Source organism: Roseibium sp. (genome assembly GCF_965229775.1).
In the GTDB taxonomy this organism is placed as follows: Bacteria; Pseudomonadota; Alphaproteobacteria; order Rhizobiales; family Stappiaceae; genus Roseibium.
Genome location: NZ_OZ245929.1, coordinates 2,785,498 through 3,016,183 on the forward strand (window position 1 = coordinate 2,785,498; position 230,686 = coordinate 3,016,183).

At 61.0% G+C, this 230,686-nt stretch carries 202 protein-coding genes and 2 tRNA genes (1 of these 204 cut by a window edge); 120 read left to right on the forward strand and 84 right to left on the reverse strand.

Annotated features, from left to right (window positions below; all coding sequences use genetic code 11):
- The 4 genes from ACO07N_RS12645 to ACO07N_RS12660 form a co-directional block, all read right to left on the reverse strand.
- A protein-coding gene (locus tag ACO07N_RS12645) for an adenylate/guanylate cyclase domain-containing protein (protein ID WP_421981355.1) crosses the window boundary here: on the reverse strand, positions 1–608 show its start. 1,198 nt of this gene lie to the left of the window's left edge; 608 of the gene's 1,806 nt are visible here — the first part of the coding sequence; it begins with the start codon at positions 606–608; the stop codon falls past the left edge of the window.
- Positions 609–901: 293 nt separating this feature from the next.
- Entirely contained in the window at positions 902–1,774 is an 873-nt protein-coding gene (locus tag ACO07N_RS12650) for an SDR family oxidoreductase (RefSeq protein WP_421981356.1), read from the reverse strand.
- A gap of 4 nt (positions 1,775–1,778) precedes the next feature.
- Positions 1,779–2,618, reverse strand: coding sequence for a TrmH family RNA methyltransferase (locus ACO07N_RS12655; protein ID WP_421981357.1), 840 nt, complete (start codon positions 2,616–2,618; stop codon positions 1,779–1,781).
- Between the two features lie 82 nt (positions 2,619–2,700).
- On the reverse strand, positions 2,701–3,327 hold the full coding sequence (locus tag ACO07N_RS12660) for a TetR/AcrR family transcriptional regulator (protein WP_421981358.1): 627 nt from the start codon (positions 3,325–3,327) through the stop codon (positions 2,701–2,703).
- Between the two features lie 155 nt (positions 3,328–3,482).
- Here ACO07N_RS12660 and ACO07N_RS12665 point away from each other — a divergent pair, with 155 nt between their 5' ends.
- The gene (locus tag ACO07N_RS12665) at positions 3,483–4,682 is read left to right on the forward strand and encodes an efflux RND transporter periplasmic adaptor subunit (RefSeq protein ID WP_421981359.1); all 1,200 of its coding nucleotides are present in this window, start codon (positions 3,483–3,485) and stop codon (positions 4,680–4,682) included.
- The gene (locus ACO07N_RS12670) at positions 4,679–7,861 is read left to right on the forward strand and encodes an efflux RND transporter permease subunit (protein WP_421981360.1); all 3,183 of its coding nucleotides are present in this window, start codon (positions 4,679–4,681) and stop codon (positions 7,859–7,861) included. The genes ACO07N_RS12665 and ACO07N_RS12670 overlap by 4 nt, the downstream gene beginning before the upstream one ends.
- A gap of 6 nt (positions 7,862–7,867) precedes the next feature.
- Here ACO07N_RS12670 and ACO07N_RS12675 read toward each other — a convergent pair whose 3' ends face one another.
- The 3 genes from ACO07N_RS12675 to ACO07N_RS12685 all read right to left on the reverse strand — a co-directional run bounded on the left by ACO07N_RS12675 (position 7,868) and on the right by ACO07N_RS12685 (position 12,336).
- Positions 7,868–8,821 (reverse strand): class I SAM-dependent methyltransferase, encoded by a 954-nt coding sequence (locus ACO07N_RS12675; RefSeq protein ID WP_421981361.1) that lies wholly within the window; start codon positions 8,819–8,821, stop codon positions 7,868–7,870.
- Positions 8,822–8,960: 139 nt separating this feature from the next.
- Positions 8,961–11,396, reverse strand: a complete 2,436-nt coding sequence (locus tag ACO07N_RS12680) for a methyl-accepting chemotaxis protein (RefSeq protein WP_421981362.1) — start codon at positions 11,394–11,396, stop codon at positions 8,961–8,963.
- A gap of 181 nt (positions 11,397–11,577) precedes the next feature.
- Positions 11,578–12,336: an SDR family NAD(P)-dependent oxidoreductase gene (locus ACO07N_RS12685; RefSeq protein WP_421981363.1), complete on the reverse strand. Its 759-nt coding sequence runs from the start codon at positions 12,334–12,336 to the stop codon at positions 11,578–11,580.
- Positions 12,337–12,461: 125 nt separating this feature from the next.
- Here ACO07N_RS12685 and ACO07N_RS12690 point away from each other — a divergent pair, with 125 nt between their 5' ends.
- Both ACO07N_RS12690 and bfr read left to right on the forward strand, forming a co-directional pair.
- Positions 12,462–12,704, forward strand: coding sequence for a (2Fe-2S)-binding protein (locus ACO07N_RS12690; RefSeq protein WP_421981364.1), 243 nt, complete (start codon positions 12,462–12,464; stop codon positions 12,702–12,704).
- 15 nt (positions 12,705–12,719) lie between these two features.
- Complete coding sequence (gene bfr, locus ACO07N_RS12695) at positions 12,720–13,205, forward strand: bacterioferritin (protein WP_319385769.1); 486 nt, start codon at positions 12,720–12,722, stop codon at positions 13,203–13,205.
- 4 nt (positions 13,206–13,209) lie between these two features.
- On the opposite strand, the gene ACO07N_RS12700 is transcribed toward bfr, so the two are convergent.
- From ACO07N_RS12700 to ACO07N_RS12715, 4 genes are all read right to left on the reverse strand, one after another.
- Entirely contained in the window at positions 13,210–13,923 is a 714-nt protein-coding gene (locus ACO07N_RS12700) for an ATP-binding cassette domain-containing protein (RefSeq protein ID WP_421981365.1), read from the reverse strand.
- A 6-nt stretch (positions 13,924–13,929) separates the two neighbouring features.
- Positions 13,930–15,630, reverse strand: a complete 1,701-nt coding sequence (locus tag ACO07N_RS12705) for an ABC transporter permease (RefSeq protein ID WP_421981366.1) — start codon at positions 15,628–15,630, stop codon at positions 13,930–13,932.
- A gap of 4 nt (positions 15,631–15,634) precedes the next feature.
- Positions 15,635–16,852, reverse strand: coding sequence for an ABC transporter substrate-binding protein (locus ACO07N_RS12710; RefSeq protein WP_421981367.1), 1,218 nt, complete (start codon positions 16,850–16,852; stop codon positions 15,635–15,637).
- 115 nt (positions 16,853–16,967) lie between these two features.
- Positions 16,968–17,423, reverse strand: coding sequence for an Lrp/AsnC ligand binding domain-containing protein (locus ACO07N_RS12715; protein WP_306141277.1), 456 nt, complete (start codon positions 17,421–17,423; stop codon positions 16,968–16,970).
- A 140-nt stretch (positions 17,424–17,563) separates the two neighbouring features.
- On the opposite strand from ACO07N_RS12715, the gene putA reads away from it, so the two are divergent.
- Positions 17,564–20,704, forward strand: coding sequence for a bifunctional proline dehydrogenase/L-glutamate gamma-semialdehyde dehydrogenase PutA (putA, locus tag ACO07N_RS12720; protein WP_421981368.1), 3,141 nt, complete (start codon positions 17,564–17,566; stop codon positions 20,702–20,704).
- A gap of 318 nt (positions 20,705–21,022) precedes the next feature.
- Here putA and hrpB read toward each other — a convergent pair whose 3' ends face one another.
- The 4 genes from hrpB to ACO07N_RS12740 all read right to left on the reverse strand — a co-directional run bounded on the left by hrpB (position 21,023) and on the right by ACO07N_RS12740 (position 26,011).
- On the reverse strand, positions 21,023–23,494 hold the full coding sequence (gene hrpB / locus ACO07N_RS12725; protein ID WP_421981369.1) for an ATP-dependent helicase HrpB: 2,472 nt from the start codon (positions 23,492–23,494) through the stop codon (positions 21,023–21,025).
- 11 nt (positions 23,495–23,505) lie between these two features.
- Positions 23,506–24,546, reverse strand: coding sequence for a glucokinase (glk, locus tag ACO07N_RS12730; protein WP_421981370.1), 1,041 nt, complete (start codon positions 24,544–24,546; stop codon positions 23,506–23,508).
- The gene (locus tag ACO07N_RS12735) at positions 24,543–24,974 is read right to left on the reverse strand and encodes a methylglyoxal synthase (protein ID WP_421981371.1); all 432 of its coding nucleotides are present in this window, start codon (positions 24,972–24,974) and stop codon (positions 24,543–24,545) included. The genes glk and ACO07N_RS12735 overlap by 4 nt, the downstream gene beginning before the upstream one ends.
- Positions 24,975–25,159: 185 nt before the next feature.
- Entirely contained in the window at positions 25,160–26,011 is an 852-nt protein-coding gene (locus ACO07N_RS12740) for a DUF1194 domain-containing protein (protein ID WP_421981372.1), read from the reverse strand.
- 550 nt (positions 26,012–26,561) lie between these two features.
- Between ACO07N_RS12740 and ACO07N_RS12745 the strand changes: the two genes are divergently transcribed.
- The 20 genes from ACO07N_RS12745 (at position 26,562) to ACO07N_RS12840 (ending at position 47,730) form a co-directional block, all read left to right on the forward strand.
- Entirely contained in the window at positions 26,562–27,545 is a 984-nt protein-coding gene (locus ACO07N_RS12745) for a sugar-binding transcriptional regulator (RefSeq protein ID WP_421981373.1), read from the forward strand.
- Between the two features lie 68 nt (positions 27,546–27,613).
- Positions 27,614–28,612, forward strand: a complete 999-nt coding sequence (locus tag ACO07N_RS12750) for a BMP family lipoprotein (RefSeq protein WP_421981374.1) — start codon at positions 27,614–27,616, stop codon at positions 28,610–28,612.
- 90 nt (positions 28,613–28,702) lie between these two features.
- Positions 28,703–29,698 carry a BMP family lipoprotein gene (locus ACO07N_RS12755; protein ID WP_421981375.1) on the forward strand — a complete coding sequence of 332 codons (996 nt, stop codon included), beginning with the start codon at positions 28,703–28,705 and terminating at the stop codon, positions 29,696–29,698.
- A gap of 66 nt (positions 29,699–29,764) precedes the next feature.
- Positions 29,765–31,315 carry an ABC transporter ATP-binding protein gene (locus ACO07N_RS12760; protein ID WP_421981376.1) on the forward strand — a complete coding sequence of 517 codons (1,551 nt, stop codon included), beginning with the start codon at positions 29,765–29,767 and terminating at the stop codon, positions 31,313–31,315.
- Positions 31,312–32,418, forward strand: a complete 1,107-nt coding sequence (locus ACO07N_RS12765) for an ABC transporter permease (RefSeq protein ID WP_421981377.1) — start codon at positions 31,312–31,314, stop codon at positions 32,416–32,418. The genes ACO07N_RS12760 and ACO07N_RS12765 overlap by 4 nt, the downstream gene beginning before the upstream one ends.
- 2 nt (positions 32,419–32,420) lie before the next feature.
- Complete coding sequence (locus tag ACO07N_RS12770; RefSeq protein WP_421981378.1) at positions 32,421–33,389, forward strand: ABC transporter permease; 969 nt, start codon at positions 32,421–32,423, stop codon at positions 33,387–33,389.
- A complete protein-coding gene (locus tag ACO07N_RS12775) occupies positions 33,386–33,778 on the forward strand; it encodes a cytidine deaminase (RefSeq protein WP_421981379.1) in 393 nt (130 codons plus the stop codon). The genes ACO07N_RS12770 and ACO07N_RS12775 overlap by 4 nt, the downstream gene beginning before the upstream one ends.
- 15 nt (positions 33,779–33,793) lie before the next feature.
- The gene (locus ACO07N_RS12780) at positions 33,794–34,600 is read left to right on the forward strand and encodes a purine-nucleoside phosphorylase (RefSeq protein ID WP_421981380.1); all 807 of its coding nucleotides are present in this window, start codon (positions 33,794–33,796) and stop codon (positions 34,598–34,600) included.
- The gene (deoC, locus tag ACO07N_RS12785; protein ID WP_421981381.1) at positions 34,600–35,376 is read left to right on the forward strand and encodes a deoxyribose-phosphate aldolase; all 777 of its coding nucleotides are present in this window, start codon (positions 34,600–34,602) and stop codon (positions 35,374–35,376) included. Before ACO07N_RS12780 ends, deoC begins: the two co-directional genes overlap by 1 nt.
- A 24-nt stretch (positions 35,377–35,400) precedes the next feature.
- A complete protein-coding gene (gene deoA, locus ACO07N_RS12790) occupies positions 35,401–36,717 on the forward strand; it encodes a thymidine phosphorylase (protein ID WP_421981382.1) in 1,317 nt (438 codons plus the stop codon).
- A 79-nt stretch (positions 36,718–36,796) separates the two neighbouring features.
- On the forward strand, positions 36,797–38,017 hold the full coding sequence (locus ACO07N_RS12795; RefSeq protein ID WP_421981383.1) for a phosphopentomutase: 1,221 nt from the start codon (positions 36,797–36,799) through the stop codon (positions 38,015–38,017).
- 64 nt (positions 38,018–38,081) lie between these two features.
- On the forward strand, positions 38,082–39,077 hold the full coding sequence (locus ACO07N_RS12800) for an adenosine deaminase (RefSeq protein WP_421981384.1): 996 nt from the start codon (positions 38,082–38,084) through the stop codon (positions 39,075–39,077).
- A 15-nt stretch (positions 39,078–39,092) separates the two neighbouring features.
- Positions 39,093–40,334 carry a DUF1688 family protein gene (locus ACO07N_RS12805; RefSeq protein WP_421981385.1) on the forward strand — a complete coding sequence of 414 codons (1,242 nt, stop codon included), beginning with the start codon at positions 39,093–39,095 and terminating at the stop codon, positions 40,332–40,334.
- A 417-nt stretch (positions 40,335–40,751) separates the two neighbouring features.
- Complete coding sequence (locus ACO07N_RS12810) at positions 40,752–41,597, forward strand: DUF2306 domain-containing protein (protein ID WP_421981386.1); 846 nt, start codon at positions 40,752–40,754, stop codon at positions 41,595–41,597.
- Positions 41,598–41,884: 287 nt separating this feature from the next.
- Positions 41,885–42,514, forward strand: coding sequence for a uracil phosphoribosyltransferase (gene upp / locus ACO07N_RS12815; protein WP_319385794.1), 630 nt, complete (start codon positions 41,885–41,887; stop codon positions 42,512–42,514).
- 14 nt (positions 42,515–42,528) lie between these two features.
- Complete coding sequence (locus ACO07N_RS12820; RefSeq protein WP_421981387.1) at positions 42,529–43,428, forward strand: ribokinase; 900 nt, start codon at positions 42,529–42,531, stop codon at positions 43,426–43,428.
- 68 nt (positions 43,429–43,496) lie between these two features.
- The gene (locus ACO07N_RS12825; protein WP_421981388.1) at positions 43,497–44,009 is read left to right on the forward strand and encodes a retropepsin-like aspartic protease family protein; all 513 of its coding nucleotides are present in this window, start codon (positions 43,497–43,499) and stop codon (positions 44,007–44,009) included.
- 61 nt (positions 44,010–44,070) lie between these two features.
- Positions 44,071–45,570 carry a phosphomannomutase/phosphoglucomutase gene (locus ACO07N_RS12830; protein ID WP_421981389.1) on the forward strand — a complete coding sequence of 500 codons (1,500 nt, stop codon included), beginning with the start codon at positions 44,071–44,073 and terminating at the stop codon, positions 45,568–45,570.
- Positions 45,571–45,635: 65 nt separating this feature from the next.
- On the forward strand, positions 45,636–46,634 hold the full coding sequence (locus ACO07N_RS12835; RefSeq protein ID WP_421981390.1) for an aldose epimerase family protein: 999 nt from the start codon (positions 45,636–45,638) through the stop codon (positions 46,632–46,634).
- 67 nt (positions 46,635–46,701) lie between these two features.
- Positions 46,702–47,730 (forward strand): histone deacetylase family protein, encoded by a 1,029-nt coding sequence (locus ACO07N_RS12840; RefSeq protein WP_421981391.1) that lies wholly within the window; start codon positions 46,702–46,704, stop codon positions 47,728–47,730.
- Positions 47,731–47,750: 20 nt separating this feature from the next.
- Here ACO07N_RS12840 and ACO07N_RS12845 read toward each other — a convergent pair whose 3' ends face one another.
- Positions 47,751–48,383 (reverse strand): HAD family hydrolase, encoded by a 633-nt coding sequence (locus ACO07N_RS12845; protein ID WP_421981392.1) that lies wholly within the window; start codon positions 48,381–48,383, stop codon positions 47,751–47,753.
- A 176-nt stretch (positions 48,384–48,559) separates the two neighbouring features.
- On the opposite strand from ACO07N_RS12845, the gene ACO07N_RS12850 reads away from it, so the two are divergent.
- Positions 48,560–49,402: a phosphate/phosphite/phosphonate ABC transporter substrate-binding protein gene (locus ACO07N_RS12850; RefSeq protein ID WP_421981393.1), complete on the forward strand. Its 843-nt coding sequence runs from the start codon at positions 48,560–48,562 to the stop codon at positions 49,400–49,402.
- Positions 49,403–49,428: 26 nt separating this feature from the next.
- Here the strand turns inward: ACO07N_RS12850 and ACO07N_RS12855 are convergent, their stop codons facing one another.
- The 5 genes from ACO07N_RS12855 to ACO07N_RS12875 form a co-directional block, all read right to left on the reverse strand.
- The gene (locus ACO07N_RS12855; RefSeq protein WP_421981394.1) at positions 49,429–50,592 is read right to left on the reverse strand and encodes an acetate/propionate family kinase; all 1,164 of its coding nucleotides are present in this window, start codon (positions 50,590–50,592) and stop codon (positions 49,429–49,431) included.
- Positions 50,593–50,594: 2 nt separating this feature from the next.
- Positions 50,595–52,007, reverse strand: coding sequence for a bifunctional enoyl-CoA hydratase/phosphate acetyltransferase (locus ACO07N_RS12860; RefSeq protein ID WP_421981395.1), 1,413 nt, complete (start codon positions 52,005–52,007; stop codon positions 50,595–50,597).
- Positions 52,008–52,125: 118 nt separating this feature from the next.
- A complete protein-coding gene (locus ACO07N_RS12865) occupies positions 52,126–52,740 on the reverse strand; it encodes a TadE/TadG family type IV pilus assembly protein (protein ID WP_421981396.1) in 615 nt (204 codons plus the stop codon).
- On the reverse strand, positions 52,724–53,206 hold the full coding sequence (locus ACO07N_RS12870) for a TadE/TadG family type IV pilus assembly protein (RefSeq protein ID WP_421981397.1): 483 nt from the start codon (positions 53,204–53,206) through the stop codon (positions 52,724–52,726). Before ACO07N_RS12870 ends, ACO07N_RS12865 begins: the two co-directional genes overlap by 17 nt.
- A gap of 98 nt (positions 53,207–53,304) precedes the next feature.
- The gene (locus tag ACO07N_RS12875; protein ID WP_421981398.1) at positions 53,305–53,682 is read right to left on the reverse strand and encodes a pilus assembly protein N-terminal domain-containing protein; all 378 of its coding nucleotides are present in this window, start codon (positions 53,680–53,682) and stop codon (positions 53,305–53,307) included.
- 538 nt (positions 53,683–54,220) lie between these two features.
- On the opposite strand from ACO07N_RS12875, the gene ACO07N_RS12880 reads away from it, so the two are divergent.
- Together ACO07N_RS12880 and ACO07N_RS12885 are read left to right on the forward strand one after the other, a co-directional pair.
- The gene (locus ACO07N_RS12880; protein WP_421981399.1) at positions 54,221–54,469 is read left to right on the forward strand and encodes a Flp family type IVb pilin; all 249 of its coding nucleotides are present in this window, start codon (positions 54,221–54,223) and stop codon (positions 54,467–54,469) included.
- 142 nt (positions 54,470–54,611) lie between these two features.
- Positions 54,612–55,127, forward strand: a complete 516-nt coding sequence (locus ACO07N_RS12885) for an A24 family peptidase (protein ID WP_421981400.1) — start codon at positions 54,612–54,614, stop codon at positions 55,125–55,127.
- Between the two features lie 2 nt (positions 55,128–55,129).
- Here ACO07N_RS12885 and ACO07N_RS12890 read toward each other — a convergent pair whose 3' ends face one another.
- Positions 55,130–55,372: a hypothetical protein gene (locus ACO07N_RS12890; protein WP_421979421.1), complete on the reverse strand. Its 243-nt coding sequence runs from the start codon at positions 55,370–55,372 to the stop codon at positions 55,130–55,132.
- A 664-nt stretch (positions 55,373–56,036) separates the two neighbouring features.
- Here ACO07N_RS12890 and cpaB point away from each other — a divergent pair.
- The 8 genes from cpaB to ACO07N_RS12930 all read left to right on the forward strand — a co-directional run bounded on the left by cpaB (position 56,037) and on the right by ACO07N_RS12930 (position 64,762).
- On the forward strand, positions 56,037–56,804 hold the full coding sequence (cpaB, locus tag ACO07N_RS12895) for a Flp pilus assembly protein CpaB (RefSeq protein WP_421981401.1): 768 nt from the start codon (positions 56,037–56,039) through the stop codon (positions 56,802–56,804).
- A 38-nt stretch (positions 56,805–56,842) separates the two neighbouring features.
- Entirely contained in the window at positions 56,843–58,252 is a 1,410-nt protein-coding gene (locus ACO07N_RS12900) for a type II and III secretion system protein family protein (protein ID WP_421981402.1), read from the forward strand.
- Positions 58,253–58,262: 10 nt separating this feature from the next.
- On the forward strand, positions 58,263–58,976 hold the full coding sequence (locus ACO07N_RS12905; protein ID WP_421981403.1) for a CpaD family pilus assembly protein: 714 nt from the start codon (positions 58,263–58,265) through the stop codon (positions 58,974–58,976).
- Between the two features lie 8 nt (positions 58,977–58,984).
- Positions 58,985–60,292, forward strand: coding sequence for an AAA family ATPase (locus ACO07N_RS12910; RefSeq protein ID WP_421981404.1), 1,308 nt, complete (start codon positions 58,985–58,987; stop codon positions 60,290–60,292).
- Positions 60,293–60,322: 30 nt separating this feature from the next.
- Complete coding sequence (locus tag ACO07N_RS12915) at positions 60,323–61,858, forward strand: CpaF family protein (RefSeq protein ID WP_421981405.1); 1,536 nt, start codon at positions 60,323–60,325, stop codon at positions 61,856–61,858.
- 7 nt (positions 61,859–61,865) lie between these two features.
- Positions 61,866–62,885, forward strand: a complete 1,020-nt coding sequence (locus tag ACO07N_RS12920) for a type II secretion system F family protein (RefSeq protein ID WP_421981406.1) — start codon at positions 61,866–61,868, stop codon at positions 62,883–62,885.
- Positions 62,886–62,894: 9 nt separating this feature from the next.
- On the forward strand, positions 62,895–63,878 hold the full coding sequence (locus ACO07N_RS12925; protein WP_421981407.1) for a type II secretion system F family protein: 984 nt from the start codon (positions 62,895–62,897) through the stop codon (positions 63,876–63,878).
- A 161-nt stretch (positions 63,879–64,039) separates the two neighbouring features.
- A complete protein-coding gene (locus ACO07N_RS12930) occupies positions 64,040–64,762 on the forward strand; it encodes an RraA family protein (RefSeq protein ID WP_421981408.1) in 723 nt (240 codons plus the stop codon).
- Positions 64,763–64,813: 51 nt separating this feature from the next.
- Here the strand turns inward: ACO07N_RS12930 and ACO07N_RS12935 are convergent, their stop codons facing one another.
- Positions 64,814–65,596, reverse strand: coding sequence for a tetratricopeptide repeat protein (locus tag ACO07N_RS12935; protein WP_421981409.1), 783 nt, complete (start codon positions 65,594–65,596; stop codon positions 64,814–64,816).
- Between the two features lie 184 nt (positions 65,597–65,780).
- Between ACO07N_RS12935 and ACO07N_RS12940 the strand changes: the two genes are divergently transcribed.
- From ACO07N_RS12940 to ACO07N_RS12950, 3 genes are read left to right on the forward strand one after another with little or no spacing between them, the layout of a single operon-like run.
- Positions 65,781–67,175, forward strand: coding sequence for a leucyl aminopeptidase family protein (locus ACO07N_RS12940; RefSeq protein WP_421981410.1), 1,395 nt, complete (start codon positions 65,781–65,783; stop codon positions 67,173–67,175).
- 60 nt (positions 67,176–67,235) lie between these two features.
- Positions 67,236–67,586 (forward strand): MarR family transcriptional regulator, encoded by a 351-nt coding sequence (locus tag ACO07N_RS12945; RefSeq protein WP_421981411.1) that lies wholly within the window; start codon positions 67,236–67,238, stop codon positions 67,584–67,586.
- A 33-nt stretch (positions 67,587–67,619) separates the two neighbouring features.
- Positions 67,620–68,492, forward strand: coding sequence for a C40 family peptidase (locus ACO07N_RS12950; protein ID WP_421984422.1), 873 nt, complete (start codon positions 67,620–67,622; stop codon positions 68,490–68,492).
- Positions 68,493–68,781: 289 nt separating this feature from the next.
- Here ACO07N_RS12950 and ACO07N_RS12955 read toward each other — a convergent pair whose 3' ends face one another.
- A complete protein-coding gene (locus ACO07N_RS12955; RefSeq protein WP_421981412.1) occupies positions 68,782–69,972 on the reverse strand; it encodes a DNA recombination protein RmuC in 1,191 nt (396 codons plus the stop codon).
- A gap of 125 nt (positions 69,973–70,097) precedes the next feature.
- On the opposite strand from ACO07N_RS12955, the gene def reads away from it, so the two are divergent.
- From def to truA, 5 genes are all read left to right on the forward strand, one after another.
- Positions 70,098–70,616 (forward strand): peptide deformylase, encoded by a 519-nt coding sequence (def, locus tag ACO07N_RS12960; RefSeq protein ID WP_421981413.1) that lies wholly within the window; start codon positions 70,098–70,100, stop codon positions 70,614–70,616.
- Positions 70,617–70,637: 21 nt separating this feature from the next.
- A complete protein-coding gene (locus ACO07N_RS12965) occupies positions 70,638–71,270 on the forward strand; it encodes a MarC family protein (RefSeq protein ID WP_421981414.1) in 633 nt (210 codons plus the stop codon).
- A gap of 1,617 nt (positions 71,271–72,887) precedes the next feature.
- Entirely contained in the window at positions 72,888–73,826 is a 939-nt protein-coding gene (gene fmt / locus ACO07N_RS12970) for a methionyl-tRNA formyltransferase (RefSeq protein ID WP_421981415.1), read from the forward strand.
- Positions 73,827–74,151: 325 nt separating this feature from the next.
- The gene (locus ACO07N_RS12975) at positions 74,152–74,691 is read left to right on the forward strand and encodes a GNAT family N-acetyltransferase (RefSeq protein ID WP_421981416.1); all 540 of its coding nucleotides are present in this window, start codon (positions 74,152–74,154) and stop codon (positions 74,689–74,691) included.
- A 15-nt stretch (positions 74,692–74,706) separates the two neighbouring features.
- Positions 74,707–75,528: a tRNA pseudouridine(38-40) synthase TruA gene (gene truA / locus ACO07N_RS12980; protein ID WP_421981417.1), complete on the forward strand. Its 822-nt coding sequence runs from the start codon at positions 74,707–74,709 to the stop codon at positions 75,526–75,528.
- A gap of 31 nt (positions 75,529–75,559) precedes the next feature.
- Here truA and ACO07N_RS12985 read toward each other — a convergent pair whose 3' ends face one another.
- From ACO07N_RS12985 to ACO07N_RS12995, 3 genes are all read right to left on the reverse strand, one after another.
- A complete protein-coding gene (locus tag ACO07N_RS12985; protein WP_421981418.1) occupies positions 75,560–76,018 on the reverse strand; it encodes a hypothetical protein in 459 nt (152 codons plus the stop codon).
- 112 nt (positions 76,019–76,130) lie between these two features.
- A complete protein-coding gene (locus ACO07N_RS12990; protein ID WP_421984423.1) occupies positions 76,131–76,910 on the reverse strand; it encodes a DUF2189 domain-containing protein in 780 nt (259 codons plus the stop codon).
- A 312-nt stretch (positions 76,911–77,222) separates the two neighbouring features.
- Positions 77,223–79,382 (reverse strand): mechanosensitive ion channel family protein, encoded by a 2,160-nt coding sequence (locus ACO07N_RS12995; RefSeq protein ID WP_421981419.1) that lies wholly within the window; start codon positions 79,380–79,382, stop codon positions 77,223–77,225.
- 313 nt (positions 79,383–79,695) lie between these two features.
- Between ACO07N_RS12995 and ACO07N_RS13000 the strand changes: the two genes are divergently transcribed.
- Genes ACO07N_RS13000 through ACO07N_RS13010 form a run of 3 tightly spaced genes read left to right on the forward strand, consistent with a single transcriptional unit; the run spans position 79,696 to position 81,939 of the window.
- The gene (locus tag ACO07N_RS13000) at positions 79,696–80,121 is read left to right on the forward strand and encodes a DUF805 domain-containing protein (protein ID WP_421981420.1); all 426 of its coding nucleotides are present in this window, start codon (positions 79,696–79,698) and stop codon (positions 80,119–80,121) included.
- Between the two features lie 46 nt (positions 80,122–80,167).
- Positions 80,168–81,349 carry a succinyl-diaminopimelate desuccinylase gene (gene dapE / locus ACO07N_RS13005; RefSeq protein WP_421981421.1) on the forward strand — a complete coding sequence of 394 codons (1,182 nt, stop codon included), beginning with the start codon at positions 80,168–80,170 and terminating at the stop codon, positions 81,347–81,349.
- A 5-nt stretch (positions 81,350–81,354) separates the two neighbouring features.
- Complete coding sequence (locus ACO07N_RS13010; RefSeq protein ID WP_421984424.1) at positions 81,355–81,939, forward strand: hypothetical protein; 585 nt, start codon at positions 81,355–81,357, stop codon at positions 81,937–81,939.
- Positions 81,940–81,990: 51 nt separating this feature from the next.
- On the opposite strand, the gene dapD is transcribed toward ACO07N_RS13010, so the two are convergent.
- Positions 81,991–82,842, reverse strand: coding sequence for a 2,3,4,5-tetrahydropyridine-2,6-dicarboxylate N-succinyltransferase (gene dapD / locus ACO07N_RS13015; RefSeq protein ID WP_421981422.1), 852 nt, complete (start codon positions 82,840–82,842; stop codon positions 81,991–81,993).
- Positions 82,843–84,150: 1,308 nt separating this feature from the next.
- Between dapD and ACO07N_RS13020 the strand changes: the two genes are divergently transcribed.
- Complete coding sequence (locus ACO07N_RS13020; RefSeq protein ID WP_421981423.1) at positions 84,151–85,056, forward strand: DMT family transporter; 906 nt, start codon at positions 84,151–84,153, stop codon at positions 85,054–85,056.
- 29 nt (positions 85,057–85,085) lie between these two features.
- On the opposite strand, the gene ACO07N_RS13025 is transcribed toward ACO07N_RS13020, so the two are convergent.
- On the reverse strand, positions 85,086–86,132 hold the full coding sequence (locus ACO07N_RS13025) for an alcohol dehydrogenase family protein (protein ID WP_421981424.1): 1,047 nt from the start codon (positions 86,130–86,132) through the stop codon (positions 85,086–85,088).
- Between the two features lie 66 nt (positions 86,133–86,198).
- Between ACO07N_RS13025 and ACO07N_RS13030 the strand changes: the two genes are divergently transcribed.
- Positions 86,199–86,729 carry a TetR/AcrR family transcriptional regulator gene (locus ACO07N_RS13030; RefSeq protein WP_421981425.1) on the forward strand — a complete coding sequence of 177 codons (531 nt, stop codon included), beginning with the start codon at positions 86,199–86,201 and terminating at the stop codon, positions 86,727–86,729.
- Here ACO07N_RS13030 and ACO07N_RS13035 read toward each other — a convergent pair whose 3' ends face one another.
- From ACO07N_RS13035 to rpmH, 8 genes are all read right to left on the reverse strand, one after another.
- Complete coding sequence (locus ACO07N_RS13035; RefSeq protein WP_421981426.1) at positions 86,730–87,602, reverse strand: LysR substrate-binding domain-containing protein; 873 nt, start codon at positions 87,600–87,602, stop codon at positions 86,730–86,732.
- 1,052 nt (positions 87,603–88,654) lie between these two features.
- Entirely contained in the window at positions 88,655–89,398 is a 744-nt protein-coding gene (locus tag ACO07N_RS13040; protein ID WP_421981427.1) for a pyrimidine 5'-nucleotidase, read from the reverse strand.
- A complete protein-coding gene (gene argB / locus ACO07N_RS13045) occupies positions 89,395–90,282 on the reverse strand; it encodes an acetylglutamate kinase (protein WP_421981428.1) in 888 nt (295 codons plus the stop codon). Before argB ends, ACO07N_RS13040 begins: the two co-directional genes overlap by 4 nt.
- 370 nt (positions 90,283–90,652) lie before the next feature.
- Positions 90,653–91,300, reverse strand: coding sequence for a ribosome biogenesis GTP-binding protein YihA/YsxC (gene yihA / locus ACO07N_RS13050; RefSeq protein ID WP_421981429.1), 648 nt, complete (start codon positions 91,298–91,300; stop codon positions 90,653–90,655).
- A 9-nt stretch (positions 91,301–91,309) separates the two neighbouring features.
- Positions 91,310–91,990: a CatB-related O-acetyltransferase gene (locus tag ACO07N_RS13055; protein ID WP_421981430.1), complete on the reverse strand. Its 681-nt coding sequence runs from the start codon at positions 91,988–91,990 to the stop codon at positions 91,310–91,312.
- A gap of 182 nt (positions 91,991–92,172) precedes the next feature.
- The gene (gene yidC, locus ACO07N_RS13060) at positions 92,173–94,023 is read right to left on the reverse strand and encodes a membrane protein insertase YidC (RefSeq protein ID WP_421984425.1); all 1,851 of its coding nucleotides are present in this window, start codon (positions 94,021–94,023) and stop codon (positions 92,173–92,175) included.
- Positions 94,024–94,032: 9 nt separating this feature from the next.
- Positions 94,033–94,434, reverse strand: coding sequence for a ribonuclease P protein component (rnpA, locus tag ACO07N_RS13065; protein ID WP_421981431.1), 402 nt, complete (start codon positions 94,432–94,434; stop codon positions 94,033–94,035).
- A 59-nt stretch (positions 94,435–94,493) separates the two neighbouring features.
- Positions 94,494–94,628, reverse strand: coding sequence for a 50S ribosomal protein L34 (rpmH, locus tag ACO07N_RS13070; RefSeq protein WP_006934271.1), 135 nt, complete (start codon positions 94,626–94,628; stop codon positions 94,494–94,496).
- 360 nt (positions 94,629–94,988) lie between these two features.
- On the opposite strand from rpmH, the gene ACO07N_RS13075 reads away from it, so the two are divergent.
- The 4 genes from ACO07N_RS13075 to ACO07N_RS13090 all read left to right on the forward strand — a co-directional run bounded on the left by ACO07N_RS13075 (position 94,989) and on the right by ACO07N_RS13090 (position 99,128).
- The gene (locus tag ACO07N_RS13075; RefSeq protein WP_421981432.1) at positions 94,989–95,774 is read left to right on the forward strand and encodes a TVP38/TMEM64 family protein; all 786 of its coding nucleotides are present in this window, start codon (positions 94,989–94,991) and stop codon (positions 95,772–95,774) included.
- 53 nt (positions 95,775–95,827) lie between these two features.
- Positions 95,828–97,258 (forward strand): dihydrolipoyl dehydrogenase family protein, encoded by a 1,431-nt coding sequence (locus tag ACO07N_RS13080; protein WP_421981433.1) that lies wholly within the window; start codon positions 95,828–95,830, stop codon positions 97,256–97,258.
- A gap of 97 nt (positions 97,259–97,355) precedes the next feature.
- Positions 97,356–98,828, forward strand: a complete 1,473-nt coding sequence (locus tag ACO07N_RS13085) for a sensor histidine kinase (RefSeq protein WP_421981434.1) — start codon at positions 97,356–97,358, stop codon at positions 98,826–98,828.
- Between the two features lie 223 nt (positions 98,829–99,051).
- Positions 99,052–99,128, forward strand: a tRNA-Arg gene (locus tag ACO07N_RS13090).
- A gap of 16 nt (positions 99,129–99,144) precedes the next feature.
- On the opposite strand, the gene ACO07N_RS13095 is transcribed toward ACO07N_RS13090, so the two are convergent.
- Positions 99,145–100,185, reverse strand: a complete 1,041-nt coding sequence (locus ACO07N_RS13095; RefSeq protein ID WP_421981435.1) for a LacI family DNA-binding transcriptional regulator — start codon at positions 100,183–100,185, stop codon at positions 99,145–99,147.
- 83 nt (positions 100,186–100,268) lie between these two features.
- Between ACO07N_RS13095 and ACO07N_RS13100 the strand changes: the two genes are divergently transcribed.
- From ACO07N_RS13100 to ACO07N_RS13155, 12 genes are all read left to right on the forward strand, one after another.
- A complete protein-coding gene (locus tag ACO07N_RS13100) occupies positions 100,269–101,162 on the forward strand; it encodes a phytanoyl-CoA dioxygenase family protein (protein ID WP_421981436.1) in 894 nt (297 codons plus the stop codon).
- A 264-nt stretch (positions 101,163–101,426) separates the two neighbouring features.
- Positions 101,427–102,128, forward strand: coding sequence for a Crp/Fnr family transcriptional regulator (locus ACO07N_RS13105; RefSeq protein ID WP_421981437.1), 702 nt, complete (start codon positions 101,427–101,429; stop codon positions 102,126–102,128).
- 436 nt (positions 102,129–102,564) lie between these two features.
- A complete protein-coding gene (locus ACO07N_RS13110; protein ID WP_421981438.1) occupies positions 102,565–103,386 on the forward strand; it encodes a hypothetical protein in 822 nt (273 codons plus the stop codon).
- A gap of 76 nt (positions 103,387–103,462) precedes the next feature.
- Complete coding sequence (locus ACO07N_RS13115) at positions 103,463–103,786, forward strand: hypothetical protein (protein WP_421981439.1); 324 nt, start codon at positions 103,463–103,465, stop codon at positions 103,784–103,786.
- A 27-nt stretch (positions 103,787–103,813) separates the two neighbouring features.
- Positions 103,814–104,767, forward strand: a complete 954-nt coding sequence (locus ACO07N_RS13120; RefSeq protein ID WP_421981440.1) for a heme-binding protein — start codon at positions 103,814–103,816, stop codon at positions 104,765–104,767.
- Positions 104,768–104,885: 118 nt separating this feature from the next.
- Positions 104,886–106,223: a S8 family serine peptidase gene (locus ACO07N_RS13125; protein WP_421981441.1), complete on the forward strand. Its 1,338-nt coding sequence runs from the start codon at positions 104,886–104,888 to the stop codon at positions 106,221–106,223.
- Positions 106,224–106,398: 175 nt separating this feature from the next.
- The gene (locus ACO07N_RS13130; RefSeq protein ID WP_421981442.1) at positions 106,399–106,641 is read left to right on the forward strand and encodes a hypothetical protein; all 243 of its coding nucleotides are present in this window, start codon (positions 106,399–106,401) and stop codon (positions 106,639–106,641) included.
- 217 nt (positions 106,642–106,858) lie between these two features.
- Positions 106,859–107,035 carry a hypothetical protein gene (locus ACO07N_RS13135; protein ID WP_421981443.1) on the forward strand — a complete coding sequence of 59 codons (177 nt, stop codon included), beginning with the start codon at positions 106,859–106,861 and terminating at the stop codon, positions 107,033–107,035.
- Positions 107,036–107,263: 228 nt separating this feature from the next.
- Positions 107,264–108,721: a DUF4403 family protein gene (locus tag ACO07N_RS13140; RefSeq protein ID WP_421981444.1), complete on the forward strand. Its 1,458-nt coding sequence runs from the start codon at positions 107,264–107,266 to the stop codon at positions 108,719–108,721.
- A gap of 172 nt (positions 108,722–108,893) precedes the next feature.
- Positions 108,894–109,823, forward strand: a complete 930-nt coding sequence (locus ACO07N_RS13145; RefSeq protein ID WP_421981445.1) for a hypothetical protein — start codon at positions 108,894–108,896, stop codon at positions 109,821–109,823.
- A gap of 139 nt (positions 109,824–109,962) precedes the next feature.
- On the forward strand, positions 109,963–110,601 hold the full coding sequence (locus tag ACO07N_RS13150; RefSeq protein WP_421981446.1) for an HAD-IA family hydrolase: 639 nt from the start codon (positions 109,963–109,965) through the stop codon (positions 110,599–110,601).
- Between the two features lie 243 nt (positions 110,602–110,844).
- Complete coding sequence (locus ACO07N_RS13155; RefSeq protein ID WP_421981447.1) at positions 110,845–111,462, forward strand: hypothetical protein; 618 nt, start codon at positions 110,845–110,847, stop codon at positions 111,460–111,462.
- Positions 111,463–111,592: 130 nt separating this feature from the next.
- Here the strand turns inward: ACO07N_RS13155 and ACO07N_RS13160 are convergent, their stop codons facing one another.
- A complete protein-coding gene (locus ACO07N_RS13160) occupies positions 111,593–112,465 on the reverse strand; it encodes an NAD(P)-dependent oxidoreductase (RefSeq protein ID WP_421981448.1) in 873 nt (290 codons plus the stop codon).
- Positions 112,466–112,743: 278 nt separating this feature from the next.
- Between ACO07N_RS13160 and ACO07N_RS13165 the strand changes: the two genes are divergently transcribed.
- Positions 112,744–115,416 (forward strand): AsmA-like C-terminal region-containing protein, encoded by a 2,673-nt coding sequence (locus ACO07N_RS13165; protein ID WP_421981449.1) that lies wholly within the window; start codon positions 112,744–112,746, stop codon positions 115,414–115,416.
- Between the two features lie 33 nt (positions 115,417–115,449).
- Here ACO07N_RS13165 and ACO07N_RS13170 read toward each other — a convergent pair whose 3' ends face one another.
- On the reverse strand, positions 115,450–116,475 hold the full coding sequence (locus ACO07N_RS13170) for an AraC family transcriptional regulator (protein WP_421981450.1): 1,026 nt from the start codon (positions 116,473–116,475) through the stop codon (positions 115,450–115,452).
- A gap of 468 nt (positions 116,476–116,943) precedes the next feature.
- On the opposite strand from ACO07N_RS13170, the gene ACO07N_RS13175 reads away from it, so the two are divergent.
- Positions 116,944–118,296, forward strand: coding sequence for an aspartate aminotransferase family protein (locus tag ACO07N_RS13175; RefSeq protein WP_421981451.1), 1,353 nt, complete (start codon positions 116,944–116,946; stop codon positions 118,294–118,296).
- Positions 118,293–119,378, forward strand: a complete 1,086-nt coding sequence (locus ACO07N_RS13180; RefSeq protein WP_421981452.1) for an anhydro-N-acetylmuramic acid kinase — start codon at positions 118,293–118,295, stop codon at positions 119,376–119,378. The genes ACO07N_RS13175 and ACO07N_RS13180 overlap by 4 nt, the downstream gene beginning before the upstream one ends.
- 39 nt (positions 119,379–119,417) lie before the next feature.
- On the opposite strand, the gene ACO07N_RS13185 is transcribed toward ACO07N_RS13180, so the two are convergent.
- Complete coding sequence (locus tag ACO07N_RS13185) at positions 119,418–119,954, reverse strand: winged helix-turn-helix transcriptional regulator (RefSeq protein WP_421981453.1); 537 nt, start codon at positions 119,952–119,954, stop codon at positions 119,418–119,420.
- A 40-nt stretch (positions 119,955–119,994) separates the two neighbouring features.
- Here ACO07N_RS13185 and ACO07N_RS13190 point away from each other — a divergent pair, with 40 nt between their 5' ends.
- Both ACO07N_RS13190 and ACO07N_RS13195 read left to right on the forward strand, forming a co-directional pair.
- Positions 119,995–120,366: a VOC family protein gene (locus ACO07N_RS13190; RefSeq protein WP_421981454.1), complete on the forward strand. Its 372-nt coding sequence runs from the start codon at positions 119,995–119,997 to the stop codon at positions 120,364–120,366.
- A 101-nt stretch (positions 120,367–120,467) separates the two neighbouring features.
- Complete coding sequence (locus ACO07N_RS13195; RefSeq protein ID WP_421981455.1) at positions 120,468–121,085, forward strand: GntR family transcriptional regulator; 618 nt, start codon at positions 120,468–120,470, stop codon at positions 121,083–121,085.
- Positions 121,086–121,116: 31 nt separating this feature from the next.
- Here the strand turns inward: ACO07N_RS13195 and ACO07N_RS13200 are convergent, their stop codons facing one another.
- From ACO07N_RS13200 to ACO07N_RS13225, 6 genes are all read right to left on the reverse strand, one after another.
- A complete protein-coding gene (locus tag ACO07N_RS13200; protein WP_421981456.1) occupies positions 121,117–121,704 on the reverse strand; it encodes a pyridoxamine 5'-phosphate oxidase family protein in 588 nt (195 codons plus the stop codon).
- A gap of 24 nt (positions 121,705–121,728) precedes the next feature.
- A complete protein-coding gene (locus ACO07N_RS13205; RefSeq protein ID WP_421981457.1) occupies positions 121,729–122,928 on the reverse strand; it encodes an aminotransferase class I/II-fold pyridoxal phosphate-dependent enzyme in 1,200 nt (399 codons plus the stop codon).
- Between the two features lie 199 nt (positions 122,929–123,127).
- On the reverse strand, positions 123,128–123,556 hold the full coding sequence (locus ACO07N_RS13210) for an MAPEG family protein (protein ID WP_421981458.1): 429 nt from the start codon (positions 123,554–123,556) through the stop codon (positions 123,128–123,130).
- A 142-nt stretch (positions 123,557–123,698) separates the two neighbouring features.
- Complete coding sequence (locus tag ACO07N_RS13215; protein ID WP_421981459.1) at positions 123,699–125,288, reverse strand: bifunctional aspartate transaminase/aspartate 4-decarboxylase; 1,590 nt, start codon at positions 125,286–125,288, stop codon at positions 123,699–123,701.
- Positions 125,289–125,306: 18 nt separating this feature from the next.
- Positions 125,307–127,016: an aspartate-alanine antiporter gene (gene aspT, locus ACO07N_RS13220; protein ID WP_421981460.1), complete on the reverse strand. Its 1,710-nt coding sequence runs from the start codon at positions 127,014–127,016 to the stop codon at positions 125,307–125,309.
- 115 nt (positions 127,017–127,131) lie between these two features.
- A complete protein-coding gene (locus ACO07N_RS13225) occupies positions 127,132–128,526 on the reverse strand; it encodes an L-serine ammonia-lyase (RefSeq protein ID WP_421981461.1) in 1,395 nt (464 codons plus the stop codon).
- 238 nt (positions 128,527–128,764) lie between these two features.
- On the opposite strand from ACO07N_RS13225, the gene kynU reads away from it, so the two are divergent.
- Positions 128,765–129,985 (forward strand): kynureninase, encoded by a 1,221-nt coding sequence (kynU, locus tag ACO07N_RS13230; protein WP_421981462.1) that lies wholly within the window; start codon positions 128,765–128,767, stop codon positions 129,983–129,985.
- Here kynU and ACO07N_RS13235 read toward each other — a convergent pair.
- Positions 129,978–132,074 (reverse strand): putative bifunctional diguanylate cyclase/phosphodiesterase, encoded by a 2,097-nt coding sequence (locus ACO07N_RS13235; protein ID WP_421981463.1) that lies wholly within the window; start codon positions 132,072–132,074, stop codon positions 129,978–129,980. The two genes, kynU and ACO07N_RS13235, sit on opposite strands and share 8 nt — an antisense overlap.
- 579 nt (positions 132,075–132,653) lie before the next feature.
- Between ACO07N_RS13235 and ACO07N_RS13240 the strand changes: the two genes are divergently transcribed.
- The 9 genes from ACO07N_RS13240 to hemP all read left to right on the forward strand — a co-directional run bounded on the left by ACO07N_RS13240 (position 132,654) and on the right by hemP (position 141,134).
- Positions 132,654–133,424, forward strand: a complete 771-nt coding sequence (locus ACO07N_RS13240; protein WP_421981464.1) for an ABC transporter ATP-binding protein — start codon at positions 132,654–132,656, stop codon at positions 133,422–133,424.
- A complete protein-coding gene (locus ACO07N_RS13245) occupies positions 133,421–134,128 on the forward strand; it encodes an ABC transporter ATP-binding protein (protein WP_421981465.1) in 708 nt (235 codons plus the stop codon). Before ACO07N_RS13240 ends, ACO07N_RS13245 begins: the two co-directional genes overlap by 4 nt.
- Positions 134,129–134,133: 5 nt before the next feature.
- On the forward strand, positions 134,134–135,006 hold the full coding sequence (locus ACO07N_RS13250) for a branched-chain amino acid ABC transporter permease (RefSeq protein WP_421981466.1): 873 nt from the start codon (positions 134,134–134,136) through the stop codon (positions 135,004–135,006).
- Positions 135,007–135,020: 14 nt separating this feature from the next.
- Entirely contained in the window at positions 135,021–135,986 is a 966-nt protein-coding gene (locus ACO07N_RS13255) for a branched-chain amino acid ABC transporter permease (protein WP_421981467.1), read from the forward strand.
- A gap of 97 nt (positions 135,987–136,083) precedes the next feature.
- Complete coding sequence (locus tag ACO07N_RS13260; protein ID WP_421981468.1) at positions 136,084–137,289, forward strand: ABC transporter substrate-binding protein; 1,206 nt, start codon at positions 136,084–136,086, stop codon at positions 137,287–137,289.
- A 381-nt stretch (positions 137,290–137,670) separates the two neighbouring features.
- Positions 137,671–138,849 carry an NAD(P)/FAD-dependent oxidoreductase gene (locus tag ACO07N_RS13265; RefSeq protein ID WP_421981469.1) on the forward strand — a complete coding sequence of 393 codons (1,179 nt, stop codon included), beginning with the start codon at positions 137,671–137,673 and terminating at the stop codon, positions 138,847–138,849.
- Positions 138,850–138,942: 93 nt separating this feature from the next.
- Positions 138,943–139,980: a LacI family DNA-binding transcriptional regulator gene (locus ACO07N_RS13270; protein ID WP_421981470.1), complete on the forward strand. Its 1,038-nt coding sequence runs from the start codon at positions 138,943–138,945 to the stop codon at positions 139,978–139,980.
- Positions 139,981–140,061: 81 nt separating this feature from the next.
- A complete protein-coding gene (rirA, locus tag ACO07N_RS13275; RefSeq protein WP_421981471.1) occupies positions 140,062–140,526 on the forward strand; it encodes an iron-responsive transcriptional regulator RirA in 465 nt (154 codons plus the stop codon).
- 392 nt (positions 140,527–140,918) lie between these two features.
- The gene (hemP, locus tag ACO07N_RS13280; protein ID WP_421981472.1) at positions 140,919–141,134 is read left to right on the forward strand and encodes a hemin uptake protein HemP; all 216 of its coding nucleotides are present in this window, start codon (positions 140,919–140,921) and stop codon (positions 141,132–141,134) included.
- 173 nt (positions 141,135–141,307) lie between these two features.
- Here hemP and ACO07N_RS13285 read toward each other — a convergent pair whose 3' ends face one another.
- From ACO07N_RS13285 to betI, 4 genes are all read right to left on the reverse strand, one after another.
- A complete protein-coding gene (locus tag ACO07N_RS13285) occupies positions 141,308–142,591 on the reverse strand; it encodes an adenylate/guanylate cyclase domain-containing protein (RefSeq protein ID WP_421981473.1) in 1,284 nt (427 codons plus the stop codon).
- A gap of 136 nt (positions 142,592–142,727) precedes the next feature.
- The gene (gene betB, locus ACO07N_RS13290) at positions 142,728–144,191 is read right to left on the reverse strand and encodes a betaine-aldehyde dehydrogenase (protein ID WP_421981474.1); all 1,464 of its coding nucleotides are present in this window, start codon (positions 144,189–144,191) and stop codon (positions 142,728–142,730) included.
- Positions 144,192–144,235: 44 nt separating this feature from the next.
- The gene (gene betA, locus ACO07N_RS13295) at positions 144,236–145,894 is read right to left on the reverse strand and encodes a choline dehydrogenase (RefSeq protein WP_421981475.1); all 1,659 of its coding nucleotides are present in this window, start codon (positions 145,892–145,894) and stop codon (positions 144,236–144,238) included.
- Between the two features lie 14 nt (positions 145,895–145,908).
- The gene (gene betI, locus ACO07N_RS13300) at positions 145,909–146,511 is read right to left on the reverse strand and encodes a transcriptional regulator BetI (RefSeq protein ID WP_421981476.1); all 603 of its coding nucleotides are present in this window, start codon (positions 146,509–146,511) and stop codon (positions 145,909–145,911) included.
- Between the two features lie 226 nt (positions 146,512–146,737).
- Here betI and ACO07N_RS13305 point away from each other — a divergent pair, with 226 nt between their 5' ends.
- The 3 genes from ACO07N_RS13305 to choV all read left to right on the forward strand — a co-directional run bounded on the left by ACO07N_RS13305 (position 146,738) and on the right by choV (position 149,645).
- Positions 146,738–147,685 (forward strand): choline ABC transporter substrate-binding protein, encoded by a 948-nt coding sequence (locus ACO07N_RS13305; protein ID WP_421981477.1) that lies wholly within the window; start codon positions 146,738–146,740, stop codon positions 147,683–147,685.
- A 74-nt stretch (positions 147,686–147,759) separates the two neighbouring features.
- Positions 147,760–148,602 carry a choline ABC transporter permease subunit gene (gene choW, locus ACO07N_RS13310; RefSeq protein WP_421981478.1) on the forward strand — a complete coding sequence of 281 codons (843 nt, stop codon included), beginning with the start codon at positions 147,760–147,762 and terminating at the stop codon, positions 148,600–148,602.
- Entirely contained in the window at positions 148,599–149,645 is a 1,047-nt protein-coding gene (choV, locus tag ACO07N_RS13315) for a choline ABC transporter ATP-binding protein (protein ID WP_421981479.1), read from the forward strand. The genes choW and choV overlap by 4 nt, the downstream gene beginning before the upstream one ends.
- Positions 149,646–151,750: 2,105 nt before the next feature.
- Here choV and ACO07N_RS13320 read toward each other — a convergent pair.
- The gene (locus ACO07N_RS13320) at positions 151,751–152,065 is read right to left on the reverse strand and encodes a hypothetical protein (RefSeq protein ID WP_421981480.1); all 315 of its coding nucleotides are present in this window, start codon (positions 152,063–152,065) and stop codon (positions 151,751–151,753) included.
- A 156-nt stretch (positions 152,066–152,221) separates the two neighbouring features.
- A complete protein-coding gene (locus tag ACO07N_RS13325; RefSeq protein WP_306141169.1) occupies positions 152,222–152,434 on the reverse strand; it encodes a cold-shock protein in 213 nt (70 codons plus the stop codon).
- Positions 152,435–152,757: 323 nt separating this feature from the next.
- Here ACO07N_RS13325 and ACO07N_RS13330 point away from each other — a divergent pair, with 323 nt between their 5' ends.
- Positions 152,758–153,483, forward strand: coding sequence for a hypothetical protein (locus ACO07N_RS13330; protein WP_421981481.1), 726 nt, complete (start codon positions 152,758–152,760; stop codon positions 153,481–153,483).
- 131 nt (positions 153,484–153,614) lie between these two features.
- Positions 153,615–153,971 (forward strand): BA14K family protein, encoded by a 357-nt coding sequence (locus ACO07N_RS13335; RefSeq protein WP_421981482.1) that lies wholly within the window; start codon positions 153,615–153,617, stop codon positions 153,969–153,971.
- 133 nt (positions 153,972–154,104) lie between these two features.
- On the opposite strand, the gene ACO07N_RS13340 is transcribed toward ACO07N_RS13335, so the two are convergent.
- Together ACO07N_RS13340 and ACO07N_RS13345 are read right to left on the reverse strand one after the other, a co-directional pair.
- Complete coding sequence (locus ACO07N_RS13340) at positions 154,105–154,566, reverse strand: YaiI/YqxD family protein (RefSeq protein WP_421981483.1); 462 nt, start codon at positions 154,564–154,566, stop codon at positions 154,105–154,107.
- A complete protein-coding gene (locus tag ACO07N_RS13345) occupies positions 154,563–155,786 on the reverse strand; it encodes an NAD(P)/FAD-dependent oxidoreductase (RefSeq protein ID WP_421981484.1) in 1,224 nt (407 codons plus the stop codon). The genes ACO07N_RS13340 and ACO07N_RS13345 overlap by 4 nt, the downstream gene beginning before the upstream one ends.
- Before the next feature lie 195 nt (positions 155,787–155,981).
- Here ACO07N_RS13345 and ACO07N_RS13350 point away from each other — a divergent pair, with 195 nt between their 5' ends.
- Positions 155,982–157,175, forward strand: a complete 1,194-nt coding sequence (locus tag ACO07N_RS13350; protein WP_421981485.1) for an HD domain-containing phosphohydrolase — start codon at positions 155,982–155,984, stop codon at positions 157,173–157,175.
- Between the two features lie 49 nt (positions 157,176–157,224).
- On the opposite strand, the gene ACO07N_RS13355 is transcribed toward ACO07N_RS13350, so the two are convergent.
- Together ACO07N_RS13355 and ACO07N_RS13360 are read right to left on the reverse strand one after the other, a co-directional pair.
- Complete coding sequence (locus ACO07N_RS13355) at positions 157,225–158,010, reverse strand: glycosyltransferase family 2 protein (protein WP_421981486.1); 786 nt, start codon at positions 158,008–158,010, stop codon at positions 157,225–157,227.
- 87 nt (positions 158,011–158,097) lie between these two features.
- Positions 158,098–159,768 (reverse strand): alpha-glucosidase family protein, encoded by a 1,671-nt coding sequence (locus ACO07N_RS13360; RefSeq protein WP_421981487.1) that lies wholly within the window; start codon positions 159,766–159,768, stop codon positions 158,098–158,100.
- 525 nt (positions 159,769–160,293) lie between these two features.
- Here ACO07N_RS13360 and ACO07N_RS13365 point away from each other — a divergent pair.
- A complete protein-coding gene (locus ACO07N_RS13365) occupies positions 160,294–161,460 on the forward strand; it encodes an acetyl-CoA acetyltransferase (RefSeq protein WP_421981488.1) in 1,167 nt (388 codons plus the stop codon).
- Positions 161,461–162,038: 578 nt separating this feature from the next.
- Positions 162,039–162,569, forward strand: a complete 531-nt coding sequence (locus ACO07N_RS13370; protein ID WP_421981489.1) for a hypothetical protein — start codon at positions 162,039–162,041, stop codon at positions 162,567–162,569.
- 70 nt (positions 162,570–162,639) lie between these two features.
- On the opposite strand, the gene ACO07N_RS13375 is transcribed toward ACO07N_RS13370, so the two are convergent.
- Positions 162,640–163,152 (reverse strand): invasion associated locus B family protein, encoded by a 513-nt coding sequence (locus ACO07N_RS13375; RefSeq protein ID WP_421981490.1) that lies wholly within the window; start codon positions 163,150–163,152, stop codon positions 162,640–162,642.
- Positions 163,153–163,427: 275 nt separating this feature from the next.
- Here ACO07N_RS13375 and cysG point away from each other — a divergent pair, with 275 nt between their 5' ends.
- The 5 genes from cysG to ACO07N_RS13400 all read left to right on the forward strand — a co-directional run bounded on the left by cysG (position 163,428) and on the right by ACO07N_RS13400 (position 168,250).
- On the forward strand, positions 163,428–164,891 hold the full coding sequence (gene cysG / locus ACO07N_RS13380; protein WP_421981491.1) for a siroheme synthase CysG: 1,464 nt from the start codon (positions 163,428–163,430) through the stop codon (positions 164,889–164,891).
- Positions 164,892–164,909: 18 nt separating this feature from the next.
- Positions 164,910–165,209, forward strand: a complete 300-nt coding sequence (locus ACO07N_RS13385; RefSeq protein ID WP_421981492.1) for a DUF2849 domain-containing protein — start codon at positions 164,910–164,912, stop codon at positions 165,207–165,209.
- 67 nt (positions 165,210–165,276) lie between these two features.
- Positions 165,277–166,935: a nitrite/sulfite reductase gene (locus ACO07N_RS13390; RefSeq protein ID WP_421981493.1), complete on the forward strand. Its 1,659-nt coding sequence runs from the start codon at positions 165,277–165,279 to the stop codon at positions 166,933–166,935.
- Positions 166,922–167,683, forward strand: coding sequence for a phosphoadenylyl-sulfate reductase (locus ACO07N_RS13395; protein WP_421981494.1), 762 nt, complete (start codon positions 166,922–166,924; stop codon positions 167,681–167,683). Before ACO07N_RS13390 ends, ACO07N_RS13395 begins: the two co-directional genes overlap by 14 nt.
- Positions 167,684–167,716: 33 nt before the next feature.
- On the forward strand, positions 167,717–168,250 hold the full coding sequence (locus ACO07N_RS13400; RefSeq protein ID WP_421981495.1) for a DUF934 domain-containing protein: 534 nt from the start codon (positions 167,717–167,719) through the stop codon (positions 168,248–168,250).
- Positions 168,251–168,373: 123 nt separating this feature from the next.
- Here ACO07N_RS13400 and ACO07N_RS13405 read toward each other — a convergent pair whose 3' ends face one another.
- The 7 genes from ACO07N_RS13405 to ACO07N_RS13435 all read right to left on the reverse strand — a co-directional run bounded on the left by ACO07N_RS13405 (position 168,374) and on the right by ACO07N_RS13435 (position 176,732).
- Positions 168,374–170,674, reverse strand: a complete 2,301-nt coding sequence (locus ACO07N_RS13405; protein ID WP_421981496.1) for a spermidine synthase — start codon at positions 170,672–170,674, stop codon at positions 168,374–168,376.
- Between the two features lie 101 nt (positions 170,675–170,775).
- A complete protein-coding gene (locus ACO07N_RS13410; RefSeq protein WP_421981497.1) occupies positions 170,776–172,401 on the reverse strand; it encodes a sensor histidine kinase in 1,626 nt (541 codons plus the stop codon).
- 12 nt (positions 172,402–172,413) lie between these two features.
- Complete coding sequence (locus ACO07N_RS13415) at positions 172,414–173,121, reverse strand: response regulator (protein ID WP_421981498.1); 708 nt, start codon at positions 173,119–173,121, stop codon at positions 172,414–172,416.
- 1,001 nt (positions 173,122–174,122) lie between these two features.
- On the reverse strand, positions 174,123–174,530 hold the full coding sequence (locus tag ACO07N_RS13420; protein WP_421981499.1) for an MAPEG family protein: 408 nt from the start codon (positions 174,528–174,530) through the stop codon (positions 174,123–174,125).
- Between the two features lie 96 nt (positions 174,531–174,626).
- Positions 174,627–175,010: a VOC family protein gene (locus ACO07N_RS13425; RefSeq protein WP_421981500.1), complete on the reverse strand. Its 384-nt coding sequence runs from the start codon at positions 175,008–175,010 to the stop codon at positions 174,627–174,629.
- Positions 175,011–175,129: 119 nt separating this feature from the next.
- A complete protein-coding gene (locus tag ACO07N_RS13430; RefSeq protein ID WP_421981501.1) occupies positions 175,130–176,371 on the reverse strand; it encodes an RNA polymerase sigma factor in 1,242 nt (413 codons plus the stop codon).
- On the reverse strand, positions 176,340–176,732 hold the full coding sequence (locus ACO07N_RS13435; RefSeq protein ID WP_421981502.1) for a YciI family protein: 393 nt from the start codon (positions 176,730–176,732) through the stop codon (positions 176,340–176,342). The genes ACO07N_RS13430 and ACO07N_RS13435 overlap by 32 nt, the downstream gene beginning before the upstream one ends.
- Positions 176,733–176,956: 224 nt before the next feature.
- Between ACO07N_RS13435 and ACO07N_RS13440 the strand changes: the two genes are divergently transcribed.
- From ACO07N_RS13440 to ACO07N_RS13460, 5 genes are all read left to right on the forward strand, one after another.
- A complete protein-coding gene (locus tag ACO07N_RS13440) occupies positions 176,957–178,885 on the forward strand; it encodes a DUF3604 domain-containing protein (RefSeq protein WP_421981503.1) in 1,929 nt (642 codons plus the stop codon).
- A 127-nt stretch (positions 178,886–179,012) separates the two neighbouring features.
- Positions 179,013–179,207 (forward strand): hypothetical protein, encoded by a 195-nt coding sequence (locus ACO07N_RS13445; RefSeq protein ID WP_421981504.1) that lies wholly within the window; start codon positions 179,013–179,015, stop codon positions 179,205–179,207.
- Between the two features lie 96 nt (positions 179,208–179,303).
- Positions 179,304–180,353, forward strand: coding sequence for a hypothetical protein (locus ACO07N_RS13450; RefSeq protein WP_421981505.1), 1,050 nt, complete (start codon positions 179,304–179,306; stop codon positions 180,351–180,353).
- A 28-nt stretch (positions 180,354–180,381) separates the two neighbouring features.
- Entirely contained in the window at positions 180,382–181,221 is an 840-nt protein-coding gene (locus tag ACO07N_RS13455; RefSeq protein WP_421981506.1) for a peptidyl-prolyl cis-trans isomerase, read from the forward strand.
- A complete protein-coding gene (locus ACO07N_RS13460) occupies positions 181,218–182,234 on the forward strand; it encodes a HupE/UreJ family protein (protein ID WP_421981507.1) in 1,017 nt (338 codons plus the stop codon). The genes ACO07N_RS13455 and ACO07N_RS13460 overlap by 4 nt, the downstream gene beginning before the upstream one ends.
- A gap of 21 nt (positions 182,235–182,255) precedes the next feature.
- Here ACO07N_RS13460 and ACO07N_RS13465 read toward each other — a convergent pair whose 3' ends face one another.
- From ACO07N_RS13465 to ACO07N_RS13475, 3 genes are all read right to left on the reverse strand, one after another.
- Complete coding sequence (locus ACO07N_RS13465) at positions 182,256–183,650, reverse strand: aspartate aminotransferase family protein (protein WP_421981508.1); 1,395 nt, start codon at positions 183,648–183,650, stop codon at positions 182,256–182,258.
- 29 nt (positions 183,651–183,679) lie between these two features.
- Positions 183,680–185,086: a glutamine synthetase family protein gene (locus ACO07N_RS13470; RefSeq protein WP_421981509.1), complete on the reverse strand. Its 1,407-nt coding sequence runs from the start codon at positions 185,084–185,086 to the stop codon at positions 183,680–183,682.
- 143 nt (positions 185,087–185,229) lie between these two features.
- Complete coding sequence (locus tag ACO07N_RS13475; RefSeq protein ID WP_421981510.1) at positions 185,230–185,943, reverse strand: GntR family transcriptional regulator; 714 nt, start codon at positions 185,941–185,943, stop codon at positions 185,230–185,232.
- A 163-nt stretch (positions 185,944–186,106) separates the two neighbouring features.
- On the opposite strand from ACO07N_RS13475, the gene ACO07N_RS13480 reads away from it, so the two are divergent.
- From ACO07N_RS13480 to ACO07N_RS13500, 5 genes are all read left to right on the forward strand, one after another.
- Entirely contained in the window at positions 186,107–187,495 is a 1,389-nt protein-coding gene (locus ACO07N_RS13480; protein WP_421981511.1) for a glutamine synthetase family protein, read from the forward strand.
- Positions 187,496–187,644: 149 nt separating this feature from the next.
- Positions 187,645–188,739 carry a polyamine ABC transporter substrate-binding protein gene (locus tag ACO07N_RS13485; RefSeq protein ID WP_421981512.1) on the forward strand — a complete coding sequence of 365 codons (1,095 nt, stop codon included), beginning with the start codon at positions 187,645–187,647 and terminating at the stop codon, positions 188,737–188,739.
- 95 nt (positions 188,740–188,834) lie between these two features.
- Positions 188,835–189,977, forward strand: coding sequence for an ABC transporter ATP-binding protein (locus tag ACO07N_RS13490; protein ID WP_421984426.1), 1,143 nt, complete (start codon positions 188,835–188,837; stop codon positions 189,975–189,977).
- A gap of 9 nt (positions 189,978–189,986) precedes the next feature.
- The gene (locus tag ACO07N_RS13495) at positions 189,987–190,916 is read left to right on the forward strand and encodes an ABC transporter permease subunit (protein ID WP_421981513.1); all 930 of its coding nucleotides are present in this window, start codon (positions 189,987–189,989) and stop codon (positions 190,914–190,916) included.
- The gene (locus ACO07N_RS13500; protein ID WP_421981514.1) at positions 190,913–191,737 is read left to right on the forward strand and encodes an ABC transporter permease; all 825 of its coding nucleotides are present in this window, start codon (positions 190,913–190,915) and stop codon (positions 191,735–191,737) included. The genes ACO07N_RS13495 and ACO07N_RS13500 overlap by 4 nt, the downstream gene beginning before the upstream one ends.
- 9 nt (positions 191,738–191,746) lie before the next feature.
- Here the strand turns inward: ACO07N_RS13500 and ACO07N_RS13505 are convergent, their stop codons facing one another.
- Positions 191,747–191,992 carry a DUF6460 domain-containing protein gene (locus tag ACO07N_RS13505; RefSeq protein ID WP_306141131.1) on the reverse strand — a complete coding sequence of 82 codons (246 nt, stop codon included), beginning with the start codon at positions 191,990–191,992 and terminating at the stop codon, positions 191,747–191,749.
- A gap of 378 nt (positions 191,993–192,370) precedes the next feature.
- Between ACO07N_RS13505 and ACO07N_RS13510 the strand changes: the two genes are divergently transcribed.
- Complete coding sequence (locus ACO07N_RS13510; protein WP_421981515.1) at positions 192,371–193,066, forward strand: CoA transferase subunit A; 696 nt, start codon at positions 192,371–192,373, stop codon at positions 193,064–193,066.
- A gap of 12 nt (positions 193,067–193,078) precedes the next feature.
- Positions 193,079–193,705, forward strand: coding sequence for a CoA transferase subunit B (locus ACO07N_RS13515; RefSeq protein ID WP_421981516.1), 627 nt, complete (start codon positions 193,079–193,081; stop codon positions 193,703–193,705).
- 106 nt (positions 193,706–193,811) lie between these two features.
- Here the strand turns inward: ACO07N_RS13515 and ftsH are convergent, their stop codons facing one another.
- The 4 genes from ftsH to ACO07N_RS13535 form a co-directional block, all read right to left on the reverse strand.
- Positions 193,812–195,638 (reverse strand): ATP-dependent zinc metalloprotease FtsH, encoded by a 1,827-nt coding sequence (ftsH, locus tag ACO07N_RS13520; RefSeq protein WP_421981517.1) that lies wholly within the window; start codon positions 195,636–195,638, stop codon positions 193,812–193,814.
- Positions 195,639–195,726: 88 nt separating this feature from the next.
- Positions 195,727–197,412 carry an ABC transporter permease gene (locus ACO07N_RS13525; RefSeq protein WP_421981518.1) on the reverse strand — a complete coding sequence of 562 codons (1,686 nt, stop codon included), beginning with the start codon at positions 197,410–197,412 and terminating at the stop codon, positions 195,727–195,729.
- Between the two features lie 110 nt (positions 197,413–197,522).
- Positions 197,523–198,566, reverse strand: coding sequence for a Fe(3+) ABC transporter substrate-binding protein (locus tag ACO07N_RS13530; protein ID WP_421981519.1), 1,044 nt, complete (start codon positions 198,564–198,566; stop codon positions 197,523–197,525).
- Positions 198,567–198,919: 353 nt separating this feature from the next.
- The gene (locus ACO07N_RS13535) at positions 198,920–203,740 is read right to left on the reverse strand and encodes an ATP-binding protein (protein ID WP_421981520.1); all 4,821 of its coding nucleotides are present in this window, start codon (positions 203,738–203,740) and stop codon (positions 198,920–198,922) included.
- 257 nt (positions 203,741–203,997) lie between these two features.
- Here ACO07N_RS13535 and ACO07N_RS13540 point away from each other — a divergent pair, with 257 nt between their 5' ends.
- From ACO07N_RS13540 to ACO07N_RS13550, 3 genes are all read left to right on the forward strand, one after another.
- Entirely contained in the window at positions 203,998–204,384 is a 387-nt protein-coding gene (locus tag ACO07N_RS13540; RefSeq protein WP_421981521.1) for a phasin, read from the forward strand.
- Between the two features lie 363 nt (positions 204,385–204,747).
- On the forward strand, positions 204,748–205,263 hold the full coding sequence (locus ACO07N_RS13545; RefSeq protein ID WP_421981522.1) for a phasin: 516 nt from the start codon (positions 204,748–204,750) through the stop codon (positions 205,261–205,263).
- Between the two features lie 184 nt (positions 205,264–205,447).
- A tRNA-His gene (locus ACO07N_RS13550) sits at positions 205,448–205,524 on the forward strand.
- A gap of 180 nt (positions 205,525–205,704) precedes the next feature.
- Here ACO07N_RS13550 and ACO07N_RS13555 read toward each other — a convergent pair.
- Both ACO07N_RS13555 and ACO07N_RS13560 read right to left on the reverse strand, forming a co-directional pair.
- The gene (locus ACO07N_RS13555; protein WP_421981523.1) at positions 205,705–206,439 is read right to left on the reverse strand and encodes a sulfotransferase family protein; all 735 of its coding nucleotides are present in this window, start codon (positions 206,437–206,439) and stop codon (positions 205,705–205,707) included.
- A 377-nt stretch (positions 206,440–206,816) separates the two neighbouring features.
- The gene (locus tag ACO07N_RS13560; protein WP_421981524.1) at positions 206,817–207,011 is read right to left on the reverse strand and encodes a hypothetical protein; all 195 of its coding nucleotides are present in this window, start codon (positions 207,009–207,011) and stop codon (positions 206,817–206,819) included.
- A gap of 187 nt (positions 207,012–207,198) precedes the next feature.
- Here ACO07N_RS13560 and ACO07N_RS13565 point away from each other — a divergent pair, with 187 nt between their 5' ends.
- Positions 207,199–207,681 (forward strand): hypothetical protein, encoded by a 483-nt coding sequence (locus ACO07N_RS13565; RefSeq protein ID WP_421981525.1) that lies wholly within the window; start codon positions 207,199–207,201, stop codon positions 207,679–207,681.
- Between the two features lie 48 nt (positions 207,682–207,729).
- Here the strand turns inward: ACO07N_RS13565 and ACO07N_RS13570 are convergent, their stop codons facing one another.
- From ACO07N_RS13570 to ACO07N_RS13580, 3 genes are all read right to left on the reverse strand, one after another.
- Positions 207,730–208,035 carry a GNAT family N-acetyltransferase gene (locus ACO07N_RS13570; protein ID WP_421981526.1) on the reverse strand — a complete coding sequence of 102 codons (306 nt, stop codon included), beginning with the start codon at positions 208,033–208,035 and terminating at the stop codon, positions 207,730–207,732.
- 145 nt (positions 208,036–208,180) lie between these two features.
- The gene (locus ACO07N_RS13575; RefSeq protein ID WP_421981527.1) at positions 208,181–208,885 is read right to left on the reverse strand and encodes a pirin family protein; all 705 of its coding nucleotides are present in this window, start codon (positions 208,883–208,885) and stop codon (positions 208,181–208,183) included.
- Between the two features lie 125 nt (positions 208,886–209,010).
- Complete coding sequence (locus tag ACO07N_RS13580) at positions 209,011–209,577, reverse strand: DUF3291 domain-containing protein (RefSeq protein ID WP_421981528.1); 567 nt, start codon at positions 209,575–209,577, stop codon at positions 209,011–209,013.
- 180 nt (positions 209,578–209,757) lie between these two features.
- Here ACO07N_RS13580 and ACO07N_RS13585 point away from each other — a divergent pair, with 180 nt between their 5' ends.
- The 3 genes from ACO07N_RS13585 (at position 209,758) to ACO07N_RS13595 (ending at position 211,724) form a co-directional block, all read left to right on the forward strand.
- Complete coding sequence (locus ACO07N_RS13585; RefSeq protein ID WP_421981529.1) at positions 209,758–210,585, forward strand: sulfite exporter TauE/SafE family protein; 828 nt, start codon at positions 209,758–209,760, stop codon at positions 210,583–210,585.
- Between the two features lie 124 nt (positions 210,586–210,709).
- Positions 210,710–211,411 carry an AzlC family ABC transporter permease gene (locus tag ACO07N_RS13590; protein WP_421981530.1) on the forward strand — a complete coding sequence of 234 codons (702 nt, stop codon included), beginning with the start codon at positions 210,710–210,712 and terminating at the stop codon, positions 211,409–211,411.
- A complete protein-coding gene (locus tag ACO07N_RS13595; RefSeq protein ID WP_421981531.1) occupies positions 211,404–211,724 on the forward strand; it encodes an AzlD family protein in 321 nt (106 codons plus the stop codon). Before ACO07N_RS13590 ends, ACO07N_RS13595 begins: the two co-directional genes overlap by 8 nt.
- 174 nt (positions 211,725–211,898) lie before the next feature.
- Here the strand turns inward: ACO07N_RS13595 and ACO07N_RS13600 are convergent, their stop codons facing one another.
- Positions 211,899–213,437, reverse strand: a complete 1,539-nt coding sequence (locus tag ACO07N_RS13600) for an AAA family ATPase (RefSeq protein WP_421981532.1) — start codon at positions 213,435–213,437, stop codon at positions 211,899–211,901.
- A gap of 123 nt (positions 213,438–213,560) precedes the next feature.
- Between ACO07N_RS13600 and ACO07N_RS13605 the strand changes: the two genes are divergently transcribed.
- The 3 genes from ACO07N_RS13605 (at position 213,561) to ACO07N_RS13615 (ending at position 217,778) form a co-directional block, all read left to right on the forward strand.
- On the forward strand, positions 213,561–213,941 hold the full coding sequence (locus ACO07N_RS13605) for a hypothetical protein (protein ID WP_421981533.1): 381 nt from the start codon (positions 213,561–213,563) through the stop codon (positions 213,939–213,941).
- 727 nt (positions 213,942–214,668) lie between these two features.
- Positions 214,669–214,959, forward strand: a complete 291-nt coding sequence (locus ACO07N_RS13610; RefSeq protein WP_421981534.1) for a GIY-YIG nuclease family protein — start codon at positions 214,669–214,671, stop codon at positions 214,957–214,959.
- Between the two features lie 1,151 nt (positions 214,960–216,110).
- A complete protein-coding gene (locus ACO07N_RS13615; protein ID WP_421981535.1) occupies positions 216,111–217,778 on the forward strand; it encodes a thiamine pyrophosphate-binding protein in 1,668 nt (555 codons plus the stop codon).
- Between the two features lie 12 nt (positions 217,779–217,790).
- Here the strand turns inward: ACO07N_RS13615 and ACO07N_RS13620 are convergent, their stop codons facing one another.
- The 3 genes from ACO07N_RS13620 to ACO07N_RS13630 form a co-directional block, all read right to left on the reverse strand.
- The gene (locus ACO07N_RS13620) at positions 217,791–219,335 is read right to left on the reverse strand and encodes an MFS transporter (RefSeq protein WP_421981536.1); all 1,545 of its coding nucleotides are present in this window, start codon (positions 219,333–219,335) and stop codon (positions 217,791–217,793) included.
- Positions 219,336–219,408: 73 nt separating this feature from the next.
- On the reverse strand, positions 219,409–222,138 hold the full coding sequence (locus ACO07N_RS13625; RefSeq protein WP_421981537.1) for a bifunctional acetate--CoA ligase family protein/GNAT family N-acetyltransferase: 2,730 nt from the start codon (positions 222,136–222,138) through the stop codon (positions 219,409–219,411).
- A 263-nt stretch (positions 222,139–222,401) separates the two neighbouring features.
- Positions 222,402–223,235, reverse strand: a complete 834-nt coding sequence (locus ACO07N_RS13630; protein WP_421981538.1) for a universal stress protein — start codon at positions 223,233–223,235, stop codon at positions 222,402–222,404.
- A 162-nt stretch (positions 223,236–223,397) separates the two neighbouring features.
- Between ACO07N_RS13630 and ACO07N_RS13635 the strand changes: the two genes are divergently transcribed.
- From ACO07N_RS13635 to ACO07N_RS13655, 5 genes are all read left to right on the forward strand, one after another.
- Positions 223,398–225,185, forward strand: coding sequence for a sensor histidine kinase (locus ACO07N_RS13635; RefSeq protein ID WP_421981539.1), 1,788 nt, complete (start codon positions 223,398–223,400; stop codon positions 225,183–225,185).
- On the forward strand, positions 225,182–226,579 hold the full coding sequence (locus ACO07N_RS13640; protein WP_421981540.1) for a sigma-54-dependent transcriptional regulator: 1,398 nt from the start codon (positions 225,182–225,184) through the stop codon (positions 226,577–226,579). Before ACO07N_RS13635 ends, ACO07N_RS13640 begins: the two co-directional genes overlap by 4 nt.
- Positions 226,580–226,807: 228 nt before the next feature.
- Positions 226,808–227,824: a C4-dicarboxylate TRAP transporter substrate-binding protein gene (locus ACO07N_RS13645; RefSeq protein ID WP_421981541.1), complete on the forward strand. Its 1,017-nt coding sequence runs from the start codon at positions 226,808–226,810 to the stop codon at positions 227,822–227,824.
- 125 nt (positions 227,825–227,949) lie between these two features.
- The gene (locus ACO07N_RS13650; protein ID WP_421981542.1) at positions 227,950–228,549 is read left to right on the forward strand and encodes a TRAP transporter small permease subunit; all 600 of its coding nucleotides are present in this window, start codon (positions 227,950–227,952) and stop codon (positions 228,547–228,549) included.
- Positions 228,546–229,916: a TRAP transporter large permease gene (locus ACO07N_RS13655; protein WP_421981543.1), complete on the forward strand. Its 1,371-nt coding sequence runs from the start codon at positions 228,546–228,548 to the stop codon at positions 229,914–229,916. Before ACO07N_RS13650 ends, ACO07N_RS13655 begins: the two co-directional genes overlap by 4 nt.
- 134 nt (positions 229,917–230,050) lie before the next feature.
- Here the strand turns inward: ACO07N_RS13655 and ACO07N_RS13660 are convergent, their stop codons facing one another.
- Positions 230,051–230,665 carry a DUF805 domain-containing protein gene (locus tag ACO07N_RS13660; protein WP_421981544.1) on the reverse strand — a complete coding sequence of 205 codons (615 nt, stop codon included), beginning with the start codon at positions 230,663–230,665 and terminating at the stop codon, positions 230,051–230,053.
- Positions 230,666–230,686 lie beyond the last annotated feature (21 nt).

Sequence of the window (230,686 nt, forward strand, 5' to 3'; positions counted from 1 at the left end):
ATGAGCTTTTGCTCTTCACTCTCCAGCTGTTCTTCAAGGCTTTCCCGCGTCGCGGGTGGCAGATCGGTGGACTTGACGAGATTGAGCGCGTGACCGTGAAAACTGCTGTGCTGGGTCTCGATCGCGATCAGGGTCGGATAAAGGGCCGCAAGCTCCAGTTTGTCTTGCAGCGACGAGGCTTCGTCCTGAGCGTCCCGGACACGGTTTTCCGCGGACCGGAGAAGCTCTTCCACCTTGTTCGCGCTGGCGTCAAACAGCGCCAGACCGGTTTCGAGCCGTTCCTCCAATTGACGTATGCGGGCAACAAGCTCCGGGTTCTGCGCGACCGCGGCATCGATCTCCGCCTCGCTTTTGCCGTAACTGAGCGCTTCCAGCCGATCGGCGCGCAGCTCCGCTTCCAGCTTTTCAACCCGTTCCAGCTCGAGTTCTTCCTGAAGCGCGATGACCTCGATCTGCGCGGCTTCTTGCCGGAGCGGTGAAAACACGGTCGAGATCAGCTGAAGCTCTTTGTTGATCTCGTATATTTTGTAAATCGAATAGGTGGCGGCTGTTGCCATGATCACGAAAACGATCAGCGATATTCCAAAGATCTTCCATGCTATTCGCATCGGGGTGAACCACCAGGGGGGCTGCGAGCGCTTCAGCGCATCATAGGTGATGGACTCATAAATGAGGCCGGAATGGTTTGAGGCGGCTTGCTCCTCGTCAAGGCGCGGAAGCGCAGGAAATGTTCCTCATTTTCAAGCTTTTCGCAACGCAGAGGAGGAGCAAGCCGGTCAAATCCGAAGGACATGGAAATGGCTTCACCCCGTGGCGTCAGCGTGCTTGACCGGGCAGGAAGCCCGCTCCGCACACCCTTCCTGACGGGATTTCGCCATTTCGCATGCCATTTCAGTCTCATTTATGGGTCCGTCACCTGGAGGGTTGTCAGCAGGTCTTTCAAGGCGACCCTGTAGTTGGGATAGCGGAAAGTGTATCCCAGTTCGGTTTTGATCCGCGCGTTCGAAACGCGCTTGTTCTCGCCGTAAAAGGACCGTGCCATGGGCGTCAGGTCCGCGGTCTCGAAGGGGATTTCAGGTGGCGGCGTCACGCCGAGCAGCTCCGCGGCATAGGTGACGACATCCTGCGGCGGCGCCGGCTCGTCGTCGGTGATGTTGTAGATCCGTGTTTCGGGCCTTTCGATCGCAAGTTTCAGGGCACCCGCAATATCGGCCACGTGAATACGGTTGAAGACCTGGCCGGGTTTCACGAGACGCCGGGCCCTGCCCTTTCGGAAATTCTCGAACGTGTTCCTGCCGGGGCCGTAGATCCCGGAGAGCCGGAAGATCTGAACCGGGACGCCATGCTGTGCGGAAAAATCGAGCCACGCGGTCTCGGCGCCAACCCGCTGCACCGACCGTTTGGAAACCGGCCGGCAGGGTGTGTCTTCATCCACCCAGGCGCCGTCGTGATTGCCGTAGACACCGACGGTCGACAGATATCCGAGCCAGCCTGGTCTGCCTGCGGCGATGTCATCGCCATGCAGGTTGAGCACGGGATCGCCCGTCTCGTTCGGCGCGATGGAAACGAGCACGTGTGTCGCCGTTTGGAGCGCCTCGGCGATGCCGTCTCCCTGGTCTTCGCCGTTGAAGAGGAAAGGTGCAACGCCCATGTCCTTCAGCGCTTGTGCTTTTTCTTCCGAACGCGTGGTTCCGCCGATCCAGTCAAACCGGTCACGGCATTCCTTGATGAAGGCCCTGGACGAAAAACCGACGCCGAAGACGAAAAGACGCATGACTTCAGAGCTCCAGATGTTTGCGGCGGATTTCATAAAGGGCGACGCCGGTCGCGACCGCCAGATTGAGGCTGTCTGCCTGGCCGGCCTGCGGAATTCTGATCAGGGTCGGACAGGCGGCGGCCATGTCGTCTTCCAGCCCCTTTTGTTCGTTGCCCATGACCAGAAGCACCGGTTCCACGTATTCGGGCGTGCGGTAGTCCACGGACCCTTTCAGGTGGGTTGCCGCAACCGTTCCGGGCCAGGTTCCGGCAAGGGACTTGAACGCGTCCTTGCTCATTCTGGCCAGCGGAACATGGAACAGCGACCCCATCGTCGCGCGCACGGTTTCAACCGCAAAGGGGTCCGTGCAATCGCCGACCAGCATGACACCGCTGCCGCCGATGGCGTCCACGGTGCGGATGATCGTGCCGAGGTTTCCGGGGTCCCGGACCCGGTCGAGCGCGACCCAGAGCGTGCTCCCGGACGGGTCGATATCCTTCGCATCAAGGATTTTCTGTTCGTAGACGCCGACAACCATCTGCGGGTTGTCCTTGCGCGTCATGGCGGACATCACGGCTGTCGAAACTTCCAGGATGAGCGCGCCACGGGCCTTCGCCGTCGCGGCTGCCTTCTGGGCGACCGGGTTTTCCCTGGCTTCCGGACCGAGAGCGAGATAACGCACCTCCCAGCCGGCTTCCAGCGCGTCGGTCGCAAGTTTCAGCCCTTCGGCGACGAACAGTCCGGATTGACTGCGGTGCTTGCGCTGGGCGACCAGTCCCTTGATCTCCTTGACGATCGGGTTGGCATGGCTGGTGATCTGTTTCACCGCGCCCTGACGTTTGTCTCTGCCTGTCTGGGACATGCCCCGCTCCGGCGGCCATCGGATGAGCCGCGTTTTGAAATGATGATCCTGCGCGCTGGATTAGGCGCAAGGCGGGGTCCGGTCAAGCCTTGGCGTCGGCCGCGGGCGGCAGCAGCCGTTCCGTCGCAATCAGAATGGACTCGTCGATGTCGACCGGAAAGGCCGTGACTTCCAGTTTGCCGTCGATTGCCAGAAAGGAAAGACCGTGCACCTGTGTCCACAGGGGAAAGGCTGCGCGAGTGACGGTTTCATTGATGTCCTGTTCACCCAGGTAGCGTGCGACTTCACGCAGGAGCACGCCATATGAGGCGCGGCCGACCTCCCGCAGTTCCTCGATGCGTCCTGAATGCGAGCGTGTGCTGAACATCAGACGGAAGGTATGCGGTTCCCGGATCGCGAAATCGACATAGACGCGCCCGATGGCCGAAATCGACGGCACCGTGCCTCTGTCGTACTTCGATGCATTTTCCTCCATTTCGGCCCCGAGCCTCTGGAGTCCGTCCTTGGCGACCTCAAGCAACAGGTCCTGCTTGTTCGCAAAGTGGCGGTAGGGGGCTGCGGTGCTGACCCCCGCAAGACGGCAGGCATCGGACATGGAAAACCCGTCGGGCCCGTGTTCCTCGAGCAGGTTTCTGGCTGCTGAAAGTAGCTGTCCGCGCAGGTCGCCGTGATGATAGGCGCGCTTTTTCTTGATTTTGCTCTCGGCCATTTTTCGCCGTTTCTGAAATTTTTTCCGTCGAATCTCTTGTCGAAGTTAGTTCTTCTAACATATGTTAGCAACAATAACATAGTTAGAGCCGTTCACATTCAGGTTTCATGCGGGCTTTGAGCGGTTGCCGTCAAACGGAAGATGAGGACACAGCAATGTCGAGCGAGAGTTCTGTTTCTGATACGGGCAAGACCGGCAATGGATTTCTGAAAAGACTGGGCCGCAGGCTCGTCAGCCTGACGACGTTCTCGATCAATATCGGCATCGCGGCGGCAGCCGTGATGATCGGCGTTACCACGATCCAGATGCGCGCCGCGGAAAAACCTGCCGTGGAGGCGGCGCCGCTCGTCGAGGTGCGCCCTGTCAAACCCGAGCATCAGGCCGGATACGAGGTGACCAGAAGTTTTGTCGGCCGCCTGGAACCGGCCCGGCGGACCGATCTCGGGTTTGAACTGTCCGGCACGATCCTCTCCATAGAGTTCGATGAGGGTGATCCTGTCAGAAAGGGCGAGGTGGTCGCGGTTCTGGACACGCGCACGCTGGAAGCCGAAAAAAGGCGCCAGACCGCGAACCGCAAGGCGGCGGAGAGCGACCGGGAGCTGGCCGCCCTGACGCTGGAACGCCGGCAGAAACTGCGCGACGGCGGTCATGTCAGCGACCAGATCCTGGATGAAGCCCGCCTTGCCCTGTCGCGGCTCGATGCCACGCTGGATCAGATCGATGCGGCGATCGAGGCCATCGATATCAGTCTCGACAAATCCGTATTGACGGCTCCCTTCGACGGATCGGTCGGGGAGAGATTGCTGGATGAGGGGGCAACCGTTGCGCCCGGCGCGCCCGTGCTTCGCCTGCTGGAAGTGGCAAAACCGACGGTGCGCATCGGACTGGCGCCGGAAGTTGTCGACCGTCTCGATCGCAATGGCACGTTTCAGATCCGCATATCCGACCGGCAGTTCAAGGCAAGGTTGTCCGGTCTGCGTCCGGATCTTCAGACCAGCACGCGCACGATCGAAACCCTGTTTGAACTCGATGGCGCAGGTGCCGCGCCGCAATTCGGCCGCCTCGCCGAACTGTCGCTCACAGAGCGGATCGAGACCGAAGGTTACTGGGTGCCCACCGCTGCCCTGAAAGAAGGGCCGCGCGGCCTTTGGACACTGCTGGCGGTGGTCGAAATCCGCACCGACACCGGCGAAGACACGTTTGAAATCCGGCGGGAAGCCGTCGAGGTGCTCCATGCCGATGCGACGCGATCCTTCGTGCGCGGCACGATTTCGGGCGACACGAACATCGTTGCGGAGGGCGTGCACCGGGTTGTCGTCGGTCAAGAGGTCGGCCTGAGCGGTGAGGGGGCATGAGCATGTACACGATGTTCTTCAGGCAACCGCGCCTGGTCGCCCTCACGATCCTCGTCATCATTGCCGCCGGACTGTCCGCCCTGGTCGGGATCGGCCGGCAGGAAGACCCGACGATCACCAATCTCTTCGCAACCGTGACCACCGTCTATCCCGGTGCTGACCCGGCGCGCGTCGAAGCGCTGGTGACGGAAAAGGTGGAAGAGGAACTGCGTGAGATCGAAGAGATAGACGTGATCGAATCGACGTCTTCTTCCTCCATATCCATCATTCAGATCGAACTCCTCGACACCCTGCAGGACGATGTGATCGAACAGGTCTGGTCGGAGATCCGCGACAAGATCGGCGACGCTACCCGTGAATTTCCCCAAGGCGTCCTGGAACCGGAATTCAGCACGGAAGGCGCGGGCGCGTTCGCCTCGATCAGCGCCCTTGTCCCGCGGCATGACAGCGTGTCGGATGCGGTCCTCCTGCGCTATGCCGAAGGGTTGTCCGACGTCCTGCGAAATGTGCCCGGAACAAAATCCGTCGAGATCTTCGGTGAGGTGGAAGAGGAAATCCTGGTCAGGATCGATCCGGCACTCCTGGCATCCCTTTCGCTGACGGTTGAACAGGTATCGACTGCGATTAGATCCGCGGACGCAAAGGTGCGCGCTGGCCGCCTGCGTGCCTCCGAGCGCGAATTCCTGATCGAGGTGGAAGGCGAAATCACCGCGCTGGACAGGATCCGCCAAGTCCCGGTGACGACGAGCCAGACGGGTATCGTGACCCGTGTCGGCGATATTGCGACGGTCGGCAAGGGCAAACGGGAACCCGTCGAGGAGCGCGCCTTTTCGGGCGGACGGCCCGCGATCCTCGTTGCCGCAAAAATTGCCGACGGCCTCCAGGTCGACGCCTGGATGGAGCGTGTACGTGGTGAGATTGCCGGGTTCGAAGCGGACATGCCGTATTCGATCGAACACCAGCTGGTGTTCGATCAAAGCCTCTACACCATCGATCGCCTGTCCAATGTCGGCCTCAACATCGCGATCGGCATGGGTCTCGTTGTTGCGGTTCTGCTGGTAACCATGGGGTTCCGGTCGGCCTTGATCGTCGCCATGGTGCTGCCTGTGGTCACGCTCGCGTCCTTCGCCACGATGAGCATGATCGGCCTGCCGCTTCACCAGATGTCCCTGACGGGCCTGATCGTTGCGCTCGGGTTGCTGGTGGATGCCGGGATCGTCATGACCGACGAGATCGGGCAGGCGCTGCAACGCGGGCTGAGCCGGCGCGAGGCGGTCGGAAATGCGGTCCGCCGTCTGTTCGCCCCGTTGCTGGCGTCAACGGTCACGACGGCGCTGTCCTTCATGCCGATGGTGCTGCTGCCGGGACCGGCGGGAGACTTTGTCGGCGCAATCGCGATTGCCGTGATCATCATGCTGCTGTGGTCGTTTGTCGTCGCCGTGACGCTGACGGCCGCGATTGCGGGCTGGGTGCTGCCCGCGCAGTCAACCGAAGCACGCCGCTCCGGATTTTCGCCGGCACGGCTCCTGTCGGTCCCGTTCCGGTTCTCGCTGAAGATGGCGATGCGCAATCCGGCGAGCTCTGTCGCGTTCGCGCTGGTGTTGCCGGTGATCGGCTTCATGAGCATGCCGACGCTCACCGCGCAGTTCTTCCCGGGAGTCGACCGGAACCAGTTTCATGTCGAGGTCGAGCTTGCGGACGGAACGGCAATTTCGCAGACCATGTCGACCGCCCGTGAAATCGACCAGGTGCTTGCCGGGACGCAGGGCGTTGAGCAGATCACCTGGGTCGTCGGGAAAAGCGCCCCGGCCTTCTACTACAACATTGTCGGCAACCGGGATCAGGCCCCGGCCTTCGCCCAGGCGCTTGTCACGACCGTGTCGGAAGACGCGACCACCCGTCTTGTCCCGGATCTCCAGGCGGACCTGTCCGCGCAGTTTCCGAATGCGCGGATACTTGTGCGGGATCTGGTTCAGGGCCCGCCCGTGGACGCACCGGTCGAGTTGCGCCTCGTCGGTCCGTCGCTGGAGGTTCTGCGCGAGCAGGGGGACATCCTGCGCCGCCTGGCGGCGCGCGTCGAGGAGGTGACCGTCGTGCGCACGACGCTGGATGGCGGATCGCCGAAGCTGAAACTGTCGGTCGATGAGGACAAGGCCCGCCTTCTGGGTCTCGGGCTCGCAGATGTCGCACGGCAGCTTGAAGCGACACTGGAGGGCGCGACCGGGGGCAGCCTCATCGAGGGCACGGAAGAACTGCCGGTGCGCGTGCGCGTGGGAGATGCGAAGCGGGGTGATCTCGCGCGCATCGCCAGCCTGCCGCTCCTGCCGGGCAGCGGTGTACCCGGGACGGCCGGTTACGACGGGGTGCCCCTGTCCGCAATCGCCGACTTGCGGGTGGAGCCCTCCGAGGGGCAGATCAACCGCCGCAACGGCGAACGCACCAACACGGTCCAGGCCTTCGTCCAGTATGGCGTCCTGCCGGAAGAAGCCCTGAAAAAACTCCAGTCGGAACTGGAACGTGCCGGATACGTTCTGCCCGACGGCTATCGCATGGAAACCGGTGGAGATTCAGACGCGAGGGACGACACGCTGAAGAACCTCATCGGTTCCCTCGGTCTGATCGTGCCCCTCTCCATCGCGGCGATCGTCCTGACCTTCAATTCGTTCCGTCTTGCAGCCGTGACGCTCGCCGTCGCCGGTCTGTCCGCGGGTTTGAGTATCTTTGCGCTTGCGGTGTTTCAGTACCCGTTCGGGATCAACGCGATCATCGGCGTGATCGGGTCGATCGGAGTCTCGATCAACGCAGCCATCATCATCCTCACGGGCATGCAGCAGAACGAGGCCGCGGCGAATGGCGACCAGGCTGCAATGGTCGACGTGGTCATGGGCTCGAGCCGCCATATCGTGTCCACAACGCTGACGACGTTCGGAGGCTTTCTGCCGCTGATCCTCGGCGGAGGCGGCTTCTGGCCGCCCTTTGCAATGTCGATCGCAGGCGGCGTCCTGCTGTCGACGGTGATTTCGTTCTACTTCGCCCCGCCCATGTTCGCGATGGTGTACGCCCGCCGGCGCAAGCCAGGCAAAACGACCGCAGCGCAGCCCGCCGCGGACGAGGAGGCCGTCAAGTCCGACGAAACATGGTCGAATGACAATTACCGGTCGGCGATCGCGGCGGAGTAGCCGCGCTCAGCGGCTGCTCCACCTGGAAAAGAGGGAGGTTGAAAGCGCCCGGTCGCCGCCTTCCTCGCCGATGACGAGTTCACCCGATTCCAGGAGCCCGCCCTGGTCGGCGAGCGTCTCCGCCATCAGCTCGTGGATGGACAGAAAACTGGAGCGGATCGCATAGGCCGTCAGGATCATGAAGAGCGAGTCTTTGGTCAGCAACTGGCGCAGGTCACTGAGCATGCCCGGCAGGCTGGTGTAGAGATCCCAGACTTCCCCCTTGGGGCCGCGCCCGTATTTTGGCGGATCCAGAATGATGCCGTCATAGGAGTTGCCGCGGCGCACTTCCCGGGCGACGAATTTCGCCGCGTCCTCGCAGATCCACCGGATCGGGAGATCTTCCAGTCCGGAGAGCGCCTGGTTCTCGCGTGCATAACCGATGGCCTTCTTGGAGGCATCCACATGGGTCACCTGAGCGCCCTCGGTGGCCGGCAGAAGTGACGCCAGGCCCGTGTAGCCGAACAGGTTCAGGATCTTCAGCGGCTTGTCAGGAGCGCGCTCCCGCTCGGCGCGTACCTTGCCGTTGACCCAGTCCCAGTGCGCGGCCTGTTCCGGAAAGACACCGACGTGCCGGAACGACATGAAACGGCCGTTGTATCGGACCGGGCCATATGACATCGGCCAGGTTTCAGGCACGTTGCCGGAAAACTTCCAGCGTCCCGGACCTTCCTCCTCCGTATCGCCGGAGAAGACCGCGTCCGCGCGGTTCCAGACACTGTCCTTGAGTTTGCGCGTTCCCATCGCCTGGGGCTCCGGCCGGACGATGGTGAAACGGCCGTAGCGCTCGAGCTTTTCGCCCGCGCCCATGTCGAGCAGGCGATAATCCTTCCAGCCCCTGGTTTCCAGGATCACCGGCCAGGATTGTTCGGGAGGGCTGCCATTGGGGGCAAAGGCTGCGGCGTCAATCTGCTTCGCCAAGACGGTATCTCGCTGGAATTCGGGTTTGTCCGTTTCCGCATAGTCCTCCGGGCGGGCAAGGTCAATCACCGAGCGGGCCGGAGAACGAAAAAGGGCGGAGTGCCCGGCACTCCGCCCCGATATTGGATGGCCCGGTTGATCAGGCTGCGGCGACCTCCGACAGGAACTGTTCGACTTCCTGCTTCAGCTGGTCGGTCTTTTCGGTCAACTCTCCGGATGCGGACAGCACCATGTCGGCCGAGGAGGATGTCTGGTCGACAGCCTGTGAAAGCTGGGTCATGGACGAGGACACGGCACCGGTGCCCTGAGCGGCACGCTGGACGTTCTGCGAGATCTCCGCAGTTGCCGCGCCTTGCTCTTCCACCGCGGACGCAATCGCCGTGGTGTAGCTGTTGACCTCGTTCATGGTTTCGGCGATCGCGCCGATGGCGACGACCGATTCCTTCGTGGCGTTCTGGATCTCGGTGATCTGGGAACTGATTTCCTCGGTTGCCCGTGATGTCTGCGTCGCCAGTTCCTTCACCTCTGCGGCCACAACCGCAAAACCCTTGCCCGCTTCGCCGGCGCGGGCCGCTTCGATGGTCGCGTTGAGCGCAAGCAGGTTGGTCTGTTCGGCAATGGCCTGGATCAGCGTGACCACTTCACCGATCTTGGTGGCGGCTTCTGCCAGACCTTCGACCTTTTCGTTGGTCTCCCGTGTCCCGGTTGTCGCGCGTCCCACGATCTCCGTGGTCTGCGCAACCTGCCGGGAAATCTCGCCGATGGAGGCGGCAAGCTCTTCCGCGGCGCTGGCGACCGTCTGAACATTCGTCGTGGTCTCGTTGGACGACGACTGGGTCTCGTTCGCATAGCCGGCGCTGTCACGCGCGATTTCGGTCAATGCCTGGGCGGTGTTGTCGAGACCGCCGGCCGTCGAGGCAACGGACCCCAGGGCTTCTTCGGCGGTTGCGCGGAAGCCGTTGATCAGATCGTCGACCCTCTGCTGACGGGCGTGACGGGCTTCTTCCTCGTGGGCGTTCTGCTCCTGCAGATGCGCACGCTCGACCGCATTGTCGCGGAAGACCTGAACCGTGCGGCTCATGTTGCCGATTTCATCGCCGCGCTCGATGCCCGGAATGTCGACTTCATTGTCGCCGTTGGCGAGCCTGTCCATGACATTCGTGATTGTCTGGATCGGTTTGGTGATCGCCATGTTGAGGATGAAGGCAAGGCCGACACCGCCGAGGATCGCGAGCAGGATCGTCATGATGATCTGCAGCTCTGCGGAGCCTGCGGCGCTGTTGGCCACCTTGGACTGTTCGCTGGAAATCGCGGCAATGTCGCCGCTGACCTGACGCGTCAGGCTGTCAAGCTGCTGGCGCTTTGCAAGAAGTTCGGTCTTCGCCGTCAGCATTTCCTTGAAGGATTTGTCGAGCGTCGCGACCGATGTTGCGATTGCCTCGATGGCTTCCGCCGCGGAGGGAAGGACCTTTGCGTATTTGACGAGTTCTGCCTCGAGCGCCACCAGGTTCGAAATCTGGGTCTCAACGGCTGTCTGGTCTTCGACCCCGAAGGATCCGAACAGGTAAAGCAATTCAGCGCGCGCCGACTCCGATGCCTTGCTCAGCGATTTCGCCTTGTCCGAGATCGCACGGATCGTGGCGAGCCGCGTCGACGCTGTCAGGGCGTCGCTCTTTGCCGTCTCGACGACGGGGGCCATCTGTGTCAGAACCTCGTCGGTCTGCGCATCCATTTCTTCAATGCCCGTGCCAACGGCAAGACGCGCCTCGTAGCCTTCCGAGAAACCAAGCTCCCTGTTGAGGTTCTCAACGACGGCAAGGAGATTCTTGGTCTTGGCGGCAAGTTGCGCCAGCGTCTTGGGCTGCATGCCCTCGATCTGCTTCATCCGGATCTGTTTTGCCGATGCGACCAGTTCGCTCGCGATCTGGATGGCGCTTTGCAGTGCGTCGCCCTGCAGGTTGCCGTTGCCTTCCAGGTAAAGAAGCTGGATCTGCGTGACGCCGTCCTTCAGTTCGAAGATCCCGCGCTGGATGGCGGCGGCATCGTCAAGGCGGCTGTCCGCGGAGAACGCCTCTGCACTGACCTGTTTTTCCTCGGTCAGCACGGCATCGCTGATGGTAAAGGCCAGCTGACCGAGATCGGCTGTGCTCTTGCGCAGGGTAGAAAGGCGTTCCGCTTGCTGGTTGGTCTGCGCCACCACTTCACCGAACGTCGTCTCGAACTTGGTCACGGCCTCCTGGGCGCCTGCCACCTGGCTGGCTGCATCCGGATTGCCCGCGACTTCGTGCCCAAGCTCCTCCAGGGAGGTGTTGAGTTTTCCGATCTCCTGGTTGACAGCCTCGCTCAACTCCGCTGACGGGTTGTTGAGATAGTCTTCCCGCTTGATCGAGGTTGCCTGCACCTGGCCGGCGACCTTGGCCGCATGATCGGCAACCACGAAACTGGACGAGAGGTTCTGGATGGCAAAGTAGCCGACGGCTCCGACAACGGCTGTCAGGAGCAGAACGGCGAAGAAGCCGCCACCGACCTTGAAGCCGAACTTCAGGTCGACCAAAGATTTCAGAATCTGTTTCATACGATCCCCGCATGGCTGTATTACAGCGTTTCCCTGCAGGGAGTGTCGCGGGAAGCAATGAATTTTGCGTAAATTGGATACGTATTTCTACCCCGGGGGTATACATATTGATTGTAATAAATGCGTATTCGCCGACATTTCTTTTTGTCAAAAACGGCAAAAGACCTTTTTGGCCGGATTTTCACACATGTTGTCCGCCGTTGATATGGATTTCGGATCCCGTAACGTAAGAACTACGCTCGGAACACAGATAGAAAATCGTGTCGGCAACTTCATCGGGCAGGCCCAGTCGCCTCAGCGGAATATCCTCCACCAGCTTCTCGGTTCCCGGCGAGAGAATCGACGTGTCGATCTCGCCCGGCGCGATCGCGTTGACGCGGATGCCGTGCGGTCCGAAGTCCGCGGCCATCTCGCGGGTCAGGGCGGCCAGGGCGGCCTTCGAGGTCGCATAGGCGGTGCCCGCAAAGGGATGGACATGCATCCCGGCAATGGATGTGACGTTGACCACCGAGCCGCCGGCGGACTTCAGTTCCTCGAACAGGCCGCGGCCGAGCAGGATGGGCGCGAAGAAATTGACCTGGAAGACGGTGCGCCACTCGTGCATTGCCGTGTTAAGCGAATTGAGCCTCTCTCCTTCGGACCCCTTCGGGCTGATGCCGGCATTGTTCACCAGAGCATTCAGCCGTGAGCCGTTCGCCTCGAGACGCTTTCGGATTTCCTGAACGGCGAACCCGAGATTCTCCGGATCCGACAGATCGACCTGAATGTGGTCTTCCGGTCCCATGGGCCAGGGGCACTTGTCCGAAAACGCCTGGCGCGAACAGGTGATGACGCGCCAGCCTTCCGCGGAAAACCGCTTGACGGCCGCGTGCCCGATGCCGCGGCTTGCGCCGGTCAGGACGAGTGTCGGGCGGGTGTCGGATGTGTCCTGGCCGCTCATGTCGGTTTCCTGTCAGTTGAGGGACGAGTCGGAAAAAGTTGACTCTTATAGTAGGGTTTCGTTATTGCGCATGAAACCCCGAATGCCAATATGGTCGGATAACCGGACCCTGTGCGAACCCTACAATGATCGTCTGCTCCTGTAATGTCCTTTCTGAGAAGCAGCTTCGTGAAGCGGCGGAAGAAATGCGCGCCGACCCGAACGGCAAGGTGCCGACGCCCGGGGCGGTGTTCCGGCATCTGGGCTGCCGGCCGAGATGCGGCAGCTGTTTTCCGTCCGTGATTGACATCATTCATGAAAAGGGGTCTGAAGAAGCAGGTGGTGCCGAGGCCGGACCTGCAACCCTGAAACGCGCCGCGGGCCGATAGGAAGAGGAGAGCCTGATGAAGGGTGAAGCACAAGTAATCGAATACCTGAACAAGGCTCTGCGTCACGAACTGACCGCGGTCAACCAGTACTGGGTCCATGCGCGGCTCCTCGCCGACTGGGGTTTCGGCAAGCTCGCCGACAAGGAACTGGAAGAAGCCGACGAGGAGCGCCAGCACGCCCAGGACCTCATGGACCGGATCATATTCCTGGAAGGTCTTCCGAACCTGCAGACGCTGGATCCGCTCAGGATCGGGCAGAATGTCAAGGAATGCCTGGAAGGAGATCTGGCGGCGGAATATGTCGCGCGGGCCCTCTACCACGAAGCCCGAGAGATTTGCCGCGACCTCGGCGACTACGTTTCCATGGAACTCTTCGAGAAGCTGCTGAGCGACGAGGAAAGCCACATCGACTTTCTGGAAACCCAGCTCGACCTGATCGAGCGGATCGGCATCGACAACTACTCCCTGCTGCAGGCGAAGTCGGCCGACCAGGCGGAATGACGCGTCAGCTTTGAGCCGAGACCGGCTGCGGCCGTGTGGAACCTGAGCATCCCGTGCCGGGGTCCCGGCCATCGAGATAGTGGATCATGCCGCCGGCTGCCACTGCATCGTCCTGATCATGGGTCACCAGAAGCACCGGCAGGTTCTTTTCCCGCGCGAGGCGGAACACAAGATTGCGGACACCGGCCCTGCGGGTCTGGTCGAGGCTCGAAAAAGGCTCGTCGAGCAGCAGCGCTTTCGGGTCTGCGAGCAGCGTTCGCATCAGGGCGACACGTGTTTGCTGCCCGCCTGAAAGCGTCGCCGGATCGCGCCCTGCAAATCCCGCAAGACCGACGTCTTCAAGCGCTTTCTGGGCAATTTCCACCCTTTCGGACCGCTTGCTCACCGAGGCCGGAATCGCGAACAGCAGGTTCTGCAACACCGACATGTGCGGGAAGAGCAGGGGCGCTTGAAACATCAGCCCGATATGCCTCTCCTGTGCGGGCCGCTCGGTCAGGTCCTCACCGTCCAGGAAAAGTCTGCCTTCCGCCTGGAAGTCCGGCTTCAGGAAACCGGCGATGAAGTCCAGCAGGCTGGACTTTCCGCTGCCGCTTTCCCCCATGATGGTCAGGATGCTTCCCGGCCGGATCCGGCAGTCGATGCTGATGAGCGGTGCCCCGTCCAGACGGAGGCAGACCGCCTCCAGAACGAGGCCGGATGTGTCTTCTTGTGCGCCCATCCGCCTTTACCTTTCCAGCCGCATCGCGGCACGGTTTCTGAATACCAGAGAAGGCACCAGGGCCGCGACAACAAAAACGGCGAGCGGAATGATCAGCTGGAGAACCGCATAGAGCGCGGCGACCTGGCGATTGCCGCCGCTGGCCAGCGCTACGCTTTCCGTTGTCACGGTCACCACGCGTCCCGCCCCGATCATCAGCGTTGGAAGATATTGCCCGACGGAGACGGCGGCCGCCACGGCGAATGTCACCAGGACGGGGCGCAGCAGAAGCGGCAGCCGTATCTGCCAGAATACCTTGAACCTGGATGCCCCCATGGACATGGCCACCTTGGCGTAGCGCGGGTCGAGCCGGTTCCAGGGATCGCTCAGGGCGAGAAAGGCGTAGGGAAACACGAACACGAGATGGGCAAGCAGGACCGCCTGGAACGTCCCGCTCAGGCCACCGAGAAGAAACAGCATCTGCAGCCCGAACAGGAAGCTGATCTGCGGCAGCAGCAGCGGAAGAAAGATCAGGATGTTGAGACGTCCCCGCGCCGGGAGGTTGCGGAAACTGCGTGCGTCGAGCAGCCACAAGGCGAGTGCCGTGGCTGCGCCCGCCGCAACAAAGGCAAGGGCGAGCGTTGCCGCAAGTGCGGGTGCTCCCATGCCGAAGGCGTCCGCCATGCGCCCGAGGCTCCATGTCTGCGGCAGGACGGCGGGGAACCACCAGGACCTTGCCGCCGTCCATATGGCCAGCAGCACCATGGACGACGTCATGACGGCAACAATCAGGATCATCGGAATGAGGCCGGCCTGCCGGACAGGAAAGTCGCGCCGCCGGCGGTGACCGCTAGCGTAGCGCGAGGTTTGCCAGAGCCCTGCGAGGCGTTCGATGCCAAGATAGGTCAGCAAGGCGGACGCGCTGACCAGAAGCTGCAAAAGGGCACCGGCGGACGCCATCAGCCGTTTGCTCAGGTCGGGATCGTTCATCCAGGCGACGAGACGGGGTGCGAGCGGGGGTGGCGTCGTGGGTCCGAGGATTTGCGCAACGTCAACCACTGAGGTCGAATAGGCGATCACCGCCAGCATCGGCAGGCGGATCAACGGGTAGATCTGCGGCAGGATCACCTTGAAAAAGACGCTCATCCGGCCATAGCCGAGGCTCGCTCCGGCCTTGTAAAAGTCCTTGATATGCGGCCTGTTGAGCGCTGCGAGTGTCATCAGGAACAGGAAAGGGACCTCCTTTGCAACGAGCCCGAAGGTCATCGCGAGTCCTGCGGGATCGTTCAGGATCAGCACGTCCGGCGGCCTGCTCCATCCGGTCGCCCACGGCGAGAAAAGGCGGACGAGGAAACCGGATGGCGCAATCAGGAACGCGAGTCCAATCGCCGCGGCGGCATGTGGAACGGAAAGAAGCGGTGACAGAAAGCGGGTCACACGCTGGAAGGTGTGGGTGCCTGCCCAGCCGGCGGTGAAGACCAGCACGATGATTAGCGACAGGAGCGATGCGGCCAGTCCGGTGCCGAAGCTGAGCAGGACCGAGCTTGATAGCCCGGGCATCTCCAGAAGACTGTGCAGCGGAGCGAGCGAAAACGACGTGTAGCCCAGCACCGGCAGATACCCGAAGGCGGGCAGGATGGTCCCTGCCAGACCGGCAAGAACCGGGCCGGCCAGCAGGCTCACCACGACCAGGGTCGGAATGTTGAATATGCGGCCTTGTGCCGGCAATGGCCTACTCGCTGCCGGCGCCGTAGCGCGCGGTCCACGCCTCCTCCAGTGCGGCGACCCAGCTTGGATGCGGTTCCGGCAGGACCGGCCCGAGTTCCTCGGGTGCCAGTGTTGCGGGCCCCAGATCCATCGCATCGAACAGAGCTTTCTCGTTCGCAGGCAGCGCGGCGACGTTCAGCACGGTCGGATCGCCCCAGATCTCGGGCTCCTGCTTGCGCGTTTGTGCCATGGGGCTCAGCAGGAAATTCGCATAGACCTTCGCGCCGGCCTTGTTGGAACTGTTGAAGGGGATGGCCACGAAATGGGTGTTGCCGATCGTGCCGCCATCGAACACGAACGTCCGCACGGTTTCGGGCAGCTCCCCGTTTGCAATCGCGCCGGAGGCGTCACCCGGATTGAAGGAAAAGGCAATATCCAGCTCGCTGTCGGCCAGCAGCTGGCGCATGTCGGCCGCGTTCTTCGGAAAAGCCTGTCCCTGCCGCCACAAATGGGGGTGCAGGTCGTCCAGCAAGGCAAACAGCGGCGCGACCGTTTCCTCGAACGTGCTTTCATCCACGGGGGACGACAGGACAGACGTGTCCGCAACCGTGTCGGCAAGCGCCTGTTTCAGGAAGGTGGTGCCGTAGAAATTCGGCGGCTGGGGGTAGGAAAACCGTCCGGGGTTCGCTTTTGCATAGTCCAGCAACCCGCTCAGATCGGACGGCGGCGTCTCCAGTCTGGCGCTGTCATACATGAACACGAGCTTGGCCATGCCCCACGGACTTTCCTGGCCGTCGGTCGGAACGGTGAAGTCGACGGTGACGGTCGGCTTGTTCTCGACATCGACATATTGCCAGTTGGGCAGGGTTTGCGCCCAGCCCGGGGCCGCCAGAAGTCCGTTCTTCTTCATCGACGCGAAATTCTCGCCGTTGATCCAGATGAGGTCGACCGCCCCGCCGTTCTCCTTGCCGACCGACTTTTCCGCAAGCACTTGCGAGACCACATTCGCCGTATCGCTCGCTTTCACGTGGACGATACGGACGCCGTAGTCGCGCTCGACTTCGCGCGCCGCCCATTGGATGTAGGCATTGATGCGCGGTTCTCCGCCCCAGGCATGAAAGTAGACGGTCTGTCCCTTGGCATCGTCAAGGACGGCCTGCCAGTCCTGATCCTGGGCATGCGCCCCAAGAGTGGCAAGAAGGAGCCCGGCAAGGCCGGTGGCGGTGGAAAGCAGTCGCTTCATCCATGTCCCCAGTTTTGGTTCTTTTTTGCTGCCCGTTCCCTCGCGCATCCGGCCCGGCACGGTCAACACAAGGCTTTGTGAATAAGGCGTGTCGAAACGGCCCCGGGTAAGGCCATCAGACAGGCAGTATATGCGTGTCCTTGATCTCTTCCATGACGGCATAGGTATGTGTTTCGCGCACGCCGGGGAGGGCCAGAACCACGTCGGACAGAAAGGCCCTGTAGGCTTCCATGTCCCTGACACGGCTTTTCATCAGATAATCGAACCCGCCGGCCACCATGTGACACTCAAGGATGTCCGGCGCGCGTTCGACCGCACGCTTGAACGCATCGAAGATTTCGGGCGACGTTCTTTCAAGACGGATCTCGACGAACACCAGCAGGCCGCGCTCGACCTTCCTTGGATCGAGTGTCGCCGAGAAACCTTCGATATACCCTTCCCGGACAAGACGCTTCATGCGCTCCGCCGTTGCCGTCGGCGAGAGGCTGACCCGCTCTGCGAGGTCCGTATTGGTGACGCGGCCGTCTTCCTGCAGCACCTTCAGAATTCTCCGGTCAGTAGCATTGAGCATTGGGGAATTCCCTGAAAATTTCAATTTTAGCGGAGAATAAACTGAATTGAAGCCAAAAAACAGTGAAAATATCCGTACGAATTCCGTTATTTTAGGGAAATAGTTTGGATGCGCCTGTTGAGGCGTTTTGGGAGGTGCTCATGACCGCAGCCGCTGCCGCAGTGACAACGATGAACGATGCCGACCTGGTGCCGTTCCGATCCGCCTATGCCCCCGACGAACGGAAAACGGTGGAGGCGATGCTGAAGGATGCCGCCGGGGATCCGGTCGTGGAGAAACTGATCGATCAGCGCGCGCGCGGCTATATCCACGACATGCGCGTCGTTCAGGTCGGTCTTGGCGGCGTTGAGGACTTCATGCGGGAGTTTGGCCTGACGACCCGCGAGGGTCTTGCCATGATGGTGCTGGCCGAGGCGCTCCTGCGCGTGCCGGATGCGAGCACCGCTGACAAGCTCATTGAAGACAAGCTGGCCGCTGCCCGGTTTGACGACCCGTCCGGCCACAAGTCCGACACGTGGCTCGTTTCCGCCTCTTCCTGGGCGCTGGGCGTAACCTCCCGCCTGCTTCATCCCGGCGATACGCCGCAAAGCATCCTGTCCAGCCTCGTCAAGCGGATGGGCATGCCGACCGTGCGCGTTGCGACGCGCAAGGCCATGACCCTTCTCGGACATCAGTTCGTTCTGGGAGAAACGATCCAGAAAGCGCTCGAGCGCGCAAAGGCGCAGGAAGCCAAGGGCTACCGGTATTCCTACGACATGCTGGGCGAGGGCGCCCGCACGGCGAAGGACGCCGAGCGCTACTTCCGGTCTTACGCCAACGCCATCGAAGCCATCGGGAAATCTGCAGGCGATGAAGATCTGCCCAACCGTCCGGGGATATCCGTCAAGCTGTCCGCGCTGCATCCGCGCTATGAAGCGGTCAACGGTGAACGCGTCCGGGACGAACTGCTGCCGAAACTGCGGGAACTCGTGCAGATGGCGAAGGACCGCAACCTCAATTTCACGGTCGATGCCGAGGAGGCCGACCGGCTCGAGATTTCGCTTGATGTGATCGCCGCGCTGCTCGCCGATCCGGTGACCGAAGGATGGGACGGATTCGGCCTCGCGGTCCAGGCCTATCAGAAACGCGGCACCGACGTGATCGACTGGCTCGTCGACGCCGCCCGCAAGACAGGCCGGAAGCTGATGGTCCGCCTGGTCAAGGGCGCCTACTGGGATACGGAAATCAAGCGGGCCCAGGAAGAGGGTGTCGACGGATATCCGGTCTTCACCCGCAAGGCCGCGACGGACCTTTCCTACCTGTGCTGCGCCAAGCGCATGCTGGCGGCCAGGGATGTTCTCTACCCGCAATTTGCCACCCACAACGCCCTGACGGTCGCGCAGATCATCGAGCTTGCCGGCGGATCGTCCGAAGGCTACGAGTTCCAGCGTCTCCACGGCATGGGCGAAAGTCTCTACAAGTCCGTTTGCGAGCGCGACGGCTTTCCGACCCGGATCTACGCCCCCGTCGGCGGGTACAAGGATCTCCTTGCCTATCTTGTGCGGCGTCTTCTTGAAAACGGCGCCAACTCGTCCTTCGTGACGATTGTCGGCGATGCCTCCGTCTCCGTTGAATCCACGCTGAAGCGCCCAGCTGAAATCCTCGACAACGGCCACCATGCGGTCAATCGCTCGATTCCCCTGCCGATCGACCTTTACGGCGACAGCCGGCGCAACGCGGAAGGGGTCGAATTCGGCTGCGCGGCCGAACGCAATGCGCTTGTCGAGGGCATGGCCCGGACGCAGGCACCGTTCACGGAGGCCGGCCCGCTCGGCAAGGGCCTCGTCCCGCGCGGTGAAGCGCACCCGGTTTTCGCACCGATGGACGGCACGACAAGGGTCGGCACGGTCCGGTTCGCCGACCCCGAGACGGCCCGCAAGGCCATCGAGACGGCCCGGAAGGGTTTCGAGGCCTGGTCACGCAAACCCGTCAACGAAAGGGCGGCGGCGCTTGAACGGCTGGGCGACCTGCTGGAGGAAAACCGCGACCGGCTGATGATGATCCTTTCCATGGAAGCCGGAAAGTGCCTTCCGGACGGCATTGCCGAAATCCGCGAAGCGGTCGACTTCTGCCGCTACTATGCCAACGAGGCCAGAACGCTGTTCGGCGAAGGCCGGCTGATGCCGGGGCCGACCGGCGAGGAGAACCGCTACCGCTACCGCGGCCGGGGTGTCTTCGTTTGCATTTCGCCATGGAATTTCCCGCTCGCCATTTTCCTCGGACAGATCAGTGCCGCGCTTCTCGGCGGCAACGCGGTTGTTGCCAAGCCGGCGGAGCAAACGCCGTTGATCGCCTTTGAAACCGCCAGACTGATGTACCAGGCCGGCATTCCCGAAGATGCCTTTTTCCTGGTGCCGGGCGAGGGCGATATCGGCGCGGCCCTGACCGCACATCCCGCCGTCGCGGGTGTCGCCTTCACGGGGTCGACCGAGACCGCCTGGGCCATAAATGGAACGCTCGCGGCCAAACGCGGACCGATCGTGCCGCTGATTGCCGAGACCGGCGGCATCAACGCCATGCTGGTGGATGCCACCGCGCTGCCGGAACAGGTCTGCGACGATGTCATGATGTCCGCCTTCCGCTCCGCCGGCCAGCGCTGCTCGGCATTGCGCCTGCTCTACGTCCAGGACGATGTCGCCGATACGCTGCTGGCGATGCTGGAAGGCGCGGCGAAGGAACTCGGTCTTGGAGATCCGCGGAAGCCGTCAACGGATATCGGCCCGGTGATCGATGACGAGGCACGCGACAACATCATGTCCCACATCCACGACATGAGCGACACGCAGACTCTGCGGTTTGCCGGCAAAATACCGTCGGGAGACCTCGCCAACGGCTCCTGGGTCGCGCCGCACATCATCGAGCTGGATAGCGCGGACGCGCTGACCCGCGAGGTCTTCGGCCCGGTCCTGCATGTGGTGCGCTACAAGGCAGGCGACATCGACAGCGTGCTCGACCAGATCGCCTCCACCGGCTACGGGCTGACCCTCGGCGTTCACAGCCGCATCGACGCGACGGTCAAGAAGGTTGTCGACCGTCTTTCCGTCGGCAACGTCTATGTCAACCGCAACACCATCGGTGCGGTTGTCGGAACGCAGCCGTTCGGTGGCTCGGGCTTGTCCGGAACGGGGCCGAAGGCGGGCGGTCCGATCTACCTGACCCGTTTCGCACTGGAACAGGTCGTCTCCATCAACACGGCCGCCGCCGGCGGCAACGCCAGCCTCGTCGCAGCCTCCGACGATTGAAACGCTTCTGATCGTCGTCGAACAATCCATTTGAACAGGGTGTCGCTTACCTCTCCCCTGGGGAGAGGTCGGCGCGCATGCGCCGGGTGAGGGGACAAAACGCGCTGGGATAGTCAGTCGTCTGATCCCTCACCCTGACCCTCTCCCACCGGGAGAGGGGACTTTCGCTTCGGCGCTTGCGCATCAGCCCTCGTTCTTCACCCGGATCTTCGCTCCGCCACATCTGAATGACGAAACCGGGACCGGCGGCACCGTCCTACCACCTCATCCTGAGGAGGACCGGCGGGTCCGTCTCGAAGGAAAGGCAGGTGCAAAAGCTCACGTCCCCCTCGGCTTCGCCCGCCTTGTTGCTTCTGCCTCTGTCGGGTCGTCCGGCCAGGGATGTTTCGGATAGCGGCCCTTCATGTCGGCTTTCACATCCGCCCACGACCCTGCCCAGAAGCCCGGCAGGTCCCTGGTGACCTGGATGGGACGTTGCGCCGGTGACAGCAGTTCCAGGATCAGCGGCAGCTTGCCGTCGCAGACGCTCGGGTGCTGCGTCACACCGTAAAGTTCCTGGACGCGGATCGAGAGCGTCGGCCCGGCCGCGGCGCCGTAGTCGATCGGCACCTTGCTGCCGGTCGGAGCGGTGAAATGCGAGGGCGCAAGAGTGTCCAGTCGCGCCGATGCGTCATAGGGCAGACGTCCGGCAAGCGCGTTTCCGAGAACCCCGGCGTCGACAGCGCTGATCGCCGTCAGCCCGGACAGATACGGCTGCAGCCAGTCTTCAAGCGTTTCCAGGAGATGCTGGTCACCGAGTTCGGGAAGATCGGCCGCGCCGTTGTCCCGCGCGTAGGCAACCCGTTTGCGCAGGCGGTCCTGTTCCTTGCTCCAGGGCAGCCGGGCAACGCCGCGCCGGCGGATCTCCTTCACGAGGGCCTTTTCGATGGCCTCGGGGGAAGCGGACTTTATCGCGGCTGTCTGCAGTTCCACCGCCTTGTAGCGGGTGACGCGCCGGGCCTTGAGCGCGCCGTCGGGCGTCAGCTGAACATCGTCTTCCTCGACGATGTCTCCGGCAAAGAGATCCTCGATCTCTTCCCTTGAAATTGGTGCGCACAGTTGAATGCGGCCATTGGCGGCCTTGCCCTGAATGTCCGCGACGACGAGGAACCGTTCCCCGGCAAGAGCGTGTTCCGGCTCCAGCTCCGCACCGCGTCCGTTGGCGAGGCGGAAACGGCCGGTCTGCCCGCGCGCCTGCGCAACCCGGTCCGGATAGGCGAGCGCAAGCAAAAGCCCCGCGCTCTCAATGTCGATATCGGTGCCGTCACCCCCGGCCAGTTTGTGCCACCTTGCCGCCAGGGCCCGGCCATCCTTCGCGCGCTGCCCCTTGTCATGGCGCAAGGCCCGAAGCCGCGCGCGCAAATCCGGATCGCGTCCGCCGAGACCCGGTTCGGAGAGACACAAGGCAACGAGCGCCGCCGTGTATCCGAGCCGCTGGCCGACGCCCTCGATCACCATATGCGCAAGGCGCGGATGCAGGGGCAGCTTCGAGAGCGCCTTGCCCGCGCGCGTCAAGTGACCGGCCGCGTCGATTGCGTGAAGATCCACCAGAAGGGACTTCGCTTCTTTCCAGGCGGCTGCCGGCGGCGGGTCCGCAAAGGCAAGGCTTCCCGGTTCGAGCGCTCCCCAGGCAGCGAGATCCAGAACGAGGCCGGTCAGATCGGCCTCCTGGATTTCCGGAGCCTCGGCCGCTGGCAAAGCCGCCGTCTGGGCTTCATCCCAGAGACGATAACAGACACCGGGTTCAGTTCTGCCCGCGCGTCCCCGCCGCTGGTCCGCGGAAGCGCGCGACACGCGCACCGTTTCAAGACGCGTGAGGCCCGTCTGGGGTTCGTATCTGGGAACGCGCGCGAGACCGCTGTCGATCACGACGCGGACGCCTTCGATCGTCAGCGACGTCTGGGCGATGGCGCTGGCGAGCACGATCTTGCGGGTCCCGTTTTCGGCAGGCCGGATGGCCGCATCCTGTGATCTTGCGTCCAGCCCGCCATAGAGTGGCGCGATGGTGCAATGTGCCGGGACCTTGCCGGAAAGCAGGTCGGCGACACGCCTGATTTCGCCCTGGCCGGGGAGAAAGACCAGCAGCGAACCCGTCTCGTCGCGCAAGGCCTGGTTGATGGCACGGACGATCTGCTGTTCGATCCTGTCCTTGGCATCGCGGCCCAGATAGCGCATTTCGACCGGGAAGCTCCGCCCCTTGCTTTCCAGGACGGGCGCGTCGCCGAGCAGTTTGGAAACGGAGGCGGCATCAAGCGTTGCCGACATCGGCAGGAGGCGCAGGTCTTCGCGAAGCGCCGATTGCACATCGAGCGCCAGAGCAAGCCCGAGGTCCCCGTCGAGCGAGCGCTCGTGAAACTCGTCGAACAGGACCGCGGCAACGCCGGTCAGCTCCGGATCGTCGAGGATCAGCCGCGTGAACACCCCTTCGGTGATCACCTCGATGCGGGTTCTGGAGCTGACCTTGGTTTCCATGCGGACCCGGTAGCCGACCGTGTCTCCCGGCCGTTCGCCAAGTTCGCCCGCCATGCGCCGCGCCGCCGCGCGCGCGGCAAGACGGCGCGGTTCCAGAACCAGGATCCTGCCGTCCTGCCGCCAGGGCGCATCCAGGAGGGCGAGCGGAACGCGTGTCGTCTTGCCCGCACCCGGTTCGGCAACCAGGACCGCGTTCGGTCTTTCTTCGAGCGTGTGCAGAAGGTCCGGCAGAACCGCGTCTATCGGAAGTCTCGACGAGAAGATGCGGGACCCGGCCATCACCTAGCGCTCTAGGCTGCAGGTGACGTGCTGTCGGCTGTCCACTGCCGTCCCTGCATGTCGACCGCGAAGGCGTTCGGTTCGCGTGCGAAGGAGGCGAGCCCTTCAAGCGCCGGATCGGGATGGCGCACGATGAAGGTCGGTATCTTGCCCATCAGCGTTTCATGAGGTGACTTGGCCTCGAAAGCGGACCTGAAATCGCCATCGGTCAGAAACCGCGTGATGCGGGGCGTGATGCCCCCGGTCAGGTAGACACCGCCGCGCGCAAGGACGGTAAGAGCGCAATCACCGGCAACGCGTCCCAGGCTTCTGGCAAATATATTGAGCGTCTTGACAGCGACCGGATCATTGTCTTCGGCCGCCTGCGTGATCGTGGCGGGCGTGTCGAAGGACCGTTCGGCCTTCATCCAGACGCCGACGGCCCGTGCCAGACGCGGCAATCCTGTCCCGCTCAGAAGCTGCTCCGCGCCGATGCGCCCGCCGACCCGCTCGATATGCGGCCAGATCTGGACATCCTCTTCGCTCACCGGTCCGAGTTCGACATGTCCGCCTTCGCCGGGTACGGGAACCCAGGTTCCGGCCGCGAAGATCATTGCCGCTGCACCGAGCCCGGTTCCGGGACCGAGCACGAATTTGGCACTGTTTGCGCGGATGGCTCCGGTCCCGACCTGTTCGATATCGCTGCCGCTGTATCCCGGCAGGGCAAGCGCTTGCGCCTCGAAGTCATTGAGAACCACAACCTCTTCCAGACCGAGATCGGCGATCATCTTCAGGGGTTCGATGACCCAGGCGGCGTTGGTCAGCGGGATGGCATCGCCGGTTACCGGGCCGGCAACGGCAATGATCGCTGTCCGGGGCCGCGCTTCGGCTTCCGGAAACACGGCTGCACGTATGGCGGAGGAAATGTCCGGATGATCGGCTGTCGCCGTCTTGCCGCACATGCGCGTGGGCGCGTCACTGCTGTCGACAAGCGCGAAACGGGCATTGGTGCCGCCGATATCGGCAACGAGAACAGGATACGCGAAGGATTTGGAACCTGGCTTGCAATTCATGACTTGGACGTACCGACCTCAGGTGTATCGGATGTTGTCTGAAGGCCCTGCAGGCGCGCTGACCGGAGCAGGATGTCCGCCGTGGATTCGTTGAGCGCCATGGGAATGTCGTAGACCAGGGCCAGCCGCATCAGCGCCTTGACATCGACGTCATGCGGCATCGGGGAAAGGGGGTCGACAAAGAAAAACAGGCCCTGCAGCTTCCCTTCCGCGATCATCGCGCCCAACTGCTGGTCTCCGCCGAGAGGACCGCTCTTCAGGCGTTCGAGCCTGAGTTCCGGACAGGCCTCCAGCACGCGGCCGCCGGTCGTGCCGGTCCCGACCAGGTTGAACGCCGCCAGTTTTTCTCGGTGGCGCAGGGCAAAGTCCACCATCACATCCTTTTTTGCGTCATGCGCAACAAGGGCAAGTGTCGGCGTGGCTGGCATTCGGGTTCCTCTCACGGCAAGACCGGTGGGCGGCTTGGTTATTAGCCGCAAAGTGGGCTGCGCGCAAAGGGGGAACCGCCAGAAGATTGCGGAAAGGCGCGATTCCGGCGAAAAAATTCGGGAGACAAAAAAAAGCCGCGCCCTTCACGGAGCGCGGCAGTCGATAGGGAGAAGACGTGGCTGGCTTAGTCGAAAAGGTTGCACCGGACCGGTTCACGCCCTGACACGCGGCGGAAGTAGGGGTCGGGTTCCTTCAGGTGCAGCCCGGCGATTTCCAGGACGAGCTTCATGCGAATGGCATCGGCGAACCCTTCCTTCGACCGGACGGGGATCGCAAACGAGCCGGGACCGCCGATCACGCAGTCTTCATAATAGTGATCGAGGTTCAGCATGGCCTGCCAGGAGTTCTTGTTCGTTTTCATCATCAGCGGCAAGCCGTTGATCGTCACGCCGGCGGCAACCATGCGGTCGCGCATTTCCGTAACGGAGCCACCCTGGTTGTTCGGGCCGTCCCCGGAAATGTCGATGACGCGGCGCAACCCCATATACTGGTTGGTCTGGACCAGTTCGACGGATTTTTCGAGCGCCGACACGATTGACGTCCGCTGCACCTGCCTGAGGGGCGCTTCGGCGATCTTGGACGCGAAATGCGAGGCGGTTGCCGCGTCCTTCACGACGGTCCAGTCCGCGACGATGAAATGTTCGTCGACACCGCCCCATTCCATGTAGGTCACGGCGACGCGGCCGATCGGGCCGACCTGGATGGCATCGATGAACTCGCGCGAGGTCAGCGCGGCGACATAGCCCGCCCGCTGTATTTCCTGTTCTTCGGTGTCCATGGATTGAGAGATATCAACCGCGAGTACGAGTTCCACGTCGACCTCGTTGGCCGGATCGTACGAGAGATTTGCAGTCGAAGGCATCGCCGGCCGGAGGTCCCGGGCTTCGGCGGGAAGGATGAGCAGCATGGCCGCTGCTGGAAGGGACAGCACTTTCGCTACTGTCAGTGCACAGTCTTTTATTATGTCGAGACGCATTGTTTTCTCCTTATTCCGGCCTTTCGACCGTGTTGCCACGTCTCCCCAGTGTTATTTTGTTGTTCTGTTACTCGTCTTTACAGTCCTTGTGATTCTTGCGAACGCGTGCGAATCGCCTTGGGTTTGTTTCAGGATTTACTTAGCAAGCTACGTGCCAAATCTAGCTGAAATCAAATTAACTGGCAAAATCAAATGTGCACGGAGTGCGTATCTTCCACAGATAGGAACTTTCTGCCGGATTGCTAGGCAGATTTTGCCGGGTGCCGTCACGTTTCCGGCATCAGGCGGCAAAAACTGCCGGGCCGGATTTTTTGGGCTAAGCTGCATAAATGCCCTGAAATGAAGCATTCTGCTCAAAATTCGGGAGCTTTTTTGGTTGACGAACCTGCGCTCACTGGTCATGATCTGAATAAATTCTCACTTGGTGAAGAATTTTTCGGCATGATCTGAAAAATCGTACCGGAAGAAAACAAGGGCCCGTTGAAAGGGCCGGATTCGTTGGCGGGTTCGGAGCATTTGTGATCCGGCCGTGGGAAGGTGTCGACGTAACATGCAGGCGCACGAAGACGACTGGACATCATACATGGCCATCCGGGCGGCGTGGCTGTCTTTCGTGGGCGGCCGCACCCAGGGCGAAATCGCGTCTCAGCTGGGCGTATCGCCGGCCAAGGTGCATCGGCTGATCGCGCATGCCCAGAAAGCAGGTTACGTAAAGTTTCAGGTCGACGGCAGGCCGATGGAATGCCTGCAGCTGGAAAAGGAACTCACGCGTTTCTTCGACCTCACCAACTGCATCATCGCGCCCGATCTTGGTGGTGGAGATGATGAAGGGGTTCTGCGCGCCGTCGCCGTCTCGGCATCACAGTTCCTGACCGGATTGCTGTCAGGCCCGAGCGTCAAGCGTCTCGGTGTCGGCATGGGCCGCACCATGAAGGCCTCGGTCGAGGCCCTGCCCAAGACCGCGCGCCAGGATCTGGAAATCATGTCCATCTGCGGCTCGCTGACGCGCACATTGGCCGCGAACCCCTATGATATCGTTCAGAAGATGCAGGAACGCACGGGGGGGATCGGCTACTATCTGCCCGTACCGTATTTTGCCGAAAATCCCGACGAAAAGGCCATGTTCCTGACCCAGCGCAGTGTCCAGGATCTGATGGCGCGTGCGCGCCAGTCCGATGCCTTCCTGATCGGCATCGGTTCGGTCGAGAACGAGGGGCACCTGGTCCAGCGCGGCATGATTTCAAAGCAGGAACAGGAACAATTGATGTCATGCGGCGCCGTCTGTGATTTGATGGGCCGCTTTTTGACGATTGAAGGAAAACTGGCTCCCAATTCGCTCGGCGATTGCGCCGTGGGTCTGCACTTCGACGAAGTGCGCGGGCGCCGCGTCATTGCGCTGGTGGGCGGGCTGAGCAAGGTGGATGCAACCCTTGCCGCACTGCGCACCGGTGTCATTACCGACCTTGTCACGGACGAGACCCTTGCGAGGGCTCTGAGTGCGAAGGCCGGATTGCAACTGGCACAGTCCGCATAAAGCGGCTGGGTCACGAGGGGAAACGGGTCTGACAAAAAGCAGGCCCCCGCATGTCGGAGGACATAAACGTGAAGAAGCTTCTAACCATCGGCACGGCGCTTGCCGGACTGGCCTTTACCGTCGCGACCGCAGCGGCTGAAACCAAGCCGGCCGTGCTTTACGATCTCGGCGGACGGTTCGACAAGTCGTTCAACGAGGCAGCCTACACCGGTGCTGAGAAATTCAAGCAGGACTACGGCATCGAGTACCGCGATTTCGAGATCCAGAACGACAGCCAGCGCGAACAGGCCCTGCGCAACTTTGCCAAGCGCGGCATGAACCCGATCGTCGCCATCGGCTTCTCACAGGCCAACGCGGTCGAGAAGGTCGCGGCGGAATTCCCGGACACGCAATTCGCGATTGTCGACATGGTCGTCGACCTGCCCAACGTCCGCTCCATCCTCTTCAAGGAGCATGAAGGCTCCTACATCGTCGGTCTTCTGGCAGCCATGGCCTCCGAGACCGGCAAGGTCGGTTTTGTCGGCGGCATGGACATCCCGCTGATCAGCAAGTTCGCCTGCGGCTACAAGCAGGGTGTGGCAGCCGCCAACCCCGATGCAGAGGTGTTCGAGAACATGACCGGTACCACCGGTGCGGCCTGGAACGACCCGGTCAAGGGCGGTGAGCTGGCCAAGTCGCAGTTCGACCGCGGCGCCGACGTGGTCTATCACGCAGCCGGCGGCACCGGCATCGGTGTTCTTCAGGCGGCAGCTGATGCCGGCAAGCTGGGCATTGGCGTCGACAGCAACCAGAACGGACTGCATCCCGGCTCCGTCCTGACCTCCATGTTGAAGCGCGTCGACATTGCCGTCTACCAAGCGTTCGAAGACGCGGAAAACGACAGCTGGTCCTCCGGCTTCGAAGTCCTCGGCCTCAAGGAAGGCGGCGTCGACTGGGCGCTGGACGACAACAATGCGGAACTCGTGAACGACGAGATGAAAGCCGCCGTCGAGCAGGCGAGCCAGCAGATCATCTCCGGCGAAATCGTCGTCCACGACTACATGTCCGACGAATCCTGCCCGAACTGAGGGTTCTCGAAAACTCAGCCTCCGCGCCCAGGTGCGCGGAGGCATCCACCTGATATCACCTGCCGCCCAAACGTTCTGCCGGGGGATCGGATGATCAGCTTGAAAACTGGACTGTTTACAGCGGCCCTGGCCGCGGCATTCACCGCGTCGGCTGCCTTCGCGGATCCCGCGATCGTCTATTCCGTCGGCGGCAAGTTCGACGGCTCCTTCAACGAAAGTGCCTACACGGGCGTGCAGCGGTTTCAGGAAGAAACCGGTGCGGCGGTGCGGGAGTTTGCCCTGGAACGGGATTCCCAGAGCCTGCAGGCCCTGCGGAACTTTGCCAGCCGCGGCAGCGAACCGGTGGTCGCGATCGGATTCAATCAGGCCAACGCGCTCGGTCAGGTCGCGCCGGACTTTCCGGAGACCGATTTCGCGATCGTCGACATGGTCGTCGACCAGCCGAACGTGCGCTCCTACGTGTTCAAGGAACAGGAGGGAGCCTATATCGCTGGTCTCCTTGCGGCTATGGCGACGAAATCCGGAACCATCGGCTTTGTCGGCGGCATGGACATTCCGATCATCCAGCGGTTCCTGTGCGGCTATAAGCAGGGTGCACAGGCCGCGAACCCGGATGTCAGCGTCATCTTCAACATGACCGGGGACACGCCTGCGGCCTTCACCGACCCGGTGCGCGGCGGCGAACTTGCGATCGGTCAGATCCAGCGCGGCGCCGACGTGATCATTCAGGCCGCCGGCGGAACGGGGCTTGGCGTACTCCAGGCCGCTGCGGATGCGGATATCCTGGGGATCGGCACGGACAGCAACCAGAACGCCCTGCATCCCGGCAAGGTGCTGACCTCGATCCGCAAGCGGGTCGACAATGCGGTGTTCGACAGTTTCATCTCCGCCCGGGACGGCACTTTCGCACCGGGCATCCAGGTGCTCGGTCTCGCCGAGGGCGGCATGGACTGGGTGCTGGACGAAAACAACGCGGATCTCGTTTCGGACGACATGAAAGCCGCTGCCGACAAGGCGGTCGCCGACATTTCCGCGGGCCGGATCAAGGTGCATGATGTGGTGAGCGAAGGCGCGTGTCCGCTCTGATCCGCAGATGCGCCGACTGGGGGCAGGAAGAATGACAGGAAACAACCGTCGGGCCTGGGGGAAGGCATGAGCGAAACGCCGGCAATCGAGCTGCGAAAAATAAACAAGCGTTTTGGCCCGGTTCACGCGAACAAGGACATCGACCTTGTCGTGAAGAAAGGGTCCATCCACGGCATCATCGGGGAAAACGGCGCAGGCAAGTCCACCCTGATGTCCATCCTTTACGGCTTCTATCACGCCGATGACGGAGACATTCTCATCGACGGGACGAAACAGACGATCCCCGATTCCAAGGCGGCGATCGCCATGGGGATCGGCATGGTTCACCAGCACTTCATGCTGGTGGACAATTTCTCCGTCCTGGAAAATGTCGTGCTGGGTGCCGAGGACAGCCAGCTGCTCGCCGGAGGCCTGTTTCGCGCACGCTCCGAGCTGAAGCGCCTGGAGGAGGAATACGAACTGCGGGTCGATCCCGACACGTTGATTGAAGATCTTCCCGTCGGCCTGCAGCAGCGGGTCGAGATCCTGAAGGCGCTCTACCGCAGCGCCGAGATCCTCATTCTCGATGAGCCGACAGGCGTGCTGACACCGGCCGAAGCGGACCACCTTTTCAAGATCCTCGAAGTCCTCAGGAACGAAGGCAAGACCGTTCTTCTGATCACGCACAAGCTGCGTGAAATCATGGCGATCACGGACACGGTCTCGGTCATGCGGCGCGGCGAGATGGTGGCGACCGTGGAAACGAAGGACACGTCCATGGAGCAACTCGCCGAACTGATGGTCGGCCGCTCGGTGCTGCTGCGGGTGGACAAGAAGCCCGCGGAACCGAAAGCGCCGGTGATGGAAGTATCCAACCTCACCGTGACCGACAGCCGCGGCGTTCAGGTGGTCAAGGACGTGTCGTTTTCGGTCCGGGCCGGCGAAATCGTCGGCATTGCGGGCGTGTCCGGCAACGGCCAGTCCGAACTTCTGGAAACGCTCTCCGGCATCCGCCGCGCGACCACCGGCACCCTGAAGATCCACGGTGAAACGATCGACCTCAGCACAAGCACGCTTGATGCTGCCGACATGCGCGAGAAGAGCATGGGGCACGTTCCCGAAGACAGGCACCGGATGGGCCTGATCAACAGCTTCACCGAATACGAAAACTCCATCCTCGGATACCACCGCGATCCGGCCTATTCCAAAGGCCTGTTGATGGATCTCGGCACCATCAAGAAAAACGCGGTCGCCGAAATCGAGAAATACGATATCCGCCCACCCAACCCGATGCTGAAGACCGCGAATTTTTCAGGTGGCAACCAGCAGAAGATCGTGTTGGCGCGCGAGATCGAGCGGGACCCGGAAGTGCTTCTGGTCGGTCAGCCGACGCGCGGTGTCGACATCGGCGCGATCGAGTTCATCCACCGGCGGCTGGTGGAACTGCGCGACGCCCAAAAGGGCGTATTGCTGGTGTCGGTCGAACTCGACGAGATCCGGGCGCTGTCCGATCGGGTCCTGGTGATGTTCGACGGCAGGATCGTCGGCGAACGCGGAGCCAATGCGGAAGAAGGCGATCTCGGCCTGCTGATGGCCGGCGTCGACAATACCCCGTCCGCGCAAGGAGGTGTGCAATGACTGCCGGTCAGCTTCCACGCTGGGTCGATCTCGGCCTCATTCCCTTCCTCAACCTTGCCGCCGCGTTTCTCGTGTCGGGTCTGGTCGTCGTCCTTATCGGCGAGAACCCGCTTGAAGCGGTGCAGATCCTCGTCTGGGGCTCGCTCGGCTACGGCGAGGGCATCGGGTTCACGTTGTTCTACGCAACCAACTTCATTTTCACCGGACTGGCGGTCGCGGTCGCCTTTCATGCCGGTCTCTTCAATATCGGCGGCGAGGGCCAGGCCTATCTCGGCGGCCTGGGCGTCGCGTTTGCCTGCCTGGCGTTCGACAGCGTTGTGCCCTGGTACGTCACGTTGCCTTTTGCCGTCATCGGGTCGGCCCTGACGGGCGCTGCCTGGGCCTTCATTCCGGCCTGGCTGCAGGCAACCCGGGGCAGCCATGTCGTGATCACCACGATCATGTTCAACTTCATCGCGTCGTCGCTGATGGTCTATCTGCTCAATGGCATGCTGAAGGAGCAGGGCTCGATGCAGCCGGAGACCAGAACCTTCGAAGACGGCGGCCGCCTGCCGTTCCTCAATGACATTTTCCCGTCTTTCGGATTTGGCTATGCGCCGGTCAACCTGTCGCTCTTCCTGGCGCTGGGTGCCTGTCTGCTTGTCTGGCTCCTGATCTGGCGCACGAAGCTCGGCTTTGAAATCAGGTCCTTCGGCGCAAATGCCACGGCAGCTGTCTATGCCGGCATTTCGCCGGTACGCACGATCGTCATCACGATGCTGATCTCCGGCGGTTTGGCCGGCATGATGGCGATCAACGAGATCATGGGGTCGCAGCACCGTCTCCTGATCGACTTTGTGACGGGCTATGGTTTCGTCGGCATTGCCGTTGCCCTGATGGGCCGCGCGCATCCGGTCGGCATCATTCTGGCAGCCATTCTCTTCGGGATGCTCTACCAGGGCGGGGCCGAGCTTTCCTTCGAAATGCCCAACATCACGCGCGACATGATCATCGTCATCCAGGGTCTCGTGATCCTGTTTGCTGGCGCTCTTGAGTACATGTTCCGGCCCGCGATCATCAAATTGTTCACGCCTTCCCAGGCACTCAAGGCCAAGGAGGCGTAATCATGTTTGAAGATTTCATCCTGATCCTCGACTCGACCGTTCGCCTGTCTACGCCGCTTCTGCTTGCCTGCCTTGCCGGACTCTACTCGGAGCGCTCCGGCGTCGTCGACATCGGCCTGGAAGGAAAGATGCTCGGCGCGGCATTCGGGGCAGGGGCGGTGGCCTATATCACCGCGAATGCCTGGCTTGGTCTGCTCGCCGGTATCGGCGTGTCCGTATCCCTCGGACTGCTGCACGGATTTGCCTCGATCTCCAACCGCGGCAACCAGATCGTGTCGGGTGTCGCCATCAACTTTCTGGCCGCCGGACTGACGGCACTTCTCGGCCAGACCTGGTTCCGCCAGGGCGGGCGCACGCCGGCCCTTCCCGAAGGCGGCCGCTTTACTGACGTTGCCTGGCCGATGTCCGAGCAGCTGCGCGACGTCCCGGTGATCGGGCCGATCTATTCAGAGCTTCTGTCCGGCCACAACATCCTCGTCTACGCCGCGTTCCTGGCGGTGCCGCTGACATGGTGGATCCTGTTCCGGACGCGCTTCGGTTTGCGCCTGCGCGCGGTCGGCGAAAACCCGGCGGCTGTTGATACCGCCGGTATTTCGGTAACCTGGCTGCGCTATCGCGCCGTGATTGCCTGCGGCATCCTGTGCGGGTTTGCCGGGGCCTATCTCTCCATCGCGCAGGGCGCCGGTTTCGGCGTCAACATGACCGCCGGCAAGGGTTTCATCGCACTTGCCGCGCTGATCTTCGCCAAGTGGCGGCCTGCAAGCGCCATGATGACCTGCCTCCTGTTCGGCTTCCTCGATGCCGTCGCGATCCGCATGCAGGGACAGGAGCTTCCCGGTGTCGGCGAGATCCCGGTGCAGTTCTTCCAGGCTCTGCCCTACATTCTGACGGTCATCCTGCTGGCCGGCTTCATCGGCAAGGCGATCCCGCCGAAGGCGGCCGGTATCCCGTATCTCAAGGAGCGGTCATGAGCGATCTTGACGCGCTTTTCGATGCTGCGAAGGCAGTCCGCGAAAAGGCCTACGCCCCCTATTCGAACTTTCTCGTCGGGGCTGCCTTCAGAACGCCGGACGGGACGGTGTTTACCGGCTGCAATGTCGAGAACGCCTCCTACCCCGTCAGCGTTTGCGCCGAGGGGGGCGCGGTCAGCGCCATGATCGCCGCCGGTTACCGGGAGATCGAGGAGGCCGTGGTTGTCGGCGACGCGGCCCTTTGCACGCCTTGCGGTGTCTGCCGCCAGTGTTTCGCCGAATTCGGCACGGACAATCTCGTTGTCCATGTCGCAGACCTGAACGGCATCAAGCGCAGTTTCACGCTGGAGGAACTGCTGCCTGCCGCTTTTGAACTCGAGCAAAAATAGAAGGACTGACCCACCATGAGTGGTTACGGCCGTGAATGCGCTGACATCGTCCGTGCGGCCCGCAAGGGTTCCTACAAGATTGGCATGATCCTCGGTTCGGGCCTCGGCGCCCTTGCCGAGGAAGTCGAGGATGCTGTCCGGATACCATACGGACACCTGACGGAGTTCCCGGTGTCCACCGTGACGTCGCATTCCAGCGAACTCGTCGCCGGAACGCTCGCCGGTGTTCCGGTGGTCATCCTGTCCGGACGGGCACACTATTACGAAAGCGGCGATCCGACGGTCATGCGCACGCCTGTGGAGACCCTGAAAGAACTTGGTTGCGATATTCTTCTGGCAACCAATGCCGCTGGTTCGCTGCGGGAGGAGGTCGCCCCCGGTTCGCCGATGCTGATTTCCGATCACATCAACTGGTCCGGCAAGAACCCGTTGATCGGCGAAGAAAACGAAAAGCGCTTTCTGGATCTGAGCGCCGCCTACGACAAGGACCTGCAGGCGGCGATGAAGAAGGTTGCCGCTGAGACCGGTGATCCGATCGCGGACGGTGTCTATATGTGGTTCTCCGGGCCTTCGTTCGAAACCCCGGCGGAGATCCGCGCCGCGCGGATGCTGGGCGCCGATGCCGTGGGCATGTCGACCGTACCGGAAGTCATTGTTGCAAGGTTCCTGGGACTGCGCGTGGTCGCGATGTCGATCATCACCAACTACGGTGCCGGAATGCAGACCCACGAACTGTCCCACGACGAAACCAAGAGCGTCGCGCTGACGGGCATGGAACGCATGAAGCAGCTGGTACGGGCATTCGTGAAGGAGGTCGGTTGATGAGCGACAGGATTGAAAACGCAAAACGGGCTCTCGGGCTGGTAGACCTGACCAACCTGAATGATGATTGCACGCCGGACGACATTTCGAAGCTGACGGAACGCACCGTCACCGATCATGGCTCGGTCGCCGCTGTCTGCGTCTGGCCGCGTTTCGTTGCGCAGGCTGCGAAGGAACTGACCGGGACAGGCGTGAAGGTCGCAACGGTGGTGAACTTTCCGCAAGGCGGCGTGGAGACCGGCGCGGTCGTCGCCGAAACGCTCAAGGCCATCGAGGACGGTGCCGACGAGATCGATCACGTCATGGCTTACGAGGCCTTTGTCGCGGGCCGCAAGGGCTTCGTTGAAGAGCAAATCATCAGGGTCAAGGAAGCCATTCCCGCACCGGCCATCCTGAAGGTCATTCTGGAGACGGGCGAAATCAGGGATCCGCTTCTGATCCACGCGGCGTCGAACGTTGCCATCGCCGCCGGAGCCGACTTCATCAAGACCTCCACGGGCAAGGTCAAGGTCAACGCAACTCTTGAAGCGGCGGAGATCATGCTCACCGCAATCGAGGAGGCCCGCCGCGACAACGCGGAACGGGTGATCGGCTTCAAGCCGGCCGGTGGCATCAGGACAAGCGAGGATGCCGAGGCCTATCTCGCGCTTGCCGACCGGATCCTCGGGCACAACTGGGCGTCCGCCTCCACCTTCCGCTTCGGGGCGAGCGGTCTCCTGGACGCCCTGATCGCGACGATCGAGGGCACGGAGCCGGCACCGGCCCAAGGCTATTAACGGCACCAAAAAGGATCCAACAAAATGCTGCCGCAGGAACTCATTCGGAAGAAACGCGACGGGGGTACGCTCGACGCGGAGGAAATCGCGTTTTTCGTCAAGGGTCTCGCAGACGGAACGGTCACGGAGGGGCAGGTATCCGCCCTTGCCATGGCCGTCTTCTTCAAGGGACTTACCATTGATGAGCGTGTTGCCCTCACACTTGCCATGCGCGACAGCGGCGACGTGATGAACTGGCAGGAGATCGAGGCACCGGTCCTCGACAAGCATTCCACAGGCGGCGTCGGTGACAACGTGTCTCTGATGCTCGCACCCGCGCTTGCCGCATGCGGCGCCGCCGTGCCGATGATTTCGGGGCGCGGTCTCGGACACACCGGGGGAACGCTCGACAAGTTCGACACCATCCCCGGTTACCAGACCCAGCCGGACAACCTGCTGTTCAAGAAAGTGGTGCGCGACATCGGCTGTGCGGTGATCGGCCAGACGGGCAATCTGGCACCGGCAGACAAGCGGTTCTACGCCATTCGCGATGTCACTGCGACGGTGGAGAGCATCGACCTGATCACAGCGTCCATTCTGTCCAAGAAACTGGCCGCCGGGCTGGAAGGTCTTGTGCTGGACGTGAAATGGGGCACCGGTGCCTTCATGGCCTCCCTGGACGAGGCGCGTGCACTCGCCGAGAGCCTTGTTCTCGTTGCCAACGGAGCCGGTTTGAAAACGACCGCGCTGCTCACGGACATGAACGAACCGCTCGCCTCGGCAGCCGGCAATGCGGTTGAGATGCAGAACGCGGTCGACTTCCTGAAAGGCACGGCGGTCGACAACCGCCTGTGGGACGTGACCGTTGCCCAGGGCGGTGAACTTCTGGCGACGGGCGGCATCGCACCGACGGCTGATGCCGGGGCGGAGATGATGCGCGAAGCGTTCGACAGCGGCAAGGCAGCGGAAAAATTCGGGCAGATGGTGCACGCCCTCGGCGGCCCCGCCGATTTTGTCGAAAAAAGCGAACTCTATCTCGCCAAGGCGCCGGTCCAGGCACCCGTCTATGCCGACATGGACGGGGTGGTGACTGCGATCGATGCCCGTGCCGTCGGCGTCGCGGTGGTCGCACTTGGCGGCGGACGCAGGGCCGCGGCCGACGTGATCGACCCGTCGGTCGGTCTCACCGACCTTGCGGGTATCGGAAACACCGTGGATGCGGATGCACCGCTGGCCATCGTGCACGCGCGATCGGAAGAAGAAGCCGAGGCGGCGGCAGTCGAAGTGAGAAATGCCTATTCCGTCGGATCGGCCATCGACGTTGAAGATCATCCGAGCGTGGTTGATCGCATCGCGCCCTGAGCAACTGCCGGCCGGTGCATTGGTCCCGGCGCCCCTCCGGTTCTAATGACCGGCAAGAGAGAGAACTGAGGAGAGACCCATGCCTCGAGCATTCCTGTGTGTGCTGGATAGTTTCGGCATCGGCGGTGCGGCGGATGCTGCAGCCTTCGGTGACGCCGGATCCGACACGCTGGGTCACATTGCCGAATGCTGCGCGCGTAGCGAAGGCGACCGGGACGGACTGCGCAGCGGTCCCCTTTCCGTTCCCAACATGGATCGCCTGGGGCTGGGCGCTGCCGCGCGCCTGTCGACCGGCAAGAATGTGCCCGGCCTCGACCATGCCGGTGCCCCGGAAGGGCTCTGGGGCTATGCCGCCGAAGTATCGAACGGCAAGGACACGCCGTCCGGTCATTGGGAGATCGCCGGCGTACCGGTGCGCTTCGACTGGGGCTACTTTCCGAACACCATTCCGACCTTCCCGGCGGACCTTATCGATCCGATCTGTGCCGCGGCGGAGCTGGACGGCGTTCTGGGCAACAAGCATGCCTCCGGGACGGAGATCATCGCCGAACTTGGCGAGGAACATGTCAGAACCGGCAAGCCGATCTTCTATACCTCGGCCGACTCCGTCATTCAGATCGCGGCGCACGAAGAGCATTTCGGCCTGGACCGTCTCCTGAAGCTGTGCGAGACGACGCGCGAGTTTGCCGACCCCTACAATATCGGCCGGGTGATCGCGCGCCCGTTCCTGGGCGACAGCGCGCAGACCTTCGAACGCACGCCCAACAGGCGCGACTATTCCGTGCTACCGCCCGAACCGACATTGCTTGACCGTTTGAGCGAAGCAGGCCGGACCGTCATCGGTGTCGGCAAGATCTCGGACATCTTTGCGCATCAGGGTGTCGCGAAAGTGCTGAAAGGGGCCGGCAACGACCAGCTTTTCGACCGGACACTCGAGGCGATGGAAATGGCGGAAGACGGCGACCTCGTCTTCTCCAATTTCATCGACTTCGATTCTCTTTACGGACACCGGCGCGATGTGCCCGGCTACGCCGCCGCGCTCGAGCATTTCGACGGGCGGCTCCCGGAGATGATTTCCCGGTTGAAAGACGGCGATCTGCTGCTGCTAACCGCCGATCACGGCTGCGATCCGACCTGGGCCGGAACGGACCATACGCGCGAACATGTCCCGGTAATCGCGACCGGACCCGGCGTGACGGGCCGGGGCATCGGTGGCAGAAAGACCTATGCGGATATCGGCGAGAGCATTGCCGATCATCTCGGAATTGCGCAAGGTCCCCACGGGTCGAGTTTTCTTTGATACTGATCAGCGCGGCAGGCCTCGCTGAAAGGTCATGCCCCGGTCTGCCGGAGATGGGTGAAACGTGAACGTTCCTAAGGCTGAATTGCATTGTCACATCGAGGGGGCGGCCCCGCCGAGCCTGGTCCGCAGGCTGGCCAGGCAGCATGATGTCGACGTAAGCGAAATCATCGACGGCAAGGGAAAGTATGTCTGGTCCGACTTCACCACTTTTCTGAAGGCTTATGACGTCTCCAGCTCGGTTTTCAAGACACCGTCCGATTATGCGCTGCTGGCGGAAACCTATTTCCGCATGCTTGCAGCCGAAGGCGCGATCTACGGTGAAATCACGATTTCGCCGGATCACGCCCAGGCTGCCGGACTGTCCTACAAATCCTATGTCGAGGGGCTTGCCGCCGGGATCGAGCGGGCCAAGACGGAAACAGCGATCGAGGGCCGCATGATCGCGATTGGCGTGCGCCATTTCGGGTCGGCCTCGGTGGAGCGCGTCGCCAAGGAGGTGATCGCGACCCCGCATCCGCTGGTGACCGGTTTCGGTCTTGCAGGAGACGAACGCTCCGGTCATCCCGCCAATTTTTCCAGGGCCTTCCGCATGGCGGCCGAGGCAGGGCTTGGGACGACCGCGCATGCCGGTGAATTCGGCGGGCCGGACAGCGTTGTCGCGGCTCTTGAGTTTCTGCGGGTCAAGCGCATCGGGCACGGTGTCAGAGCGATCGAAGACAAGGACCTGGTCAAGAGACTTGCCGACGAGGAGATCGTCCTCGAAGTGTGTCCAGGCTCCAATGTCGCGCTTGGTGTTTATTCCCATTTGCGCTTTCACCCCGTGAACATCCTGCGCAGGGAAGGGGTGAAGATCACCCTGAATTCGGATGACCCGCCATTCTTCGGAACGACGCTCGGCAAGGAATACAGCTCGGTCGCAAAAACATTCAACTGGTCGTTTGAGGATCAGATCGCGGTGACGCGGACAGCGATCGAAGCCGCTTTCTGCGATGCGGCCACCAGGAACCGTCTGCTGGTGAGGCTGGAAAGCGCGGTACAGGAAACCAGCGGGAACTGAGGGAGGTGACCCGGCATGGCGAGCGAAAGTTCGGCACTGGCCTATTTTGATCCGCGCGAAATTCGGCGCAGGTCGCAGGATCTGCTCACGCTCGCCGCGGACGGGAAACTCAGACACGTTCAGGTGGATCTGTCCCACCTTGGTGATGCGCTGCTGGTTCTGCTGGAAACCACCAAGGAAACCTATCCGGACTTTCATATCCCGCCTTACGGGGTCTGGCGGGACTTCGAGGTGGGCGGCATCGACCGCTGGGCCGCTCTCGCGGACGCGCGTTCGTTCGAGGGTGCGGAACACATGCTTACCGCGGCCGCCGACCTGGCAATCCTGGCCGCCTACATGAAGACGATGCATCCTGCGGGGTGGGCGTTCGAGGATCCCATGACGGGCACGCGCGTGTCCGGCAAACATGCATCCGCGCTCGCGGCCTTCCACATGTTCGCGGCCGGATCGTTTTCCAGCGAGATGACAGATCCTTATCGCGTTGACGCCGAAACGCTCATTCGCATGGAAAAGGACGAACTCGCATCGGGCCTGCAATGGGACCTTCAGGACGACACGGATCTGCTGGAAGCCATGCAGAAACACCTCAAGCGCCTGGGCGAGGCGCTGGCCTTGCGGTCCGATCTGTTTTCCGAAGGCTATTTCACGCGTCCGGGCCTTCTCATGGTTCGGGCCGCACGTGAGGCTGAAGGCGCCGTCAGCGCGCGGAACCTGCTGGACAGGCTGCTCGAAGCGCTCGCGCCGGTCTGGCCGGGCGGGGCGGAAAGCGGTGAGATCACGCTCGGAGACAGCTTCGCGCATTCGGCGCTGAACGGTGTGGAAAACGCGAGCATCTATCCCTTCCACATGGCGGCGCAGGAAATGGTCTACTCCCTCGTGGAGCCCTACGCGTGGGCCGGTCTGGAGGTCGCGGACCTTGAGCTTCTGACGGCCCCGGCGGACGACATGCACGCTGCGCTGTTTGTTCTCTCGGGTGTGTTGAAGATCAAGGATGGTCCGGAATCCCCGACCGAGGACAGCGTGCGCGACAGGATGGTCGAGATCCGCGGCGTGACCACCGCGCTGACCGACAGGCTCGCGGACCTTTTGAGGACGGAGCTCGAAGTGCCGGAAGATCAATTGCCCCTGACCTGCATCCTTGAAGGGGGAACGAGCCGCGCCGGGGAACGCGCCTTGCGGCAAACCGAAGGCGAACTGGAAAAACTCGGGCGTTTTCTCAATCCCGGCGGTGTTTTCTGGTTGCCGTTCGGGGCCTAGGGTACGGACCCAAAAATGAAGTCAATTTGGTTTGGATCGTTTTGACCAACTGCGAGGAGCGAAAGCGCAGGAAATGTGGTTCATTTTCAAGCCTTTCGCGACGTGGCAGATGGCCAAAACGGCCAATTCCAAAGGACGGCAAAATGGCTTCACCTCGCAACGTCACCGCGCTTGACCGGGCATAAAGCCCGCTCTGCGCACACTTCCTCGCGAGATTTTGCCATTTCTGCCGCCAAATCGGCTTCATTTATGGGTCCGTACCCTAGGGTCAGGCATTTTCTTCTTTTAAGTGCAAGCGTCGGAAACGTTGCACTTGTGGAGTGTCCCGCATCACAGGTAAGCACCCCCCTTAACGCACAGATTGTCCTTGGGGACGGCAAATTGTTTGCCGCGCTGAACACCGACGAGGACATTCTGATGCGACCAGCGCCAATCGATTACGCCAAATGCTGTGTGGTCATGTTGCAAAACGTGGCGGGCCGGCAAAACGCAATGCAGGTCACGGCGGCTCTTTTGCTGCTCTTCTGCCTGGTCTTTGCGGCCTTCATGGCCTGGAAGATGATCTTTTACGTCGCCTGGCAACTGGGTGCGCCAGTCCGGGACAGTTTTCCCCTCGTCTACGGAACGGTCATGTTCCTCAAGATGGCCGCAGCGCATCCGAAATTGCCGTTCTTTGCGCACGGTATCGCAGGCACGCTCGCCATGGTCAGCGGCGCTGTCCAGTTCCTCCTGATACTGCGCGGTACCAAGTCACGCTGGCACAGGGTTCTTGGCAAAACCTACGTGGTGTCGTCCGTGATCGCATCAACGACGGCGGTCCCGCTGGCATGGACGCTTCACCATGACATGCTGGTGACCAGCATCGCCTACACGGCCGGTGCCGCCGGTTGGTGCGTTGCGACTATCATGGCTGTTCACGCGATCGTCTCCGGCGATCTGGAGCGGCACATTGCCTGGATCATCCGCAGCTACGCCTGTCTTGCGATGGTCGTGACGGCGCGTCTTCTGCTGGCGTCAGGTGCGATTGCCGGATCGGCAGACTGGAGTTTCGAGGCCATAACAATCCAGTACGCCGTCACAATCGTCGCGACATTTTTCATAAATTGGGGTGTGGGCGAGTGGATCGTCGCAAGGGTGAGGAACCAGCGAGGAAAGACCTCCATGCAAACAGAAGGCTCGCTGCCGGCAGCGCGGTACGCACCGAACGCGGCTTCAACCATCCGGACAGGACACTTTTCGCGGCAACCTTACCCGGCGATCTGAGGATGGTGCCCGGAAATGCCGCCACGAGCGCTGCGGCTTTTTCACAGCCCGGGCACTGAGTTCCTTTTGCTGCTTTTAGTATTTTCTTTCCGCGTGCTACCAAGGTAAGAACACCCTTACAGGGGTAGCTGCTCAATCTGCGATCCGATACCCGCCAAAGCCTCAAACGAGGCCGCCATCGACGGTCGCAGGCGGCTGCCAAAAGCAATAACAACGCCGGAAAGCCATTTGACATCAGTCACTTGAGTTTGCAAATGGCCGCAATGTGTTACGAAAGGTCTGCTTCTATGTCCGGAGCCAATGTCATCAGCCACCCGCTGGTTCAGCACAAACTTTCCATCATGCGCAACAAGGCAACATCGACGCAGGGATTCAGGCGTCTGCTGCGCGAGATCTCCACACTGCTGTGCTACGAGGTCACCCGTGATCTGCCGCTGGTCCGCCAGACCATCGAGACGCCGCTTGCCGAAATGCAGGCGCCGACGCTTGCGGGCAAGAAACTCGTCTTCGCCTCGGTCCTGCGCGCGGGCAACGGTTTGCTGGAAGGCATGCTGGAACTGGTCCCATCTGCGCGCGTTGCACATGTCGGCCTCTACCGCGATCCGGAGACCCTTCAGCCGGTCGAATACTACTTCAAGGCACCTGAAGACCTGAACGAGCGCCTGGTGATCGTTGTCGACCCCATGCTGGCCACCGCGAATTCCGCCATTGCCGCGGTTCAGAAACTGAAGGAACGCGGCGCCAACAACATCCGCTTCCTGTGCCTTCTCGGCGCGCCGGAAGGTGTCGCGAAATTCAACGAGATGCATCCGGACGTGCCGATCTACACCGCGGCGATCGACGAGAAGCTGAATGAAAAAGGCTATATCGTTCCCGGTCTCGGTGATGCTGGCGACCGGATGTACGGCACCAAGTAACCGGCGGGCCTGTCATGATCACGGTCTTCGGCTCCATCAATCTGGATCTTGTCGTCGCCGTTCAGGAACTGCCGAAGGCGGGGCAGACGGTAAGCGGGCCGGATCATCAGACCTTTCCGGGAGGCAAGGGCGCGAACCAGGCGCTCGCGGCATGCCGCGCCGGGGCGTCGGTCCGCATGGTCGGTGCGGTCGGTCAGGATGCCTTCGGACCGCTCGCCCTGACCAACATGCGCGATGCTGGCGTGGATCTGTCGGCGGTCCGCTCCTTGCCCGGCGCGTCGGGCCTTGCCTTTATCGGGATCGACGCCGGTGGCGAAAACCAGATCATCGTCGCCAGCGGCGCCAATGCCCGCGTCGAGGCCGACTGGCTCGAAGGATGTCTTTCTGACGCTGACACGCTGCTCCTGCAGGGAGAAGTGCCTTTCGGCCAGATGACCCGGGCAATCGGGCGTGCCCGCGAGATCGGCGCCGGCGTGTTCTGGAACCCGGCACCGGTGCCGCGGGAAGACATCGTTTCCGGCCTCGATGCGGTCGATACGCTGGTTGTCAACGAGAGCGAGGCGCAGGACATCGCCGCGCGCGCGGGCCTGGCTGCGGATCTCGATGCCTTTATCGGACGCTTTGCAACAGGCACCCGCCGGGTTGTCGTGACCCTGGGTGCGAAAGGGGTGAAGGGGGGCGTTGCCGGGGACCGGTTCGAGGTTGCCTCTCCGGTCATCAAGGCCGTCGACACGACCGGCGCGGGCGATGCATTTTGCGGGGCGCTGGCCGCTGCACTGGATGCGGCAACACCCATCGGGCGCGCCTTGAAGGAAGGTGTCGCCGCGGGTGCATTGGCCTGCATGGCGACGGGTGCGCAGTCGAGCGCGCCGCGCCGCGAGGACATTCGCCGCTTCGCAGATCAAATCGTCTGAATTGGCTTTACTGGCCGCTAAGGAAACCGTGGTAAGCCGGGTGTCTGTTGGAAAGACCCGGGAAACCCATGCTGCGATACCTCGTCATTCTGCTGTTGCTCGTCGGATTGGCACCTGTGGTGCCGAGCCTCGTCGAGGCGCGGCTTGGAGCGGCCGACCGGACAGAGCGCGCCGAACGGGAGCGCGAGGACGAGGAGGAGAGCTCCGGCCCGAGACGGCACCGGATCTCCGTTGACCGCCGGGGACACTATGTCGCCGATGCGTATCTGAACGGGCGCGGCGTGGACATGCTTGTCGACACAGGTGCGACCCTGACGGCCCTGCCCGCCTCGGTCGCCAGTGACATCGGGATCTTCCTGTCCGCCTCCGACTACAAGCATCCGATCGGTACGGCAAACGGCACGGTCTATGGTGCGCGCGCCGAGATCGACAAGATCAGGATCGGCGCAATCCGGTTCCGGAATGTCGAGGCAATCGTTCTGAAAGACGACAGCTTGGGTGTACCGCTGCTCGGCATGTCCGCACTCGGCCAGCTGAAGCGGTTCGACATTTCAAGTGGTACACTCGTGCTTGTCCAGTGATTCTGACCCGGAGCCGGCATGCGGGTCCCGATCCTATCCTTCAATCCAATGTGAGGAACCGATGTTTCCCAAACCCCTCCCGAGCCTGACGCCGAACACGCTTGAATATGAAAGCCTGCCGATGGTGAAGCCGACGGGCTTTCGCGAGTACGATGCGCGCTGGCTGTTTGAAAAAGAGATAAATCTCATGGGGATGCAGGCCCTGGGGATGGGGATCGGCACACTTATTCACGAACGCGGTGTGCGTCCCGACATCGTTGTCGGTCACGATTTCCGCGGCTATTCCGCATCGATCAAGATGGCGGTTATCAACGGTCTTCTGGCAGCGGGCGTCAACGTACATGATATCGGTCTGGCCTTGTCGCCGATGGCCTATTTCGGCCAGTTCGCATTGGACCTGCCTGCGGTCGCCATGATCACCGCCTCGCATAACGACAACGGCTGGACGGGCGTCAAGATGGGCATCGACCGGCCGATGACATTCGGGCCCGAAGAAATGGGGCGGTTGAAGGAAATCGTTCTGGAGGCCGCTTTCGAGCTCAAGGGGGGCGGCAGCTACCGCTTCGTCGACGGCTTTGCCGACATCTATGCCAGGGAACTCACGGACCGTCCGAAACTCAAGCGGCCGATCAAGGTCGTGGCGGCCTGCGGCAACGGTACGGCGGGCGCGTTCGCGCCGAAGATCCTGGAGGCGCTCGGCGCAGAGGTCATTCCGCTCGATGCAGAGCTTGATCACACGTTCCCTCGCTATAACCCCAATCCGGAGGACATGCAGATGCTGCACGCGCTTCGGGACAAGGTTCTGGAAGTGGGTGCGGAAGTCGGACTGGGCTTCGACGGAGACGGAGACCGCTGCGGCGTCGTCGACAACGAGGGCGAGGAGATTTTCGCCGACAAGGTCGGTGTCATGCTGGCGCGGGACATTTCAGCGCTTCATCCCGGCAGCCAGTTTGTCGTTGACGTGAAATCGACCGGCCTTTTCCACACCGACCCCGTATTGAAGGCCAACGGCGCGAAGACGGACTATTTCAAGACGGGACACTCCTACATCAAGCGCCGCGTCAACGAACTGGACGCAATTGTCGGGTTTGAAAAGTCCGGTCACTATTTCTTCAATGCGCCGATCGGGCGCGGTTATGACGACGGTCTGGTGTCGGCAATCGCGATCCTGGACATGCTCGACAGGAACCCGGGCAAGTCGATGGCGGATCTGCGCCGGGATCTTCCCAAGACATGGGGCTCGCCCACCATGTCGCCGAAATGCGCGGATGAGGTCAAATACGATGTCGTCGACCGTGTCATTGCGCGGTTCAAACAGATGAAGGAAAACGGGGACACCGTCGCCGGCAGGGCGATCACGGATCTTATCACCGTGAACGGCATCCGGGTCGTGAGCGATGACGGAACCTGGGGCCTGGTGCGCGCATCCTCCAACAAGCCGGAACTGGTGGTCGTGGTCGAGAGTCCGGTCTCCGAGGAACGTCTCCACGACATGTTCAGGGCCGTGGATGGCATTCTGCGCGAGAACACTGAGGTCGGTGAGTACAACCAGACGATTTAGGACTTGCTTTGTGCCCTGCACGCGGTCACCTTGCGGCGGGGCAGTCGGGTTTCCCGGGAGACTACATGATCAGTGAATTCGGCACGTTGCCGGACGGCTCACCCGTTCGGGAAGTCACCTTGAAAAAGGGACCGCTCGAAGCCTCCGTGCTGACCTTCGGCGCGATCATCCGCGACTTGAAGGTCGATGGCCAGTCCGTCGTTCTCGGCTTTGAAGACCTGCAAAGCTATCTCGACCATTCTCCCTATTTCGGTGCGATCGCCGGACGGTGCGCCAACCGCATTGCCGGCGGCAGGATGACCGTCGAGGGAACGGCGTATCAGCTTGACCGCAATGATGGTGGCCTGAACCACCTGCACGGCGGCGCGGCGGGTTTCTCCGGCAGAAACTGGCAGCTGGAACAGCATGACAAGGCCAGCGTGCTCCTGAAGCTTGTGTCGGAGGACCGCGATATGGGGTACCCCGGGCGCGTCGAGGCATTGGTGCGCTACACCCTGACCGGAGCGGGTGCGCTGCGCGTGAAGATCACGGCGACGACCGACCGGACCACGCCGGTCAACCTGACCCAGCACAGCTACTTCAATCTGGACGGCGGCGCTGATATTCTGAGCCATAATCTTGAAATAGCAGCGGAAAACTATCTTCCGGTCGACGATGCCCTGATCCCGACGGGTGAGGTCCGGAGGGTGGAATGGACCCCGTATGATTTTCGCGACGGCCGCAAGCTGAAACGCAGATCCGGTGAGGAGAACGTCGTCTACGACCATAATTTCTGCCTGGCCGCGCAACCGCGGCAGGCCGTCGAGTTTGCAGCGGCCCTCGAGGACAAGGACGGCGAGCGCCGCATGGAGGTCTGGACGACAGAGCCCGGTCTGCAGCTCTATGATGCAGCGCGTCTCGATGTTCCCGTTCCCGGTCTCGGGGGCAGATCCTACGGGGCGCATGCCGGGCTGTGCCTGGAGGCGCAAAGGTGGCCGGACAGCGTCAACCGGGAAAACTTCACTCCCGTCCTGCTGCATCCGTCAGAGACATACACGCACGTAACGGAATTCCGTTTTTCCTGAGATGGGTTACATTGAGGCTGCCTGAGGCAGAGACAGACCAAAACGGTGGCAACGGAAGGGACAGATCATGAAAACGGTTTTTTCTGACCTTCAGCTCGCCCATGCGCCGCTTCAGGAAATATCCGATGGCGAATTGAAACCGGCGGTCGAGATACCCTCCCGGGCCGAGTTTGTCCTCAAGGCCGTGAAGGATCGCAAGCTGGGCGAGATCATTGCACCCGAAAGTTTTGCCATGCGGTGCCTCCACCGGGTGCACGCTCCGCATTACGTGTCCTTCCTTGAAAGTTTCTGGAGCAAGTGGACCGAGGCCGGACGGACCAAGGAGGCCTTTCCTTTCGTGTGGCCCATTCGAAGCCTGCGCCAGGATGTGGAGATAGAACATATCGACGGACTGCTCGGCCGCTATTCGATGGATGCCGGAACGCCTCTTGGGGAACACACTTTCGCGGCCGCGCGCGCGTCGGCAGAGACGTCCCTGACGGGGTCAAAGCTTCTCCTGGAAGGGGAAACCTCCGCGTTTGCGCTGTGCCGTCCACCCGGACACCATGCGGGTTTCGACTTCTTCGGCGGCTACTGCTTTTTCAACAACGCGGCGGTTGCGGCGCAATATCTTCGCGACGGCGGCATGAACCGGATTGCCATCCTGGACGTCGACTATCACCACGGAAACGGCACGCAGGCGCTCTTTTATGACCGCCCGGATGTTCTGTTCCTGTCGATCCATGCGGACCCGAAGGTCGAATATCCCTATTTCCTCGGTTTTGCCGACGAGACCGGTGAACACGCCGGAACAGGGTTCACCCGCAATTGGCCCCTGCCGCACGGAACGGACTGGGAGAACTATGTTCCCGCGCTGGAAGAGGCGTGTCGCTGGCTGCTGGTCTACAAGCCCGACGCCTTGATCGTTTCATTGGGGCTGGACTGTTTCGAGAAGGACCCGATCGCCGGGTTCAGGTTCAAGAGTGACGACTACCTTCTGCTCGGCCAACGGCTCGCCAAGGTGGGCGTGCCGACGCTGTTCATCCTGGAAGGCGGCTACGCCGTGGAAGAGCTCGGCACCAATTGCGTGAATGTCCTGGACGGTTACTCGGGCTAGGGTATTGCTCTATGTCGGCGTCACCGCGTTTCCCCGTCGGGCAACAATCCGAGCTGAATGAGTTCCTCCGCGAGTGCGTCCGCTGTCCGGAAGTGGTGGGCTGCCATGCCGAGGCCGCGGGCCGCGTCAACATTTGCGGCTGAATCGTCGATGAAGAAGCAAGTCTCCGGCGCAAGGCCGTTGCGTTCGAACAGCACGTGGTAGATCCGGGGATCGGGTTTCAGAAGCCGTTCCTCCGCAGACACGACGATGTCTGCGAAGCTCGATTTGAGGAACGGAAACCGGTCCTGGGCCTCCACGAATTTTTCCGACGAAAAATTGGTGATGGCGTAAAGCGGCGTGCCGCTGGACTTCAGATTGAGCAGCAGGCTTCGCACGCCCGGCACCTCACCTGGAACCATTTCGTGCCAGCGATCCGAGTAGGCGGCGATCAAGTCGGCCTTGTCAGGGTGTTCGGCTGACAAGGTCTCAACGGCATCTTCCCAGGTGCGGCCAAGATCCTGCTGGAGGTTCCAGTCCGGCGTGCAGACCGTGTCAAGAAAGCGCTTTCGCTCGGGCGCATCGGGAATGAGTTTCTTATAAAGATGTTCAGGATTCCATTCGAGCAGCACATTACCTATATCGAAGACAACCGTCGTGATAGAATTGTTCATAATTCGATCCAATTTGATGGTGGTCGGGCGATCGACCATGCGGGGAATTTTTCGCAACTTACTCAAAGGTTTATGACAGGACTGTGGCCTTGCTGACCAGGTTTGTGAAATTTGTTGCAGTGATTCTTTGCACCTTTGGCTGGGTAAACGCCGCGCAGGCCGAAGCATCCGGGGACATGCCGGATCGTCTGCGTCTCGGCGTGGTCGTGGCAGCGGATGACACCGCCCGTGACCGTGTGGAGCCCTTTCGGCTTGCCATGGAAGAGATCGTCGATCTGCCGGTTGACCTGTTTTTGCTTGATACGCTTGGAGATGCGATCGAGAGGATCGTGGACGGAAAAATCGACTACGTCCGTCTGTCTCCGTCCGCATATGCGGCGGCACACAGGATCTGCGACTGCGTCGAGCCGCTCGTAACCGCCGGCCCCGACGACTTTCCGGCCCGGTTCTATGCAATTCTGGTCAGCAAGCGCGGGGCCGGGAATACGTCGCTAGAAGACCTCAAGGGCACGCGTCTCGCCGTCGGCAACAAGCATGCCGTTGCCGCGTACCGGGTGCCGCTGGCCAACCTTGCCGCGGACGGGGTCAACGCCCGCGCGCATTTCCAGACCCTCGTCGAAGTCCAGAACCCGCTCGAGGGCTTGAGAGCGATCCTTGACGGACGTGTCCAGGCGTCGCTCGCGTGGTCGAGCCTGGCCGGGGAGGCGAAGAACGGGTTCACGGCCGGAACGTTGAACGACTACTACGTGTCCGGCGCAAAGGGGTTCAGCGATCTTGAAATCGTCTGGCGGTCGCCCCCCATTCCCTATTCGGCGCACGTGGTCGCCAAGAACCTGCCGGACGCGCTCAAGCGCCGCCTCCGCGCCGGCCTGATGGATCTGCGCCGCGAAGCGCCCGACGCGTATCTCGCCATCGAGCCGGATCTGCCGGGCGGGTTCGAGCCGGTCGTGCACGCCGACTACAGGCCCGTTCTGAGAACGTATGAAGACGACTTCGCCAAGGTTCTCGCTCGCGATTGACGGTGCGCACCGCCAAAGTCACATAGTCACATCAGGGCTTCGGTATGCCTGCGGATCATTTCTTCCTCGTCCGTCGGAATGACCAGCACGCTGGTGCGCGAGGCGTCCGTGCTGATGTCGATCCGGTTTTCGTCATTCCTGCCTTCATCGATCTCCATCCCGAGCCAGTCCTGACCTGCGCACACGCGCGAACGGATATTTGCCGCGTTCTCGCCAATGCCGCCCGTGAAGACAAAAGTGTCGAGACCGCTCAGCACGGCGGACATGGCGCCGAGCTCCCGCCTGATGCGAAAGACGAAATAGTCGATCGCTTCCTTGGCGCGGGGATCGTTGCTCTGCGACAGCGTGCGCATGTCCTGGCTGATTCCGGACAGGCCCTTCAGGCCGGAGTCCTTGTAAAGCAGATCCGACACCTCGTCCGCTGACATGCCCTTGCTTGTCAGGAGATAGAGCACGACGCCGGGATCAAGCTGTCCGCAGCGCGTTCCCATCGGCAGTCCGTCGAGGGCGGTGAAGCCCATGGTTGAGCCGACACTCTGCCCGTTTCGGATCGCGCACATGGAGGCGCCGTTGCCGAGATGGGCGATAACGACCCTGCCGCCGTAAGCGTCCGGGTGATTTCGTTTCAGATAGTCGCAGATATACTCATAGGACATGCCATGGAAACCGTAGCGCCTGACACCTTCCTCGTAAAAGGAGCGCGGTAAGGCGAACGTGTCGTTGACCCACGGATGTTTGCGATGGAACGCGGTATCGAAACAGGCGACCTGCGCGGCCTCCGGAAAGGCATCCTGCGCGGCCAGAACACCGGCGATATTGTGTGGTTGATGCAAGGGAGCGAGAGGCTCGAGTGCCTTGAGCTTGTCCAGAATGGATGCATCGATGCGCACCGGTTGCACATAGTCGGTTCCCCCGTGCACGACCCGGTGCCCGACCGCATCGACGTGCCGTCCCTTCAATGCGGCTTCCAGGATCGGCAGTAGGGCGATGAGGACGTCGTGGTGGTTGCGCCCGTCATGTTCGGAAAGGTCGCGGTCGATCGTCAGCGACGCGGCGTGCGAGGTTAGACTGAGATGCGGGGATGCACCAAGCCCGGACACCTGCCCGGACAGTTCCGTTTGCGTTCCGTGATACAGGGTGAACTTGATGGACGAGGATCCTGAATTGAGGACGAGGATGACCGGGGCCATGTTCAGTCGGCCTCGCGGTCCAGGATACTGGCGGGGTTCCCGGTTGTCTGCCAGTGCGTATAGAGCATCGCGAGCGCGCACGAGGCCAGACGCGCCCGGCCATCATCGGCACGGCTGGTCAGCATCACGGGCACCTTGGCGCCGATGACGAGGCCGGCGGCCTCCGCATGGGCGATGAACGTCAACTCTTTGGCGAGCATGTTTCCTGCTTCGAGATTGGGAACGATCAGAACTTCCGCGTGACCCGCGACCAGCGACGTGATGCCCTTCGTCCGGGCCGCCTGCACATCGATCGCGTTGTCCATGGCCAGCGGACCGTCCACGATCGCACCCGTGATCTGGCCGCGCTCGGCCATTTTCGACAGCACCGCGGCATCAAGGCTGGACGGTATGGCGGGATTGACCGTCTCGATGGCCGACAGAATGCCGACGCGCGGCGTTTCGAGGCCGATCGAAATCGCCGCGTCGATCGCGTTCTGGGTGATGTCCACCTTGGTGTTGAGGTCCGGCGTGATGTTGATTGCGGCGTCGGAGATGAGGACTGGTGTTTTCCGGCCCGGGATGTCCATTGCGAACACGTGGCTGATCCGGCGTTTCGTACGAAGTCCGCCGTCACGTTTCACGACGTGATGAAGCAGGTGATCAGTGTGCAGATGACCTTTCATCACCGCCTTGACCTTGCCTTCATGTACCAGTGCGACCGCGCGGCCCGCAGCCTCCATCTCGTCTTCGATATCGATCAGCTGGAAGGCGCTGATATCTTCATCGAGTTCCTTCGCGGCGCCTTCAATCCTGTCCCTCGCTCCGATTAGGATCGGGTGGATCAGACCTTCGCGCGCGGCCATCAGCGCGCCTTCCAGCGAGTTGGGATCATCAGGTGCAGCCACGGCCGTCGGCAGCGCCGGCAACGTCTTGGCAAGCTCGATCATCTTGTTGAAATGGCGGTGCCGCTGGACCAGCAGGGCAGGGATGTTGCTTGCATCGAATTCGATGGTTTCGCCCGGCGCCCTGACTTCTGCAACGCCTTCCACCAACCGGACACCGTCGCCGCGCGTCACGGTCAGGTCGAAAACGATGATTTTCTCCGGCCGCTTTTCCTTTGCCGTCACTTTAACGTGCAGCTGGTCACCGACGGCGGCGCCTTGGAGAAAGCGGAAGGACTGCGACTTGTAGATGGTTCCGGGCCCCGGCAGGATATTTCCCAGGACCGCGGATGCCAGACAACCGACCCACATCGCGGGCGCGACAGGTTTGTCGACGATACCGTCACCTGTCCAGTCGGTGTCGGGTAGGTGAATCGGGTTGTGGTTTCCCGAGGCGTGCGCGAACACCAGCAGGTCGTTGCTGGAACACTCCCGCACGATTTCCGCGGAGTCGCCCAAATTGATCTGTTCGAAGGTCTTGTTTGTCGGCATCGGTCGTCTCACCCAGGATCTACAGGGAATATTGCAGCGCAACATTTATCCGTGAGATTACCCGGATTGTACGACGATACAAATACGCAAGTTTCGGTATCAGGCGGGAATGATCAGCTCAGCAATTGCTGCAGGTTACCGTTCCCGTGATCCGCGGCGAAAGATAATAGGTGTCGCTGAGGTCGAGCGCGGACGGGCTCCAGTTGAAAATCCCCGTGAACAGACTGGTGAAGTTCGGTGTGTAGGTCAGGTTCGTCTGGCCAACCACGATGGAGGAGTTGGGAACGGCAACTGTTCCCGGAAGCGTGATCGGCGGGACAGCTCCCGAAGACCAGGGTTCCGTGCCGGCTGAGTCCCTGCTCCAGTCGACGGTGGCATCGCCGTCTTCATCGAACGTGATGCTGGCGACGATGACCTGGAGATTGTCGGAGGGGTAGGGATCCAGGATCTTTTCGCCGATCACCAGGAGGGAATCCAGGTCACCGGTCGAGACACCCTCTTCCTGGGCGATCAAGTCGGCGATGGAGTTCGCGATGCGGCTGACTTTCCGGTCCTGGTTGAGCGCTTCTGCCAGTTCGGTCATGCCGATCAGCAGCAGGAACATGAAGGGCAGGATCATGGCGAACTCGACCGCCGAGACGGCACGTTCGTCCTTGCAAAGCCCTTTCGCGGCGTCCGATGTGATTTGCTTCGTGTCAATGAAGCTGTTTCTGACATCATTCCCAGGGTTCATTGCGGAATACCAAGGTTGAGGTGAGATAGCGTTCGGTACCGTTGTCATCAAGCGCGAGGTTCAGCGCCGAGGTCATCATCGGCCACTTGTAGATCACCTTGACGATGACGATGTTTCCGGCGCCGCCGATATTGTAGGCAAGATCGTCGTCATCCTTCAGGTTGCCGTCGGCGTCGTAAAGGCTGTCGGTCGATCCCGCGTCGGCAAATGTCCCGACGCTGTCGACCTCAACGACGATCCGGTCGGCATCGCACATGAATGAAGGCATGAAATCGCAGATCTGAGTCTTGAACTGCTCGGCCGTCAGGCCGCTCGTCTGCGCCTGACCGGTTCTGATCATGCGGGCGGCGCTGATCACCGAGTTGTCGACCATGCGGTTCACCAACATCGACACGCCGACTTCGATGATACCGAAAACGATAATGAAGAATGGCAGAGCCACCATCGAAAACTCGACAGCGGTCACACCGTCCCGGTCCTTCGCGAAAGACTTGATCTTTCTCCTGCCTGGGAAGCACGTGCGTCTCAATCTGCCAATCATCGTTCTCTCACGTTTCTGGGCGGTTACTCGACGCCCGCAGCCTCGGCCGCCAGTGAATTCCTGTTGGTGGCCTGATCAGCTGCATTCTTGAAAGCTTCCAGACCATCGCCCAGGCGAAGCGTCGGCTCACAGCTCGGGCTGCAGGAAAGGGATGTGCGCATGGACTTGCGGTAGACGGCGACCACATCTTCGTCGGAAGCGCGCACTGTTATGACTTCATCGACGATCGGTTTGCTGTCGGCGTCCAGAATGACCAGATTGGTCGAACCGTAGCTCTTGCCGGTGACGACGACCGTGTTGTCGTCGAACAGCGAGACGTCCGCTATGAACGGGTTGCCAACAATCACGGCAGACGCGCCATCTTCAATCCGGAAGATTTTCGCACGATCCACTGTCACCATTACCGGTCCATCCTGAGCCATTGCGGTGCTTGCTTGAACTGCCAACACAAGCACGCCAGTCCATCTGATTAGGTTCATAAACATGCTTATGAATACTCCATTCGTGTCGATCCTTACGAGATGATGCCGCAAACGTGGTGAACGATCTGCTAACGCCGCGAAATTTAGAAAACACTGACTTTATTGTCAGGGGGCTGGTTGCGTTCGAATTGTTTTGAGATGATTTTCGAAACAGTTCCGAAGAAAGTGCCCGCGAAAGAATGGAAATGGCCATCTATTCGAGCGGCTTGAAAGTATGCACCGGCAGGAAGTCGGCAAACTACACGCTCGACTTTGAGAAGAATTGCGAAGATATAAGCAGAATTAGAATATAAAAAAGAAAAAAGGAATTCGTTTATAACAATACTGCGATACTATGTATGCATTAACTATTTTTTATCTATACCAAATTTTAACTATAGTTAAACATATCACGATTAATGCTGGTTTCTGTGGTCGCTTTAACTGGTTGGAAAGCTCTGAGCCCTAAGGTGAGTTCATGTTCGAACGGACCAAAAAAAGATCCGGCGAACTTGAAGCTGTCAACTCAGTGGTACTTGGAGCAAATACAATGAAATCTCTTATGAACCGTTTCGCTAAAGACGAATCTGGCGCAACTGCAATCGAATACGGCCTGATCGCTGGTCTTCTGTCCATCGTCATCATCGCCGCTGTTGCACTGGCCGGTACGTCCCTGACTGCCGTATTCAGCAACATCGCTGGCAAGCTCGACGACTCGATCAAGTAATCGTCGAAAGACTTTACGGCACCTGGTCAGGTGCTCTGAAACGAAAACGGGCGGTTTACCGCCCGTTTTTTGTTGACCTGTCCGTCTTTCGTTAACCTGGCCTGCCTAAAATCGATCCGACGAAACAAGAAACGGGTGCTTCATGCTCGAAGCTGCACTTTTGGTCGTTTTTCCGATGCTGGTCGCCTTCGGCGGGGCGTCGGATCTGCTGACCATGACCATTCGGAACCGGGTTTCGATCCTGCTGATCGCAGGATTCGTCGTGTTGTCCCTTGCGAGCGGACTTCCGCTGGCAGCCTGGGGGACGCATGGGCTCGGCGCGCTTGTCGTGTTTCCGGTGTGTTTTTTGTTCTGGACGCTTGGCTGGATGGGCGGCGGTGATGCGAAGTTCCTGACCGCGATGGCCCTTTGGATCGGCTTCACGCCCGAACTTGCCGGCTTTGTCCTGCTCGTGTCAGTCTACGGAATGTTTCTGACGATGGGTCTGCTGTACATGAGAACCAACGTCGTCCTGCCCAACGCACTGGCAAGACAGGAATGGATCGTGCGGCTGCACGACAGGAAGAGCGGGATCCCCTATGGGATCGCGATCGCGATTGCCGGTTTGCAGATCTATCCGATGACCACCTGGTTCCAGATGATCGGCAGCGGATACTAGGGTCAGGACTCATTAATTTGGTTGAATTGGCGCAACAAACGGCGATGAGCTGCAAGGAAAAGCGCGACAAGCGGGCTTCCTGCCCGGTTGAGTGCTTTGACGAAGCAGATCGAAGCCGTTTTTGCGTCCCGCAGGGATAGGGTGAATTTGCCCGGCAACGTCGTTGCAAATCTTTGGAAACCGGACGGTTTCCTGCAGCTTTGCGCCTCGTATCCGAACAAATTCATCCCTACCAATTCATCCAAATCAATGGGTCCTGACCCTAGACGGGCTTTCCGATGCTGCGGAAAACCCGCCTATATATATAGCGTCTTCCCAACCCCCGATTGCCGCAAGAAACTGCTTTCAGATCTGCGCCGGTTTTTTTCAGGCCGCTTCGCCAACCCCGTTTGGTTTTGAACCGCCCAAAAGCGGTGTCGCGGGATCTGCAAGACAAGCCGAACTGCCCCATACGCTCTTCCGGCTGCGCGGATCGGCACTGCTGAAACCATCTTCGTGTTCGGAAACTGTTCCCGCGGGAAGAGGTGAGCCCGTCCCGGACGGGGCGCGGTCGACTCCCGCTTGTTGCGATGCCGGGACCGATTCTCTGGCTTGGACTGATCCCGCACCCGGCTGAATCCTCCCCGGGAAACCGCATTTGTTGACGTAAATGCCGTTTTGTCGGCCATGCGTGCTCCGGCCAGGCTGATTGTGTTCGAAGAAACCTGTTGAAGAATGGAGCGCTTCCGGCCGCGTATTCGGTCCAATTCGCTCTCATTTTCGCAAATTGAAAGCGATTTAGACGTTTTTTAGTAAAGTTAACGGAAATTAACCAAAAACTTCTACTCCTGATTAACCATGTTTTGACCAATTACCCGTCATCCTATGACTACAAAACGCATTTGCGCACAGGATCATTGGGTTTTTGCCATGAAATTCGCTCGAATCTTAGTACTGGTCGTCGCGGTGGTAGCAGGTCTGCTGGCATTTCGTATGGTCATGTTGTCAGGTGGCGGCGAACCCGCTCCACAAATTGTCCAGGCACCTGTCGAGACATCGAAGGTGAAGGTTCTGGTCGCGGAAGTCGACATTCCGCTCGGCGGGAAGCTGACCAATGACAATTTCGCCTGGGCCGACTGGCCCGAGGAGGCTCTGCCAAGGGGATCGGTCACCAAGACATCCGACCCGACCGCGGAAAAGGAATTTCTGGGCCGAATCGCCAAGGCGCCGATTTTTGCCGGCGAACCGATCCGGCCGGAGCGTCTGATCAACACCGACAAGGGCTTCATGTCGGCGATCCTGCCGAAGGGCAAGCGTGCGATCGCGGTGAGCGTGGAAGAAGAGACGACCGCCGGCGGCTTCATCCTGCCGGGTGACAAGGTGGACCTCATCCTGACGCGGAACCTCGACGACATCGTCTTCAGCGAAACGATCCTGGAAAACAAGCGGGTCCTGGCGATCGACGCGACCACAGCCGGCGAACAGGACCAGAAGAACCTGTCGCCCAAGAAGACGGCCACCCTGGAGCTGACGCTCGCTGAATCGGAAATTGTCGCACAGGCGCAACAGACAGGAACGATTTCCCTTGCTTTGCGCAGTGCACAGGACTCGGCGGACGACGCCGAAGAAGACAAAAGCCGCCGTAACGATGTGAGTTACGTGAAGTACGGCATCACCAGCAAGAAGGTCTCGAGATGAAACCGGATCTGACGAGGACCTCAAGCGTGAGGGGCGCGATGAAAAACCAAATTCTCAGATTTGCAGCCGCTGCTGCAATCCTGGCGGCCTTCCTTTCGGCAACGGTGCCGGCAGCGCAGGCACAAAGCAATTTTCCCAGCCAGGTCCATGTTGCTGCAGGTGAACGTGCAAGCGGGCGGATCCTGAATGTCGGTATCGGCCGCTCGGTGGTTATCAATCTGGCGGAAGACGCGGCAGATGTCCTGATCTCCAACCCGGAAATCGCCGATGCGGTGCTCAGAACGCCGCGGCGGATCTTCGTTCTCGGAAACACGGCCGGGCAGGCCAGACTGGTCCTGTTCAGCCGCAGTGGCCGCGAACTGGCAAGCTTCGACATCCGCGTGGAAAGCGACACCTCGGATTTGGCCAGGATCATCCGGAAACTGATCCCAGGCTCGAACATTTCAGCCGAATCGGTCAATGGCAACGTCATCCTGAGCGGCACTGCGAGAAGCACGCTTGAGGCGCAGCAGGCAGCCGACATCGCGGCGCGTTTCCAGGGCGATGACAACGCGACGGACGTCGTCAATCTCATTACCGTCGAAGGCAAGGATCAGGTTCATCTGAAAGTGACCGTTGCCGAGGTGGAGCGGTCGATCATCAAGCAGCTCGGTGTCCAGTTCAACGGCAGTGTCGGTACCGGGAACTTCACGCCGAACTTCAGCAATCAGCCGGGCTTCAACGTCAACCCGTCGATCGTCAACCAGGCCACCGCAGGTGTCAGCTTCCTGAGCGGCGCGGCGTCGATCAACGCGGAGATCGAGGCCCTGCAGCGAGAAGGCGTCATCCGGACCCTCGCGGAACCAACGCTGACGGCCATATCAGGTGAAAACGCAAGCTTCCTGGCAGGTGGTGAATTCCCGATCCCGATTGCCCAGGAAGACAACACGGTCACCGTCGAATTCAAGAAATTCGGTGTCGGCCTGGACTTCACGCCGGTGGTTCTTTCGGAAGGCCGCATCAGCCTGCGCGTCCTGACGGAGGTGAGCGAACTCAGCAACGAAGGGGCGGTGAGCGCCGGCGGCATCACGATCTCCGCGCTGAAGGTGCGGCGGGCCGAATCAACGGTGGAACTGCCGTCCGGCGGTACGCTGGTGATGGCCGGACTGCTGCAGGAATCCTACCAGCAATCCATCGAAGGCATTCCCGGATTGATGCAGATCCCGATCCTGGGAGCCCTCTTCAAGAGCCGTGACTTCCTGCGTGATCAGACGGAACTGACGGTCTTCGTGACACCTTACGTCGTCCGCCCGATCGCACGGAACAAGGTCGTACGGCCGGACAAGAACCTGATGCCGCCGTCGGACGCGGAGACGATCTTCCTGAACCGGCTAAACAAAATCTTCAATCCGACGGGTGACGTGGTTCAGAGCGAGTACCACGGCCAGGTCGGCTTTATCTACAAGTGAGGACGGACGGATGAAGACGAAAAAGACAGTCCGGTTATCTGCCGCATCCAAATCCCTCCTCCTGTTCGCAGGATGTCTGGTTGTCGCAGGCTGCCAGAACAGGACTCAGAGCAACGCGGAATTGCTCGCCTCTCACGACTATCGGTACAGGCATCCGATCGTCATCACGGAGGAGCCTGAGACGCTGGACCTGCCGATCGGGCAGAACACGCGCAATCTGTACGGTCCGATCGAAGGCACGATCACGGCATTTGCCGTCGAATCCCGCAGAAAGGGAAATGGGGCCGTTGAAATTCTCGTGCCCTCGGGTGGTGCCAACGAAGCCGCCGTTCACGCGGTGACCGGAGACATCAGGCACGCATTGCAGCGCGGTGGCGTCAGCCGGTCCCGGATCTCGACGCGAACCTACGCGGTGCAGGATCCCAAGGCCGAAGCGCCGATCCGCCTGTCCTACGCGGCGATGCAGGCAACCGCCGGACCTTGCGGTGCCTGGCCGAAAAACATCGGCGGCGGCATCGGCGAAAACACCGAATACGAAAACTTCGGTTGTGCGACACAGTCGAACCTCGCTGCGATGGTCGACAATCCTTCGGACCTGCTGACGCCGCGGGCGTCGACTCCGGCTGATCAGGCACGGCGCGCTGTCGTGATCGATAACTACCGCACGGGTTCCAACACCACCAGCACATACACTGAGGGTGTCGGCGCGGAAGTCTCAGAATAGGTGGAAGAATGAGCACGAACGCAGAACTACAGGACACGCCGGGCTATCTCGATCCTATGTCGGAACCTGCTGAAAACCAGTACGCAGGGGCTGAGGATACGGCGAATATCGGATCTGTGCCGAGGATTACCGTGCACGGCTTCTGCCTGACCGATGCGACCATGCACATGGCCGAAACGGCGATGGAAGACCGCCGGATGGCGAAAGCGCATCTCAAGCTGGAAATGGGTGGCATACCCGCAGCAATCGATGTCTTCGCCCAGGCACCGACGCCCAACCTGATCATCGTGGAGACCAACGGGCAGCGCGAAGAGCTCCTGACCAACCTCGATCAGCTGGCGGAGTATTGCGACGCGGGCACGAAGGTGATCGTGATCGGCAACATGAACGACGTTCTTCTCTACCGCGAGCTGATCGCGCGCGGCGTGAGCGAATATCTGATCAGCCCCGTGAATGTCTACCAATTGATCGGTGCGATCGCGGAGTTGTACGCGGATCCCGAATCCGAACCTCTGGGCCGGACGACCGCGTTTTTCGGCATCAAGGGCGGCTGCGGATCATCCACCATCGCACACAACTGCGCATGGGTGCTCGGACGCAATTTCCAGAGTGAAGTCGTCGTGACGGATCTCGACCTGCCGTTCGGAACGGCCGGCCTGGACTACAACCAGGATCCGCTGCAGGGGGTCTTTGAAGCGATTTCCTCGCCCGACCGTCTGGATGAGACCTATCTCGACCGCATTCTTTCCAAGTGCAGCGAACATCTGAGCCTGCTGGCAGCGCCGGCCACGCTGGAAAGAACGTATGACCACAGCGAAAAGTCGTTCGAGCTTCTGTTTGAAACGATGCGCGCAAGTGTGCCCAACGTCGTGCTTGACGTTCCGCATACCTGGAACGCCTGGGTCAAGAACACGCTTTTGAACGTGGACGAGATCGTTCTCGTGGCTGAACCCGATCTGGCCAATCTGCGCAATGCGAAAAATGCCGTCGACATGCTGAAGCAACTGCGTCCCAATGACCGTGCGCCGCATCTCGTCATGAACAAGGTCAATGTTCCAAAGCGGCCGGAAATCAAGCCGGACGAGTTTGCAAGTGCCCTCGGGCTCACGGTCCAGGCGGCCATTCCCTTTGAGCCGCAGCTGTTCGGAACAGCGGCGAACAACGGCCAGATGATCAGTGAAATGGACGGAAAGCACGCCGTGGCTCGTCAGTTCGACGACCTCGCAAACGCCATTTCCGGCAAGGTTCAGCCGCCGAAGGTGACGCGGTCTGGGCTAGGTGGCTTGTTTTCTAAATTGAAACGAAAGTCCGGTTAACTGGTTCGTAAGCGGAGCTGAAAGATCGCTATGTTTGGAAGACGCGGCAATTCATCGTCTGGAGCGCAGACAGCACGTCCGGAAGGCGTCCCCGGGGGCGCTCCGGAACCGTCTGCGGAAACGCCAACTCCGGCCCCATCCGTTGAGCCGGAAGCCCAGGCCAAGCCCGCGGAGAGCGAAAAGGCACCCGCTCCGGCAGCTGCCCCTGCGCCTGCAGCGGCACCTGCGCCGGCACCGGAAGCCAAGGCACCTGCGCCCGCACCGAAAAAGAAGAACAACGAATATTACGAAACCAAGGCGCAGATCTTCAACGCACTTGTCGAGGCGATCGACCTGTCGCAGCTGGCCCGACTCGATGCCGAAGATGCCCGTGACGAGATCCGGGACGTCGTCAACGACATCATCGCCCTGAAAAATGTCATCATGTCCATCGCCGAGCAGGAAGACCTGCTGGAGGACATCTGCAACGACGTTCTGGGCTACGGACCGCTGGAACCGCTCCTTGCGCGCGACGACATCGCCGACATCATGGTGAACGGCGCGCACACGGTCTATATCGAGACTGCGGGCAAGGTCGAGCAGACGGGTGTGAACTTCCGCGACAATGCCCAGCTGATGAATATCTGTCAGCGGATCGTGAGCCAGGTCGGCCGCCGCGTCGATGACGCGAGCCCGATCTGTGACGCGCGCCTGCCCGACGGTTCTCGTGTGAACGTGATTGCGCCGCCGCTTTCGATCGACGGTCCCGCGCTCACCATTCGTAAGTTCAAGAAGGACAAGCTCACCCTCGACCAGCTCACCAAGTTCGGCTCGATAACCCCGGAAGGTGCGACGATCCTCCAGATCATCGGGCGCTCACGGTGTAACGTCCTGATTTCCGGCGGTACCGGTTCGGGCAAGACGACGCTCCTGAACTGTCTGACCGCCTATATCGAGAGCACCGAGCGCATCATCACATGCGAGGACTCCGCGGAACTTCAGCTCCAGCAGCCTCACGTCGTGCGCCTTGAGACACGCCCGCCCAACCTGGAAGGTGAGGGCGAGATCACGATGCGCGATCTCGTGAAGAACTGTCTGCGTATGCGTCCTGAGCGCATCATCGTGGGCGAGGTGCGCGGACCGGAAGCCTTCGACCTTCTGCAGGCCATGAACACGGGTCACGACGGTTCGATGGGAACGCTCCACGCCAACTCCCCCCGCGAAGCCCTTTCCAGGCTTGAATCCATGATCACGATGGGTGGCTTCTCGCTGCCCTCCAGAACGCTCCGGGAAATGATCGTCTCATCAATCGACGTTGTCGTTCAGGCTGCCCGCCTGCGCGACGGATCCCGCCGCATCACCCATGTGACCGAAGTGGTCGGCATGGAAGGTGACATCATCACGACGCAGGACGTCTTCCTCTACGACATTGTCGGTGAAGATCCGAATGGACGCATCATCGGCCGTCACCGTTCCACCGGGATCGGGCGGCCGAAATTCTGGGAGCGTGCGCGTTATTTTGGCGAGGAATCGCGTTTGGCACAGGCACTCGATGCTGCCGAACTGCCTGACTATGTAGCGGAATGAGAAGCGGATGTCCGGATTTGAAGACTTTTTGACCCCACAGGTGACCGGGATCGCCGTAGCGCTTCTCGTCATGTTCGCCGTCGGCGGTTTGATTTTCAGCCTGTTCGCGCCCTCGCTTTCCGGAACGAAACGCCGCGACCAGCGTATGCTGGCGGTGGCGGCACGGCCGCAATCCGAAAAACAGCGGAAGCAGATCCGGGACAATGACCGGCGCAAGAAGTCGATCCAGGATCAGCTGAAGGACTTCGAGGAAAGGCAGAAGGCCAAGCACCACCGGCAGCAGAAAGTGTCGCTGAAGGTCAAGATGGAGCAGGCTGGACTTGGCTGGGAGATGAAGCATTTCGTCATTTTCAGCATCTTCTCCTGCCTGATCTTCCTCGTGGTCGGGTTTGTTGCAAGCGGCAACCTCTGGATCACGTTCGCGGCCGGTTTCGCTGGTGCTCTCGGCTTTCCGCGCTGGTATGTCGGCAACAAGCGCAAGCGCCGCTTCAACCAGTTCCTGACAGAATTGCCCAACGGTGTGGATATCATCGTGCGCGGCGTGAAGGCAGGCCTGCCGCTTGCGGACTGTATCAAGGTGGTTGCCCGCGAATCCCGCGAGCCGGTGGCAACCGAATTCCGCAAGATCACCGAGACGCAGGTCATGGGCCTTTCCCTTGCCGATGCCGTTGCCAAGCTGCCCGAACGCGTGCCGGTCGCGGAGGCCAACTTCTTCGCGATCGTGGTCGCCATTCAGCAAAAGGCCGGTGGCGGTCTGGCCGAAGCGCTCGGAAACCTGTCCAAGGTTCTGCGCGGCCGCAAATCGCTCAAGGGCAAGATCCAGGCACTGAGTTCGGAGGCCAAGTCGTCGGCCATGATCATCGGCGCGATGCCGTTCGGTGTCGGCGGCATCATCTACCTGATTGCGCCGGATTACATCAGCCTGCTGTTCACCACCACGGGCGGCAACATCATCATCGGCGGATGCCTCTTCTGGATGTTCATCGGCATCATGGTCATGCGTCACATGATCAACTTCGACTTTTAAGGGGGCGGCATGGATCTGGAATCAATTGCATCGAGCCAGTTTCTTGCAGGGTTGCTCGCCATGGTCGCGGTCACCGGTACGATCTTCTCGCTGGTGGCACCCATCCTGTCGCGGGACACGCTGAAGACCCGCATGAAGTCGGTCGCCCTGGAGCGCGACAAGCTGCGCGCCAAGGAGCGCGCGCGGTTGCAGGCCAACCAGCAACAGGACGCCCGCGCGTCCCTTCGCAATCAGCCGAAGGCTCAGATGAAGAGCCTGGTCGATCAGCTCAACCTGAGGGAAATGCTTTCCGATGAAAGCACGAACGACAAGTTGAGAATGGCCGGCTATCGCGGTACCGCGCCGCTCTACTATTACCTGACGGCGCGCGTTGCCATTCCGGTCGTGCTTCTGGTCATCGCGCTTTTCTATTCGCTCGTGGTTATCCCGGACTGGTTGCCGACGGTGACCAAGGTGTGCCTGTCCATTGCGGTCGCCGGCGTCGGCGCGTTTCTGCCGAACCTGTTCCTCAAGAACAAGATCGACAAACGCAAGCTCAACATCCAGCGTGCCTGGCCGGATGCGCTCGACCTCATGCTGATCTGCGTCGAATCGGGCATGTCCATCGAGGGCGCCTTTCAGAAGGTTGCGGAAGAGGTCGGTATCCAGTCAGTCGACCTGGCCGAGGAATTGTCGCTGACGACAGCCGAGCTGTCCTATCTCAGCGAACGCCGCACGGCGTATGAAAACCTTGCCAAACGTACGGGTGTGGATGGTGTCAAGAACGTGATGATGGCGCTTGTACAGGCGGAACGTTACGGTACGCCGGTCGGCACCGCCATTCGCACGATGGCTGACGACACGCGCGAGCAGCGCATGTTGTTCGCCGAACAGAAAGCTGCCTCTTTGCCGCCGAAGCTGACGGTTCCGATGATCATTTTCTTCCTGCCGGTCCTGTTCTTCATCATCATGAGCCCGGCGGTCATGCAGGTCATGGACCTGGAAGGTTTCTGAAGATTTAGAAGGGGCTCCGAACCGGCCCGTTGAAATACGCAAGAACGGAACACCCCGCCGGTATCTGATGACCGGCGGGGTTTTTCGTTGTTGCCGTCCCGTTCTTCGTTCGAAGTGACTTGTCAATCCGGCAGCGGAATTCGACAACTGCCGGGGATGTTATGACAACGGCGAAGGAGATCGACATGATCGAAGCCCCTCCAATCCTCACGATCAAGGCCTCGATGAGACGGCCGACGGAGCAGCAGATCGCGTCTTTTCAGGATGTATCGACCGGATTTGTGGTCGATGCGCTTCACGGCGGAGGCGCCTTGTCGCGCAACATCGCGCCCGTCGGGTTTGGCCGGGACCTGAACTGCGTCGCAGCGGGACCGGCACTCACCGCCGATTGCGGCGCTGCCGACGTCCTGGCCGCATTTGCCGCACTCAAATACATTCGGCCCGGCGATGTCGTGGTCTCTGCCTTTGCAGCTCACACCGGGTGTGCCGCCGGTGGTGATGGTCTCGTCGGCATGATGAGGAATTGCGGTGCGGCGGGGTTCGTTACCGATGGTCCAATGCGCGACTACACCGGAATCGTGAAGGTCGGCCTTCCGGTCTGGTGCGCCGGCATAACGCCGGCATCGCCGCATATGTCCGGACCCGGTTCCGTCGGCACGCCGGTCCAGATCGGCGGACAGGAGGTGGAGACGGGAGACATGATCGTTGCCGACCGGGATGGCGTGGTGGTTGTCCCGTTCGAAAGACTGGACGATGTCATTGCCAGCCTTGAAAAAGTGCGCGCGGCAGAACACGCGCAGGACGAACGGGTGGCTGCCGGAATGCGTGTCCCCGACTGGGTCGGGGACCTGCTGGAAAGCGATCGGGTGCGGATCACGGACTAGACGATCCCTTGAGGGCGGCGGAAGACGGGCGCTTCCGCACGCAGGTCAGCATCAGCTGCGCTGACGGCTCTGCATCATCGTCTGCAGATAGGCGATATTCGCCTTGGCCTGCCGGGGATCAAGCTCGGAGGTGGCAACCTCGACGGCTTCTTCGACTTTTCCCTGAATGCCCAGAACGAGCGCCAGGTTCTGGCGCACGCGGCTGTCTGCGCCGGGCAGGCTGGCGGCGCGCCGCAGGGTGTATTCGGCGTCTGGCAGCTTGTTGGACAGGAGATAGGAAAGTCCGAGATTGTTCAACAGGCTCGGATCGTCCGGCGCGATCTTGAGCGCCTGCTTGTAAAGGCTGCGTGCCTTTTCATGCTTGCCAGTCTGGTCGTAGATCGCGGCTTCCGCCGACATGATCTTCCAGTCGGGCAGGTCGGGCCGCTGTGCGCGGCGCAGCACGTTGAGGGCTTCGTCAAAACGGCCGTTCATCGCAAGGATCTTGCCGTAGGCGGAGGCAATCTCGCGGTCTTTCTGGTGCGCGATGACGCCTGCTCTCAGGACCGCCAGAGATTGTTCGATCTGGCCGTTCTGGTTGAGGGCGTTGGCGTAGCCGAGCACCGCGGTCCGGTTGCTGCGGTCTTTTTCGTAGGTCTTGGCCCATTTGGAGACTTCCGCCCGCGCCAGGTTGGAACCCGGGCTGACGGTGTGGGTGCCGTTGGCAGGAGAATAGGTGCCGGTATTGGACTTGTTCGACGCGCATCCGGTTACCAGCGCAAGTGCGGTCAAGGCCACGAGCGCAGACGCCACTCTGTTGCGGCGTGAGACGGATCCTGTTCTGGGCGCTTGCATTTTCAACATCCTTGTTGTCCGCAGCTGTGAAGGTCCCTTAGAGAAATAAATAATTAACCCTAATGGATGGTTAAGCACCGTTGCGATTTGCAAGAAAGGTGGGTGAATTTGCACCCGTATTGCGTCTTTCGCGAAGGCGGCTTACCTGTGGAGACCGGCAATCCCGTTTCATGGAGTTTCAAACGTGCGCGAATCCCTGGTCCGCAAGTCCGACATGCCCGAAGCAACCCCGATCATCGCGGTCACGGAGGCGTCGCTTGAAAGCACTCTTTCAGAACTCGGGGACAGTGCAGGCCAATGGTGCAGTCTCAATGCATTCACGGGCAAACCCGCGTCCTCCTTGCTGATCCCCGGGGCCGAAGGGCACGGCGCGGTGGTTCTGTTCGGCGTTGAAGACGGCGGCTTGCCGCACCCCTTCGCGCTCGGGGCGCTCGTCAAGAGCCTGCCCAAAGGGGACTACGCCCTTGCAGAGGGCTTTCCCGATCCGGACCAGGCCGCGCTCGGGTTCGGCCTGTCGTCCTATCGCTTCGAGCGCTACCTGAAGCCGTCCGGCAAGGTTTCCCGACTCGGCGTCGGCACGGATGTCGATCTGGACCGGATAGGCATCATTCTGGATGGCGTGCAGCTGGCGCGCGATCTGATCAACACGCCCGCGAATGACCTGGGTCCGGAGGAACTGGCTGCTGCTGTCGCCGATCTTTTTCAGAAGCATGGCGGCTCGGGGCACATTGTCGTGGGCGAGGATCTGCTGACGCAGGATTTCCCGATGGTGCACGCAGTCGGGCGTGCCAGCTCCAGGGCGCCGCGCCTTGCCGATTTCACATGGGGAAGGGATACCGATCCCAAGGTGACGCTCGTCGGCAAAGGGGTCGTCTTCGATACGGGCGGTCTGAATTTGAAACCCGGCAACTCCATGTCGCTGATGAAAAAGGACATGGGCGGAGCGGCAAATGTCCTGGGTCTTGCTTCGATGATCATGGCGGCCGGGTTGCCCGTGCGTCTGCGTGTCATTGTCCCTTGCGTCGAAAATGCCGTTGCCGGAAGCGCCTTCCGCCCGGGCGACGTTCTGGCGAGCCGCAAGGGCTTGAGCGTGGAGATCGGCAACACCGATGCGGAAGGCCGGCTCATCCTGGGCGACGCGCTTGCGCTCGCAGACGAGGAAACGCCGGATCTCATGATCGACATGGCAACTCTGACCGGTGCGGCGCGCGTTGCCCTCGGACCGGATCTGCCGCCTTTCTACACGAATGACGAGGGCCTTGCCGATGACATTGCCGTCGTCGCGGAAGCGGCGGCCGATCCCCTGTGGCGTCTGCCGCTCTGGCAGCCCTACATGAAGTATCTCGACAGCAAGGTTGCGGACATCAATCACATCAACACGTCCGGCACCGGCTTTGCCGGCTCGATCACCGCCGCCCTGTTCCTGTCGCGCTTTGTCGAGAACACGGAAAGCTGGGTACATTTCGACATCTACGGCTGGGCACCTGCGGACAAGCCCGGCAAGACGGCAGGTGGCGATGCGCAGGGCATCAGGTGTCTCTTCGACGTCATCTCCGAGCGATATGCCGCCTCACAATAACGGGTCCGAAACGTTTTTGTGTTTCGATACCCATGGCCAAGGAGTAAAATCGGTTCGGTCATGGTTGTCGACATACGCGCCTCTCAGGCACTGAAATTGTTGCACGAAGTCAACCTGGCGCTGGTGCGGGACAGCGAGCAGGACCTGTCGGCGCGTCAGTTGACGATCCTTCTGACAGTCTATCTCGAGCCGCCGCCGCACACGGTGCGGGGGCTAGCCGCCAAGCTGAACGTGACCAAGCCGGCCATCACCCGGGCGCTGGACACGCTCGGCGGTCTCCGGCTGCTGTCGCGCAAGCGCGACGAGGCCGACAAGCGCAACGTGATCATCACGCGTACGGTCGAGGGCGCTCTTTACCTCGAACACCTGGGCGATCTCGTGGTAGACAAGGCCCGGGAACTGCCCCGATAGCTGTCACATGCCAGTCTGGAAACCGATTTGAAAATGAAAAACCTGTTCGACCGCCGTCTTCACCCGGTTCGCCTCGATCTGGCGGCACTGGATTATCAGGGGCGGGTCGAAGCCGAGCGCTTCGTCGAGGGCGAGGTTCTGCAGGTAGCGGCTGACAGTCTCGCCATGCGGCCGGACCCCCGGCCGGATTGTCCCATCGATACCGAGGTCCTTTGCGGCGAGTGGGTGACCGTCTACGAGAAAACCGCGGAAGGCTGGGCGTGGGGGCAGCTGGACACGGACGGATATGTCGGCTGGATTTCTTCAGACGGGCTGGGACCGGTGAAGGCGGCAACGCACCGGGTTCGGGCGCTTCGAACCTATCGTTATCCGGGACCGGATCTGAAGTTCCCGCCACTGGGCTTTCTCTCGATCGGGTCGAACGTCACGGTCGTCGGCGAAGCGGAAACGCGCGGGCTGACATATGCACTGTTGAGCGACGGCTCGGCGGTTGTCGGCAAGCATCTGGTCGGCCTCGACGACGTCGAGACAGACTGGGTCGGCGTTGCCGAGGAAATGCTGGGCACCCCGTACCTGTGGGGCGGGCGCACCAGCGTGGGGCTGGATTGTTCTGCGCTCGTCCAGCTGGCCGCGCAGGCCGGTGGTATCGACATCCCGCGCGACAGCGACATGCAGGAACAAAATGCCGGGCATGAAATCCCGCACGACGATCCATCGGCTTTCCGGCGCGGGGATCTCGTGTTCTGGAAGGGTCATGTCGGGATCGTCACCGGACCCAACATGCTGCTTCATGCAAACGGGTTTACGATGACGGTGGCCTACGAGCCGCTCGACAGCGCGGTCGAGCGTATTGCTGCGACGGAATGGGGCGCGGTCACCAACGCCCGCCGGCTGGACACGCCCTGACGGATTTGGCCGGGGTTCGGAACCTAGGTGATGGACCCATAAATGAGTCTGAAATGGCATGCGAAATGGCGAGATCCCGTTAGGAAGGGTGTGCGGAGCGGGCTTCCTGCCCGGTCAAGCACGCTGACGCCACGGGGTGAAGCCATTTCCATGTCCTTCGGATTTGACCGGATTGCGCCTCCTCCGCGTCGCGAAAGGCTTGAAAATGAACCACATTTCCTGCGCTTCCGCTCCTTGAGGAGAAGCAAGCCGCCTCAAACCATTTCCGCCTCATTTTTGGGTCCATCACCTAGGCTTTCGGAGCCAGCGACAGCTGCGGCTCACGGGGTTCGGCCACCTCTTCGCGTTGCACTTCCGCTTCTCCGAGCTCCAGGTCCTCGATCTTGCGGCTCCGCTTGGTGATCTTGTCTGTCGAGATGAGGATCTGGTCGATATCCTTGTTCGCCTGCGCGAAATGGGACTGCAGCTTGCCGACCCGGTCGTTGAGACGTCCGACATCCGTGATCAGGTGACCGACTTCCGCCTGGATGAGATGCGCCTGTTCGCGCATCTTGGCATCCCGCAGGACCGACTGGATCACCTGGATCGACAGCATCAGCAGCGACGGTGACACGATCACAACCCGGGACCGGTGCGCCTTCTGGATCAGGTCTTCGAAGCCCTCGTTCAGCTCTGCGAATACGCTTTCTGAGGGGACAAACAGAAACGCCGTGTCCTGTGTTTCGCCCGGCAGAAGATATTTCTCGCTGATGTCCTGAATGTGTTTGGCAAAGTCCCGGCGGAACTGGGACTGGGCGTATTTCAGCTGTTCCTCCGTTTCCGCGTTGCGCAGGAGGTTGAAGGCCTCGAGGGGAAACTTCGCATCGATTGCCAGGGACGGTGCGCCGTTCGGCATGTGAATGAGGCAATCCGGGCGGCTGTTGTTGGAAAGGGTCGCCTGGAACGAGTAGGTGCTGGGCGCCATCTGGTCCTGGATGATCGCTTCCATCCGGCCCTGCCCGAAGGCACCCCGCGTCTGCTTGTTCGACAGGATCGCCTGCAGCTGGCCGACCTGTCCGGACAGGTCGGTGATGGTCCGCTGCGCCCGGTCGATCACCGCGAGACGCTCGTGCAACTGCCTCAGGCCGTCCTGGGTTTTCTTTGTCGTGTCGGACATGGACAGGCCGAGCTTGTGCCCCATGCCGTCGAGACGTTCATTGACGGCGCGCATCATGTCAGACTGGCGCGTGCCGAAGACTTCCGCCATCGTCTGCATGCGGCCCGTCATTTCGCCCTGGGATTTCAGAAGCTGCGACAGATGGCTTTCCAGTTCGTGGATACGCTCCGTGGCGGCACTGTCCGCGTCCGCGCGTTCGCGGATCTGGCGCATGGTCTTCAAAACCAGCCAGACAATCAACGCAAGCAGGAACAGGCCGCCCGCAATGGCAGCCTCAAGCGCCGTCACCGGACGGCCACTCAACTCAAACAGAATCTCGTTCATGAAACAAACATAGAACGATTCGGCCGCAAGGCACATCCGCAACCGAATCCGGAAACGTTGAAAACACGCCTGAAGCCCTTGATTTCCGCGTTGACCCTCGCCGCGCGATTGCCTATGTCAGGCGCATGACAAAACGCCCGATCATAACAATCCCGGACCCGGTCCTGCGCGAGGTCTGTGCGCCGATCTCGACGGTCGACGATGACATCCGCGCGCTCTCCGACGATATGCTGGAGACCATGTACGACGCCCCCGGTATCGGTCTCGCGGCGAGCCAGATCGGCATTTTGAAGCGCATGTTCGTGCTGGATGTCGCAAAGGAAGACGCGCCCAAGGAACCGATGGTTTTCATCAATCCGGAGATCGTTTGGTCGAGCGAAGACATGTCGGTCTATCAGGAAGGCTGCCTGTCGATCCCGGAATATTTCGAGGATGTCGAACGTCCGGCCGAGGTAACCGTGCAGTTTCTCGACCGGGACGGTGCGCAGAAGGAAATCAGGGCCGACGGATTGCTGGCGACCTGCATCCAGCACGAGCTTGACCATCTCAACGGGAAACTGTTCATTGATTACCTGTCGAAGCTGAAGCGCGACCGGGTCGTCAAGAAATTCACCAAGCAGGCAAAACTCGCCGGCAAGATCTGACAGCGGAAGGAGAGCGGACGTATGGATCAGGAACTGTTCCTGAAAACCTTTGCCGCGCTCTTTGCGATCATGAGCCCGATCGCCAATCTGCCGGTGTTTCTCGCCCTGACCTCGGACCGCGGACCTGCGTTCGAACGCGAGGTCGCCTTCACGCTGCTGATCAGCCTGTCCGCGGGCGCACTGGTGATCGGCCTGACCGGCGATATCATCCTCAAGGTCTTCGGCATCAGCCTCGATGCCTTCCGCCTTGCCGGCGGCTTCCTGATCCTCCTGATCGCACTTGACCTCATTCGCGGCCAGAGCACCCCGGTGCATCACGGGTCCGACAAGGAAAAGGCGAACATGAAGGCGCAGGACAATCCGGCGATCTACCCGTTGACCGTGCCCATTCTTCTTGGCCCCGGGTCGATCTCGACCATGATCATCTTTCGCGGTCAGGTGCATGATTTCAGTCAGGAAATCGCCTATGTCGCCGCCGTTGCCGCGTCGATCGCCGTCCTGATCGCAACCTTTTTCTCCGCCCCGTTTCTGCAGCGGTTTCTCGGCGAAACCGCAAACAGCGTCATGAGCCGACTCATGGGCATGATCCTCGCCGCCATTGCCATGGAAATGATGACGGACAGTCTAAAGGTGCTGTGGCCCGGTCTGGCTTAGGCAGGTTCCACTACATTCCGTTCTTGAACCTTATCCTGAGGAAGCGCAGCGCGCTATCTGGAAGGATTTGCTGCAGCTGAGCGCCGCCCCGGTCTCGAACCGGGGCCTGTTCGGGTGGAACACGGCGGTCCCGGATCAGGTCCGGGATGGCGCTGTGGGAAAGGGTCATTCAGAACCGGTGCGCAGCGTTGCTGCGCTTGGCCGGGGGACAGATGCGTTTGGCGGGGCCGACTTTCAGTTCACTACAGCCGTCATCCCCGACTTGATCGGGGACCCACTCGCTTCCAGAACGCTCGTTTTTTGACGGGAAGGTGAGCCCGCCGAAATCCGCCTCTTGCGGCGCATCTCCGGCACACGTGGATTGGGTCCCCGATCAAGTCGGGGATGACCCTCTGGAAGGAGAGCGTTTCAACGCCCGTTCGTCACCCCGGGCGAACAGCGTGAGACCCGGGGCCGGAGAGCCCGAACCGTGCCGGGACAGACGAGAACCGGCGGCGAGTACAGTGGCTCCCCGGTCCCGGCTCGCGCTACGCTTGGCCGGGATGACCCTTGAGAGGACATAATCCGTCCTGAGGAAGCGCAGCGCGCTGTCTCGAAGGATGGGCAGCAAGGCAGGCGCCGCCCCGGTCTCGAACCGGGGCCTGTTCGGGTTGAACACGGGAGGCCCCGGATCAGGTCCGGGACGGCGGTGAAGACAAACGTCATTGCGAACCGGTGCGCGGATTTGCTGCGCTTGACCGGAACGACAGAGGAGGTTTTGTGGGGATGACCCTCTGGAAGGAGAGCGTTTCAACGCCCGTTCGTCACCCCGGGCGAACAAGGTGAGACCCGGGGCCGGAGAGCCCGAACCGTGCCGGGACAGACGAGAACCGGCGGCGAGTACAGTGGCTCCCCGGTCCCGGCTCGCGCTACGCTTGGCCGGGATGACCCTTGAGAGGACATAATCCGTCCTGAGGAAGCGCAGCGCGCTGTCTCGAAGGATGGGCAGCAAGGCAGGCGCCGCCCCGGTCTCGAACCGGGGCCTGTTCGGGTTGAACACGGGAGGTCCCGGATCAGGTCCGGGACGGCGCTGTGGGAAAGGGTCATTCAGAACCGGTGCGCAGCGTTGCTGCGCTTGGCCGGGGGACAGATGCGTTTTGGCGGGGGTGACTTTCAGTTCACTACAGCTGTCATCCCCGACTTGATCGGGGACCCACTCGCTTCCAGAACGCTTGTTGTTTGACGGGAAGGGGAGCCCGCCGAAATCCGCCTCTTGCGGCGCATCTCCGGCACACGTGGATTGGATCCCCGATCAAGTCGGGGATGACCCTCTGGAAGGAGAGCGTTTCAACGCCCGTTCGTCACCCCGGGCGAACAGCGTGAGACCCGGGGCCGGAGAGCCCGAACCGTGCCGGGACAGACGAGAACCGGCGGCGAGTACAGTGGCTCCCCGGTCCCGGCTCGCGCTACGCTTGGCCGGGATGACTCCAAAGAGCGCAACACCTCAATTGCGGAAGCGATTGCACCAGGAAGGAAGGTCGTTTTCGTCTGTGGCCACCTGCGCACTTGCCCGCAACGGCTTAAGGCGCAATAAGGGGCGCGAAACTCGGGATTAACGGTGAAGCTCAAAGGAGCCACATGTCTCTTCGCGTCGTCTTTATGGGTACCCCTGAATTCTCGGTGCCGACCCTCATGGAAATCGTCGGACAGGGACACGACGTCATTGCCTGCTATTCGCAGCCGCCACGGCCGGCCGGCAGGGGCATGGACCTGAAGAAGTCGCCGGTCCACGAGGCCGCCGAATCCTTCGCGATCCCGGTCTTTACACCGAAGAGCCTGAAGGACGCTGAAGAGCAGGAGAAGTTCGCCTCGCTGGACGCGGATGTTGCCGTCGTCGTCGCCTATGGCCTTCTGCTGCCGAAAGCGGTGCTCGACGCTCCACAATACGGCTGCCTCAACCTGCACGCCTCGATGCTGCCGCGCTGGCGTGGCGCGGCCCCCATCAACCGGGCCGTCATGGCCGGCGACACGGAAACCGCCGTGCAGGTCATGCACATGGAAGAAGGCCTCGACACCGGTCCGGTCTGCATGTCGGAAACCGTTGCGATCGGCGCCAACATGACCGCCGGGGAGTTGCATGACCAGCTCTCGGGCCTCGGGGGTGACCTCATGGTCCGTGCCCTGGCAGCCCTGTCACGCGGCGCGCTCGGCGAGCAGCCCCAGGCGGAGGAGGGCGTCACCTACGCGGCGAAGCTTTCGAAACAGGAAACCAGGATCGACTGGTCGAAGACGGCCGAAGAGGTGCACAATCACATTCGCGGTCTGTCGCCCTTTCCCGGTGCCTGGTGTGAAATGCCGCTTGGCGGCAAGCCGGAACGTGTGAAAGTCCTCAGAAGTTCCGTTGCCGGTGGTTCCGGAGCGCCGGGCACCGTCATCGGCATGGCTGAGGTCCCGGTGATCTCCTGCGGTTCCGGTGCCGTCCGCCTGGAGCAGGTGCAAAGAGCGGGCAAGAAGCCGATGAGCGGGGCCGACTTCCTGCGCGGCGCATCTCTTTCTGAAGGGGCACGCCTGGACTAGTCACCTGAATCTGAAGTTCGACTCATTTTTCAGCGGCTTCGAACGAACTTCAGATTCAAGAAGGTGACTAGCAAGTCTATGTTTCTAGTGCGGTTTACGAATTTGAAGTTCGCTTCGGAGACTGCTGCAGAAATGATGCGAACTTCAAATTCGCCGCACTAGGGTACGGACTCATAAATGCGACTGAAATGGCATGCAAAATGGCGAAATCCCGTTAGGAAGATTGTGTGGAGCGGGCTTCCTCCCCGGTCAAGCACGCCGCCTCAAACCCTTTCGGCCTCATTCATGAGTCCATACGCTAAGATGCAGGCGACAGGAGACACGCATGAGCGATGACACCACTGCCGGCGGCCTGACGATCCGAGATGTGGAGGCAAGGGATGAAGCCACCGTCCGCGACCTCGTGGCAGCTGCCTTTCCGTCCGACATGGAAGCACGGCTTGTCGAGAAACTGCGTCACTGCGGAGCCCTGGTCCTTGAGCAGGTCGCGGTGAATGCAGACGGCAAGACGGTTGGCCATGTCGCCTATAGCCGTGTCACACCGGCAGCGATCGGTCCGGGGCAGGGGCTCCAGGTTGCCTGCCTAGCACCGGTTTCGGTCTGGCCGGGAGACCAGCGGCAGGGCGTCGGTTCCGCCCTGATCACCGCGTCGCTGAACCGGCTGAAGGAGATAGGGGAGGATCTTGTTCTGGTGCTCGGTCCGCCGTCCTACTATCCGCGCTTCGGCTTCGATCCGGTGCTGGCGCGCAAGGTTCAGGGACCCTACGCGGGCGACGCCTTCATGGCGCTGGCTCTGACCGACGCGGGCTCCCGAGATCTCCCCATCGAAGTGGCCTTTGCCACTCCGTTCCAAGAATTCGAATAGACAGAGCTTTCCGGAATGCCGCGATACAAGCTGACCGTGGAATATGACGGCCGCCCGTTTTGCGGATGGCAGCGGCAGGCCAACGGACCATCCGTTCAGGCCGTGATCGAGCGCGCCATAAAGGCGTTTTCTGGCGAAGAGGTCACGATCGGCGGGGCCGGGCGAACGGATACGGGTGTCCATGCGACCGGACAGGTCTGCCATGCGGATCTTTCAAAACCCTGGCCGGTCAGAACGATCATGGGAGCGATGAATTTTCACTGCCAGCCGGATCCGGTCGTGATCCTGGACTGCACCGAAATGCATGAGGGCTTTGATGCCCGCTTTTCGGCCATCCGCCGGTCCTACCGGTACCGGATCCACAACCGCGTACCGCCTCTGACCCATCAGCTCGGTCTGGCCTGGCACGTTAAGCCGGATCTCGATGCGGACGCGATGAACGAAGCCGCGCAGGAATTTGTCGGCCACCACGATTTCACGACGTTCCGGCACGCACGCTGCCAGGCAAAGAGCCCGGAAAAAACGCTCGAGAACTTTCGGGTCTTCCGGGATGGCGAGTTCGTCATCGCGGAATGTTCCTCCCGGTCCTTTCTGCACAATCAGGTCCGGTCGATGGTCGGTTCGCTCCGGCTTGTCGGCGAAGGCAAATGGGGTCCGGGCGCCATCACCGAGGCGCTTCAGGCCCGTGACCGCAAGGCCTGCGGCCCGGTTGCGCCCGCCGATGGGCTTTATCTGACGCGTGTCGACTACCGTCCTGCCGAAACCGACATTGAACTTTTGCGCGAGTGGCAGCACAAAAAGGCCACGTTGGAGGCAGAGGACATCGAGGCGGACTAGGGTGCGTACCCTGAGCGAAAGACTGTTGTCCCTAGCCAAATCCGCCGAAGATGTCGCCGAGATGGGTCAGGATGTACCCGATGATCATCACGCCTGCGATGATCATGACCGTCCAGACGAACAGCTGAAACCCGATTGCAATGCCGCCGAAGCCGAGGGCGGCAACGGCCACGCGCCGGTTTTCTCTCAGAACGAGACCGACGATACCCAGGACCACCGCAAGTCCGGCAAGGACATAGGCAACGACTGCGAGCGTCCGGTCGAGGCTCCAGGACTGGGCCTGCGGCTCCGGCAGTTCCTCGCCCTTGAGGCCTTTCAGCGCGGATGTGCGGATATCCGCCGCGATCTCGCCGATTGATTGGCCGATCGTCGGTTGGGGATCGAGCGGTCCGGCGCTGTGCAGAAAAAGCGCCAGGACAAGCGCCAGGGCGCCGAGTGCCATGCCGGCCAGGCCAGACCAGGGTGTTGCTGATTTTGCTGCTTCGCTCATGCGCCGTCCTTGCAAAGCTGGTGATCCCGCATAACCGTCATGTTGTGCCACACTCAGGCTAAGGCAGCGTTTACTGAACGTAAGACTATTCCGGGATCACCGCAAACATTCGTTAATTTACCGCGCCTTGTGAGCTCTCTTCGGGTATCACGACACATTTCTTGTAGAGATGCCAGGTCGTGTGTCCGAGAACGGGCAGGACCACGACCAGGCCGAGAAACGCCGGCACCATCGACACGATCAGCAGCGCCGTCACGACAAGCGCCCAGCCGATCATCGGGATCGGGGACGTGACGACGGCACGCACGCTGGTGATCATCGCGGTGATGAAATCCCGGTCTTCCTCCAGCAGCAGCGGAAAGGAAATCACGGTCAGGGAGAACAGAATCAGCGACAGGATGGCACCGACGACGTGTCCGACCGCGAGGAACATCAGGCCTTCCGGCGTGGTGATGATCTCCGTCAGAAACTCGTCGAACGTCGCGAAGGACTTGAACCCGAGGAACAGGGCCAGCAGCAGCCTGACCTGGTACATCCACATGATCTGGATGAAAAGCACGACAAAGGCCATCCAGGACAGCTCGCGGCTCTTCTGCGCCCACATGGTTCCCAGGATGGCGGACCAGGAGAGCTCCTCGCCTGTCGACAGACGCCGGCTGACTTCATAGAGGCCGACTGCGGCAAACGGGCCGATCAGAACAAAACCGGCGGCGGCTGGGTAGGACAGGTAGCTCATCTTCAGGGCGGCGGCGCTCAGGATGACGAACAGGCCGCCGGCGGCAAAGAGGGCGCCGATCGCGAGGCCGTAGACCGGCGCCTTGCGGAAATCGGCAAGTCCGCTGGCCAGCGCATCAATCACATCGTCGGCGGTGATCTTGTTGACGAGCGGCATCGGCCGGAGCTTATCTTTCGCGGCGGTTCCCGATGCCCCGGCGGCTGGCGCGGCGTCTGTCCCGTGCTCGCCCGGGGTCGTCGTATTCTCGTTCATGTGCCAGCTTCCTCCCAAAGCCGATTAAAAGAAGACTGCCCTCCTACAGACAGCCGATTTTAGGCATGGAAGGCGGCATCGCTCAATGAGGAGAAAGGCTTACGTTTCCCGGCCCTCTGAAGGGATCGGGAAACGTCATTTGTCTGCATATCCGGGCCGGGCCCCGGTCTGCCGCAGCCCGGCAGCCGAGAGCACCCGGATCGGAAACCGTCGCGGTTATGCAGGTGGCTTGCCCGTTTCCGCGGCCGAGGCGGCAGCAGCGGCGGACGCGAGCGCCTCCTTCTGCTTGTCGTCGAGATTGGTGTTTTCCGGAAGCTGAACCCGGACCTCCTTGCGTGCGAACTGGATATCGTTTTCTTCAAACGCCCTTTGCACGCGCTTGTAGATTTCCTTGCGTACGCCGAACTGTTTGCCGGGTTTGGTGGTGAACTTGCCGCGCACGACGATGCCGACATCGTCCACGTCTGCGACGCCCTGTCCCTTGAAGGGGGCCAGCAGGTCGTCCTTGAACTCTTCCATCTCCATGATTTCCTGGCCGATCTTCTTGAAGAGCTTGCGCACCTTTTCGACATCCGTATCGAACGGAACCGTGAATTTCAGCTTCATGATCACCCAGTCGCGCGACAGGTTGGTCAGCTTCGGGATCTGGCCATAGGGAACGATATGGACCGCACCTTTCGTTCCGCGCAGCTGGAGCGAGCGGATCGAGATCTTCTCGATGGTGCCCTGGGTGCCGCCCGTATCGATGAATTCGCCGAGCCGGAAGGCATCGTCCATCAGGAAGAACACGCCTGAAACCACGTCCTGCACCAGCGTCTGCGCCCCGAAGCCGATGGCCAGGCCGATCACGCCCGCACCGGCGAGGAGCGGCGTAATGTTGATGCCGAGCTGGCTGAGCGCGAGAAGCGCGGTGAGGGTGATAATGGTGATCTGAAGAACCACCCGCATCAGCGGCAGGATGGTCGCAAGGCGCGACTTGCCGGCACCGCCCATTTCCGCGTCATCGTCCTGGGACTCCGCAGGCGGCGAATCCTTTGCCAACTGATGGGCGACCCAGAGGTTGGTGATTTCCCAGGCAAGGTAACCTGCTGCAAGGATCAGGAGAAAGATGACGCTGTTGCGGGCAACGGCAGATCCGTCGTCGCCGCCAAGCGCGAGAAGGTTCAGACCGTAAATGCGGCCAACAACCAGAACGAGGAACGCCAGGAGCGCGACGCGGGCGATCCGGACGTAGCTGTGCCGGGTCTGCATGTGGGCCGCTTCGGCAACCGGGCCTTCTCCCTGCATGGGCGGCACGATATGGGAAACGATGCCGCGCACCATCGTGTCGAGAAACGGTGCAAAGACGACGAGCGCGATCACGGCGAGCGACCGGCCCGCGGTCAGCGCATCAATACCCATGCTCGCGGTGAACTGCACCAGCAGCCAGTTGAAGGCAATGAAGGCCATGGAGAAATAGGGCCAGAAGCGCGCCATCCGCTCCAGACCCGATGTCGGATCGGCCTCGTCTCCCAGGATGATGCTTGTCAGTCCGTGGCGGGCTTTCCAGATCACCGCAATGATCCAGGCATTGACACCGAATCCGACGAAGAAACGGAAGGTGCCGCCCGCATCCGTTCCGGCGCCGACCATCAGGTTGCGCAGGAAAAAGGCGATGCCGACGATGGCAAACAGGGTGGTGAAACTGTGGTAGAGCGACTTTGCGGTCGGATCGTCAGCGGTGACAAGGCGCAGTTCGCTCCTGTTGGGGGCAAGCGCGAAGCGCAGCAGGGCCGCCACCAGCCTCGGCATGAACACGATCCAGAAAACCGCCTGGAGCGCATAGGAGCGGGTCGCGGGATCAAACACCGCAACCCGGGCAACAACAAGCGCAACAATCGCGAAGACGATCAGACCGCCAAGATCGAACCCTGCCCGGGTCGAAACCATTTTAACGGTTTCAAAGAGGCTGTCCGGGGACTTGCTCTGGATGGTGTCACGCCGGCTGGCCACCAGGCGGTTGACCAGGAACTCGGCGGCAAAGCCGGCGGCAAGAATGATGGCGATGGCGCCGATCAGAAAGTGTATCGGACCCGCGATCGATCCGGAAAACAGCGCTCCAATGGCCGAAAACAGACTGGTGAACAGGTCGGGAAGGTTCTGGAAATGCCCGACCACCATGCCGCCGAAATTTCCTGCAGCCGTTTGCAGTTGCGCGAGAAGCCCGGGGCCTTCGGGTACAGCGTCCGCAGCTTCGCCCGCTGCGGCGCTTTGCTGCAGTAGCGTCATCAGGTCCGTGAGCGCTTCGACCTGTTCCGGATCAAGGTCCGACACCAGTTTTTGCATTGCCTCGGGCTGAAGCGGCGGCGGTAGCTCGGACGATGCGTCCTGAGCCATACCTGTTGACGCGGTCAAAACGGTTATGCAGAATAAGAGCGTAAAAGTGCACGCGGATATGAATTTTTGTATAGCACCGGTCATGATGGGGCCCCCCGACGGCGTTGCTTTTGAATCACCCTAAACTAGACTTGCTTGCCGTGCATAATCCATAAAAATTCCGCCGCGTAAATTCCCGCATGTGGACACTTTTCTCATTCTCGTGGCTGCACCTACCTACTTTTACGGAGGTTCGGCGGGACGACGGTGCTTGATCCCGGGCGCTTATGCGTCTACCTCCGTGTCCAAGACTAATTTACGCGAGCCGGATTGAATGAACACACCCCCTCAGAGCGCGAATATCGCACCAGGTCCGGTATGGGCCCTCATGAGTCCCTTCGGCCGAATCGGCAGGGAGCCTTACTGGCTCTGTTTTGCGCTTGTCTGGGTCATCATCGGCATCGCAATTCGCATCTGGTTTTTGTCCATCCCGGGTATTCCGAACCCGGAAGACGTGACACCAAGCGCCTTTGCCGGTTCAAATCCGTTGTTCCCGCTTCTGTTTTTCGTGCTTCAATGGTTCGAACTCGCCATCGTGATCAAGCGGTTTCAGGACATTGGTCAGAGCGGGTTCTGGGCTCTGCTCATTTTCCTGCCGGGTATCAATCTCATCGTTGTTTTGGTTCTCGGCTTCATTCCCAGCCAGATGCAGGCGAACAAGAACGGCCCGCTGCCCAACAGCTATTGGCGCAAGAGCTGACTTCATCCAATTTCCATCATAATTCTGTCGTGAGATCCCGCCCGTCATGCCGTCAAATGCCGTCTCCATCGCCCAGGACCTCATTCGCTGCCCGTCCGTGACACCTGCGGAAGGAGGCGCGCTGGCCCGGCTTGAGGAACTCCTGGAGGAAGCCGGGTTTTCGGTCTCCAGGGTCGTCTTTACGGACGAGGACACGCCCGACGTCGAAAACCTGTTTGCGACGATCGGATCCGGACGTCCGCATTTCGTCTTTGCAGGACATACGGATGTCGTGCCGGCAGGGGCCGAGAACGACTGGACCCACGGCCCGTTCAGCGCCGACATTTCCGACGGTGTCCTTTATGGCCGTGGCGCGGTCGACATGAAAGGTGCAGTTGCCGCCTTCGCGGCCGCTGCCCTGGAGTTTCTGGGCGAGGCCGGTCCGGATTTCGGCGGTGCGATTTCCTTTCTCATCACGGGCGACGAGGAAGGGCCTGCCGTGAACGGCACGGTGAAGCTGCTCGAGTGGGCCGAACAGCAGGGCCACAGCTTCGATGCCTGCATCGTCGGGGAACCGACCAACCCGGAAAGCCTGGGAGACGCCATCAAGGTAGGCCGCAGGGGATCGCTTTCCGGCACGATAACCGTGTCCGGCACGCAGGGGCATGCCGCCTATCCCCATCTCGCGAACAATCCCATTCCCGGGCTCGTCCGGCTTCTGGCGGCGCTCGAAGCCCTGGAACTCGACACGGGCAACGCGCGGTTCCAGCCCTCCAATCTGGAAATCGTCACGGTCGACGTCGGCAATCCGGCTTTCAATGTCATCCCGGCGCATGCCGAGGCCCGGTTCAACATTCGCTACAACGACGCTTGGTCACTTGAAAGTCTCAAGGAGAAAATCCAGGACACGCTCGCCGCCGTTCCACTTGGCGACCTGAAACTCGGCCTGGAATTCAAGCGAGACGCCAGCGAATCGTTCCTGACGAAGGACGATGCGCTGATCGAGACGCTGGGCGCAGCCGTTGAGACGGAAACCGGGCGAAGGCCCGAATTGTCCACCGGCGGCGGCACCTCGGACGCCCGGTTCATCAAGAACTATTGCCCCGTTGTCGAGTTCGGGCTGGTCGGTCAGACCATGCACAAGGTTGATGAGTGCGTGAGCCTGGAGGATCTTGACCGCCTGACCGCAATCTACAAAAGATTTCTCATCAGGTACTTTTCAAATGAACCGGGAGCGGCTCGACCTTGATCAGCATGAACGAAATCCGTGCGGCTCTCGACGGGTCCTGGCTGTTGTTGCGCAACCGGCCAGAAGGTCAGGCGTATTTCGATCAGTCGCTGCAGGGCTTCTGGCGCTCGTTTCAGGTCATTTTCCTGCTGATCCCGCTTTTTCTTCTGAGCGGTATGTTCGAAAAGCAGCTCTATATCGCAGAAAACATGTTCCATCCGGAGGGGTTCCCCGACAGCGCCTTCTGGACGGCACAGTTTTTCGGGCATGGCGTCAACTGGCTTGCCTTGCCGCTCATCCTCGCGGTGATCGCCGCCCCCATCGGTATTTCCCAGCGCTACGTGCCGTTCATTGTGGTCCGCAACTGGACAAGCCTGCTGACCGCCGTTCCCTACATGATCACCTACATCCTGTTCCTGCTCGGCATCATATCGCCCGGGATTGCAGTCCTGCTGTCGCTGACAAGTCTGGGTGTGATCCTCTGGTACCACTTCCTGATTGCCAGGATCGTGCTTCAGGCCTCGATCAGTCTGGCGATCGGCGTCGTCGTTCTCGATATCCTTCTGTCGCTCGTGATCGGACAGGTGGTGGGCATTCTCTGGCGGGCATGAAAAACCCCGCCTTGTGGGGCGGGGTTCGGGATCCTGGCGGCGTGGCGACGGTCAGTCGCGCAACAGCTCGTTGATGGCCGTCTTCGACCGGGTCTGTTCGTCGACCGTTTTCACGATGACGGCGCAATAGAGGTTGGGAGCCGCTTCGCCGTTGCCCATCAGGCTGGCGGTCGGCATCGAACCGGCAACGACCACGGAGTAGGGCGGCACTTCGCCGTAGCTGATCTCGCCGGTCATGCGGTTCACGATACGCGTCGACTTGCCGATATAGACGCCCATGCCGAGGACGGAACCCTCGCGCACGATACAGCCTTCGACAACCTCCGAGCGGGCGCCGATGAAGCAATTGTCTTCGATGATCACCGGACCGGCCTGCAGGGGCTCCAGCACACCGCCGATGCCGACACCGCCGGACAGGTGAACATTCTTGCCGATCTGCGCGCAGGAACCGACCGTCGCCCAGGTATCGACCATGGTCCCCTCGTCGACATAGGCGCCGAGGTTCACGAAGGACGGCATCAGAACGACGCCCTTGCCGATGAAGGCGGACCGGCGCACGGTGCAGTTCGGCACGGCGCGGAAACCGGCCTGTTCAAATTCCAGCCCGCTCCAGCTGTCGAACTTGGACGGAACCTTGTCCCACCACACGGCTTCGCCCGGACCGCCCTTGATGACTTCCATGGCGTTGAGCCGGAAAGACAGCAGAACCGCCTTTTTGGCCCACTGGTTGACGATCCAGTCACCGTCCTTCTTTTCCGCAACACGCAACTGTCCGTGGTCGAGCAGGGTCAGTGTCGCTTCGACGGCATCGCGGACGTCACCAGTGGTGGAGGTATCGATGGAAGCGCGGTCTTCGAATGCCGCGTCGATAATCTGGGACAGGGCGGCAAGGTCGTGGGTCATCTGGATGAGATCTCCGGGCGTTGATGAATGCGTGCGCGGACCTAAGCCGCCGGACCGAGGCCTGTCAAGCATTGCCGGTATACCAAGTGTTCCGAAGGCGACATTGCGGCTCCGCGCATGCACGTCGCCCGGGCAAACGACGGACGAAATGCGAGCCCCGACCGTCCTGCACCTGATTGCCGTCCCTCTGATTCATGGCCTCATCCTGATGAAGTGCGTCAGCGCCGTCTCGAAGGATACGCCGCGCGTCCAGATCCTGCCGCCAATCCTTCGAGACGGACCTGAAGGTCCTCCTCAGGATGAGGTCTTGGCGATGTGAGGCGGAAACGTCTGTGGCACGGTCTTTCGTTGTCATTCCTGCGAAGGCAGGGATCCAGTATCCCGTTGTCAGAGCGCCTTCGGCATTGTGCGGCCCGCACGGATTACCGGTTCCCGGTCTTGCCGCCTGCGCGGCAAACCGGGACGGCAATGTGGGTATGGCCCGGCCAGCGAGACAGGTTGTCGTCCTCCCTTGAGACGCGACTTTCTCGCGCTCACTTGATCCTGCCTTCTGTCGTCATCCCGGCCAAGCGCAGCGCGAGCCGGGACCGGGGAGGCATACGCCCGGCGGCTTGTACGATGCCCTTCCTGGCACACCCGGGCTCCCCGGCCCCGGATCTCACGCTGTTCGTCCGGGGTGCCGATCGAGGAGAGGGAGGTGAACTGAAATCTGCTGTCATCCCGGACTTGAACCGGGATCCAATCCACGGTGCCGCAAATCGATAGAAGGCGTGTTGGCGTCAGGCCCGAACCACGCGCACGACGATCAAGGCTCTGGAAACGAGTGGGCCCCGGATCTCGCTTCGCTCGTCCGGGGTGACATTGGGGAGAGGGGGCTGGCAACGTAAACAAGTTGCTTCTGGACAGGGCTTTGCGTCTGCTCAGGACACGCTTTTACCTTCCGTCGTCATCCCGGCCAAGCGTAGCGCGAGCCGGGATCGGGGAGGCACACGCCCGGCGGCTTGTACGATGCCCGTCCCGGCACACCCGGGCTCCCCGGCCCCGGATCTCACGCTGTTCGTCCGGGGTGACGATCGGTGAGAGGGAGGTGAACTGAATTCTGCTGTCATCGCGGCAAAGTGCAGCGCAGTGCCGGGATTGGGGAGCCGCGAGGCAGGCCGGTTGTCCTCGGTCTCCTTGTGGAACCTGTCGCTTCCGCGTTCGGTTTCTGTTGAGAAAAAATAACGTGACCCTTGCCGTTTGCGCTAGTTTCCAATGAAAGCGGACAGCATAAGGTGACCTGACATCAACTGAAGCGAGCGCACGGACGTGGAACTCTGGATTCCCATCACGATTTTTGCCGCCTTTTGTCAGAACCTGCGGACGGCAATGCAAAAGCATCTGAAGGGCAGGCTCGGCAACACCGGCGCGACCTTCGTCCGTTTCGGCTACGGTGCGCCCTTCGCCCTGGTCTATGCCGCGGTTCTGCATTTTGTCTTCGCCAGTCCGCTGCCGGAACCGACCGCGACGCTTTTCATTGCCGGTGCGCTCGGGGGACTGGCGCAGATCGGCGCCACCTTCCTGCTGATCTACCTGTTCTCCTTCCGCAATTTTGCGGTCGGCACGGCCTATTCGAAAACCGAGCCGATCCAGGCGGCGCTCTTCGGGCTTGTGGTTCTGGGCGAACGTGTCACCTGGGCCGCCGCCTTTTGCATCATGGTCGGTATCGCCGGGGTCATCGTCATTTCTCTTGCGCGTGTGCCGCTGACCGTATCGGCCGTTCGCTCATCGCTTTTCGGCCGGCCCGCCCTGATCGGGCTGGCCTCGGCCGCCCTGTTCGGCGCATCTGCGGTTGCCTATCGCACCGCGTCCCTGTCACTGGAGGGGACGACCGTCGCGATGCAGGCGGCGACGGCCCTTGTCTATGCGACCCTGTTCCAGACCCTTGCGATGACCATTTGGATGCGCATGCGCGAACCGGAAGAACTGCGCGCCAGCCTGAAAGCCTGGCGCGCCGCGGTCTGGGTCGGCGCCTCGGGTGTCGCCGGCTCCATCGGCTGGTTCACCGCCATGACCTTGCAGAATGTCGCCTATGTCCGCGCCCTCGCCCAGATCGAACTGGTCTTCACCTTCCTGGCGTCCTGGCTGGTCTTCAAGGAGGTGATTACACGCTCGGAGATCTTCGGTTGTCTTTTGATCGTCGCGGCCGTCGTCGGCATTATCCTGGCGGGCTGACGCCGCTCCGGACGGACCCGGAGATCCGCCTAGGCGACTTCCAGAACGATCTTGCCGATGTGGCCCTTCTTCCCGAATGCGTCCTGCGCAATGGCGATGTCGCGCAAGGGATAGGTCTCCGCAACAAGCGGCTTGATCTCCCCGGCCTCGATCCGTTTGACCAGGTTGCCGAAGACCTGGGGCTCAAGAACCGTGCAGCCGAAAAAGCTGAGATCCTTCAGGTAAAGCGTGCGTACGTCGAGTTCCACCATGGGGCCGCCGATCGCGCCGGACACGGCGTATCGTCCGCGCGGTTTCAGGATCTCGAGCAGGGAGGGCCACTTCTCGCCGGCGACAAGGTCGATCACCACATCGACGGAACTGATCCCGAGTTCACCGGCATAGTCCGCGTCCCTGGTGAGGGTCCGGTCAGCGCCAAGCGCCAGCAGCGCTTCGGACTTCGAGGGACTCGTCACCGCGATCACCCTGGCGCCCCTGGCCCTGGCAAGCTGGATCGCTGCCGAGCCGACACCGCCGGAAGCGCCGGTGACGAACACCGTGTCGCCCGCCTTGACGCCCGTGCGTTCGAGCATGTTCTCGGCCGTCGAATAGGAACAGGGAAACGAGGCCAGCGCGGCGTCGGACAGATCGCACATGACCGCGTGGGCATGGCGCGAGGCCACCTTGGTGAACTGGGCAAAGCCACCGTTGCATTCCGATCCGAAATACCAGGGTGAGGCGAGAGGTTTGCCGTCGGCTTCCACCAGGCTGGGCTCGATCAGGACACGTTCACCGATCCGTCCCGGGTCGACCCCCTCACCGACGGCAACGATCGTGCCGCACACATCCGCGCCCTGAACCAGCGGCAGTTTCAGCGCAACACCCGTCCAGGCCGCGTCTTCCGCGTCATTGTCTCCCTTTGAATACCAGCCGATACGTGTGTTGACGTCCGTGTTGTTGACACCGGCTGCAAGCACGCGAACAAGCACGTCTCCGGGCGCCGGGCGCGGCGTGTCGAGATCTTCCCGCCACTGCAGCATGTCGGGACCGCCGTGTCCGATCAGGACCACACCATGCATCTTTTCGGGTACGGACATGGAATGTCTCCGGTAGAATGTTTGTTCTACTTGCTCAGGTAGAGGATTTATTCTACCCCGTCAAGCATGACCGACACGAAAACCAGGATCGCGGCCGGGCTCGAGCGAGCTTTTGCGGAAAACGGATTTGCGGAGCCGAATATCGACAGCCTGCGCGAGGCGGCGGGCGTCAGCCTGAGGACGCTCTACAAATACGTGCCGTCGCGGGAGGAAATGGTGTTGTGCGCGCTGGAACACCGACATCGGCGCTACATGCAATTCGTCTTCGCCAACGTGCCGGCAACGGGAAAACCGGCGCTGCATACGCTCTTTGACAGAATAGCCGGCTGGATGGCGTCGGAGGCCGCTCACGGCTGCCTGTTTCACGCCGCGGTCGCCGCCGCACCAAGGGACGAGCGGCTCCGCACCCTGCTTTCGAAACACAAGAACGAGGTGGCGCAGGCAGTCGCCGATTTGTCGGGCCTTGCGGACCGGCAAGGCGAAATCACCTTGATCGTCGAAGGGCTGATGCAGGACTGGCCGCTGCACGGCGACGAGGCCACGAAATGCGCGAAGAACCTGGGTGACCTTCTGATGAATGGCAGGGGGCTTGGGTAACTATGCCTGTCCCGCCGCTGTCTGCAGCCAGTCCCGGAACGCGGCAACGGGCCGGGTCAATGTCCTCACGGGTGACCTGACGAACCAGTATCCGGTTTCCAGTTCCCGAACCGTCCAATCGGGCGAAACCAGATGTCCCGCGTCCAGTTCCTGGGACACGAACCGGCGGTCGATCACGATGGCGCCCATGCCGGCAATCGCCGCCTGGATCGCAAGGTCACGGCTTTGCAGGACTGTCCCGGAGTTGATGTCGGTATGCGCGATGCCGGCCGTTTCAAGCCATTCGGTCCAGTCGCTCCTGCGTGCGGAACTGTGCAGGAGAGGCAGGCTCTCCAGGACGGCGGGATCAGAAGGGTCCTTGCCGCTCACGAGGCCGGGTGCCATGGCAACGGCGAGGTGTTCCCGCCACAGGAGATGGCTTTTGACGCTTGGCCAGTTGCCGGTCCCCAGCCGGATCGCGCAGTCATAGTTCTCGCGATCGAGATCCACCATACGCGTTGAGGTCGACAGGAGCAGTTCGACATCGGGCTGCTCGGCCTGAAAGTCCGGCAGCCGCGGGATCAGCCAGCGCGTTGCGAAGGTGGAGACCGTGCTGATCCTGAGTTCCGTGCGTCCGCGCCGCTTGAAACTGTCGACCGCTTCTTCGATCCGGTCGAAGGCATCGCCGAGACTGAGCGCAAGCCGCTGCCCCTCATCCGTCAGGGTCAGCCCCCGTCCGTCGCGATTGACCAGCGTTGCCCCCAGTTCGCTCTCCAGCTTGCGCATGAGGTGCGACAGCGCGGAGGGAGAAACGCCGAGCTTCTCCGCCGCAATCGACGCGCGGCCGTGACGGGCCAGCAGGGAAAAGGCGTGAAGGGCACGGAGGGAAGCCATGTACGGACGCGTTCCGGTTGATTGAGTTTTCCTCAATCTAGTCGAGTTTCACCGGACTTGGTAGCGCCGCGTTCATGCGTGGTGGACCGGACACCAGACCGTAATCTTGACCGGACTGCTCCGCCGATCCTTCGAGACAGCGTTTTCTTCGTTGGGTAGGGGGCTGGCAACGTAAACAAGTTGCTTCTGGACGGGGCTTTGCGCTTCCTCAGGACACGCTTTTACCTCCCGTCGTCATCCCGGCCAAGCGCAGCGCGAGCCGGGATCGGGGAGGCATACGCCCGACGGCTTGTACGATGCCCGTCCCGGCACACCCGGGCTCCCCGGCCCCGGATCTCACGCTGTTCGTCCGGGGTGACGATCGGTGAGAGGGGGCGGAACTGAATTCTGCTGTCATCCCGGACTTGATCCGGGATCCAATCCACGGTGCCGTAGATCGATGGAAGGCGTGTCGGCGTCAGGCCCGAACCACGCGCACGACGATCATGGCTCTGGAAACGGGTGGGCCCCGGATCTCGCTTCGCTCGTCCGGGGTGACATGGGGGAGAGGGGGCTGGCAACAAAAACATGGTTGCTTCTGGACAGGGCTTTGCGTCTGCTCAGGACACGCTTTTACCTCCCGTCGTCATCCCGGCCAAGCGCAGCGCGAGCCGGGATCGGGGAGGCATACGCCCGACGGCTTGTACGATGCCCGTCCCGGCACACCCGGGCTCCCCGGCCCCGGATCTCACGCTGTTCGTCCGGGGTGACGATCGGTGAGAGGGAGGTGAGTTGAATTCTGCTGTCATCCCGAACTTGATCCGTGATCCAATCCACGGTGCCGCAGATCGATGGAAGGCGTGTCGGCTTCAGGCGCGAACCACGCGCACCACGCTCAGGGCTCTGGAAACGCGTGGGCCCCGGATCTCGCTCCGCTCGTCCGGGGTGACGAAGGAATGGTTGCACCGCATGAAAACCTCTGCATCCTCATCCTGAGGAAGCGCGAAGCGCTGTCTCGAAGGATGGGGGCAACGGACAGCCTTTGTAAATGCGGTATCCGGCCTGCGGGGTGCCTAGCGCAGGGACCCCAGAACTGCTTTCAGAAAACCGGTCAGATCTTCGGTGACGAAGTCCACATGGGGGTAGGGATCGCCCTCGAGGTCCCAGCTCTCCTCGAATACGGCCCGCGATCCCGTGGGGATGATCAATGCCGTGCGCATTCCGAGCGTGTGCGGAACCTTGAGGTTTTTCGGCAAATCCTCGAACATCGCGGCCCGGGCCGGAGAGATGCCCGTCAGTCCGATGAACTTGTCATAGGTCTCGCGATTGGGCTTTGGCACGAGATCCGCGGACACGATGTCGAAGATGTCCTCGAAATGATCGGAGATACCGAGCGCGGCTGCGGTGCGTTCCGCATGCGGACGGTCGCCGTTGGTGAAGATGAACTTCTTTCCGGGCAGGGCCTCGATCGCCGCCGCCAGATCCGGATTGGGCTCAAGTCCGGAGTAGTCGATGTCGTGCACGAAGGCCAGATAGTCGTCCGGATCGATGTTTTGCGTCGTCATCAGCCCGCGCAAGGTGGTGCCGTATTCGTGATACAGCGCCTTCTGATGCACCATCGCCTCGGAGCGGTTGAGGTCCATGATCTTCTGGACGTAAAGGGAGATCTGTTCATCGATCTGCGAAAACAGGTCCGCCTCATGCGGATAAAGCGTGTTGTCCAGGTCGAACACCCAGGCTTCCACGCCCTTGAAGATCCGCAGGTCCTGGCGGTGTGCGTGCTGGCCTTCCAAGGGCAGGATGCGTTTTCCGGTCACGGGCGTATCAACGTCCCTGCGCCGCCGTCGGTGAACAGTTCCAGGAGAACTGCATGAGGCACCTTGCCGTTGAGGATGACCACGCCTTCCACGCCGCGGTCAAGCGCCTCGATGCAGGTCTCGACCTTGGGAATCATGCCACCCGAGATCGTTCCGTCGGCCATCAGCGCGCGGGCCTTGGAAACGGTGAGCTGCTTGATCAGGTTGCCTTCCTTGTCGAGAACACCGGGCACATCCGTCAGGAAAAGCAGTCGCTTTGCACTCAGGGAGCCGGCGATCGCGCCGGCAGCCGTGTCCGCGTTTATGTTGTATGTCTCACCGTCCTCGCCGTGCGCCACCGGCGCGACGACGGGAATGATGGCTTCCTTCAGCACCAGTCTCAGGACGGTCGGATCGACATGTGCCGGCTCGCCGACAAAGCCGAGATCTACAACGCTTTCGATATTGCTGTCCGGATCGACAACGGTGCGGTTCAGCTTGCGCGCGGTGACAAGATTGCCGTCCTTGCCGCAAAGGCCGACCGCGCGGCCGCCTTCCGCATTGATCATCTGGACGATTTCCTTGTTGATCGACCCGGCCAGGACCATCTCCACCACTTCGACGGTGGCCTTGTCGGTGACGCGCAATCCGCCCTTGAACTCGCTCACGATGTTCAGCCGCTGCAGCATCCTGCCGATTTGCGGCCCGCCGCCGTGAACGACAACGGGATTGACGCCGGATTGGCGCAGCAGCGTGATGTCGCGCGCGAAGGCCTGCCCGAGTGCCGGATCACCCATGGCGTTGCCGCCATATTTCACGACAACGGTCTTGTCGTCGTAGCGCTGCATGTAGGGCAGGGCATGCGCGATGATGTGGGCGCGGCTGGACATGTCAGGATTTGTCATCGAGGCGTTTACTCAACTGGGCCTAGGTGATGGAGCCAAAAATGAGGCAGAAATGGTTTGAGGCGGATTGCTTCGCCTCAAGGAGCGGAAGCGCAGGAAATGTGGTTCATTTTCAAGCCTTTCGCGACGCCGGGGAGAAGCAATCCGGTCAAATCCGAAGGACATGGAAATGGCTTCACCCCGTGGCGTCAGCGTGCTTGACCGGGCAGGAAGCCCGCTCTGCACACCCTTCCTAACGGGGTCTCGCCATTTCGCATGCCATTTCAGTCTCATTTATGGGTCCATCACCTAAAGAACACTTTCAGGGGTTCCTGCTATAACCGGTTTGCCGGAACGGCACAAATTGCCTTCATACGGCGGCGTCCCAACTCTATTGGTTGGCCAGATTGCAGAGCTCGGCCCTCAGTTCGTCGATGCCCTGGTTTTTTTCCGAGGACGTCGCGACAATCAGCGGATGCGCCGCGACGCGCTTGGCAAGCGCTGCTTCTGTTTCGGAAACGAGACGGGCCAGTTGCGGCGGCTTGATCTTGTCGGACTTCGTCAGCACCACCTGGTAGACGACGGCGGCCCTGTCCAGCAGCGCCATTGCCTCCAGATCGTTTTTCTTGATCCCGTGCCGGCTGTCGACAAGCAGGATCACCCTGCGCAGGTTGGGGCGGCCGCGCAGGTAGGAAAAGACGAGATCGGTCCAGGCGTCGACAAGTTCCTTCGGCGCTTGCGCGTAGCCATAGCCGGGCATGTCCACGATCGTCAGCGGTGTATCGGGCGCAACGAAGAAGTTCAGCATTTGCGTCCGGCCGGGTGTCGACGAGGTTCTGGCAAGACCCTTTCGGCCGGTCAGCGCGTTGATCAGGCTGGACTTGCCGACATTGGACCGGCCGGCAAAGGCGATTTCCGTGCCCGCCGCGTCCGGAAGGTTGGACATGTCGGTCACGCTGGTCAGAAAGTCCCAGGGGCGGGCAAACATCAGCCGGCCCGCTTCCAGGTCTTCCTGCGAATAGGTTTGTTCGTCGCTCATGGGCTGCTTTTAGCTTGCCTTTGATCTTCCGTCGAGGCCGTGTTCGGCCTCAAGCGCTGCCTGTTCGAGCACGTCGATATCCGCACCCCAGATCGCCTTGAGATGACGGGAGATCTGTTCGATCGGCCAGTCCCACCAGGAAACGCTTAGAAGACGCTCGATGGTTGCCTCGTCGTATCTGAGCCGCACGACCCGGCCCGGATTGCCGACGACGACCGCGTAGGGCGGAACGTCTGAGGCCACGACCGCATGCGCGCCGATGATGGCGCCCGAGCAAATCGTGACACCTGGCATGATTTTGGAATTGGTCCCGAACCAGACGTCATTGCCGACGATCGTGTCGCCGCGCAGATGTCCGAATATCGTTTCCGGGTCGAACTTATCCATCCACTCTTCCGCGAAGATGTGGAATGGATAGGTGGAGAACCCCGTCAGGGCGTGATTGGCGCCGTTCATGATGAAGCTGGTTCCGCACGCCAGCGCGCAGAACTTTCCGATTTTCAGCCGGTCGCCGATAGTGTCGAAATGGTAACGCACGTTCCGGTTTTCGAAATCGAGAGCGTTCTCGAAATCATGATAGTAGGTGTAGTCGCCCACCTCGATGTTTGGCCGGGTGATGACGTTTTTCAGGAAAACGGTGTGGTTTTCGCCGTGGAACGGATGAAGCGTGTCTGGAGAAGGGCCGTGCATGAGACCTCCGGCAAGCAAGAAACAAGGGAAGGGTGTGTTGCGTATCGAACGCATTCGACCTGCCGGTTGGCGGCTTCGCCTTGCGGATTAGGTCTTGCTTCATCGGATCATCGGATTGCAGGCTCCTGTGAGTTTGTTGTCAAATCGAAAGGCCCCGCCGGGTGGCGGGGCCTTGGGTTGTATCAGCTCTTTTCGGCCTTGTCAGCCTCGTCGTCCGAGGCCGGCTTCTTTCGCTTGAACATGGACCCGAGATTGTCCCATAGCTCAACTTTCGCTCCCTGGCGGCGCATGATCACATATTGCTGTGTGATGGAGAGGAAGTTGTTCCAGGCCCAGTAGATCACGAGACCGGCCGGGAATGAGGCCAGCATGAAGGTGAACACGACCGGCATCCAGGTGAAGATCATCTGCTGGGTCGGATCGGGCGGCGCCGGGTTCATCTTCATCTGGATGAACATGGTGATGCCCATCAGCAGCGGCCACACGCCGAGCATCAGGAGCTGCGGCGGATCCCAGGGGATGAGCCCGAAGAGGTTGAACAGCGACGTCGGATCCGGTGCGGACAGATCCTGGATCCAGCCGAAGAACGGCGCGTGGCGCATTTCGATGGTGACGAACAGGACCTTGTAGAGCGCGAAGAACACCGGGATCTGGATCAGGATCGGCAGACAGCCCGCCAGCGGATTGATCTTTTCCTTCTTGTACAGCTCCATGAGAGCCTGCTGCTGCTTTTGCCGGTCATCCTTGTAGGTTTCCCGGATTTCGGTCATCTGCGGCTGCACGAGCTTCATCTTGCTCATGGAGACATAGGACTTGTTCGCCAGCGGGAAGAAGATCAGCTTGATGATGACCGTCACGACCAGGATGGCGACGCCGAAGTTGCCGAGAAGATGGAAGAAATAGTCGATCGCGAAGAACATCGGCTTGGTCAGGAAGTAGAACCAGCCCCAGTCGATCAGGAGTTCGAACCGGTTGATGCCGATGGACTCCTCGTAGGCGTCGATGAGCTTCGTTTCCTTCGCGCCCGCAAACAGATAGGAGCTTGTTTCCGCGGTTCCCCCGGCCGGAACGGCGACGCCGTTGCCGAGATAGTCCGCCTGGAAATTGCCGGTCACGCTGGAGAAGCTGAAGCTGGGCTGAAATTCCTGCCCCGGCACCGGGATAAGCGTCGCGGCCCAGTACTTGTCGGTGATGCCGAGCCAGCCATTGTCGACCTTGGCCGGGCGGTTCATGCCCTCTTCCTCGAGGTCCGAATAGTCGACCTCAAGGAGGCCTTCTTCGCCGAACACGCCGAGTAGGCCTTCATGAAGGATCCAGATACCCGTCGTTTCCGGAATGCCCTGCCGCGCAATAAGCCCGTAGGGATAAAGCGTCACCGCTTCGGCGGAGCTGTTGTCGACGGATTGTGCGACGGTGAACATGTAGTTCTCGTCGACGGAATAGGTGCGCTTGAAGACGAGGCCCGCGCCGTTGTCCCAGCTCAGCGTCAGGGGCGTGGACGGTGTCAGTGTCGCACTGCCCTCCACGGTCCAGACGCTGTCGGGTCCGGGAAGCGCCACATTCGTGCCCGGGTCCGCAACCCAGCCATAGTCGGTGTAGTAGGGCTGAGGGCTGCCCTTGGGTGAAAACAGGGCGATCGTCGGACTGCTTCTGTCGACGGTCTCGTGATAATCCTTGAGACGCAGGTCGTCGAGGCGGGCGCCGGTGAGGTTGATCGAACCTTCGAGGCGCGGCGTGTCGATCACGACCCTGTCGCTGGCGGCGACCGCCAGTTCACGACTGCCGAAAACGGCGTTCTGACCCACTGATTGCGCCGGAAGCGCCGCGTTTCCGCTCGAAGACGCCGAAGGTTGCGGCGCATCGGGATTGGCGCCCCCGTCGGTTGCGGCCTGACGTGCGGCGTCCGCCTGCTGCTGCGCCTCGATGGCGGCCTGCTGGCGTTCCAGTTCCGGTGTGGCAACGAAGTACTGCCAGGCGAGCAGGACGATCAGGGACAGTACGATTGCCAGAATCGTGTTTCGGTTTTCGGAGATCAACTGGTATTACCCCTGTTTCCTGCGCGGTGTCGGTTGAGACGACCGGTTTCCCCGGCGCGGTTTTCCCCGTCCGCGCGGTGTCTCCGGATCCAGCACTTGGCTTAGGCCTGACTTAAGGTCTGCAACGAGTTTTTGAAAGGGAAGAGTGAGCGCGGAATCGCGTGCAACAAGCACAAAATCCGCATTTTGCGGAATGTCGTCACGGCAAAGCTCGGCAACCGCCGCCCGCAGGCGCCGCTTGATGCGGCTGCGCATGACGGAGTTCCCGGTTTTCTTCGTGACGGTGTAGCCGACCCGCGATGCCGCGTCGCCGTTGCGCTTCAGGCCCTGAACGAAGAAAGCGCGCCGACCCAGTCGGCCGCCTTTGGCAACCGCGAGGAATTCGGAGCGCTTTTTCAAAGTGTCCATGGCAGCGGATTGGTGTTGGCAGCAGCCGCCAACCCGGCGCACTGCGCACAGGTTGCCGATCAGGCGCTGAGGCTCTTGCGGCCCTTTGCACGCCGGCGTGCGAGCACCTGACGACCGTTCTTGGTTGCCATACGTGCGCGGAATCCGTGGCGGCGCTTGCGGACAAGACGGCTCGGTTGATACGTACGCTTCATCGTTCTTACCCGCGCGGTTCGTGCGCGGCCCTTTTCATTTTTAAATTCTTTGGTGGAAGCATCCGAAGCGCTGGAAGAGCGCGGCTCAAAACAGCCTTGGGTCCGAATGCATGTCCCAGTCGTGCGCGCTTATAAGCGCCGCGCCGTCTCAAGTCAACGTTGCGGGCCAAGAATCTCGGGCGGAAAATCCGTTCACGCACAGGTGAACCGGCGACACCATGGCGTCACTTATCAGTGAAGCACGGTTCTTTTTAAGAGGTTTAAGGTACATCTGGCAGAAAGACCACTACGGCGTCATCAAGAATCGCCGCAGACGAACTTTACATGGGGCGTGACATGCTGGGGGAAAAGGCTGACCGAATGAGCGGGCCAAAGCAAACGGAGCAGGACATCGAGGAAACGGGAAAACCCTCCGCCTCGGGCAGATTCAGGAAGTGGCTTCCGCTGGTTGTCCTTGTTGCCCTGATGATAATTGCCTTTTCACAGGGCCTGCACAAGCAGCTGACCCTGTCCAACCTGATCATGCAGCGCCAGGAACTCATCGGTTTTGTCGACCAGAACCTGCTCGCGGCGCTTGCCGTGTTTTGCCTGGCCTACATCGTCTGCGTCTCGCTGTCCTTTCCCGGAGCCTCGCTACTGACGATTGCCGGCGGCTTCCTGTTCGGCTGGATCGCGGGCGGAACCGTCACGGTTGTCGGCGCCACCATCGGGGCATGTGCTGTCTTCCTCGTTGCCCGGTCGTCTTTCGGGGAAGTCCTGACAAAACGTGCCGGCCCGTTCCTGTCACGCCTTGCCGAAGGGTTTCGAAATGAGAGTTTCAACTATCTCCTGTTCCTGCGGCTGACGCCGGTGTTTCCGTTCTGGCTCGTCAACATTGCACCCGCGATCTTTCAGGTGCGTCTTCCCACCTACGCCTTGGCGACCTTCATCGGCATCATCCCGGGCACCTTCGCCTTTGCTTTCATCGGGTCCGGCCTCGACAGCGTGATCGAGGCGCAGGAGGCCGCAAATCCGGGCTGCGCGTCGGCCGGGACCTGCGAGATCGAGATATCCGCGCTGGTGACCCCCCAGCTGCTGGCGGCTTTCTTCGCGCTCGGGATCGCGAGCCTTATCCCGGTCGTCCTCAAAAGAATTCGCTCGGCCTGACAATCGCGGGCGAACCCTCGCCATAGTTTCATCCACCGCAACCGGAGCCCTCAATGGCAAAACTGCTGACCCCCGACATTTGTGTGATTGGTGCCGGCTCGGGTGGCCTCTCCGTTGCCGCCGCCGCTGCCGCGTTCGGCGTTGAGGTCGTGCTGATCGAAAAGGGCCTCATGGGTGGCGACTGCCTCAACTATGGCTGCGTTCCGTCCAAGGCATTGCTCGCGACCGCGAAAGCCGCGGCCGGAAACCGGGCGCAGGACCGGTTCGGCATTCATTCGGAAGGACTCGAAATCGACTTCGCTCGGGCCAACGATCATGTGCGCAGCGTGATCGCGGCGATCGAGCCGCATGATTCGCAGGAGCGCTTCGAAGGTCTTGGTGTCACGGTGCTGCGCGAGGCCGCCCGCTTCACGGACGAAAGAACCCTCGAGGTCGGAGATGTCAGGATCAGGGCGCGCCGGTTCGTGGTCGCGACCGGGTCGACGGCCCTGGTGCCGCCGATCCCCGGATTGGACGAGGTGCCTTATCTCATCAACGAGACCCTGTTCGAGCTGCGCGAGGCGCCAGGTCACCTGGCGATTATCGGCGGCGGGCCGATCGGCCTGGAGATGGCGCAGGCACACCGCCGCCTGGGCGCTGAGGTCACCGTTTTCGAGGCGGCCAGGCCCCTCGGCAAGGACGATCCCGAGCTGGCCGGGATCGTTCTCCAGTCGCTCAGGGACGAAGGCATCGAGATCCTCGAAGAAACGGCCGTCGAGCGCGTCGCCGCGGCGGACGGCGGAGTGAAGATTTTTGCGAAGTCCGCCGACGGAACAACGCTGGAGACCGAGGCGAGCCATCTTCTCGTCGCGACGGGCCGGGCACCAAATGTCCAGGATCTCGGATTGGAGGCGGCCGGGATCAGGTTCGACCGCAAGGGTATTGAGGTCGACGCGGGTCTGCGCACGACCAACCGCAAGGTCTACGCGATCGGCGATGTCGCCGGCGGATTGCAGTTTACCCATGTCGCCGGATACCAGGCCGGTCTTGTCATCCGTTCGATTCTGTTCCGCATGCCGGTGAAGATGAACAACACCCTCGTACCGTGGGTGACTTATACGTCACCGGAGCTTGGGCATATCGGTATGACCGTGACCGAAGCCAAGCGGGCCTATAGCGGCGCCGTGAAGGTCCTGAGTGCCGAGTATGCCGGCAATGACCGGGCCCAGGCGGAAGGTGCAACCATCGGAAAACTGAAACTGATCGTCGGTCCGGGAGGACGTCTGGCCGGGGCCGATATCGTCGGAGCCCAGGCCGGTGAAATTCTCAATCTGCTCTCGCTGGCCCTGTCCAAGAAGATGACGATGAAGGACCTGGCCGGGTTCATTGCGCCCTATCCGACGCTTGGAGAACTGGTGCGGCGTGCGGCAATTTCGTACTATGCGGACGCGCCAAAGAATGTTTGGCTGCGCCGGGTGCTTGCGATCTTGCGCAAGTTCGGATGAGTTTTGTCGTTGTTCTTGGCGGTTTAGGTCATATTTTCAGACAATTGCAGCTTATTTAATGAGCGTATGACAGAGTGATTCTTGGGACGGACAGAAGATGAAGCACGAGGGCGCGCCGGAAGGCGCAGCGGTCCCTGCAGACGATACGGGAAAGACACCCCGGGCGATTGACCGGCCGGAACGGCCCCGGCTCGGCGGCCTGTCGGGAAAGCTCCTGCTTCTGACCGTCGTCTTCGTGATGCTGTCGGAAGTGTTCATCTATGTCCCGTCCATCGCCAACTACCGCAACACCTGGCTGATGGACCGCTTGACGACCGCCGGTGTTGCCGCTTCCGTCCTCGCCGAAACGAGCACGATCGCACCGAGGCTTCAGGAAGAACTGCTGCAGACGACGGGCGCGGTCGCGATTTCGCTCGACCAGGGAACGCGGCGCAGCCTGATCGCCATGAACGACGTGCCCGGCGAAGTCGATTTCGTGGTCGACATGGCCAACGTTTCGGCGCTTTCCTCGATCATCGGCAGTTTCCAGATCCTGACCTACAGCGGTGACGGCGTCATGCGCGTGATCGGTGTCGGCCAGATGGGCCACACGGAGCGTGTCGACGTGGTTCTGCCCGTGGCCCTGCTGCAGCAGGACATGCTGGCCTTTTCCGGCCGTATCCTTGCGCTGTCGCTGTTCATTTCCGTGATCACCGCGAGCCTTGTCTACATCACCCTGCGCGCGCTCTTCATCCGCCCGCTTCGCCGCCTGACGCGCTCCATGGAGCGCTTCGCCGAAAACCCCGAGGACACCAGCCGGATCATCACCGTATCCGGCCGTCAGGACGAACTGGGCGATGCCGAGATCCGGCTTGCCGCGATGGAAGAGGCCCTGTCGCGCGCCCTGCAGCAGAAGCAGCGCCTTGCCGATCTCGGGCTTGCGGTCTCGAAAATCAACCACGATCTGCGCAACCTTCTGGCCTCCGCGCAACTGTTCCTGGAACGCCTGGAACACGTGCCGGATCCGACGGTCAGCCGGCTGGCGCCGAAGATCCTCGCCACCCTCGACAGGGCCGTCGGCTACACCCAGGCGGTGATGTCCTACGGCAAGGCGCAGGAACGCCCGCCGCAGCGCCGCCTGCTTGCCCTGCAACGGGTCGGGGACGATGTTGCCGACGTTCTCGGGCTGCACGACCATGACACGGTCGGTTTCGAGAACAAGGTGCCGGAGCACATCGAGATCGACGCGGACCCGGAGCAGATCTTCCGCGTGCTGCTCAACCTCGTGCGCAACGCGCTGCAGGCCCTTGAATCGGAGAAGGACGAGACGCTTGTCCGCCGGATCACCATGGAGGCGATGCGAGAGGGGGAATGCGTACACGTGGTGATCTCCGACACCGGGCCGGGCATTCCCGAAAACACTCGGAAGGCGCTCTTCAAGGCGTTTCACAGCGGCTCCAAGAAGGGTGGTGTCGGGCTCGGTCTCGCCATTGTTGCCGAGCTGCTGAAGGCCCATGGCGGCAGCATCGACCTGGACGAGACCAGACCGGGCGCTTGTTTCCGTCTGAAGGTTCCCGACCGCCGGTCCTGAACGGGATCCCGGCCCGAGGCGTTGCCTCTGCCTGCGCCAATTCCTTGGCTTTCCTGAAGGTTTTGGAACCGTGTGACAATTCCTTGAAAAAAAGTTCAAAAAGTCCCTTGCATTCCCTCCCGGGGCGCAGTAGGTAAGCGCCCTGTCCGGGGCACACGCGGCCCCGCTGCGCAGGACCGTTATTCGCTTCACGATAGCCTGAATGACCGTCCCTGCACCCGAAGCACCGGTAGCTCAGCTGGATAGAGCACCAGACTACGAATCTGGGGGTCGGGGGTTCGAATCCTCCCCGGTGCGCCATTCTCAGAACATGCCACTACGTTGTTCCGCGCGCGACCAGCTTGTAGCCGAGGTCAATGACCTTTCTCGCCCTCGCGGCGTCCGGATCGAGCAGCGCCCTGGCTGATGCGACGCCGATCGCCTCGCCGGGGACCTCGATCGTCGTCAGGTCGAAGCCGGAAGGCCGTGCTACGTCGAACCCGCCAAAACCAGAAACGGCGAGGTCTCCGGGTACCTCCAGATTGCGCCGCCTTGCTTCGCAAAGCACGCCCACCGCGACCGTGTCACTGACGCACATGACCGCGTCGATGTGCGGATTTGCGTTCAGACATTGATCGAAGAATGCAGCCCCAAATTCGATGCCGGACGGTATGCCCTGGTCTTCGTTTGGCCACGTGATCGGTGGCCTGCCGGCGGCGTGAAGCGCGGCTGAATATCCTTCGCGGCGGCGGCGTCCCCGTTCGTCCAGCAAGCCTGCGCCTCCCAGAAACGCGATGGTCTTCCGGCCGCTGTCGATGAGGTGACGCGCCATGTCATATCCGGCCTGAAAATTCGAAAAGCCGACAGCGATGTCCAGGGGTTCGGACGGCAACTGCCAGATCTCGACGACGGGAATGCTCAGGGATCTGATCAATCTCAAGGAGCCGGCAGAATGCGAGGTGCTGGTCAGAACGACCCCGTCAGGCCGGCGCGCCAGAAGAGCACGCAATGCATCTTCTTCAACGTCCGGATCATAGCCGGTGCTGGTCAGGAGCAGTTCAAACCCGGCAGCGCGGAGCGTGCCCGACAAACCATCCAGGGTCGATGCGAAGACAGAATCGCTGATGGTGGAAATGATCGCTCCGAAGACACGGCTCCTGCTTGACGACAAGGCTCCGGCGGTGTTGTCGGGGACGTAACCGAGCTCCTCGATCGCCTTTTGAACACGATGCCGTTTTGCTTCGGAGACTTTCTCGGGCGTGCGCAAGACACGGGAGACCGTGATCGTTCCGACCTCGGCCAGATCGGCGACATCCCGCATGGTGACCCACTTGTCCTTGCCCAACGCCTGCTCCTGCATTTGGATTTGCGTATTCATTGACGGGTTCAATAGACGGTGGTATCGATACCAAATCAAGTATGGTATCGATACCAAAATCAGTTTCGCAAGGGGAATCCGCGATGCTCACCAAGGACCAGACAGAACACTACGTCGAGAACGGCTACCTTCTTGTCGAAGATGCCGTGACGCCGGACCAGCTCAAGCGGATGCAGGACATCACGCATGATTTCATAGAGCGCTCGCGCAACGTGAGCGAGAGCAATGACGTTTATGATCTGGACGAAGGCCATGGTCCCGAGAATCCGAGGCTGACGCGGATCAAACTGCCGCACAAGCAGCATCCTTTCTTTTGGGAGGTTCTGAAGAACTCCAGAATCACGGAGGTCTTGCGGCAACTGGTCGGACCGGACGCGGTGCTGCAAACATCGAAGCTCAACGCAAAGGCGCCGGGAGGCGGGGCGGCCGTCGAGTGGCATCAGGACTGGGCCTTCTATCCCCACACCAACGACGACATGCTGGCCTTCGGTGTCTTTCTGGAAGATGTCACGGAGGAAAATGGCCCACTTCAGGTTATTCCCGGGTCCCATAAGGGGCCGATCTTGAGTCACAACAGTGCAGACGGCATTTTCTGCGGCGCCGTGGACCCCGGCGATCCGGATTTCCGGATTGAGAAGGCCGCCACGATAACCGGCAAGGCGGGAAGCATGTCCATCCACCACGCCCGCACCTTGCACGGCTCCGCCCCGAATGTGTCCGAACGCGCACGGCTGATGCTGTTCTATGAATGCTGCGCGGCGGATGCATGGCCGCTCATGGGTGGCTCGGCCTACATACAGCGCCTGTCGCAGCAGCAGCAATGGGAGGACCTTCAGGACAGGATGATCATCGGAAACCCTGTGCTGCAGCCCCGCATGAAAGAGGTTCCGGTGCGCTTGCCTTATCCGCCGGCAGCCGATGTCAGCTCAATTTTTCAGGTCCAGAAGTCCGGTGGCGCAAAAAGCGCGTTTGCCTGACACAACCGGCCTGGCACGGCAGGAAAGGTCGCAGCCTGCTGCATCTCTGTCTTGGACGCATGTGGCAGGAGCGCCATGAAGGTTAGATCAACGGACACCTTCGAAACGCCTGTCCTTGCGGGCACGTGGTGAACAGGCAAACCTCACCAGATAATGATGATGTCTCGCTGATTTTTTGCAGTCAGGAACAGCAATAAGACTAGGTTGTCAGGCTGGTTCTATTATACTCCTGCGTGTTGCTGGCAGGTGAGCGGGGGGCTGCGCATGACGTCACAAGACAAGGTGTCAATCAAACACGCAATTCCTTTGTTTGAAGGCATTGATAAATTTGATGAATTTCAGATCAATCGGATGTGCTTGGTCACGGGGGTCACCGCTGGTGAAACCATTCTCAAACGGAACGACGAGACGACGGACGTGTTCTTGATTATCGACGGGACTGTTTCTGTCCGTGATTATTCGATTGATGGCAAGGAGGTTTCGTATTCGGAAATCAGCACGGGCGGAATTTTCGGCGAATTCGCCGCAATCGACGGCAGACCGCGATCCGCATCGATCGAAGCCAAGACCGACGCCACGATCGCCAGCATGAGCGCAAAGGACTTCCGCAAGCTGATCGCGTCTGACGGCGCATTCGGATTGCGGCTTGCGGAACATCTCGTGTCAAAAGCCAGAGGGCTCAGTCAGCGCGTCTTCGAGTATGGGGCTCTGTCGGTTCGCCAAAGACTGCATGCCGAGATCTTGCGCTTGTGCGACACCGAAGCGGCGAATGGGGAGGTCTGCACGATCTCGCCGGCGCCATCCCACTACGAACTCGCCACACGGATTGCAACGCACAGGGAAGCCGTCACCAAGGAATTGAACCGTCTGGTTTCGCAGGGCATAGCCCGGCTCGAGCGGCGCAGCATCACGATCACGGACCTGCCGCGGTTGCGGCGGGCGGTGTCGGGCGACGATTTGGCGTGACTTTTCCGGCTGGGTTTGCGGCTCATCCTGATCCCGCTCACGCGATGATGGTTTCCTGCAGATGCCGGCAGCCGGTCTGTCCGTGCCTGACGGCCTGTCACTCGTGCCGCATCTGTCGATACCGGACCAGTGACCTCCTCCCTGCAGCCGATACGGCTTCCTTGTTTTGAGGTCGGCCCGAAGCAGCGCGCGTGATCGCGGTTGAAACACGAATTTCAAAACAAATTCCACCCAATGTGGGATTTCCCACTTAAGTAACGTAGATGCTCTGCCATTCATGATGCGGAAAGACTGTTCGCATTCATGAAAGGCTTGGGTGTTGATGTTGCTTCCTGTGACTTTTAAAGCGAATGCTTCGCGCAGTAAGTGGTTTTACATTCTGTCTCTGCCGGCTTTTCTGTCCGGTTGCACTGCAGTGTCGGTTGAATCCAGTTTTGTGGCGAACAAACAGCCGCACGCACCCTATGTGGCCTACCATCTGCCCAAGTCGATTGTTTCTCTCAATGTCGCGCTCGACAAGGACGGCAAGGTGACAATTGGCAAAGCGACGGAAAAAAGAGTTGCGGACCCGAATGCGCATTATCGGTTGAACCTGAAACAGCTTCCGACTGCCAACGATCAGTTTACCCTGGCCGTCGGCGCAGACGGGCTTCTCAACTCGGCCAAGATCACCAACGAAGACAAGACTGCTGACATCATCAGCTCGGCAGCTTCCCTGTTTTCCGAGGCAGCAAAATCCTTTCTAACGAACAGGCAGGATGGAGCAAGGCCCTCCCCAACGTTCAGTGTCGACCTCGTCTTCGATCCGGATGATCCAAGACAGGTCGCCTACTCCGCAGATCAGCTGAGTGCCGCCAGCGCCGGCAATTTCTATCTCGCTCTGAAGACGATCGAGGGCGACTTTCTTTACAGGCAAAACCGGCCCATTCCCGGCAGACGGCTGTCTAAAACCGGCGAAAACGTCAGCGTCGCGCGGCGGTGCGAAGGCAGTTTCTGCTTCCGGACCATGCGTCCCATCATCGTCGAGATAAAGACGAAGGGCCGAACGCTCGTGTCCCGGCAGACGGTTGATGTCGTGAATACCAAGCAGGTCAGTTCGTTTGATGTTCGCCGCGCCGCCTGCGTGAAAAAAGTCACGGATCTGACTTTTGAGGACGGCGTTCTCACAAAGGCCGACATCACCAAACCCAGCGAAATTCTCGGCTGCATCTCCATTCCCGCAACCATCCTCAAGGCGATCGTCGGATTTCCAGGTTGACGGGCCGGGATTGCCGCACCGGACCCGATGGGCCGGCGGCCGGAGTGAAACTGAAACCCAGGAAAGGAACATGTCTATGTCTGGAAGTAATTCTATCAAATCGGTCAACCAGTTGCTTTCCGTTCTGAAAAAAGACCCGGACCTTGAAAGCAAGATCAAGAGTGATCCGATCAACGCTCTTGAGGAAATCAAGAGCGCAGCGGTCCCGGATACGCAGGTCTATCGGCTGGTGGTCGGCTCGTTGGGGCTGGCGCTTCTGGGATCTGTGGCCGGCGCAATCATCATTGCCCTCTATCCGGGTGAAAACACCTCCATCCCGGACATCCTGATCGCCACCGCATCCGCTTCGGTCGGCGCTCTAGCCGGCATCCTGATGCCGTATTCAACCAGTGACGCATGATTTCAATCGACTTCAAGGAAGAGAAAAATGGCTGACCAGAAAGCACTTTCGGTGATGAAATCCACCGGCCGCACCCTCACTCCGGCGCAAGATGGCGATGCGGATCTCGGGCCCTTTGCTCACTTGCCGGGAACGTGGAAAAGCCTGCCGGGGCGCGGCTGGAACATGATTGCGCTGCCCTTCGAAAAAGGCACGTTCAAATACCGCCTCCTTATGAACCAGTACAACGAGACGCTCAAGTTCAGCCTTGTTGACAAGGGTGTTCCCAATCGGGGCCTGGCGCTCGATGTTCCGCCGGATGAGGCCGACCAGTTCCTGGTCGCGATCGACTATGAGCAAACCATCGAGCAGATCTCCGCCGAAGACTCTCCCGATAGCGGACTGGCCGGCAAACCAGGGCTGGCAATCCATCACGAGCCTGGCCTGCTTCTGCAAATGCTCAACCGCACCACCGACGGTCTGGACATCGCGCGGCTTGCGACAATCCCTCACGGCGATTCCGTACTTGCACTCGGCCGCTGGCGGGCGCACGCGGGCGCTCCGTCCATTCCCACGATAAGCGGTTTGCCGATCGGCGTATCAACCGATGTCGACAACAACCCTTACCTGGCGCCGTACAAGCACTTCATTGATCACCCGTTCAACGGATTGTTCGACCCCGCCGCACCGAATGACCTTCTCGCAGAAGCCAACAAGGGTCTGACATTTTCGGATACCACTGAACTGGTGTTCGACACGACGCTCGGAACCGGCGGCATCGTGAACATCCCGTTCATCGTGAAACAGGCCAACGCAGCGGACATGAAATCCACTTTCTGGATTTCCGAAGTCACCGACGAGAAGCAACCGGGCGTTGTCAAAAGACGTCTGCAATATTCGCAAATCGTCATGCTGGATTTCTTTCCGCGCCGCGACGGCATGCCCGGTCTCATCCGCTGGCCGCACGTTTCCATCAACACTCTGGAGAAAGTCGAATACTAATTATCTATTTAGATCAGTGCTTTGAGAAGAATTAGCTCACATTTCTGCAAGCAAATGACTTCGTCAGGCGTGAGCTAAGTTCACGCAGAACACAATCAACGCAAGTAGGAGAAGTGTCATGTCAAATACAGTGAATCCCAATCTTCGGACCCCCACACCCACTGGAAACTACCTCGTCACGATGCGGCCAAAGATGAAAACATCTGCAGCCGTGAAGAGCTTGTCGAGCGTCTCCAGCGAAATGAGAGTAAAGACCTATTCAGATGCGAAAAACGAGCCAAACAAGATAGCTTCCATGCTGGACGAACAAGGATGCGTCTATCTCGATCGCTTGGGCGTTGCGGTTATTCAGGGTAAGGACAATGACTATGTTTCGGCCATGTCCACTGCGCTGGCGGGAAACGCGGACGTCGTTGAAGTCAGACCCGAATTTTTCATGTTTGCGTCCAATATTGTCGAACAGCGATATCAGCAATGGGTACAGGAAGGTATCCGGCTCCTGGCGGACGGGGCGCCATTCGTCTCGGCACCGGCGAGCGAAATGGCCGCGCGCGTCGCCCACAGTATTGCAACTGCTGAAGCCACATGGGGCATTGACGCCACCGGAGTGTCTGCTTCGTCCTACACTGGCAAGGGTATCAAGATTGCTGTCCTCGACACCGGATTTGATTCGGCGCATCCGGATTTCGCAGGTCGCAATGTCGTTGCGCAGTCCTTTGTGCCCGGCGAAACCAGTCAGGACGGGAATGGGCACGGCACGCACTGCATCGGGACGGCAGCTGGACCGATGGCGTCGTCACATCATCCGCGTTACGGTTGTGCCGTCGATGCCGAGATATTTGCAGGCAAGGTGCTGTCCAATGCCGGCAGCGGCCGGGAGAGTTGGATATTGGCCGGCATGAATTGGGCGATCGAAAGCGGGTGTCACGTCATTTCCATGTCGCTCGGACGATCAGTCGATCAGGGCGAAAAGCCCGACCCGCTCTACGAGCAGGCAGGACAGCTCGCGCTTGAAAACGGCTCCATCATAATCGCTGCGTCCGGCAACGACAGTGCGCGCCAGTTCGGCCATATCGCCCCGGTCAATGCACCTGCAAACTCGCAATCGATCATGGCCGTAGGTTCGGTCGACAATCAGATGAAAATCTCAAGATTTTCGTGTGGCGGGATCAATGGCGACGGCGGCGAAGTCAATCTTTGCGCTCCAGGAGAGGATGTCCTGTCCTCCTATCCGCTGCCTGAGCAATATCGCCGGCTCGACGGAACAAGCATGGCGACCCCGCATGTTGCAGGTATCGCAGCAATGTTTGCTCAATCAGACGCGAAGCTGAGAGGCAAAGACTTGTGGGAAGCTCTTCGCCGCAACGCCTTGGATATTGGACTGCCGATCCGTGACGGCGGGGCCGGTTTTGTTCAGGCACCGATGGTCTCTGCACCGAATGGGGCAATGTCCTGAGCGTCGATATGCGAGGACGGCTGCGCCGTCCTCCAAACCCTGAAAACCTTCGTTTTTCGAAGCGGAGGTTTTCTTCGCCATGTGCCGCTATCGCGAATACAGTTGATCCAAAACCTGATAAACCGCGACTGCGCCAAGCACGCGTTCGGAAACTTTACGACAGGGTACAGAGGCCATGAACAATCGCAAAGTGCTGATCCAGGTCGACACCAAAGGTAACCGCACGATTGAGGAGATCGTGAGAGATCTCGAAGGAAACGGCTTGCAGGTTGAGAGCGTCATGAATTTGATCGGCGTCGTATCGGGAACAATCGCAGGCGACAAGGTCACTAATATTGAGACATTGGACGGGGTAAGGAGTTGCCGTGATGAGGGAACGATAAGCCTGCCACCTGACGATCCCGAGGTTCCTCAATAGCATCGCTTTTTCCAGGTCAGACGCGAAACGTGCGGTGAGCTGCGCCGTTTCGCGAGACGTGCATTTTTTGATCCTAAAATATTCGCAAATTCAGATTCTTATTCGAAAAAACCAACAAATCTCCCTCAATGTGGCAATTGCCACCTAACTCCCGCTGACGATCTGCCAGTCTTCCGTTGCACTGCTCTTTAGGTCTCAAAACAGGCAGGAGTTCATGATGCGAGAAATGTTCTTACTGTTATCGCTGGTTGGATCACAGACGATTGTCACCGGTGATATCGCGGCCAACGACAACGTCCGTCTTAAAGGCCTCAAGCCTCTTGGCGTGACTGCGCAACCAGCCCGGCTACAGCCGGTCAGCATTGAAGATCAGGACAGGCTGCGGCCTTTTTGAAAACCGGGCGGCGGACCGCGGTGAAGCGCGAGGCGCTGGTCTCGGCGGCAACGGCGAGAACGACGTCCCGATGATCACGCGCCAGGCATCCTCCCGATGATCCGCTGCTCTAAGCCACTCAACTTGGGCCCGGGCTCGACGCACGGAAGGACCCGGATTGCCGCCCTTGTGACATCGAGCCCGATTTCCGGGACCGTATGGAATGCCTTCAAATTCATGGAGACTGTTATGAAACGCACATTGCTTTTCTCAATTCCCTTCGCATTCTTGACCGGCTTTGCGGCTTTGGCATCATCGGGCGATCTTCCCGAAAGCCGGATCTCGGTCCCGGTCACGATCAGCCTTGCGGATCTTGCGCGCTACGCAAATGACCGGTTGCCATTGACACTCCACCAGAACGAATACGGGAGAACCTGCGTCGAACCGGAACGGGCATGCACGAAGGTTCCCGAATTCCGCGGTTTCAAGGTGACCATGAAGAACCGCTGCGTCGAAGTAACGCCGCGGATCGATTGCACCATTTCCGAGCTGGTTCGGCGCGAAGGCCCGCTGCGCCTTTCAGGCAGTGGTGGACAAATCATCCTGCAACAGGATGTTTATGGCGCCGGCACCGTCAGGGGGCGCGGTGACATCGGAAGGAACATCCGGCAGACCGTTCGGGCGAACGCGCAGATGACGATCGCGGCACGCCCGCGCATCCTGCCTGACTGGACCCCGCATCTGGACCTGGACATCTCCTACAGGTGGCTGCAGCGCCCGGAGTTCAGACTGTTCAACCTGTTCCCGGTAACGCTCGGCAGCACGCTCGGTCCCCCTCTGGACAGGGCGATCAGCGACTTCAAAAACAATGGCTTGAAGGCGGAACTGGCGCGGATCGATCTGAAATCTGCCGCAGACAGGCTTTGGCAGGCTGTCCAGAAACCGCATCGTCTGGAGCTGCCGGGCAACGAGGCACTCTACCTGCATTTGAGGCCTCATACCGTGGGGCTGGTGGGGCCGTCATTCGACAACCGCGCTCTTCATGCGCGTTTGGACATTGCACTGACCGCGCAAGTGACCAGCGAGGCGACCGGCCCGGCCAGAACAAGTCTCCCCAACATGACGCCGATGAAGGATGCCGGGGTTGCCCTGAAGGTGCCGGTGCGCCTTCACACGGAAATGCTGAACGCGATTGCTGCGAAATCGTTGCCCAGAACCTTTTCCCTCGGCGAAGAGGGCAGTGTGACCGTCACCGTGCACCAGGTGCTTGCGAAAATTGACGGCACGCGGTTGTCCCTGGATGTCGTGGTCGACGCGGAAGGAGGTCCGCTGACCCTTGAGCGGGAAGCTGTCCGCATCTCCACACAACCGTCTTTCGACAGCGTCAGCGAGGAGATTCAGTTCTCCGATATCGAACTGACCTCGGCCGATGCCGGACTTGCAGGTATCGCGAAGTCGGCGATGTTGAGCGCTGCCACGGTTTTCTTGGCAGACACGTACTCCGTCGAACTGAACAGGGAAATCGCCTCGTTGGAAAGGGCAATGAATGCAGCTCTCAACCGCGATCTGACGCCGGAGTTCACCCTGACCGGAAGCGGCGAGTTGGAAGTCTCCGATCTGCGCCTTTCGCCGGAAATGTCTTCCATTGAGCTGACGATTTCAACGACGGGCAACATACGTGTCGTCGGCTTCAATCCTGTGAGGTGAAGCGATGCTCGAGAATGAAAACGGAACGGGACAGGCCTTTACTGGGAACGGGCCTGTTCCAGAAACGAACACTGGGTCCGGACAGGGCCGGAATGTACAGGGGCATGCCTGGTCAATCTTGCTTGCGGCCATCCTGTTTCTCTTGGGCGAAAAATCATTGGTTCTCGCACAGATGGGGCTCCGTTTGTATGACGGCGAACCGTCGAAAGTCTCGGCAGCTTTTGAAATCGCGCTGGCGGGCCTGGCGATCGGCACCGCCGCTGTCATTATCCTGACAGTGAGTTTCCGCGACTTCGCAAAGCAGGATGCGATTGCCATCGTTACCGGATTGGTAACCGCAACGCTGGCGGCACTTATCAATATCGGCGAGGCTCTCTGGATCAAGCCGATACCATCCGATCCTCTCGTCGTGCACCAGGCTTTGTTTTTTTTCGCTCTGTGGCTGCTTTTGCTGCCTTTGCCGTATTTTGCCAGCATGGTTCTGAATGGAACGCCGGACGGCCGCCCACTCAAGCTGCTTGCCACGATTGCGTTGGCTCTTGTCATTGCAACGCTTGTCGGGGCGTTGTTTCGAGTGTTTTCCGGATTTCTGCTCTTCACCGCCTTTCCGAACCCTGCGGTAGAAAACCGGGAGGTTGCCTTCGACCGGCTACAGTTTGCGCCCGACATGCTCATCATGCTGGGGGCGACATGGATTGCCGCGACGTTTCTGCCGCGGCTGGGCACAGGGTGGCGACTGTTCTATGCCGCGCTTGCCCCGATCTGCGGGTACGCTTACGGAGCTTTCCTCAGTGACGGCGAAAGCAGCCGCAACTTCGCATATGCAGCGCTCTCTGCTTCGGCACTTCTGCCTTGCCTGCTGTTCTGGCCCTTGGCAGGACGGCCAAGCCGCACGCACCTTGTCCAGATCGTGGCATTGACGGGGATTGCCTGCTCGGCATCCATGTATGTCGGATTTGCAAGACATCTCGATCTGGCCGGCTCCGAACAGATCGTTCTTGCCCTTCTTCAGGGTGCGGCCGGTGTACTCCTCGTGTTGTGCGCGGTCGCCGCGTTCGCTCTTTCGGAACGGCGTCTCAATTGGCAACCCTTTCCGGACTGAATCGGCATTTGTCGCGATGTTTGCGTTTTTGGAGGAGCGAGAACCGCGCGCAGGTGATCACAACTCCCTTTGAATCTTGCCGTTACTGGCGTTACCAAGGGCTGAAGCAAAACAACGCGCGAGATCCGACAGCGGGCATATGGCAGACACTTGCGTCATTTTCGATCTGGACGGAACGCTCGTCGACAGCGAGATCCTGTGCAACCAGGCCTTTGTCGATCTGTTGCCGGAACTGGGTGAAACGGCGGAGCAGTTGATGCGCCGCTACCGCGGCATCAAGCTCGACCTGACCCTGGCTGATCTTGAAAAACAGCTCGGCAGGTCACTGCCGGAAACGTTCGAGGCGACCTACCGCGAACGTGTCGCACAGCTGTTCGATGAAAGGCTGCAGCCGGTGCCCGGTGCAGCAGCCATGCTGGAGAGCCTTGACCGGCCCAGATGCATTGCCTCGAGCGGGCCACCGCAGAAAATCGCCCATTCGCTGAAGGTGAGCGGTCTGGCTTCGCATTTCGGGCCCAACATCTACAGCTCCTATGTCGTCGGTATATGGAAACCGGAACCCGGCCTCTTTCTGCACGCTGCCCGCGACATGGGATTTCCTCCGGATCGCTGCATCGTCGTCGAAGACAGTGACGTTGGCGTTCAGGCCGCAAAGGCGGCCGGAATGACGGTCCTGCGATACGACCCGCATTCGGAAGTCAAGTCTGATGAGAGGTCGATCGTCTTCAGCGAGATGTCCCGGTTGGCGGGGCTGATTGACAGTCTGGCAGCGGGTTGATGGTCTCGCAAACATCGCCGAATGTTCCATGGCGGGATTCAGGGATGCGCTCGGAACCGTTATTTAATTGAAGCCGCGAGATGTTTTACTTTCTGACGCGATCATATCTCGATTTTATATTATGTAAATATTAAATATATATAAACTAAATAGAAATAGGTTTCTTGAACATAATTTGAAAAATGAAGATAAATTTTCCATTTTTTTGCGAATCGGTCTATTTTATTTTTAGAGAAACGCGGATTGATTGAATTCATGCAGCCAAATACATGTAGTGAACGGAAGATCTTATTTGTTCACAATCCAAAGGCGGCGGGAACAAGTTTTCGCAAGTGGCTGGGCATAAACAATCGCTTCAATCACTTCTTTCCGTCGACCCACACGCCCGTCAAGATCTGGAACGACTATACAGTTATCGTTGTTGTCAGGGATCCAATTGAACGTGCGATCTCCGGGTACAAGTACCTAACGCATGAAAGCTACCAGGGTACGTTTCGCAAAATCTATCCGGATTTGCCAAGCTGGGATCCCCTGACTTTCTTTTCCCGGATGTTCAACGAACAGATTATTGTCGTGCCGCCGCAGTTCAAGTACGCAACGCATTTCCTCTCCAACAAGCCCCCGGACTTCTTGCTGAAATTCGAAAATCTGGACACAACGGAGCTGGCAAGGCACCTGAAAATCAAGGAGCCGTTCCCGCGGGAGAACATCGGCAAAAACAGGAGCCCGATCGAATTACGCGAAGACCTTTATGTGGCGTTGATAAGACACTACCGCGTTGACTATTTGCTGTACGACTACAGGCCGAAACCCTATGACGTATTCATGGACGAACAGCACGGGTTGAAACAGGCTGGCTGACCAACCTGAGGCCGAGCGTGAATATCACCGCGAGCCTGTGACAAAAAACCGCCCGCATGATCTCTCACACGGGCGGCTTTGCTGATATCGGAGGCGCTTGATGGCGCCGGTTCCGGCCTTTGCTCCAGCCTTAGTCCATCTTGCGCAGGCGTTTGACAAGGGACGAGGTGTCCCAGCGGCCGCCGCCCATTTTCTGCACGTCCTTGTAGAATTGGTCGACAAGGGCGGTCACCGGCAGGCTGGCGCCGTTTTCATTGGCGGTGGCGAGACAGATGCCGAGGTCCTTGCGCATCCAGTCGACGGCGAAACCGTGATCGAAGTGATCGTCGAGCATGGTTTCGTAGCGGTTGACCATCTGCCAGCTGCCGGCAGCGCCGCCGCCGATCAGGTCGATGACCGCGCGCCCGTCAAGCCCGGCCTTTTCGGCAAAGTGCAGGCCTTCCGACAGCCCCTGGACGAGACCGGCGATGCAGATCTGGTTGACCATCTTGGTCAACTGACCGGCACCGCTTTCCCCGAGCCTGACGCATTTCTTGGCATAGGCGTCGATGAACGGCTCTGCCGCGTCATAGGCCGCCTGGTCCCCGCCGCACATGACCACCAGCTGGCCGTTTTCAGCGCCTGCCTGTCCGCCGGAAACGGGTGCGTCGACAAAGGAGATGCCGCCGGCTTTGGCAACGCCGTAAAGCTCACGCGTGACCTTGGCCGAAACGGTGGTGTGGTCGACGAAGATCGAGCCGGACGCCATGTCCTTGAAGGCGCCGTCGTCCCCGAGGCAGATCGAGCGCAGATCATCATCATTGCCGACACAGGCCATCACGAAGGCGGCGCCGGCCGCCGCTTCGCACGGGGTCGCCGCGAAACCGCCGCCATATTCGGCCGCCCATTTTTCCGCCTTGGCCGTTGTGCGGTTGTAAACCGTCACGTCGTGACCGGCCTTTTGCAGGTATCCGGCCATCGGGTAGCCCATGACGCCAAGCCCAAGAAATGCAACCTTTGCCATTGAAAGTCCTCTTTGTTCAAACCTGTGTCTCGTGATTACCGGCCGTTCAAAAGGGTCCCGCCGCCCGTTGCGGGACGCCGTGTGACATTGCGCCTTCGGGAATGCCGGTCTTGTTCAAATTGACTTAAAGGTGTTGGCGCGCCCGTGCAACCGGGGCAGCGGCTGACCTGACGCGGATTTTATGCCGCCCTGTCGAATGCCGCGTTCCTTCGCCGCCGAAACGGCGTAGACTGCGAACGGCGGCATCGTCGCGAACGATTTGAGGAAAGGTCGGCGGTTTGAGCGGCAAGGGCGAGGACAGAACAGGCGGGCTGATGCGGCTGCTGCGGATTTCCGCCGTGGCGCTGGTGACAATCCTGGTCGCCGGTCTGGCCGGCGCCTATGCGGTTGCGACCCTCGACCTTTATTCCTCCGTGCGCCAGGATCAGGCTGCTCAGGTCCTGACCCGGATTTTCGACCGCCCGGTGGAGGTGCGCGGGCAGGTCGTGCTCACGCCGGGCCGTCGTCTCGGAGTGAAGATCGAGGACACCTACATCGAGAGATCATCCGGTTCCGCCAGGGGAGAGGGGCGCGTCTTCGACACGGTGGAATTCGACGCGCCCTATGGTCTTTTCCGCGGTGACGTGTCCGGCATCCGGAACTTCCGCATGAGCGGTGCGGATATCGAATACCGCGCCGATCCGTCCGGCGAACGCCGGCAGACCTGGTCGTTCGAACTGCTGTCGATCCTCCTCAACAATCCAGTCTTCGACAATCTCGAACTGACCGATGTCGAGTTCCACTTCATCGACGAGGCGGACGGCTGGAACGAGGTTTTCAGGATCGAGACATTCAAGCTGGAGACAACCGAGACATCGCCGTCGACGGAAGTCAGCATCGAGGCAGCCGTCAACGGCACACCGCTGAGTGTTTCGGGCGTGGTGCCCTCGTCCGTTTGGGTGCGCGACAACAACAGCCGCGGACCGTTCGACCTGACGCTCGCCTTTCCCGGTCTTGAGAGCCGTCTGAGCGGCACGGTCGACACCTCGGCGAAGGTCGCGCGCATCGACGGCGACCTGTCGGCAAAATCCGGCTCCGTCACGAAACTGCTGGCGTCGCTCGGCCTTGAAAGCGCGGTCGAGGGCAAGGCGACGCTTGCATGGCAGTCGAGCGGTCCGATCGACGGCTTCGACATTGCCGGTCTGACCTTCGAGTTCGACGGCGACGACGGCGATGTCATCCATGTCGAGGGTTCGGTCTCGGATGTGTTTCAGGGATCAGTCTTTGACCTGGACTTCACGTCGACGCTTGCGCAGCCCGAAGCGGCCTCGAGTTCCTCGCTTTCGATCAACCTGAAGGAGATTTCCGGACGGGTCAGCGGACCTGTTGAGGCGCTTTCCATCGACCGGACGATCGTGACGACGAATGCCGTGCTGCTGGAATTCGACGAGATCGGGCCCATCTCGGTCGGGCGTATCATCAAGGGTGACGGAAATCGGATCGGCCTGAGCGACATTACCATCCTCGACGGGCCGGAGGGCGCGCCGTATCTGGTCATGAAGGGTGACGTCGAGGACATCCTGGCGCTCAAGGGAGTGACGCTGTCAGGTACATTCGAGCTGCCGACAGCCATTCTACTCAACCGGCCCGCGACCGACGCACCAGGCCTCGGCACCGTCAAGGGAACGGTTGTTGTCGGGGAGACTTCCGGGGCACTCGGGCTTGAGGAGCTACGCGGCAAAACGGCCGGGACGGACCTTCTGAATCTCGGGTTCGCCCTCGCGATCCGGGAATTCCGTGTGCTAAACGAATTGGAATTCTCGACCGAACTGACCTTGCCGAAACCGGAAGCGGCACTGGCCGAACTCGGCATCCAGACCGACAGGACCTTTCCCGAAATTCGTTTCTCCGGCTCCAGCGGGCTCTCTTCGGATGGAGCCAACTTCACGGGGGATCTGGTTTCCGGCGCAACGCAGGTGAATGCGGACCTCCAGATCGGCCCGGCGGAGACAGATGGCAAGTGGATGCTGACCGGTGCGATTTCGTCTAAGGAGATGGACTTTACCGATCTGGCCGCGCTCTCCGACTTCGCGCAGTTGAGCGTGGCCGGCGAGGAAAACGGCCCCGACATAGAGCTGACGAAGGAGTTCGAGGCCGCCCTGAGTGCGCGTGTCGAACTGGACGTGAAGAAGATCGTCTCGGGCAAGAAGCACGCCGGCAACCTGACCGGAACCCTGGAATATGACGCCGATCACCTCAAGCTGGCCGGGCTGAAGCTCGACTATATCGGCGGCACGGTCAGCGGCGATTTCGGCGTCGACCTCGGCCAGGAAAGCCACCCGGCCCATGCCCACGGACGCATGGAGAAATTTCCGCTCAGGAGCCTGATGCACGAGATTGGCCTGACGGCGCCGATTTCCAGTACCGTTTACGCCAGCTTCGATGTCACCGGCAATGCCCGGTCTGAAGTCGGCTTCCTGAAGACGCTGTCCGGCAACGTCTCGGCGTCGCTCTGGGGCGGAACGCTGCCGAACCGGCTTCTGGATCTGACCGGGCTGAACGTCTTCACCTGGCTGGTGACCAGCAACAAGGACCACACCAGCAAGCTCGTCTGCGCGGTGCTGCCGCTGCATTTCAGGAACGGCGTCGCGACGTCCAAACGCCTGATCGTTGAAACGGAAAATGTCCAGCTTGTCGGTGCGGGCACCGTGAACCTGAGATCCGGCGCGCTGGATCTTTCCTTTGCGCCCCGCGCCAAGCGCAAGCAGCTTGTCGAAATCGTATCGCCGTTCGAGATCCACGGCACGCTCGGCAAGCCCGATGTCACCGTCAAGGATGCCGGGCCGGGCAGGGCCATCGGCGAGGTCGTGTCGCTGCCGCTCAATCTTGTCAGCCACATTTTCAGGGGCTCGGGTCCGATCGACGAAAAGGCACGCCCCTGCACCCTGCCGAAAAACACCGGTCCCAAGTGAACCGACATGCTGTCATGCGGTTGCGAAGCCGGTTCACCCCGCTTTCAGGCCGCGCACCTCGGAGGCACGCGCACCCGGGGTGACGCCGAACCAGCGCTTGTAGGCACGGATGAAGGCGGGGGAATCCGAGTAGCCCAGAAGGTAGGCGATCTCCGGCAGGGAGAGATCGCTCTTGTGCAGGTATTCTTCGGAAAGGTTACGCCTGACGTCCTCGAGCACTTCTGAAAACGTGGTGCCTTCGTCGGCAAGCCGCCGTGCGAAGGTCCGCTCGGTCATGCCCAGCTTGGCCGACACCGTGCCCGCGGAACTCTGGCCGCGCGGCAATCCGTCGATCACGTGAAACTCGACATTGGCAAGAAACGACTTGGGGGCCGAGCGCCGCTCTTCCAGCATCCGGTCGGCGACATTGGACATGAGCGCCAGCAGATCCTTGTCGGAATGCACCAGCGGTGTCGTGAGATCCGAGGCGTGAAACACGATTCCGTGCATGTCGCTGCCGAAAAAGATCGGGCAGCCGAAAAAGAGCTTCATCTCCGCAGGCGCTTCGGTGCGCTGGTGGTGAAAATGGATCTCCGCCGGTCTGAGGATCCTGCCGGTTCCATAGCGGTAGTTCGACACGATCGCGGCCATGCCCGCCTCGTTGGCCTGCCGCTTGAAATAGGAACTGCGATCCACCTCCTGGTAGGAGAGTTTCGCGGTGGTCTCGGTCTTGGCGAGCGAGAGCCGGTAGCTGTCGACGAAGATGTTGACGTATTTGACGTGGTTCTGGATGGCCTGTTCCAGTGTTGCCGCCGAGATGCCGAGATAGGCGATCACCCCGAACGTGCCGGTGGGCGTTGCCTTGCCGACATCGAAGCCGAACAGGTCGTCATCAAGATACTTGGCCGCCTGTTCCAGAAAGGCATCGGATTTCTTGAGCGGGACCCGGCGGTCGAAGCCTTCGAGGTCCCCAGGGCTCAGCCCGGCCGCCTCCAGAGCGTCGGCATGATCCGCGCCGCGGGTTTCCATCACCTTCACGGCGGCCCTGATCAAGGCGGCGTCGACTTCGGCTTCGCTCAAAATGGCCTCCCCCAGGCAATTTGGCACGAAATGACAGCATATTGGCTGGCGCTGACAATCGGAAGCGCGATTGCGCACCCAAATAACAATTGTACAGACGGTACTGATAAAACAAAGAAATTCCGCACGATAAAAACCGTCGGTAAATTACAAAGTCGTCGCGGAAAGATTGCCTACTCCGGCTACACGGTTGTTCGTCGCGCCTGTTCTGCCCCCCCCATCGGCCGCGACGAACCGGCTTTGGTTCCCGACCACGGCCGGCCGTGAGCCTCATTGACCGCGCTTCGGCGCGGTCTTTTTGTTTTTGCGGCTCGAAATCCCCTCTTCCGGGCCATGTTGCCGGTCACAGGCAAAAGATTCTCGTTGTACTGCGCTCTGGACGGCACTAGCGTGGCGATTGTCGGTTCGCAGCAGATACGGCTGCCGGTCGGCTCATCTTCCACTCAGCCAGTTCACAAGAGGCGTTTCATGGCGCAGTTGCCGAATTCTCTCGAAGCCCGCGATATCGCTGTTCAACTTCATTCCTACGCCGACGCCCGCCGTCAGGAAGACACCGGCTCGCTTGTCATCGACAAGGGCGAGGGGATCTACGTGGAAGACATCAACGGCAAGCGCTACATCGAGGGCATGGCGGGCCTGTGGAGCGTCGCTGTCGGGTTCGGTGAAAAGCGTCTGGTGGAGGCCGCGGCCCGCCAGATGGAAAAGCTGCCCTACTATCACACCTTCACCTACAAGACCCACGGTCCCTCCATCGAGCTTGCCGAAAAGCTGATCGAGATGGCGCCGGTGCCCATGTCCAAGGTCTATTTCACCAATTCGGGCTCGGAAGCCAACGACACCGCGGTCAAGCTGATCTGGTACCGCTCCAACGCCCTCGGCCAGCCGGAGCGCAAGAAGATCATCTCGCGCATGCGCGGCTATCACGGCGTGACGGTTGCCTCCGCCAGCCTGACCGGCCTGCCGAACAATCACAGGTCCTTCGATCTGCCGCTGCCGCAGATCCTGCACACGACCAGCCCGCATTACCGCACGATGAAGCAGGACGGCGAGAGCGAGGCAGCGTTCGCACAACGCTGCGCGCAGGACCTGGAAGAGCTGATCCTCGCCGAAGGACCGGAGACCATCGCGGCCTTCTTTGCCGAACCCGTCATGGGCGCAGGCGGCGTCGTGGTGCCGCCCGAAGGTTACTGGGAAGCGGTCCAGCCGATCCTGAAGAAATACGGCATCCTGTTTGTTGCCGACGAAGTAATCTGCGGGTTCGGGCGCACGGGCAACATGTTCGGCACCGAGACCTTCAACCTGCAGCCGGACATGATGACGCTGTCGAAGGCACTGTCGTCCTCCTACCAGCCGATCTCCGCGCTTCTGATCAACGACACCGTCTACGAACCGATTGCCGACGAATCCCATCGCATCGGCGTGCTCGGCCACGGCTATACCGGCAGCGGCCATCCGGTCGCAGCGGCCGTTGCTCTGGAGAACCTGAAAATCATCGAGGAGCGCGATCTGGTCGGTCACGTCAAGGAGATCGCACCGACATTTCAGGCGCGGCTCAAGGGGCTCGGTGAGAACCCGCTTGTTGTCGAGACGCGGGGCATCGGCCTGATCGGCGCGGCGGAACTGCATCATCCGGCCCATTCCGACACGCCGGGTTCCCTCGGCGCCGCAGCCAACGCGATCTTCCATGAAAACGGCCTGATTTCGCGGGCGATGCTGGATGCCATGGCGTTTTGCCCACCACTGATCATCACCGAGCAGCAGGTGCACGAAATGTTCGATATTGCCGAGCGGAGCCTGAAGAAAGTGGCCGACGCCCTATGACCGGCTGGTCGGTCGTCGGCACCATCAGCGGGACCTCCGCAGACGGCATCGATCTGGCGGAAATCAGCACGGACGGAGAGACGATCGGCCGCTTCGGTCCGTCTGAGACAACCGGCTACCGGCCCGCGACGCGCGAAAGTGTGTTGACGGCCGCCGGACTGAAGGGCGAGGGCCGCCAGGACTGGCCGCAAATCGCGCGGGATGTAACCGGGGACCATGTCGCCGCCATTCGCGCCTTCATCGACCGGCATGCGCTCAAGCCGGACGCGATCGTGTTTCATGGCCAGACGGTCTGGCATGACCCGAAAGCGGGAGAAACCATCCAGCTCGGCGATCCGCAGGCGCTGGCGGATGACCTTCGCCTGCCGGTCATCGGCGATGTGCGCCTCGCGGACATGGAAGCGGGCGGCGAGGGCGCGCCGCTGGTGCCGGTCTATCACCGGGCACTTGCCAAGACGCTTGTCGGCACGGACCGCGAACCGCTCTGCTTTCTCAATATCGGCGGGGTCTCCAACCTGACCTTCATCGACGGCGACGGTCTGCTCGCCTTCGACATTGGTCCCGGCAACGCGCTCCTTGATGATTGGGTGAGACGTCATGGTGCGGGCGACTTCGATGCCGAAGGAGCAATTGCCGCCAAGGGCGCGGTGGCCGAAGCGCGTTTGACCGAGGCCTTGAAACACCCGTTCCTGTCCGAACCCGGACCGAAGTCGCTGGACCGCTACAGCTTTTCCGGCAGCTTTGTCGACGGCATGGGGCTTGAGGACGGCGCGGCGACGCTGATGACCTTCACCGCCGAGGTGATCGCGAAGGCCGAAGGCCTGTTGCCCCGCAAGCCGCGCCTGTGGCTCGTCTGCGGCGGCGGCAGGCTGAACCCGGTCCTGATGCAGGCCCTGCGCGACCGCCTTTCGGGGGACGTTGTTTCTGCGGATGAATTCAGGATCGACGGGGACGCGCTTGAAGCACAGGCAATGGCGTTTCTTGGAGCCAGGCTGAAGGCGGGTTTGCCGACAACATTCCCGGAGACGACGGGTGCAAGCCAACCTGTGGTCGGCGGGAAGGTTTTTCTTCCCGAGGCGTGATGGCAAAGTCGCGTAAACTTGCCGCATTCTGCCGGACTTTCAGGCACCAAGTCCGATCGCCCGGTTGACCTTCCGGCCCGCATTCACGGCCAGATAGGTCGGATAGGGTGCGCGCTGGCTGACGTCGATGTCCCGCTTCAGCCACTCCCGGTCTTCCAGGAGACACAGGGACTGGGACAGTGCGCGGTCCGTGATCTGCCCGAGCCCCGACTTGATGGCCGAAAACCGTTTCGGGGTTTCGGTGAGGGCAAGGATCGGGACCGCCCAGCTGCGTTTCAGAACCGAAAACGCGTCCTCGTCCGGCACGCTTTTCAGGATCCGGCTTGCCATCGCAGCCACGACGGCACCTTCCGCGGTCAGGCGGAATTCCGGCCGCAAGGGATGCCCGTGGCCCGGGTTCCTCTCGATCATCTTGAGCCGGATCAGATGCTCCAGGCTGTTGGCGAATGATGTGCGGCTTGCGCCTGTTGCCGCGACCAGCGGTGCCTGCCGTCCCGGGACGCCGTCATTCAGCAGCGCCAGTATCTTCAGCGACCAGGCCTTGGATGTGAGCTTGACAAGCAGGTCTAATTCCATAAAGTATATTTAATATATTTTTGATACATAGGAAAGTGTCATGCCCGTCGTTTCTCTGGAAAACACAATCACCTTGGCCCTCTCGGTACGCGACAGGCATGCCAGCGCACAGTGGTATGCGGACAATCTCGGTTTCGAACTTCTCTATCATGCGGACGAAGCCGGCTGGAGCGAACTGCAGACCCTGACAGAAGGGGTCACGCTGGGGCTTGGGGAACAGGTCGAGACGGCACCCGGCAACATGGTTCCGGTATTCGGCATCGCCGACATCTCGTCCGCACGCGCCGCCCTGGAAAAGGCAGGCGTGAAATTCGACGGCGACACGGAGACCATCGAAGGCATGGTCAGCACCGCGACATTCTACGATCCGGACGGCAATGCCCTCATGCTGGCGCAGGATCTTTCGAAATGAAACCGGGTCCGGGCAGCGTGCGAGGAGGCGTTAACCCGTATTGAACCTCCTTCCCCGCACTCTTACTTGCTTAAATCCTGTCTTGACGCTAACCAGACCCAATGAACGGATCTGAAATCTACAAGCGTCTTATCGGTCTTATTGAGGACAGGGTGCTGAAGCCGGGTGACCGCCTGCGGGAAGCTGACCTTGCCGAAGAGTTCGGCGTCTCGCGGACGCCGATCCGCGAGGGCCTGAAGCGGCTCGAGGCGCAAGGGCTGGCCGTTCACGAGCCTAACCGGGGCATGGTCGTGCCGACACTCGATCACGGCCAGATCAACGAAGTCTATTTCATGCGCGAGATGCTGGAGGGAACGGCCGCCGGCCTTGCCGCCAAGCACGCTTCTGCACCGGAAGTCGAAATTCTGCAGGATCTCGTGCGGGAAGACCGCCAGCGCATGGCCGACAAGGACAGCCTCGTGCGCTCCAACCGGGACTTTCACCGGCGCCTGTGCCTGGCCTCGCACAACCGGTACCTGGTCGACCTGATCGAGCATCTGCGGCTTTCGCTGATCCTGATGGCCGGAACCACGCTGGATACGCCAGAACGCCGGGAAACGGCGGTCGAAGAACATGCCGCCATCGTGGAAGCGATCGCGAAGGGCGACAGTGAAGCGGCCGAGGCGGCCGCACGCCTGCATATCGCCCACGCCCACAAGACCCGCCTGCAACAGATTTGAGTAACGCGGAAAAGGCGCTGCCGGCGCGCCCTCAGGGCGCAATCCAGCTTGCGCTTTTGAGGGTCCCGCTTTCGCCATAGGAAAACCTGGCCCGCAGATTGTTGTCCCGCGCCAGCCGGCACCAATCCAGGGAGACTGCCCTGAAGAAGAGCACTCCGAACCGCTCCTTTCCGGTTTCCTCCGAGGGGACGTCCTGATCCCTGTAGACCGGACCATCCACGGACGGAAGTTCGTCCCCGGGAGGCCCACCCTGGTAGGTGGCCCTTGTATGCAATGGCAAGCGGCTCCAGACCTGCTCGGCCGCGTGCGAACCGGGCGGCGCCAGTTCCATTTGTCCGCGCAGCCGCAACTGCAGTCTCAGGGCATCCGAATAGCCGAGGATCGTCGTGTTGCCGTTATCCTGTAGCTCCTGCCATTTCGGGCTTCTCGTATCGGTGTGAAACTCCAGGACGCGTGTCGAAATCTCCACGGACCGAAGCACGACAGTGCGCGCTTCGGGGAACTGGCAACGGCCAAGCGACGCCAGGGTCAGGTATCGGAACGGCTGCCGGGCATCGGCGGCGGCCGCGTCCAGCGCGTCCCAGGCTTCCCGGTCGATGGTGGTCAGGTCTTGCTGCACGGGGCGTCCTCGATTGCGTTTCACTTACTTCCGGAATTGCGGGTAGACCTTGTCGAGATGCGCCTCCATCGCCGTCAAGCCGTCTTTGAAGACCCGGTCCCGGCCGATGCCGATGCGGAAGTGATCTTGCGGCGTGTCGCCGAGATCGCTTGCATAAATGGACGAGGGCAGCAGCAGCACACCGCTTTCCTCGATCAGTTTACGCGTGAAGGCCTCGACGCCGTCCGGGCCGCAATATCTGGGAAAGGCGACGCAGCCGCCCATCGGGCGTTGCCACTCGAAGAGATCCGGATAAGCGCCGAAGACCCGTTCGAGCGCCGCGGCATTTTCCAGCATGATCGACCGGTTGCGCGACAGGATCTTCCGTCTTGCCTTCAGTGCGATCAGCGCTAGGACCTCCGACGGCCCGGAATTGCAGATCGACAGGTAATGCTTGAACCGCTCTGTTTCTTGAAGGAGGTCTAGGTCCTGCGACGCGATCCAGCCGATCCGCAATCCCGGCAGTCCGTAAGCCTTGGACATCACGTTGAGGGAGATGCCGCGTTCGTAGATATCGGCCATCTGCGGCATCCGGTCGGTCTCGTCCAGTTCGACACCGCGATAGACCTCGTCACTCAGGATGTAGATGCCTTGCGTTCGGGCGAGCGAGACCAGGGTTTCGAGATCATCGCCGGACAGGAGCGAACCGGTCGGGTTGTGCGGAAAATTCAGCGAGATCAGTTTCGTATTCGGCCGGATGGCATCTTTCAGGCGGTCGAGATCGAGACGCCATCCGCCTTTCGAGCCGTTTGAAACCGAAGGAGGGGCATAGTCCATCGGCACCCCGGTCACGTCGCAGATGGACAGGGGAATGGTCTCCGAGCCCTGATAGTTGGGCGTTGGCACGATGGCATGGTCGTCCCGCGTCAGGAGGACATTCGGAACGGCGTAGAGACCTTCCCCGGCCCCTGCCAGACACAGGATGTTGCTGTCTGAAAGCCGGTCATAGGTGCCTGCAATCTCCCGGCGCAGCACCGGTGCTCCCCAGGTTTCCGTGTATCCCAGCCAGAGGGTCTCGAAAGCCGCGCGGTCCTCGCCCGACGCGAGAGAAAGAAGCTCCGACAGCGGCATGCTTTCAAGATCGGAGGCCGTCATATGGTGTTTCGCGGTGAATTCCCACCTTGAAAAAAACACTTCCAGGCCGAAATCCCGCATCGGGCGCGGGGCGGTTGCGGTCAAGTTCATTCAGACATTCCCGTTGCATGGTGTAGCCCGTGCCCGATGCCGTCGACACCTGCACGCGGCACTCCCGCAGCCTGCGAAGACATGTTTTCGATCCGCTGCAAGAGAGGCACTTTGCTTGCACGAGGTTGCGCGTGATTACAAGACGGCCCGCATGCGGCAGATGATTGAAGAGACAGGAAATGCTCTTCTTGCCGTCGGTTCACAAAGCCGGTTGCCCGAGTCGCCCGACCGCCATGAGCTTGTCGATTGAAAGGACCAAATTGGCCAGCGCGGCGATACCGATCACCGTGAAGGTGAGCAGCATGCCTGTGACGCGGAACGCCATGGGTTCCGGGTCACTGCTGACACCATAGGCGTGAACGCTCCGGCCGACGAGCAGGAACAGGCCCAGCCCGTAAAGCAGCCAGTGCGCACCGCCAAGAAGCTCCAGCATGAGAAGCAGCAGGAGCGCGAACGGTGTGTATTCGGCGAAGTTGCTGTGGACCCGCATGCGCCGCAGCATGAGATCGTTGCCCCGGTCTCCGAGACTTATTCTTTCCGTGCGGCGCGCGCCAATCACCCGGATGCTCAAGAAGACGTAAAGCAGGGCCAACAGGCTTGCGACAACAGGGGTGATGACGATGGTCACGATATTCTCCAGCACCCGGCAGCAAGTATGTCTTTCAGCGCCGGCACGCGCCGGCAGACTGTAAAAGATACGCCGAACCGGCGGGGCCGGTTCAGCTTGTGTTCTTGTCAGTTGGTGCCTGAGGCCTCGTCAGCCAACAGCACTACTGCTTTGTGTACTCATCGTGATACTCCGAGATCACCTTGCGTGCAAAGGCGCCGATTTTCGCATATTCGGCTTCGGTCAGGTTGGCGAGGGACACGCGGGCGGAGGCATCGACCACTTCAAAGCCTTTTCCGGGCAGGAGAACGACGCTTGTCTCCTCGGCCAGGCGGAACAGGAAGTCATAGCCCTTCTTGTTGGCAACGAACCAGTCCGCGAAGGCGTCCCCGTAAAGTCGTCCGCTCAAATGCTGCAAATTGATCAGCGTGTAGTAGTTGACGTCGTTGGGTTCACGGTGCGGTGTCACGCCCATGTTGAGTTCAAGCGTGTTAAAGCGTTTCCGGATCAGGCTCTTGGCCGCATCCTTGTAGCGGTCGTCCCGGTCCAGCAGACCGGCGAGGGCGAACAGCATCATCTGGATCTGCTGCGGCGTCGACGCACCTGCCGTGTGATTCAGCGCGACGGCCCGGCTGTCGGCAACCAGCCTGTCGATGAACCTGATGTCGCGTGGCGCCGTCGTCAGCGAGGAATAGCGCCGGTCGAGTTCCTTTTTCTTGTCTTCGGAAAGAGCGGCGAGCGCCTCGTCGAAGACATTGTCCTCGTGCAGAGCGATCACGCCGAGCCGCCATCCCGTCGCTCCGAAATACTTGGAGAACGAATAGACGCACAGCGTGTTGCGCGGACACTTCGCGAACAGCGAGACGAAATCGTCGGCAAAGGTGCCGTAGACATCATCCGTCACAACGAAAAGGTCGGGCCGCCTTTCGTTGATCACTGCCGCGACCCTGTCGAGGTCGTCGGGGGAAAGCTTGACGGAAGGCGGGTTGCTCGGATTGACGATGCAGAACACCTTGATATCCGGGTCGTCCAGCTTGGCGAGTTCCTCGTCGCTGAATTGCCAGTCGGCACCTTCCTCCATCCGGATATCGACAATGGGCATGTCGTATTCCGGCAGCGGCGGGATTTCGAGATAGGGCGAGAAGATCGGCGTGCCGAGCGCGACCTTGTCTCCCGGCTTGACCAGTCCGTTCGCCTTCAGCGTCTGGAAAATATAGGTCATGGCCGCTGTCCCGCCTTCGGTCGCGAAGACGGAAAACGGACCTTGTTGCGGCTCGTTGCCGAACATCTCCTTGGCCAGATACGCGCCAACGATTTGCTCCGCATGGGTGAGCATGCGCGGAGGCACCGGGTAATTGCAGCCGAGAAATCCCTCGACCATTTCGTGCAGAAGCTCGTGCCGGTGAATGCCGAGCTGGTCCTTCGCATAGGAAAGCGCGGCGCGCAGAAACGTGGTGCCGTCGCGGTCCTCGTGCCGATGGATGAAATTTTCAAACCGGAGCAACAAACCCTCCTTGTCGGGCAATCCGCCGAAGCCGCTGTCCAGATAGGAGTAGGAGCGCTCGGCTTCCTCGACCGAGAAGTCGCCGAGACGCAGAAAACCCCGGCGCGGATGCGTTGCGAGAAAGTTCGGATTGCCCCGGCCGGCATTCAGCATCATGCGCTGGGCCGCCGAGGAGGCAATCTCGATAAGCTTGTCCTTGAGTTCGAACGGGCTGAGTTCCTGATACTGGGAATAGTCTTGTGCACTCATCGGAAATCTCCCGGAAATTCACTGGGCCGGATTGGTGGAAACGAGGCCGACGATGAGCGGCCCCCAGAGGGTCAGCAGCACGTTGGCGACGGCATATGTGACGGTGAAGGTAACGACCGGGGTCGCGTTCTGGGCCTTGCCCAGAAGGGCCGCGAAGGCGGGATTGGCGCTGCGGCCGCCGGCAACACAGGCAAGTGCTTCGATCGGGTTCTGGATCCGCAGCACGTAGTAGGAGAAGAAAAAGCCTATGAACTGCGGGATCAGCGTGACGCCGATGCCGAACAGGAAGATGCTCATGCCCTGTTCCTGCAGCGTCGTCAGGACCTGGGGACCCGCGCTGATGCCGACGACGCCGACGAAGACGGCGAGGCCGAAATCCCTGAGGAAATTCACGGCACCGGTCGGCAGTGCGGCATAGCGTGGATGTGTGCTCCTGAGCCAGCCGAACAGGAGCCCCGACAGCAGGCAGCCGCCGCCGCTGCCGACCGAAACCGGAACGCCGCCGATCTTGATTTCGATGAGCCCGAGCAGCAGCCCGAGCGTCATGCCGATGCCGAAGAAAATGAAATCGGTCACCGCGGCGGATGTGATCGGATAGCCGAGGGATTTCTGAACGGCGTTCAGATCCCGCGGACTGCCGGTCAGCTGCAGTTCATCGCCCTTGTGAATTTCAAGGTCCGGCAGCAGCGGCAGTTCGCGGCCCATGCGGTTGACACCGGTGACGAAGACGTCGTTCAGGGCGTTCGATCGGGTGTGATCGTGAATGCCCTGCAGCTTGTTGCCGGCATAGTCAGGATTGGTCAGAACGATGTGCCGGTTTTCAAGCACAAGCCGGTAACCGTCCGGCGCCTGGGTTTCCGTGCCAAGTGCGATGGCCGGATCGTCTAGCGTCGAAACGAGACCAGTCACGGCAACGACGTCGCCGGCTTGAAGCGATTGTGCGTCTTCCAGGTGGATCTCCAGGCCGGACCGCAGCACGGCTTCAACCGCGGCGTCGTCGAGGGACGCGTCGAGCTCCTGTGCCGACCTGCCGACAAAGGCAGCATCGCTGCCGAGTTGGTAAAAGCGGGTGTCGATGCGCCGCGCGGCGTTGAACTGGCCCGGTTCCAGCTCGGCCGCACCGCCGGACATCTTTTCGGCCAGCTTGAGCGCTTCCTTGCGGATGTCCCAGCGCATGACGGTCGGAAAGAACCACGTGACCATGATGATCGGGCCGATCGAGCCGAAAATGTAACAGACCGCGTAACCGACCGCGATGTTGGTTTCCATGATCTGCTTCAGATCGGCTGAAACACTGAGCTTCTGGATCGTCTCGCCGGCCGTTCCGATGATCGCCGACTGGGTCAGGCCACCGGCGGCAAGGCCCGCTGCGGTGCCCCGGTCCAGGCCGAAGCTCCACGCAAACACCAGCACCGTGAGCAGCCCGAGAAGACACATGACCGCGGCAGAAAGAAGCTGGTTGAGTGACTTCAGCGACAGGGCCCGGAAGAATTGCGGTCCGCCCTGGTAACCGACCGCGTAGATGAACAGCGCGAAGAAAATGTCCTTGACCGCGCTGTCTATCGTGACCCCGACCTGCCCGAGGACGACGCCCATGATCAGGGTCCCGGCGATGCCGCCGAGAACGAAATTGCCGATCTTCAGTTTGCCGGCAAAGTAACCAAGCGCGACTGCTATGAACAGGAATACCAGCGACGACTGCGCCGCCAGCCACGTCAAGACATCCATCAAAAACCTCCCTTGATTGGTGCAAAGGAGAATTTCACCAACCCACGGACGGACTATCGCCGGTTTTGCCGCCTACGGCAAATATTTCTTCGAAATCGTTATTTCTGTCAGTGCTTTAACATTCGACGATGTTAACGGCGAGGCCACCCTGCGAGGTTTCCTTGTACTGTTCCATCATGTCCATGCCGGTCTGGCGCATGGTTTCGATGCACCCGTCCAGCGGCACGAAATGCGTTCCGTCGCCGCGCAGGGCGAGCGAAGCGGCAGTCACCGCCTTGACCGAGCCGAGTGCGTTGCGCTCGATGCACGGAACCTGAACGAGGCCGGCAATCGGGTCGCAGGTCATGCCGAGGTGATGTTCCAACGCGATCTCCGCAGCGTTTTCGATCTGCTCGTTGGTGCCGCCGAGTGCTGCGCACAGTCCGGCGGCCGCCATCGCCGACGCAGACCCGACTTCTCCCTGACAGCCGACCTCGGCGCCGGAGATCGATGCGTTCGACTTGATGATCCCTCCGACGGCGGCAGCCGTCAGAAGAAACACGCGCACGCCGGCCTGATCGGCCGAGGGGCAGTGGTCGAGATAATAGCGCGTGACGGCGGGAATGACGCCGGCCGCCCCGTTGGTCGGTGCGGTGACCACCCGCCCTCCGGCGGCATTTTCCTCGTTGACCGCCATGGCGTAGACACCGAGCCAGTCGACCACGCTGTGTTCGAACAGCGGATTGCTCCGGCCCTCGCGGATGAGCTGCTGATAGATGTCGGCGGCACGCCTTTTCACCTTCAGGCCGCCGGGAAGAATGCCGGCCTGGGTAATGCCCCGGTTGATGCAGGCGTCCATCGCTAACCAGAGCCGGTCGATCCCCGCCTCGACCTCCTCTACCGACTTGCCGGCACATTCGTTGCGCAGCTTCATCTCCGCGATCGAAAGACCCGCCTCGCGGCCCATCTCGAGCATCTGCTTCGCCGTCGCGAACGGGAAAGGGACGCTCTGTGCCGATAGGTCAGCGCCCGGTGCGTTAGTCGTGTTGCGGAGTTCCGGTTCGCTGACGACGAAGCCGCCACCGATGGAATAGTAGACGTAGCTGTCGATCTCGGAGCCCGTCTCGCCCAGAAGCCGGAAGGTCATGCCGTTGGCATGCAACGGCAGCGGCGGGCCGTAGTCGAAAACGACATCCCGCGCGGGATCGAAATCAAGTTCCGGCAGACCCGCAATGCGAAGCTTCCGGTCCTTTTGAATCGCATCCAGCAACGGCTCGACGCAGTCCGGGTCGAGTGTGTCGGGGCGCTCGCCCAACAGGCCGAGGCAAATCGCCTTGTCGGTCGCGTGACCTTTCCCCGTGAACGCAAGCGAGCCGTGCAGGGTCACGGTGAGGCGAGCCGCCTTTGCTTCGGCTCCGGCCAGGCCGCGCACCCTGTCCAGGTACCGGCCAACGGCCACCATCGGGCCGACAGTGTGTGAGCTTGAGGGACCGATCCCGATCTTGAAGATGTCGAAGACGCTGATGAACATGGGGTCTTGCCGTGTTTCAAGGTGTTGCAGACTTGGTGACTTGCCCGCACACGCTACCAAAACGGTCTGCGGCGTCCGATGCTCATACGGGCAAATATGTGCTGATTGCGACATCCGGCATGGCGACCGCAGGTTTCTTGCCGCTGCCCGGACATCGGCCGGGATGTGGTTGTTTGCCGGACCGGGCTTTGATAGCGTGCGGCCTTTCTCTCCACCTTCCGTTCCAGAAGAGCCGTTGATGACCTCACCGCACCCGCTAGATGAGACCGATACCTTAGCCCGCAAGAAAGACGCCTTTTCCATTCCTGAAGGCGTGACCTATCTCGACGGCAATTCGCTCGGAGTGCTGCCGAAACACGTTCCGGAGAGGATCGCCGATGTCATCGGTACCGAGTGGGGAACGAGCCTGATCCGCGCCTGGAACACCCATAGCTGGATCGATCTTCCCCAGCGGACCGGTGATCGGATCGGCCGTCTCATCGGAGCGCCGGGCGGCACGGTGGTTGCCTGCGACAGCACGTCGGTCAACGTGTTCAAGGTGCTGTCCGCCGCCTTGTCGCTCAATCCCGGCCGCAAGGTTATTCTGTCCGACAACGGCAATTTCCCGACCGATCTTTACGTGGCCTCCGGGCTGAAGGACCTTCTGGCGCGCGGTCATGAACTGAAGATCGTCGCGCCGGAGGAGGTCGGGGCCGCCATCGACGACAAGGTTGCGGTCATGATGCTGACCCAGGTCGACTACCGGACGGGCCGCGTTCACGACATGGAGGCGCTGACGCGAAAAGCGCATGAAGCCGGGGCGCTTGCGGTCTGGGATCTTGCCCATTCGGCGGGAGCGATCGAGGTCGATCTGGAGGGAACCGGCGCCGACTTCGCGATCGGTTGCGGCTACAAGTACCTCAATGGCGGTCCAGGCGCGCCGGCCTTCCTCTATGTTGCGGCCAGGCACCTCGATCAGGTCACCTCGCCGCTGACCGGCTGGATGGGGCACGAAGCCCCGTTTGCATTCGATCTCGACTACAGGCCGGTCTCGGGCATCAGCCGCATGACGGTGGGAACGCCGGCGATCCTGGCGCTTTCCAGCCTTCACGCTGCGCTGGATGTGTTCGAGGACGTCGACATGGCCTCAATCCGGGCCAAGTCGGTTTCGCTCAGCGAATTGTTCATTTCGGAAGTCGAGGCAAGATGCCCGCAACTGACATTGGCGAGCCCGCGCGACCCGGATGCGCGGGGCAGTCAGGTATCGTTCCGGTTCGAGGAAGGCTATGCGGTCATGCAGGCCCTGATCGCGCGCGGCGTCATCGGCGATTTCCGCGCGCCGGACGTGATGCGCTTCGGGTTCACACCCCTTTACCTGTCCCACGGCGATATCATCGACGCGGTCACGGTTCTGGAGGACATCCTGAAAACCGGCAGCTGGGACCGGCCCGAGTTCAAGACGCGCGCCAAGGTCACATAGCGGCCAGCCGTTGCTGCGTTTCCAGCATGGACAGGAACCGCTCGAGGGGCACCGGCCTGGAATAGAGGTAGCCTTGGTACCGGTCGCAACCGTTCCTGGACAGCCACGAGCGTTGTTCGATGGTTTCGACCCCTTCGGCGACGACATCCGCACCGAGCGCCGTGGCCAGCGACAGGATGAGTTTGACGATCTCCCCGCCCGCATCGATGTCCTCCATGAACACCCGGTCGATCTTGATGCCGTCGATCGGGTAGTTGTGGAGATAGGCGAGGTTGGAGTAACCGGTGCCGAAATCGTCGATGACGATCTGGTAGCCGCATTCCTTCAGCGTCGCCAGCGTTTCGCGGGCGTTGGGAATGTCACCGAGGATCACGGATTCGGTGATTTCCAGGGAAATCCTGTCAGGTGCGCAGCCGGTCTGGTCGGGCAGGGTCTTCATGAAGCCGAGAAACCCGCTGTCGGACAGTTGCCGTGGTGACACATTGAGCGCGAGCGTCAGCGGGACGCAGTGTCCAAGCTCGTCCAGACGTTTCTGCAGCTTGGCGACCTCCCGGGCGACCCATGCGCCGATGTCCGAAATGAGCCCGGCCTCTTCCGCAATGTGCACGAAATCATCCGGTCCGATGAGGCCCCTTTCGGGATGCTGCCAGCGCAACAGCGCTTCGCCGGAGACGACCCGGTCGGAACTCGTGCAGGCGATCGGTTGGTAGTGAAGGATGAATTCATCCTCTTTCAGCGCGCGTTCAAGGTCCTTCTTGATGGCCCTGTGTTCATCGCGCAGCCGGCGCATGTAGGCGTCGAACCGGACGCATTTGTTGTTGGCATCGGACTTGGCCTGGTAAAGCGCCAGATCCGCATGTCTCATGAGTTCGTCGACCGTGTCGCCATCTTGCGGGAAACAGGCATAGCCGATACTGAGGCCGACTTTCCTCTGTTTGCCCTCGATGACCCTTGGCCTGGCAAAGGACTGCAGCAAGGCGTGGCCGAAACGGCCAGGTTCCTTGCCATCACTACCTTCCAGCGTACAGATGAGAAACTCGTCGCCGCCATGCCGGGCAATCACGTCTTCCGGACAGGCGAGGGACTTGAGTTCGTCCGCGACGATCTGCAGGAGCGTGTCGCCCGCCGCATGTCCGAGGGAATCGTTGACCAGTTTGAAGTCGTCGAGATCCAGAAGATAGAAGGAAGCGGTCTGGTTGTTCCGCTTCGCCGCATGCAGGATCAGCATGAGCCGCTCCTGAAGGTAGGTCCGGTTGGCCAGGCCCGTCAGCGTATCGTGGCTTGCAAGATACTGCGCGCGCTCCTTGGTTTCGTGAAGCTCCGTGACATCGGTCTCGCTGACGAGGTAGGCGGGCTGGCCGGTCACGGCATCGTGGCAGGCGCGAACCGTCAGTTCATGCCACCGCGGCCCCGATCTCGTTTTGACGCGGGCGACGAATTTGTGCGTGCGTTCGCGTTCGACGATCTCGAACAGGTCGGTCGCGTCTTCGGCATGCACGAACTGTTCGAGAAAAGGTGTGTCAAGCGTGGGTGAGGCCGCACGTGAGGCCGTGTTCCTGTAGAGTGACGTACCTTCCTTGGAGAACAGCGAAATCATCACGGTGGTGTGCAGAAGCGCTTCCGCGCTGCGAAGCGTTTCCGGTTGCTGCTCGTGGTGCTCGCGGCCTTCGCACAGGAGTGCCATCCGGCCGTCGCGCAGGCGGATGCCGCTCATCGCGATCTGCAGCACCTTCGGCTTGCCCTTCGGATAAAGTGTCCAGATCTCTGAAAAACTGACGTCGCTGGTGCAGAAGTCCTGCTGATATTGCCGCAGGCGCTGTTCCACGGCGGGCGACATGTCCGCCCCGAGGTCGCGCGATTGCAGTTCCTCCAGGGAGAGAGCGTCCGTGATTTCCAGCGTCTTGCGGTTGGCCCACAGGTAGCGCTTGTGGTCGAAATCGAAAATCCAGACAGCCGAGTCGAGACGGTCGTAAAGCTCCAGAAGGATGCTTTGATCGACTTTGCCCTCGGCTATGTCGATCTGGACAGCGCTTTCACCTTCCACGTCATTTACGAACAATTCCGCGCGGTTCGACAGTTTTTCCTCCAACGAGCAACCACGACTTCGGCCGCATACCGGTTCAGCCTGATGTCACTTAGTCTTCTTGTTTTTCGGTCCTGTCCGACTGCGATTGCCGCAGGCGTCCCGGAACAGTAATCGAGAATTCCTGAAGCCGGCCTAAGAATAATGTTTCAAATTGAATTCGCTGAGGAAAAGTCGTTGGGTCATCGTCAAATTTACGTAGTGAATGAAGGGCGAATTCTTTGTTGGGCGCATTTTTGCTTCCGTTCCCGGATGGTTCAACTTCGCGTTTGGCGAGAGTTCTGGAGACTGTACACGTGAAATTCGGCTTTGTAGACTCCGGTTTCCGCCGCTTGCGGGAACAAATGCCGGGGAGATAACCGCAACTGGCGAATAGCTCATTCCGCTGGTTCGGTTTTTTTGAAAAATCTTGCCCTTTCTGACGAAAAAGCCGGTGATTACCGGTTGATTGCGCCGTCAATAAAGTTAGAAGGTCTGAACGCTGTGACGGGCTGTCTTGTGCGGACCGAACAACCAACGCCAAAAGGCGGGGCACAGTGAAACGAAAAAAGAAAGACCGCTTCAGGGGGGCGGCAAGGAGCTTGAATGCTTGAGCTTGACCAGCTCGTCATGGACTTCAGTGGGTTCAAGGCCGTCAACGGCTGCTCGTTCCGCGTCGAAGAAAACAGCATCACCGGACTGATCGGCCCCAACGGGGCGGGAAAGACGACACTCTTCAACCTCATTGCCGGGGCACTGCAGCCGACGAGCGGCAGCATCCGGTTCCTGGGGGAAGACGTCACGAGCCTTGCCAGCCATCAGCTGTTTCACAAGGGCCTCGTGCGCACGTTCCAGATCCCGCACGAGTTTCACAAACTGACCGCGCTCGAAAATCTTATGATGGTGCCGCCGTCCCAGCCCGGCGAGAGCCTGTTCGCGAACTGGCTCGCGTGGGGGCGGGTCAAATCCTCGGAGCACGACGTGGAGCACAAGGCCTATGAAACGCTCGAGTTTCTGGAATTGAGCCATGTTGCCCATGAACGCGCGGGCAACCTGTCGGGCGGCCAGAAGAAGCTGCTTGAACTGGGCCGCACCATGATGACCGACGCGAAACTGGTTCTGCTGGACGAGCCTGCAGCCGGCGTCAACCGGACCCTGTTGCGCAAACTGGAAACCAAGATCGAGATCCTGAACAAGGACCGCGGCTACACCTTCATCCTGATCGAACACGACATGGAAATGATCGAGAAGCTCTGCGACCCGGTCGTGTGCATGGCAGAAGGCCGGGTACTGATCCAGGGCGATTTCCAGACCGTTCGCTCCGACCCGCAAGTCCTGGAAGCGTATCTGGGCGAAACCACGGGAGATGCCGCATGACTGCGCTTCTGTCGATGGAACGCCTCACCGGCGGTTACGGTGAGGCCGATATCCTGCAGGATGTTTCCCTGTCCGTTTCCCAGGACGAGATTGTCGTCATTGTCGGCCCGAACGGTGCCGGCAAGTCCACGGCCATGAAGTCCGTCTTCGGATTGCTGACCATTCGCGGCGGCAAGATGCTGTTCGACGGCGACGATATCACCGGCTGGGCGCCGAACCGCATCGTTCAGCGCGGGATCTGCTACGTACCGCAGGTGGACAACATCTTCCGGGAAATGTCGATCCAGGAAAATCTCGAAATGGGCGGCTTTCTCAAGACCGGCGATCTGTCGGCGGCCTATGACAGGGTGTATGAACTGTTCCCCGATCTGAAGGAACGCCGCAAGACGCTTGCCGGAAGCCTGTCCGGCGGTCAACGCCAGATGGTTGCCATGGGCCGCGCCCTGATGCTCGACCCCAAGCTGCTTCTGCTGGATGAACCGACGGCGGGTCTGTCGCCGAAATACATGGAACAGATTTTCCAGATCTGCCGCGATGTGCGCGACACCGGCGTTGCCATCCTGCTTGTCGAGCAGCATGCCAAGCAGGCGCTCGCCTTTGCCGACCGGGGATATGTTCTGGCAGCCGGCAAGAACCGGCACGAAGGCACCGGTGCGGATCTCCTGGCCGACCGTGAAGTCGCCGAAATGTTCCTGGGTGGGTGATCGGCATGGATCTTTTTGAGCTTCTGAATTTCTACATCGTGCCGGGCGTCGTGCTCGGATCCATCTATGCCCTGGGTGCGGTCGGGATCACCCTGATTTTCGGCATCCTGCGCTATGCCCATCTCGCGCACGGCGACCTGGCGACCCTCGGGGCGTTCCTGGCGCTCGCTGTCGTCACCGGATTTGGCGTCTCGCCCTATGCCGCGCTACCCGTCGCCATCATCGGAACGGCCGCAGTCGCCGTCGGGATCGACAAGGTCTTCTACGAGCATTTGCGCGAGCGTCCCAAGATCGTGACCGTGATGGCCTCGCTCGGCATCGCGCTGATGATCCGCGCTGTCGTGCAGGTCGTCTGGGGCGTCGACACGCAGACCTACACCCGCGGCATTGTCCGGCCCGAGGACTATTTCGGCATCCGCGTTCGAGACCGGGAGCTCTACACGATCCTGGCGATGGTCGTCCTCGTCGGTTTCCTGCAGGTCTTCCTGACCCGGTCCAAATGGGGCAAGGCCATGCGCGCCATGTCCGACAATCCGAACCTGGCCCTGTTGTCCGGCATCGACAACAAGAAGGTGGTCATGCTGACCTGGGTAATCGCCGGCGGCCTGTGTGCCGCGTCCGGCTTTTTCCTCGGGATCAACACCGAACTGAAGGCGATGATGGGCTGGCACATGCTGCTGCCCATGTTCGCGGCCGCCATTCTCGGCGGTGTCGGGCGGGTTGAAGGCGCCGTGCTCGGCGGTCTGATCGTCGGCGTCGCCGAGGAAGTCTCGGTGCTGTTCATTCCAAGCGAGTACAAGGCCGCCATGGCCTTTGCGATCTTGCTGTTTATGTTGCTTGTGCGCCCGACCGGGCTGCTCAAGGGCAAAGTGCTTTAAGGGGAGGGAGCAGGATGGAACTTCTGGGTCTCGTCAACTACGCCCTCTTCATGGCGATCTTCATCTGCATCTATGCCCTTCTGGCCCTTGGTCTCAACATCCAGTGGGGTTTTGCGGGCCTGTTCAATGCCGGGATCGCCGGTTTCTTCGCCGTCGGTGCCTACACGTCCGCGATCATATCGACGCCGCCGGCAGATGGCCGCATCGGTGGCTTCGACCTTCACTTCGTTGTCGGCTGGATCGCGGCCATGCTGGCCGCCGCTCTCGTGGCCTGGCCGATCGGCAAGATCTGTCTGCGCTTCCGGTCCGATTATCTGGCGATTGCCACCATCGGCATTGCCGAGATCATCCGGCTGGTGATCAAGTCCGAGCCTGCCCTGACCAATGGCGCACGCGGTATTTCCAGCATTCCCCGTCCGGCGGGCGACCTGGCTTACATGGAATCCCAGATCGCCTACCTGGTCATCGTGCTCGCTGTTCTGATCGCGGCCTATTTCCTGGTCGAACGCCAGTTCAACGCGCCCTGGGGCCGCATGATGCGCGCCATCCGCGACAATGAAGACGCGGCCAAGGCAATGGGCAAGAATGTCGAATTCCGCCGCCTGGAAGCCTTCATCTTCGGGGCGGCGCTGATGGGGCTCGGCGGTGCGCTGTTCGCCCACTTCAACCGCTCGATCACGCCGGAGGCCATCGATCCGATGGTGGCGACATTCCTGATCTGGATCATGTTGATCCTGGGCGGATCCGGCAACAATCGCGGCGCGATACTCGGCGCGGCCGTCGTCTGGATCATTTGGTCCGTTTCAGAGATTGCAACCGACCGTCTTCCGACTGAATATGCGGTCCAGGCAAAATACATCCGTCTGTTCCTGATCGGCCTTATGCTGCAGCTCGTGCTGCGCTTCCGGCCGGAGGGGCTGCTCCCCGAGCCATTGAGGGGAGACCAGCGGGTAACGAAATCCGGAGCGGACCAAGATTAGGCCCGTTCCGTGGGTCCCGTCGCCCTGGATTGAAGGGCGCGGGAGCCAAGGTTCCAAAAGACCCGGCAAAGACCGGACCATTGAGGAGGTACTCTTGATGAAAACCAAGTTTCTAGCACTTGCTGCCGGCATGATGGCGGCAACCGCGCTGGCATCCGTGCCAGCCCAGGCCGACGTGAAGATCGGTCTGATCGGCGGCGTGTCCGGCCCGATCGCGGCCATGGCTCCGGCTATGATCGACGCGGCCCAGCTGGCTGTTCAGCAGGTGAACGAGCAGGGCGGTATCGGTGACGGTGAGACGCTCGTCGGCGTCGTCGGCGACAGCGCCTGCAACCCGCAGGGCGGCACGGACGCGGCCACCAAGGCGGTCAACATCGAAGGTGTCGTCGGCATCGTCGGCCCGCATTGCTCGGGCGCTGTTCTGGCCGCTGCCGGATCGGTCACGATCCCGGCCGGCATCGCGCTGATCACACCGTCCGGAACCTCGCCGGAAATCTCCGGCCTGGAAGACAAGGGCACCGTGTTCCGCACCGTGCCGTCCGATGACTACCAGGGCCGTGCGCTCGCCCGCACCATGAAGGACATGGGCTACGGCAAGGTCGCTGTCGCCTATCTCAACAACGACTACGGCACCGGCCTCGCCAATGCATTCAAGGCCGAATATGTCGATGAGCTCGGCGGTGACATCACCCAGTTTGCCGCGCACGAGGAAGGCAAGGCCTCCTACCGCTCGAACCTGGCGGAACTCGCCAAGGGCGGCGCGGACACGCTCGTGATCTTCGACTACGGCGACGGCACCGGTCTGACCATCCTGCGCCAGGCGCTGGAAAACGGTTTCTTCGACAAGTTCGTCGGCGGTGACGGCATGAAGTCCGACGCGGTGATCAACGAACTCGGCGCGGAAAACCTGGCGACCTTCGTGGCGTCCTCGCCGGTCGGTGAAGCCTCCAAGTCGCTGGACATGTTCAACGAAGCCTTCAAGGGCGTCGGCGGCGATCCCGATGCGATCTTCGCGAATACGTCCTATGACGCGGCATTCCTGCTGGCACTGGCCGTTGAAAAGGCCGGCGGCAAGAAGGAAGACGTTGCAGCAGCCGTCGTTGAAGTCTCCGACGGCGAAGGCGAGGCCATTCTTCCGGGTGAATGGAAGAAGGCCAAGGAACTGATCGCGGCGGGTACTGCCATCGACTACAAGGGCGCAGCCGGTGATCACAACTTCGACGCCAAGGGCGACGTTCCGGGCACCTACGCCCTCTTCGAGGTCGGCTCCAACGGCTTCGAGACCATCACCGAGATGAAATAAGCTTTTTTGACAAGAGCATTTCAGGAAGCCGGCGGTTCGAACGAGCTGCCGGTTTTTCTTTGACCTGATCGATCGCTTCCTGCACGTTCTCCTCATCCTGAGAAGCACGGTCGAAACCAAAGTTCCCTCTCCCGGTGGGAGAGGGTCAGGGTGAGGGATCAGACGGTTGCATGTCTTGCCGCGGTTTATCCCCTCACCCGGCGCATGCGCGCCGACCTCTCCCGCCGGGAGAGGTTCCCGGAGCCCTGCCTTGCACTGCGCTTCAGCCGGAATGACGATTTCAAATTCTGTCGATCCACTGGCATGGTTTGGCTACGCCGAACCTGAAAACAGGGCAATGCACCCTTACTCACACGATCCAAACCCGCTATAAGCCCGCGCATGCGTGATCTGGATGTTCTTGTGCTTGGCGGCGGTGCGGCCGGTCTGATGTGTGGAATTGAGGCTGCCAAGCGGGGTCGCAGGGTGCTGGTGATCGACCATGCCAAACGGCCGGCGGACAAGATCCGGATCTCGGGTGGCGGCCGCTGCAATTTCACCAACCTGCACTGCACGCCCGCGAATTTTCTGTCGCAGAACCCGCGGTTCTGCGTTTCGGCGCTCAAGCGCTACACCCAGCAGGACTTTCTGGCGCTTGTCGAAAAGCACCGCATTGCCTGGCACGAGAAAACCCTCGGTCAGCTCTTCTGTGACAACAGCGCCAAGGACATCATCCGCATGCTCCTGGACGAACTCGAGGCGGCGGGCGGAACGCTGCAACTGGAAACCGGCATCAAGGCGGTCGAGAAACCCGACGAATGGTTTTCGGTGGCAACGTCCAAGGGGCCGCTCAAGGCGAAATCGCTGGTCGTGGCGACGGGGGGACCGTCGATCCCGAAAATGGGGGCGACCGGCTTCGGCTACGACCTTGCGAGGCAATTCGGGCTGGAAGTGGTTCCGCCGCGCGCCGCGCTGGTACCATTGACCTTCTCAGATGCCAACAAGGATCTGTGCGCGCGCCTGGCCGGCATTTCGGTCGATGCCTGCGTCTCTTTCGGCAAGACGGTATTTCGTGAGGGACTGCTGTTCACCCATCGCGGCCTGTCGGGGCCGTCGATCCTCCAGATCTCGTCTTACTGGAAAGAGGGCAATCCGATATCCGTCGATCTGCTGCCGCAGACAGATGTGTTCGAGGCCCTGCGGAACGCGCGCCGCGACAGTCCGAAACAGGACCTGAGGACATCCCTCACACAATTGCTGCCCAACCGGCTCGCCGAGGAGCTGGCGAAAGCGTTTTCCCTGGGCGGCCGCCTGGCCGACCAGTCCGACAAGGTGCTGCGGCGGGCATCGGACCAGCTCAACCGCTGGCAGCTCACGCCGGTCGGGACGGAAGGTTACCGGACAGCAGAGGTCACCCTCGGCGGCGTCAGCACGAAGGAACTGTCCTCCAAGACGATGGAAAGCTCCAGGGTGCCCGGCCTTTACTTCATCGGCGAGGTGGTTGACGTCACCGGACATCTCGGCGGGTTCAATTTCCAGTGGGCCTGGTCGTCAGGCCACGCGGCCGGTCAATTTGTCTGAGCGCACGGACAAATGCGACCTGATCATGCGCTGCAGCATTTTTTGATGACCGTTCCTCATTGAGCTGTATACTCGGCGCAAAAAGAGGAACGAATGAAGCGCGTGACCATTCATGATGTGGCTGAAGCTGCGGGCGTGAGCCTGGCGACGGTCGACAGGGTGCTGAACGGTCGCCCGGGCGTGCGCAAGGCTACCATTGAAAAGGTCAGGTCGGCTGCCGACGGGCTGAACTACAAGCCGGATGTCTTTGCCGCCGGTCTTGCCAAGAAACGTGTCTACCGGCTGCATTTTCTTATTCCCGACGGTCCGAATGCCTTCATGGAGGATCTCACGCGCGAAGCCAGGGCACATGCGGAGACCCTGAGCAGCGACCGTGTCACGGTGCACGTGGAGCCGATCGACGCCTTTGACGGCCACCGCGTCGCGGGCACGCTTGCGATCCTGGACCGGTCCGTGTGCGATGGCGTTGCGGTGGTGGCGCCCGCGTTTCCCGAGGTGCGGGCAGCCATCGACCGGCTGCAGGACCGCGGGGTTCCCGTCGTTACCCTCGTGTCCGATCACCCGGTCTCCGCGCGGCAGCATTTCGTCGGCATCGACAACACGGCGGCCGGCCGCACCGCGGGCCGGCTCCTCGGACGGTTTCTGCCCGAGAAAGCCGCAAAGATCGGCCTCATCGCCGGTTCCCTGGGACTGAGAGACCATGCCGAACGGTTCGCGGGCTGCAAGACCATCTTGGAGACGGACTTCCCGCATCTTCAGCTTCTGAAGGTTCGCGAGGGACGTGATGACAACGCCAGGAATGCAGATCTTGTGGGGCGTCTCCTCCAGGATCATGCGGACCTCGCGGGGCTCTACAACATCGGTGCGGGAAACAGGGGCATCATCGCCGCGCTTTCCGAAGGACATCCGCGCAAGGAGATTGTCTTCGTCGGTCACGAATTGACCCCTTACACGCGGGACGCCTTGCAGGCCGGCATCATGGACGCGGTCATTGCGCAGGATCCGGGGCACGAGATCAGAAGTGCCGTCCGGGTATTGAAGGCGCTGTGCGACAAGAAACCCATCATTGAGGGCCAGGAACGCATCGGCATCGATATTTTTCTGAAGGACAATCTGCCCGAAGCGGTTTAGCGCCGAAATCGCGCAGAAAGTGACATATTACACTCAGATTTTTTCGTTGACCTTTGAGACGCCGCACCGCATATCTAGGGCATGCGACTGACACAACAAACAAACTACGCCGTGCGTGCCCTCATGTACTGCGCCGTCAACCCGGACAAGCCGAGCAAGGTCGCCGATATCGCTGCCAGCTTCGACATGTCGGAAACCCACCTGTTCAAGATCATGAAGGTCCTGGTCGATGCCAATCTGATCAAGACCATCCGCGGGCGGAACGGCGGTGTCATGCTGGGCCGGCCGGCGGAGCAGATTTCGGTGGGCGAGGTCGTGCGCGCGGCGGAGGAAAGTTTCCTTCTTGCCGAGTGCTTCGATTCCGGACGCAAGGATTGTCCGCTGATCATGTCCTGCGGCTTCAACGGTCTTTTGCATGAGGCGCTCGAAGCGTTCATGGCGGTGCTGGACACCAAATCGATCGCTGACTTGTCCGAGGACAGGTTCGGCATGCGCGATCTTTTGAAGATCGACGTGACGGACGCACCGATCGCGGCAAATGCCTGAACACGCCACTTCGATGTGTTGACCAGAAGCGCCACTATCCGGTTGGCGCTTTTTTGTTGCGTGACGGCCCGCGCGGAGCGCACCGGCATGCTTATCGATCAGGGATGTTGGAGAAAAGGCCGGGCTGGCTAGCCGCTGAGGGAGAGGAGAGGGCGGTTGGCTGGCCTGGCATTTTTCGTCCGCGGTTTCCCGCGGACCCTGTCTCGTTCAGAACCGGAGGACGCGATTTCCAGTTCCGTCTCGATCAGGCATTGCCTTGATAGGAAAAGTTGAGTATGAGTGTCAAGTATAAAGTTGAGTAAGAAACTCACCTTTTAATCGTTCTGAAATGGACGCCGGGTTGAGCCTCCCTTGATCCGGCAAAACAGCATAGGCCAGGGACCGATAGTGCCATGACACTCACCGCCAACAGCCAGAAGCGACGCCTCTCAATTTCCTCTGCGGGGGGCTCAAGACCCGCCTGGGCGGGCAAGCCTGCCCGCGAACAGAAATCGGAATTTGATTCGCGTGAGCTCTTCAGCGGTCTGAGGCAGATCCAGATTCAGCACAATGAGGACACGTATCGCCTCTCCATTACCAAGCAGGGAAAACTGATCCTCACGAAGTGATACCGGAACACGACCGGAAGCGCCGTCCGTACCCTGAAGGGGGGGGGCGGACCCGAGAAGGGCGATCGTAGAAGCCTCTTAGGGGGCACGCGATTTGCCTGCCCCTTCCCCCGACCCACTTGGGGGAAGGGGACTTGGAATCATCAAACCGTGCCGGAACGGGCGATCTGCAGTCAGGCCGAATAGATTGCAACAGGTTTGCCGACACCGCGCAGGGCGTGTTCGCCCATTTCGTTCAGGCTGGTTTTGAGATCGCCTGCCAGTGCGTTGCGCACCGGTTCGGTCAGGAGAAGTTCCCGGCCCAGGGGTTTGCACAGCGATTCCACACGGCTGGTCTCGTTCACGGCACGTCCGATCACCGTGAAATCGAGACGCTCCTCGCCGCCGACATTGCCGAAAAAGACCTCGCCCCTGTGCAGTCCGATGCCGATTTTAAGCGGATGCCAGAGATCGGGATCCGGCAGGTCGTCGGGTGGTGTTTCGTTCAGGGCCTCGATGGCCTCAAGCGCTGTCCTTGCGGCTTTGACGGCAGCGGTTGCCGCTGCCCCTTCGCCAAGGGCCTTCTGATCGAAAACGGCAAGCACACCGTCACCCATGAATTTCAGGATATCGCCGCCGTGGCTCAGGACGGCGCTGGAGATCCGGTCGAAATACGCATTCAGGATGGCTGTTACCTCGGGACCGCTGAGCCGGTCGGCAAGCTGCGTGAAGCCGCGCATGTCGGCCATGAAGACGACGGCCTGAATGGCTTCGCCGTCGCCGCGCCGGATTTCCCCGTCAAGGACGCGCCGTCCCGCGATCGGCCCGAGATAGGTGTCGGCGACGTTGCGCGCGATGCGCTGGACGATGTGCCGCTCCACATGGAGAGCCAGGAGATCGATCAGCCGGCGGATTTCTTCCTTGTCCGAGGTTTCGAACCCGCCCGGACGCGTCGTTGCGAAAGTCATCGCGTTGAAGGTCTTGCCCGACGCACTCAGCGGAAGCGCAACATAAGAGGTAAACCCCTGATCGGCGAGTTCCTGCATCAGCGGGGAGGACGCCCGGCCGTCTTCGGTTTCCAGGTCGACCTTGATCATCTGGCCTTCCATGATCACCTTGTAGAGCGGATTGCGCGTGAACGCGGCTTCATTAACGGCACCCGCATCGGCGGCAATTTCGTCGCATAACCCGTCGAGACGGCTCCAGAACCAGGAAAACCCGATCACCCTGGGGTGCAGGGTGCCCATGTGAAGCGTGCAGCGGTCAATGCCGAGGTCGGCCGCCTTGCAGCGCCACATGAATTCCTCGAACATCAGCATCACGTTGTCGATCCGCGTCGCCTCGTGCAGCAGCCAGTTGTGCAGGTCTTCGATGCTCTGGTGATCGGGTGCGCAGGCCGGTCCGCGCTGTGACCGGTTGAGAACGTAAACGTGCGGTGCGTAACTGCGCGGTGCGGGATCAAGCACGGTGCGGGTCATACGGTCTCCTGAAGAAGCTGTGTTGACGTTAATCTGGTTTGCCGCGGAGAAACTTCAATCTGTCACGGTCTCCTGGACGATAAAAAAAACCCGGCCTGAGGCCGGGGCTTTCTCGCTGAAAACGCAGACATCACAGTTAGAATGCGGCTTCGACGCCGTGCATTTCGACATAGACGCTTTTCAGCTGGCTGTAATATTCGATCGCCGCGTGACCGTTCTCCCGGCCGATCCCGGATTTCTTGTAGCCGCCGAAGGGCATTTCGATCGGCGTGAGATTATAGGTGTTGATCCAGCAGGTACCGGCCTGCAGCCTGCTGATCACGCGATGCGCGCGCTGAATGTCTTTCGTGAAAACCCCGGCCGCGAGGCCGAATTCGGTGTCGTTCGCTCTGGCGACGACATCGTCTTCATCGTCGAAATCGAGCACGCTCAGAACGGGGCCGAAAATCTCTTCCCGCGCAATTGTCATGGTGTCCGTGACATCGGCGAACACGGTCGGCTGCACGAAGTAACCGTTCGGGAAACTTGCCACCTCGGCGGCACCGCCGCCGCACACGAGGCGGGCGCCTTCGTCTTGTCCGATCTTCAGATAGTTCAGCACCTTGTCGAGCTGTGCTTTGGAGACGAGCGGGCCGATACTGGTCGTCTCGTCGAGCGGATCGCCGAGCACGGCATTCGCCGTTCGCTCGGCAAGGCGCGCGAGGAGCCGTTCCTTGATGGCTGTATGAACGAAAACCCGTGTTCCGTTCGAGCAGATCTGCCCGGTCGAATAGAAGTTGGCATTGATCGCGGCAGACACCGCGTTCTCGATATCCGCATCGTCAAAGATGATCAGCGGCGACTTGCCGCCAAGTTCGAGCGTTGTCTTCTTCAGGTGTTCGCCTGCAAGGGCGGCCACCTTGGCACCGGTCGGGACGGAGCCCGTCAGCGACACCTTGGCAATGTCGGGATGCGCCACCATTTTCGCGCCGACGTCGCCAAATCCCTGGATCACGTTGAAGACGCCGTCCGGAAGCCCGGCTTCGCTCAGGGCTTCGGCGAGCTTGAGCGCGCTCAGCGGCGTTACCTCGGACGGTTTGAAAATCATGGCGTTGCCGCAGACGAGCGCGGGTGCCGATTTCCAGCACGCGATCTGGATCGGGTAGTTCCAGGCGCCGATACCGAAGCAGATCCCAAGCGGTTCGCGCTTCGTGTAGGCAAACGAGCCGCCAAGGTCGATGTGTTCACCGGTAAGCGTAGCGGCAAGGCCGCCGTAATATTCCAGGCAGTCCGCTCCCGATGCCGCATCCGCGACAAGCGTTTCCTGCAAGGGCTTGCCGGTGTCGAGGGTCTCCAGGATCGACAGTTCGCGGTTCTTTTCCCTGAGAATGTCGGCTGCCCGGCGCAGCACGCGGCCCCGTTCGGCCGGGGGCGTCTCCGCCCAGACCTTCTGACCTTTCCTGGCGGCCGAGACCGCGGCCTCAATGACGGCATCATCGGCCGGCGTGATGCGGGCGATTATCTCGCCGGTCGCGGGATAGACGCTGTCGAACGGTGTTCCCGACTGGCTTTCCAGATAGGATCCGCCGACGAAATGTGAGGCATTCGGTTGGGCGCGCATTGAAGTGCTCCTGCAAAAGGTGTGACCGGCGGCCCGGCCAGAATTCAGCGTTGACTGTTTTCCCAGTCCGGGTGGATCCAGGGCTGTTGATTGGAGGCCGGAAGCGGGTCCTTGCCGAGAATGTGGTCGGAAGCTTTCTCGCCCACCATGATGGAGGGGCCGTTCAGGTTTCCGTTTGTGATCAGCGGAAAGATGGAACTGTCGGCGACCCGCAATCCGTCGACACCGATGACGCGGCATTCAGGATCGACCACGGCCAGCGGATCGTCCATGGCGCCCATCCTGCAGGTGCCGCACGGATGGTAAGCGCTTTCCACGTGCTCACGGATGAAATCGTTGAGCTCTTCGTCGCTCTGTACCTTGTCGCCCGGCTGGATTTCCTTGCCGCGATAGTCGGCGAAAGCGTCCTGGCCGAAGATTTCCCGCGTGAGCCTGATGCAGGTCCTGAAGTCTTCCCAGTCTTCATCGTGCGACATGTAATTGAACAGGATGGAAGGCTTGGCCTTCGGGTCGGAGGATGTCAGGGACACGTGTCCGCGCGATTTCGAGCGCATCGGTCCGACATGCGCCTGGAACCCGTGCCCTTCGGCCGCGGCCTGCCCGTCATAGCGGACCGCGAAGGGCAGGAAGTGGTACTGGATGTCGGGATACTTGACGCCGGCCCTGCTGCGGATGAAGGCGCAGCTCTCGAACTGGTTGGACGCGCCCAGGCCGTTCTTGAAGAACAGCCATTGCGCACCGATCAGGGCCTTGGAGAAGAGGTTCCAGTGCTTGTAGAGCGTGATCGGCTGCGAACAGGCCTGCTGGATATAGAGCTCCAGGTGGTCCTGCAGGTTGGCGCCGACGCCGGGGCGGTCGGCAACGACATCGATGCCGAGTTCGGACAGCTTGTCTGCCGGGCCGATGCCCGACAGCATCAGGATTTTCGGCGAATTGATCGACGAGGCGGCAAGGATGACTTCGCGCGCGGCCTTCACTTCCCGGATCTCGCCGCCGATCTCGAATTCGACACCAACGGCCCGGTTGTTCTCGATCAGGACCTTTCGGACAAGGGCGCCCTTGATCAGATCCAGGTTGCCGCGCTTCAGGGCCGGCTTGAGATAGGCGTTTGCGGCTGACCAGCGGCGGCCCTTGTGGACCGTCATTTCCATGTCGCCGAAGCCTTCCTGCTTCTCGCCGTTATAGTCCTCGGTGATCTCGTACCCCGCCTGACGGCCGGCATCGCGGAACGCGTGAAACAGGGGATTCCACTTGGTGCCCCGTTGCACGTGCAGCGGACCGTTTTCACCGCGCCACCCGGCCTGGCCCTGCGGGTTCTGTTCCTGGCGCTTGTAATAGGGCAGCACGTGCCGGTAGCCCCAGCCGCTTGCGCCCATCTCCTCCCAGGTGTCGAAGTCACAGGCATGGCCGCGCACATAGACCATGCCGTTGATCGAGGACGAGCCGCCGATCACCTTGCCGCGAGGCGTCGCCAGGCGGCGGCCGCCAAGATGCGGTTCCGGCTCGCTTTCATAGCCCCAGTCGTAGATCGGCATGTTCATGGGATAGGAGAGGGCGGCGGGCATCTGGATCAGCGGCCCGACGTCCGTACCGCCGAATTCCAGCACGAGAACCCGGTTTTTCAGGTCCTCGGAGAGCCGGCTGGCCATCGCGCAACCGGCGGACCCGGCTCCTACGATGATGAAATCAAACGCGTCGGTCATTGCGAAACTCCGGCTCAGTGGTCCTTGCTGCGGTCCGCATGAGCGGCAATCTGGTTTTCGACATAGTCCTCGACCATCGCGATGGCCGCCTGCCTGTCGGTCTGCGCGTCGCTCAGGGCCTGCCGGATCCAGACCCCGTCGATCATGGACGCGGTGCCTTCCGCAATCCGGCGCGCTTCGTTCCTTGGAAGGAAGAAACGGAGATTGTAGGTCAGGTTGGAGGCAAGCCTTGCGGCATAGATCCGCAATAGACGGCTGTTGCTTTCGGTGGTTCTGGACTGCACGTAGAACGCCAGCCAGGCGGCGATCACTGCGGGCTGAAACTGGTCCACGGCGAAGTTTCCGGCAATGATCGCGGAGATGCGCTCGCGTGGTGTTTCCGCCTTGGCCAGGTTCTCGCGAATGGCGCGCCCGAGCTCGGTCAACAGGTGCCGCATCGTTGCGGCAAGCAATTGATCTTTCGAGCCGAAATAGTGATGCACAAGACCGCCGGAAACGCCTGCACGCTTGGCGATCTGGGCCATCGTTACGTCGCTGTAACCGCGTTCGTGTATCGCATCCACGGTGGCATCGATAAGGCTCCGCCGGCGCTGTGCTTCCATTCCGACTTTGGGCATCCTGGTCTCCGGACTTTTCCGATTCTTATTTTTAATTGATCAATCAATCAATGAAAACTTGCAAAATGTCGCTACGGATGCTTGGATTGAGGCGGGACAGGGGTTGGCAGACCGATTGCGCACGTTTCAGACTGCGCCCTTGAGATCTGGTGGTCGAAGTTTGCGCCTCGGGTGGGACTTTGCTCCCTGCACAAACGATAATTTGCTTTCCAAAGGAGGTTTACTCATGAACATTGCAGCGAAACTCGCTGGAGGTCTTGCATTGGCTGTCATGCTGTCCGGCACGGCAATGGCCAGCGAACCGGAGGCCTGCAAGACGGTGCGTTTCTCGGATGTCGGCTGGACGGACATCACGGCGACCACCGCTGCGACGTCGGTCGTGCTCGAAGCGCTCGGATACGAGCCCGAGGTCAAGATCCTGTCGGTTCCGGTGACATATGCGTCCCTGAAGAACAAGGACATCGACGTCTTCCTCGGCAACTGGATGCCGACCATGGAAGGCGACATCAAGGCCTATCGCGAAGACGGATCCGTCGAGACCGTGCGCGCCAATCTGGAAGGTGCGAAATACACGCTCGCCGTGCCGAAATACACCTACGACAAGGGTCTCAAGAGCTTTGCGGACATTGCCAAGTTCCGAGACGATCTCGACGGCAAGATCTACGGCATCGAGCCGGGCAACGACGGCAACCGTCTGATCATCGGCATGATCGACCAGAACCTCTTCGATCTGGAAGGTTTCGAGGTTGTTGAGTCCTCCGAACAGGGCATGCTCGCACAGGTGGCCAGGGCCGGTAAGCGCGAAAACGACATCGTGTTCCTCGGCTGGGAACCGCATCCGATGAACGCCAATTTCGAAATGGCCTACCTGGAAGGCGGCGATGACATCTTCGGCCCGAACTTCGGTGGGGCAACGGTCTACACCAATGTTCGCGCCGGCTACGTCGGCGAATGCCCGAATGTCGGCAAGCTTCTGGAAAATCTTGAATTCTCGCTTGCGATGGAAAACGAGATCATGGGTGCGATCCTGAATGACGGCGAAGACCCGAACAAGGCGGCGGCCGCCTGGCTGAAGGTTCATCCGGCCACGTTCGAAAGCTGGCTTGTCGGGGTCAAGACCTTCGACGGCGGTGACAGCTTCGCTGCGGTCAAGGGTGCCCTTGGCGTCGAATAGGGCCTGATGCAGCGCCGGTGCGGACCTTCCGCCCGGCGCATTTTTTTTGAACTGAGACGAAGCGGAGCAGCGGCTTGGACTGGCTTACAGAGTACAAATTGCCGATCGGGAAATGGGCGAAAGCCTTCTTTGACTGGCTGACCGTGAATGCCGCCTGGATCTTTGACGGCATCTCCATCTTTCTGGAGTCCCTGATCGACGGGATCCTGTGGTTGCTGCAGACCCCGCACCCGCTGGTCATCGTCGCCATTGCCGCAGGTATCGGCTACGCCGTTCACCGCACAATCGCCTTTACCGCCTTTGTCATTCTCGCGCTGCTCCTGACGATCAACCAGGGCTATTGGGAAGAGACCACCGAAACGCTTGCGCTGGTGCTGGCGGCCGCGGTTGTCTGCATGGTTGCCGGCGTTCCGATTGGTGTTTTGGGGGCGCACAATCCGCGCTTTTATGCCGCGATCCGGCCGGTGCTCGATCTCATGCAGACCATCCCGACCTTCGTCTACCTGATCCCGGCGCTGATCCTGTTCGGGCTCGGCATGGTGCCCGGCCTCATCGCGACTGTCATTTTCGCCATTCCCGCGCCGATCCGGTTGACGCAGCTTGGCGTCTCTTCCACGCCGAAAGCACTGCTGGAAGCGGGCGAGGCGTTTGGCGCGACGAAATCACAGCTCCTCTGGAAGGTTGAGCTTCCCTATGCGCTGCCCCAGATCATGGCCGGTCTCACCCAGACCATCATGCTGTCGCTGTCCATGGTCGTCATCGCGGCTCTGGTCGGTGCCGATGGCCTCGGGGTGCCGACGCTCCGGGCACTGAACACGGTGAACATTGCCCAGGGTTTCGAGGTCGGCGTCTGCATCGTTCTGATCGCGATCGTGCTCGACAGGTTCTTCAGGAAAGAGGAAGGAGGCAAGCGATGACGGAAACAGCCACATCCCCGATCGTCTCCTTCCGCGATGTCGACATCGTTTTCGGAGACGACCCCAAATCGGCCTTGCCGATGATCGACACCGGCAAGACCCGGCAGGAAATCCAGGCCGAGACAGGCCAGATCCTGGGCGTTGCCGGCGCGAGCCTCGACATCCACGAGGGCGAGGTTCTGGTCCTGATGGGGCTGTCCGGCTCCGGAAAATCCACCCTGCTGCGTGCTGTCAACGGTCTCAATCCGGTGATACGGGGCGAGGTCCAGGTTTATGACGGCAGCAGCTACGTAAATCCGGAAACCTGCTCCGCAAACGATCTGAGGGAATTGCGCCGCAGCCGCATTGCCATGGTTTTCCAGCAATTCGGTCTTTTGCCCTGGCGCACCGTTGCGGAAAATGTCGGTTTTGGCCTCGAGCTCGCCGGCATGTCTCCCAAGGACCGCGCGTCCAAGGTGGAGGAACAGCTGAAGCTCGTTGGCCTGTCCGGCTGGGGAGAAAAATACGTTCACGAGCTGTCCGGCGGCATGCAGCAGCGCGTCGGCCTCGCCCGCGCTTTCGCCACGGATGCTCCGATCCTGTTGATGGACGAGCCGTTCTCCGCGCTCGATCCGCTTATCCGCGACAAGTTGCAGGATGAACTTCTGGATCTTCAGAAGGAACTCAACCGGACGATCATCTTCGTCAGCCACGATCTGGACGAAGCGGCCAAGATCGGCTCGCGCATCGCCATCATGGAAGGCGGCCGGATCATCCAGCTCGGAACGCCCCAGGAGATCGTCAAGAACCCGGAAGACGGCTACGTCGCCGACTTCGTCAGCCACATGAACCCGCTCAACGTGCTCAGGGCACGCGACATCATGGTTCCGCCCGGCAGTCTGCCGGGATCCCTGGCGAGCGGGTTGACCTGCGAAGCGGGAACGCCGGTGCGCGAGGTCGCCAGACTGAAACGCTCCAGCACCGAGCCCGTCGTGGTGCAGAAAGACGGCGCCATCGTCGGCGTCATCGGCGACGGTGAACTGCTCGACTGCATGCTGAAATGAGGTGGGGGCGACAAGGCCCTCAACCTCTGCACCACCTACCCGCCGTCATCCCGGACGAACGCGGTGAGATCCGGGATCGGTGAGCCGCTGCGCCGGTTGCTGGTGCCCGGCAGACCCGCAGGCACCGGGCTCCCCGGTCCCGGCTCGCGCTGACGCTTGGCCGGGATGACGATGGCGGGGCTATTGAGGGCGTCACCAAATCCAGTGACCTCATCCTGAGGAGGGCCGGAAGGCCCGTCTCGAAGGATGGGCTGCCTGGCGACGCAGGCGTCGTCTCGACCTTTGCACCACCTACCCGCCGTCATCCCGGACGAACGCAGTGAGATCCGGGATCGGTGAGCCGCTACGCCGGTTGCTGGTGCTCGGCAGACCCGCAGGCAATGGCTCCCCGGTCCCGGCTCGCGCTGACGCTTGGCCGGGATGACGATGGCGGGGCTGTGCAGGGCGTCACCAAATCCAGTGTCCTCATCCTGAGGAGGGCCGGAAGGCCCGTCTCGAAGGATGGGCTGCCTGGCGACGGAAGCGTCGTGTCGACCTTTGCACCACCTACCAGTCGTCATCCCGGACGAACGCAGTGAGATCCGGGACCCACTCGTTTCCTGAGCCGCCATAGGGACTCGGAGAAGCGAACCAATCAAGCGTTTCGGCAAGCCGACAGGCGAGTAGGCCCCGGATCTGCGCTGACGCTTGTCCGGGGTGACACCGTGGCGGTCGGACAGCATAGGCGCTTCAGCTTTCTTGTCCTGTTAATTGAGCCACTTTCTCCTCCTGAGGAGGGCCGGACCGCCCGTCTCGAAGGATGGGCCCCAAATCCGCAGGTGGTGGTTTCTTCCCGTACCAGCCAAGCTGAGACAAGCGCTCCACCTACCCGCCGTCATCCCGGACGAACGCAGTGAGATCCGGGATCGGTGAGCCGCTGCGCCGGTTGCTGGTGCTCGGCAGACCCGCAGGCACCGGGCTCCCCGGTCCCGGCTCGCGCTGACGCTTGGCCGGGATGACGATGGCGGGGCTGTGGAGGGCGTCACCAAATCCAGTGACCTCATCCTGAGGAGGGCCGGAAGGCCCGTCTCGAAGGATGGGCTGCCTGGCGACGCAGGCGTCGTCTCGACCTTTGCACCACCTACCCGCCGTCATCCCGGACGAACGCAGTGAGATCCGGGATCGGTGAGCCGCTGCGCCGGTTGCTGGTGCTCGGCAGACCCGCAGGCAATGGCTCCCCGGTCCCGGCTCGCGCTGACGCTTGGCCGGGATGACGATGGCGGGGCTATTGAGGGCGTCACCAAATCCAGTGACCTCATCCTGAGGAGGGCCGGAAGGCCCGTCTCGAAGGATGGGCTGCCTGGCGACGCAGGCGTCGTCTCGACCTTTGCACCACCTACCCGCCGTCATCCCGGACGAACGCAGTGAGATCCGGGATCGGTGAGCCGCTGCGCCGGTTGCTGGTGCTCGGCAGACCCGCAGGCAATGGCTCCCCGGTCCCGGCTCGCGCTGACGCTTGGCCGGGATGACGATGGCGGGGCTGTGCAGGGCGTCACCAAATCCAGTGACCTCATCCTGAGGAGGGCCGGAAGGCCCGTCTCGAAGGATGGGCTGCCTGGCGACGGAAGCGTCGTCTCGACCCTCGCACCACTTACCAGTCGTCATCCCGGACGAACGCAGTGAGATCCGGGATCGGTGAGCCGCTGCGCCGGTTGCTGGTGCTCGGCAGACCCGCAGGCACCGGGCTCCCCGGTCCCGGCTCGCGCTGACGCTTGGCCGGGATGACGATGGCGGGGCTGTGCAGGGCGTCACCAAATCCAGTGACCTCATCCTGAGGAGGGCCGGAAGGCAATGTCGGGAAGTAAGCATGGCTGCGCTGCGTCAACTTTCCAGGATTTACCCTCTCCCGGTGGGAGAGGGCCAGGGTGAGGGGTCAGATCTCTCAAATACTCGCCAACGCTTTTCCCCTCACCCGGCCTTGCAGGCCGACCTCTCCCCGCGGGAGAGGGAACAGCCGCGGCGGCTAGACCGGTTTTCGATCCACCGACCTCACCCCGTGGAGGACCCAAAACCCCTCCCGAGGCAAATCTCCGAAAATACAAACGGGCAAGGCCGAGCGCGTTGCCTTATCCGATCGAAATCGGCCCGTAAAAGGTGCTCAGCAGGAGCAGGAGAAGCTGGCAAAGCACCACAGCCGGAAAGGTCCAGTACAGGATACGGCGTTCGCGGCTATACTTGGCTGACAGCAGAAAATCATTCATTGCTTTGTTGGACCTTGCGACTTCGCTGGACGCGTCACGATAGTCTTCGGAAAAATGGTATCTGAAGATGAGACGGCCGATAACGCAGAAACATATCAGGAAACCTGCAACCATGCCCAACGTAAGCGACGCAGCCGCGATCTGAGGTATGAGCGGTGATTGCGGTAGCTCCGGCGGCATCAAGGTCTCCGGTTATTGGGAGCAAGGATTGTTAAACGCAAGCTGAGCCCAGTCAGCATCCGAAAGAACAGGCGATAAGTCCGGAAACAAAAACGGGGCCGAATGGCCCCGCCTTCATTTTGGCAGTTTGCCGGGTTCGAAACGAACCCTTGAGGCTCAGAGAAGCTCGAGCTGTGCAGCCTGCTTGCCGCGTCCGCGGCGGTCGTCTTCGGCGACGAAGGAGATCTTCGCGCCTTCGACCGGCGCGCCGAGGCCTGCCTGTTCGAATGCCGTCACATGGACGAAGACGTCCTTGCCGCCGCTATCCGGCGTGATGAAACCGAAACCACGGTCGTGGTTGAAGAACTTGATGGTGCCGTTCTCGCGCATGGAGAAACCTTTCCGTTGTTTGTGCGCCTGCGGGAGGACCTGCAGAGCGCGGATATACGAGAAGTCAATAAGAAACGGAAAGCTTGGCTATTCAGAGCAACGCTTTAGAAGCGCCACCGAAATCAGTCTCACCGGGTCTTTCGTCATGTCCCGTACGGCGCAACGCGCGCCGATGCTCGACAATGTAGGTCTGAGCTAAGGGCGTGGCAAGTGAAACTAGTGTGAGTTTTCTCCGAACCGCCACGAACCACAATTTCCTTGTTACCGTCAATTTCCCGTCATTTTTTCAACAACCAGCGATTCAAAACTTCTGATTGCATCGAATGACGATTGGATACCCAATGATCAGATTTGTTCTTTTTGCTTTGATTTTGACTTTTTTCGCGTACCCGGCGGTTTCCGGGAGTCCGGTTTCCGCTCAGAAAACCTGTCCTCTGGATGGAGAGAAGTTCGAGATCGTCGAAACCGTTTCATGTTCGACGATGGGCCGAACCATGTCATTCAAACCGGTAACCTCCTGCGATTTCGTCACCAGATTGCCGGTTTGTCCCACGACCGGCTTGCCCCTTTACAAGGAGTTCTCCGAAGAGGAGCTGGAACGATTGAGACCGTTTGTCGAGACCGAGGACTACCGGACAATCCGTAATCTTCCGCCGTGGCAGCGCGCCTACAGGATCGCGGAGTACCTTCAGCACACAGGTTCAAAGCGTGGTTTCCAGATATTGCTGATGGCGTTCTGGCACGAGCATAAGTCGTTCCTGAACAACAGCGACCTTGCGGGCAAATTTGTCGAGGAAGCGGAGGGTGAAATGGACAGGGACGATCAGGGTAAGCCGTTCATTGCGGCGATCTTGACTTACGCGTTTGCTGCGTCTGGCGAACCGGAGCAGGCCGATGCCTGGTACGCCAGGGCTACGTCTTTGACCGATGCTCTCGGGACGCAAAACGGCAATGTGGATTTTCTGAGGTCCTACCTGAAACGTCTGGGTGAGTGCCGTGACATGATGACATCTGCGGAGTGCCTCCCAGACGCAGGATTCCGGCCCTGAAACCGGAAAAAAGGCAAATGTGACACCTTGTGACCCCGGTCACAGAGATGGTCGAGAGGCGGCGCTATGGTCTTTTCATGAGCTGAGGCAGGGAAACATTCAGGGCCTCGCAACCATGAAGGGACTTTAGAATGTTTAAGAAAATCGCTACCACCACCACCGCCCTCGCTCTCGTTGCAGGCGTCGTTCTCACTTCTCAGACAACCACTGCCGAAGCCGGAAACGGCTGGCGCGTCGGCGCAGGCATCGCAGGCGGTATCGCCGCCGGTGCCATCATCGGTTCCGCCCTGGCGCGGCCCCGTTACGCACCGCCGACCTACGTTGCTCCGCCGCCGGCCTACTACCCGGCACCGGCTCCGGTCGTCACCTACCGTCCGGCTCCGTGGACCCCGGCCTGGTACAACTACTGCCACGCGAAATATCGTTCGTTCAACCCGAACACCGGCTACTTCCTGGCCTATTCCGGTCAGTACAAGTTCTGCCGTTAAGGCTTTGTAGGTTCCGGAGCCGGGTACCGGCTCCCGCCGAACAAGGACAATGCGACTCAGCCGGTTCAGATGCGGCACAAAGTGCCCCCCGGCGTCTCCCTGCAAGGTCTCCTCCCAACCTTGCAGGGAGTTTTTATTTTGCCCCGGAGATGCGCCTGGCAGCGCGCATGATGGTTTCAAGCTGATTCAGAAACCTTGACCGGTCGGCCTTGGTGAAAGACGGACCGCCTTCGCGGATTTCGCCGGTTTCCCTCAGATGCGTGTTGAGATCGCGCATGGCGAGGCGCATGCCGATGCCGTCTTCCCGGAATGGTTTCCCGGTCGGACCGATCACCAGGGCCCCCGCCTTGACGCAACGCGCCGCAAGCGGCACGTCCGCCGTCACCACGACATCGCCTTCTTTCGCCCGCTCGGCGATCCAGTTGTCGGCCTCGTCCGGTCCTTCGGGGACGACGACCCGCTCGATCAGGTCGCCTTCCGGCAGCCGCATCCAGCTGTTCGAGACGAATTTTATTTCGACCTTGTGCCGCTCGCCGACCCGGACGGCTTCGTCCTTCACCGGGCAGGCGTCCGCGTCCACGAAAAGGATCGTCATGGCTTTTGTCCTGCGTTGTCTGTTTTCAGATAGGTCGTGATTGCCGAAGCCGCGCGATGCGCCGTCGCAAAACAGGCCTGCAGCAGATACCCGCCGGTCGGTGCTTCCCAATCGAGCATTTCCCCTGCGGCAAAGACACCGGGGATCTTCTTGAGCATCAGAGTGTCCTCAAGCTCGTCAAGCGCGATGCCGCCCGCCGACGAAATCGCGCGATCGATCGGATAGGGGGCCTTGCTGCTCAGTTGCACGCGCTTGATGCGGTCCGAAAGGGACGCAGGATCGTCCGGCAGCGGACCGGTTTCGTGCAACAGGGCGACTTCGACAGGCTTCAGTCTGAGTACCTTTTTCAGAAACGTGGACCAGGTCTGTTTTCCCCGGGGACGGGCAAGTTTTTCCGCAAGCTGGCCGCCTGCCAGTGCGGGGCGCAGGTCGATTTCAAGTTCCGCCGAACCGAGACGGTTGATTGTCTCCCGGATTTCGGCGGAAAGGGCATAGACAGCGCCGCCCTCCAGCCCCTTTTCGGAAAGAACGGCTTCGCCAAGCACTTGGTCGCCGGCAAGGCTCAGGCCGATCCGCTTCAGCGGTGCGCCGGAAAACCTGTCTTTCAGAAACGGGCTCCAGGCAATCTCGAAGCCGCAATTCGCCGCCTGGAACGGGGTCACCTTCACGCCGCGATTCTCAAGAACCGGCACCCAGGAGGCGGTCGATCCGAGTTTCGGCCAGCTGGCGCCGCCCAGGGCGAGCAAGATGGCGCGTGCTCCGATTTCGCGTGTCTCTCCGCTGTCCGATTGAAAGTCTGCCGTGTTAGACGCGGACAGTCCCGTGAGCGACTGCCGGGTCCGGAGCGAAACGCCGCGGTCCTGAAGCCGGCGGAGAAGGGCACGCAACAGGGGGGACGCTTTCATCGCGACGGGAAAGACGCGCCCGCTCGAGCCGACGAACGTGTCCTCCCCGAGCCCGTGGCACCAGTCTGTCAGGGCCTCGGGCGGAAACGCCTCGATCAGGGGCGCAAGAAACGGTGCTGCCTCGCGGTAACGGCCAATGAACGCATCCAGGCCTTCGCTGTGGGTGATGTTGAGCCCGCCGCGCCCGGCCATCAGGAACTTTCGCGCTGGCGACGGCATCCGGTCGATGATCTCAACCTTCAGGCCCGCCGCCGCCAACCGGTCGGCTGCGTAAAGGCCGGCCGGTCCGGCTCCGATGACGAGGACATCAAGCATGCCGCCTTATAGGGCGACTTGCGTTGATAACGCCACACCTGAATGGCCTTGCGAACCGGTCAGCACCTTTCGCACCCGCAGCCGCACCGTTTCGGCACGGCCCGGCAAGTTTTTGTTATCCCTCTCGTGAGACCATGAAACGGGAAACAACCAGCCCGGCGGGCGACCGGCCGGGTGCCGGCGAAAGAGTGATTCATGGATGAGCCAGGCGACCTGATTGTCGTTGCAGATCATGACGAAGCCGTCAGGCGTGGCTTCGAACGCCTTTTCGGCGACCATCACAAGGTGGCCTGCTTTGCCGAATCCGAGGAAGCCCTGCGGTTTCTCAAGCAGAATCCGGCCACCTGCGTGGTTTTTTCCTGTTTCCACCTGCCGGGTCGGGGCGGGACGGCGTTTCTGCGCGCATCGGAAATGATCGTGCCACAGGCCGCGCGTGTCATGCTGACACGCGAGACGTCCGCCGAGGCCATCAAGAAGGCGCTCAACGAGGCACATGCCTTCATCTACCTGGAAAAGCCCTGTCCGCAGGAAGAGCTTGCCAGCGCGCTTGAAACCGCTTTGGCCCATCACAGGCAGCAGGCGAAGGACCGGCTGCTCCTGGAACGCACCCTTGCCGGGTCGGTCAAGCTGCTCATCGATATGCTGGCGCTGTTCCACCCCGAGGCGTTCCGGCGCACCGGGATCGTGCGCAAACAGGCGCTCAAGATCGCGCAGGAAGTCGGCATCCGCAAAACCTGGGAACTGGAGATGGCGGTCATGCTGTCACCGCTGGGGGAAGCCCTTCTGCCGAAACAGATCCTGGCCCGTTACCGCGCCGCGCGCGGCCTGACGGAGCAGGAGCGCGACGTGCTGGACCGCTCGCCCGTGCAGACACGTGACCTGTTGCAGAACATTCCGCATCTGGAAAAGGTATCGGAGTTTCTCTACCTGTCCGCGCGCGGCTTCGACGGGTCGGGCTTTCCGAAAGACGGTCCGACGGGCGAGGACATTCCGATGATCTCGCGCATCCTGAAGCTGCTGACGGACCTGTGGTATGCCAGTCCGGAAGGCGGGCCGGATGCCGCTGCCTTCGAAGCGCTGGCGATCAAGCGGACCAAATATGACCAGAAGCTTCTGGATATCGCCAGAAAGGTGCTCCTGGAAGACGGGCTGGAGGACCGCAGCGGGCAGATTTCGGAGTGCAACATCCACTCGCTCAGGCCCGGCGACATTCTGGTCGATGATGTGCTTACGGAGACCAGCCACGAACTTGTCCTGTCCCGCGATCACACCCTGACGCCGACGACCATCCGCCGCCTGGAACACTTCCACCACACCACGGGCGTGCGCCAGCCGATCCGGGTCGAACGGCATGCGGTGCCGAAGGAGGCACTGGACGCGACGGGGTAGGGCCGGGCACGGTCCGGAGACAGAGGACGCGCGGGCCGCCTGCGCAAGTCTACTCGCCCTGCTTCTCCAGCAGGTCCGCTTCATACGCTTTCGCGACACGCAGAAACCGCGCGTGGGCGTAGTTCACGGACAGGATAAATCCCCACCAGCCGTATTTGCGGTACTTGCGCACGAAATACGCCTTGAAGAAACTGACCGGAAACTCGGTCAGCAGGCGGCTCCGGGGCAGTTTGCGCCCGCGTGCGCGCATGTCTTCCACCTGCATGCCCGAATAGCGGTTGTACTTGCCGACCTGGAAATCGAGCGAGCGGATGGACCGATGCGCCATGATCCCGGCAAGGTCGTCGATCGTTGCACCGTCTTCTGGGCGCACCGTATCGTGAACGGTTGATGCGGAAAAACGCCCCTTCCTGCGGTCGTAAAGGCGGATCTGGTGATAGCCGTAGGCCCAGGGCGCGGGGGCCTCCTCGTGGGCATACATGTCCCGGATCATGATCCGCCAGCCGTCGGCCGTCCCATAGCTGCCGTCGGCGAATTTCGACTTGATTTCGTCTGCGAGCTCGGGCGTGACTTCCTCGTCCGCGTCGAGGTTGAGCAGCCAGTCATTGCGGCATTGCTCTTCGCCGTAGCGCTTCTGCGGGCCGTATCCCTTCCAGTCATGGTGCACCACCCGCGCACCAAGCTTCTCGGCAACGGCCACCGTGTCGTCCGTCGAGCCGCTGTCGACGACGATCACTTCGTCCACCCAGTCGACGACGCTCCGGATCGGCCGGCTGATCCGGTCGGCTTCGTTCTTGGAAATGATGAACGCGGACAGGGGCAGGCGGTCGGTCATTCAGGGTCCGGCAAGGTGTCGACAGGGACCGGAGGGTGTCCGGTGCGCCTTTTTAGCCGCACCGGGTCATGATTTGAAGCAGGGATTTCAGGATTTCACCCTGACAAAGCACGCATCCAGTCCGCCAAGCGAGATCATGCCGCCATCGGCGGTTCCGGTGAAACCGGGCGCTTCGAGGTTTTCAAGGGCAAGTCCGTCCAGCGTGATGGTCGCCGGTTCGGCTGACAGATTGAAGGCGCACAGGATGGTCTCGTCCTTGAAGCTCCGGGTGAAGACCAGCGTGTCATCCGGACTTTCCAGGAAGACCATGTCGCCCTTCCTGAGCGGCATCCTGTTTTGCCGCCAGGCAAAAAAGGCGCGGTTCCGGTTCAGGATCGAGCCTGCGTCTTTGTCCTGCTCGTCGGCGGCCAGCTGCAGGTGCTCGCTGGCGACCGGCAACCAGGGGTCGGCCTCGGAAAACCCGCCATTGGCGTTGTTGTTCACCCATGGCATCGGCGTGCGGCAGCCATCGCGGCCCTTGTATTCCGGCCAGAAGCGGATGCCGTAGGGGTCTTGCAGCTTTTCAAACGGCACCTCGACTTGAGGCAGGCCAAGCTCTTCGCCCTGATAGAGACAGGGCGTGCCGCGCAGGCTTGCGCAGAGCGCCGCTCCCAGGGGTGCGAACCTGGCAAGGTCCTTGCCGTCGCCCCAGCGGCTGGCGACCCTCTGGACATCGTGATTGGACAGCGCCCAACTGGCCCAGCCCGAGCCGATCCCGGCATTCATTTCCTCGACGATCCGCCGGATATAGGCCGCAGAGTGCTGCGGCGTCAGCAGATCGAAACTGTAGGCCATGTGAATGCGCTTGTTTTCTTCCGTGTAGGACGCCGTCAGTTCCACGGCCTGACCGTCCGCACCGATTTCGCCGACGGACGTTGCGCCCGGATACCTGTCGAGCAGTGCCCGGAACCGTTCGAGAAAGGCGAGGTTTTCGGGCCGAGTCTTGTCGTAGATGTGGTTCTGAAACCCGTACGGGTTGGTCGGGTCCACGGTGGATGGTGTTTCGTCTGAGCTGAGCGGCGGGTTGTCCCGCAATTCCGCGTCGTGAAAATAGAAGTTCACAGTGTCCAGGCGGAAGCCGTCTACGCCGCGATCGAGCCAGAACCGGGCCACATCCAGAACCGCGTCCTGAACATCCCTGTTGTGAAAATTGAGATCCGGCTGGCTGGTCAGAAAATTGTGCATGTAGAACTGGCAGCGGCGGCTGTCCCATTCCCAGGCCGGCCCGCCGAACAGCGAAAGCCAGTTGTTGGGCGGTGTCCCGTCGGGCTTGCTGTCGGCCCAGACATACCAGTCCGCCTTGGCGTTGTCCTTTGAAGACCGGCTTTCCTTGAACCACGCGTGCTGATCGGACGTGTGCGAGATGACGAGATCGATCATGACCTTCAGCCCGCGTTCGTGTGCGGCGCGGGTCATGCGGTCGAAATCGGCGAGCGACCCGAACATCGGATCGACATCTTCATAGTCGGAGACGTCGTACCCGAAATCGTCCATGGGAGAAGTGAAGAACGGCGACAGCCAGATAGCATCGACCCCGAGCGAGGCGATGTAATCCATGCGTTCGGTGACGCCGTTGAGATCGCCGATACCGTCATTGTTGGAATCGTTGAAGGAGCGCGGATAGATCTGGTAGATCACCGCACCCCGCCACCAGTCCCGATCTCCGATCGTTTCTTCGGGCATGACGGCCTCCTGGCCGGTTTCGGCTTCTTCAAACATTGCCGGTCTCCGTTCCGCGTCTTGCGGGATATGAATTCAAAGCGCTTTGAATGGCTATATGCCGCGGATCGCGAGGTCAAGTTACAACGCACGAAAAGTCGTGTTCAGGGAACAAGATTCTGCTCCTCGAACCGCCTGACGCAGTTGAAAAGAAAAAACCGGCCCTGTTGCCAGGACCGGCGAAACGCGACGAAATTGCCTCAAAAGAAGAAGTTGTTTTGAACAACGCCACTGCTAAGCGACCGGCATGACAGTCGTGTGAACAAAATATTAAAATACTGCCGTTTTGACAGGAAGGAGAGCTTGTCTGGCAAGCGAAGAGATTTTTTAGACTTCAAAGCATTGAAATTAATAAAGAAAAATAAAAACAGTGACGTTTAGGTCAATTTCTTGTTGCAATACGTGTTTGAAGCTGGGAGTGTCCGGTGCAGCGAAGTTCCCATATGGTAAGGGAAAGGCTGTCCGCCGCACTCGAAACGGCTGCGGGGCGCTTTTCGGCGACTGGATTCATTTGGAGGAAATCTCATGACGGCGGCAATGGTTGGGTGGGCGCATATGCCCTTCGGCAAGCATGCGGAAGAAACCGTTGAAAGCATGATCGTCAAGGTGGCGGTCGACGCCATTCACGACGCTGGCATCGGACCTGAAGACGTCGACGAAATCCTGCTTGGCCATTTCAATGCAGGCTTTTCGGCCCAGGACTTTACAGCCTCGCTGGTGCTTCAGGCCGATCCGGCCCTGCGCTTCAAGCCGGCGACGCGTGTCGAAAACGCCTGTGCGACAGGTTCGGCAGCCGTTCATCAGGGCGTTCGCGCGATTGCCTCCGGCGATGCGCGCATCGTCCTTGTTGTCGGCGTGGAGCAGATGACGACAACGCCCGGTCCCGAGATCGGCAAGAACCTTCTGAAAGCCTCCTATCTGAAGGAAGAGGGCGACATACCGGCGGGTTTCGCCGGTGTCTTCGGCAAGATCGCCGACGCCTATTTCCAGAAATTCGGCGACCAGTCCGATGCTCTTGCGAAGATTGCCGCGAAAAACCACAAGAACGGCACCGGCAACCCCTATGCCCAGATGCGCAAGGATCTCGGCTTCGAGTTCTGCCGTGCGGAAAGCGAAAAGAACCCGTTCGTGGCCGGTCCGCTGAAACGGACGGACTGCTCGCTCGTCTCCGACGGTGCCGCGGCGCTTGTCCTGACCGATCCGGCGACGGCGCTCGGCATGAAAAAGGCGGTTGCCTTCCGCGGCATGGCGCATGTGCAGGACTTCCTGCCGATGTCGCGCCGGGATATCTTGAAATTCGAGGGCTGCTCCAGGGCCTGGGGCGAAGCGCTGGGCGATGCCAATCTGGCCCTCGACGATCTGTCTTTCGTCGAGACCCATGATTGTTTCACCATTGCCGAACTGCTTGAATACGAAGCCATGGGCCTTACTTCGGAAGGCGAGGGCGCCAGGGCCATTCTGGAAGGCTGGACCGAGATGGACGGCAAGCTCCCGGTCAACCCGTCCGGCGGCCTGAAATCAAAGGGCCATCCGATTGGCGCAACCGGCGTTTCCATGCATGTCCTGACCGCCATGCAACTCACCGGCACGGCCGGCGACATCCAGGTCAAGGACGCGGAAATCGGCGGCATCTTCAACATGGGCGGCGCCGCAGTCGCCAACTTCGTTTCGGTGATGCAGGCCATGCGCTAGGCACCGATAGACCTCCAGCAAAAAGAGCCGGCGGCCCCCGCCGGCTTTTTTGTCTGCGATCGCAGGCGTCCGTCGGTCATGGCCCGACTTGTTCCAGGTTGGGCCAAGACAGTGTTTCCCGGATTGGTCATCAACTCGGTGCCTCTCCGATCCCGGATCTCCGCGTTGCTGCGTCCGGGATGACGAAGGCGCGATTGGAAAACGCAGATGTCACCCCTTTCTCGTCCTGGCATTGGTCCCGCCTCCCTCAGAATGAGCACGTTGGATCTGATGAGGCCCTGGTAAACCCTCTTTGTCGTCATCCCGGCCGAGCGCAGCGCGAGCCGGGACCGGAGAGCCCGGTGCTCGGTCTGATCACGGTGAAAAACGGGAAGCAAGCAATTGTCGGACAACGGCCTTCCGCCTCGCTCAAGCCGGATGGACAGCTCCATGAGCACGAAATCGCCTTGCAAGCCCCGACTTCTTCGCGAACCGGACCAAACCCGACCCGCGCTGCATTGATTGTTGGAAAACTGTGCTGAACATGCCAGCGTGTAGGAGATGGCGAACCGAAACAGGGACACGGGCCTCTGCAAGATATGACCGATCAGTCGGCCGACGATGTGGCACTGCCGGCAAACGGCGAAACCCGGATCAAACGGGATTGGGCGCGATTGATCGGGCTGCTTGTTGTTTGTGTCGGTCTTGTCGCCACGTCATTGTGGGCACTGACGACGGAACCCAGTGGCTACTACGGCCACCGCTTCCATGGTTTGTCGTACTTTTTGTTGCCCGCGTCTTTCTTCTTCTTCTTTTTCGCGCTCTACAGGTGCTTCGTCCCCTGGGGCGCACCCGTGCGGATAAACGCGGAGGGTTTTGCCGATTTTAGGGCCGGAAATGTTTGGATTCCGTGGAGCGAGATCAGCAATGTCGTGCGCAAGGGGGAGTACGTGTCGCTGACCCTGCGCAGGAAATACGCCAGGTCCTACCCGTTCTCGCTCTCCCAGAAGGCACTCAAGGCATCGCGAAAGTCGGCCGGACCAACCCATGTGCTGATCGCGGCCTGGTGCCTGAAAACGGACAGCCACCGTCTCCTGGACACGATCAAGGCCTACAGAAACGGGAATTGAACAGCCGCGTCACGCCGGCCCGGGTCAGAGCCGGGACAGCGTGACGAACCGCCTTTCAACTTCCGCCGCTCTACTGGATTGCCGCCATCGCGCGGCTGAACCCGGTCAGGGGAATCTCGATCGCCTGCCGCTTTCCCGCCATCGGTGCATAGTCCACCTTGAGTTTCATCCCCGCCTTCATGGCATCGATCATGCCGGGTGACGCCGGCGCGGAAAGAAAACACCCCTGCGTGTTGCAGCTGCCGACCGCAAAATCGCCCATGGCTGTGCCATCGACCGACAGCTTGACCTGCCCGGGAATGTGAATTCCGAGCGGCAGCACCATCTGCAGGACCGGGGCCGCCTTGTTTGCCGGGTAGATGATGTCGACCTTGAGGAGCAACCGGCCGTTTTCCTGGGCCCGGACGCTCTGTGAGGATTCGCAAATAAGAGCGTCGGACGTTCGGGATGCTCCAACGCAGCGCGTTTGCCAGAGAACATCCTTGTCTGATTTTTGGGTCGCGTCCTGTGCGGTCGCGGAAACGGAAAAGCCGAGCAGGCAGAAAAGGAATGCAGCCGGAAGGGATTTCTTCAGGGAAGTCATGAGGCCTTCATATGTCTGTGCGTCTGGCGCTCAGGCAATCAAGTCTGCCGGTGACAGGTCCCCCACGACGAGTCGATGCGGCATGATGCGGCTTCGCGGCATTTTTTTCAATGGATACCGTAAATTGCACCCCGGCCGGAACCGGAATCGGTCATTCGCCGCGTCTGGAAAAAACTATTCCTCATCCGCGCTGAGCTTTGAAAACAGGTGCCCGGAACTTCTTAGATCGGCAAATTACATTAGAGCCATCAAACTGGGATTGGAGACCCTGAAGGATGGCCAGCCGCCGCGGTGACATTGTGAAAACACTGAAAAAGCTCGAATACCGGCTCGATGTGTTCCCCGCGTTCGTGAAAGTCGCGGAACGGCGCGTGCTTGTGGTCGGGCATGGCGGCGAAGCAGCGGCAAAGGTGCGTCTGCTCGGCGAGACCAATGCGGCAATCGTCGTCATCGGCAAGGAGATTGAGCCCGACCTCCACGAAGCGATTGAACTGTTCCAGGCAGAGCACATCGCCGAGGACTTCCGGCCGGCGCACCTGACGGGTGCCGCCCTGGTTTTTTCGGCACGCGAGGACTGGGATCTCGACAAGGCCGTTGTCGATGCGGCCCGGATCATGGGTGTGCCCGTCAATGCCGTCGACAAACCCGAGCTCTGTGATTTCTTCACCGGCGCGCTGGTGAACCGGGCGCCGATTGCCGTCGCCATCACCTCGACAGGCGTCGGTCCGGTCCTGTCCAGGCATATCCGGGCGCGCATCGAGGCAATGCTGCCGCGCGCGACCGGTCAACTGGCACGGCTTGCGGAGAGCTTCCGCGATGCGGCGACAAAAGTGATCGCCGACGGCGCCCTGCGCCGGAATTTCTGGGCGCGGTTTTTCTCCGGGTCAGTCGCAACGAACCTTTATGCCGGCAAGCCTGAGGTCGCACGTGCCGAGGCGCAGCGCCTCCTGAACGGCATGGCGGACGAGCCGGGATTTGTGTGGCTGGTCGGCGCCGGTCCCGGTGCCGAAGATCTTCTGACCTTGCGGGCACAGCGGCTTCTTCAGGAAGCGGATGTCATCGTGCACGACGCCCTCGTCCCCGCGAGCGTTGTCGCCATGGGCCGGCGCGACGCGGAACGCATTTCGGTGGGCAAGCGCAAGGGCGCGCACTCCGTGCCGCAATCCGAGATCTGCGAGTTGCTTGCGGAACTGGGCGGCAAGGGTCTGAAAGTCGTGCGCCTCAAGGCGGGAGATCCGATGATCTTCGGCCGGGCAGCAGAGGAAATGGAGGCACTCCGCGCAGGCGGGATCGGATTTGAGATCGTGCCGGGCGTGACTGCAGCCTTCGCCGCCGCGGCCTCGGCCCAGATCCCGCTGACCCTGCGCGGCGTTGCCTCCAACCTCGTCTTTGCGACCGGGCACAACGCCAAGTCCGAGACACTGCCCGACTGGGCCGGGCTTGCCCTCAAGGGCGCGACCGTTGCCGTCTACATGGGCCGGACTGTTGCCGCCGCGGTTGCCGACAAGATGATCGGCGCGGGCCTTCGTCCCGAGACCCCGGTCGCGGTTGTCGAAAATGCGGCACACGCCGACGAACGCCTGTTTGCCGGATCCCTTTCCGAGCTCGCTGTCCTGTCCAACCGGGCGGAAGTCGAGGGCCCGGTCCTCGTTGTCATTGGCGAGGCCGTCGGCCACGCCGCGCTGAACAAGGCTGAACCGCTGGCGCCGCTTGAAGTTGCGCACGCGGCGGTCGCCTGACGAAAGAGAGTAGTCGAAATGAAGGTCATCACCGCCAATCGTCTCTTGAACGGCGACGTTGTCTGGCTCGGGGAAAACGGCAACTGGGTCGAGCGCGTCACGCTGGCCCGCACTTTCGAGGGCAAGGATCAGGCCGCCGAGGGTTTGGCGATCGGGCAGCAGGCCGAAAAGGACCAGGAAGTTGTCGGCGTCTACGAGATGGACGTGACGCTGGAAGACGGCGTGCTTGTTCCCGTCCGCCTGCGTGAGCGCATTCGCGCCGCCGGACCGACCACCCATCCGCACTTCGGCAAACAGGCCCAGGCGGTTTCCGCCTGAACGGAAAAGCGATCAGGGCAGCGCCGGCAGGAAGCATACCGGCAGCGCCCGACAGGAGAGATGACCGATGTACCGCTACGATGAATTTGACGCGAGCTTTGTCAACCAACGCACCGAACAGTTCAAGGACCAGGTCCGCCGCCGTCTGGCAGGCGAACTGTCCGAGGAGGAGTTCAAGCCGCTCCGGCTCATGAACGGGCTCTATCTCCAGCTCCATGCCTACATGCTCCGGGTCGCAATCCCCTATGGAACACTGAACGGCCGTCAGATGCGCAAGCTGGCCCACATTGCCCGGACCTATGACAAGGGCTATGGCCACTTCACGACGCGCCAGAACATTCAGTTCAACTGGCCCAAGCTCGAAGACACGCCGAAGATCCTGGAAGAGCTTGCGGAAGTCGAAATGCACGCCATCCAGACGTCCGGGAACTGCATCCGCAACGTAACGGCAGATCATTTTGCCGGAGCGGCCGCGGACGAGATTGCCGACCCGCGTCCCTATGCCGAGATCCTGCGGCAGTGGTCGTCGCTGCATCCGGAGTTCTCGTTCCTGCCCCGCAAGTTCAAGATCGCGATCACCGGAGCACCGAATGACCGTGCCGCGGTGCAGGTGCATGACATCGGTCTGCAGCTGGCTCGGAACGATGACGGCGAGATCGGTTTCGTCGTCTATGTCGGCGGCGGCCTTGGCCGCACGCCCATGATCGGCCGCAAGGTGCGCGACTTCCTGCCCGAGGAAGACCTGCTGGCCTATTCCGAAGCGATCCTGCGCGTCTACAACCGCTACGGCCGGCGCGACAACAAGTACAAGGCGCGGATCAAGATCCTCGTGCACGAAACGGGCCTTGAGGAACTGAAGGCGGATATCGAGGCGGAATTTGAAAAGATCCGCTTCGGCGTCCTGCGTCTTCCGGACGAGGAAGTCCGTCGCATCGAGACATATTTTGCGCCGCCGCCGCTCGAAGTCGGCCCGGTTGTCTCGGCCGCGGTTGAAGCGCGACGTGAAACCGATGCCGCGTTCGCCCAGTTCCTGAAGCATAACCTGAATCCGCACCGGGTACCGGGCTATACGTCCGTGACGCTGTCCATGAAGCCGATCGGCGGTATCCCGGGAGATGCGTCCGATGCACAGATGGAAGTGATCGCGGACCTTGCCGAACAATACGGTCACGACGAAATCCGTATCAGCCATGAGCAGAACGTCATTCTGCCCCATGTGAAGCTGGAGGATGTGCCCGCAATCTACGACAGGCTTGCGGCCGCAGAGATCGCCGAAGGCAATGCCGGTCTCATCACCGACATCATCGCATGTCCGGGAATGGACTATTGCGCTCTGGCCACCGCACGCTCCATCCCCGTCGCTCAGCGTATTTCGGAGCGTTTCGGCACGGCGGAACGTCAGGCGGAAATCGGCGAGCTGAAGATCAAGATCTCCGGCTGCATCAACGCCTGCGGCCATCACCACGTCGGCCATATCGGCATCCTCGGCCTGGAGAAGAAGGGCGAGGAATTCTACCAGGTGACCCTCGGCGGTTCCGCCAATGAAAATGCGTCCATCGGCGAAATCGTCGGGCGCGGATTTTCATCCGAAGAAGTTGTCGACGCGATCGAAAACCTTGTCGATACCTATCTCGGACTGCGGTCCGGGAACGAGGAAACCTTCCTGGAGGCGTATCGCCGGGTTGGGGAGGCGCCGTTCAAGGAGGCCCTTTATGGCGCTGCATGAGACCTTCTCTCTGGGCGTGGATCCTGAACTGGGACTGCAGGCGGAAGTTGCCGCACTGAATTCCCAGTACGAGGATACCTCGGCGCAGGAGATCCTGATGGGCGCGATCCGGCACCAGTTTGCCGGTGACATCGCCATGGTCTCCAGCTTTGGTGCCGACTCGGCCGTGCTTCTGCACATGGTCGCCCAGATTGATCCGTCGACGCCGGTGCTCTTCATCGACACGGTGAAGCTTTTCCCGGCAACGCTGCTGTATCGCGAAGAGCTGATCGAAAAGCTGGGCCTGACGGACGTGCGTACCTTCAAGCCGACCCGGGAAGACCTCGCGGAAAAGGACCCTGCGGGAATGCTTTGGATGTCCGATACGGACGCCTGCTGCCATATCCGCAAGGTCGTGCCGCTGGAACGGGCCCTTGGCGGCTTCGAGGCCTGGATCTCCGGTCGCAAGCGTCACCAGAGTTCAACGCGGGCAGGTCTGGAACACTTCGAGATCGAAGCCGGGCGGGTGAAGGTCAACCCGCTGGCCGACTGGTCTGCCGCCGAGGTGCTCGACTACGCCCGGACCCATGAATTGCCGCCCCATCCACTCGTCGCGCAGGGCTATCCGTCCATCGGCTGTCTGCCCTGCACGAGCAAGGTGGCCGCAGGCGAAGATCCGCGGGCCGGCCGCTGGCGCGGACAGGACAAGACCGAATGCGGCATTCACTGGCCAACCCATGGCAAGGAAATCGACGGCAGCGGCATCTGACCGCTGCCTTTACTGAAACCGAGGACGCAGAACATGACCACGATTTACAAAGACGGCGAGTTCGTCGAAGAGACCTGGACCAGGGTGGATGCCGAGACCGGCACCGCTGTTGCCGGCGATGCGCAGGTACCGCAGAGCCTGTTTCTGGAAGCGGCGGAAGACTATCTGAGCCGCGACGCCGAAACGGCCGTTCTTGTCGAAGCCGGTGACGACGTGGAACAGATCGCGCCGTATCTCGGCCGGTTGGCCTATGTTGCCGTGGACTTTCCGAGTTTCGCGGATGGGCGCGGGTTTTCGGCAGCGCGTGTCCTGCGTGAGCAGATCGGGTACCAGGGCGACATTCGCGCCGCCGGAAAGTACATCCTCGACCAGGTGCCGCTGGCGCGCCGCTGCGGTGTGTCCTCGTTCGAGATTTCCAAGCCGGAAGTATTGAAAGCGCTGAAAGCAGGCGAATGGCCGGAAGTGACCAAGTATCTTCAGCCTGTAGGTACGGTCGACGAAATACCGGTCGGTACGCGCCCCTGGGCACGCCGCTCCTTCAGAGACGTCGCCGTCGCAGCCGAGTAGGCGCCGGTTTAGGGTCCTGACCCTGGAGCCCGGCGTCGCGGAAACAACGCGTCCCGTTTCCTTCGCCGGCTTTTTCTGGTGGAAGGCCCGGTTGCAGCTCGCTGTGGCCGGGCCTTTTGCGCGTCAGTCCTTGTTGAATTCGTGTCTGATGATGGCGCCGACGATGTTGGAATAATCGTCCGTCCACGGTGCGGTTCCGTCCGAGGCAACGGTTTCCCATCTCTCGTTGTCGAGCAGCGGACCGAGGTCGGCTTCGTCCCGCGCAAACACCATGACGTTCGATGCGAAGACCTGATCAGGCCTCTCCTGGCGGTCTCCCGGCTTGTAGGAGGCGAACCGGATCTCGTATCCGTCCAGCTCCGCAATGGCGGCCAGCACGCTCGCCAGTTCCAGGTATCTGTTGGAGATATGCATTGCCAGCAGGCCGTTTTCCCCGATTTTCGAGAAGAACAGATCGATGGCCTCGCGGGTCATCAGGTGCACCGGGATGGAGTCGGACGAGAATGCATCGATCAGGAGGTAGTCGAACTTGCTGTCCGGTTCCGCCTCCAGCGTGAGCCGGGCATCACCCAGAACCATCTTCGTGTCGGGGCCGCAGTCGGAGATGAACCGGAAATAGGACGGATTTGAAGCGACATCGATCACCGACTTGTCGATCTCGTAGACAGTCCAGGTTTCGCCGGGGGCGCGGTGGCACAGGAAGCTGCCCGTCCCGAGCCCGACAATGCCGACATGACCGAGATCGCCGCCGGCGGATGCGCGTGCGGCGCGAAGCGTTGCCGCCATCTCGCCCGTCTCGTGATAGTAGGCGAGCGGTTCCGGCGAGCCTTCGCCGATTTCCGGATCGAAAGCGCTCATTGCGATGCTGCCGTGCACGGTCGTGCCGTGAACCATGCGGCGGTACGTGCCGTCATCCGTGTCCTTGACCTTCACCACGCCGAAAAACGACCGCTCGGTGTGAACGACGCTCGGGTGAAGTTGAAGCACCAGCACCAGCGGGACGGTCAGGATCAGCAGGACATGCGAGATGGACTGCCACTTCAGCTGAGCCAGTGCGGCAAGCGCCACAAGGGCGATGATCGACACCATGACGACTTCATGGCCTTCGACCTCGGGAATCCAGCCGCGCGTGAGGCCGATCCAGAACAGAAGGGTCAGCGCGGCACCGAAAAGGACGGTCTTCAACACGGAATTGGCCGTGGCACCATTCTTGAGCGGCAGCAGGAAGAGCGCTGTCAGCATCAGCATCGGATATTCTGCGACCCAGTTGAAGACGTTCGGTGCAATCAGGCCTGCGAAGATGCCGCCGAGAACGCCCCCGACCGACATCCACAGATAGAACGCGGTCAGCTGGTTCGCAGGCGGGCGCAGCTGGTAGAGCCGCGCATGGCAGTAGAGCACCGTAATGAAATAGATCAGCAGATTGGCGCCCAGACCGAATGTCAGCGGCAGGATCTTGGGCAGGAAGATCACGGCGGTGGCCAGGATCGCGGCAAACGGCAGGATGTTCGAAAGAAACTCGACGGAAATCAGCGGCTTGGTTTTGAACGCGATGACGAAGGTCAGCAGGAACAGCGACAGCGGCACCACCCACATGAAGGGTGCGGAGGCGATGTCCACCGCGATATGTGCCGTAAGCGCAATCGTCAGGGCCGAGGGAACAGCGGCGAGACCGAGATAGACGAAAATCTGCTTTGCCGAAATCGGCGTTGCCGGGGATGGCTCGTCCCTGTCCTTGTCACCCGGCTGGCCGGCCGCTGCAGCTTGCGGCCGGCGAAGGACCGCGGCAGCACACAACAGGATCGCGATCACGAGGCCGAAATATCCCGCCGTCCACAACAGGGACTGGGTGCCGAGCTTGAGCGCCGGTTCCAGGACTAAGATGTAGAGATAGAGCGAGGCGAAACTGCCGATATTGCTTGCGCCGTAGAGGAAGTACGGATCGGATGCGTGCTTGTGGCCGGTTTGCGTGAACCAGGCCTGCAGCAGGGGTGCATTTGCGGAGACCGCGAAAAACGGCAGGCCGACGGAAACGGCGAACAGGCCCAGCAGCCAGATCTCCTGGTATTCGGCAGGCGGTGTATCCCAGCCGCTGGCAATACCAAGCGGCAGGAACAGGCAGGCGGACAGCAGCACCAGCGTGTGCACGATGATCGCATGTTTGGTCTTGAGGTAACGGGTCAGCAAATGCGCATAGGTGTATCCGAGGAGCAGAACGCTCTGGAAGAAGACCATGGCGACGGACCATACGCCGGGGGACCCGCCAAGCTTCGGCAGGACCAGCTTGGAAAAGAACGGCTGGACCGAAAACAACAGGAAAGCGCTCAGGAAAAGGGTGCCCGCAAAAACCTGCAGAACCGGAATGGCAACGCCGAATTGACCACCTTCGTTCGCCGCGAGCGAAGTTTGCTGCGTCTGTTGCATCGTGTCTTCCCCACAAAGATACTCGGGTGGAGACTACGAAGGCCGAGTTAAGCAACGCATAAAAGACGTGCTTAAGAATAAGGAAACATGCGTGGTTTCAGTCACGTCCGCGTGTGCGGAAAGTCGATTTCGAAGCAGGCACCGCCATCGCGCGGAACCAGTGCGATCGACGCGTTGTGGGCCTTGAGCAGAGCCTGGATGATGCCGAGACCCATTCCCGTGCCGCCGCTGTCCCGGCGCGTCGTGAAGAAGAGGTCGAATATCTGGTCTCGGTTTCCTTCCGAAACGCCGTCTCCATTGTCCGAAATCATCAAAGACAGGCCGTTTGCCGTCCCCTGGGCTGAAAACATGACCCGGTCGGCACCGTGCCGGACGGAATTGTCGATCATGTTTTCAAACACGATCCAGGCGTTTTCCGCGGACATGGGGATCGCGCAGTCGCCATCCGCTTCGATCGTTATCCGCCTGAACCGGCTTCGGATCTCGTCCAGAACCTCCGATAGCCGGCTCGTGCCTCCGATTTCCACGCTGTCCGCACGTGCCAGTTCCCTGAGCCGGTTCAGCAGCCTGGAGGCGCGCTCAGTGTCCGCCAGAATGTTTCGAAGAAATCTTTCCCGTTCGGCGACGTCCAACTCATTCCCGCCGTCCCCTAGCAGTTCCGCCGCCCCCTGGATCGCGGTCAGCGGGGTCTTCAGTTCATGGGTCACGTGGTTGGCGAAGGTGTTGATGTATTCGTTCCGGTCAAACAGTTTTCGCGAGGTTTCCAGCATGCTGGTCGACAGCGCATGGATCTCCCGGTTGCCGTGGATGCGCAGCGGTTTCAGGGCCTCGCGGTCGCCGCGGCCGATTTTCAGAGAGCGGTCCGTGAGCGCCTTGATCGGGCCCGCGATCCCGCGTGCGAAAATGAAACCAACCACGAATGTCGCGCTCAGCACGAATGCCAGAACCAGAACGACGGTTTCCCATTTGAGGAACATTTCCCTGAGGATATTGCTCGGTGTGCGCGAGGCGTAGACGATACCCGCGACGCGGTTGTCGATCAGGATCGGCAGAGCGGCAAACACGCGCACGCTGGTGCCCCGGCTGATGGAATAGATCGGCTGCGGGTTCTGGACAACGCGTTCGCGCAGGACGCTCGAATACCGGCCGGCCATTGCGTTCTTGACCTCCGCAACATGCGCAAGCGAAAGCCCGGTGTCGTCCCGTCCGGCAATGATTGTCCCGTTCTGATCGAGCACCCTGAAACCGGCAAGCGTCAGTTTCTGTGTGTCCCTCAGCACCTGTCCGACAGCCTTGCCCGCCGCCTCATGGGCCGGATGGATCTCATGCTCGGAAGCGCGCGGATCGGGACGGGACGGCAGCACGGCGGTCTTGTTGAGATCGAGAACCGGCAATTGCGGCGTCCAGCCTCCCGCAGGCTGCGTCTCGTATCTACTGCTGACAACCAGGGACAGCGGGTCCGTCGAATAGGGCGAGGGGGGACGGGCGACCGGGCCAAGGGGAAGCGTGTCGCCGCCATGCTGCTTCAGATATTGCGCCGTGATCGCCGCGATTGCGGCAGACTGGGCGATGAGTTCGCCTTCCGTGGTCTGGATCAGCTGATTTTCGTAGACACGGAAAAACACGATCCCCGCGAGAGGGACCAGCAGCATGATCGCGAGCACCATCGCTATGACCAAGCTGATGGAGGGGCGCCAACGGTCGCGGAATGAGCTGGAAATTTTCATCCGGTTTCAGGGTCAGCTGGTGTCTTCACAGGGGCCGAGCCGGAAACCTACACCATGCACCGTCTCGATGGCATCGCCGCATCCGGCCGCGGCAAGCTTGGCGCGGATGTTGCGAATATGACTGTCGATCGTACGATCCGAAACGTGAATATTGTCCTTGTAGGCCTTCTCCAGAATACGTTCCCGCGAATAGACAATCTTGGGCCGGTCCATCAGCGCGGACAGGATTTCAAACTCGATGGCCGTCAGGCTGATCTCGGTGTCCTGGACCCGGACCTGCCGTTCTTCCTTTTCCAGCGCAAGAAGGCCGTGTTTGCGCAGAGGGGTCTCCGCTGCGTGGGCCGTCTGCGGCGCCCCGTACCGCTTCAGGATGACGCCGACCCTTGCAATCAGTTCCCTCGGACTGAAAGGTTTGGTGACGTAGTCGTCGGCTCCGAGTTCGAGCCCGATGATCCGGTCGATTTCATCGTCGCGCGCCGACAGGAACAGGATCGGCACTTCGGATCTTTTCCTGATCTCCCGGCACACGTCCAGGCCGTCCATCTCCGGCAACCCGATGTCCAGGATGATCAGAGCGGGGGCATGAAGTGCTGCCTTGTCGAGCGCGTCCTTGCCGTCGGTCGCGATCTCGTGGTGATAGGATGCCTTTTGGAGCGCGAAGCAGATCACCTCGCGGATATTCGGATCATCATCGACGACAAGAATGGTTTTTGACTGCAATGGACCGGTCCGGACGTGAGAGTTCCCGCACAGGGTGCGGATGTGTCTGCGTATATGACTATCAACGCAGGGAGTTAAAAAACAACCGGGGCCGTTTCATGTTTCCAGCCACCAGCCGTCTCTGCGCAAGGAACGGGGCAGCGAGGTGTCGACCCTAGCCGTCATGAACAAAAGCGTGCTGCGGGAGGGATTGCGGACGGTATCCGGCGGCATTCGCATCAACCGGCTGATCCTGGCTGGCAAGAAACGCACAAGGAAAGGCATCTGAATTGTTCTCCTGACAAGAGGGACTCTAGGGTACGGACCCATAAATGAGACCGAAATGGTTTGAGGCGGATCGCTTCTCCTCAAGGAGCGGAAGCGCAGGAAATGTGTTTCATTTTCGAGCCTTTCGCGACGCCGGGGAGGCGCGATCCGGTCAAATCCGAAGGACATGGAAATGGCTTCACCCCGTGTTGTCAGCGTGCTTGACCGGGCAGAAAGCCCGCTCCGCACACCCTTCCTAACGGGATCTCGCCATTTCCCATGCCATTTCAGTCTCATTTATGAGTCCGTACCCTAGCCCTTTTGCCGGAGACCCTTGCAGTCCGGTATCAGTCCCTGTGCAGATTTTGCGCAGTTTCGGCATCGCGGACTGTCATGCCGGGATTGCAGGCACTGCTGTCCGGTTTAACTCGGAATTGATCCAGCGACGTGATCTCAGCCTATGAGCTTGTCATTCCGGCTGAAGCGCAGCGGAAGGCCGGAACCCAGTAACCACCGGACTTTCCGTCTTGTTTCAGTCTCCGGCCGCAAAGGGTACTGGGTCCCGGTCTTGCCGCTTTCACGGCAAACCGGGACGACAAATCGGGGGAACAATTCCGTATCCCGATTTGGCGCCGCACGGAACTATGCCGCTTTCTCAACGACATAAGTTCGACGTTACTTTCTAAACCGGACAGCAATGGATTGCAGGCAGCCGGTGCCGGTTCCGGCACAGGCGCTGGTCTGCAACGCGGTGCTCAGGCGGCAAGGCCGGTGGTCTTGAGCAGCACGAAGCCCGGAAACAGGACGAGCGACGACAGGGTCAGAAGCATGCCGATCGCACGTCCAATGCCGAACCCCGTGGTGACGATCGTTGCATAGTGGACAAGACGTCCGAGCAGGAGCGCGGTCCCGCCGGCCCACAGCAGCATGTGCGGTGCACCGGCAAGTTCCGCAGCCGCCATCGCGAGCAGGGCGATCGGCACGGTCTCGGTGAAGTTCCCATGCGCGCGCATCCGCTGAAGCAGGACACTGTCGCCGCCGTCCATGAACTGGACGTCGGTCTGGAGCCTGCGAAGTCCGACGGCGACTGTCATCGGGATCTGTATCAGTGCGAAAACGGCAACGAAAACGATTGTGACGGGCAGCGCGGAAATGATTTCCATTGTTGGGCTCTCCCATTTCTGGAGCATCGGAGGATACGGCCGGCGGTTGCACAACGCAGGCGCACCGCCGGCTGTCTGAAAAGATCTTGTCGGGGATCAGCTCTCGGCCGGTGCTTCATAGGTGATGAGCGCGATGACCCCGCCGACCGGATCGATCAGCGTTGCCATCCGCCCGACACCGGGAACGGTCATGGGGTCTCCGGCAATGGTCGCGCCCAGTGCCTTGGCCTTTTCCACCCGTGCATCCACATCATCCACGGTGACGTAGGGCAACCAGCGCGGCGCCTCGGCTGCCATGGGCGGAAATCCGCCGATCTTGTCATCGCCGTTTGCAATGACCGTGTAGGTCATGCCCGGCATTTCCATGTCTTCCAGGCCCCAGCCGAGGAGACCGGTGTAAAATTCCTTCGCCTTTGCGCCGTCACCGCTGTGAAGTTCCATCCAGCTGAATGCGCCATGGGTTTGCATCGGATTGCTCATGTCTTCCATCCTCAAGGTTCATGATCTGCCTGGACGGGCCAGGTGATCGGAGGACGCGGGAGACTTGTCAGATCCGACAGGGGAAGACAAAAAACAAAGTGGAAAATCGCACCGGGCGATTATCTAAGAAGATCGCTGAGCCGGTTTTCAAGATGGCGCTTCTCGGTATCGGTTCCCGCGAGATCAAGGGCCCTTTGGTATGTCAGTTGCGCTTCTTTCAGACGGCCGGTGTCACGCAGAAAAGACGCCTTTACGGCAAAAAATCCGGCATATCGTTCAAGCGGAACCACGAGTTGGTCCAGAAGTGCGAGTGCTGCATCCGGGCCTTGCAGTCTTGCGATGACGACCGTGCGGTTCAGTGACACGACAGGCGACGGATGGATGATTTCCAGAGCGCGGTAGAGCCGGTCCAGTTCCAGCCAGTCGGTTTCCTCGTAACTGGGCGAACGTGCATGGGTTGCCGCAATGGCGGCTTCGATCTGGAGAGGTCCGGGAGTTCCCTTGCGCAGGGCGGCTTCCAGGAGAACCGTGCCTTCGGCAATGTTTCGTCGATCCCACTTGGTCCGGTCCTGATGTTCGAGCGTGATCGCCGCCCCGTCGTCTGATATGCGCGCGTGCCGGCGGGAATGCTGGATGAGGCAGAGCGCCAGAAGCCCGCGCAACTCGGGTTCTTCCGGATAGAGGCGGACGAGAAGGCGTGAAAGGCGAATGGCTTCCTCGCACAAGGTGACCCGAATGAGCGAAGACCCCTTCGAGGCAGAGTAGCCCTCGTTGAACAGAAGATAGACTGCGTTGGCGACGGCTGAAAACCGCTCGGCGCGGCCTTTTTCATCCGGTTCCTCGTAGCGGAGTTTTGCAGCTTGCAGACGTTTTTTCGCACGCGTGATCCGTTGCTCCATCGTCTTGGGCTGTATGAGAAAGGCCCGCGCGATCTCGTCGACCGACAGTCCGGCAACGATCTTCAAGGCAAGAGCAATCTGCTGGTCCCGCCGCAGAACAGGGTGGCAGCAGGTAAAAAGCAACCTCAGGAACTCATCCCTGTAAACCGAACGGTCCAGCGATGCCGTCAGCTCGTCTTCCGGATTCGCATCGTCGTAGTGAGCCTCCAGATCTTCCGGCGAAGCCAGGGTTTCGCGCCGCTTCTTGCGAAGGGCATCTATGCCGGCATTCCGGCCGGCAACGATCAGCCACGCGGTCGGATCTTTGGGGAGCGCGTCCCGCTGCCACGTTCTGTGTGCCTTGAGCGAGGCCTCCTGAAAGGCGTCTTCTGCAAGATCGATATCGCCAAGGACCCGGTTCAGGGCCGCCAGCGCGCGCGGGCGGGCCGCCCTAAGATGCGTCGATAACCAGGCGTTCGCCATTCTTGAAATCGGCTCCCTCGAAATATTCCACCGGACGCACCTCGACCCGACCATATTCGAGAGGCAGCAGTTTCACCGTGTCGATGGCGTCTTCGAGCGATGCGCAATCGATGAGATAAAATCCCATGAACTGCTCCTTCGTCTCCGCGAACGGGCCGTCGGTCACCAGGTAGCCGTCGTTCTCCTTGTTGACGGTCACGGCGGTCCCGGTCGACATCAGCTTGGTTGCGGCTGCAAAGCTTTTGCTCGTCTTGGTGTGTTCGTGAAAGGCGCGATGGTGGCTCATGATCTCGGCATGCTCCTCCGGCGAAACGGCATCCATGATATCTTCGCTGGCATAAATCAGCACGGAAAACAGCATCTTTTTGGTCTCCGGGGTTATGGGATCGATGACCGAGGAACGTTCCGGCCCGAGCATATCCGACACCAGGCGATTAAGAAAATTGTCTGCGGCAAAGCGAGGGAAAACTGGCCTGCAAAACGAAAAAAGCGATGTTACTCAATTACATCGCTAAAATTTGCAAGGTTCTCCAACCCCAAGGAATATGCATTACTTTCCGCAGCGTTCTTTGTGGGAGAACTTCGATGCGTACCGCTACCCTTGCAATTCTGGCCTGCTTTTCCGTGGCTTCAGTGCCCTCGGCGCAGGAGTTCGACGTCAACGAGGACCAACTCCAGGACGTTTACCCCGGCGAAGCCTATTCGCCATATGCGGGCCGCAACTTTCCGGAGCATCCGCTGTGGGGCGACACGCATTTGCATACGGGTCAATCCATGGATGCGGGCGGGTTCGGTGCGCGGCTGACGCAGGAACAGGCCTGGCGCTTTGCGCGCGGCGAGGAAATCACCGCGTCATCCGGGCAGCCTGTGCGCCTTTACCGGCCCCTGGACTGGCTCGTGATTACCGAACACTCGGACGGTATGGGCCTGATCACGGACATCCTGGACGCCTCGCCGAACGTGACCAAATACGAGCAGGGCCGAAAGTGGTCGGAGGGCTACAGGGCCGGCGGACAGGAAGCGGTGGCCGCGACCCTCGACCTGATCACGCAGTTCAGCCAGGGTCAGGTCAACCCGGAGCTCTTTGCCCAGTACCAGCCGGGCGCGCGCCGGTTTGCATCAATCTGGTCTGACAATGTCAGAACGGCGGACGCCTTCAACGAACCGGGGCGGTTTTCGGCTCTGATCGGTTTCGAATGGACCTCGCTCGACAAGGGCAACAACCTGCACCGCAACGTGATTTTCCGCGATGGAGCGGAAAGGGCCGGGCAGGTCGTGCCCTTCACCATGACACCGCCCTTCGGAAGTCCCGATCCGCTCGATCTCTACGAGTGGATGCAGACTTACGAGGAGAGGACCAACGGTGCCGTGCTTGCGCTGGCGCATAACGGCAACCTCTCCAACGGCGTCATGTTCCCGATCGACAAGCAGTTCACAGGCAAGGCGCTGGACCAGGGTTATGTAGAAAAGCGCGCCAAGTGGGAGCCGCTTTACGAGATCACCCAGATCAAAGGGGATGGTGAGGCGCATCCGTTCCTGTCCCCGAACGACGAGTTTGCGGACTACTACAACTGGGATGCCGGCAATCTCGACCTGTCCACCGCGAAGACCAACGACATGCTTGCGGGCGAATACGCGCGCGAAGCACTCAAGAACGGCTTCCTGCTCGAGGAAAAATTCGGAACGAACCCTTACAAGTTCGGCTTTTCCGGCGCCACCGACAGTCACACGGGACTGGCGACGTTCGAGGAGGAAAACTTCTTCGGCAAGCACACCGGCTACGAGCCCTCGCCGGAACGCATGACCCACCCGTTCGTGAAGACCGAGAACGGCGAGCTTTTTGCCTGGCAGATGGTGTCGTCCGGCATCACGGGCGTGTGGGCGGAAGAAAACACGCGCGAATCCATCTTCGACGCGATGCAGCGCAAGGAAGTCTATGCAACGACCGGTCCGCGCATCATGGTGCGTCTGTTCGGCGGCTGGGAATTCACCGACCAGGACATGCAGACCCGCAATCCGGCCTTGCTCGGATATCGCAAGGGCGTGCCCATGGGCGGCGACCTGATGCCGAAACCGGACGCGGCGGAGGCACCGTCCTTCATGGTCTATGCGCTGCGCGACGCGGTCGGGGCGAACCTCGACCGGATCCAGATCGTCAAGGGCTGGCTGGATGCCGACGGCAACACGCAGGAAAAGGTCTATGACGTGGCCTGGTCGGATGACCGCCAGCCGGGAAGCGACGGCAAGCTGCCTCCCGTCGGCAACACCGTCGACGTTGCGAGCGCAAGCTGGACCAACTCGATTGGGGCCTCGGAATTGGCGACGATCTGGACCGATCCGGATTTCGATCCGGCCGAGCGGGCCTTCTACTATGCCCGTGTCCTGGAGATCCCGACACCGCCCTGGTACGTCTACGATGCATTCCGCTACGGTGTCGGCATCCCCGAAGGCGCACCGACGGCGCAGCAGGAACGGGCCTACACCTCTCCGATCTGGTTCACGCCGGAATCGTGATCATGCAGCAGCCGGGCCTGGCTCTCCTTGAGGCATGTCGTTGCGGCGCATTTTGCTCAGGGTATGATGAGACCGGCTGGGCCGTTTCGGCCCCGCCAGACCCGGTCACAGACAGGAGAGCCCCTGCATGAAACTCAAAGATACGATTTTCCCGGTGATCATGCTCCTGGCACTGTTCGGCATGATCGTGATGGCGTTCAATCTTCCGGTCGGAATGGGGACGAAGCAGCTCGGTGTCCTCGTGTTCGGAGCCATCCTTGTTTTCGGCGTCTTCAACCTCGCGCTGGTGTTTCTGGACAGCGTCAAGAAAAAAGGGCCGTGAGGCGGGCAGCCCACGAAGGTGACCTGCATGCGCCACGCGATCATGCGATTTCGTCCGCTTCGGCGATTTGAAAGAGGGTCGGTCCTTTTCAACTGCGTGGCAGCCACGTGGGCCGCGGTCTTCTGGGCGGGCAGTGCTGCTGCCTGCTCCTTCCACAATTACGTTCCGGCCCGTACGGCGGTCGACTGGGTGTTGACCGGACAGGCCGCTGTGCTTGCGCGGCCCGATCCTGAAAACCGGTTTTCCTACAAGGTCACGCAGGTCTTGCGCGGGGACGCCGGGATAGAGGCTCCACCGTTTCTGATAGACAGCGCCACGCGTGCGAAACTGGTTCAAAACCGGAATGACACCGTCCTTTTCGGCATGACCGCAGCCGGATCCTGGGTCCGGATTGCCTATGTGAAGAAAGACTATCGGACAGCGCTCGACGAGGTTGTTGCCAAGGCGCGGGCATGGCGCGACCAGGACTACCATCCTGAACGGATCGAGCGTTTTTCGGAATATCTCGGACATCCGGATCCCGAGCTGAGCAAGCTGGCCCTGCTGGAGATCGACCGCGCACCCTATGCGCTCCTTCGCCGGCTCAACCCAGAGGTTCCGGTCGCGTATCTGACGGACCTGCTGCGCTCGCGCGAGGCCTATGCATACCGGCCCATTGTGGCTCTTCTTCTGGGGCTGCACAGGTCGGCCGAAGCGCAAAGCTTCATCCGCGACTTTGTCGACCGGTCTCTGGATTGGGAGTGGGCGGAACACCTGGGACCGTTCGCGACAGCGCTCATAGAACAGGAAGGCGTAAACGGAATTGCCAGGCTCGAACCGTTTCTGACCGACCCCGGGCAGCCCTTGGAAAAACTGGAATCCATTGTCGAGGCAATGGCGATACATCACGGTGCCGGTCCGCCCGCCATCCGCGAAGCGGTGTTCGATGTCCTGACAGCATTCGCCGGAAATCGTCCGGGAGGGTCCGTTCTGATCGCCCGGCAGTTTTCGCAAAGGCGGAACTGGGCGTTCGGTGCCAGCCTCGAGCCGTTCCTTGAAACCGGCGGAAACCTGTCATCGGGCGGCAAGCTGGTCGTGGCGGCCTATGTTGCGCAGGCGCGCGTAAACCACAGACAAACGGAACCGGGCAAAGCATCGGTGCAATGAGACATATGGGGTTGGTGAAAGTTCAGTGATGTCCGGTCTTCGTCAGCTTTACCGTCAGCCGCTGCTGCATTTTCTGCTGCTCGGCGCGCTCATCTTCGCCGCCTATGGCCTTGTTGCGCCGGGCTCGGAGACCGAGCCCGAACAGGCGGGTGAAGACATTATTGTGACGCAGCAGCAGATTGATCGGCTGATTGAGGAATACCACGCCACATGGCAGCGCCCACCGGGGCCCGACGAGAAAGAGGCGCTTATCGACGGATTTATCCGCGAGGAAATCCTGGTTCGCGAAGCGCTCCGGCTGGGTCTGGACCAGGGAGACACGGTCATTCGCCGTCGCCTTGCGCAGAAAATGCACTTCCTCGCGACTTCCGCCGCCCGTTCACAGCAACCGGCGGAACAGGATCTGAAGGACTTCTACGCGGCCAACGAGGCATATTACCGCCGGCCCGGACGCATCGCCTTTGAGCAGGTTTTTCTCGGTCCGGCCGTGGATGAGGAACTCGTTGAGGAACTCCGGGAGAGCCTGCGAACGGGAGCGAACCCGGAACAGCTGGGCAAACGCACGCTGTTGCCGTTCCGGGTGCGCCTTTCCGAAAAGGCGCGGATCGAGGGCCTCCTCGGCGAGGGGGCTTTCGAACGGTTGGAGGTGCTGCCGCTCAACGAGTGGCAGGGTCCCGTCAAGTCCGGATATGGCGCGCATCTTGTGCGCGTCACCGAGTACCAGCCGCCGGACCTGCTTTCCTTCGACACCGTCAGGGAAGATGTCGTGACCGACTGGACGCAGAAGAGGGCACAGGACATCAGGGCGGACGCGCTTGAAGCCATGCGGCAACGCTATCGTGTTGTCCTGCCGGAGGCTGAACGATGATCCGGCGGATCTCCCTGGTCCTTGGTCTGCTGTTCGTCTTCTTCGGCGCGCAAACTGCAGCTCACGGTCATGCCCTCCAGCCGGGATACGCGTCGCTGGAACAGGTTGGAGACAACACGTGGCAGGTCTATTGGCGCAAGCCCGATATCTCCGGGCGGCCCATGCCGATTGACCTGTCGCTTCCTGCCGGATGTGCGCCGCAGACGGGACCTCTCGCAACCGCGCGGGAAGGGGCCTGGGAGGCATCTTGGACCGCCGTTTGCGACGGGCCATTTGCAGGCGGCACCGTATCCATTCCGGGGCTTGAGAAAACCCGGACGGATGTTCTCGTGCGGATTTCGCCCCTGGAAAGCACGACGGTCTCGCTTCGGCTGACCGCGGCCGAACCCTCCGCGATTGTGCCCGCAAATCCGAGTTCGCTTGACGTCTTTACCGCCTATGTCGGCCTCGGTTTCGAGCACATCCTTGAAGGATGGGACCACCTGTTGTTCCTGTTTGCGTTGCTGGTGCTTATCCGGGACTTCTGGCGGCTGGTCGGCGCCGTGACCGCGTTCACCGTCGCGCACAGCCTGACGCTTGCGGCCGCGACGCTCGGCTGGATTGCCTTGCCGCCCGCGCCGGTCGAGGCAGTGATTGCCCTGTCGATCGTCTTCCTGGCAAGCGAAATCGCGCTCAGCGGGAATGGCCGTGCACGGCTGTCCCAATCGGCTCCCTGGCTGGTGACCTTTGCCTTCGGTCTCCTGCACGGCCTCGGCTTTGCGGGCGCCTTGAAGGAGATCGGCCTGCCGCAGTCGGACATCCCGCTCGCCCTGCTTGCCTTCAATGTCGGTGTGGAAGCCGGCCAGCTTGCATTCGTCGTGGCGGCCCTGGCTGTGCTGACGCTGATTTCCAGGCTGCTACTGAAAGGACCGCTGCTGGCCTACCGGCCTGCCAGCCTGTTCATGGCCTACGCGATCGGCAGTGTCTCAAGCTTCTGGCTGATCGAGCGGATCATGTCCTTCGGACCTGCTTGACCGGACGGCCGCAAAGCTGGCTCAGGAGAGCCAGCCATCCTTTTTCAGGGCCTGATAGGTGTCATCCAGGGTCTTTTCCGCCGTCTTGACGAGGACGTCGGCTTCTTCGTGGCTGAGCACCAGCGGCGGCGAAATGATCATGCTGTCGCGGACAGCGCGCATCACCATGCCGTTCTGGAACGAGATGTCACGGCAGATCGTGCCGACCGTGCCCACGTCCGGGAACGCCTTTTTCAGATCGGCTTTGTCCGGCACGAGTTCCAGGGCGCCCATCAGCCCGGTCATGCGGGCTTCACCGACAAGCGGATGGTCGCCAAGCCTGCGCCAGCGTTCCTGAAGAAAGGGTCCGATATCGGATTTGACGCGGTCTACCAGGCCCTCGCGCTCGATGATCTCAAGATTGGCAAGCGCGGCGGCCGCACAGACCGGATGGCCGGAATAGGTGTAGCCGTGGTTGAAATCGTCGCCCGCATTCATCAGACCTTCCGCGACGCGGTCTGACACGAGAACGCCGCCCATCGGCAGGTACCCGGACGTGAGGCCCTTCGCGATTGGCATCAGGTCCGGTTTCATGCCGAAATAGGTGGACCCGAACCACTCACCGAGACGTCCGAAGCCGCAGATCACTTCGTCGGAGACAAACAGGATCTCCCGTTCCTCAAGGATCCGGCGCACTTCCGGCCAGTAAGTTTCCGGCGGAATGATCACGCCGCCCGCACCCTGGATCGGTTCTGCGATGAACGCGCCGACATTGTCCTCGCCGATGTCGTCGATCGCCTCTTCCAGCTTGCGTGCTGCATGGTGCCCGAAGTCCTCCGGGCTCATGTCCTGGCCTTCACCGAACCAGTAGGGCTGGTCGATGTGGTGGACGCCCACCACCGGCAGGTCGCCCTGTGCATGCATCGCCTTCATGCCGCCCAGGCTTGTGCCGGCAAGGGTTGAGCCGTGATAGCCGTTCCAGCGGCCGATGATCACCTTCTTGTCCGGCTTGCCCATCTTGTCCCAGTACGTGCGGACCATGCGGAAGACCGTGTCATTGGCTTCCGAACCCGATGAGCAATAAAAGACGGTGTTGATGTGCTCGGGCGCGAGCTGCGCCAGCTTTTCCGACAGCGCGATTGCCGGCGGGTGGGTCGTCTTGAAGAACGTGTTGTAATAGGCAAGCTCGTTCATCTGGCGATAGACGGCATCGGCGATTTCGGTGCGCCCGTGGCCCACCTGGACGCACCAGAGGCCTGCCATTCCGTCGAGGATCTTCTTGCCGTCGGAATCCGTGATCCAGACGCCATTGGCCGACGTGACGATGCGGCTGCCTTCCGCGTTCAGGGACTTCATGTCCGAGAACGGGTGCCAGTGATGGGCGGCATCGATCTCCTGCAGGGCCTTTGTCGGGTAGATGTTGGAATGGGCCGTCATGGCATGAACTCCGGAAAATGGGGAACGGATCAGACGTTGAGCAGGAGGTATTCCCGCTCCCAGGCACTGATCACGGACATGAAGGTTTCGAATTCTTCGTATTTGATCGCTCGGTACGTGGCGACGAACGTCTCGCCGAACACCTCGATCATCTCTTCGGAATTCTCGAACTGGGCAACCGCTTCCGGCAGGCCGCGCGGCAGCGATTTCGCAAGCTCCGTGCAATCGTCACTCCGGGGCGCGTCCGGTTTCAGTTCGTTGACGATGCCGAGATATCCGCAGGCAAGGCTGGCGGCAATCGAGAGATAGGGATTGGCGTCGGATCCCGGAATCCGGTTTTCAAGCCGCCGTGCCTCGGGACTGGAATAGGGAACCCGCAAACCCACGGTCCTGTTGTCGTAACCCCAGTAGACATTCACCGGCGACGTCGATGTCTTGGAAAACCGGCGGTAGGAATTCACGAAAGGCGCCATGATGCAGGTCACCTTGGGCAGGTAGACCTGATGCCCGGCGATGAAGGACAGGAACGCCGGGGTCTCTTCACCGTTTTCGCCGGCGAAGATGTTCTGCCCCGTTTCCCTGTCGATCACCGACTGGTGGATATGCATCGCCGAGCCTGGCTGGTGTGACATCGGCTTGGACATGAAGGTGGCGTACATGTCGTGCCGGAGGGCGGCTTCGCGGATCGTGCGCTTGAACAGGAAGACCTGGTCTGCAAGGGCGAGCGGATTGCCGTGACGCAGGTTGATTTCCATCTGCGCGGCGCCTTCCTCGTGGATCAGCGTGTCGATCTCCAGCCCCTGTTGTTCGGACAGGTCGTAGATATCGTCGATGAGTTCGTCGAACTCGTTCAGGGCGGAAATGGAATAGGACTGGCGTCCGACTTCGGGCCGGCCCGAGCGGCCCGTCGGTGGTTCGAGCGGGTAGTCCGGATCGGTGTTCGGCCGCACCAGGTAAAACTCGATTTCAGGTGCGATGACCGGTTTCCAGCCCTTGTCCTCGTAAAGCTTCAAAATGCGTTTCAGAACGTTGCGGGGCGCGGTCTCGACCGGGGCACCCTGGCGCGTATAGGCGTCGTGGATGAGCTGGGCGGTCGGATCGCTCTCCCACGGGACCGAGGTCAGCGTGCTGTAATCCGCCCGGAAATAGAGATCGCCGTCGGTCGGGTTGTGCTGGAAACGGTCGTCGTCGTCGGGATAGTCGCCGGAAATCGTCTGCGCGAAGATGGACGCGGGCATGGTCATCACGGGTCCGGAGAAGAACTTCTCCACCGGCATCATCTTGCCGCGTGCGACGCCCGCGATATCGGGAACGATGCACTCGATGTCCTCGATGTTGCGCGCATGCAGCCACTCGCGCGCCGCATCGCCGTCGGGCACGCCGCGCAAACTCTCGGCTGCATTGGGACGGGTGTTGGTCGGCGTCTGATCACTCACGAGAGGCTCCGGGGTCTTTTCAAGGTCTGGCAGGTTGGCCTGGGTCGGGACTTTCACACCGGCAAAGTGGACGTCGGCTGAGGTCCCATTTGCACCGGTGTGGTTATTTTGTGATCACAAAATGGCATGGACTGCAGGCCGGATCAACCACTTGTCGTGTTCTGGAGGATTTCTTTGCCGAGCAGCCCCATCCCGTCGGTGATGTCGCCGGAGATGGCAGCCCGCAGCGCCGACGCGTCCTTGTGCTCGATCGCGCGAATGGCTTCCTTGTGCTGATCCACGAGATTGACCGTGCCCACGCGCCCGTAGACCGTGCGCATGAACGGAGCGAACTGGAGCCAGAGACTGTCGATGAGCGGAAGCAGGACCTGAGAACCCGACGCAGCGTAAATGTGAAAGTGGAAGGCGTGGTTGAGTTGCATGTAGGCCTCCGCGTCACCGCTGACGATACCGGCGTCGATCTCGTCATCGATCCTGGTGAGTGTCTTGACGTCCCGCTTTGTCAGGCTGAACAGCGCGCGTTCGGCGAGTTCAGGCTCCAGCAGAAGTCTGGCTTTCAGGACTTCGTCAAACCGCTCCGGCGTCATGTCCGGCACCTGCACCCGGCCATTGCTTTTCACTTCCAGCGCGTTTTCGGCCGCAAGCCTCTGCAGAACTTCGCGCACCGGCATCGGACTGACGCCGAGTTCTGACGCAAGTCCGCGGATCGTGACGGCTTTTCCCGGAATGAACTGCCCGGTCAGCAGGCCGGAACGGATCGCGGCGTCCACCTGCCCGCGTGTTGCCCCACGCGTCGAGGGGGCCTCGGTGTCATTGCCCGTCGGGCTGTTTGTCTGAGCTGAATACCGGGCCGCCAACGAGGTCTCCCAACCATTACAAATTCTCAACACATGCGATCCGCCTTGACAGGCTCACAGAAAGTGATCACATTTTTGGAAAGGACGCAAACGAAAGCTGAGAGCCGGGTGAAACGATGGCACCGGGCAACTTGGCTGAACCCAGGGGCGACAAGCGCGCTAGATGAACGAACTACCCCACCAGATACTGGAACATCCGGCGGAGCCCGGATGGAAGGTGGATTTTGACGCCTTTCTGGCTGAACATTCCGATCTCGACACGCTCGAAGTTGTCTTGCCGGACACCAATGGTGTTCTGCGCGGCAAGTGGCTGCCCGGCAAGGCGCTGAAAAAGGTCTTCGAGCAGGGTGTCGCCTTTCCCTATTCGCTGTTCGGTCTCGACGTCTGGGGACGCGAGGTGGAAGCCACCGGCATGCACCTGGAAACGGGTGACAAGGACGGTGTCTGCTGGCCGATCCCGGAAAGTCTCAAGCTGGTGCCCTGGACCGAGCGCAAGACGGCGCAGGTGCTTCTGTCCATGTATGACCGCGACGGAAACCCGTTTCTGGCGGACCCGCGCCACGTTCTGGAAAATATGGTCGAGCGTCTGAAATCCGAGTTCGGCGTCACCGCGACCTGCGCCTTCGAACTGGAGTTTTACCTGTTTGAGGAAAGCGACGGCGACTGGACCGAGCAGCCCAAGCCGCTGTTCTCGACCCATCTGGGTCCGGCGCGCCAGAATATGTACGCGCTGTCCGATCTGGAAGCGCTTCTGCCGGTGGTCGATGATCTGCGCAAGGCCTGCGAAGCGCAGGGCATTCCGGCGGATGCCGCGGTGTCCGAAGCCGCGCCCGGCCAGTTCGAACTGAACCTGCATCACCGCCGCAATCCGCTGCTGGCCGCCGATGACGTGGTCCTGCTGCGCCGCCTGGTCGCCGGCGTTGCCCGCAAGCACGAACTCAAGGCCTCCTTCATGGCCAAGCCTTTCGTGGAATGGCCGGGCAACGGCATGCATGTGCATGTCTCGATGGAAGATGAAAACGGCAATCTCTTCGCGGACCCCGACACGGGGCCGGAGCGCCTCGGTCACGCCATCAACGGCCTGTTGAAGACCATGCCGGAAGCGCTGCTTCTGTTCATCTCGACCTTCAACGGGTTCCGCCGGATGCAGCCCGGGTCCTATGCACCCGCCTCGATCTGCTGGGGCTACGACAACAGGTCCGTCGCGCTGCGCGTGCCCGCCTCCAGCCCGGAAGCCGCACGGGTGGAACACCGCATCGCCGGCGCGGATGCCAATCCCTACCTCGTGCTCACGGGCATCCTGGCGGGCATGCTGGAAGGGCTCGAGCAGAAAAAGGAACCGCCGGCACCGGTCACCGGCAATGCCTACGAAAAACGGAAGAAACGGCTGACGCCCTGGATGGACGAAGCCATTGATGCCTTCGAGGCTTCGAAACTGATGAAACGGGCCGTGGGGGCCGAAATGCACAAGGTGCTGACGGAGATCAAGCGGGAGGAGTTGAACGAATTCGGGCGGGAGATCTCCTCGCTCGAACGGCAAACCTATCTTTGATGCATCTGGTGCCCAAAATCGACGCTGGACAAACAACCGGCGCGTCGCCAATGTTCGAACGAGAACAATGAACGAAACGGAAATGTCCGTTTACAATCAGGAACAAGGCCGAAAACGGCCATCGCTGAAACTCTGAAGGGGAGTTCTAAATGACTGTGAAGACTTTGTTGACGGGGGTCGCCGCCCTCAGTCTTTTGAGCGGCATCGCCAACGCCCAGGACCGGACCGTGAATGTCTATAACTGGTCCGACTATATTGATGAATCTATCCTGGAAGACTTTACCAAGGAAACCGGAATCAAGGTCGTCTATGACGTCTTTGACAGCAATGAAGTCCTGGAAACCAAGCTTCTGGCAGGCGGTACGGGCTACGACGTCGTCGTTCCGACCGGTACCTTCCTGGCCCGCCAGATCCAGGCCGGCGCCTTTACGGAACTCGACAAGTCCAAACTGTCCAACCTGTCCAACATGTGGAAGGACATCGAGAAGCGTGTCGAGAAATACGACCCCGGCAATGCCTACTCCATCAACTACATGTGGGGTACGACCGGCATCGGCTATAATGTCGAGAAGGTGAAGGAAGCCCTCGGCGAAGATGCGCCGGTCGACAGTTGGGATCTGCTGTTCAAGCCTGAGAACATCGAAAAGCTCAAGGATTGCGGCGTGTTCATGCTGGACGCTCCGACGGAAATGATCCCGGCCGCGCTGAACTATCTCGGACTTGACCCGGACAGCAAGGACCGCGGCGAGATCGAGCAGGCGGGCGAGCTTCTGAAGTCCATTCGCCCGAGCATCCAGAAGTACCATTCTTCCGAATACATCAACGCGCTTGCCAATGGCGACATCTGCGTGGCTGTCGGCTGGTCCGGTGATGTTCTGCAGGCACGCGACCGCGCGGCGGAAGCCGACAATGGCGTGACCGTGGAATACGTCATCCCGAAAGAGGGCGCCCAGATGTGGTTCGACCAGATGGCGATCCCCGCCGATGCGCCGAACATGGAAGAGGCGCATGAGTTCCTCAACTACATCATGCGGCCCGACGTCATGGCAAAGGCCTCCAACTATGTCTACTACGCCAATGGCAACGAGGCATCCAAGGAGCTCCTCAATGAAGACGTGATCGGCGACACGGCGATCTACCCGGACGAGGAAACGGTGAGCAACCTTTACACCACCACCCCTTATCCGCCGAAGGTGCAACGGATCGTGACCCGCACCTGGACATCGGTGAAAAGCGGTCAGTAGTGTGACGCAAAGAAACCAGGCCCCACCAACCGGGCCTGGTTTTTTGTTTTGTTCAAGTCTCTTAGGGGTGAGGGATTGTCGTGGCGAAAAAATCGATGGGACCGGTGCGCAGGGAGTTCAGTCCGTGGGAAAGCCCGGATCATCCGCCCTTCATCGAATTTCGGAACGTCACCAAGAAGTTCGGTGACTTCACGGCCGTAAACAACCTGTCCCTGAAGATTTACGAAAAGGAGTTCTTCGCCCTTCTCGGGGGATCCGGCTGCGGCAAGACCACGCTGATGCGCATGCTCGCCGGGTTCGAGACACCGACCTCGGGACAGATCTTTCTCGACGGCCAGGACCTGGCCGGAATCCCGCCCTACCGGCGTCCCTCCAACATGATGTTCCAGTCCTACGCTCTGTTTCCGCACATGAACGTGGAGAAGAACATTGCGTTCGGACTGAAGCAGGACAACATGCCGGCTGGGGAAATCGAGGCGCGTGTCGCGGAGATGCTGCGCCTGACCAAGCTGGAGCAGTTCGCCAAGCGCAAACCGCACCAGTTGTCCGGCGGACAGCGGCAGCGTGTGGCGCTCGCACGCTCGCTGGCAAAACGCCCCAAGGTTCTGCTGCTCGACGAACCGCTCGGTGCCCTCGACCGGAAGCTGCGCGAGGAAACCCAGTTCGAGCTGATGGGGCTCCAGGAAGATCTCAAGATGACCTTCCTGATCGTCACCCACGATCAGGAAGAGGCCATGACCGTCGCTGACCGCATTGCGGTGATGGACAAGGGGGAACTGGTGCAGGTTGCCACGCCCTCCGAGATCTACGAGGCACCCAACTCGAAATTCGTCGCGGATTTCATCGGCGACATCAATCTGATCGAGGCCAGGGTTGCGGAGAAAAACGGATCGCTGACCCGGCTGGTCTCCGTCGTCGACGGCTTTGCCATCGAGTGCGATCAGGAGACGGAGGCGACTGTCGGCGACACGGTCTGGTATGCCATCCGGCCGGAAAAGGTCCGCATTGCGCACGGGGAGACCGAACCCGGCGTGGTCAACCAGATCGGCGGCATCGTCTGGGACATCGCCTATCTCGGGGACGTATCGATCATCCATGCCAAGGTGGGCGAGGATGATCACGACACCATCCGGGCAACCTTCGCCAACATCTCCCGCATGGTCGAGAACCCGATCAACTGGGACGACAATGTCGTCCTGACTTTCGACCGGGACGCCGGCGTGATCCTGACGCGATAGGAGGGCAAAATGGCAGATGACAACGTCGCCGCTCCGGTCAAGCGAAGCCTCGGGGGATGGCTGCTGATCGCCGTTCCCTACTTCTGGCTGTTTCTGTTTTTCCTGGCGCCTTTCCTGATCGTCATGAAGATCTCGCTGTCCCAGACGGCGATCGCGATCCCGCCCTACGTGCCAACCTTCGACCTGTCGGAAGGGTGGCAGGCGTTCACCGAGAGCTTTGCCGAGTTTTCGTTCGAGAACTATGTCTGGCTGACGGAGGACGCCCTTTACTGGAAGTCCTATGTCTCTTCGGTCTCCATTGCCGCCGTCTCGACCTTCCTGACGCTTCTGATCGGGTATCCGATCGCCTACGGCATGGCGCGCAGTCCCCAGTCCTGGCGGCCGACGCTGCTGATGCTGGTGATCCTGCCTTTCTGGACGAGCTTCCTGATCCGCGTCTACGCCTGGATCGGCATCCTGAAGAATGAGGGCCTGCTGAACCAGTTGCTCTTGTCTCTGGGTCTGATCAGCGAACCGCTGGTGATCCTGAACACCAATGCCGCCGTCTATGTCGGGATCGTCTATTCCTACCTGCCGTTCCTCGTGCTGCCGCTCTACGCCAGCCTTGAAAGGCTCGACGGCACCCTGCTGGAGGCGGCCGAGGACCTCGGCTGCCCGGCCTGGAAGGCCTTCTGGAAGATCACGGTGCCGCTGTCGCTCCCCGGTATCATCGCTGGCTGCTTCCTGGTGTTCATTCCCGCCGTCGGGGAATTCGTCATCCCGGATCTTCTCGGCGGCTCGAACACGCTCATGATCGGCAAGACGCTCTGGGTCGAATTCTTCAACAACCGGGACTGGCCGGTCTCCTCGGCGGTTGCGGTGATCCTGCTTCTGATCCTCGTCATCCCGATCGTGCTGTTCCAGAACCAGCAGCAGAAGATGTCGGAGAAAGACGGATGACGCGCGGCCCGACATGGTTCAACATCACCTCGCTGGTCCTCGGCTTTTCGTTCCTGTACCTGCCGATCGTCCTCCTTGTGATCTATTCCTTCAACGAGAGCCGGCTGGTCACGGTCTGGGGCGGGTTCTCGACCAAGTGGTACGCGTCGCTGCTGCAGAACGATCAGCTGCTCGACGCGGCCTGGGTCACGCTGCGTGTTGCCTTCACGTCGGCGACGATCGCGACCGTGCTCGGCACGCTGGCGGCTCTGGTGCTGGTCAGGTCCGGCCGGTTCATCGGCCGCTCGCTGTTTTCGGGAATGATCTTTGCGCCGCTTGTCATGCCGGAGGTCATCCTCGGCCTGTCGCTGCTGCTGCTGTTCGTGGCCATGGATACGGCGCGTGGTTTCTGGACGGTCATGCTGGCGCACACGACCTTTGCGATGTGCTACGTGGCAGTCGTCGTCCAGTCCCGCCTGGTCGGCTTCGACAAGTCCGTTGAAGAGGCAGCGGAAGATCTCGGTTGCCCGCCGGTCAAGACGTTCTTCCTGATCACGCTGCCGATCATCCTGCCGGGGGTCATTGCCGGCTGGATGCTGGCCTTCACGCTGTCGTTGGACGATCTGGTGATTGCAAGCTTTACCACCGGGCCGGGCGCAACGACCCTGCCGATGAAGATCTACTCCCAGGTGCGCCTCGGTGTGACGCCCGAGATCAACGCCGTCTGCACGATCCTGGTGGCGTTCGTGACCATCGGCGTGATTGCGGCTTCACTGGCCACCAAGCGCCAGCAGATCCAGCGTGAACGCGATGAACGGGCAGCCTTCGGTGCGGACAACTGACGCGGGGTGTCAACCGGCGCGCGGCGGGCGGATCAGGTAGAGCACCAGCCACACGGGGACTACGATGAACGCGCCGAGGATCATGTTCGGGACGGCCCAGTCCTTGAACTCGATCATGTAGATCCACAGTTCCAGCGGGCTGAGGCCGACGGACCCGAGAATGTCCTCCGCCGAGACATTGACGAAGGACAGCCCTGCACCCACGAGCAGGGAAAACACTGCGATCCTGAAAAGTGTCGACCAGAATGGATACACGGCGCCTGGGGTCTCTCGGTGCTCATCGATGGCGATATGGCGACACGAACCGGTCTTCTGCGTCCCGCGTCGGCACGATGATTTTTCATCTTAAGACTTTAAAAACCATGAACACGGCTGAAAACGATCGGCGTTGCAGAGCCGCCGGGCTTTGTCCTGGTGCGGTGCAACGCGTTTGAAACGCGCAGAGAATGGTCTGCCGGTATCGGTTTTCATCCGTAAATTGGACCCCGGCAGCTCAAAAAAGCAGAGCGAAAGCGCGCTGTTTGTGCGTGCCTCTCCTTTTTCGCTGCAATGCGGCAAAGATCTCTTGACCGGGAAGAACCGAGCGGCGAATGTGCGCGTCACGCACCATGCGGTCTCAACTGGGAGTGAAACATGAACAAAATATATCCGGACGCAAAGGCCGCCCTGGACGGGCTGACCTTTGACGGCATGACTGTGATGGCCGGCGGATTTGGCCTGTGCGGCATTCCGGAGAACTTGATCATTGCGCTCAGGGAATCGGGCGCGAAGGACATCACCGCGATTTCGAACAATGCGGGTGTTGATGACTTCGGCCTAGGCCTTCTCCTGCAGACGCGCCAGATCAAGAAGATGGTCTCGTCCTATGTGGGCGAGAATGCGACCTTCGAGAAGCAGTATCTGAACGGCGAACTGGAGCTGGAATTCAACCCGCAGGGAACCCTTGCCGAAAGAATTCGTGCAGGCGGTGCCGGCATCCCGGGTTTCTACACCAAGACAGGTGTCGGCACGCTGATTGCCGAAGGCAAGGAACACAAGGATTTCGACGGCGAGACCTACATCATGGAAACCGGTCTTGTGGCCGACGTGTCCCTCGTGAAGGCCTGGAAGGCCGACAAGGAAGGCAACCTGATCTACCGGAAAACCGCCCGTAACTTCAATCCGATGATGGCAACCGCCGGCAAGGTCTGTGTGGTCGAGGTCGAGGAGCTTGTCGAGATCGGTGAACTCGATGCCGACAACATCCACACCGCCGGCATTTTCGTCGACCGCATCATCGTCGGCGATCATGAAAAACGCATTGAAAAGCGCACGACGCGCGCAGCCTGAGGAGGATACATCATGGCCTGGACTCGTGATGACATGGCAAAGCGCGCTGCGCAGGAACTTGAAGACGGGTTCTACGTGAACCTTGGCATCGGCATTCCGACGCTGGTGTCCAACTACATCCCGGACGGCGTCCACGTGACGCTCCAGTCGGAGAACGGCATGCTCGGCATGGGTCCGTTTCCGACGGATGACGAAGTCGACGCCGACCTCATCAACGCTGGCAAACAGACGATCACCGAGCTGCCGCAGACGAGTTATTTCTCCTCAGCAGATAGTTTCGGCATGATCCGCGGCGGTCACATCGATCTGTCCATTCTGGGCGCCATGGAAGTGGCCGAAACCGGTGATCTTGCCAACTGGATGATCCCGGGAAAAATGGTCAAGGGCATGGGCGGCGCCATGGATCTGGTCGCCGGTGTGAAGCGCGTGGTCGTGATCATGGATCACACCTCCAAGGCGGGCGACCCGAAGCTCCTGAAGGAATGCACGCTGCCGCTGACCGGTGTGAAATGCGTTGACCGCATCATCACCAACTTCGGCGTCTTTGACGTCGTCGAAGGCGGTCTCAAGGTTGTCGAACTGGCACCTGAGGTGAGCCTGGATGAGGTCAAGGAAAAGACCCAGGCAACGATCGTCTGACGGACGTCGGAGCGATCCGCTGGATCGGCATGGGAAAAACGAAAACGCCCTCAACTGAGTTGAGGGCGTTTTTGTGTGTCCGGCAGGCCGCCGCTGCCGACCCGCGCTATTCCGCAGCCTGACTTTCCCGGCGCTCGGCAATCGGGCGGATCGCCGGAAAGTCCGTGTCGGTGAGGGTTTCCTTTGACAGCAGAAGATCCGCGCCCTCGTCGAGTTCCTGCCGGTGTTCGTTCAGGAGTTCCTTTGCCCGTGCAAAGGCGGTCTCCACGCGTGCCTTGATCGCCATGTCGATCTCGCGCTGGGTGTCGGGTGAGACCTCCGCCACATCGCCCGCGGGCTGGCCGAGAAAATTCTGGCGCTGCGTGGCATAGGCGCGATTTCCGAGGCCGGCTTCCATGCCGTAGCGCATGACCATGTCACGGGCGACTTCCGTCACCTTCTGCAGATCGTCCGAAGCACCGGTCGAGATTTCGCCGAAGATGATTTCCTCCGCGGCCCGTCCACCCATCAGGACAGCCATCCTGTTTTCCAGATCCTGCGTCGACAGGAGAAACCGGTCTTCCGTGGGCCGCTGCATCGTGTAGCCGAGCGCGCCGATCCCGCGCGGGATGATCGAAATCTTGTGCACCGGATCGCACCCTTCCAGGTTGGCGGCCACGAGCGCATGGCCCATTTCGTGAAAGGCCACGGTCTTGCGCTCCTTGTCGGACAGGATGCGGCTGCGCTTCTCCAGGCCTGCGACGACACGCTCAACGGCTTCGTTGAAGTCCTGCAGCGACACGGCGTCTGCCTGTCGGCGTGTTGCCAGGAGTGCGGCTTCATTCACGAGCGTGGCAAGATCAGCGCCGGAAAATCCGGCCGTCAGTTGCGCGATCTGGTCAAGGTCGGTCGCGGGATCGAGCGTGATCTTCTTGATGTGGACTTCGAGGATGGCCAGGCGTCCCGACTTGTCCGGCCGGTCGACAAGCACCTGCCGGTCAAACCGTCCCGCGCGCAAGAGGGCAGGGTCTAGGATTTCCGGGCGGTTGGTCGCGGCCAGCAGGATGATCCCGCTGGAGGGGTCGAAGCCGTCGAGTTCGGTCAGCAGCTGGTTGAGCGTCTGCTCCTTCTCGTCGTTCGTCCCCATCGCGCCGCTGGAGCGTGCGCGCCCGAGCGCGTCCAGTTCGTCGATGAAGATGATTGCCGGTGCCGACTTGCGCGCCTGCTCGAAGAGGTCGCGGACACGGGCTGCGCCCACGCCGACGAACATTTCCACGAATTCCGAACCGGATATGGAAAAGAACGGCACGGCTGCCTCACCGGCGACCGCCCGGGCCAGGAGGGTCTTGCCGGTTCCCGGAGGCCCGACCAGGAGGATGCCCTTGGGCACATGTGCACCGAGCCGGCCATAGGATTTCGGGTCCTTGAGGAAATCGACGACTTCCTTCAGTTCACGCTTGGCTTCGTCGACCCCGGCCACGTTGTCGAAGCGCACGTCGACGTCGGTCTCCACATAGACCTTCGCCTTCGACTTGCCGACGGTCATCATGCCGCCGATACCCTGTTTTTCCGCAATGCGCCGGATGAAGAACATCCACAGGCCGAAGAAAAGCAGCACGGGCAGCACCCAGGACAGGATGTCCCGGATGAAGGTGCTCTGGACCACGCCGGTGAACTTGACGTCGTATTTGGTCAGTTCCTCGGCGAGCGGAATGTCGACACGCGTTGTGACAAAATACTGTTTGCCGTCTTTCAGGGGTTCCTTGAACTTGCCCTCGATTGTGTTTTCCTTGATCGAAATCTCTTCGATCTTCTTGTCCTTGAGATAGGTCTCGAATTGACTGTAGGGGATCGCCTCGACGGTCTTGTAGGTGGTCCACCAGCTCTGGAACATGAGCACGAGCATCATGGCGATGAAGGCGTACCAGAGATTGATCTGATGTTTCTTTTCCATGGGAAGACCTGTTCCGAAAGCGAGGCGGACGATGCCGCCATTGGGACGATTTGGTTTCACCCTGTCAAGGTGCAGACGCGCACTGGCGTCAGGCGGCGGCTTGCGTCCGCTTCGACATCTTCGTGCGGAACGACGCCGCGCTCGACCGGGCCAGGTAGATCACGGGGATCAGGCCGACCAGAACGATGGCGAGGGACGGCAAAGCGGCTTCCTCGAAGGCTTCGCGCGAAGCCGCCTCGAAGACGGTCGTGGCCAGCGTTTCGAAGTTGAACGGGCGCAGCAGGATCGTCGCGGGCAATTCCTTCATGCAATCGACAAAGCTGAGCAGCGCCGCCGACAAAAGGATCGGCTTCAGAAGCGGAATATGAACCTGCGTGAGTGTCTGTCCGCTATTTCGTCCAAGAGTCCGTGCGGCCATGTCCAGGTGCGGCGTGATCCGCCCGAAGCCGCCTTCGACCTGGCCATAGGAAACAGCGAGAAAGCGGACCACGTAGGCGTAGACGAGACCGGTGCCGCTGCCGAGCAGAAGCAGCCCGGTCTTGATGCCGAAGGTGTCGCGCATCCAGGCGTCGAGCGCGTTGTCGAATGTCGCCAGCGGGATCAGGATCCCGATCGCAAGCACGGTTCCGGGGATGGCATAGCCCACCGATGCCAGCCTGACGGCCGCTTTCAGCGGGCCCTTGTTGTTGATCCGCAGGGCATAGGCAAGCGCGACGGAAATGACGACGGTGATCAATGCGGCGATAGCGGCAAGGCTGAAGCTGTTCCAGACCGTTTCGAGGAAGCCTGGGGTCAGCAGCGTATCGAGGCGCCTGCTGGCACGGTCAGCGAGCAGCAGGCCGGGGATAACAAACCCGAAGAGGATCGGCAGAAAGCAGACGGCAAAGACCAGGCCGGCCCTGAAGCCAGTCAGGGTAAAGCGTGTCGGCGCCCGCTGTTTCGAACTGCCCCCCGCGTCGAAACGTTGCCTGCTCCGCCCGAGCCGCTCCAGCCAGATGAGCAGCAGCACCATCACGAGCATGGCGAGGGCGAGCTGTGCCGCACCGCTCAGGCTGGATCTGTTCAACCACACATCATAGACGGAGAAGGTCAGCGTTCTGACGCCGAAGAAGGTCACCGCGCCGATATCGTTGAGGCATTCCATCAGCGCAAGCGACACGCCGATGGCGATTGCCGGACGGGCCAGGGGAAGCGCGATCCGGAAGAAAAGGCCGTAGGGCGACGCCCCGAGCGTCCGCGACACATCCAGCATCGACGCCGACTGGATCAGGAAGCTCGCCCGCGCCGTCAGGTAGACGTACGGGTAGAGGACCGCACTCATCACGAAAACGGCGCCCCCCAGCGACCTGATTTCCGGGAACCAGTACTCGCGTGAGGTCTTGAACCCGAAGAGCGACCGGATCAGGCTTTGGACCGGGCCGGTATAGTCGAGGATTTCGATATAGGCGAAGGCGACGATGTAGGTCGGGACCGCGAGCGGAACGAGGAGCGCCCAATCGAGGATCTTGCGGCCAGGAAACGCGCACATGGTCACGATCCAGGCGGTGCCTACGCCGACGGCTGCCGTAATGACGCCCACACCTGCCATCAGCAACAGCGTGGTCTGCAGCGAGCCGGGCAGAACGGTGCGCAGCAACTGGCCCCAGAGATCACCCGTCGGACTGAGCGCGATCCAGACGATGGCAGCGATCGGCAGCAACACGAGCCCCGTGATCGCGATCGCGGCGATCTGCCAGAAACGGTCGGTCAGGGTAAGCGAGGGGGTGCGCAGCAAGAATAATCTGTCTGTTCGTGGTGGCTCGCGGAAACCTCTATCGGGAATCCGCACGGAATGCAAAAAGCGCCGCAGATTGCGGCGCTTTCGGCATTATCTTGTCGACGCGGTCAGGAGGCTGGCCCGTTGTCAAAACCGACCTTGTCGACGATCTCGCTGGCGGTCTTGCGGTTCTCGGCGATGTCGGCAAGGGAAAGATCGTCCGGGTTCAGTTCGCCCCAGCCCTGGACCCGCTCGGACACCTCGACACCGGGCGTGACCGGGTATTCGAAGTTGGTTTCGGCATAGATCTTCTGCGCGTTGGCGGAGGACAGGAACTCGATCAGCTTGACCGCGTTGTCCTTGTTCGGTGCGTTTTTCGCCAGAACGATACCGGCCAGGTTGACATGTGTGCCGCGCTCGTCCGCGTTCGGGAAGAGAATGCGAACGGACTTGGCCCATTCCTTCTGTTCCGGCTCTTTGTCGTTGGTTTCCATCTTGCCCATGTAATAGGTGTTGCCGATGGAAATGTCGCATTCGCCGGCATAGATCGCCTTCACCTGCGCCCGGTCGTTCCCGGCCGGCTTGCGCGCCAGGTTGTCACGGACACCGGCAAGCCATTCCTCGGTCTTCTCCGCACCGTGATGGGCGACCATGGAGGCGATCAGGCCGATCGTGTAGACGTGCTGACCGGAACGGGTGCAGACACGGCCCTTCCACTTCGGGTCGGCGAGTTCTTCATAGGTAATGCTGTCCTGGTCGACCCGGTCCCTGGAGGCGTAGATGATGCGGGCGCGGTTGGTCAGGCCGATCCAGTGGCCTTCCGGGTCGCGGAACTGTGCGGGGATGTTCTCGTTGACCACATCCGAAACGACGGGCTGCGTGATGCCGAGCTGCTTGGCGCCATCCAGGCGGCCGATGTCGACGGTCAGGAGAACGTCGGCGGGAGAGTTGTCGCCTTCGGCCGCGATCCGTTCGCCGAGACCCTTGGAAGCAAAGATCACGTTCGGCTTGATACCGGTTTCAGCCGTAAAGGCATCCAGCAGCGGCTGGATCAGGAAAGGCTGACGGTAGGAATAGATATTGACCTCGTCTGCCGCGATTGCCGGCGCAGCGGCAAAGGTGACGGTGGTCATGGCCAGGACGCCGGTCAGGGCGCGAAGGGTGGAACGCATAGAACTCTCCCAGAGATCCGGTTGGTATGCCGCCCCGGCTGAAGCGCCGCAGCGATTGGCGGGGAATATGTCGCCAGGGCGGGAAGAAGTCAATAAAGATAATAAAATCAATACTTTAGAATGATTCAAAACTAACTGGAGTTTTTGGCTCCACTATAGCGTTCAAAAGGAAAGGGAAAACAGGAGTTTAAGCCTCTACTTTTAATCGGAGCCACCCGCCGGGGCATGCGCGCCGCGCTGTTCACGAAAACGTGAACGGCACATCTTTTCCATTTCATCGAAACGGGAACCTACGGTGAGCGTGTCTCGCGCGCCGTCGACCGCGACCGGCAGCGCAACAGGTCCGGTGGACCTTATTCCGACAGAACCCGCTGGGTCGGGAAGACGATCTCGACAAGCGTTCCCTGGTCGGGCGTCGAATCGATATGGAAGCTTGCGCGGTTCGCTTCCACAAGCGCCTTGGTCAACGGCAGCCCGAGGCCGGTGCCGCCGCCACGGCTGGAGGTGTGCAGCTGCCGGAACGGCTCCAGGGCTGCACTGAGCTGCTTGGACGTCATGCCGGTGCCCGTATCGCGAACCCGCAGCGCAACCTCGCCGTTGCTTTCCAGGGCGGTCGACAGGATCACCTGGCCGCCGGACTTGTTGTACTTGATGCCGTTGGACAGGAGGTTCAGCACGATCTGACGAAGCGATCTCTGGTCGGCGACGACATCGGGCACGGAATCGGGAAGGCTGGCCCGGATGATGACGCGCTCCCTGTTCGCCTGCGGCTGCATCAGCGCAACGCACTCGTTGATCACGTCGTTGGTCGAGACGGCCGTGAATTTCAGGTCAAGCTTCCCCGCCTCGATCTTGGACAGGTCCAGCAGATCGTTGACCAGGCTCATGATGTGAGAACCGGACGTGCGGATGTCCTTTAGGTAGTCCTTGTACCGGTCGTTGCCGATCGAGCCGAACCGCTCCTCCATCATGACTTCCGAAAAGCCGATGATCGCGTTGAGCGGTGTGCGGATCTCGTGGCTGATCTTGGCCAGGAAATCCGATTTCTGGGAACTGGCGTTCTCAGCCTGCCGTTTGGCCTGGGTCAGTTCTTCCTCGGCCGTCTTCCACTGGGTGATGTCACGCAGGACGGCACAGTACTTGGCATCGTCGTCCCGGTTGGTGATGCGGCCCATGGTCATGAACAGCGGAATGAGCCCTCCGGCCGGAACCTGTCCGAGAACCTCGCGGCCGTCATTCAGAATGCTCGCGACCCCGTTGCGGGACAATCCGTCGAGATAGTCCATGGCGGCACGGTGGCTCTCGGGGGCCAGGTACTGGGTGAACGGTGCACCGATCATATCGGCGCGATTGGCGCTGAATAGCGCCTCTGCGGACCCGTTCACCTTCACGATCGTGCCATGCTGGTCGAGCACCAGCACACCATCGGTCGCGGTTTCGAGGATCGTGTCCATTTCGGCGATCTGGTCATGGGCATTGTCCAGCTCGGACCGGACCTCGGCGAAAAAGTTGGGCGACGAGAGCGTCGGCGCCGCGGAGACCTGTTTCGTCTCGCGCTTGCTGATGGAAATCATCAGGCCGCGGGTACCGTTCCACGGAACGGAATGCATATGGGCGTCCACGGTGAGCACACCGCCGTCGGCAAGACGCACCTTCATGGCCTCGTCGACCTCGCCATCCACGCCGACGGCGTCGGCGAATTCATCGGTGTCGTCGATGAAGAGCGCTTCGAGCCCGCCGGCCTCCGACAGCGCGGCAATGGATGTGTAGCCGAGCATGGAAAGAAGCGCCTTGTTGGCGTAAAGGACTTCCCGGTCGTGGACGATCGCAATTCCGATCGGCAGACGGTCGAGCAGGCTGGGGTCGATCGGCCCGGCTTCCGGTACGTCCGGCGGCAGATCGCCGACAACATCACCGTCTTCCGGGTCCGGGGCCTCGAAGTCCTCCAGATCACCCTCGAGACGTGCTCCGAGCGCTTCCGCGATCTTGCGGAACGCCTGGCGTTCCGGGCGCGACAGGCCGGACGTATCGACCGGGACGACACGCGGCCGCGCGGTTGCAAGCGGAATGACTTCACCGGTCTTGCGGGACGGCTCGGCCTCATCCGGAGCAGCGCCTTCCGCTTCCGCGGCGCGTTCCTCGTGCTCGAATGCGGCCGTTTCCTCGAAAAACTCGCGCTCTTCGTCGAGCGCGGGATCTTCCTCGGTCTCCGGCAGAAGATCGGCGCTGGGCTGGTCGGTGGCTTCGTTTTCGTCGTCCGGGGCGCTTGACGGGTCTTCGACGGTTTCCTCTACGGCTTCTGCGCCGGACGGCTCGTCCTGCACATCGTCCGATGAGAGCGCCGTGTCGTCTTCTTGTTCCGCAGGGGTCGCGTTTGCCTCAACGCCCGTTTCTTCCCGGTGACTGTCTTCGCCGGCGTTCACCGCGGGATCGGTCACCGCCTCGTCTGCAGTCTTGGTGTCGGCGGCCTCATCGAACAGGTCCGGCGAGCGGCGCTCCGGCGGTTTGTAGGACTTGGCCAGCGTCTTGACCGCTTTTTCGATTTCCGCCGGTTTCAGCGGAGCCGATCCGGCGACCCCGACCGGCTCTTCGGCCTCGGTCTCGGCGCTAGTGGGTTCAGGCGCGCGCTCATCCGGCCGGTCTTCGTTTTGCTCGGAGACCGACACTTCCGCGATGTAGTCTCCGTTTTCATGGCTGAAAGCGGCCTCGGGGAACCCTGCCTCCTCGTCGGCGGGCTCGGGGTCGATCTCCGCGGCGGGCGGCGCATCGTTTTCTTCAGCCAGTGCCGGTTCGGATTCGTCTTCAGGACTGTGTTCGCCGCTCTCATCGGCGACCATGTCCGGAGCGGCCACGTCATCTTCTTCTGTCGGCGCGGGCTCGTCCTCGGAGGGTTCGTTGTCGTCAATCGCGGACAGGTCGCCATCAAGACCGGCATCGAGAGCGGCTGCGGCGTTCTTCAGGTCTTCCGAAAGGCTGATGTCTTCAGCCGGTGTCTCTGCCGGGATATCATCCTGGTCGTTGGACGCCGCAGCGGCGGCTGGTGTCTTCTTGCCCTTGAACCTTGCAAGCGACCCGACCAGTGCTGCCGCGCTGGCTCCCAGGAAAGTCCTGCCGCCAAGGGAATCCGGTTTGGCGGGTGTCAGGTCTGCCGCGCTTTGTCCGTCTCGGTCTTCACGGCCTTCCCCGGAACTCTCGTCCAGGGCCCCGGTCGGTTCTTCCTCCCGATGATCTGAAGAAACCGCAGGTTCGTCCTGTGACGAGGAGACACCATCGGCGTCACCCGTCTCTTCCGTGTCGCCGGAAACATCCGGGGTTTCTTCCGCAGCAGCGTCATCCATGCCGGAGGCGAGAGATGGCTCTTGTGCGGCTTCGTCTTCAAGGCTGTCGCCAGCGTCCGGTGTAGCGTCGTGTTCCGCACCTTCGGCATCCGGCCCGTCTGTTTCAGGCGTGCCGAATTCCTGGTTGTGTGCGTCGGGCTCGGTGCCTGCTTCTTCCCCGGTTTCGATTTCGAGTTCGCTCTCCGGCGCATGGTCGGCGGGGTCTTCTTCGCCGGCCGGTTCAATCGGGTCCGAAACGGCATCAGACATGCCGGACGCATCTGCGTCGTCGTCTAAGGACTGCTGCAGATCTTCTTCGGCTGCCGCGTTGTCGGGTGCTGGCACCGGCATGGGAATGAACCCGCTCGGATCCGGCACGGCGTCGGATGTCCGGCAGACACCGAAACCCCGGTATCCTTCGAATTTCCTGTTTCTGTCGAAGGCGGGCAATGCGGCCAGGTCGACGGGAACGCGCAACGCCGCTCCGGTCACGGGCCAGGCGACCGTCTTGCCGCTCCATGTGTCGCGCCTGTCCAGCGCTCTTGAAATCTGGTCGCGCGGGTCGAGTGCGAATTCATCGGATACTTCTTGCCAGGTGCACCCGACAATGTCTGTGGCGTCCGGGCCAAGCACCTCGGCAAATTCGTCCGAGAGAAAGGTGAAGCGCTGGTCGACATCCATCTTCCAGGCAAACCGGACCGGCCTGCGCCGCGGTTGGAACACGAAGTGTGCTTCGGAACTGTCCCCGGTCTCTTCCGCTTCGGCAGACGCCGCATCTTCGCCATCCGGTGCAGTCAGGTCTTCATCGGCAGCGCCGCCAGCGTCTGCCTCCGGTTCGGTCGCGGTCTCCGCCTCTTCGATCGCTTCGTCCTGGGCCGTTTCGACGTCCGCATCATCTTCCGCCGCATCGGGGGGCGCGTCATCTGCGGCCGTCTCCTTTTGCACGTCGGCATCCGCGTCCGGCGCGTCTTCGGCGCTTTCTGCGCCGGCAAGGTCTTCGTCCTGCCGGGCGGCATCTTCCAGCGTTCCGGCGGACGCAGCGGTCTCTTCGGCCGCGTCGAATTCTTCCGGTTCCACGGGTTGCGTGTCAGCTAGAGTTTCGGGGGCAGCCGTTTCGGCAACGGACGCGTCGTCCGGGACTGCGGAGGCAAGGGCAGGCGCGAGGGGTGCCACGTCTTCGAGCGCTGGACCGTCTTCGCCGGGAAGATCCGTTTCGTCTTCATCGGGCTCTTCCAGGGCGTCATCGCTCAGCACGTAGATCTGTGGCCCTGCGGGGATCTGCAGCATCCCGCCGTCATGGCTACGGCCATTCAGTTCCAACGGGCCGATCAGCACCTTCTGGCCCTCGGGCAGGCTGATGGTCTCCGGCGTGCCTTCCAGGACACCGTGCGACTCGTCCGTCGTGCCCTCCGAAACGAGGAAGACGGTCGAGCCCGCCGAGCGCAGAAGATGGGCAAAGGCCGGGATCGGCTCCTTGGTCAAGGCCAGTCCCTTGTCGCTGCACACGATCAGGGCGGCGGTCTCGCCGTTGCCCAGGTCGACCCGCTTGCACTGGCAGGTCAGCAGCATGACCCGGAGGCCACGGTAGAACCGGAGTCGGTCGATGCTGAACCTGTCCGTCAGGCCCGAGGTAGCGATGCGGGCGATATGCGGGCGCGCAGGCGAGCGCTCCAGAGCGGTCAGCGCATGGACATCGGCAACGGATTGCGCGGAAAAAAAAGCGGCGCCGGCGGCGTTCGACCACAGGATCCGGGCGCCATCGGCAGACCACAGCCACGCCGCCCGCTTGTCGGCGGCAAGCTGGACCAGATCATTCATGGCACACAGTTCCAGGAATGATTGGGTCTGATTGTCCATGGTGTTGCTCCGATGGTCGGCGATACCGAATTTTGGCGAGGCTGTTTCCAATTTGCCTGCGTGCATAAACACTCTGTTAATACAAGCAAAGCTTAGCGTCGTCCATGTAAAGCAAGTTTGCTAAAGGACTTACATGAAGGCGTGGTTAATCTGTCCCCATTTGTTTGCCGGATTGCCATCTGCATGTTACGAATTTTTGGCAAGGTAATTACTGAGAAGAGGCGGACCGGCCCGTCCGTCATCCGAGGAGCGCTGACATGAGCACTGACAAGACCGGTTTTGAAGTCCCCGAGCAAATGCGCGAGTTCGCGGAAAAGAGCGTCGATCAGGCGCGCAAGGCGTTCGACGATTTCATGGGCGCCACGCACAAGGCCGTCACCAATGTCGAAGACAGCGCCAACGCCGTGCAGGCGGGCGCGGCCGACGTCAACAAGAAGGCGCTGACTTACGCGGAAGAGCATGTCAACGCGGCCTTCAAGTTCGCACAGGAACTGGTCAAGGCCGACAATGTCGAGGACATGATGAAGCTGCAGCAGACCTACCTGCGCGGTCAGATGGAAGCCCTTGGCGAGCAGGCGCGCGAATTCTCCAACTCGGCCACGAAAGCCGTCCAGGACGCCGCCAAGGCCGCCCAGAAGAAATAGCCGAACCGCGCCGGGCCGCGACTCACGCACCGGTCCTGTGGCCTGTCACTGGTCCTGCCGGCCACCCGGGGCCAGCGAGCGCTCGCCCCGCGCCGAGCCGGGCGCGGCGCAATGGGCCATGTGTCGCCGGGAACAGCGATCAGCCCGTCCGAAGCGGACACGCGCAGGGACCGGCCGCCCCCAGCCTTTCAAAACTCCAGCCGGACCCAACGGAAGTTTTATTGTGCAGTGCAAAAAAATATTGCAATGCAGCAAAAGATGCACTATGTAGGGTCTGCGGATGACGACAGGGTTCGCCGGCGACACGATCCGGCGAATGGAATTTGCACCAGTGATCGCATCCGGACATAAGGAGATGAGATCATGACAGAAGCAACCACGACTGCAAAAGCTGCTCCCAAGAGCCGCGCAACCAAAGCCAAGGCCGCTCCGGCTGCTGCACCGGCTTTCCCGGATTTCGAAGCGTTCGCCATGCCGAAAATGGAAGTTCCGGCTGCTTTCCGCGAAGCCACCGAAAAAGGCATCGAGAGCGCACGCGAAGCATATGCAAAGGTCAAGACCGCTGCTGAAGACGCGACCGATCTGATGGAAGACACGTTCGAAACCTCCCGCCAGGGCGTTGTCGAATTCAACCACAAGGCTGTCGACGCTGCGAAGACCAATGCGGATGCGACCTTCAACTTCATCAAGGACATCATGTCCGTGAAGACCCTTGCTGAAGCCATCGAGCTTCAGTCCACGTTCGCACGCCAGCAGTTCGACGCTCTGAGCGCGCAGACCAAGGAAATGCAGGAACTGGCCACCAAGCTCGGCACCGACGTTTCCGCTCCGGTCAAGGAAGCGATGGAAAAATCCTTCAAGGACATCAAGGTCAACTGATCGGGGTGCGCTGCACATCGGATGCGGCACGCTATTCGGCCCGGGGTCCTGCCCCGGGCTTTTGCTTTTCAACAACCCGGTTTTTCCGAAAATTCGCGCTTGCCTGCAATGGGAAACGGGTTTAGAAGACGCCCTTGCAAATGGCGTCCCGGGCGAGTATCGTCCGCGCCACTTCAAGACCTTTGCAGACGTAGCTCAGTTGGTTAGAGCGTCGGATTGTGGCTCCGAAGGTCGGTGGTTCGAATCCACTCGTCTGTACCATTCCCAAAAAACCTGTTTCATGTGTTTGCTTGGCGCCGGATCGGAACACCCCTCCGCCGAGGAGCTCGTAACTTGTGGCAAGACGACAGCCGCTGCCGGGTAATGCGCTGTCCTTTGCCCTGAATGTGGCCTTCCCGCATGAAGCTCCCATGCCGTTTAGGTCCTGAAGAGGTAACTGCTTCAGTATCCAAACGCGGCAAAATCTGAGTGGTAAATCTGCGCTACCTTAGTACGGGCTTCTTCGTTGTAGAACTTTGCCATTCTTTGCGCAGCGTTCGTAACCTTGCCCCGTTCCGACTGTTCCATTTCGTGCGGCGTCCTCATGTCCTGAATGCGGCTCTCGTGAACACCGATCTTGAGAAGGAACGCGCTCAGATCATTATGCAGATTCTCAAGTCGGGCAACGCAGTCGAAACGCTCGATCGGCTGGAACAACAGGTCGGTCTGTGGCCAGAAGTGACGGTCGTAGCGTGTTCCGCCTGCCAGCAGGAAATCAAGAAACTGGTGAAAGCCGGACACGGTCCTGTCCCCGTATCCAGGTACGCAAGCGAGTTCGCTGTATGCACCGCGTGCAACCTTATCCAGAAAAGCCGACAGCGTTCTGGAATATGGGTCTCTCGCGACGGTTAGAGAGTGATAACCAAGTGTCGCCCTCAGTTGCTTGATCGTCATCGTTCTGACGCAGGTAACTTGGGTCTTCATCTGCTCTGTCGTAGGTGACCTGGTGTAGTTGCAAACGTCGGACAGGAAACCCACAGTGCTTGTATTTCCGGATTTTTTGATCCTGTTGAAGCATAATTTTATTTCGGGAAACACGGCGACGCAGTCGGCATCGTAAAAGTTGCTGGTTCGTATGTGATCACCGAGCACGAAGCGCTTTGCATATGATTTCTTGAATTTTCTGGTGAATTTCAAAGGTTGACTCCAATTGAAGTGGAGTCGTTAGTTAGTAAAAAAGAAAATATTGCGCAATTTAACTTAACATAAATAAAGTTTTATTTTTAACATAACATAATATTAAAATTGTGAGTGGGATTTATTATTGAAAGTGACACTAAATATTTGATATCGAAGTGAGATTTACTACTTTTTTGTTTCGATTTTGAGTGCTTAAAAACCGAGACGCAGAATTTTTTGAATACACGATCATCCGAGAGCAATGTCGGGTCTTCGTGCCCACTGTCGCAGCAGCCTTGCCAGCGCAACGGAACCGGCGCGACGTTTTCAGCATGTGTGCAATGAAGTTCCGCGACGATAAAGCTCGTGGAGCCAGCCTGACCCCAATCCCCGCCTCACGCCTTCCGGAATGCGCGGAAGAACACCACGATGCCGAGGATGACGAGAAAGATACCGGTCGCCAGAATAAAGAGCGGGCCGGCGATGCCGAAATCGGCCTTGACCAGTTCGTATTTCTCGTTGCCCAGTTTCATCAGCGCCGAGGCGGCATACACGCAGACGATTGAAATGGCGATATTTGACAGTCTCATGGTCAGCGAACCCGTTTGTGTAAGAATAGGTTCTTTTAATAGCCAAGCGTTTATTTCAGCTTGGCATGCTCGTTAAAATTGCAGATATTGACAGTGGCGCCGCCTGTTGTCCTCATAGTTCAAGGAGGGCAGCGTCGTTAAAGGCCGTTCAGCGCGAAGCCCTCGTCGTCAATCGAGGAAAAGCCGCATGACTTCCGCACCGACCCTTTCCACCCGCCTGAAACGCCTGCCCGGACAGTTGCTGCTCGCCGTCATCAACGCGACGGCCCTTCTCGTCATTGTCGCGTGCGTGCTGGTCATCGTGGTGCTGAACCGCGTCGACCAGGCGAGCGAGCGGATTGCCGGAACGGTCACCGAGGCCGCGCTCTCAAAGCTGGAAATGACGCCGGCGGCGCTGAAGGAGCGATTGCGGTCGGTTGACGGAAGCGTTGCCGCGCTTGGTCGCCAGCTGGAAACGGCCGGTGCCCGCGATGATCGCGCCCTGACCGTGCGGGTTGCGGAATTGAACCGCACCTTGAGCGATCTGAAAGCGGCAGCGGACAGACTGGGCTCTGCCGGGCCGGACATAACGGAGGCGGCCTTCAGGCAGGCCGGCGAGACGCTCACCGAAACGCTCCTGTCGGTCCGGGGATGCAAGGCCGTGCAGACGGATGCGCCGCCGCAAGGCTGATGGTGAGGACAGTTCCGATTGCCGGAGCAAGGCTTATAGGTCCATCACTTAGCCCTGGAACACATCCGCCCATTCCGGATGTTTCTGTCGTTGCGCGTTCACGTAGGGACACAGGGGAACGATCCTGATCTGTTTCTCCCGCGCATCCGTGACAAGACGTTCCACCAGCGCCTTGCCGACACCCATGCCGCGCATGGCGTCGGGCACGCCCGTGTGGTCGGCAATGATCAGGTGATCGTTGACGATGGAATAGGTCAGCTCCGCGGGTTCCTCGATGCCGTCGATCAGCGCGACGTAACGCCCCTTGGCGCCCTGACGCTCATGGGTGATGGATGGAGAAGACGGTCCGGACATTCCTGCCTCCTGATACGAGCCCCCGCTCGCAACTGTTACGAATGCCTTCCCCGGTGCGGATCAGTTTGAAGCGCACAGGGAAGGACGGCTATCTGTGAAATCGATCGAGAAAGGTCAGGGAGGGGGCAGGCCCCCTCCCTGGCGCCTAGGCGGCTAGGTCAAAGAGCAGGAACTCCGCGGCCTCCTGCGCAGCCAGATTGATCGTGCCCGCATCGAGAAGACCGAGCCCGTCACCGGCGGCAAGCGCCTGGCCGTCGACGCTGATCTTTCCCTTGACGATTTGCAGCCAGACCTTCCTGCCGGGCTTGATGTCGAAGGCAACGCTCTTGTCTGCGGAAAGAAGCGACGCAAAGAGGTCCACATCCTGATGGATGACCACGGACCCGTCGCGCCCGTCGCGCGATCCGATCAGCCGGAGCGTGTCCTGGCGTTCGTTTTCCGCAAACGCCTTCTGCTCGTAGCTTGGCGTGAGACCGTCGGCCTCCGGCACGATCCAGATCTGCAGGAAGTGCACGGGTTCCGTGACCGAGTGGTTGTACTCGCTGTGGCGCACGCCGGTGCCCGCGCTCATGCGCTGAAGGTCGCCCGGACGGATCACCGAGCCGGTCCCGAGCGAATCCTTGTGTTCCAGGCCGCCGGAGACGACATAGGAGATGATCTCCATGTTCTGGTGCGGATGGGTCGGAAACCCGCCGGACGGCGCGACCCGGTCCTCGTTGATCACGCGCAGTGCGCCGAAGCCGATATGGTTCGGATCGAAATAGGAGCCGAACGAAAACGTGTGCTTGCTTTTCAGCCAGCCGAAATCGGCATCACCGCGGGCATCCGACGGACGTAAGATCTGGTTCATGTGTCAATCCTTTCCCAATCGTGGCACGGGCAAGCCGTGCGCTGTTGGGCCTAAGATCGTTATGAAAGCACGTTCTGACAATCGCCTGGAAATTTGACGATTAGTCATCGATTTTTGAACAATCCCTACTGAACGGATTTGGGCAGATCGGCCCGCAGGCGATTGTGTTCCGCAATGGCGCGGGACCGGTCGGTGTCCACGGTCACCGGTTTTCCGTTTGGGGCGAAGGCGGCCTTGAACGTGAAGGCGTCCGCCGTCGGTCCGTCATCACCGAGAAGTTCCAGGCGTTCGACGGCCTCGTCCCAGTCCGGCTGGTGGTCCTTGGGCACCCACCACAGGACATAGGGCGGATAGTCGGCGATGTCGCTCTGAAAAAGATGTCCAAGGCGCATGATCTCCGCGTGCGCGCCCTTGTAGACCGCGGCCAGCGCGGATTCCAGATCCTGCCAGAGAGAAATCGTAGACGGGGCCCAGCCGTCGCCATTGTCGGTCCAGTATTTCGGGAAAGCCTGTTCACCCCAGATGTCGGTGCCGGGTTCGTCCTCGTATCCGGCCCGTGCGATGAACCCGTCGGCCCGTTCCATCGCGGCCCAGATCACCGGTTCACTGCTGAAGAATTCGTCATTGACCGGATCGTCCGCACGCGTGCGGAATTGCGCGAATGTATATAGCGCGAGCCAGTGTTCTGACATGTCTCCTCCCGATCCCTCAGCGTTGCACACTGTCCGCAAACCGGGGGGACATCAAGCGCTTCTTTGAGGATCGGAACCATTTGTTGCCAGATCCGGCTGGCAAAACCGGTCCGGCTTGTCCTAAAAGCATCGGGTTGCATGCCGGTGATCCGGTTCATCGGCTTTTGAAAGGACGTAAAGTTGGAAGATCTCAGCCTCGTTTCGCTCGGCCTGCTGGCGGTCTCACTCCTGGCCACCGGTGTGGTGGCGGGTATCATCGCGGGATTGCTCGGCGTTGGCGGCGGGATCGTGATTGTTCCGGTTCTCTACTACATGTTCACCGCGCTGAAGATCGATCCATCCGTCCTGATGCATGTCGCGGTCGGAACATCGCTGGCGACAATCCTGGCAACGGGCGCGTCTTCCGCGCGCGCACACTATAATCGCGGCAGCGTGGACATGGATCTCCTCAAACGCTGGTGGTGGGCGATCGCGCTGGGTGTTCTGGCCGGTGCGACGCTTGCGGGCAACATCTCCGGCGGAGCCCTGACCCTGGTCTTTGGCATTGTCGCTCTTGCCGTATCGGCAAACATGATCTTTCGAAAAGAGGGATCGCATCTCGCCGAGAAACTGCCCGGATCGCCCTTCCGGGAGGTTCTCGGTTTCCTGATCGGCGGCATATCGGTGATGATGGGAATCGGTGGCGGAACCCTCGGCGTGCCGACGCTCACGCTGTTCAACTATCCGATCCGCAAGGCCGTTGGCACCGCGGCAGCGATCGGCCTGATCATCGCGGTCCCCGGAACCCTGCTGTCGATCTATTTCGGCTTTGATCTCGACGGCCGGCCACCCCTGTCGCTGGGTTACGTCAACCTGATCGGCTTTCTGCTGATCATACCGGCGTCGACGCTGACGGCGCCGCTTGGCGCAAGGATCGCCCATGCCATCGACCCGTCGAAGCTGAAGCTCGTATTCGCGCTGTTCCTCGGCTTCACGGGTCTGCGCATGATCTACGACGTTTTCTTCTAGGATACGGCCCAGGCACAAACGTCCGTGATACTTGGATCAAAAGCTTTCATTGGTCCGCAATCGAAATTCCCGCGATAGTGAGCATGCCTCATGCGGGCCTGTTCCAAACGCGTCTTGGTCGAAAATGCTTGAAAAAAATGTCACCCTCAGCCTGAAGGGCTGCGTGCAGGGCGCTCTCATGTGCGTGCCGGTCTTCCCCGGCATCATCGTGTTCGGTGCTGTCTTCGGCACCGTCGCGGCGCAAAAGGGTCTGACATTTCTCGAAACGCTCCTGATGAATTCGCTGGTTTATGCAGGCGCGAGCCAGTTCGTCGCGATGGAGATTTTCAAGGAACCCTTGGACCAGGGCACCCTGCTTGCCATGATCGGTGTCACCGCGGCCGTGAACATGCGCATGCTGCTGATCGGTGCGAGCCTCAGGCCCTGGCTCGGGCAGCTGCCCGGCCACCAGACCTACCCGGCCCTGTTTTTCCTGACCGACATCAACTGGCTGCTCACTCTGGCGCAATACGACAAGGGGGAGCGTGACTGGGGCATATACCTGGGCAGCGGCCTGACCGTCTGGTCGGTCTGGTCCCTGTCAGTGATCCCGGGCTATTTCGCAGGCAGTCTTATTTCCGATCCCAAAACCTTCGGACTGGACTTGGTTCTTCCGGCCTTTTTTGCAGCGCTGCTTGTGCCGCTGTGGAAGGGGAGGCGGCAAACCTGGAGCTGGGCGATCGCCGGCGGTGTTGCCTGGGTGACCTGGACGGTCTTCGGCGGGTACTGGGGCATCTTTACCGGCGCGTTCGCGGGGGCAATTGCGGGGGCTTATCTCGATGACTGAGGGCGCCTTTACCGCCGACACCATGATCCTGGTCGCCATTCTCGGCATGGCGATGGTGACCTACGCGCTGCGTGCCGGCGGATACTGGATCATGGGACGCGTCCACGTCACGCCGCGGATCCGGCGCGGGTTGGAAGCGCTGCCCGGCGCCATCATCGTCTCCACGATCCTGCCGATTATCCTGCAGGGCGGACTGGTCGTCGGTCTGTGCATCATCGTCGCTGTCGCTGCGCAGCTAAGGATGAAAAAGGAATATATCGCCGTCTTCTGCGCGGCCGCTGCCGCCGCTGCACTACGCGCCGGCGGAATGTAACCCTTCGGGTCCTAGTGCGGTGAATTTGAAGTTCGCATCATTGCTGCAGCAGTCTGCGAAGCGAACTTCAAATTCGTAAACCGCACTAGAAACATAGACTTGCTAGTCACCTTCTTGAATCTGAAGTTCGTTCGAAGCCCGCTGCAAAATGAGTCGAACTTCAGATTCAGGTGACTAGGGGAGCTCCTCGCGCGCATGTTCGGCGGTCCGCTCGGGGCTTTGGGACGCATCGATCTCTGCCCAGGTCATCGTGCCGATGTCGTAGCCGAGTTGCGTGTCGACGACGTCTGCGGTCGCGTCGGATGCATCGCCTGTGCGATGGGAGACCCGGTCCTTCAGCGTTTCGCCCGGCGCGGTCAGCCAGAGCCCGGTGAAACCCGCCTCGATGCTGCCTGCGATCCGCCTGATCTTGTCGCGCTCGCTCTCTGCTGCAAAAACCGCATCAAAGATCGCGGAGTGCCCGGCGGCAAGGACGCTCTGGATGGCATGGTCGATTTCTGCGTAGACCCGGTTTGACGCTTCCAGCGTGTAGGCGTCCCTGGGAGCAGCCTCGTCTTCCGGAATGTCGAGCAGCCGCTTGCGCATGACATCCGTCCGGAGAACCCGGGCGCCGGGCGCGCGTCCGATGTCCGGAGCCAACTCATAGGCAAGGGTCGTTTTACCGGTGCCCGAGAGCCCGCCGATCGCGACGAGTTCCGGCCGCGACGGTTCCAGAAACGACTGCGCAAAACCGAAATAGGTTTGCGCGAGGCTCTTCTGCAGATCGCTCTGCGCAGGGTCGCTTTGCGCAAGCGCCGCACTTGCCGCAATTTTCGAGCGGATCGCCGCCCGCATCATCAGGTAGAACGGCAGCGCGGCAAGTCCCTCGGCATGCGTGTCGAGCCGGCTCAGGTCCAGGTACCTGTTGAAGACGCGGTTCGCCGATCTGGATTGTCCGCGCTCCCAAAGATCCATGAGCAGGAAGGCAAGGTCGTAGAGCACGTCGCCCGTTGCGATCGCGTCTGAAAACTCGACCGCATCGAACAGCACCGGCTCGTCGTCGATCAGCACGATGTTGCGCAGGTGCGCGTCGCCGTGGCAGCGGCGGATCAGTCCCTTCTCGCCGCGCTTCAAGATGAGCTCGCGCAACGTGGCAAGCAGATGTTTCGACTGCTCCGTGAGGTGGCGCACCTCGTCGACCGGAAAAAGATCCGGATGTTCGTGAAAGGCTGCCTCGTTCTGGTCGACATAGCTCGCCAGTTCGTTGAAGAATCCGATGCCCGAACGTTCGGGCGCGGCCGCGTGCGCAGCCACCATCATCCGTGCCAGCTTGTCGGAAAGGTCATCGGGAAACCGCGTCTCGCCTGCGAGGATGTCAAGTTCCCCCCGGCGTTCGAAGCGGTTCATCACCACAACCCAGTCCACGGTTTCACCGGTCCCGCCAAGCGAAAGACGGCCATCCGCGGCCCGGGTCACCGGGACGGCTTCCCGGTAGATTTGCGGTGCGTTCGGCCGGTTGAAGGTGATTTCCGCCTTGCAGGCCGCTTCGCGCAGGGCGAGCGTCGAATAGTCGAGAAACGGGTACCGGACCGCGCGTTTCATCTTGTAGGCCCGGTCGCCGATCAGAAAAATCACGTTGGCATGGGTATCTATCCGTTCGAAGCCGGGCTGCTGCGCGGCGTCCGATCCGCTCTCCTCGAAGAAATGAAACACGCTGTTCTGCGATTGATCCATGGCCGTTCCTGTGATGACGCGTGCCGACTCTGCCCCATGCGATGGCCTTGCGGTTTGATTCTTCTCAATGTGCGCATGGGGGAATTGGCAAGAATGGGTGCACGTTCTTTACAGGAGGAATCGATGACTGACTATCCGGCGCTGAGAAAGATCAGGCTGAATCTCGCAAGGACCCGGGACTTTCCTCAAGGATCTGCAAGACACGGATACGAGTTCACGGCACCGCTTGACGAAACAGGTCACATCGACGCGACGCTTTGGAAAAAGGAACGCGATCACTGCCGTGTGCGCCGCTTCTGGGGTGCCGAGGAAGAGGAGATCGGTCATCTGATCCATCGCCCCGGCGGGTCCTGGGCCTTCCACTACGACATCGACGGCGATGATGACGACGAAGCCGGCTACCGCTTCGGTGCGCACGCTTTCAATCCCGGCGAATACGTCTCCATCAAGGACGAAGACGGCGACATGCACACGTTCCAGGTCGTCACGGTCTTGCCCGTCTGAACGGGCGAGGACCTGGCGGCCACCTGTTCCTTCGGGAAGCCTCCAACGCTGTGTGTCCTCGCGGCCGGGTGGAGAGTTTTTTCTCCCTACCACCGCTCCCTCAGTCGGTCATTGCAGGACTTGATCCTGCAATCCATGCCGATTGGTCTCCACGCGGGGAGCCCGTCGAGCGGCACCGTCACGGCATGGATGCCATGGTCAAGCCATGGCATGACGCGGGGGAGGTTGGCTGCCCCGGTCGCCACTCCCTCTGCCGGTCATTGCAGGGCCTGACCCTGCAATCCACGCCGAGTGCGCTCCATACGGGAAGCCTTTCACGTGGCACCGTCACGGCATGGATGCCATTGTCACGCCATGGCATGACTGGGCGAGAGGATTTTGCTTTTTTACTACTCCGTCTCCCTCAGTCGGTCATTGCAGGGGCTGACCCTGCAATCCAGCCGATTGCGCTCCATGCGGGAAGCCTGTCGAGCGGCACCGTCACGGCATGGATGCCATGGTCACGCCATGGCATGACTGAGTGAGAGGGTTTTGTTTTTGCTGCTTCCTCCACCGAACGTCATTGCAGGACTTGATCCTGCAATCCATGCCGATTGGTCTCCTCCGGGAACGGCTTATTGCTTGGCCCGTATCGGTATGGCTGCACAGTCGTTCTGACCATCGAGCCCTTCTGCTCGCAGTAAGTGCGTTTCTTGATAGTACAATCATTTTTTGTTGCAATAGGACCATGAGGCAGTACTGGGTCTACATATTGTCGAGCCGGAAGAACGGCACGCTGTACACGGGTGTCACAAATGATCTTCCGCGCAGGCTCTTCGAACATCAAAGCGGGCGTGGTTCCAGATTTGCCCGCCGCTATGGCGCTCTGCGTCTGGTCTGGTACGAGGAACATCCGGCCGCGGGTCAAGCAATTGCGCGCGAGAAAGCAATCAAGTCCTGGCCGAGGAAATGGAAAATCGACCTGATCGAATCCAACAATCCCGAATGGCACGATCTCAAGCGGTTTCTGAATTCTTGACAGCCCCGCTCAGCGTTGGTGGAGGTGGAACGGCATGGATGCCATGGTCGAGCCATGGCATGACGCCGGGTGGAGGGTTTTTCTCCCGGTCACCACGTCCTCTGTCGGTCATTGCAGGGCTTGACCCTGCAATCCATGCCGATTGCGCTCCATACGGGAAGCCTGTCGAGTGGCGTCGTCATGGCATGGATGCCATGGTCGAGCCATGGCATGACGCCGGGTGGAGGGTTTTTCTCCCGATCACCACGTCCTCAGTCGGTCATTGCAGGGCTTGACCCTGCAATCCATGCCGATTGCTCTCCACACAGGAAGCCTTTCGAACGGCACCGTCACGGCATGGATGCCATGGTCGCGCCATGGCATGACTGGGCGAGAGGATTTTGCTTTTTTACTACTCCGTCTCCCTCAGTCGGTCACTGCAGGGCCTGACCCTGCAATCCAGCCGATTGCGCTCCATGCGGGAAGCCTGTCGAGCGGCACCGTCACGGCATGGATGCCATGGTCGAGCCATGGCATGACCGGGTGGAGGGTTTTGCTTTTTACTGCTCAGTCTCTCAGTCGGTCATTGCAGGGCCTGACCCTGCAATCCATGCCGATTTGTCTCCTCACGGGAAGCCTGTCGAGCGGCGCCGTCATGGCATGGATGCCATGGTCAAGCCCACTGCTGTCCGGTTTGGGAAACACAATCGAGCTTACGTCGTTGAGAAAGCCATATATTTCCGTGCGGCGCCAAATTGGGATACGGAATTGTTTCCCCGATTTGTCGTCCCGGTTTGCCGCATATGCGGCACGACCGGGAACTAGTACTCCAAGTGGCTGGGTCTTGAAAAATAAAGAGAAACAGGTGGTTACTGGGTTCCGGCCTTCCGCTTCGCTTCAGCCGGAATGACAAGTTCCTTGTCTGCGGAGCTCCTCACGAGATCCAAGTCGGGTTAAACCGGACAGCAGTGGGTCAAGCCATGGCATGAGGCGGGGGAGGTTGGCTGCCCCGGCCATCTCTCTCCAGGGCGATCGATTCCAGGCCGTCGCAAAATATCAATCCGTTCTGGAATGAACCCATTTCAAATAAATCTGATTTCATGCTCTGACAGCACCCTCTTTGTTACGCTATAGAATGACCGGTGGAACTCGAAAGCATCAGGATGGGTGACATGGACCGGAGAACCGGCGGGGAATTGTTGGTTGGCGCGCTGGAACGGCACGGAGCCGAGCGGGTCTTTTGTGTTCCCGGCGAAAGCTATCTGGCCGTGCTGGACGCGCTGCATGATGCGTCCATCCCCGTGACCGTATGCCGGCAGGAAGGCGGGGCCGCGATGATGGCGGACGCCTACGGCAAACTGACCGGCAAACCCGGCATCTGCATGGTAACCCGCGGTCCGGGCGCAACCAACGCGTCGGCGGGCGTTCACATCGCCGCACAGGATTCCACGCCGATGATCCTGTTCATCGGCCAGATCGAACGGGGCATGCGGGAGCGCGAGGCGTTCCAGGAAATCGACTATCGCCAGATGTTCGGCGGTATCGCGAAATGGGTCGCCGAGATCGATCAGGCCGACAGGGTGCCCGAAATGCTCTCGCGGGCGTTTCACGTGGCGACCTCGGGCCGGCCCGGCCCCGTTGTGCTCGCGCTTCCCGAAGACATGCTCGTCGAAACGGCAGCGGTCGCGCAACCGCCCGCGTGGGAGCAGGTGGAAACCTATCCGGGACTGACGCAGATGGCGGACCTGCAGAAGCGCCTCTGGGCCGCCGAGCGCCCGATTGCCATTCTGGGCGGAAGCCGTTGGTCGGAAGACGCCGTCGCCGCCTTCACGCGTTTCTCGGAGCGGTTCGAGCTTCCGGTGGCATGTTCCTTCCGGCGCCAGATGCTGTTCGACAACCTCCACCCGAATTACGCGGGTGACGTCGGCATCGGGATCAATCCGAAACTGCTCGCCAGGATCAGGAACGCGGATCTCGTACTTCTGGCAGGGGGCCGGCTTTCCGAAATGCCGAGCCAGTCCTACAGCCTTCTGGGCATTCCATCCCCGGAACAGACGCTGGTGCATGTCCATGCGGACGCAGAGGAACTCGGACGCGTCTACCGGGCCGATCTTGCCATCAACGCCAGTCCAACCGCCTTCTGCAAGGCAGCCGAAGGCTTGCAGCCGCCGAACGAGATCGGCTGGGCGGGCGCCGCGGAAGATGCGCATCAGGATTATCTGGACTGGTCCGGTGCACGTCCCGAGATCCCCGGGAGTTTGCAGATGTCGGCTGTCATGGACTGGCTGGAGAAAAACCTGCCGGAAGATGCGGTCTGCACCAACGGGGCGGGAAACTACGCGACCTGGCTGCACCGTTTTCACCGCTTTCGCCGGTACGGCACGCAGGCGGCGCCGACATCGGGCTCCATGGGCTACGGACTGCCGGCCGCGGTTGCCGCCAAGCTGATGTTTCCGGAGAGGGAAGTGGTGTGTTTTGCCGGCGACGGCTGTCTTCAGATGACGATGCAGGAATTCGGAACCGCCTGCCAGAACGGCGCCAACATCATCGTACTCGCCATCGACAACGGCATGTACGGCACGATCCGGATGCACCAGGAAAAGACCTATCCCGGCCGCCCGTCGGCAACACGGCTGGTCAATCCTGACTTCGCAGCTTTGGCAAGGAGCTACGGTGCGTTTGGTGCGCGCGTGGAGAAGGCGGAGGACTTCGGCCCCGCCTTTGCGGCGGCACGCGCATCCGGCAAACCGGCCATCCTGCATCTGATGCTCGATCCCGAGGCGATCACCCCCGCGGCGACGCTGAGCCAGCTGCGCAGCGCAGCCGAAGCAAATCGCTGACGGGACTTGCGCTCAGATCTCGGCGGCTTCCTCTTCCGGGGCGTCGGTTCGGAGCTTGCTCTCGTCGATGCTGATCGCGACGACGAAGCCGACGATCGCAACGGCGAGGCCGAACCAGAAGGCTGCATGGAGACCTGTGGCGAAGGAGTCGCGCACCGCGTTCACGATTGCATCTGCTTCATTGCCCGAAAAGCGCCCCGTGATCGCCTTGACGGCCGGGTCTTCCAGCGTCCCGGCGGCCAGCACGCGTACGTCTCCCGCCGCCAGGGTAACGCTGGCCGCAGAGGTGACCGCTTCGACCTTCCGGACTGCCGCGATGAACATCATCGCCGTTGCGCAGGCGATGCCGATCGCGCCGAGCCCCAGATGGAACATGAAGGAAAGACCGCCGGCAAGCCCGGCGCCCTTGGCGCCGACCGCGTTGACCGCCGCCGTTCCCGCCGGTCCGAAGACCAGCCCGCCCCCGAGCCCGACAACGAGCATCACCGGAATGAGTGCCAGGTAGCCCCAGGACGTCTGCAGGAGCAGCATCAGGATACAGCCGAGAATGAGACAGGCATTGCCGGCTGCCATCAGCTTTCGCGGTCCGATCGCATTGTAGTAGTTGCCGACCAAAAGGTTCATCGTTGCAAGCACCACGGCCAACGGCAGCATGCCCATCGAGCTCCAGAAAATCGACCAGCCGAGCACCTTCTGCATGTATTGCGGCAGGTAGAGCAGGCACAGGAACAGAACGACGGCCGGCAGGCCGTTGAGGGCAAGCGTTCGCACGAACTGGTGATTGCGCATCATCGACAGCGGGATCATGGGATCCTTGACGCGCTGCTCGACAAGGGGGAAGGCGACGAAAAACACGATGGAACCGCCCAGGAGCAACAGCGTGGGAACCGATAGCCAGCCGTTGTCGGCGCCCGTATCCAGGGCGAACAGCAGGCAGAAGACCGCGACCGCAAGCACCGCCATGCCGGTCACGTCGACGGCCTCGTTGGTTGCATGGTCCTTTTCGCGATCGATGAAACGAAAGATCAGCGCGGCCGCGATGACCGCGAAGATGGCGTTGAAGACGAAGAAGCCGCGCCAGTCCCCCAGTGCGGAGAGCGATCCGGCGATGAACGGCGCCAGCACGTTTCCGGCTGCGACCGTCCCCATGAGGATGCCCATGGCCTTGCCGCGTTCGTCTTCCTCTACCGAAGTGGCCGCCAGGGCAAGGATACAGGGCCAGATCAGGGCCGACCCGACGCCCTGGGCCGCGCGCGCGAAGATCAGCGTGTTGACATCCGGCGCGAGAATGCAGCCGAGAGAGGCAAGGAAGAAGATGCCGAGGCCGATGAGAACATAGCGGCGGTGTCCGAGCAGGTCTCCAAGGCGCCCGCCTGCGACCAGCCCCATGGATAGCGTGAGGGCATAGGCGTTCAGGACCCATTGCGTCGTCGTGATGTCGACCGAGTATTCCTGTTCGATCGGGGTCACCAGAAGCATGGCTCCGGTAAAGTCCGTGCCGATCATGAAGGAGGGTATCGAAACCGCTCCCAGGATCCGCTTTGCCTTGCTGTCCATATAGATCCCCCTTCCAGCAGCGCCGCGCGCTCCCAGACTAAGCCAGAACTCGATCGAAAATCGAGAGACAGTTTCAATCGTCGGCCGGAACGTCTCCGACGGTCAGCGTCACGAGCGCGATGCCCGGATCATCCGGTGACGTCCCGACGGTGAAACCGAGCGCCTGGCACATGGAGATCATCGAGGTGTTTTCCTTCAGCACCTCACCCTTGATCGTCTGGATCCCGTCCACCCTCGCATACCGGATGATGAGCTTCATGAGCGCCCACCCGAGGCCGACGCCCTTGAGGTCGGAGCGGACCATCACCGCATACTCCCCGGTCTGGTGATCCGGATCGGCGTGAAGGCGCACGACGCCGAGCAGATCTCCGGATGCCGGATCGATGGCGGCAAACGCGATCGCGCGCGCATAGTCGAGCTGGGTCAGCCGCGACAGAAACCGATGGCTGAAATCTCTCACGGGAGCGAAGAAACGAAGCCGCAGATCTTCGGGCGTGATGGTTTCGAAAAACGCTCTGAAAAGCTCCTCGTCCTCCGGCCTGACCGGTCTCACGAAGATAGTGCGATCGCCTTTGAGCGTAAGCGTCTGCTCCCATTCCTGGGGATAGGGAGCAATGGCAAGACGTGAAGCACCCGCTCTCCCCGGGCGTTTTTCGGGATGGCAGAGCGTCATGCGCGCATCGAGGCCAATGAGCCCGGACGGCAGCACGACGATCGGATTGATGTCGAGTTCCTGAATCTCCGGAATGTCTATGGTGATCTGCGACAGCTTGACCAGAGCTTCGGCGAGTGCCGCCTTGTCGAGGGCAGGCCGGGAGGGGCCGCCGGACAGGAGTTTTGAAATCCGGGTGCGGTCGATTTGTGCCTGCGCCAGTTTGAGGTCGAGCGGAGGCAGCTCGAGCGCGATGTCCCGGCTCTCCTCGATCGAGGTCCCGCCATGGCCGAACACGAGCACCGGGCCGAACTCGCGGGTTTCGGCAAGGCCAAGGTACAGCTCCATTCCGTGGCGATCCTCTAACATCGGATGAACCGAGATCCCCGCGATCGCCGCGCCCGGATAGTCCCGTTGCGTGTTTTCGATCAGCTCCTGCGCGGCCGAACGCACCGCGTCCGGGTGATCAAGCCCGAGACGGACACCGTCGATCCGGGACTTGAACGGCAGATCGGGGGAGACGAGCTTTGCAACGCAATGCCGGGACGTTTCGAAGAAACCGGCGGACAACTCCGCGGCTTCCTCGGCCGATGCAGCCATGCGGGTTTCCATGATCGGCAGATCGTAGGCCTTCAGGACGTCGCAGACCTCTTCAGGATCGAGCCAGCTCCGGTCCTGGCCGAGCGCCGCCTCGACGATGGTCCGCGCGCGCGTCACATCCGGCGAAAAGCTTGCCGGCAGACTCGGCGGCACTGCCATCAGGAATTCGCGTGCCTGGGCATCATGCGCCAGATGCATAAGACTGCGTGCCGCCTCGGCCGGACTGGCATAGTTGGGTATCTTCGCGGCCGTCAGCTCCGCCCGGATCGTGCCGTCGCTACCGATGAGGCCGGTGACAAGCGCCTTTTTTCTGCCAGTCCGTTTCTTGTCCGCTGCGGATGCGTTCATGACCGCTTCGGCAATGGATTTCAGGGGGGTGAACGCGCTGGCCGCCTGGAGCACGATCGCGCCGTCGACGGACGGGTCCTTGAGCACCGTGGTGATGGCCGAAGAGATGTCCTCCGGCGTGACGGTCTCCGTGAGAATGACCGAGCCGCCCGCAGCGGCCGTGACGTCATTGCCCGAAGGGGTGCGGCAGACCGGTTCGAGTTGTTTTCTGGTGTCGGCGCTGAGCGTCGCGAACTGTCCGCCGAGATCCTGCAGCCGGTCGACGGCCAGGCTGGCAAGGCTGCGCCCGTTCGCGATCACGGCGATCTCGTTGCATCTCGGCACGCGGATATGGGACAGCGTTTCGAGTGCTTCGAACATCTCGTCGAGATCGTAGACGCGCAGCAGGCCGGTGCGCCGGAACACGGTTTCATAGACAAGATCGGTTGTCGCCAAGCGCCCGGCATGTGTGCGGCCCGATCCCCCGGCATCCAGGCTTTTGCCTGACCGGATGACAATCACGGGTTTGCTGCGCGCAGCCGCCCGGGCCGCGGAGATGAATTTCCGGGGAAAGGCGATCCCTTCCAGGTGCAGCACGATGGAGCGTGTGCGGTAGTCCTGGGCGAAATAGTCGATCAGATCGCCGAGGTCGACATCGATGCGCGCACCCAGCGACACCACCGCTGAAAACCCCGTATTGTGGGTCTTCGCCCAGGAAAGCGTTGCATTCAGTACGGCGCTGGACCGGGAGAAAAACGCGATGTCGCCCCGCGCGGGAGTTTCTGCACTGAGCAGTGCGTTCAGATTGGAGGACGGGACGGCGATCCCGAGCGTTCCCGGGCCGATCAGGCGCAGATTGAACTTGCGCGCCGCTTCCCTGCACGCCTGCATCAGGTCTTCCGGCCAGGATTCGTAACCCGGCGAAGGGATCAGAACGGCGCGTGTTCCTCCTGTCCCGAGCCTTTCGATGGTCTCCGGAAGGGCCTCGGCCGGGCCGAGCCAGATCGCCAGGTCCGGCATGTTCTGCAAGCCGTCAAGCGAGGCGACCCTGTGCCCCTCTATGGAGACGTCCGTCTCCATCCCGACGAGATGAACCGCATGAGCAGGTTCGAAGGAGCGCAGGCAGTCCAGAAGCCTTGCCGTGATCGGGCCGGGATGCCGGCACGGGCCGATCACGGCAATGGAAGCAGGCGAGAAGAAACCTTCAAGATTGCGAATGGTCACGGAAAAAAGGCCTTTTCACAAAACAGCGGAACCGCAATCGCAGCCTAGAGCATCGGGCGATAAGTGTGCACCATTTGATGTAGGCACACAGCTCATTCGGCAAGGCGCGTCGCGCAGAGCGATGCGGTGTATCGGGCAAGCGGCGCAACGCTGCCGATGGGCTGCTTTCCATCACCCGATGCTCTCGCCGAGTTTTGAGACAAAAAAGTGTCCCGCGGACCGGGTTTCATCCGATCCGCGGGTGGAAGCCGTGACACGATGGCTCAGTGCGCCATGAGCACCGGAACCGTCATCGCTTCGAGGATTTCGCGCGTTGCACCGCCGAACAGGAATTCGCGCATCCGGCTGTGCCCGTAACCGCCCATGACAACCAGGTCGTGGCCGTTGTCGGACACCTGGTTGAGCACGGCATCGGCGACACCCGTCTGCGGGTTGGTGACAACTTCCACCGTGACGTTCATGTTGTGCCGCGCAAGGTAGTTGGCAACCTCCGCACCGGGTTGGCCCTGATCCGTTTGCGCGCGTTTTTCGATCACCAGAACAGTGATGTTGTCGGCTTTCTCCAGAACGGGAAGCGCGGAGTGAATCGCCCGCGTAGCCGTCGAGCTGCCGTCCCAGCCGACGAGCACGTTCTTGGGCTGGAAGGCGTTGCTGCCGATATAGGGAACGAGCAGGACCGGCACGCCGCTTTCGAAAAGAACCGTTTCAATGAGAAGTTCCCGCATCGGTTCGGGCCGGTCCGGGTTGGTCTGGCCGATGACCACAAGATCGGTGGGCCTGCAGTGAACAAGCACACTGTCCAGGGGGCCGCCGGTCAGGATTTCCGCGATACGGCCTCCATTGTTGACGGCGGCAAGGCGGGCAAGTTCGTCGAAGTCCTTCTTGGCTTCGTTGGCAGCGGCGATCGCCTGTTCGTGGGCGGCCTGCATGTAATCCACGGGCATCGGCGCTGCGGCGAATGCCGGAACGACCGGTTCAAACGCAAGGGCGAGCCCGGTGACATGTGCATCATGTGTGCGGCCGAACTCCAATGCGTATTTCGCTGCAGGCTGATCACCTGAAAGGTCGAGAATGGTCAATATGTCTTTGATGGGCATTTGTCCCTCCTTGGGCCGCGGTTTCAGCACCAGGTCACTGAAAACAATCTAGTAGGACCACTTGACCCGCGTCCTTGACCCGTATCAATCATTTTCTTTCGCAAAGGCCGGCTCGCGAGCGGCCGGCTGGCGCGTGCGGGAAAAATACGCGATAAGGTGAGCATGACGAAACGCTGGCTCTTTCTGGCAGTGCCGCCTCTTGTGTTTCTGGCTGCGGCCTTTGTGCTCGTCCAGCTCTTCATGGATCTGGACGAAGACGGCGTCGACCGCAAGGCCGCCGAACGGCTGACCCTTTATCGCCAGACGATCCTCGGCGAATACCAGAAATATCGCTATCTGCCCTACATGATCGCCCGCGACCCGAGGGCGACCTCGGCCCTGGCCACCGGTAGGCCCGATGAAACGGCGAACCGGTTCCTACAGGAAATGGCGGACAATTCCGGAGCCGATCTTCTCTACGTGATGAACCGCGACGGGACGACACTGGCTGCGAGCAACTGGCGCGACGAGCTTTCTCTTGTCGGCCGCAACTATGCCTTCCGGCCCTATTTCAAATCCGCGATCGAGGGCGAGGAGGGTCAGTTCTTCGCGATCGGCGCGACCCTCGGGGAGCCGGGCCTGTTCCTGTCGCGCCCGACCCCGGTTTCCGGCACGCCGACGGGCGTCGCCGTCGTCAAGGTTGACATGCGACCGCTCGAGGCGGCCTGGGCCGAGGGCGGGGAGACGGTTTTCGCCTCGGATGAAAACGGTGTGATCTTTCTCTCCAGCCGGGCGGAGTGGCGCTACAGCACCCTTGCCGAGTTGCCGTCGGCCGTTCGGGAGACGATCGACACGACCCGTCAATACGCCACCCAGGACCTCGATCCTGTCAGCGATCAGCCCGTCAGCATGAGCAAATTGCTCACCATCGACGGCAACGTGTTCCGGCACAACGCGGCCGATGTGGGTCTGCTCGGATGGACGCTTCACTTCCTGGTTCCGCTGGAAGAGACCCGCAAGAGCGTTCTGCCGATCTGGACCGCCGCCGTCGCGCTGTGCCTGGTCTATGCGATCATCCTCCTGGTGCTGCGCGGACGGCGCCTGCGCAAGACATCCGTTCAGTTGCGTCAGGAATCTGCGGACCTGAAGGAACTCAATTCGCGCCTCGTCGGCGAAATCCAGGAACGCAGGCGCATCGAGCGCGAACTGCTGGAAGCGCAGCGCGGTCTTGCCCGGTCCAACCGGCTCGCGGCTGTCGGGGAAATGTCTGCGGCCGTCGTCCACGAACTGAGCCAGCCGCTCGCCGCTCTCAGGATGTTCGTCGCCGGTACGCGCAAGTTCCTGGACAAGGGCGACACCACGACGGCCGTGGAGAATCTCGAAGAGATCGATTCCATCCAGCTCCGCATGGCCAGCCTCACCCAGGAGCTGAAGCGGTTTGCGCGTCCTGGCGAAAGCCGTATCGAGAAGATCGACCTCCGGGACAGCGTCAAGGCGGCGGAAAAGATTGCCCGTCCGAGGTTCGAGGAAACCGGGGTGGTCCTGAAACTGGACCTGCCCGAAACGGATCTCGATGTCGAAACGGCACCGCTCAGGGTCGAGCAGATCCTGGTCAACCTGCTGCGCAACGGCGCCGATGCCGCAGCGGGCGAGGACGATGGATATGTCAGGTTGGAGGCCGCAGCTGCCGGCAACGAGATCGTCCTCAGGATTTCCGACAACGGGCCGGGCATTCCCGACGATCTTCTGGAACGCATTTTTGACCCGTTCTTTTCCACCAAGACAAGTTCCGGCGGCATGGGGCTGGGGCTCGCGATCTCCATGCGCCTCGCAGATGACCTGGGCGGCAGCTTGTCCGTCAGGGCGAATGCGCCTAAGGGAGCGGTGTTCGAGCTGAAACTTCCCGCCGTGGACAGCGACATGGTCCGGACCGATCCGCCTCTCGATCTGGAAAACGAAGCCGCAGAATGACGGGACAACAGAACAGCCGAAAGGTTCTGATCGTCGACGACGATCCTTCCATGAGGGCCGCCTTGCGGCAATGGATCCGGCTTGCCGGATTTGCCACAGTGGAGGTGGCGACGGCCGACGAGGCCATGTCCAGGCTGTCCCCGGAGTTTGACGGTTGTGTCGTCTCCGACGTCAAGCTGGAAGGCGAGGACGGCCTGTCTCTCCTGCGCCGGATCGGCGAGCTCGACGGGGATCTGCCGGTCGTGCTCATTACCGGCCACGGCGACGTGCCGATGGCCGTAGAGGCGATGCGGGCGGGTGCCTATGACTTCATAGAAAAGCCCTTCGACCCGGACCACATCGCCGAAGTCGTGCGCCGTGCAGCGGACAAGCGGGCGCTCGTCATAGAGAACAGGGCGCTCAAGCAACAGCTGTCGGATGGCGCCGGTCTTGAAAGCCGCCTGATCGGGAACAGTCCGGCGATGCATACGCTGCGCCAGCAGATCCTGCATTTCGCCAGGACCGATGCGGCCGTTCTCATCACGGGCGAGACGGGAACCGGCAAGGAAGTGATCGCCCAGGCGCTCCACGATTTCAGCGACCGCAAGGACGGTCCTTTCGTCGCCATCAACGCGGCCGCATTGCCCGAGGCGATGGTCGAGGCGGAGCTGTTCGGTCACGAGGCCGGCGCGTTCACGGGCGCAGACCGGCAGCACATAGGCCGCATCGAGACGGCGCATGAAGGCGTTCTCTTCCTGGACGAGATCGTGTCGATGCCGCTCGCGCTGCAGCCCAAACTGCTGCGTGTGCTCCAGGAACGGAAAGTCGACAGGATCGGCGGGTCCAGATCGGTCGACGTCGACATTCGTCTCGTCAGTGCCTCCAACCTCGACCCCCGAGAGGCTGTCAGCTCCGGGCGGTTGCGGGAAGACCTGCTGTTCCGCCTGAACGCCATCGAACTTCACGTGCCGCCGTTGCGCGAGCGTGGGCGCGACAGCCTGCTTTTGTTCGACACCTTCCTGAACCGGCTGGCAGTTCAGTATGGCCTGAATGCACCGGATGTCTCCGCGCGAGACGAAGCTTTCCTGCAGACCTACCCGTGGCCCGGCAATGTCCGCGAGCTTCGCAACGCGGCCGAACGCTTCGTCCTGAACGCGGGTGTCAGTCCGCAGCCGCTGGAGATCCTGGTCACCGGCCACAAGGCGCTTTCCGCGCCCAAGGGTTCGGATGGCCTTAAGGCGCTGATGGACGAATACGAACGCAACCTGATCGAAAGTGCGCTGCGCCGTCACAAGGGACGCGTTGCGGATGTCTTGAGGGAGCTCAACCTTCCCCGCCGCACGCTGAACGAGAAGATGACCCGCCATGGACTGACGCGCGATCAGACGGGCATGACGGACATCCCGGAAGGTTGAGCGGAAACTTGCCGACAGCCCGCAGCGATCGGCAAGTTTTTGCCGATCGACCGCCGAATTGACGCGACGTTCGCGGGAAAAAGTCCTTCAAATCCGCCGAATTCCCTTATTTGCGCGTGACTGGCACGGAGCATGCTTTAAGCTGTTCGACTTGGAACGGGTCCGCGTGTCGAAACGCGCGCGGGTTCAGTGTCCAAGGATAATGAGCACAATCTCTGGGAGGATTTCATGCTCTTCTCTTTGAAGTCCGCAACCGCAGTTTCCGCGGTCGCGCTTACAGCTATTTTTGCCACTGAAACATTCGCCGCAGACGTAACCTGGAACGTGTCGCTCTGGGGCAAGCGCCGCGCGTTTACCGAGCACGTCGAAAAGCTGGCGGAACAGGTTTCGGCCAAAACGGACGGCAAGTTCGAAATCAAGCTGCATTACGGTGGCGCCCTGTCCAAGTCGCGCGAGAACCTGGATGGGATTTCCTTCGGCGCGTTTGAAATGGCGCAGTTCTGTGCGTCCTATCACGCCGACAAGAACCCCACCCTGACGGTTCTGGAACTGCCGTTCCTGGGCGTCAATGATCTGGAAACAGAGGTCAAGGTCTCCAAGGCGCTTTATGATCATCCGGCAGTTCAGGCCGATCTTGGCCGTTGGAACGCGAAGCTGCTGATGCCCTCGCCGATGCCGCAATACAACTTCGCCGGCAAGGGCGATGTGCCTGCGTCGGTTGCCGACTTCGACGGCATGCGCGTCCGCGCACTCGGCGGGCTGGGCAAGCTGATGGAAGCTGCCGGTGCCGTGCCGACATCGGTCACCGCATCGGAAACCTATCAGGCAATCGATTCCGGAACCGTTCAGGCGGCCGGCTTTGCGCCGCACGCGCATCTGTCGTTCAAGGTGGTTGAAGTCGCGGACTGGTGGACCAAGAACCTCAACCCGGGCACTGTCCATTGCCCGGTCGTCGTCAACGTGGAGGCCTACGAGGCCCTGCCGGATGACTTCAAGGCTGCCCTCGACGCGTCCGTCGATCCGGCACTCGATCATTATCTGGCGACCTATGCCAAGGTTTACGACAAGTGGTGGCCGGAGCTGAAGGAGCGCGGCATCGTCGAGGTTGAGTTCAGCGACGACGAACTCAGCGCCTTTGCCGCAAAGGCCGGCCCGATCCATGACGCCTGGATCGAAGAGCAGACAGCCGCCGGCCTTCCGGCTCAGGAACTGCTCGACATGGTCAAGAAAACCATCGCCGAATAAACCGGCCGACCTGGTTTGCACCAATTGCTCTCCGGCGTTTTCAGGAACGCCGGAGAGCCTTGACCCGGGGCTTTACATTCATGATGACAATTGATCCTGCGGGACGTTCCGGTGAGGAGCGACCGATGACCTACATCCGTTTCAGCGGGCTGCTGGCTCATGTTGAAAACGGGTTCAACCTGATCGCCGCTTTCTCGATCATCGCGCTGATCTTCCTCGCCGTGGCGCAGGTGTTCGGACGCCTTCTGTTCAACACCCCGATCCCCGGCTTCATCGACATAACCGAACAGGCCATGGCGATTTTTGCCTTCGCCGGTGTCGCCTACTGTCAGCGTGTCGGCGGGCATATCCGGATGGAGATCGTACTTGGCCAGCTTCGCGGACGCGCGCTTTACGTCTGCGAAATGCTCGGCGTGATCCTGATTGCCTTCACCGTTGCCCTGCTGATCTGGGGGGCGTGGTACCACTTCGACAGATCCTGGAACATCGGTGACAGCACGATGGACATCCGGTTGCCGACCTGGCCGTCGAAACTGGTTGTCCCGGTCGCCCTCAGTGTCCTGCTTCTGCGGCTGCTCCTGCAGATCTACGGTTATGCACGCCTCGTTGCCGATCCCTCGCGCGCGCCCGTGGCGGTTCCGGTCATCGAGAAGGTCGAGGAAGTCGCCCAGCATGAAATCGAGGAAGCCTTCGGCGAAGACACGGAAGGGGAGGGCTCCAAATGACCCCGTTTGAAGTCGGCCTTCTCATGACGGGTGTCTTGCTCGTCCTGGTCATATTCGGCGTGCGCGTCGCATTCGCCGCCGCCTTTACCGGCCTCGTAGGCCTGATCATTCACTTCTCCATGAAAATGGGGTTCGAACGCGGCTTTTTCGTCGCTCTCAAGATGGCAGGCACGATCCCGCATTCCAAGTCCGTCACCTATGCGCTGTCCGTGCTGCCGACCTTCATCCTGATCGGCTTCCTGGCGTTTTATGCCGGCTTCACCAAGCAGCTGTTCGAAGCGGCAAAGCGCTGGCTCGGCTGGTTGCCGGGCGGTATGGCGGTCGGAACCGTCTTTTCGACGGCAGGCTTTGCCGCCGTGTCCGGTGCATCGGTCGCGACCGCTGCCGTGTTCGCACGCGTGGCCATTCCCGAGATGCTCGCCGCCGGTTACTCCAAGCGCCTGTCGGCGGCCGTCGTTGCCGCGGGTGGCACGCTCGCCTCGCTCATCCCGCCGTCCGCCATCCTCGTCATCTACGCGATCCTGGTCGAGCAGTCGGTCGGCAAGCTGCTGATCGCCGGGTTCCTGCCCGGTGTCTTCTCCGCCCTGATCTACGTGGCGATCATCGTGGCGGTGTCGGCCTGGCGGGGCGATGCGCCGGCGGTCAAGGGGTTCACCTGGGCCGAACGGCTCGAGAGCGTGCCCGGAACGCTGCCGATCATTGCCGTGGTCGCGATCATCTTCTGCTCGTTCTTCTTCGGACTGGCAACACCCACGGAGGCCGGCTCGCTGGGCGCGTTCGTGGTTCTCGTCGTTGCCTTTGCCAAGGGCATGAAGGCAAAGCAGCTCGGGCAGGCGCTGCACGAAACCGCGAAGCTCACGGTGATGATCTTCACGCTGATCTGGGGCGTTCTCGTCTATGTCCGGTTCCTGGGTTTTGCCGGGCTTCCCGATGCTTTCCGTGACTTCATCGTCGGGCTGGAATACTCGCCCTGGATCGTCATGATCTGCATTCTGCTCGCCTATGCCGTGCTCGGTATGTTCATGGATGCGATCGGCATGCTGATCCTGACACTTCCGGTCGTCTATCCGGCGGTGATCGCCTTGAACGGCGGCGAGGGCGTTTCGGCGGCGGACAGTGCCTTCGGCATGTCGGGCGAGGCCTGCGCGATCTGGTTCGGGATCCTGGTGGTCAAGATGGCGGAGCTCTGTCTGATCACGCCACCCATAGGACTGAACTGTTTCGTGGTCTCGGGCGTGCGGCCGGACATACCGGTCCAGGAAGTCTTCCGCGGCTGCATTCCCTTCTTTGTTGCCGACGTCCTGACCATTGCCGGTCTGCTGGCCTTCCCCTCGATCATCACGATCCTGCCCTCCCTGATGGGCTGAGGCGGGGAAGCCACGGTGCGGGCAGGGTCAGCCGTATCGACCGTTTGACCAAAAAAATGCCGCTGGAGATTCTTTCTTCCAGCGGCATTCTCATTTCGAGTGCCGGACGAACATCCGGCTTTCCCAAAATCTGCTCAGTCGAAGACATGCGCCTGGCTGCGCGCCGTATCGAACCTGTTCGGACCAGGTGTTCCCGGAAAGAACCCGTTGGCGATGAAGATCCAGATGGCATAAAAGGCGCCGATAATCGGCACGAACATGATCAGAAGCATCAAGCCCGAAGCATCCCGGTCATGACTGCGCCGCACCTGGATCGACCAGTAGGACACGGTCGAAATCAGCAACAACCCCATGCAGATCAGTGCGGTTGTTGAACCGAACAGGGCGCCGAAAACCATCTGCGCATGTTCGTTCTCCGGGACCGTGCCCTCCAGCGCCATGACCTGCTGCAGCTCGGAAAACTGGGACATGAACAGCGTCACGAGAAGGATGATGTCCATCACCCAGCGAGCGGTGCCGATTGTCCAGTATTCCATCCGGCCCATGCGCCCGTGGAAGCTGAAGAAGATCGAGAGGAAGCCGGAGAGCGCCTTGCCGATGGAAAAACTGTCTCCATCGTCGGCATAGACCGCACCCCCGCCTGCGCCGGCATAGGCCGGCATCGCCGCGCCTGCATAACTGGTTTGCCGGTCACCGAATTGCGGAACGGATTGATGAGCTCCGCGCTTTCCGAATTGTTTGCGCTGCATTTGACTGCCCCGTACAAAAGC

What these genes read in the sequence shown, in the direction of transcription:
- ACO07N_RS12650 (WP_421981356.1), bottom strand. Translation starts at nt 1,774, where the DNA reads ATGCGTCTTTTCGTCTTCGGCGTCGGTTTTTCGTCCAGGGCCTTCATC.
- ACO07N_RS12655 (WP_421981357.1), bottom strand. Translation starts at nt 2,618, where the DNA reads ATGTCCCAGACAGGCAGAGACAAACGTCAGGGCGCGGTGAAACAGATC.
- ACO07N_RS12660 (WP_421981358.1), bottom strand. Translation starts at nt 3,327, where the DNA reads ATGGCCGAGAGCAAAATCAAGAAAAAGCGCGCCTATCATCACGGCGAC.
- ACO07N_RS12665 (WP_421981359.1), top strand. Translation starts at nt 3,483, where the DNA reads ATGTCGAGCGAGAGTTCTGTTTCTGATACGGGCAAGACCGGCAATGGA.
- ACO07N_RS12670 (WP_421981360.1), top strand. Translation starts at nt 4,679, where the DNA reads ATGAGCATGTACACGATGTTCTTCAGGCAACCGCGCCTGGTCGCCCTC.
- ACO07N_RS12680 (WP_421981362.1), bottom strand. Translation starts at nt 11,396, where the DNA reads ATGAAACAGATTCTGAAATCTTTGGTCGACCTGAAGTTCGGCTTCAAG.
- ACO07N_RS12685 (WP_421981363.1), bottom strand. Translation starts at nt 12,336, where the DNA reads ATGAGCGGCCAGGACACATCCGACACCCGCCCGACACTCGTCCTGACC.
- ACO07N_RS12690 (WP_421981364.1), top strand. Translation starts at nt 12,462, where the DNA reads ATGATCGTCTGCTCCTGTAATGTCCTTTCTGAGAAGCAGCTTCGTGAA.
- bfr (WP_319385769.1), top strand. Translation starts at nt 12,720, where the DNA reads ATGAAGGGTGAAGCACAAGTAATCGAATACCTGAACAAGGCTCTGCGT.
- ACO07N_RS12700 (WP_421981365.1), bottom strand. Translation starts at nt 13,923, where the DNA reads ATGGGCGCACAAGAAGACACATCCGGCCTCGTTCTGGAGGCGGTCTGC.
- ACO07N_RS12710 (WP_421981367.1), bottom strand. Translation starts at nt 16,852, where the DNA reads ATGAAGCGACTGCTTTCCACCGCCACCGGCCTTGCCGGGCTCCTTCTT.
- ACO07N_RS12715 (WP_306141277.1), bottom strand. Translation starts at nt 17,423, where the DNA reads ATGCTCAATGCTACTGACCGGAGAATTCTGAAGGTGCTGCAGGAAGAC.
- putA (WP_421981368.1), top strand. Translation starts at nt 17,564, where the DNA reads ATGACCGCAGCCGCTGCCGCAGTGACAACGATGAACGATGCCGACCTG.
- hrpB (WP_421981369.1), bottom strand. Translation starts at nt 23,494, where the DNA reads ATGGCCGGGTCCCGCATCTTCTCGTCGAGACTTCCGATAGACGCGGTT.
- glk (WP_421981370.1), bottom strand. Translation starts at nt 24,546, where the DNA reads ATGAATTGCAAGCCAGGTTCCAAATCCTTCGCGTATCCTGTTCTCGTT.
- ACO07N_RS12735 (WP_421981371.1), bottom strand. Translation starts at nt 24,974, where the DNA reads ATGCCAGCCACGCCGACACTTGCCCTTGTTGCGCATGACGCAAAAAAG.
- ACO07N_RS12740 (WP_421981372.1), bottom strand. Translation starts at nt 26,011, where the DNA reads ATGCGTCTCGACATAATAAAAGACTGTGCACTGACAGTAGCGAAAGTG.
- ACO07N_RS12745 (WP_421981373.1), top strand. Translation starts at nt 26,562, where the DNA reads ATGCAGGCGCACGAAGACGACTGGACATCATACATGGCCATCCGGGCG.
- ACO07N_RS12755 (WP_421981375.1), top strand. Translation starts at nt 28,703, where the DNA reads ATGATCAGCTTGAAAACTGGACTGTTTACAGCGGCCCTGGCCGCGGCA.
- ACO07N_RS12760 (WP_421981376.1), top strand. Translation starts at nt 29,765, where the DNA reads ATGAGCGAAACGCCGGCAATCGAGCTGCGAAAAATAAACAAGCGTTTT.
- ACO07N_RS12765 (WP_421981377.1), top strand. Translation starts at nt 31,312, where the DNA reads ATGACTGCCGGTCAGCTTCCACGCTGGGTCGATCTCGGCCTCATTCCC.
- ACO07N_RS12770 (WP_421981378.1), top strand. Translation starts at nt 32,421, where the DNA reads ATGTTTGAAGATTTCATCCTGATCCTCGACTCGACCGTTCGCCTGTCT.
- ACO07N_RS12775 (WP_421981379.1), top strand. Translation starts at nt 33,386, where the DNA reads ATGAGCGATCTTGACGCGCTTTTCGATGCTGCGAAGGCAGTCCGCGAA.
- ACO07N_RS12780 (WP_421981380.1), top strand. Translation starts at nt 33,794, where the DNA reads ATGAGTGGTTACGGCCGTGAATGCGCTGACATCGTCCGTGCGGCCCGC.
- deoC (WP_421981381.1), top strand. Translation starts at nt 34,600, where the DNA reads ATGAGCGACAGGATTGAAAACGCAAAACGGGCTCTCGGGCTGGTAGAC.
- deoA (WP_421981382.1), top strand. Translation starts at nt 35,401, where the DNA reads ATGCTGCCGCAGGAACTCATTCGGAAGAAACGCGACGGGGGTACGCTC.
- ACO07N_RS12795 (WP_421981383.1), top strand. Translation starts at nt 36,797, where the DNA reads ATGCCTCGAGCATTCCTGTGTGTGCTGGATAGTTTCGGCATCGGCGGT.
- ACO07N_RS12805 (WP_421981385.1), top strand. Translation starts at nt 39,093, where the DNA reads ATGGCGAGCGAAAGTTCGGCACTGGCCTATTTTGATCCGCGCGAAATT.
- ACO07N_RS12810 (WP_421981386.1), top strand. Translation starts at nt 40,752, where the DNA reads ATGCGACCAGCGCCAATCGATTACGCCAAATGCTGTGTGGTCATGTTG.
- upp (WP_319385794.1), top strand. Translation starts at nt 41,885, where the DNA reads ATGTCCGGAGCCAATGTCATCAGCCACCCGCTGGTTCAGCACAAACTT.
- ACO07N_RS12820 (WP_421981387.1), top strand. Translation starts at nt 42,529, where the DNA reads ATGATCACGGTCTTCGGCTCCATCAATCTGGATCTTGTCGTCGCCGTT.
- ACO07N_RS12825 (WP_421981388.1), top strand. Translation starts at nt 43,497, where the DNA reads ATGCTGCGATACCTCGTCATTCTGCTGTTGCTCGTCGGATTGGCACCT.
- ACO07N_RS12830 (WP_421981389.1), top strand. Translation starts at nt 44,071, where the DNA reads ATGTTTCCCAAACCCCTCCCGAGCCTGACGCCGAACACGCTTGAATAT.
- ACO07N_RS12835 (WP_421981390.1), top strand. Translation starts at nt 45,636, where the DNA reads ATGATCAGTGAATTCGGCACGTTGCCGGACGGCTCACCCGTTCGGGAA.
- ACO07N_RS12840 (WP_421981391.1), top strand. Translation starts at nt 46,702, where the DNA reads ATGAAAACGGTTTTTTCTGACCTTCAGCTCGCCCATGCGCCGCTTCAG.
- ACO07N_RS12845 (WP_421981392.1), bottom strand. Translation starts at nt 48,383, where the DNA reads ATGAACAATTCTATCACGACGGTTGTCTTCGATATAGGTAATGTGCTG.
- ACO07N_RS12850 (WP_421981393.1), top strand. Translation starts at nt 48,560, where the DNA reads ATGCCGGATCGTCTGCGTCTCGGCGTGGTCGTGGCAGCGGATGACACC.
- ACO07N_RS12855 (WP_421981394.1), bottom strand. Translation starts at nt 50,592, where the DNA reads ATGGCCCCGGTCATCCTCGTCCTCAATTCAGGATCCTCGTCCATCAAG.
- ACO07N_RS12860 (WP_421981395.1), bottom strand. Translation starts at nt 52,007, where the DNA reads ATGCCGACAAACAAGACCTTCGAACAGATCAATTTGGGCGACTCCGCG.
- ACO07N_RS12865 (WP_421981396.1), bottom strand. Translation starts at nt 52,740, where the DNA reads ATGAACCCTGGGAATGATGTCAGAAACAGCTTCATTGACACGAAGCAA.
- ACO07N_RS12875 (WP_421981398.1), bottom strand. Translation starts at nt 53,682, where the DNA reads ATGGTGACAGTGGATCGTGCGAAAATCTTCCGGATTGAAGATGGCGCG.
- ACO07N_RS12880 (WP_421981399.1), top strand. Translation starts at nt 54,221, where the DNA reads ATGTTCGAACGGACCAAAAAAAGATCCGGCGAACTTGAAGCTGTCAAC.
- ACO07N_RS12885 (WP_421981400.1), top strand. Translation starts at nt 54,612, where the DNA reads ATGCTCGAAGCTGCACTTTTGGTCGTTTTTCCGATGCTGGTCGCCTTC.
- cpaB (WP_421981401.1), top strand. Translation starts at nt 56,037, where the DNA reads ATGAAATTCGCTCGAATCTTAGTACTGGTCGTCGCGGTGGTAGCAGGT.
- ACO07N_RS12900 (WP_421981402.1), top strand. Translation starts at nt 56,843, where the DNA reads ATGAAAAACCAAATTCTCAGATTTGCAGCCGCTGCTGCAATCCTGGCG.
- ACO07N_RS12905 (WP_421981403.1), top strand. Translation starts at nt 58,263, where the DNA reads ATGAAGACGAAAAAGACAGTCCGGTTATCTGCCGCATCCAAATCCCTC.
- ACO07N_RS12910 (WP_421981404.1), top strand. Translation starts at nt 58,985, where the DNA reads ATGAGCACGAACGCAGAACTACAGGACACGCCGGGCTATCTCGATCCT.
- ACO07N_RS12915 (WP_421981405.1), top strand. Translation starts at nt 60,323, where the DNA reads ATGTTTGGAAGACGCGGCAATTCATCGTCTGGAGCGCAGACAGCACGT.
- ACO07N_RS12920 (WP_421981406.1), top strand. Translation starts at nt 61,866, where the DNA reads ATGTCCGGATTTGAAGACTTTTTGACCCCACAGGTGACCGGGATCGCC.
- ACO07N_RS12925 (WP_421981407.1), top strand. Translation starts at nt 62,895, where the DNA reads ATGGATCTGGAATCAATTGCATCGAGCCAGTTTCTTGCAGGGTTGCTC.
- ACO07N_RS12930 (WP_421981408.1), top strand. Translation starts at nt 64,040, where the DNA reads ATGACAACGGCGAAGGAGATCGACATGATCGAAGCCCCTCCAATCCTC.
- ACO07N_RS12935 (WP_421981409.1), bottom strand. Translation starts at nt 65,596, where the DNA reads ATGCAAGCGCCCAGAACAGGATCCGTCTCACGCCGCAACAGAGTGGCG.
- ACO07N_RS12945 (WP_421981411.1), top strand. Translation starts at nt 67,236, where the DNA reads ATGGTTGTCGACATACGCGCCTCTCAGGCACTGAAATTGTTGCACGAA.
- ACO07N_RS12950 (WP_421984422.1), top strand. Translation starts at nt 67,620, where the DNA reads ATGAAAAACCTGTTCGACCGCCGTCTTCACCCGGTTCGCCTCGATCTG.
- ACO07N_RS12955 (WP_421981412.1), bottom strand. Translation starts at nt 69,972, where the DNA reads ATGAACGAGATTCTGTTTGAGTTGAGTGGCCGTCCGGTGACGGCGCTT.
- def (WP_421981413.1), top strand. Translation starts at nt 70,098, where the DNA reads ATGACAAAACGCCCGATCATAACAATCCCGGACCCGGTCCTGCGCGAG.
- ACO07N_RS12965 (WP_421981414.1), top strand. Translation starts at nt 70,638, where the DNA reads ATGGATCAGGAACTGTTCCTGAAAACCTTTGCCGCGCTCTTTGCGATC.
- fmt (WP_421981415.1), top strand. Translation starts at nt 72,888, where the DNA reads ATGTCTCTTCGCGTCGTCTTTATGGGTACCCCTGAATTCTCGGTGCCG.
- ACO07N_RS12975 (WP_421981416.1), top strand. Translation starts at nt 74,152, where the DNA reads ATGAGCGATGACACCACTGCCGGCGGCCTGACGATCCGAGATGTGGAG.
- truA (WP_421981417.1), top strand. Translation starts at nt 74,707, where the DNA reads ATGCCGCGATACAAGCTGACCGTGGAATATGACGGCCGCCCGTTTTGC.
- ACO07N_RS12985 (WP_421981418.1), bottom strand. Translation starts at nt 76,018, where the DNA reads ATGAGCGAAGCAGCAAAATCAGCAACACCCTGGTCTGGCCTGGCCGGC.
- ACO07N_RS12990 (WP_421984423.1), bottom strand. Translation starts at nt 76,910, where the DNA reads ATGCCGCTCGTCAACAAGATCACCGCCGACGATGTGATTGATGCGCTG.
- ACO07N_RS12995 (WP_421981419.1), bottom strand. Translation starts at nt 79,382, where the DNA reads ATGGCTCAGGACGCATCGTCCGAGCTACCGCCGCCGCTTCAGCCCGAG.
- ACO07N_RS13000 (WP_421981420.1), top strand. Translation starts at nt 79,696, where the DNA reads ATGAACACACCCCCTCAGAGCGCGAATATCGCACCAGGTCCGGTATGG.
- dapE (WP_421981421.1), top strand. Translation starts at nt 80,168, where the DNA reads ATGCCGTCAAATGCCGTCTCCATCGCCCAGGACCTCATTCGCTGCCCG.
- ACO07N_RS13010 (WP_421984424.1), top strand. Translation starts at nt 81,355, where the DNA reads ATGAACGAAATCCGTGCGGCTCTCGACGGGTCCTGGCTGTTGTTGCGC.
- dapD (WP_421981422.1), bottom strand. Translation starts at nt 82,842, where the DNA reads ATGACCCACGACCTTGCCGCCCTGTCCCAGATTATCGACGCGGCATTC.
- ACO07N_RS13025 (WP_421981424.1), bottom strand. Translation starts at nt 86,132, where the DNA reads ATGTCCGTACCCGAAAAGATGCATGGTGTGGTCCTGATCGGACACGGC.
- ACO07N_RS13030 (WP_421981425.1), top strand. Translation starts at nt 86,199, where the DNA reads ATGACCGACACGAAAACCAGGATCGCGGCCGGGCTCGAGCGAGCTTTT.
- ACO07N_RS13035 (WP_421981426.1), bottom strand. Translation starts at nt 87,602, where the DNA reads ATGGCTTCCCTCCGTGCCCTTCACGCCTTTTCCCTGCTGGCCCGTCAC.
- argB (WP_421981428.1), bottom strand. Translation starts at nt 90,282, where the DNA reads ATGACAAATCCTGACATGTCCAGCCGCGCCCACATCATCGCGCATGCC.
- yihA (WP_421981429.1), bottom strand. Translation starts at nt 91,300, where the DNA reads ATGAGCGACGAACAAACCTATTCGCAGGAAGACCTGGAAGCGGGCCGG.
- ACO07N_RS13055 (WP_421981430.1), bottom strand. Translation starts at nt 91,990, where the DNA reads ATGCACGGCCCTTCTCCAGACACGCTTCATCCGTTCCACGGCGAAAAC.
- rnpA (WP_421981431.1), bottom strand. Translation starts at nt 94,434, where the DNA reads ATGGACACTTTGAAAAAGCGCTCCGAATTCCTCGCGGTTGCCAAAGGC.
- rpmH (WP_006934271.1), bottom strand. Translation starts at nt 94,628, where the DNA reads ATGAAGCGTACGTATCAACCGAGCCGTCTTGTCCGCAAGCGCCGCCAC.
- ACO07N_RS13075 (WP_421981432.1), top strand. Translation starts at nt 94,989, where the DNA reads ATGAGCGGGCCAAAGCAAACGGAGCAGGACATCGAGGAAACGGGAAAA.
- ACO07N_RS13080 (WP_421981433.1), top strand. Translation starts at nt 95,828, where the DNA reads ATGGCAAAACTGCTGACCCCCGACATTTGTGTGATTGGTGCCGGCTCG.
- ACO07N_RS13085 (WP_421981434.1), top strand. Translation starts at nt 97,356, where the DNA reads ATGAAGCACGAGGGCGCGCCGGAAGGCGCAGCGGTCCCTGCAGACGAT.
- ACO07N_RS13095 (WP_421981435.1), bottom strand. Translation starts at nt 100,185, where the DNA reads ATGAATACGCAAATCCAAATGCAGGAGCAGGCGTTGGGCAAGGACAAG.
- ACO07N_RS13100 (WP_421981436.1), top strand. Translation starts at nt 100,269, where the DNA reads ATGCTCACCAAGGACCAGACAGAACACTACGTCGAGAACGGCTACCTT.
- ACO07N_RS13105 (WP_421981437.1), top strand. Translation starts at nt 101,427, where the DNA reads ATGACGTCACAAGACAAGGTGTCAATCAAACACGCAATTCCTTTGTTT.
- ACO07N_RS13115 (WP_421981439.1), top strand. Translation starts at nt 103,463, where the DNA reads ATGTCTGGAAGTAATTCTATCAAATCGGTCAACCAGTTGCTTTCCGTT.
- ACO07N_RS13120 (WP_421981440.1), top strand. Translation starts at nt 103,814, where the DNA reads ATGGCTGACCAGAAAGCACTTTCGGTGATGAAATCCACCGGCCGCACC.
- ACO07N_RS13125 (WP_421981441.1), top strand. Translation starts at nt 104,886, where the DNA reads ATGTCAAATACAGTGAATCCCAATCTTCGGACCCCCACACCCACTGGA.
- ACO07N_RS13130 (WP_421981442.1), top strand. Translation starts at nt 106,399, where the DNA reads ATGAACAATCGCAAAGTGCTGATCCAGGTCGACACCAAAGGTAACCGC.
- ACO07N_RS13135 (WP_421981443.1), top strand. Translation starts at nt 106,859, where the DNA reads ATGCGAGAAATGTTCTTACTGTTATCGCTGGTTGGATCACAGACGATT.
- ACO07N_RS13140 (WP_421981444.1), top strand. Translation starts at nt 107,264, where the DNA reads ATGAAACGCACATTGCTTTTCTCAATTCCCTTCGCATTCTTGACCGGC.
- ACO07N_RS13145 (WP_421981445.1), top strand. Translation starts at nt 108,894, where the DNA reads ATGGGGCTCCGTTTGTATGACGGCGAACCGTCGAAAGTCTCGGCAGCT.
- ACO07N_RS13150 (WP_421981446.1), top strand. Translation starts at nt 109,963, where the DNA reads ATGGCAGACACTTGCGTCATTTTCGATCTGGACGGAACGCTCGTCGAC.
- ACO07N_RS13160 (WP_421981448.1), bottom strand. Translation starts at nt 112,465, where the DNA reads ATGGCAAAGGTTGCATTTCTTGGGCTTGGCGTCATGGGCTACCCGATG.
- ACO07N_RS13175 (WP_421981451.1), top strand. Translation starts at nt 116,944, where the DNA reads ATGGCGCAGTTGCCGAATTCTCTCGAAGCCCGCGATATCGCTGTTCAA.
- ACO07N_RS13180 (WP_421981452.1), top strand. Translation starts at nt 118,293, where the DNA reads ATGACCGGCTGGTCGGTCGTCGGCACCATCAGCGGGACCTCCGCAGAC.
- ACO07N_RS13185 (WP_421981453.1), bottom strand. Translation starts at nt 119,954, where the DNA reads ATGGAATTAGACCTGCTTGTCAAGCTCACATCCAAGGCCTGGTCGCTG.
- ACO07N_RS13190 (WP_421981454.1), top strand. Translation starts at nt 119,995, where the DNA reads ATGCCCGTCGTTTCTCTGGAAAACACAATCACCTTGGCCCTCTCGGTA.
- ACO07N_RS13195 (WP_421981455.1), top strand. Translation starts at nt 120,468, where the DNA reads ATGAACGGATCTGAAATCTACAAGCGTCTTATCGGTCTTATTGAGGAC.
- ACO07N_RS13205 (WP_421981457.1), bottom strand. Translation starts at nt 122,928, where the DNA reads ATGAACTTGACCGCAACCGCCCCGCGCCCGATGCGGGATTTCGGCCTG.
- ACO07N_RS13215 (WP_421981459.1), bottom strand. Translation starts at nt 125,288, where the DNA reads ATGAGTGCACAAGACTATTCCCAGTATCAGGAACTCAGCCCGTTCGAA.
- aspT (WP_421981460.1), bottom strand. Translation starts at nt 127,016, where the DNA reads ATGGATGTCTTGACGTGGCTGGCGGCGCAGTCGTCGCTGGTATTCCTG.
- ACO07N_RS13225 (WP_421981461.1), bottom strand. Translation starts at nt 128,526, where the DNA reads ATGTTCATCAGCGTCTTCGACATCTTCAAGATCGGGATCGGTCCCTCA.
- kynU (WP_421981462.1), top strand. Translation starts at nt 128,765, where the DNA reads ATGACCTCACCGCACCCGCTAGATGAGACCGATACCTTAGCCCGCAAG.
- ACO07N_RS13240 (WP_421981464.1), top strand. Translation starts at nt 132,654, where the DNA reads ATGCTTGAGCTTGACCAGCTCGTCATGGACTTCAGTGGGTTCAAGGCC.
- ACO07N_RS13245 (WP_421981465.1), top strand. Translation starts at nt 133,421, where the DNA reads ATGACTGCGCTTCTGTCGATGGAACGCCTCACCGGCGGTTACGGTGAG.
- ACO07N_RS13250 (WP_421981466.1), top strand. Translation starts at nt 134,134, where the DNA reads ATGGATCTTTTTGAGCTTCTGAATTTCTACATCGTGCCGGGCGTCGTG.
- ACO07N_RS13255 (WP_421981467.1), top strand. Translation starts at nt 135,021, where the DNA reads ATGGAACTTCTGGGTCTCGTCAACTACGCCCTCTTCATGGCGATCTTC.
- ACO07N_RS13260 (WP_421981468.1), top strand. Translation starts at nt 136,084, where the DNA reads ATGAAAACCAAGTTTCTAGCACTTGCTGCCGGCATGATGGCGGCAACC.
- ACO07N_RS13265 (WP_421981469.1), top strand. Translation starts at nt 137,671, where the DNA reads ATGCGTGATCTGGATGTTCTTGTGCTTGGCGGCGGTGCGGCCGGTCTG.
- ACO07N_RS13270 (WP_421981470.1), top strand. Translation starts at nt 138,943, where the DNA reads ATGAAGCGCGTGACCATTCATGATGTGGCTGAAGCTGCGGGCGTGAGC.
- rirA (WP_421981471.1), top strand. Translation starts at nt 140,062, where the DNA reads ATGCGACTGACACAACAAACAAACTACGCCGTGCGTGCCCTCATGTAC.
- hemP (WP_421981472.1), top strand. Translation starts at nt 140,919, where the DNA reads ATGACACTCACCGCCAACAGCCAGAAGCGACGCCTCTCAATTTCCTCT.
- ACO07N_RS13285 (WP_421981473.1), bottom strand. Translation starts at nt 142,591, where the DNA reads ATGACCCGCACCGTGCTTGATCCCGCACCGCGCAGTTACGCACCGCAC.
- betB (WP_421981474.1), bottom strand. Translation starts at nt 144,191, where the DNA reads ATGCGCGCCCAACCGAATGCCTCACATTTCGTCGGCGGATCCTATCTG.
- betA (WP_421981475.1), bottom strand. Translation starts at nt 145,894, where the DNA reads ATGACCGACGCGTTTGATTTCATCATCGTAGGAGCCGGGTCCGCCGGT.
- betI (WP_421981476.1), bottom strand. Translation starts at nt 146,511, where the DNA reads ATGCCCAAAGTCGGAATGGAAGCACAGCGCCGGCGGAGCCTTATCGAT.
- ACO07N_RS13305 (WP_421981477.1), top strand. Translation starts at nt 146,738, where the DNA reads ATGAACATTGCAGCGAAACTCGCTGGAGGTCTTGCATTGGCTGTCATG.
- choV (WP_421981479.1), top strand. Translation starts at nt 148,599, where the DNA reads ATGACGGAAACAGCCACATCCCCGATCGTCTCCTTCCGCGATGTCGAC.
- ACO07N_RS13320 (WP_421981480.1), bottom strand. Translation starts at nt 152,065, where the DNA reads ATGCCGCCGGAGCTACCGCAATCACCGCTCATACCTCAGATCGCGGCT.
- ACO07N_RS13325 (WP_306141169.1), bottom strand. Translation starts at nt 152,434, where the DNA reads ATGCGCGAGAACGGCACCATCAAGTTCTTCAACCACGACCGTGGTTTC.
- ACO07N_RS13330 (WP_421981481.1), top strand. Translation starts at nt 152,758, where the DNA reads ATGACGATTGGATACCCAATGATCAGATTTGTTCTTTTTGCTTTGATT.
- ACO07N_RS13335 (WP_421981482.1), top strand. Translation starts at nt 153,615, where the DNA reads ATGTTTAAGAAAATCGCTACCACCACCACCGCCCTCGCTCTCGTTGCA.
- ACO07N_RS13340 (WP_421981483.1), bottom strand. Translation starts at nt 154,566, where the DNA reads ATGACGATCCTTTTCGTGGACGCGGACGCCTGCCCGGTGAAGGACGAA.
- ACO07N_RS13345 (WP_421981484.1), bottom strand. Translation starts at nt 155,786, where the DNA reads ATGCTTGATGTCCTCGTCATCGGAGCCGGACCGGCCGGCCTTTACGCA.
- ACO07N_RS13350 (WP_421981485.1), top strand. Translation starts at nt 155,982, where the DNA reads ATGGATGAGCCAGGCGACCTGATTGTCGTTGCAGATCATGACGAAGCC.
- ACO07N_RS13355 (WP_421981486.1), bottom strand. Translation starts at nt 158,010, where the DNA reads ATGACCGACCGCCTGCCCCTGTCCGCGTTCATCATTTCCAAGAACGAA.
- ACO07N_RS13360 (WP_421981487.1), bottom strand. Translation starts at nt 159,768, where the DNA reads ATGTTTGAAGAAGCCGAAACCGGCCAGGAGGCCGTCATGCCCGAAGAA.
- ACO07N_RS13365 (WP_421981488.1), top strand. Translation starts at nt 160,294, where the DNA reads ATGACGGCGGCAATGGTTGGGTGGGCGCATATGCCCTTCGGCAAGCAT.
- ACO07N_RS13370 (WP_421981489.1), top strand. Translation starts at nt 162,039, where the DNA reads ATGACCGATCAGTCGGCCGACGATGTGGCACTGCCGGCAAACGGCGAA.
- ACO07N_RS13375 (WP_421981490.1), bottom strand. Translation starts at nt 163,152, where the DNA reads ATGACTTCCCTGAAGAAATCCCTTCCGGCTGCATTCCTTTTCTGCCTG.
- cysG (WP_421981491.1), top strand. Translation starts at nt 163,428, where the DNA reads ATGGCCAGCCGCCGCGGTGACATTGTGAAAACACTGAAAAAGCTCGAA.
- ACO07N_RS13385 (WP_421981492.1), top strand. Translation starts at nt 164,910, where the DNA reads ATGAAGGTCATCACCGCCAATCGTCTCTTGAACGGCGACGTTGTCTGG.
- ACO07N_RS13390 (WP_421981493.1), top strand. Translation starts at nt 165,277, where the DNA reads ATGTACCGCTACGATGAATTTGACGCGAGCTTTGTCAACCAACGCACC.
- ACO07N_RS13395 (WP_421981494.1), top strand. Translation starts at nt 166,922, where the DNA reads ATGGCGCTGCATGAGACCTTCTCTCTGGGCGTGGATCCTGAACTGGGA.
- ACO07N_RS13400 (WP_421981495.1), top strand. Translation starts at nt 167,717, where the DNA reads ATGACCACGATTTACAAAGACGGCGAGTTCGTCGAAGAGACCTGGACC.
- ACO07N_RS13405 (WP_421981496.1), bottom strand. Translation starts at nt 170,674, where the DNA reads ATGCAACAGACGCAGCAAACTTCGCTCGCGGCGAACGAAGGTGGTCAA.
- ACO07N_RS13410 (WP_421981497.1), bottom strand. Translation starts at nt 172,401, where the DNA reads ATGAAAATTTCCAGCTCATTCCGCGACCGTTGGCGCCCCTCCATCAGC.
- ACO07N_RS13420 (WP_421981499.1), bottom strand. Translation starts at nt 174,530, where the DNA reads ATGGAAATCATTTCCGCGCTGCCCGTCACAATCGTTTTCGTTGCCGTT.
- ACO07N_RS13425 (WP_421981500.1), bottom strand. Translation starts at nt 175,010, where the DNA reads ATGAGCAATCCGATGCAAACCCATGGCGCATTCAGCTGGATGGAACTT.
- ACO07N_RS13430 (WP_421981501.1), bottom strand. Translation starts at nt 176,371, where the DNA reads ATGGCGAACGCCTGGTTATCGACGCATCTTAGGGCGGCCCGCCCGCGC.
- ACO07N_RS13435 (WP_421981502.1), bottom strand. Translation starts at nt 176,732, where the DNA reads ATGCTGTTTTCCGTGCTGATTTATGCCAGCGAAGATATCATGGATGCC.
- ACO07N_RS13440 (WP_421981503.1), top strand. Translation starts at nt 176,957, where the DNA reads ATGCGTACCGCTACCCTTGCAATTCTGGCCTGCTTTTCCGTGGCTTCA.
- ACO07N_RS13445 (WP_421981504.1), top strand. Translation starts at nt 179,013, where the DNA reads ATGAAACTCAAAGATACGATTTTCCCGGTGATCATGCTCCTGGCACTG.
- ACO07N_RS13455 (WP_421981506.1), top strand. Translation starts at nt 180,382, where the DNA reads ATGTCCGGTCTTCGTCAGCTTTACCGTCAGCCGCTGCTGCATTTTCTG.
- ACO07N_RS13460 (WP_421981507.1), top strand. Translation starts at nt 181,218, where the DNA reads ATGATCCGGCGGATCTCCCTGGTCCTTGGTCTGCTGTTCGTCTTCTTC.
- ACO07N_RS13465 (WP_421981508.1), bottom strand. Translation starts at nt 183,650, where the DNA reads ATGACGGCCCATTCCAACATCTACCCGACAAAGGCCCTGCAGGAGATC.
- ACO07N_RS13480 (WP_421981511.1), top strand. Translation starts at nt 186,107, where the DNA reads ATGAACGAACTACCCCACCAGATACTGGAACATCCGGCGGAGCCCGGA.
- ACO07N_RS13485 (WP_421981512.1), top strand. Translation starts at nt 187,645, where the DNA reads ATGACTGTGAAGACTTTGTTGACGGGGGTCGCCGCCCTCAGTCTTTTG.
- ACO07N_RS13490 (WP_421984426.1), top strand. Translation starts at nt 188,835, where the DNA reads ATGGGACCGGTGCGCAGGGAGTTCAGTCCGTGGGAAAGCCCGGATCAT.
- ACO07N_RS13495 (WP_421981513.1), top strand. Translation starts at nt 189,987, where the DNA reads ATGGCAGATGACAACGTCGCCGCTCCGGTCAAGCGAAGCCTCGGGGGA.
- ACO07N_RS13500 (WP_421981514.1), top strand. Translation starts at nt 190,913, where the DNA reads ATGACGCGCGGCCCGACATGGTTCAACATCACCTCGCTGGTCCTCGGC.
- ACO07N_RS13510 (WP_421981515.1), top strand. Translation starts at nt 192,371, where the DNA reads ATGAACAAAATATATCCGGACGCAAAGGCCGCCCTGGACGGGCTGACC.
- ACO07N_RS13515 (WP_421981516.1), top strand. Translation starts at nt 193,079, where the DNA reads ATGGCCTGGACTCGTGATGACATGGCAAAGCGCGCTGCGCAGGAACTT.
- ftsH (WP_421981517.1), bottom strand. Translation starts at nt 195,638, where the DNA reads ATGGAAAAGAAACATCAGATCAATCTCTGGTACGCCTTCATCGCCATG.
- ACO07N_RS13530 (WP_421981519.1), bottom strand. Translation starts at nt 198,566, where the DNA reads ATGCGTTCCACCCTTCGCGCCCTGACCGGCGTCCTGGCCATGACCACC.
- ACO07N_RS13535 (WP_421981520.1), bottom strand. Translation starts at nt 203,740, where the DNA reads ATGGACAATCAGACCCAATCATTCCTGGAACTGTGTGCCATGAATGAT.
- ACO07N_RS13540 (WP_421981521.1), top strand. Translation starts at nt 203,998, where the DNA reads ATGAGCACTGACAAGACCGGTTTTGAAGTCCCCGAGCAAATGCGCGAG.
- ACO07N_RS13545 (WP_421981522.1), top strand. Translation starts at nt 204,748, where the DNA reads ATGACAGAAGCAACCACGACTGCAAAAGCTGCTCCCAAGAGCCGCGCA.
- ACO07N_RS13560 (WP_421981524.1), bottom strand. Translation starts at nt 207,011, where the DNA reads ATGAGACTGTCAAATATCGCCATTTCAATCGTCTGCGTGTATGCCGCC.
- ACO07N_RS13565 (WP_421981525.1), top strand. Translation starts at nt 207,199, where the DNA reads ATGACTTCCGCACCGACCCTTTCCACCCGCCTGAAACGCCTGCCCGGA.
- ACO07N_RS13570 (WP_421981526.1), bottom strand. Translation starts at nt 208,035, where the DNA reads ATGTCCGGACCGTCTTCTCCATCCATCACCCATGAGCGTCAGGGCGCC.
- ACO07N_RS13575 (WP_421981527.1), bottom strand. Translation starts at nt 208,885, where the DNA reads ATGAACCAGATCTTACGTCCGTCGGATGCCCGCGGTGATGCCGATTTC.
- ACO07N_RS13580 (WP_421981528.1), bottom strand. Translation starts at nt 209,577, where the DNA reads ATGTCAGAACACTGGCTCGCGCTATATACATTCGCGCAATTCCGCACG.
- ACO07N_RS13590 (WP_421981530.1), top strand. Translation starts at nt 210,710, where the DNA reads ATGCTTGAAAAAAATGTCACCCTCAGCCTGAAGGGCTGCGTGCAGGGC.
- ACO07N_RS13595 (WP_421981531.1), top strand. Translation starts at nt 211,404, where the DNA reads ATGACTGAGGGCGCCTTTACCGCCGACACCATGATCCTGGTCGCCATT.
- ACO07N_RS13600 (WP_421981532.1), bottom strand. Translation starts at nt 213,437, where the DNA reads ATGGATCAATCGCAGAACAGCGTGTTTCATTTCTTCGAGGAGAGCGGA.
- ACO07N_RS13605 (WP_421981533.1), top strand. Translation starts at nt 213,561, where the DNA reads ATGACTGACTATCCGGCGCTGAGAAAGATCAGGCTGAATCTCGCAAGG.
- ACO07N_RS13610 (WP_421981534.1), top strand. Translation starts at nt 214,669, where the DNA reads ATGAGGCAGTACTGGGTCTACATATTGTCGAGCCGGAAGAACGGCACG.
- ACO07N_RS13615 (WP_421981535.1), top strand. Translation starts at nt 216,111, where the DNA reads ATGGACCGGAGAACCGGCGGGGAATTGTTGGTTGGCGCGCTGGAACGG.
- ACO07N_RS13620 (WP_421981536.1), bottom strand. Translation starts at nt 219,335, where the DNA reads ATGGACAGCAAGGCAAAGCGGATCCTGGGAGCGGTTTCGATACCCTCC.
- ACO07N_RS13630 (WP_421981538.1), bottom strand. Translation starts at nt 223,235, where the DNA reads ATGCCCATCAAAGACATATTGACCATTCTCGACCTTTCAGGTGATCAG.
- ACO07N_RS13635 (WP_421981539.1), top strand. Translation starts at nt 223,398, where the DNA reads ATGACGAAACGCTGGCTCTTTCTGGCAGTGCCGCCTCTTGTGTTTCTG.
- ACO07N_RS13640 (WP_421981540.1), top strand. Translation starts at nt 225,182, where the DNA reads ATGACGGGACAACAGAACAGCCGAAAGGTTCTGATCGTCGACGACGAT.
- ACO07N_RS13645 (WP_421981541.1), top strand. Translation starts at nt 226,808, where the DNA reads ATGCTCTTCTCTTTGAAGTCCGCAACCGCAGTTTCCGCGGTCGCGCTT.
- ACO07N_RS13650 (WP_421981542.1), top strand. Translation starts at nt 227,950, where the DNA reads ATGACCTACATCCGTTTCAGCGGGCTGCTGGCTCATGTTGAAAACGGG.
- ACO07N_RS13655 (WP_421981543.1), top strand. Translation starts at nt 228,546, where the DNA reads ATGACCCCGTTTGAAGTCGGCCTTCTCATGACGGGTGTCTTGCTCGTC.
- ACO07N_RS13660 (WP_421981544.1), bottom strand. Translation starts at nt 230,665, where the DNA reads ATGCAGCGCAAACAATTCGGAAAGCGCGGAGCTCATCAATCCGTTCCG.